Below are 229,033 nucleotides of genomic sequence, written 5' to 3' on the forward strand. Positions count from 1 at the left end.
GCAGCTCCTTCAGCTCGCCCGGCCCGGGCGGGTCCTGGACGCCCAGGTACTCCTGGGTCAGCCGGTTCGCGCCGAGCGGCAGGGACGCGGCGAAGTCGGGCAGCCGGCCCCGGCCGAAGGCCACCTCCAGCGAGCCGCCGCCGATGTCGAGCAGTGCCAGGGGGCCCGCCTTCCAGCCCAGCCAGCGACGGGCCGCCAGGAAGGTCAGCTCGGCCTCCGTCTCACCGGGCAGGGTGCACATGCGGATCCCGGTCCCGGACGCCACCCGCTTGAGCACCTCCTGGCGGTTGGGGGCGTTGCGGACCACCGCGGTCGCGAAGGCCAGCGGACCGGACGCATGCCATCTGCGCGCCGCCGCGCCCGCCGCGCCCACCGCCTTGACCAGCCGCTCCACCGCCTCCTCGGCGATGGTGCCGTCCGGGCCGACCTGTTCGGACAGGCGCAGCTTCCACTTGACCGTGTGCACCGGCAGCGGAACGTCGCCCTCCACATCTGCGATCACCAGTCGGACCGTGTTCGACCCCGCGTCCACCACACTCACCCGCATGGCCGGGAACTACCCACTTCACCGGCGACAACGCGTCACACGGGGGGCGTGTCGGCGCACGGCCGTCCCGGCGCGTGCCTCAGGACCGGCTCATGGGGGAGCCCGACGCGGGCCGGTGGCGTCAGGCGCACGGTGCGGGTCCCGTCGGGCGCGGTCCTGACCGGGGCCTGTGCGCGCCACCCGTCGCTCTCCCTCGGGTGCGGATCCCGCGGGCGGGGGCGCCGTGCGTCCGGATGCCGTGCGTCCGTCCGGTCATTTCATGATTCCGTGCAATTCGCCCCCGGCTGTCGGCGTGTGTTGCCGTTGCCGTGGGAAGACATGGTCTATTCCTGACAGCGCTGTCGAGTTCACATGCCTGTCGTGATTACTTCGGTTCTCGAGACGGTGGTTGTCACTTACAGCCGGTGAAGTGGACGACAGTTGCCGAGGTGCGTTGTCGCGCCCGAACCGTTCGTGAGGTGTATGCGCATGCGTCATACCCATGTCCAAGGTACTCCCCGGAGTTCCGCTCGTGCCCGCACACGACTCGCCGTCACCGTCGTGCTCGCCGTGACGGCACCCGCCTTCCTGTCCGGCGCGGCGGAGGCGGGTTCGGGATCCGCCACGCATACCGTGCCCGCCGCGCGGGTCGTACAGGCCGCGCGGGCGGTACCGGCCACGCGGACCGCGGTGACCGAGCGGTGGACGACGCAGACCCTCGCTCCCGGAGTCACGGTCCGCACCGGTGCCCTCCTGCACCCCGACGCGAAGCACTCCTGGACGGTCACCGTACAGGCCCCGAGCAAGACCCGGTGGACCTCCGACGACCCGGACGCACCCATGACCTGGGCCGAGGTCGCCACCCACCGCTGGGCCGACGAAACCGCGCGCAAGCTGCAACGGGCCGGTCTGCGGCCCCGGGTGGAGAGCGTGCAGTGGCCGCGTTACGCCGACACGCCGCACGGGCTGATGGGGTACCGGGTCCGCGTCGGCCACTTCGCCACCCAGGAGGAGGCGAAGAAGGCGGCACAGGACGTCATCGCGGCCGGGTTCCACACGACTGCCTCCTGGACCGGCTACGACATCCAGGAGCCGGCCGACCGGCAGAACATCCATGTGGCGGTCATCGACCCGAAGACCTTCGAGGGAACGGTCGAGGCCACCCACGACGGCGACGTGACACGGCGTGAGACCACCTCGGCGGTCGCCCGGAAGCTGAACTCGCTGGTCGGGGTCAACGGCGGCTTCTTCGTGCTGTCGACGGCCGACGGCGTACCGGGCACCATGTCCGGGATCGGCGCCTACCAGGGCGAACTCGAGTCGATGGCGGCCGGCTCCCGCTCCGCGCTGCTCATCGAGGACGGCGGTCGCGGCATCCGGATCGCGGACGTCACGAGCACCGTCACCGCCCGGTCGGGCAAGGCCTCGTACCACATCCAGGGCATCAACCGGGTGCCCGGCACGGTCCGGGACTGCGGCCGCCCCGGCAGCACGCCCAGCGAGCTGCCCTGGCAGGACGTGACGTGTCAACTCGCCGACGACATGGTCCAGTTCACCACCGCCTTCCAGGCGAACCTGCCCACCGGTCCCGGCGTGCAGGTCGTGCTGGACGCAGCCGGCCGTGTCGTCTCCGTCGGCACGCGCGGCGGACGCGTACCCGTGGGCGGGCACGTGCTCCAGGGCATCGGACGGGCGGCCGACTGGCTGACGGCGCACGCCAAGTCCTCCAGCCGCATCCAGGTCGGCGAAGTCGTCCGCACGGCCGAGGGCAGACGTGTCGCACTCGACGACGACGACTCGATCGTCAGCGCGGCCCCGACCCTGGTGAAGGACGGTCGCATCGACATCGACGCCGCCGCCGAAGGCGTGATCGACCCGGAGTACACGTCCTTCGGATACGCGTGGGCCAACGTCCGTCAGCCCCGCACCCTGGCGGGCATCGACGGGCGGGGCCGGCTGCTCCTCGCGACGGTGGACGGGCGGCTGAAGAACGGCAGCGAAGGGTTCACCATCTACGAGGCCGCGACGTTCATGAAGTCGCTCGGTGCCGTCCAGGCGATGAACCTCGACGGCGGCGGCTCCACCGCCATGGCCGTCAACGGCACGCTGGTCAACAACCCGTCCGACGCCGCCGGCGAGCGCCCGGTCGGGGACACCGTCCAGGTCCTGCCGTCGAAGTACTGACACCCGCTCGGGGCCGAGCCTTCCCCGCGTCCATGGCCACTCGCCGGCCGTGTCCGAATCTCGGCCCCGCACTCCCCTGCGCGACCACCGCTGCCCTTGGATGGTCGGGACCACTGCCGGCGCGCAGGGGCGGCAGGCGAGCGGAGCGGATGCGATGAGGGTACTGGTGATCGGCGGTGGCATCGCGGGGACCGCGACCGCCTTGGGGCTGCACAAGGCCGGCTTCGACGTCACCGTGTTCGAGGCCCACCCGGACACGGCCGAGGACATCGGCGCCTTCCTTACCCTGGCCGGCAACGGCATGCGGGCGCTGGCGGAACTGGGCGCGACGGGCGCCGTCACGGCCGTCGGTTTTCCGCTGACTTCGCTGCGGCTGCTGGACGGTCAGGGCGCCGAGGTGATGCACGTACCGATGGGCGAGACGGACGACCCCGCGCTGCGTTACCGCTGTCTGCGCCGCGGCGAGCTGAACACCGCCCTCCAGGACGAGGCGGTCCGGCGCGGCATCCGGCTGCGCCACGGCGCCCGGCTGGTGTCCGTGACGGACGACCCCGACGGTGTGACCGCGGGCTTCGACGACGGCACCACCGTCACCGGAGACCTGCTCGTCGGAGCCGACGGACTGAACTCGACCGTGCGCCGGCTCCGTATGCCCGGGGTGCGGCCCGTCTACGCCGGCCAGCGCGTCTACTACGGCTACACCGGCACCGTGTCCGCGCCCGGCCCGGACGGCGCCATCACCATGGTGCGGGGCAGCGGGACCGCCTTCGGGTACGCGGTGTCCCCGGCGGGGGAGACGTACTGGTTCGCCCGCGCCGCCGGCGAGCCGCTACCCGCAGGGGCGTCCGCCGCGCCGGCCGCCGTGCTGCGCGAGCAGTTGCTGCCGCTGCTGCGCGAGGACGCCACGCCCGCCGCCGGCCTGGTCGACGCCTCCGCCGACGCGGTCATGGTCACCAACGCCACGGAGCTGCCGCTCGGCACCCCCTGGCGCAGCGGACGTGTCCTGCTCGTCGGCGACTCGGCCCACGCGGCCTCCCCGGCCACCGGGCAGGGCGCCTCGATGGCCCTGGAGGACGCCGTCGTCCTGGCCAAGGCGCTGCGCGACCTGCCCGAACCGGAGGCGGCGTTCGCGCGGTACGAGCGGCACCGGCGTCCCCGGGTGGAGCACAACATCACGGTCAGCGGCGGCCTCTCCCGCGGCACCCGCACACCGTCCGGCCCAGCCCCCGTCATGGCCCGCCCCGCCGAGCCGGACGAGCAGCTCATCCGCCAACTCGCCTGGGACACCCCCCTCGCCGCCGCGCCGTCCGACCCGCGCTGACCCGGAAGGAACACGGGAAGCCGGCCGCCGCGGCGAGAACGTGCCGTAGCGGTAGCGGTAGCCAAGGCCGTAGCGGTAGCCGTAGCCGTAGCCAGGGCCGTAGACGAGCCCTGGGCCGGGGAACACGCGGGACCGGCCGTCGTGGCGGCCCTGTCTGCCACACCGCCCCGCTCGGCCCGCCCGTCCGCGTCACCGCCCCGCTCGGCCGGCCCGTCCGCGTCACGGCCCCGCTCGGCCGGGCGTGCGCGAACGTGGTCGTGCTGGCCGGAATTCGCGCGCGAAAGTGCAAGAGGCGGGCCACGGGAGTCCATTGCCGGGGCGACGCCGGGGGCCGGATCGTTCCGTGCAACCGGCCCTTCGGCAACTAGGAGCTCCCGTGCGACTGTCGAGCAGAGCAGGCGGCACCGTGGCCGCTGCCGTCGCCCTCGTCCTGGGCGGCGCCACCGCGTCCCCCGCGCAGACCGCGCCCCCCACCGACGCCGGCTACACCGTGACCGTGGGAACCCCGGTACCGTTCACCCACCCCACGGACACGCCGGCCACCCCGTACCTCGACCGGGACGGCACCTTCCACTACCAGCAGTCCGCCGCGCTCTACGGCGCCGACGACCCGCGGGTATGGGACTTCTACACCGGCAAGGACTTCGACTCGGCGACGTACGACAAGAAGCTCAGCGAGGCGGTGAACCCGGCCGACCCCGCCGACCGCAACGACGACACCACCCGGCGTTGCAACAACAGCCCGACCGGCCGCGCGGCGACCTACGCCCCGAGCGGCTCGGGCTACGCGCAGAAGAACTACTGCGACCTGTCCGGGGTGTGGGTCGACCCCGACACCGGTGACTGGTACGGCCTGGTGCACAACGAGTTCACGCCGCAGCCCTTCGGCGACGGGCTGCACTACGACGCCATCGACTACGCCGTCTCCACCGACCGCGGCCGCACCTGGACCATCAGGGACCACGCGATCACCTCGCCGTACAGCACGAAGCGCGCCGACACCACGGCCTTCCCGCACCAGACGTACTCCTATGGCGACGGCGACCAGCGCCTGTTCGTCGACACCGCCTCCGGCTACTTCTACGTCTATTACGGCTCGCGGATCGTCGACAAGAGCGGCGGCTGGAAGGCGTTCTACGAGCACGTGGCCCGTGCCCCGATCGCCGCGAAGATGGCTCCCGGCTCCTGGCGCAAGTGGTACGACGGCGCCTGGTCCCAGCCCGGCACGGGCGGCCGGGAGAGCAACATCGTCCCCGTCGACGCGAACCACCCCACCGGCTACACCCCCGTCTCCGCCGAGTACGACCCGGCGAACACCGGCACCGCCGCCGAACAGATCGCGGCCGGCAAGATGCCCCCGACCTCACCGCTGTTCGTGATGAACATCGCCTACGACGCATACCTCGGCCGCTACATCGGCACACCGCAGGCCGTCGACCAGAGCGGCGACGCGCCGCAGTACCTGTACGCCACCGACGACCTGGCCACCCAGAAATGGCAAGTCATCGGCGACACGGGTGACTACACCACCGCCTCCTGGTACCGCTGGTTCCTGGATCCGGTCAGCCGCACCGGCTCCGCCGTCGTCGGGAAGACCTTCCGCGCCTACTGCTCCTTCGGCTGCTCGCACGGCTCCTCCGGCGAGTACGTCGACCTCACCGTCGACTCCTCCGCACCGGCCGCCCCGCCCATGGACACCCGCCGCGCCTACCGCATCGCCGGCGGCACGGGCCGGATCCTCGCGCAGGTGTCCGGCGGCTCCGCCGTCACCTCCGTGACCCGGTCCACCGGCTCCACCCGCGCCGCGTGGTCCTTCACCCCGACAGACGACGGCGCCTTCACCCTCACCAACGCGGCGACCGGCCGGCTGCTGGGCGTCGACTCCACGAGAACGGCCGGCCGTGCCTGGGGCGCCCAGCCCACGGTCACCGCGGCCCGGGCCGGCGGACCGGCCGTCGGGCAGCAGTGGTTCGTGATCCCCGCGGCCTCCGGCGACGGCACCTACCGCCTGGTCAACCGCTACAGCGGCCTCGTGCTCGGCCTCTCCGCCACCTCCGGCCGCCGCGCCGAGACCACCCCGCTGCGCACCTGGACGGACACCGGCACCGATTCCGTCGGCGACGGACGCACCGCGGCCGAACAGACCCTGTCCTTCACCCCCGCCAAGGGCTAGGAGCGCCGATCAGGCCCCGTTGCCGACGGCCGCGCTCAGTCAACTGCGGTGAGCCGCAGGGTTGTTGACATGGGCCACCACGGCCGGGCCCCGTCGGCCGGGCCCGCGCGGCGGTGCGGGCCGGCTCCGGTGGGGCCCGGTCGGCTCCCCGTATCCTGCACCCATGTCGATCATCAACGGGGAGTCCGGCGGCAACGTGGAGTCCGGCAACAAGGGGAAGTCCGGCGGCAACGTGGAGTCCGGCAACAACGTGGAGTCCGACGCCCGGTTGGCCGTGACCGCGGCCCAGGCCGGTGCGGCGGTGGTGCGCGAGCTGTACGGCCGGCGGCTGGACCGCTACGCGAAGTCCGGCGGCGACTTCGCGACGGAGGCGGACCTCGCCGCCGAGCGGGCCATCCTGGACGTCCTGCGCGCCGCCCGCCCCGGGGACGCGGTCACGGCCGAGGAGAGCGGACGCACCGGCGCCGCCGGCGCCGGCCGCCGCTGGCTGGTCGACCCGCTGTGCGGCACGCTCAACTACGCGGTGCAGAGCATGCTCGTCGGGGTGAACGTGGCCCTGCGGGTGGGCGGTGAGATCACCGCGGCGGCGACGGCCGACCCGTTCAGCGGCGAGGTGTTCTGGACCGACGGCGAGCGGGCCCGGGTCCGCCGGGACGGCGAAGACGCGGCGCTGACGCCCACGGCCGGGTCCGCGCTGGTGGACGTCAACCTCGACCCGCCGTTCCCGAACGCGCCCGGATTCCAGGCGGTTCGCATGCTGGCCGACCCCGGTTTCACGGAGCGTTTCCGGCCCAGGGTGATCTCCAGCAGCCTCGCGGTGGCCTGGGTCGCCGCCGGACGCCGGGCCGCGTACGTCACCGACGGCCACCTGACCGACAGCGTGCACTTCGCCGCCGGCATCGCGCTGTGCCGCGCGGCGGGCTGCACGGTCACCGGCCTTGACGGCGAGCCGCTGCACACCGGTGCGGGCGGACTGATCGCGGCGGCCGACTCCGGGACGCACGCCGCCCTGCTGGACCTGGTCAGGAGCCAGGCGGACCCCTCACGTCGAGCCTGACCGGCACCGTCCCGGCGTCCGGAGCCGCGGTCCGCGGCTTCGGGGGAACGCGCCGGTCCGGCACGTCAGTTGAAGGAGATCCCTACCGAAGGCTTGTGGCCCGCTTGGTTCATCACTTAAATCAAAACATGAACTAAGCCGTGGGGTCGACTCCTTCGACCCCGCATTCCTCTGGAGCCGCCGCATGAGATGGAGATCCCTGGGCGTCGCGCTGTCCGCCACGGCCGCGCTGATCGCCCTGCCCGCCACACACCCCTCGGCCACAGCGGCCGAAACCCCCCTGTCCCAGGGGAAGACGGCCACCGCGTCGTCCCAGGAGAACACCGGCACCGCCGCCGCCCAGGCCGTCGACGGCGACACCGGGACCCGCTGGTCCTCGGCCGCGGGCGACGACCAGTGGCTCCGGATCGACCTGGGCGGTACCGCCGACGTGACCCGGGTGGTGCTGAACTGGGAGACCGCCTACGGCAAGGACTACCGGGTCCAGATATCCGCGGACGGCACCACCTGGACCGACCTGAGGTCCGTCACCGGCTCCGACGGCGGCGTCGACACCCTCGACGTGTCCGGCCAGGGCCGCTACGTCCGGATGCTCGGCGTGCACCGCGCCACCCAATGGGGGTACTCCCTCTGGGAGTTCCAGGTCTACGGCAGCACGGGCGGCGGCGGGCCGGACTGCGGCACCGCCGACGCCGCGCAGGGCAGGCCCGCCTCGGCCTCCTCCACCGAGAACGCCGGGACACCCGCGTCCGCCGCTTTCGACGGCGACACCGCGACCCGCTGGTCGAGCCAGGCCGCCGACCCGCAGTGGCTCCAGGTCGACCTCGGTTCCGTCCAGGACCTGTGCAAGGTCGACCTGAACTGGGAGGCCGCCTACGCCAAGGACTTCCAGATCCAGGCCTCCACCGACGGCCAGAACTGGAACACGCTTCGCAGCGTCACCGCGGCGAGCGGGGGCAAGGCGTCGTACGACGTCAGCGGCTCCGGCCGGTACGTCCGGATCCACGGCACCGCCCGCGGCACCGGCTACGGCTACTCCCTGTGGGAGGTCGCCGTGCACACCGGCACCACCGGCCTCCCGCCGGTCCAGGGCGGCGGCGACCTCGGCCCGAACGTCATCGTCGTCGACCCCTCCACCCCCGACCTCCAGCAGAAGTTCGACCAGGTCTTCGCCCAGCAGGAATCCGCCCAGTTCGGCACCGGCCGCTACCAGTTCCTGCTCAAGCCCGGCACCTACAACGGCATCAACGCCCAGCTCGGCTTCTACACCTCGATCTCGGGCCTCGGCCTGAACCCCGACGACACCCAGATCAACGGCGACGTGACCGTCGACGCCGGCTGGTTCAACGGCAACGCCACCCAGAACTTCTGGCGCTCGGCGGAGAACCTCGCCATCACGCCGTCCAACGGAACCGACCGCTGGGCGGTCGCACAGGCCGCACCCTTCCGCCGTATCCACGTCAAGGGCGGCCTCAACCTCGCCCCGAACGGCTACGGCTGGGCGTCCGGCGGCTACATCGCGGACTCGAAGATCGACGGCACCGTCGGCCCGTACTCCCAGCAGCAGTGGTACACCCGGGACAGCTCGGTCGGCGGCTGGACCAACGGCGTCTGGAACATGACCTTCTCCGGCGTCCAGGGCGCACCCGCCACCAACTTCGACAGCGGCCCGTACACCACGCTGGACACCACCCCCGTCTCCCGTGAGAAGCCGTTCCTCTACCTGGACGGCAGCGCCTACAAGGTGTTCGTCCCCGCCAAGCGGACCAACGCCCGGGGCGTCTCCTGGCCGGCGAACGCGGGCACGTCCATCCCGCTCGACCAGTTCTACGTCGTGAAGCCCGGCGCGACCGCCGCCACCATCGACGCGGCCCTCGCCCAGGGCCTCAACCTCCTGTTCACTCCCGGTGTCTACCACCTCGACCGGACCATCGACGTCACCCGCGCGAACACCGTCGTCCTCGGCCTCGGACTCGCGACCCTGGTCCCGGACAACGGCGTCGACGCGATGCACGTCGCCGACGTCGACGGCGTGAAGCTCGCCGGGTTCCTCATCGACGCGGGCCCGGCCGAATCCGGCACGCTGCTGCGGATCGGCGAGCCCGGCTCCACCGCCGACCACTCCGCCAACCCCACCACCATGCAGGACGTGTTCATCCGCGTCGGCGGTGCCGGACCCGGTCTCGCCACCGACTCCGTGGTCGTCAACAGCGACGACGTCATCGTCGACCACACCTGGATCTGGCGCGCCGACCACGGCAGCGGCGTCGGCTGGGACACCAACCGCGCCGACTACGGCCTGCGCGTGAACGGCGACGACGTCCTGGCCACCGGCCTGTTCGTCGAGCACTTCAACAAGTACGACGTCTACTGGAACGGGGAACGCGGCCGGACGATCTTCTTCCAGAACGAGAAGGCGTACGACGCCCCGAACGCCGCCGCCGTCACCCACGACGGCATCACCGGCTACGCGGCCTACAAGGTCGCCGACTCCGTCACCACCCACGATGCGTGGGGTCTGGGAAGCTACTGCAACTACACGGCCGATCCGTCGATCGTGCAGGCGCACGGCTTCCAGGTGCCCCCGACGCCGGGGATCAGGATGCACGACCTACAGGTGATCTCCCTCGGCGGAAAGGGCCAGTACGCGCACGTCGTGAACAACACCGGCGCACCCACCTCGGGGACCGACACGATCCCGTCCAAGGTGACGTCCTTCCCGTAGGACCCCCCGCGTCCCGTACGGAGGACCGCCCTTCGTACGGGACGCCGGTCAGCCGTCGGACAGCGTCTGGTGCGGAGGCCGGCGGTAGGTGCTCCGGTACAGGGAGGCGAAGCGGCCCGGGTGGTGGAAGCCCCAGCGGGCCGCGATCTCCGTGACCGTGACCCCGTCGCCGGGGCCGGCCGCCACCAGGTCGTGATGGGCGTGCGCGAGCCGTACCCGGCGCAGCCGGCCGAGCGGTGTGGTGTTCAGATGACGGCGGAAGGCGTACTGCAGCGCGCGCACCGTGACATGGGCCGCGGCGGCGATGTCGGCGACCGTGACGGGCTGGTCCGCGTGGTCGTCGATGTAGGCGAGTGCGCGGCGCAGCACCGCCGGGTGCACGTCGTCGCCGTCGGCGCCGGCGGGCTCGTCCAGCGCCGTGTTGGGGAACGCGGCCAGGACGCTCGCCGCCAGGTGCTGGGCGGCCGTGGCCGCGATCAGCGGCTGGTCCGCGACCTCCGGATCGGCGAGCACCGTGTCCCGCAGATGGGTGATCGTCCGGCGCAGCTGCCGCGCCGCCCCCGCCGAGCGCGGCCGGTGACCGGTCAGCCGTACCGGCCGCGACTCGTCCGGGCCCGTGGCCACCTGGGAGAGCAGTGCCGGGTCCAGCATCGTGATGTTGTAGCGGGCGTTGCAGATCCTGCCCGAGTACGGCAGGTCCGGCGGGGCGAACAGCACCACGTCACCCGGGCCGAAGGAGTCCTCGACGCCCTGGAAGCGGTGGTCCCGCACCGTTCCCTCGTGCACCACGCACAGACAGATCCGGCCCAGCGGTGTCACCGAGTAGGCCATCTCGAAGTCCAGCGACAGCTCGTCGACGCTCACCGAGGGAACGCCGGTGCGGCGGATGCGGGCCCGGGTCGATCCGGGTGTACCGCTGGCGATACGCATCCTGGCGTAGGCGTGGCTGAGGAAATCCTCCGTCACGTTCAGGTCGTCGCTGTCGAAGGTGAGCGATTCCATGGGCCCCGATTGCCCCCTTCCGGTGCTTCCATGTCTCCGCTGACCAGCAGCTTTTCGTTTTTTGTACGGCGGCTTGCCCGGTTGTTCGCCTGGCGGCTGTCGCCGGGCGGCCGGGCTGCGCAGGGTGATCTCATGATCGGACGTGACGAGCAGGCGGCGGACCAGCTGACGGCACTCCAGGAGGAGGTCGGCCACCTGCGCCAGGCCCTGATCTCGCACGCATTGATCGACCAGGCGATCGGCGTGGTCATCACCCTGGGCGGACTTCGCCCGGAGCAGGGCTGGGACGCCCTCAAGCACATGTCGCAGCACACCAACATCAAACTGCGCGAGGTGGCGCGCTGCATGGTGGAGTGGCCGGCCCGCGGCAGAGTCCCCGAGGTGATCCGCCGGGCGCTGCCCGCCGCCGTGGAGTACGCGCGCACGCGTGCCGACGCCGACGGGCGGGAGGACGCGCGGGAGGTCCGCTGCGGCCGTCCGGCCTGAGCGCGACCAGAGCGCCGCCGTAGCGCCGACGTCCATGATCCGGGCCGCTCCGGGCCGGTCGTCGCGGGTCCGGAGCGGGTCGCCCGGACCGCCCTGACGACGGCCGCCGGGTTTGGGGCGCCGGACGGGTGCAACACGGTGGGTGCGACGACGATCGGCTCAGGAGGACCGGCATGGATCACTCACGCGTACCCGTCCTGGAGGCGCTGCAGGAATTCCGGCGACGAGGAGACGTGGTCTTCGGACCTCCGGGTCACAAGCAGGGACGCGGGACCGATCCGCGCGTGGCCGAGATCCTCGGGCTGGACGTCTTCCGCTCGGACGTGCTCAGCCTCAACGGGCTGGACGACCGCCGGCAGTCCCAGGGCGTGCTGGAGCAGGCGCAGGAACTGATGGCGGACGCGGTCGGCGCCGAGCACGCGTTCTTCTCCACCTGCGGCAGCTCCCTGTCCGTGAAGACCGCGATGTGCTCCGTCGCCGGCCCGGGGGAGAAACTGCTGCTGTCCCGGAACGCGCACAAGTCGGTCATCGCCGCGGTGATCATCAACGGCGTCGAGCCGGTCTGGGTCCACCCGAAGTTCGACGCCGACCGGCACATGGCCCATCCGCCGGAGCCCGACGACGTACGCGACCGGCTGCGCGAGCACCCCGACGCCAAAGGCATGCTGCTGATCACGCCCACCGACTGGGGCACCTGCGCCGACGTCCGCGGGGTGGCCGACGCCTGCCACGCCGCGGACGTGCCGCTCATCGTCGACGAGGCATGGGGCGCCCATCTGCCCTTCCACCCCGCTCTGCCCGCCTGGGGCATGGACGCGGACGCCGACCTGGTCGTGACCAGCGTCCACAAGATGGGCGGGGCCATCGAGCAGAGTTCGGTGTTCCACCTCCAGCACGACCGGGTCTCGCCCGTCGTGCTGAAACAGCGCGAGGACCTGCTCGGCACCACCAGCCCCTCCTCCCTGGTCTACGCGGCCCTCGACGGCTGGCGCCGGCAGATGGTCGAGCAGGGGCACGGCCTCCTCGACGCCGCCCTGCACCGCGCCGAGCGCATCCGGGCCCAGCTGCGGGAACTGCCGGCGCTGCGGGTGATGGGCGGAGAGATCATCGACGAGGGCCTGGCCGCCGAGTTCGACCCGCTGAAGATCGTCGTCGACGTACGGGACCTCGGCATCAGCGGCATGCAGGCCACCGAGTGGCTGCGCGCCAACCGGCATATCGACATGGGCGGCTCGGACAGCTGCCGGATCAGCGCCTCCATCACCCATTCCGACGACGACGAGACCGAGAAACTCCTCCTGGAGTCCGTGCGCTCACTGGTAGAGCACGCGGACTCCATCGAACGGCAGCCCGCCGTGGACCTGCCCGAGCCCGGCACGCTCGAACTGGAACAGGCCGTCCTGCCCCGCGAGGCCTTCTTCGGGCCCGCCGAACAGGTGCCCGCCGAGCGGGCCGTGGGCCGTATCGCAGCCGAGACGATCAGCCCCTACCCGCCGGGCGTGCCGGTCGTGGCACCGGGCGAGAAGATCACCGCCGAGGTCGTCGACTACCTGCGCTCCGGCATGGCCCACGGCTTCCTCGTCCCGGACGCGGCGGACTCCTCCCTGGAGACCCTCCGCGTCATGGCACGCGCATGACCGGCCGACCCCCGTACACGACCCTGACCGGCCCCTTTCGAACTGCGCCGCCCGGCCTCAGCGCCTAGGGTGGCGTGTGCGGGCGGCCGGGTGTGCGCCCGCCGCGGGTCAAGAAGCCGGCCCTGCTGACGAAGACGTTCTCGGCAGGGGGCACATGGCCCTGCCGGTGGTCCCCGGGGCCGGACCAGCGCGTCCGGCGGGCCTGTCATCCCGGCAACTCGACGTGAGACGGCCCGACTTCACCCCGACCGGGAATGCACCGCGATTCCCGGTTTCGGACGCCCCGCCCCGGGGACCTCGGTACGAGGCCGCCGTCGACCCCGTTTCAGCCCGTATTTCACCTGGACACCACGATGTCGGCCGCATGCCCCGGCGTGGTCACGCGCATCGGCACCCACCTCGCCCGCGCCGGGCCCGCCCCCCGTGACAGCGAAGGACTTGGTACCGATGAGCGAGACGAACCCCCTGAAGCGAGCGGCGGACAAGGTGGCGGATGCCCTCAAGGGAGAGCCCGCGGGCCCGGAGAACGGCATCCCCGGCAAGCCGGGACCCGAGTCGCCACCGGTGGCCGAGCCGACCGAACCCCATGAGCCGTTCCCGCCCAAGCCCGACCAGACCGGCCCGGACACCGTCTCCCCGACCGACCAGCCGACCGGCGCCGACCAGGCACGGATGGCCCAGAGCGGCAGCTACCTCACCAACGCCCAGGGCACCCGGCTGTACGACACCGACCACTCCCTCAAGGCGGGGCCCCGCGGCCCGGTCCTCCTCCAGGACCACCACCTGCGGGAGAAGATCATGCACTTCGACCACGAGCGCATCCCCGAGCGCGTGGTCCACGCCCGCGGCGCCGGGGCGCACGGCGTCTTCCGCAGCTACGGCACGGCGGCGAACGTGACGAAGGCGGCGTTCCTGGCCGAGGACGTCGAGACACCGGTGTTCGTCCGCTTCTCCACCGTGCTCGGCTCCCGGGGCTCGTCCGACACCGTCCGCGACACCCGGGGCTTCGCGACGAAGTTCTACACCAGCGAGGGCGTCTTCGACCTGGTCGGCAACAACATCCCGGTGTTCTTCATCCAGGACGCGATCAAGTTCCCGGACGTCGTCCACGCCGCCAAACCGCACCCGGACCGCGAGATCCCCCAGGCACAGAGCGCCCACGACACCTTCTGGGACTTCGTCACCCTGCACACCGAGGCCACCCACCACACCCTGTGGAACATGTCCGACCGGGGCATCCCGCGCTCGTTCCGCACGATGGAGGGCTTCGGCGTCCACACCTTCCGGCTCGTCGACGCCGCCGGCGGGACGACCCTGGTGAAGTTCCACTGGAAGCCGAAACTGGGCGTGCACTCCCTGGTGTGGGAGGAGGCGCAGCTCGTCAACGGTATGGACCCGGACTTCCACCGCCGCGACCTCGCCGACGCGATCGAGGCCGGCGCCTACCCCGAGTGGGAGTTCGGCATCCAGACCTTCCCCGACACCCCGGACCAGACCTTCGAGGGCATCGACCTGCTGGACCCGACGAACATCGTCCCCGAGGAACTCGCGCCGGTGCAGCCGATCGGGCTGCTCACCCTCAACCGCAACCCCTCCAACTTCTTCGCCGAGACCGAGCAGGTCGCCTTCCACCCCGGCCATCTCGTCCCCGGCATCGACATCACCGACGACCCGCTGCTCGCCGGCCGCCTCTTCTCCTACCTGGACACCCAGATCACCCGACTGGCCGGCCCCAACTTCGCACAGATCCCGATCAACCGGCCGCAGGCGCCCGTCAACGACATGCTGCGCGACGGCTTCCACCAGACGGCCGTGCACCGGGGCGTGGCCCCCTACCGCCCCAACTCCCTCGACGGCGGCTGCCCGTTCACCGCGGGCGCGGACACGGGTGCGTACATCGAGACGCCCGTACGCGTACCGGAGGCGACCAAGGTCCGCGAGGCGCCGGCGTCGTTCGACGACCACTTCAGCCAGCCGCGCCGGTTCTGGCTCAGCATGAGCCCGGTGGAGCGCGAGCACATCATCGGTGCCTACAGCTTCGAACTCGGCAAGTGCTACGAACCGGCCATCCGGGAACGGGCGCTACAGGTCCTGGCGAACATCGACCCGGAGCTGTGCGCGGGCGTCGCCGCCGGGCTCGGCCTGCCCGCCCCCGAGCCCACCGTGCCCCTGGCCGACGTCGAGCCCAGCCCCGCCCTCTCCCAGGTCGGGCACACCTGGCCCACCGACGGACGGATCATCGGCATCGTCACCGGTCCCGACGGCGACCTCGACGGTGTACGGACCGTGCGCCAGGAGGTGCTCGACGGGGGCATGGTCCCGCTGATCGTCGCTCCGGCCGGCGGCACCCTCGGCGAGGGCGCCGACGCACTGGCCGTCCAGCGGACCTACGCCACCGCACGCTCCGTGGAGTTCGACGCGCTGCTGGTGGCCGGCACCCCCGGCGTGGGCACCGACGCCTTCGGCGCCCGGGACGCCAAGGCGGGCCAGCCCGGCCACCAGCAGGCCACCCCCGACCCGCGCGTGGGCCTGCTGCTGGCGGAGGCCTTCCGGCACGGGAAGGCGATCGGCGCCGCCAAGGGCGGGGAGGCCGCACTGGAGGGGGCCGGCATCCCGCTCGACGCCCCCGGAGTGATCGCCGGTGACACCGCCACCACCGTGCTCCAGGAGTTGGTCCAGCTGCTCGGCGCCCACCGGGTCTGGGAACGCTTCCCGTCCGCCGCCTGACGGGCCGGCTGACCGAGCGTCACGGCCGGGCACCGCACGGACGGCGTACCAGGGGAGGCGGACGACGTGCGCCGCGGTTGTGATGGAAGCGTCCCAAAGCCAACCAGTGAGGCAGAACATGCGTTTTCGTAGCTTTGCCACAACGACCGCACTCACGGGTGTCATCGCCCTGACCGGTGCGGCGAACGCCTTCGCGGCCGACCCGGGCCCGACGACCGGCGTCGCGGCCAACAGCCCGGGCGTCATCTCTGGCAACACCATCCAGGTGCCGGTCGGTCTCGGGCTCAACCTGTGCGGCAACAGCATCGACATCATCGGGCTGCTGAACCCGGCCGGCGCCAGCTCCTGCCAATCGGGTTGACGCCCCCCCCCCGTGCGCCGGCCCCCCGCGACCGGGGGCCGGCGCACGGCTGTTCACGCACGGGCGGTGCGGCAGAGCAGCAGGCAGATGTCGTCGTCGTGCTCGGAGTCGTGCAGCATCGGCTTGAGCAGCGAGTCCGCCGCCGCGTCCAGATCCGTCAGATCCGCCGCGCGCAGCTTCCCCATGGCACGGGCGAGCCGGTCGATGCCCGCGTCGATGCCGGCCGAGCGGCGCTCCACCAGACCGTCCGTGTACAGCGCGAGGGTGGACCCCGCCGGCAACTCGACGGTGTGCTCCTCGTACTCGTACGGCATCGGAACGCCCAGCATGATTCCCGGCTTCGCCTCCAGCACCCGCACCTCGCCCCGGGGGCCGCGGGCGACGGCGGGCGGATGCCCGGCGGCGGCCCACACCACCTCGCGCCCGCCGGGCGTGAACCGGGCGATCGCGCAGGTCGCGTACAGCTCCGGCTCCTGGTGGCGCAGCATCCGGTGCAGCAGGGTGAGGATCCGCGCCGGGCCGTTGCCCTCGACGGCGTAGGCGCGCAACGCGGTGCGCAGCTGGCCCATGATGACCGCCGCGCGCAGCCCGTGCCCCGTCACGTCCCCTATCACCGTCAGCACGCTGCCGTCCGGCTGCGGAAAGGCGTCGTACCAGTCGCCGCCGATGTTCAGGCCGTGCGTCGCCGGCAGATAGCGGGCGGCCAGCGTCAGGCCCGGGGTGGCGGGCAGCTCGGTCAGCTGGGCCCGCTGGAGGGCCTCGGCGACATCCCGGTGCTGCTCGTACTGGCGGGCGTTGTCCAGGGCGATGCCCGCCCGCCGGGCCAGTTCCAGCAGCATCACGGTGGTGTCCGGGTCGAAGCGGTCGCCGGGCGCGGCCAGCGTCAGCACACCCTGCACCGTCCGCGCGCCCACCGGCAGGCACAGCAGCGGCCGGTCCGGGAAGAGCGCCGAGGCCGGCAGGTCGTCCACGCCCGGGAGTTCACCGAGGTGGGGGCCCGCGTGCTGGGGACGGCCGGTGCGTGCCGCCGTCACCGTGGCCGCCGCCCGCTCGCCCGCCGGGGTCCGCTCGTCGTCCACGAGCCACACGTCCACGTGCCGTGCGTACTCCGGGACCAGCAGCTCGGGCAGCCGGCGCAGGATGTCCTCGTGGTCGAGGGAGGTGTTGATGACGGCACTCGCGTTGGCGAGGAAGGTCAGCAGCCGACGCGCCTTCTCCGCCTCCGCGCGGGCCGCCCGCTCGGCGTCGAGGAGTTCGCGCTGCGCCAGCGCCGCCGCCTCCAGTTCGGCGTGCAGCGCCAGCACCCCCTGGTTGGTCTGGTGCAGTTCCTCCCGGTGGAGGCGCAGCAGCTCCTCCGTCTCGGCCAGGCTCGCCAGCAGGGCGGCGGCGTCCTCGTCGGCACCCAGCAGCGCCTCGGCGAGCGGGGCGTCGTCCAGGCGGGGCAGCGGACCGGAGACGGGGGAGGGGCAGACGAGCGTGTGCTGCCAGGGCTCCGGCCCGCCCAGGGCGACCCGCAGCTCCCGGCCGGGGCCCGTGGTCACGGTCAGTTCGGTGCCGCCCGCGCCGAGGGCGTCCCGCAGCCGGCCACCGAGCGCGGTCAGGAAGCGGACGCGGTCGAGCGCGGGCACCCCGGCGTGCACGGTGAGCCGCGCGAGCAGCGCACGGGCCCGGGCCGCGTGCGCCACGGAGGCGATGGTCCAGTTCTCAGAGGCGGCTGTCATGGGCGCTGGTCCGGCGGTCGGGGGCCAGTACGGCCACGCTGGTGTCGTCGCGTACGGGGCGGGCCGGGCTGCCTGCGTCGCGCAGGATCGCCGCGGCCACCACCGACGGGTCGTGGGCGAGCAGCCGGGGGTCCTCCGGCGGCGCCCACCGGCTGGGCAGTCCGTCACTGTGCAGCACAAGCAGACTGTCCCGGTCCCACGGCATCCGGCGCACGGGGATCTGCGCGGGAAAGTACGCCCCGACGATCCCCGGATGGGAGACGAGGGACGTCCAGGAGTCCCCGGTGCGCATGCGGGCGCCGACGTTGCCGACTCCGGCGAACGTGAGTTCCGCCCGCTCCGTGTCCACCTGGGCCACCGCGACCGCGGCCCCCCGGGTGGGCCGCAGCGCCGTGTGCAGCCGGCGCAGGATGTCCGCGGGCGGCAGGTGAGCGGTGTGGCGGAACTCCGTCACCGCCGCGGTGGAGGCGTGCGCGGCCTTCGGGCCGTGGCCGAGACCGTCCGCGAGCAACAGCGTCCGCAGCGTCCCGGAGCGCACCCAGGCCCAGGCGTCACCGCACTGTTCGGCCAGACCGAGGGCGACCGCGATCCCGCCCGCCGGCACCTGCGCCGGGCGTGCCCCGCGTACGCCGGGCTCCGGGTCGATCCGGGCCGTGGCCACCGTCCCCCGGCCCGGCAGGCTGTACAGATGGAAGGCGCTGGCGCTGCGCCGGCAGCTGCCCAGACCGGCGCCGAGCGAGCCGGGGGCGGTCGAGTAGCCGTCCCGCAGCGCGGCGTCCACATCGGCGATGCCCGGCCCGTGATCCAGCGAGAACAGCTGCACGGACGGGCCCGCCCCGCCGTCCGGCCGCTCCACGAGGTTCGTCACCATGCGGCCCCCGCCGGCGTGCTTGAGCAGGTTGGTGGCCAGCTCGGTGGCGACCAGCTCCGCGATCGCGGTGCGCGGCGCGGCCAGCCCCGCCTCCCCGCACGCCTCACGGGCCGCGATCCGGGCGTCCCGGACCCGCGTGGAGTCGTGCACCGGGATCTCCCACACCCGGCTCATCCCACCCCCGGACGGGACGCGGGCACCTGAGTCACCCAGGCGACGGCCGTGATCGTGGTGCCCCGGCCCGGCTCGGTGTCGACGGCGAACTCGTGCACCAGCCGCCGGGCACCGCTCAGCCCGAGCCCCAGGCCGCCGCCGGTGGTGTACCCGTCGGTCATGGCCAGTTCCAGGTCGCGGATGCCGGGACCGCTGTCGATGAAGCACATCTCGAGACCCCGGGTACGGCCGTTGTCCAAAGGCCTGATCTCGACCCGGCCGCCGCCGCCGTGCACCAGCGTGTTGCGGGCCAGCTCGCTCGCCGCCGTGACCAGCTTGGTCTGCTGCACCAGGCCGAAGCCGAGAGCCGCCGCGCACTGCCTCACCTGCTGCCGCACCCAGGCCAGATCCGCGTCCGAGCCGATGGGCAGGCTCGTCGCGGACGCCTGGCCGGACCACTGCATCAGCTTCCCCCCTGGGACAGCAGTTCCATGGCGCGGTCGACGTCCAGGGCGGTGACCAGGCCGCGCAGCGTGAGGCCCAGCTCGACCAGGGTGATCGCCACCGCGGGCCGCATCCCGGCCAGGACCGTACGGGCGGCCAGCAGCCGGGCCGTGGAGGCGATCTCCGCGAGCACCCGGCCGAGGAAGGAGTCGACGATGTCCACCCCGGAGATGTCGATCACCACCCCGGTCACCCGGCTGGTGGAGATGCGTTGGGTGATGTCGTGCTGGAGCTGCTCGGCCATCCCGTCGTGCAACTCGCCCTGGAGGGAGACCAGCAGGACGTCACCCAGGGCGAGCACCGGCACCTGGGACGGCTGGATGGGAGTGGGCTGGTTCACCGGGCGCTCGCACCCGCGTCCGTACGGGACACCTCGATGCCCTGCTTGCCCAGCGCGTAGGCCAGCGCGTCGGACAGCGAGGCCCGGGTGAGCACCGAGCCCAGGTCGATGCCGAGCTGCACGATGGTCTGTGCGATGGCGGGGCGGATACCGGAGACGATGCACTCGGCCCCCATCAGCCGTGCGGCCGCGACCGTCTTCATCAGGTGCTGTGCGACGAGGGAGTCCACGGTCGGCACCCCGGTGATGTCCAGGATGGCGTACCGGGCCCGCTGGTCGACGATGGCCTCCAGCAGCGACTCCATCACGATCTGGCTGCGCGCGCTGTCCAGTGTCCCGATCAGCGGCACGGCGACCGTGCCCTCCCACAGCTTGATGACCGGGGTGGCCACTTCGAGCAGCTGCTGCCGCTGCCGTTCGATCAGCTCCGCGTTCGCGTCCAGCGCCGTCTCCATCACCACCAGGCGCAGCGTGCCCAGCAGCAGGGTCAGCGCCAGCACACATTCCTGAGCCTGCGGGGCCGCGGGGTCGGCGAACTCCTCGAGCAGCAGGTCGACGGCGGGCCCGCGCAGTCCGGCCACCTCGCCGGCGATCTGGGCCGGCGTGGACCCGCCGCGGGCCCGGGTGGCGGCCATGCGCCCCAACTGATCGCGCACGGTGCCGAAGCCGGGAGCCGCGATGTCCTCCAGCCTTCCGCTGACGGCCACTTCGGACAGCGCCTCCAGCACGGCCTTGCACGCCTCGACCGCCTCGTCGCGGGAGACGGTGAAGACCGTGCGGAACAAGGGGGCGTCGGCCCAGCGTTGGGCGACCTGCTCCTTGCGCCGTTCCAGGAAGGAACTCACCACCTGCGGTGCCGATTCGGCCGCGTCCTGCTCGGACACTGTCATCCTCTCCTCTCGCACAGCCAGGTGCGCCGGTAGGCCGGCTCCCCGAAGTCGATCATTGCCGGCCGCCCACCGTAACCTCCGGCGTCCGGCCTGGCCAATCCCGCTGCCTTCTCACCGCGGTGGCAGTAACTACCCGGCAAATCCTGGCAGTTGGTGCAACCGCGGCATACCGGGCGAGACGGTGGCGAAGCGGGGCGTCCGGGCCGGCCGGCGCAACGCCGGGCACGCCGGCGACGGCCTCGTACCGGTGCCCGCCGTGCCGCGGACCGCCGGCGGGCAGGGGCGGGGGACGGTCCCGCCGGCGTCCGCCGGCTCCCCCCGCTCTGCTTCCCGCGCACGTCGACTCGGCTCCTTCGGTGCGTTCCAACGGTGCCGGCCCGCCGGGGTGCGCCGCCGGGCCGGTGTCGATCAGCCGCCTACCCCGAAAGCCGCGGGACTCTCCTCGCTGTTGCGGACGTCACCCGAGCGTGCGACCGGCCGCGGCCCGCCGGCCGGCGGGTGACGCGGCGGGCGGGCCGGATGTGCCACGCCTCGGGGCGGGTGGCGGGTGGTGTCAGTCGCGCACCGGTGCCGGGGCCTCGCGGCGGGCCGGCTCCGGCGGCGCGGCCGGCCGGCGGCGGCGCAGCAGCAGTCGCCGCGCCGGGCACTCCACCGCCTCGTACAGCACCCATGCCAGGGCGAGCGACACGGCGAACGCGGCCGCGGTGACGGCCACTCCGCCCAGCGCGCCGAACCGCGGCTTCGTACCCAGCAGGGAGGTCCCGGCGCGCAGCACCAGCAGATGGATCATGTAGAAGGCGAACGACAGCTCCCCGAGCCGCACCATCCACCCGCGCCGCCACAGGGACGGCAGCCCGTGCAGGTCCGCGACCGCCGCCGCGGGGATGAGCAGGGCGAACCCGGTGATGGTGCACACGGTCGCGGGATAGCCGCCGTGCGTGGCCTGCGGGACCAGGAAGAAGCCGATGACGGCCAGGGCCAGCGACGCCTCCATGCCGGGTCCGCGCCAGCGGCCCAGCAGTACCAGCCGGGCGCTGACCGCACCGAGCACGAACTCGGGCAGCCGCGCGGCGGGGAACGAGTAGATCGAGTGGGACCACCAGTGGTGCAGGTCCGTCCAGGCCAGCACCAGCATCGCCGCCACCGACAGCGCGCCCAGGGCGGTGGAGCCGCGCGCTCCGAGCCGGCGCAGCAGCAGGATCAGCAGCGGGAAGGCGGCGTAGAAGAACGCCTCGCAGGCCAGGGACCAGCTCACCGGGTTCAGCGTCTGCCACCACGGCTGCCACCAGGCATGCAGCAGCAGCGCGTTCGCGAGGGCCTGCTTCGGCGTCGGCCGCGGCTGGTGCAGCAGCGTGTACGCCACCACGAACGCGACCACGAGGGAGACCAGGTGCACCGGGTAGATGCGTGCGATGCGCCGCCGCCAGAAGGCGAGTACCCGGTCGTGGGGCCGGGCCGACCAGGTCAGGACGAATCCGGACAGCACGAAGAAGAAGGACACTCCGGTGGCTCCGGGGCCGAAGCCCCAGTTCACGAGGCGGCCGCCCGTGCCGCCGAAGTAGCCGAAGTTGTTCACGTGCAGTCCGAACACCAGCAGCGCCGCCATCCAGCGCAGTCCGGTGAGCGACGGCAGGGAGGGCAGGACGGCCGGTGGGGAGGACCCGGCGGGCGCCGCGCCGGTCGGGGCGGGCGGTGTCCGCTGCGCCAGGGTCGTCACCGTGGTCATCACATCACCTGCATCTGGAGGTTCGCGTGGGGCATGAAGGGGAACGTTGCCCGTTCACTCCAGGTCAATCGCGTCGGGTGGCAAACTTCACACTGCTGCCGAACGACAGACCGCCGTGTATGCCACGGACGGCGGGACCGGGTGCACCCACACGAGTGAGGATGCACGGTGCGGTGACAGGGCGCCCGACGATGCGGGGCGTGCACACCCGTGCGGCGGGCCCCGGGCCTAAGAGGCGGAGTTGGACCCGATCCGGCGGTCAGGAGGCCCGGGGCCGCCGCCGGCCTGAGGTGGATCAGGCCGCCGCGCCCGGCCGGGCCAGGGCCTCGACCAGCTGGTCCCGGGTCATCTTCGACCGTCCCGGTACGTCGGCGGCGGTCGCCCGCTCGTAGAGCTCCGCCTTCGACAGGGCGGCCAGGTCCTCGCTGCTCCCACGGCGGCGGGCCGACTTGCCACGTGCGGCCTCCTTGCCGCCCGCGGTCTCCTTGCCGCCCGCGGTCTCCTTCCCGCGTGAGACCTCCCTCCGGCCTGCAGTCTCCTTCCCGCGTGGGGTCTTGCTCCGGCCTGCGGTCTCCTTCCCGCGTGAGGTCTTGCTCCGGCCTGCGGTCTCCTTCCCGCGTGAGGTCTTGCTCCGCGAGGCCGACCCCTCGCCCGACGTCTCCTCCCGGTCGGTGTCCTGCTTCCCGCGGCCACCTCCGCGGCCCCGGGAGCGGCTCTGCTCGACGCTGCGGCTGAGCACCTCCATGAGGTCGATGACGTTGGTCGACTCCGGCGGCTCCGGTTCGCCGACGACCTCCTCGCCCTCACGCTTCGCCGCGACGAGCCGCTTTACGCGCTCCTCGTAGGTGTCGTGGTAGTCGCCCGGATCCCAGTCGATGGTGAGGGCGTCGATCAGCTGCTCGGCGGTCCGCAGCTCCTTGCTGTCGGACTTCGCGCCCAGCTGCGGCAGTTCGGGCACCACATCGGCGGGGTCGCGCACCTCGTCGGACCAGTGCAGGGTGTGCAGGACGAGGACGCCCGGCTGCGCGCGCAGCGCGGTCAGGTACTCCTTGCCGCGCATGGTGAGCGTGGCGATCCCGGCCTTGTCCGAGCGGTCCAGAGCCGCCCGCATCAGCTCGTAGACCTTGCCGTACTCCTTGCCGCGCGGGCCGACGTAGTACGTGCGGCCGAAGTAGACGGGCTCGACCTGGTGGAGGTCGACGAAGCCGGCCAGGTCGATCACCTTCGACCGCCCCGGCGAGATCTCCTCCAGCTCCTGCGGCTCCACGACGACGTACTCGCCCTCCTCCAGTTCGTACCCCTTGACGATCTTGTCGGTGTCGACTTCCTTGCCGGTGCGCTCGTTGACCCGCTTGTTGCGGATCCGGTCCGAGGTGCCGCGCTGCAACTGGTGGAAGTGCACCGTGTGGTCCTCGGTGGCCGTGTACAGCCCCACGGGCAGGGTGACCAGCCCGAAGGTCAGGACACCGGTCCAGACCGGTCTCGCCATGGCTCCTCGCCTCCCGTCCCGGGGCTAGCCCGCGGCCAGCCGTTCCACCTGCACGGCGGCCGTTCCGGCCCGGCGCCGGGACTCCCGGGCCGCCCGGTCGGCCCGCCGCGCCCGTTCCCGCGCGTCCCGCGCACCGTCCCGTGCCCGCCGCTGCTCCTCCTCGGCGTGCCGCAGCCGCTCCCGCAGCTCACCGATGCGTTCCTCCGCACCGGACAGCCGGGCACCGGCCTCGTCCGCCGCCCGCGCGGCGGCATCGGCCTCCTCCTCCCGGGCGCGCAGCTCCCGCTCGGCCTCGCGGGCCTCCTCGCGGGCCTCGGTGAGGCGTCGACGGCGCTCCGCGTCGTCCGCGCGGTTCTTGCCCGGACGGCGCTCCGTTTCGTCCGCGCGGTCCTTGCCCCGGGCGGGCGTCCCCGGCTCGGCCGCGGCGGGGGCGGGGGCGGGGCGGCTGCCGAGCACGGCCTCGTCGGCCGCCGGGAACCCGGCCGTCGAGCTGAGCGGCCGCACCAGCCGGCCCGCCGCCCACTCCCGCGCCGCCCGTGGATCGGCGAGCACGGCGTGCAGGGTCTCCTCCACCTCGCGCTGGACGCCCTCGCCCACCGCATGCCCGGCCTGCGCCGCCAGCCGCCGGGCCTGCCGGCCCAGCGCGCCGATCACCTCGTTCTGCCGCCGGCTCAGCTTGCGCAGCCGCGCGCCGTCGAGTTCGCGGTGTGCGCGGCGCAGCTCCTCGCCGAGGCCGAGCAGCGGCCGCACCTCTTCCGGCTGCCGGTGGACGAGCAGATTGCTGGCCCAGGCGGCCAGGTTCGGCCGCCGCAGCGCGCCGATCTCCTTGGCGAGGGCCTGATCGCCGGCCTTGCGGGCGTCCAGGGCATGGCGGTCACGGGCTGCCACGAAGTCCTCCGGCCGCAGCTCGTACAGCTCGTCGGCGACGGCGTCCAGGTCCACGAGCGTCCCTCTCGACGGCCACCACGGTGTGGGAGTCCGAGTTTCTCACTCGGAGTGGTTCATGTGCCTTATGTGCCTCTTTGTGTGGGGAGGTGCGGACGGCTCTTCACCGGCGCCGGCCCCAGCCTTGCGACGCCGGACTCAGCCTTGCGACGCCGGACTCAGCCGTGCGACGCGGGACTCTGGCCTTTCGACGCCGGACTCAGGGGTGCCCGACCCGGCCTTGCAGTGCCCGCCCCGGCCTTTCGGTGCCCGCCTCCGCCTCTCGGCGTCGGCGCCTCGCCTTTCGACGTCGATGCCCCGCCTTTCGGCGCCGGATCGCCGTCCTTCGGCCCCGCTTCCTAGACCGTCGGCGGACAGCGCCGGTGCGGTCGGTCACGGAAGGGTGACCGTATGCAGAAGACCAAGGGGATCGAGCGGGCACAGTTCCTGACCGGCCTGGCCGCCGCGGGCCTCGCCGCGACCGTGCTGCCGGCGGGCCGGGCCGACGCCGCACAAGGCGGCTCCGGGCAGGGGAGTGCCGCGCGGAGCGGCTCCGGGCAGGCCACCGCCGCGCGGGGCGGCTCCGGGCAGGGCACCGTCGCCGGGGGCGGCTTCGAGCGGGCGCGCGTCGTGCGGGGCGGACCGCGTCACCACGGCGTGGTGTACACCGTGGGCGAGGGGGAGACACTGGGTACGGCCTTCAGCGCGGCCCGGATGCGGAAGGACGTCCGCGCCATCCGGGACGAGCTGCACGCCGACACCGTCGACGTGACGGGTGACGGCGTGGACCGGCTCACGGCGACCGCCGCCGAGGCGGTCGAACAGGGGTTGCGCGTCTGGCTCCAGCCCACCCTCGGCGACGCGCCCGAGCGGGACATCCTGGAGCACATCGCCGAGACCGGCCGGTTCGCGGAGCGGCTGCGCCGGCACGGCGCGGCCGTGGATTTCAGCGTGGGCTGCGAGTTCTGGCTGTTCGTGCCCGGGATCGTGCCCGGCGACACCGTCCTCGAACGCATCAGGAACCTGCTCGACGGCAAGGTGGACCACGACGCGATGCAGCGCCGTCTGGACCGCTTCACGGCGAAGGCCGCCGCGGTCGGCCGGTCCGTCTACCGCGGACGGCTCGCCTATGCGGCCTCCCAGGACGACCGGGTCGACTGGCGTCTGTTCGACATCGTGGGCATCAACTACTACTCGTACTTCACCGACCGGGCCGACTACGTGCGGGAGTTGAGCCGTTATCTGCGCTGGGGCAAGCCGCTGGCCATCACCGAGTTCGGCACCTGCACCTACGTCGGGGCGCCCCAGGCCGGCGGCATGGGCTGGGACGTCGTCGACCACGACAAGAAGCCCGAGGAGATCAAGGGCGACCTGGTCCGCAGCGAGCGCACCCAGGCGGCCTACCTCACACAACTCCTCGACGCCTTCTCCTCGGTGGACCTGTACGCGGCGATGGCCTTCGAGTTCGTGACCGCCGACGCCCCGCACCGCCCGGACGACCCGCGCCACGACCTCGACATGGCGAGTCACTCCCTCACCAAGACCATCAAGGACCGTCCGGACGACCCCGCCTCCGGCTGGCACTGGGAGCCGAAGGAGGCCTTCCACGCCCTGGCCCGCCGCTACCGAGTCGCCCGCACGGGCCACGAGCGGACCCGCTGACGGATCGCAACACCGAGCCCCTGCCCCTGTCCGCGACCGCAAACGTCCGGGCGGCCCCGGCGGCCCGTGCCGAGATGAACGGCGGGTGTCGGAGGACGGCCAGAATTGTATTGTTCGTTTTCTTGAACCCTTCGTGTTTATGAGGATAGGTTCGCCCTCATGACCGCCTCCCCGACACCGACCACCGCTGAGGAACTCCGCGGTGTCGGCCTGCGCGTGACGGCAGCCCGCGTCGCGCTGCTGGAGACCGTCCGGGACGGCGACCACCTCGGCGTCGAGGCGATCGCCACCGGAGTCCGCGATCGCGTAGGCCACATCTCCCTGCAGGCCGTGTACGAGGCCCTGCACGCGCTGACGGCCGCGGGTCTCGTGCGCCGTATCGAGCCGGCCGGCCACCCGGCCCGGTACGAGGGGCGCGTGGGCGACAACCACCACCACATCGTGTGCCGGTCGTGCGGTGCCGTCGCCGACGTCGACTGCGCCATCGGCGACGCGCCCTGCCTGACCGCCGCCGACGACCACGGCTTCGCCATCGACGAGGCCGAGGTCGTCTACTGGGGCACCTGCCCCGACTGTTCCACCGGCCGCAGTTCCTGAGCACCGAGTTCCGCACAGTTCGGAAGGATTGCCATGACTGAGAACCACGACGCGATCGTCACTGACTCGAAGTCGGAGGAGGGGAGCGGCGGCTGCCCCGTCGCGCATGACCGGGCCCTGCACCCGACCCAGGGTGGCGGCAACCGCCAGTGGTGGCCGGAGCGGCTCAACCTGAAGATCCTTTCCAAGAACGCGGCCGAGACGAACCCCCTCGACGGGGAGTTCGACTACGCCGAGGCGTTCAAGGCCCTCGACCTCGCGGCCGTGAAGCGGGACATCGCCGAGGTGCTGACCACGTCGCAGGACTGGTGGCCCGCCGACTTCGGGAACTACGGCCCGCTCATGGTCCGTATGGCGTGGCACAGCGCGGGCACCTACCGGATCAGCGACGGCCGTGGCGGCGCCGGTGCCGGACAGCAGCGCTTCGCCCCGCTCAACAGCTGGCCGGACAACGGCAACCTCGACAAGGCCCGCCGTCTGCTGTGGCCGGTCAAGAAGAAGTACGGCCAGAGTATCTCCTGGGCCGACCTCATGATCCTCACCGGCAACGTCGCCCTGGAGACGATGGGCTTCGAGACCTTCGGCTTCGGCGGCGGCCGTGAGGACGTCTGGGAGTCGGAGGAGGACGTCTACTGGGGTCCCGAGACCACCTGGCTGGACGACAAGCGCTACACCGGCGACCGCGAGCTGGAGAACCCGCTCGGCGCGGTCCAGATGGGCCTCATCTACGTCAACCCGGAGGGCCCGAACGGCAACCCGGACCCGATCGCCGCGGCCCGCGACATCCGCGAGACGTTCCGCCGCATGGCGATGAACGACGAGGAGACCGTCGCCCTGATCGCCGGTGGCCACACCTTCGGCAAGACCCACGGTGCCGGTCCGGCGGACCACGTCGGCGCCGACCCCGAGGCCGCCTCGATGGAGGAGCAGGGCCTGGGCTGGCGGAGCACCTACCGCACCGGCAAGGGCGCGGACGCCATCACCTCCGGCCTGGAGGTCACCTGGACCACCACGCCGACCCGGTGGAGCAACGGGTTCTTCAAGAACCTCTTCGAGTACGAGTACGAGCTGACCCGGAGCCCGGCCGGCGCCCACCAGTGGGTGGCCAAGGACGCTCCGGAGATCGTCCCCGACGCGCACGACCCGTCGAAGAAGCACCGCCCGACGATGCTCACCACCGACCTGTCGCTGCGCTTCGACCCGATCTACGAGCCGATCTCCCGCCGGTTCTACGAGAACCCGGCCGAGTTCGCGGACGCCTTCGCCCGCGCCTGGTACAAGCTCACCCACCGCGACATGGGCCCCAAGTCGCTCTACCTCGGCGCGGAGGTACCCGCGGAGACGCTGCTGTGGCAGGACCCCCTGCCGGAGCGCGAGGGCGAGCTGATCGACGACGGTGACGTCGCGACCCTGAAGACCAAGCTGCTCGAGTCGGGCCTCAGCGTCTCCCAGCTGGTCACCACCGCCTGGGCGTCCGCGTCCACCTTCCGCGGCAGCGACAAGCGCGGCGGTGCCAACGGCGCCCGCATCCGCCTGGCCCCGCAGCGCGGCTGGGAGGTCAACGAGCCCGACGAGCTGGCCCAGGTGCTGCGTGTCCTGGAGGGCGTCCAGCAGGACTTCAACGCCTCTTCCGGCGCCAAGAAGGTCTCCCTTGCCGACCTCATCGTCCTCGGCGGTGCCGCCGCCGTGGAGAAGGCCGCCAAGGAAGCCGGCTTCGAGGTGCGGGTGCCCTTCACCCCGGGGCGCGTCGACGCGACCGAGGAGCACACCGACGCCGAGTCCTTCGAGGCGCTGGAGCCGACCGCGGACGGCTTCCGCAACTACCTCGGCAAGGGCAACCGCCTGCCGGCCGAGTTCCTGCTGCTCGACAGGGCGAACCTGCTGGGCCTGACCGCCCCCGAGATGACCGTCCTGGTCGGCGGCCTGCGCGTCCTCGGCGCCAACCACCGGCAGTCGCAGCTCGGCGTCCTCACCAAGACGCCCGGCGTCCTCACCAACGACTTCTTCGTCAACCTGCTCGACCTGGGCACGACGTGGAAGTCGACCTCCGAGGACCAGACCACGTTCGAGGGCCGCGACTCCGCGACGGGCGAGGTGAAGTGGGCCGGCAGCCGCGCCGACCTCGTCTTCGGCTCCAACTCCGAGCTGCGTGCGCTCGCCGAGGTCTACGCGAGCGACGACGCGAAGGAGAAGTTCGTCAGGGACTTCGTCGCCGCGTGGCACAAGGTCATGGACGCGGACCGGTTCGACATCGCGTGACCGGCGGACCGGTCCACCATCGCTCGGCCCGCGGACCGGTCCGGCTTGCTCCATCCCGCTGAACGCCACGTCCGGGCCCGCCCTGCGAGGCGGGCCCGGACGTGCTGCTTTCCGGATGCGGCCGGTCGGCCGTCCGCTTTCCGGGTGCGACCGGTCGGCCGTCCGCGTCAGCGGCCGAGCACCACCGCGCCCGCCTGGGCGTACCGCTCGTCCAGGTCGCCCGAGGGAGCGCCCGCGACGCCGATGCCCGCGACCGGAGCGCCCTTCGCGGTCACCGGCGTACCGCCGGCCAGGAACAGCGTGCCCGGGATGTCCTTCAGGTTGGGCGCCTGCGCCAGCCGCCCGGCCAGCTCCGAGGTGGGGGCGTTCCAGGAGACCGCGGTGAACGCCTTGCGCTCCGCCGACTCGTACGACTGCGGGCCCGCACCGTCCCCGCGCAGGATGACCAGGGTGTTGCCGTTGCGGTCGACGACGGCCACCGACACGTGCCGGCCGTCCTTCTCGGCGGCCTCCACCGCGGCGCGCGCCGCCTTCGTGGCGGCGTCCAGGGTGAGGTGGGTGCTCTGCGTCAGCTCGCCGTCGCGGGCCGCCACGGGGGCGGCGGCGGGCGTGGTGCCCGTGGAGTCGGCGGCGTTGGCGGCGACCGTGCCGACGACACCGGCACCGACGACGGCCAGGGCGGCGCCGCCCACGAGGACGCGGGTACGGGCGGACGGCTTCTTGCGGCTGGGCATGCTGAGGACCTTCCAAGTAGAGCCGGGGCTGGGGGCGGACTCGCTCCCGGAATCGATCCTGGGCCCGGAAACCGCCGCTTCCCGTCGCCGGACCGGTTGTCTCCGGGGTCATCCGAACGGATGACACCGCGAGCACAGGCGCTGGGCACAATGGAGGGTGTTTGCCCAGTTCAGCGCGGACCCGAGGGAGGTGCCGACGGTGGCCGTACCCGAGCGCGACGACACCCGTGCCCTCACCGTCGTCATGCACACGGCGTTCTTCGTACTGCTGTCCGCGTCCGTCGCCCGCTATCTGGCGCGGCACGCCGACGGACCGCACACCCCCTGGGTGATCTCCCTGTCCGTGCTGCTGGCCGCGCTCTACGTGCTCGGCCCGGCCCTCGGTACCCGCCCCACACCCCGTCGGCTCACCTGGCTCGGTCTGGTCGTGGCGGCATGGGCGCTGCTGGTCGTCCTGGCCCCGAGCTTCGTCTGGTGCGCCGTCCCGCTCTTCTACACCGGCCTGCGTACGCTTCCGCCGCGCGCCGCGATCCCGCTGGTGGCGCTGCTGACGGCGCTCGCCGTGGCCGCCCAGCTGAGCCTGGCCGGCTGGCCGGACCCGAACGTGCTGCTGGCACCGCCGGCGGTGGCCGCCGTGGCCACCACCGTGTTCGTCGTCATGCAGCGCCAGGCGGCCCGCCAGGACGCCCTGATCGAGGACCTGGTCCGCACCCGGCGCGACCTGGCCGCCACCGAGCGCCGCGAGGGCACCCTCGCCGAACGCGAGCGGCTCGCCCGGGAGATCCACGACACCCTCGCCCAGGGCCTGTCCAGCCAGCGCATGCTCCTCCAGGCGGCCGACCGCCTGTGGGACACCGCGCCCGGCACGGCCCGGGACCACGTACGCACGGCGGCGGCAATCACCGAGTGCAGCCTCGCCGAGGCCCGCCGCTTCGTCCACGACCTGACCCCGGCCGACCTGGCCGAGGGCGGGGGCCTGCTCCAGGCCCTGCGCGCCGTCGCGGAGCGGGAGACGACACCCTCGTTGACCGTCCGGGTGCACGCCGAGGGCAGCCCGCCCGTCCCGCTGCCCTCTCCCGTCGAGTCGGCCCTGCTGCGCATCGCCCAGGGCGCCCTCGCCAACGTCCGCGAACACGCGGCGGCCACGACCGCGACCCTCACCCTGACCTGCCTGGACGACCAGATCGTCCTGGACGTCACGGACGACGGCCGCGGTTTCGACCCCCGCACCCCAACCGGCCCCGCGACCCCCGACCCGCACGCCGCCGGTCCCGCAGCCGCGGTTCCCGACTCGCACGCCGCCGGTCCCGTAGCCGCGGCTCCCGGCCCTCATGCAGCCGCACTCGACCCCCGCACCGCCGGCCACACGGCCGCCGCCCCCGACCCCGCCGCGGCCGGGGCGCGCGGTTACGGCCTGTCCGCGATCCGTGCCCGCCTGCGCCAACTGGGCGGCACCCTCACCGTCGAGTCGGCGCCGGGTGAGGGCACGGCCCTGTCGGCGGCCATCCCGTTGGAGCCGAAATGACCCACGCCCCCGAAACGGCCGCACGGACACCCGTCCGGATCCTCGTCTGCGACGACCACGCCGTCGTACGCGCCGGACTGCTGGCGCTCCTGCACAGCGCGCCGGACATCGAGGTCGTCGGCGAGGCCGGCAGCGGCGAGGAGGCGCTCGCCCTGGCCCGCAAGACCGCCCCGGACGTCGTCCTGATGGATCTGCAACTGGGCGAGGGCATCGACGGCGTCGAGACCACCCGGCGGCTGCGCGCCGCGCCGCCCGCACCGCACGTGCTGGTCCTGACCACGTACGACACCGACGCCGACGTCACCCGGGCCATCGAGGCGGGCGCCACCGGCTACCTGTTGAAGGCCGAGGGTGCCGAGGACCTCTTCACGGCGATCCACGCCGCCGCGCAGGGCCGCCCGGCGCTCTCGCCGCCGGTCGCCGACCGGGTCATGTCCCGGCTGCGGAACCCGCGCCCCGCCCTGACCCCGCGCGAGCAGGACATCCTCGCGCACCTCTCCCGGGGCCTGTCCAACCACGCCATCGCCCGGGCCCTCTACATCAGCGAGGCCACCGTCAAGACGCACCTGCGCCGCATCTACGACAAACTCGGCGTCGACACCCGGGCGGGCGCGGTGGCGGTCGCGAAGGAGCAACGCCTGCTGCCCTGACCCGGGGGGATCACCCGGCGAAGTAACCCCGGAGGGGCCCGGGGCGCGGACCGGCGTGCGGTGGGACCGGCGTATGGCGGGAACGGCGTGCGGTGGGAACCGCGAGCGTGGGACCGGTGCGTGGGACCGGTGTGTGGCGGTGGCCGGCGTATGTGGGACGGTGTAGCCAAGCCGCCCTGCACCCGTGTCGGCGGCCCTCACCCCGTGCCCGCGCCGGAGCCCGTCCGGAACCCGCCCCGGCAGCCCGCCCCCACTCGCCCCCACCCCGCCCTCAGCCGCAGCGCAACGCCTCGAAGGCGTCTCGTCCCGCCACCCCGATCGCGAGGTCGATGTCCGGAGCGAGGGCCGCCCGGCGTTCCGCGCGGGTCAGCGCGGCCATCGCCACCCGGTCCCCGGAGTCCGCCTCGACCACGCCGATCTCGTGCCGGAGGTGCAGGAACGTACCGGTCTTCCCACTCCACCGCAGCGTGTCCGCGCGCAGCTCGCTCGCCAGCCGATGGGTGAAGACCTGGAGCCCCATCAGCCGCCGCAGCTCCGCCGTCGCCGGGGGACTGGCGATCTCGTCGCGCCACACACGCTGAAGCAGCTCCACGAGCGCCGAGGCCGAGCCGGCGTTGGCGTGCGCCGGATCGAGGGTCTCGATCGTGTGCCGGCCCGTCCGCTCGTCCCGGAGGGCCAGTTCCAGCGCGAGGGAGAAGTCGTTGCCGGCGGCACCGGCCGCGCACTCGTACAGGTGGTTCATGCGGTGCCGCACCCGCAGCCCGTCGCAGCCCCACGCGCGCAGCCGCGCGTCGGCCTCCGCCGCCGGCACCAGGTCGAGCAGCGCGTCCGCGGCGGCGTTGTCGCTCACCGACAGCATCAGCAGGAGCAGGTCGCCGACGGCCACGGTGGCCGGGTGCCGGAAGGCGGCGAGCCCGGTGGGGCCGACGCTGCTCGTGCCCGGGTCCACCGTCACCGGGTGCGCCGGATCGAGTTCCCCGGACGCGACGCGGTCCAGCACGACCAGGGCGAGGGGGACCTTCGCCACCGAGGCCAGCGGCGTCGACTCGTCGACGTCGAAGCCCAGTTGCTCGCCGGTGTCGAGGTTACGGGCCAGGAAGGAGCCGTGGACGCCGAGTGCCGCCCAGTCCGCGGCGATGGCCTCCGCGACGTCCAGGAGGGCACCGCGGTCGCCGGTGTACGCCGGTCGGTGCACCGCCGCCGCGCTCATCCGCGCGCCGCCAGCCGCGCGAGAACGTCCTCGTCCCCGGCGCCGGGCTGCGGTCCGCCGTGCCGGTCGGCGGTGGCGCCCACGGCCGCCGCGAGCAGCGCGGCGAGCCGGCCCGGCACGTCCTCCGCGGCGCTGCGGCCCGGCGCGCCGCGCACGTCGTACCCCCGGTGCAGGGCGCGGTCGGCGAGGGGCGTCCAGCGTGCCCCGTGCTGCCGGGCGAACGGTTCGGTGCACAGCAGCAGGGCCCGCCCGGCCAGTGTCTCGGCGAGTGCGGTGGCCGCCGGTCCGGCCGGGCGGATGCGCCCCTCGGGCAGCCCGGCACGGGCGGCGGCACGCGCCAGCCGGTCCTCGAAACAGGGCACTTGATCCTCCGTCAGGAGCAGCAGGGGAGGCGGTGCGGTGCGGGCGACGGCCCGACCGCGACGTGGCCGCAGTTCTTCCAGATGGACCGTGGGCCGCGCGACCCCGCTGCCCTCGGCATCCGGTTCCGGCGCGGTGGCGAGCCCCAACGGCGCCCGGAACGCGGCTCGTTCCGGGGCGGTCCGCACCAGCGCGTACCCGAGCGAACCGTCGACCAGCCCGGACTCCCGTTCCGAGGGCGACAGTTCTCGCATGCCGAGGGTGATCCCGTGCTCGCTGCCGGCGCGGATGGCCCGGGCCAGCGCGGCCGGGGCGCAGTCCGCGGGCACTCCGACGGCGCGCACCCGGGAACTTCGGGCCGAGCGGGCGACGTGGCGCAGCCGCTGGGCCCGGTCCAGTACGTCGCGTGCGTAAGGGAGGAGCAGCACCCCCAGCTCGGTGGCCGAGATCTGCCGCCGGGACCGGTCGAACAGCAGGCCGCCGAAGTGCTCCTCCAGTGTCTTGATACGGCGGCTGAGCAGCGGCTGGGCGATACCGAGCCGGTCGGCCGCCCGGGAGAAGCTCGCCTCGTCGGCGGTCGCCACGTACGCCTCTAGGTGTGCCAGGAGATCCACCCAGCACTCATATCAATCAGACATGCGTTCTTCAAAGTTCACTCTTGGACATGGGTGGGCTCCGGCTGTTTCGCTGTCCCCGTCGAAGATCGACGCCGATGACGGACGACCGGAAGGGCCATGCCCATGACCAGCACCGACCGCCCCGCCCCGCTGCCCCGCCGCGGCCTGATCAAGGCCGGCCTCGCCTTCACCGGTGCCGCCGTGACCGCCACGGCGCTCGCCGCGCCCCCCGCGGCGGCGGCCCCGGACGCCCGGTCGCGGGCGGGACAGGCCGAGTTGGCCGATCTGGAGCGTCGCTACGGCGCTCGGCTCGGCGTGTTCGCGCGCAACGTCCGCACCGGGCGGACCGTGACCCATCGGGCGGGGGAGCGGTTCGCGATGTGTTCGACGTTCAAGGCGTTCGCCGCGGCGGCGGTCCTGCGCGACCATGCGGGCTGCGCGCCGCTGGAGCGGGTGGTCCACTACCCGCCCCACGACAGCCTGCCCAACTCGCCCCGGACGGACGAGAACCAGCCGACCGGCATGACCGTCGACGACCTGTGTGCGGCGGCGATCCAGTACAGCGACAACGCGGCCGGCAACCTGCTGCTCCGCGAGATCGGCGGTCCGGCCGGTCTCACCCGCTTCTACCGGTCGCTCGGCGACGAGGTGAGCCGCCTGGACCGGTGGGAGCCGGAGCTGAACACCGCGATCCCCGGCGACCCGCGCGACACCACGACCCCGGAAGCCGTCGCCGCGAGCCTTGAGCGCCTCACCCTCGGTCGGGCCCTGGCCCCCGCCGGCCGGGAGCGTCTCGTGGGCTGGCTGAAGGGCAACACGACCAGCAAGGCGCGGTTCCGGGCCGGACTGCCGCGGGACTGGGTCGTGGCGGACAAGACCGGTACGGGCTCGTACGCGACGGCGAACGACATCGGTGTGGCCTGGACGACCCGGGGGACCCCTGTCGTGCTGGCCGTCCTGTCCACCAAGCCGGCCCAGGACGCCCCGGTGGACGAGAAGCTGATCGAGGAGGCGGCGCGCATCATGGCGCGTACCGTCGCCCCGGGCGAGTAGCCGGTACCGGGACGAGCGGGCTCCCCGCGGTGGCGGCCGGTCGGCCGTTCAGGAGGGTGCTGCCGCTCACGGCCGGCGGTCCGGCCGGCCGGCTGCGGTGAAGTGCCTCAGCCGACGAGGTCGTCGGGGCCCACCGGATGCGTCTCCAGGTCCGGAGCGGCCAGCAGGTCGGCGATCAGCTCCGGCGATCCGCCGACGTAGGTGCTGACCAGGTCCACGTCCCCGCCCAGACACCAGGCGTGGTCCTGCGGCCACCACAGGTCGGGGAGTTGGGCGAACTCGTCCAGGGACACCGGCGAGACGGCGTCCTCCAGCCGGCCGGCCAGCAGGACCTCGTCCCGGCCCGGGGTCTCGAAGGTGGGGAACCGGCCGAAGTCCCAGCGGCCGTACCCGCACCACAGGCCGAACCAGCACCGGTCCGGCGTGCCGGTGTGCCGGGCCAGGACGGGCAGCAGCGCCCGCGCGACATCCGGCGGGGTGGGCCCTTCCTCGGGATGCTCGTCCCACACGCCGGTCAGGCCGAGGTCGGAGCGGTTGACGAAGTCCTGGTCCGTTCCGATGACCTCGTGCCAGCGCGTGAGCGGTGTCGCCCGCGTTCCGTGGGCGGCGGCCACCGTCGACCAGCGCACCGGCCGCTCGTCGAGCCGAGCCGGGTGCAGGATCCGCGCGTAGGCGGGGAACCCCGGCGCGGCGATGGCGGCGACCGTGCCGAACGCGCCCTGTCCCGGCCCGGTGAGCCGGGCGGCGGGGGAGAGGTCGTCGGTCTGCACGCGCAGGCGGCCGTACCACTCCGGGGCGGGTTCCTGGTCGACCAGGGGGAAGTCGTTCATCCGCACAGTGTGCCCGGCCCGCCCCGGGAGCGGCCGCCGGGGCGGGCCGGGGCCCGGCCCCGCCCCGCCCTTGCCTCGGACCCCGCCGGCTGTTCGCGGCCGGGCTCAGTACGAGTTTCCCAGTACCGCCAGTAACATGATCACCTTGCTCTGGGTGTACCAGTCAGTCAACTCGGCGCGTCTCCGGACGCGCCCTGCCCGGAGAAGTCCATGTCTTCTGTCACCGACGCGTTGGAAAACGCGCGCTTCAACTACGAGCAGCACATGCAGACGTGCCGCCAGTGCCACGCCGACGCCGCGCCCTGTGCCGTGGCGAAGCATCTCCTGCGCCTCTACAACCTCGCCCGCCGGGACATGATGCGCGCCAGGGAGGCCGGCCCGACGGCCTGACCGGCGCCTGCCCTGACCGGGGCGCCGGGCGCCGGCCCCACGGAGCGACCGCGGCCGCGTAACCCCCGCGGTCCACGACCGTCGAGGCATCGACTCGCATGCCTCGTTCCCGCATCACGGCCGAGGCGCCGACCAGCGGGTTCTCCCGCGCGCCGACGCCCGGCCCGGATGCCCGGCCAGGTCGGGTCAGGAGGCGTGCCTGCGCCGCAGCATGAGGTACGTGCCGGTCGCACCGGCGGCCAGCAGGGCACCGGCGCCGAGGCCGACCGGAAGGACCGGGAACCGGGACGTGTCCGCCGTGGCGGCCATGGCCTGCATCCCCGGACCCGGGGTGATGTGCGTGCGCACGGCGGCGACATGCCGGACCGGGCCGACCGACTTCACCGAGCCGTCCGGGTTCAGCAGCACCTGCCGGTTGTTCGGGTGCCGGAAGTCGAACATGCCCCTGAGCGAGCCGGCCGTGGCGTCGAAGGAGTGGTCGCCGATGCGGCCGGTGTGCCAGTTGTCCTCGATGAAGCGGGTGATGGACGCCTGGTTCGTCAGGGTGTGGTCGACCTTGTCCACCTTGCTGTAGGGGGAGATGACGAGCAGCGGCTGGCGGGTGCCGGGGCCGCAGCGGTCCGCGTAGCCGCCGGCCGCCTTCGGTCCCTTGCGGCAGGCGGGGCTGTCGGTGGCCTTGCCGTTGGAGCCGGGCGAGGTGTCCGTGGAGCCGTTCCGCGGGGCGACGTACGCGTGGTCGTACCAGCCGTCGGAGTCGTCGTACGCGACCACGACCGCCGTGGACCTCCACTGCGGTGAACTCTGGATCGCGTTGATCTGCTCGACCAGGAAGCGCTGCTCGTCCAGCGGGTCGGAGTAGCCGGCGTGTCCGTCCCGGTACTGGGCTGCCTTGACGAAGCTGACGGCCGGGAGCCTGCCCGCCTTGAGCGCGGCGGAGAAGTCGGTCAGGTCGTAGTTGTGGTTGGCCCGTCCGTCGTGACCGATCTCGCCGACGTTCTTCGGCGGCAGGTGGTGCGGGTTGGCCGTCGACCGGTAGTAGGAGAACGGATTGTGGTGCGGGCTGTAGTCGACCACGGCCGCGCCGCCCACGTTGGTGTGCGTCGTGTCGCACTTGGCGTGGGAGCCGGACGTGCCGTTCCACGCGGTCGACGGGCGGAAGCCGCCCTGGAACCAGCCCCAGGTCACCTTCCGGGCGTTCAGCAGGTCACCGATGTTCCTGCCCCGCATGGCCGCCAGCGCGTTGCTGCTCGTGTGGTCCTTGTTCGAGCAGTCGTCGAAGGCCGGGTCGGGGTCGTTGATCATCGTGCCCACGCCCTTCGCGTCGGGCGACTTGACCGCGTACGGGTCCGGCGTGGACGTCTGCTTGCCGGTGGCGGGGTCGACGGAGATCACGCCGTGGGTGTTGCCGGAGATCAGGTTGAGCGCGCCCGGGGTGGAGGGGCCGTAGTTGGAGCTGAAGGACCGGTCGGACAGGGCGTAGTGCTGGGCGTAGTTCCACAGCGCCGTGACGGTGTTGCCGTCGTAGTAGTCCATCACCAGGCCGGGCTCGCCGAACAGGCCGCCGCTGCACTTGCCGACCTCGGTGTTCTGCACGTACCGGTCGGCCTTGCCGCCGTCGGCCGCGTACTGCTCGGGGCCGTAGGAGTGGTTCTGGTCGCAGGTCATCGCCTGCGCCGGGGAGAGCCGCCTGGGCGCGTACTGGTTCGGGTTCTTCTTCAGCAGCCCGGCGTGGGCCAGGGTGTCGATGTCCTCGGGGGTGTGCTTCGAGGCGGTGAACTTCGTGCCGTCGGTGTTGGCCGCCTTCGGATAGGTGGCGAAGTAGTGGTCGAAGGAGACGTTCTCGTCGAAGAGGACGACGACGTGCTCGACCGGCGTCGCGGTCTGCCGGGCGGAGGGCGCCGCCGCCCAGCCCGGCGCGGTGCTGCCGATGACCGTGAGCGCGGCGGCCCCGGCGAGCGCTCCGAGACTCCTCGCCGTTGCTCCTCTTCCCCTGCTGACCATGGTGGTGGACCCTCCGGACGGGAATGTCGTGCGTCGTACGAGCACGGATGCTGCGCCCCGTGCGGGGCGCGGCAGCGGAGTCATGGTGGCGTACGCGTGAACTCCCGGTCAGGGGTGCCGGGGCAACTCTTGACGATGTGTTGACCCGTTCGGCCGCCGGCTTGTCCGGACAGGTCTCTCCAGCAGGGCCCGTCCGTACCAGTCCGTGGTGTCCCGGACGCCGGGCAGCGCGAAGAAGTAGCCGCCGCCGAACGGGCGGATGTAGTCCGTCAGCGGCTCGCCCGCCAGCCGCCCCTGCACGGTCTCGAACTGCCGGGCCACATCCTGCTGGTAGCAGCAGAACAGCAGGCCCATGTCGAGGTTGCCGTTGGTGTCCATGCCCCGGTCGTAGTTGTAGGCGCGGCGCAGCAGGCGCTGTCCTGCAGTGCCGGGGGTACGCGGGTCGGCGCGGCGGATGTGCGCGTCCAGCGGGATCACGTCACCCGTGGGGTCGTCGGCGTACTTCGGCGTGTCGTACTCGTGGTCGCCGTCCAGCGGGGCGCCGGAGGCGCGGGCGCGGCCGAATATCCGCTCCTGTTCACTGAGCGAGACCCGGTCCCAGAACTCCACCAGCATCCGGATCAGCCGGACCACCTGGTAGCTGCCGCCGGCCGCCCAGTCCGGCTCGCCCGGGCCGCGGCCCACCCACACCAGGCGGTCCATCTCCCGGGCGCTGGTCGCGTCCGGGTTGGCCGTGCCGTCCTTGAAGCCCATCAGGTTGCGGGGTGTGCCCGAGGGCCGGGGCGGACTGGTGAACCCGTCCAGCCGCCAGCGGATCTGCAGTCCGCCGCGGGTTTGCCGGGCGATGTCGCGCAGCGCGTGCAGGGTGGTGTCCGGGTCGTCGGCGTGCAGTTGGAGGCTGAGGTCGCCGTGGCACCAGTCGGCCCGCAGGTCGTCGTCGGGGAAGGCCGGCATGCGGGTGAGCCGCCGGGGCCGCAGCGGGGCGAGCCCGAACCGGTCGTCGAAGAGGGAGGCACCGACGCCGACGGTCACGGCCAGCTGTCCGCCGGGCAGCCGGTCGCCGAGCACCCCGGAGTCGGCGGGCGGGCCGGTGATGCCCACCGGGTCCGGGGTGCCGCCGGAGGTCAGCAGGCGGGCCCGGTCGGTGAGCGTGCGCAGCAGGTCGGTGAGTTCGGCGCGGCCGTCCGCGGTGACGTCGAGGGCGGCGAAGACGCAGGTGCGGCGCGGGGCCGCGATGACGGAGGCCTGGTGGGCGCCGTGGAAGGGGGCGACAGCGCTCGCCGCGATGGCGCTCGCCGGCGCCGTGGTCTCGGGAGTGGCGGCGCTCGTGGCGAGGCCCGCGCCGGTCAGGGCCGCCCCGCGCAGGAAGCGGCGCCTGCCCAGGGCCTCGGGCGGTTCGGCGGTGGTCATACGGTCCTCCGCGGGTCGCACAGGGTCGCCACCGACGCCAGCCGCTCCACGAGGCCCCCGACGGCCGCGTCGGTCCGTTCCCGCTGGGCGCGGGTGAGGTCCCCGAGCGGGGTCCAGCGCGCACCGTGCCGGAAGCCGTCGAGGGTGCGCCGCGCACGCTCCATGTCCTCGTCCAGACCCGGCAGGCCGGCGTACCGGGTGGTGAGCAGCGGGCGCAGCCGGGAGAGCACCGCGCCCGTGCCGTCCAGATCGGCGCGGGCGGTGGCGAGGCCGCTGCCGCTGCCGTAGTCGGTGCGGCCGGTCAGCTCGAACTGCACGGTGTCCTCCAGGATCTCGTGCGCGCGCAGCCCCAGCCCGGCGGGGTCCATCCGGGTCGCGGCCCAGCCGTCCCGCAGCCCGGTCACCGCCCTGACCAGCGCCGCCGCCGGTGCGCGCAGCCGTGCGGCCGGCTCGCCGTGCCAGAGGCCGTACTCGATCCGGTGGAAGCCGGTGAAGTCCCTGTCGCGCACCCCGTCGGGCAGGCCCGCGTCGGTGCCGTTGATCCGCGCGTCCGCGTCACCGAAGGCGTCGTACGCCGCCCCCAGCCGCTCGTACCGCAGATGCGCCGGCAGCCACGCCGACCGGGCGGCGGCGAGGTCACCGCCGTCGATGGCCGAGCGCAGCCGGGCCGTGAGCCGGACGACGTCGCCGAGACCGGCGCCGACCCACTTCTGGTAGGCGAGGGCGGGCGGGATCAGGTCGTGCTGGGTGACCGGGGCGGCGCCGGGCCCGCGCCGCCCGCCGGTGACGTGCACCCGGGGGCCGGTGACGGCGTCCGCGTCGTCGGGCACGCAGGCGAAGGCGTACGTGCCCGTGCCCAGCCGGACCGTCAACTGCCGGGTCGTCCCGGGGCCGATGCCCTCCACCTCCCCGAACACCTCCTTGGTGGCGGGGTCTTCGAGATAGACCTCGGCGGCCGTGCCGGAGGTGTTGTGCAGGTCGAAGGTCTGCACCCCGGGCTCCGGCCGGGTCCAGCCACGACCGCAGCGGCTCGGCGACACCTCGACGGTGATGCGCCGCGGTCCGTCGCCGGCGGCACGGCCGGGACGGCCCCCGGCGGCGAGGACGGCCAGCAGCGTGCCCGCGACGGCCAGGGCGAGGACACCGACGAGGACGACCTGGGCGGCGGCCGGCGTCCGGAAACGGACGGACCGCGTGCCGAGGCGCGGCAACGGCATGGCGAGCCTTCCGGACGACGTACGCGGCGATCCCCCGCGGCCGTGGGAACGCCCGCGGAACGGCCCCATGCTAGGCCCTGCCGGTCCTGGGCGGTGCCCCGGAACCGAACAGTGGCCCCGTTCGGCTACCCGGCCGTCAGTCCTTCACCGCTCCGCCCAGCCCGGAGACCAGGCGTCGCTGCACGAGGACGAAGAACAGCAGCACCGGGATCGTCATCACCGTGGACGCGGCCATGACCCCGCCCCAGTCCGGCTCGTCGGGTTTGTAGAAGACCAGCAGGGCCATCGGCAGGGTCGACTGCGAGGTGTCGCTGATGATGAAGGACTTGGCGAACAGGAAGTCGTTCCAGGCGGAGATGAAGGAGAACACGCTCGTGGCCACCAGGCCCGGCAGGACGAGCGGCAGCAGGATCTGCCACAGGAATCGCGCGCGGCTCGCCCCGTCGAGGTACGCGGCCTCCTCCAGGGACTTTGGAACGGCCTTCACGAACCCGCGCAGCATCAAGATCGCGAACGGCAGCGAGAACGCGATGTGCGGCAGGATCAGCGAACCCAGTGTGTTCAGCAGGCCGAAGTCCCGCATGAGGAAGAACATGGGGATGGTGAGCGCCTCCACCGGAACCATCTGCGCCACCAGGAACATGATCAGCAGGGTGGTTCGGAAGCGGAACCGGAAGCGCGTCACGGCCGTCGCGGCCAGGAAGGCGATCAGCGCGGAGGCGACCACGACACTCACCGCCACGAGGAGGCTGTTGACGAAGTACCGGCCGAACGCCTCCTGTTCGAACACCCGCCGGAAGGAGTCCAGCGAAGGGGAGGACGTCCAGGGCCTCGGTTCGGTGGACTCGATCTCCCCGGCCGGTTTGAAGGCGCTGAGCAGCATCCAGTAGAGGGGGAAGGCGACGACCGCGGCGACCAGCAGCGCCGTCAGTTCCGCGGCCAGCCGCCAGGGACGCCGCACCCACGAGCGCGCAAGACTCACAGCTCCTCCCCTTGGCGGCGCAGCAGCCGCAGATATCCGAGCGTGACGGCCAGCAGGACCAGCAGCATCACGACCCCGATCGCCGAGCCGAGGCTGTACTGCGAGGACGCGAAGGCCTTCTGGTAGGCGTAGACGTTGAGGACGAGGTTCTGGCCGGCGATGCCGCCGCCGCCCGTCATCACGTAGATCTGGGTGAACACCTTGAAGTCCCAGATCACCGACTGGACGGTGACGACGACCAGGATCGGCCTCAGCATGGGCGTGAGCACCGAGCGCCAGATCCGCCACTGCGAGGCGCCGTCCAGGGCGGCGGCCTCCAGCACCTCGCCCGGCACGGCCCGGATGCCCGCGTAGACCGTGACCATCACGAACGGGAAGGAGCACCACACCACTTCGAGCAGGACCAGGAAGAAGGCGCTGTAACGGCCGTAGGTCCACGAGTGGTCGCCGAGTCCTAGGAGGCGGTCGACCGGACCGAAGTCGGGGTCGAAGAGGAACAGCCAGACCGTCGAGCCGGTGATCGCGGGTGTCGCCCACGCTCCCAGGGCGGCCAGCATCAGAGCGAGCCGCGGGACGGCGCGGACACGGGTGAGCAGGACGGCCAGCGCGCAGCCCACCGCCAGCGTGGCGACCACACAGGCGGCGGCGAAGCCGACCGTCGCCACCAGCACCTGCCAGAACTGCTCGTCGGCGAAGAGTTCGCAGTAGTTGGCCAGGCCCCGGAAGCTGGTCGGTTCACCGCCGCTGACCTGCGCCTGGGTGTACTCCAGGAACGAGATCAGCCCGAGCTGGTAGACGGGGTAGACCAGCAGCCCGCCGAGGACGACGAGGGCCGGCGCGAGATAGAGCCAGGGGGTCCAGCCCGCGCGCGTCCGCGCCCCGCCGCGGGGCTGTGCGGGAGCCGGAGCGGTTTGCCGAGCCACCGTCCGTGTCACCCCGTGGACCCGAACGCGTCGTTCATCTTCTTCGCCGCGTCCTCGGCCGCGGCCGTCACGCCCTTCTTGCCGCTGACGATCTCCTGGAACATGGTCGGCAGCACCAGCGAGGAGTCGATCTGCACCCAGGCGGGAGAGGCCGGCACGAACCTGGTGCCGGCGGCGAGGGTCTCGACGAACGGCTTCACGAACGGCTCCCTGGCGGCGGCCTGGTCCCGCACGTCCGTGAACGTCGGCAGAAAGCCCATGGCGTCGAAGAGTTCCGCCTGCGTCTTCTTCGAGGCGAGCCGCTTCATCAGGTCCACGGCGAGCGTGCGGTGCGAAGTGCTCTTCAGGACACCGATGTTGTTGCCGCCCGCGAAGGCCGGTGCGACCGAGCCCGGCTTCACCCCGGGCAGCGGAACGATGGCGTACTTCCCCTTGACCTTCCCGGCGTCCACGGCCGAGTGGCTGAAGTTCCCGCCGATCGCCATGGCGGCCTTGCCGGACGCGAACGCGGTCACCGTGTCGTTGCCGTTCATGCCCGCGCACTTGGCGGCGGGACAGTTGTCGTCACCGAAGAGGGAGGCGTACGCCTTGATGCCCTTCGCGGCGGCGGGGCCGTCGATGGCGGAGGCGTACGACCCGCTCTTGCCGGTGGCCAGTTCACCGCCGTTGGCCCAGATGAACGGCATCGCGCCGTAGGTGTAGGCACCGCCGACGACGAGACCGTACAGGTCGGGCCGGGCGGCCCGGATCTTCTTCGCGGTCGAGATCAGCTCGGCCTGTGACTTCGGTACGGCCAGGCCGAGTTCACGCAGGACGTCGGTCCGGTAGTACAGCGCCCGGATGCCGACGAAGTACGGTGCCCCGTAGACCTTGCCGTCCACGGTGACCGACTGCCGGGCGGTCGGATCGGTGTCCTTTGACTCGTTCCACTCGTGGAAGTCCCGGGTGACGTCGGCGAGTCCGCCGTCCCGTACGTAACCGGCCGTGTCGGTGTTGCCGTACTCGATCACGTCGGGTGCGGACTTCGGGTCGTTGAAGGCCGCCTTGATGCGCTGGGCGCGGGTCTCCACGGGGATGTACTCGACGGTGACGTCGGTGCCCCGGTGCGCCTTCTCGAACTCGGCGAGGACCGCGTCCACCACGTGCCGCTTGGGCTCGTTGTCGACCTCCTGGAAGAGCCAGACACGCAGGGTGCCGGTCTTCTCGTCCTTGCCGGAAGGGGAGTCGCCTGAGGTCTGGGGCGCGCACGCGGTGGCCAGGGCGGCGGCCAGCGCGATCAGGCCAACGTAACGGACGGGCAGGTTCATGGAGTGTTCCTCCGATGAGGCGTTGCAACATGCGCAATGGAGGTTTCGCTGTGCACAACGCCTCGGAGGCTAGAGGCTCCATGAACACGCCCACAAGAGGTCTCAACCACTCTGTGACCGGCAGACGCACACCGTGCAACGCCCAAGCGGCACAAAGGCCCCGGACGGTGCGTCAGCGCACGGGGAAGCCGAAGCCGTAGCCCTGCTGCTTCAGCCACGGCAGCAGAGTGCGCAGCGCCGTCACCGTCTGGGAGCGGTCGCCGCCCGCATCGTGGAAGAGGATCGTGGGACCGTTGTGCAGCTCACCCTTGACGGTCGCGATGATCGCTTCGCTGCCCGGCCGCTCGAAGTCCTTGGAGTCGACGTTCCAGCCCAGCGGCCGCATGCCGTGCGAGGCCGCCAGCTTCCGGCTGTACGGGGTGAAGGCGCCGCCGGGGGCCCGGTAGTACATCGGCCGCACACCTCCCGACGCCTTGGTTATCTGCCGTTCCGCGTCGACGATCTGCTGCGACTGGTAGGCCTGGGACTTCTTGTCCATCGTGGTGTCGTGCGACACGGTGTGATCGCACAGCCGGTGCCCGGCGGCCACCACCTGCTTGACCAGATCGGGGTGGGCCTCTGCCTGGGTGCCGACCATGCAGAACGTCGCCTTCACGCCGTTGTCGCGCAGCACTTGGAGCACCTGCGGGGTCCAGGCCGGGTCCGGGCCGTCGTCGATGGTGATGTTGACAGCGTGTGCGCCCCCGTCGGAGGAGTGCGCGATGGTCTCGGACACGGGCGCCGCCTTCGGTGCGGCAGGCCGGGCGGAGACGCCCGGTGCCGCGGACCCGCCGCCGGTCTGCCCGGCCTGTGCCGTCCACACCGAGGTGGCGGCGGCCACCGCCGTGACCCCGACCGCCGCAGCGACCACCCGGCCGTACCATCCCCGCCCGCCATGCCGCGCCATGTCCGTCCCGCCCCCTGCTGTGCCGTTGGATTCCGTGCACCTGGCAGGACGGCGAGAAGCGATCACAGGATCCGTCTGTTACGAATCACGGACAATTCCGGGGCGCTGCCGCGACAGTCCCCCCGCGCGGGGGCAGGGCACGTGGACCGGTCCGCCGCCTCAGCCGGTGTTCAGTGCGGACCTGACGATCGCCGTCGCCGCCTTGCCCGCCGCCAGGACCGGGGCCGTGCTGCGCGCGGCCCGGCCGAGCATGAACGCGCCCTCCAGCAAGGCGATGACCGAAGTGGCCGTCTCCCGGGCGGCAGGCTCCGGAATGCCTCCCTCGGCGTAGTAGGCGGCGAGGCGGTCGGTCCAGCTGTCGAACACCTCGGCGGTGGCCCGCCGTAGCGTCTCGTCGGTGCTCGCGACCTCCATCGCGACGGTCGCGATCGGGCACGGGTCGGCGAAGTCCAGTTCGGCGAGGGTGCCGGCCGCCGCGCCGAAGGCGTCGGCGGTGGCCGCGACCCGGTCCTCGTACGGCGTCATCAGGGCGGTGATGAGTTCCAGGTAGCCGGCGCCCGAGCTGCGGACCACCTCCTCGCCCAGCTGGGCCTTGCCGCCGGGGAAGAAGTGGTAGATCGAGCCGAAGGGAGCGCCGGCGGCCGCGGCGATCTGTTTCATGCCGGTGCCGGTGTACCCCGTGCGCCGGAACAGCTCGGTGCCGGCGGTCAGGATGCGCTGCCGGGTCTCATGGGTGCCGGGGGCCTTGCCCTCGCTCATGTCCGGTACCTCCGGGGAGCCGCTGTCGCCGTCGGGGGTCGACGCCTATTCTGTCACTAGAACGATCTATCTAGTGAGGGTCCGCTGGCCCGGTCCACCGGACGCGGCGATTCGACCGGGCGGAGGCACGGCATGCCGGAGATCGAACTGAGCGCGGGAACCATCGACTACGACGACACCGGGGGCGACGGTCCCGTGGTGGTCCTTGCGCACGGCCTCGGGTTCGACGGATCGGTGTGGGCCGAGGTCGTCGCCGGACTGCGCGCCGACTTCCGGGTGCTGGTCCCCGTCCTGCCGATCGGCAGCCACCGGCGCCCGATGCGGCCCGACGCGGACCTCTCCGCGCACGGCATCGCCCGCCTGCTGGCGGAGTTCATGGACCGCCTGGAGCTGCGCGACGTCACCCTCGTCCAGAACGACACCGGTACGGCCCAACTCCTCGTCGGGACACGGGACGAGCGCATCGCCCGGCTCGTCCTCACCTCCTGCGAGGCACTGGACAACTACCCGCCCGGCGTCCAGGGCCGGCTGCTGACCGCGGCCTGCAAGGTCCCCGGCGGACTGTTCCTCCTCCTCCAGTCCTTCCGGTTCCCCTTCCTCGCCCGCATGGAGACGTCGCTCGGCGGCATGGCGAGGAAGCGGCTGCCCAGGGAACTGATCGCCCGCTGGTACGGCCCGCTGCTGACGAACCGGCACATCCGCCGGGACCTCGCCAAGTTCTGCCGTGCCACGCGGAAGGACTGCTACCTGCGAGCGGCCCGCAACCTGCCGTCGTTCACCCGCCCGGCGCTGGTCGCCTGGGGTGCCGAGGACCGCATGATGCCGCCCGAGACCGGCCGCCGCCTGGCCCGGCTCCTGCCGAACGGGCGTTACGTGGAGATCCCCGGGGCGCGCACCCTGGTCCAGTGGGACAACCCGGAGGCGCTCACGGGGGAGATCCGGCGCTTCGTGGCAGCGAACCCGCTGCCCGGCGAAGGCTGAGCCCGCCCCGGCGAAGGCTGAGCCCGCCCCCTCCGGCCCCACCCGCAGGGCGGGTGGGGCCGGAAGGTGTCACTTGTCGCGGCGTGACACGTCACCAATAGTGGCGACGGCCGGCGACCGCGTGCCCCATGGACCCCATGATCCACAGGATGGCTCCCACGACCAGCAGGATCACGCCGATGGTCCACAGGATCGAGATTCCCGTGAGGAAGCCGATGATGAGCAGGATGATGCCGAGGGCGATCATGACGTGCCTCCAGCTGGTAGTGGTGCTCCTGCCCTCCGGGTGCCCCCAACGCGGCTGAAATTGCACCCGAGAGGCGAAAATCTTTGCGGGCCGTGGCGGTCCGTGTTTCAAAAGTTCGGTCCGCAATGTTGACTCGCCGTATCGGCGGCCTCACATTACTTAGCGGTAGTACCGCGCGGTAATCCCGCGGCCGGTCTCTCGTCGCCGTCGGGTGTGTGCTCATGCCACGCCCCGCCGGCACGCACGCCCTTCGCGCACCGTCTCCGTACGCCGGACCGTCGTCTCCGTACGGCGGACCGTCGTCTTCGTACGCCGGACCGTCGTCGCACGTCCTCGCTCGGTCGAGCCGCTTCGCTCCAGCGATCCAGCAGTCCCGTGGCACCGCCATGCCCGTTTTCGTCCCGTGTCCTGTCCCGAGAAGGGAGAACCATGCCCATGCCTGCCCTGCGCCGTGTCCTCACCGCGACGTCCGCGGCCGTCGGCGCGCTGGTCCTCGGCCTCACCACAGCCCCCGCCCAGGCCACCACCCCCCTGAACTACGCGGCGCTGGGGGACAGTTACAGCGCCGCCTCCGGTGTCCTCCCGGCCGACCTCAGCAGCCCGCTCTGCCTGCGTTCCACCGCGAACTACCCCCACGTCATCGCCTCCCGGACCGCGGCGCGGCTGACGGACGTCACCTGCGGTGCCGCCCAGACCAAGGACTTCACCCAGGCCCAGTACCCCGGCGTCGCCCCCCAGGCCGACGCGGTCACCGCCGACACCGACCTGGTGACCCTGACGATCGGCGGTAACGACAACGGCACCTTCATCAACGCCGTGCTCGCGTGCGGCACCGCGGGCGTCCTCAGCGGCGGCAAGGGCAGCCCCTGCAAGGACAAGTACGGTACGACCTTCGACGACCAGATCGACGCCGGCACCTATCCGGCGCTGAAGGCCGCCCTCGGCAGCGTCCGCACCAAGGCCCCCCGGGCCCGGGTCGCGGTGCTCGGCTACCCGTGGATCACGCCGGCGACGGCCGACCCGTCCTGCTTCGCCAGACTGCCCGTCGCCACCGGTGACGTGCCGTTCCTGCACTCCATACAGGCGCACCTCAACACCGTGGTACGGCGCGCCGCCGAGGAGACGGGGGCCACCTACGTGGACTTCTCCACGGTCTCCGCCGGACACGACGCGTGCCAGGCCGTCGGCACCCGGTGGATCGAGCCGCTCCTGTTCGGGCAGAACATCGTCCCGGTCCACCCCAACGCCCTCGGTGAGCGGAGCATGGCCGAACACACCATGAGCGTCCTCGGCCTCGGCTGACCGGTCGCCGCCCGCCCGGGCCGCCGGTCACGCGTCGGAGAACAGCGGGTCGTACGCGGTGGAGCGCTCACGGCCCGACATGAAGGACAGGAAATCCCGCACGAACGCGGCCCGCGAGTACGTGCCGTCGGTGCCGGCCATGTCCCGTCGGAAAGCCCGGCGGAACAGCGCCCGGTACTCCTCCGCGTCGACGCGCCGGTCGCCGTCCGCGTCGGTGACGTCGAAGAGGACCTCGGCGACCCTGATCAGGGCGGGGCCGGCGAGCGACGGCACGGCCTCGGCGTACTCCCGGGCGCTGACGCGGCCGTCGCCGTCGGCGTCGAGAGCCCCTTGGAGCTCCCGCCACCAGGCGGCGAAGGCGTCGTAGAGCCGCGTCTCGTCCGGCTCGTCCAGGTCGAGACGGCCGGCGACCTCCCGGGCCATCGCGGCGAGGTCGGGCCAGTCCACATAGCCGTCCCCGGTCTGGTCCAGCACCGCCGTGAAGAACTCCTCGGCGCTCCGCCGCGCATCGGTGTCCCCGGCCGGGTCCGGCTCCGGCTCCGGCGGAAGGGGCGCGAGCAGCCGGACCAGGGCCCCGGCCCGCTTCATCCGGTCGCCCAGCGCCCCGATCGTCCTGGCCCGGGGATCGTCGGCGCCGGGGGAGAGGGCCAGCAGTCTGGCGATTCCCTCGGGCTGGAGCCAGCCGTCCGGGAGGAACCGGGCGAGGCCCACGGCCAGATAGGCGCTCTGCATCAGGGTCTGGGCGCCCGGCATCTCGGGCAGCCCCGCCCTCCGGCGGAAGGGCTCCGGCAGGGATGCCACGGTGATCACACCGACGAGGGGTCCGGCGACCGCGCGGCCCGCCGCCCACATGGCGGGCAGGCCGTGCAGCAGCGGCGGTGCGGGCAGATGGTCGAAGAGCCGGTAGAGGATGATGCGCATCGCCTCCGTGTTCTCCAGCTCCTCCTCGACCACACGGTCGAAGTAGGGCCAGAACTCCTGCACCGTGGGCGGCAGATGACCGGCATCGCCCGCCAGAGCGGCGAGATAGGCACGGAATTCCGCGTACAGCTGCTCCATGACGCCCTGTTCCAGTGGCTGCCCGCCGAGGCGGCACATCGTGACGCTGCTCTCGAAGAGGGTCGCGACCACCCAGGCCCGTACGCCGGGGTCCATCGCGTCGTACGGCCGCTCGTGCGCGTCGGCGCCCTTGAGCCGCGCATGCAGCCGGTTGAGCCGTGCCGCCTCCCTGCGGCGCACGTCGGCGTCCGCTCCGAACATGCGCTGGAGGCTCACGACCGTGTTGCGCAGTCGGCGCCACGGGTGTGCCACGAACGTCGAGTTGTCGGCCAGCGCCGCGCCGACCTGCGGGTGCGCGGCCTCCAGCACGGTCGCCCGGACCATCGCCAGCGCCCAGCGCGGATCCTGGAAGAACGCGTGGAACCGGCTGCCCGGACCGAAGAGGGACGCCTCGTCGTATGCGGTCGGACCGGGGTCCCGGTCGCGGTGACCGGCACCGGTGTCGGCGGGCCCGTTGCTGTGTGCGTCGGTCACGGTCGTCGTTCTCCGTTCGCGTTCGGGTTCACGCCGCCGAAGCGACGGTCGCGCTGCTGATAGGCGTGCAGGCACTCCAGGAAGTGCGCCGCGCGGAAGTCGGGCCACAGGACCGGCGGGAAGATCCATTCCGCGTAGGCGACCTGCCAGAGCATGAAGTTGGAGATGCGTTGTTCCCCTGAGGTCCGGATGACGAGGTCCACATCCGGTGTGTCGGCGAAGGGGAGGTGAGCGGCGAAGCTCCGCTCGTCCACGGCCTCGGTCGGCACCCCGTTGCGGATCAGCGACCGTGCCGCAGCCACGATGTCGCTGCGCCCGCCGTGATCGAAGGCCACGGTCAGCGTCATGCCCCGGTTCTCGGCGGTCAGTGTCATCAGGTCGGCGAAGTCCCGGGCCAGCGGGGGCGGGATACGCGGATCCGTCACCCCGAGGAAGCGGCAGCGGATCCCGCGCAGGTGCAGCATCGGGGCGTGTTTGCGTACCACTCGGCGGACCAGCCGCATCAGGAAGTCGACCTCGGCGCCCGGCCGTTGCCAGTTCTCGGTGGAGAACGCGTACAGGCTCAGCCACTTGACTCCGGCTGTCCGCGCCGCCTCGATGACGTCGATCACCGTCGTCTCGGCCGCGCGGTGACCCGACGTACGGGGCAGAGAACGCCGTGCCGCCCAGCGGCCGTTGCCGTCCATCACACAGGCGACGTGCCTTGGCACCCTCCGGCGTCCCAGGGGCCGCGGGTGTTCCTCGGGCCGTGGGTGATCGTCGATTTGCGGGTGTTCCTCGGGCCGCGGGCGTTGCTTGGTTTGCGGGTGTTCGGTCTGTAGGTCTTCGGCCTGTAGGTCTTCGTTCCGTGGGTGATCCACGGTCTGTTGGTGTTCCTCGGGCCGTGGGCGGTTCCGGGTCCGATCCGGGAACGCGACCGAACCGCCGATGACTTCCTCAGCCGTCACGCCTGCCCCCCAGCGGCAATGAGCGGAAACTCCGCCACTTCACGGCCCTCTCGCGGGTGACGGGCCGGATCGTCTCCAGCAGGGTGTCAGCCCCCGGACCGGGAGACGGCGCAACGGCCGGGGTTCACCCTTGGCACTCCTGTGTGAGGGTGCGGTCACCTGCCGGGCCGCGAGGTAAACCCGAACGGGCAGTGCGGCGCGAGACGACGGGAGTCGCCGTTCAGCCGAGCTGGTACTCGAACCACATGCGATGTGTGCCATCGGCGTCCACGGTCATCCCGCCGGAACCGGAGATCCCGGCCAGCTCGCGGGTACCGCTTGACGGCACGATGGTGAAGAACTCCGCCGTGCGGTCGCTGCCGGACGTCGTCGCCGAGTGCACGAAGTTGAAAGCCCCCTCCCGCCCCTGGAGCGAGCCTTCGAACGACTCCATGGCCACATAGGTGCCGACGCCCGTCGACTGGTCGTACGCGGCGGTGAAGAGGGTCGCCGAGCGCCCCGTGACCTCACCCTCGAAGTGCTTCTCCATCGTCGCGACACCTACCGGCAGCCCGGTGGTCACGGACGGTTCGGGTTTCAGTTCGGCCGGGACGAACGCCTTGACGGTGAAAGTTGCCGTAGCTCTCATGCCCTGACCGTACCGAGCCGGTCTGACAACGCAGCCGGACCACGGGAAACCAGGAACACGCCCGCCGGTTGGCCGGCGTCCTGCGGGTCTGCATCGGGAAGTGCGTCCCGCTGCTCTTCCTCTGAAGCCCGCGCTGCCGGCGGAACCCACCAACGGGACAGCTCTGTACTTCACCGCGTTCTTCATCCCGCCGTGGCTGCTTGCGATCCCAGCCAAGAGGGGTCTCCACGGGCTGGATCGGCGACCAACGCTGGGCTTCTCCGCCGGCGCGCTGTTCGGCTGCGTGGCGGTGTCCACAGATGCGTCAGTGCTTTAATTGCCAACTTTCCATGCGCCTTTTGAGACCGACCGAGCTGTGAGCCGCACAGGATGCATCTTGATCAGCTGAACAAGCTGAAATTCGCATCCCCGCTACTGAATCCTTAGCAACCCGCACCTCGTTAATCGCTACGTCAACGTGATCGCATTTGCCGCGCGGGTCAGGCCCACGGATTACAGAATCTTCGAGAGCGGTCTGGGTTCAGCACAGCAGCAGCTACTTCGTATGCTGCTGAGTAGTTCACCCCAAGGTCGAGTGGAAGCGGCATCGAGTTCATAGAGTCAGCTCGGCCGGGCGCTCGGGGGAGCGTGCCCAGGGACGCCACCGGCCGGCCGCTCTGCGATCACGGTCGGTACGATTCTGGCATGTCATCGCCAACACCGCCCGCTTACACTGCCCCCTCCGGCGACTTCGGACCCACCCCGCCGGCCCCCCGCTTCCGACCTGTATCGGTCGCGCTCCTCGTCGTGGGGCTCGTCCTGGGCGCGGGCGGGGTCGGCGCTGCCTGGGCGCTCAGTGACGACGATCCCACCGGCGACGGCGCGGCCGGCGACGCCCACCGTGCCTGCGAAGCCTTGGAGGGCTTCGACGAGTCCGACTACGGGGCCAAGGGGGCCAAGGGAGACATCGCCCTCAACCGCTACGCCGCCGCCGTTGTGCTGTCCGCCGCGGCGGCCGCGGGTGACCATGAGTACAAACCGTTGGCCGAAGCCATGCGCCGGGTGCAGAACCAGCAGCTCCGCTTCGCCGACTTCGCCGAACCCGCGGTGCAGAAGGACTTGAAGGCCGCCCGGTCCCTGTGCGCCGACATGTGACCGATGCCCGGCGGCCGACGGGGACGGGGCGTGGTGGCGCTGCCCTGCCGTACCGGAGGCGGCTCGGTGCCGGTCCTTCAGCCGGTGCCGGCGGTGGTCGGGGGCCAGGAGGCCCCGCCGTCCGACACATGGGCCTCACGAGCGGATGAGCGACGGGAGACGGGGCGAGCGTCGCCACGAAGCCGGGGCGGCGCTCACCCCTCACCCGTTCGGCTGGGCTGCGGCGGCTCCGAAGGCTTCCGAGGTGCCGCCCTCGCCCTGCTGGGAGGGGGTGTCGACGAAGCTGTAGGGCGGCAGCGGGCCGTTGATGCGCAGTTCGAGATGCGGGTGCTCCTGGCGGAACTCACGCACCCTGGTCAGGAACAGCTCCGCTGAACTGCGGTCCACCAGGAAGGAGAGGTTGGCCAGCCAGCCGGTGCTCGGCGGCCCGGCGCTGACTTCCTCCGCCATGGGTTCCAGCGCCTGCCGGAGCAACTCCGCGTCGGTCGCCTCGCGTGCCTGGACGGCGGCGGAGATCATCTCCCCGAGCCGGATCTTCTGCTCCTGCGTGCCCCCGCCGGCCTCGCGGTTCGCTTTCGCCATGGAGCGGATCTCGTCGTGGCCCGCCATGATCAGGCCGAGCACGGCCTCTTCGTCGTGATTGGCCTTGATGTTGTACTCCGCTTTACCGTCCAACGCCCGCAGCCGCTCGAGGAAGTCCTCCGCACGCTCGGCGAGCACCCTGATCACCGTGTCGTCGTCCGGGGAGGTGCTGCCGAACCGCATCGGCAGTACCACGCCGCCCGCCGCGGCCTCGTCCAGTACCCGCTGGTGGGCGAGCAGATCACGGCGCTTGGGACGCAGTTCCTCGGGGGCGTCACTGACGATCGCGGCCAGCTCGCCCCGGGTCAGCACGCGTACCGGCCGTGGTGGGTCGCCGATGCCGTCCGTGTCCTGACCGAGGGGTGAGTGCGCAGCACGGATGATCCCGTAGACGTACGTGCTCATCTCTCATTCCCCTCTCCTGCGGTCGCCCTGGTGCTCCCGGCCCTCTTCGCGTGCCTGCTGGAAGGCGCTGGAGATCGTCTCCGCGGCACCGGACAGGGCACCCTTCGTCTTGCCGCGGGCACCGGACTCCGTGAGCTGTCCCGTGAGCTCCGTGAGCCCGGCCGGCTTGCGCGGCCCCGCTTCCAGGTCGAGGCGGTTGCACGCCTCGGCGAAGCGGAGGTAGGTGTCGACGCTCGCGACCACGACCCGTATGTCGATCTTGAGTATCTCGATACCGACGAGGGAGACCCGCACGAACGCGTCGATCACCAGCCCGCGGTCGAGAACGAGTTCCAGAACGTCGTACAGGCCGCTGGAGCCGCCTCCGCCGCCCTGCTGCGTCGCCATGGTCATAGCGACCAACCCCTTGCCGTGATCTCGGTGTTTCTCGCGTCGGCGGGGACCGCTGACAGCGACTCGTCGGCCTCGCTGTCCTCGCCGCGACGAAGGTTCCTTCGCCGCGACGAAGACTCTGGATGCGGGTAGCCCCCGCCACCTGCGGCTAAACGCGAGAACGAAGAGGTGGCCGGGCGGGCCTCTGCGGCCGCTCCGGAGTGGTCCCGGGCGGGGTGGGCCGGGCGGGCCTCGGCCGCCGCTCCGGAGGGGTCTCGGGCGGGCGGGCCGGGGCGGGCCTCGGCGGCCGCCCATGAGTGGTCCCACCCCGCCCTGACGCCCGGTGGCGAGTGATCGCCCCGGCGTGGCCCTTGGCCCGCTCGAACCCGGGCACGGTCCAGCCGAGCGGCTCCGGCGCGGCCCGCTGCCCACCCTGCCGCGGCGCCGGCCCAGGCGGGGCGGGGGCCTGCCTCGCCCTGCACGCCGGCGCCGGCCCAGGCGGGGCGGGGCCTGCCTCCCCCCGCACGCTGGTGCCGGTCCCCGTACCGAATCGCCTGCCTGCCGTAGTGAGTACGCCACGGGCGGTCCCTAGCGTGATGGCACATGGCAATCCCGTTACACCCCACAGAACTTCGCTTACGCACCGGCCTCGCGGCCTTCGCCACCGCCTGCCTGCTCACCGCCGTCGCCGCCCCGGCCGCCGTCGCCCAGTCGCCGCGGGACCTACCCAGCGCCGCACCCAGCGCCGCACCCCGCGCGTGCGGCCCGCACACGGAGCTGAGCCGTTCCGTACGCCACCTCGTGGCGCACGACCGGATCGCCGGCGCCGCGGTCCTGGCCACCGGCCCCGACCCGGCCGCTCCCTGCGCCCGCTGGACGGTGGCCGACGGCGTCGCCGATCTGCGCACCGGCCGCCCGATGAACACCACCGACCGGCTGCGCGCCGGCAGCGTCATTAAGACCCTCACCGCGACGGCCGTCCTGCAACTCGCCGCCGAGCGGCGGCTGTCCCTGGACGCGCCCGTCGAGCGCTACCTGCCGGGTCGTGAACGCCACCGGAGACCCGCGCACCAGCTACCGCAGCGCCCGGATGGTGCGCCGCGACTGGCCCACCTCCCGCCTGGTGACCTTGCGGGGCGCGGACCAGCACGGTGTCTACGGGGTCTTCGGCAGCTCGTGCGTTGACTCCACGGTCAACGCCTACCTCGGGACGGGGCGCCTGCCGTCCGGGGACGTCGGCTGCCCCCGCGCCACCGAGTGACGGACCGGCGACGGGCGGACGTCTCCACGACGTCCGCCCGGGATGCGCCCCGCCGGTCGCCGCCCCCTGAGCGGCCTCACGAGGCGAGGTTCTCCTTCTCGGCCGGGACCGGGAGTACGACGATGCGCTGGACGGCCCGGCTGAGGACCAGCACCCCCGCGACGATCAGCAGGGCTCCGCACGCCTCCGGCAAGAGCCACCACCCGGTGCGGATCCGCTCGTCGAAGAGGGTGATGCCCAGGGTGAGGCTCACCACCGCGTCGCCGATGGTCAGCGCGGGCTGTGCCGCTGCCAGGGGACCGGCCTGAAGCGCGTTCTCCAGCAGGAGCACCGCCGCGGCGCCGGCCAGCGCGAAGCCGTAGGTCTGCCAGGACCGCAGGAACGCGGCGAAGCCGTGGTCGGCGAACGTGCCGCTGGCCGACTTCAGCAGGGCGGCGGTCAGGGCGTTGCCGATCGCGGAGGCGGTCGCCAGCAGCGCGGCGCGCCGGGCCGGCAGGCGCCCCCGGCCGGCCAGCAGCACCGCCAGGGCCATCGCGCCGGCACACAGACACACGGCCGGGATCCACCGGCCGAGCGACGCCTGATCGGTCGCGCCGTGCGGGGCGGCCGCGATCAGCAGGAGGGCCAGCCCCGTCACACAGCCGGCGACACCCCACCAGCCCGAGTGCGGCAGCCGCCGGTGCATCAGCGGGGCGGCGACGAGCAGGGCGAAGGGGAGTTCCAGGATGAACAGCGGCTGGACCAGTGCGAGCGGACCGTTGACCAGGGCCAGGCTCTGGAACAGCGCGGCGCAGATCACCCCGGCCATGCCGATCATCCAGTACGGCCGGCGCACCAGCTCCGCGAGCAGGCGGAGCCCGCCGCGCGTGCTGTCCGAGGCGGCCTTGCGCTGGAACGCGGTCCCCACGGCGTTGCTCGCAGCCCCGGCGACGGCGAACACCGCGGCCAGTTCGATCACGACCGACTCCCGCCTGCGGCTGGCCTCCCGGAGGGAGGACCGGGTCCCTTCAGCCTACGGAAGGCGGCCCCGCCGTGCCGTGTGGGCCGCCCCGCCCCGGTGACCCGGGGCGGGACGGGCGGGTGGGGGGGAGGAGGGTCAGGAGACGGTCAGGTCGTCCGCGTAGACGGCACCCTGGCCGTACCAGCCGTGGACGTACACGGTGACCGTGCCCGAGTCGCCGGTGCTGAACGGCACCGTCAGCTTCTGCCACGAGGTGGGCGAGGCCCAGGTGCTCGCCGTCGCGCCGCCACTGACCCCGAGATAGGCGTACGGACCCTGCACCCAGCCGCTCAGCGTGTACGACGTGTGGGGCTTGAGGGTGAGGGTCTGGGCACACTGGCCGCTCTGTGCGGCGGACGGCGCGGTCTTCAGTGCGTGGCTGCCTGCGTGCGCCGGCGAGGACACCACTGTGGCGCCGTTGTCGCAGGTCCACGGCGCGAGCGAGCCGGTCTCGAAGTCACCGTTGGGGAGAGTGGCGGTGCCGCCCGATCCGTACACGGTCAGGGTGAACGAGGCGCTGTGCCTGGTCGGGCCCGCCGTGCCGGTGACGGTGAGCGGATAGGTGCCGGGGGTCGTGGAGGCGGCGGCCTTCACGGTCAGCGTGGCGGTGCCGCCCGCGGTGACCGAGGCCGGGCTCAGGCTCGTGGTCACCCCGCTCGGTGCGCCGCTCACCGCCAGGTCGACGGTCTGGGCGCTGCCCGCGGTCACCGAGGTACGGACCGACGCCGTCGTCGAGCCGCCGGGGTCGACCGAGGCGGTGGCCGGGGAGAGGGAGACGGAGAAGTCGTCGGCCGGGGGTGTCGTCGTGCCGCCGGTGAAGGGCGCGAAGGTGTGTGTGAAGTACCAGGTGTCCTGGGCGATGCCGGAGCAGGTGTCGGACGCGGGGGAGCCGGGGCAGCCGCCGTTGTCGCGCTGGAGCGCCCAGAAGGACAGGGTGTTGATGCCCTTGGCGACCGCCCAGTCGTACACGGTCGTGGCGTCGGCGGTGGTGAAGGTCTCCGCCGGGCCGTAGTCGTCCACACCGGGCATCTCGGTGACGCCGATCATGTTCCACAGCTGGGTGTCCGACAGGCTCGGGTACAGCTCGGCGAGCTGGTCGTGCAGCCCGCTCGCGGCCGTCTGGGTGTCGGTGGCCATGTGGTGGGTGGCGCCGTCGTAGTAGTCGAACGTCATCAGGTTGACGACGTCCACCTTGGCGCCCGCGTTCTTGGCGCTGCGCAGCACCGCGAGTCCGCTGTCGGCGAGGCCGCTCGTCGTGGTCGGGAGGGTATAGGAGATCTGCACCGAGCGTCCGTTGGCGGCGGCCCAGTCCTGGACCTTCTTTATGGCCTGGTTGCGGCGGTTGATGCCGGCCGTGTTGGTGAGCGAGTTGTCCTCGATGTCCATGTCGAGGCGTGCGACGTCGTAGGTGGTGATGACCTTCTCGTAGGCGGCGGCGATGGAGTCCACGTTCGTGCAGCTGTCGGCGATCTCGGTGCCGCCGTTGTCGGCTGCGTATCCGCCGAGGGAGGGGATCACGTCACCGCCGCGCGAGCGGATGGTCGTGAAGTCGGAGCCGAAGACCGAACCGTCGACCGGGGTGCCGGCATCGCCGTTCCAGTACGGGGTGCACGAGCCCTTCCGGTCGGTCTGGAGGAAGGCCATGGTCAGGTACTTGGCGCCGGAGGCCTGGGCGAGGGCGGCGGGGCTGTCGCCGTTGTAGGCCTCGAAGTAGGGGGCGAAGACATGCGTGGGCAGCGGGGTCGCCGCGTGCGCGGCGCCGCCTGACCCCAGGGCGAGCCCGGCGGACGCGGCCAGCGTGGCCACGCCGGTGAGCAGGGCGCGTACGGATCTCGGACGTCTCATCGGGTACTCCCGGATAGCGAACGACAGGCGAGAGAGCGGGGTGTCGCGCTGTTGCGGCCCGGCCGTGGGGCTATTGGTCTAGGCCATAATTGGTCTGGACCAAGTGACGGTCAAGGTGTGCGGGAGGGCCTTTGCCCGTTCATGGGAATCGGCCGCACCCGGCCGGGGCCGCGATCCTGACGGCGTGTCATGGCCGCCGCCTGCGACCGCGCTTCGTTCGCCGCGTCCCCGCGGCCGCCGTGCCCGTGTCGGCGGGGCGTGCGTGGACGCCTGTACCGGGAGTCCGTGGTGAGCCGGGGTCAGCCGCCCCAGACCGACCAGGACGCCGTGCCGTGTGCGGACATCAGGGCGGCGAGCACGACCAGGTCGGCGATGCCCAGCCCCAGTCCGAGGAGCGCGCGGAACCGACGTGCGGTGTCACGGCGCAGGGCGATGACGGCCAGCACGATGGCGATGGGGCCGAGGACGAGGTTGAGGACGAGCAGCCCGACGAGGCCGAGGACGAAGGAGGCCACGGCCATGCCTTCGGTGTCCTGCCGGCCGGTCCGGCGCGCGGGCGGTGCGGTCAACCGCATGGTCAGGCCCTCCTCGTCCGGTTGCGGCGCCGCCGCTCGCGCCCCGCGAAGACGAGGAGCCAGACGGCGATGAGCGCACCGAGCACCAGGGTGACGGGCCACGGCAGATAAGCGGCCGACCCCACGACGATGCCCAGCAGGAGCAGCGCGACGACCAGGAAAAGCACGCTTACCTCCCGGGGGTGGTGGCGACGGCGGCGGACGGCGGGTTACCGGCCTGCCGTTGCGACGGCTTCTGCGGCCACTTCCTTAACGCGTTCATGACATCGCCGGTTACCCGTGAGCGGCCGTCTCACGCAGCCGCCCGCCTCCTTGGGCCGGATCCTGACGGGCCGACAGCGGCGCGGCCGCCTGCCGGGAGCGTCCGACCGGCAAGGCGCGGGCGGCCGGGGAGCGCAAGAGGGAACGCCGACGGCACCGAGGAACCCGGTGAGGCGGCCTGCTCCCGCCGGCTCCGTGCGTGGCCGCCGCCCGGCTCAGGTGGCGCGCGTTCCGCCGCCCCGCCGGATGCGGCCCAGCAGATCCCGGTGGTAGGCCGCGAGCCGCCCCGCCGGCACCGGGGCGGGGCTGCCGGCAAGGGTGTACCAGGTCTCGCTGCCGGAGTGCTGGACCGCGACGCGCACGCTGATGCCGTCGGAACGGAGGATGGTCGCGACGATGAGGTCACCGGTGACGACACCGACTTCGTCGGTCATCGCCCCGCCGGGACCGGCCGTGACCCGGTCGACGTAGCTGTTGACGCTGGGAGGGTTGTTCATGGGGCGCAGGTTTCCATCACCCTGACCGGCGTGCGCCGCACCGCGCGGGTGCCGCGCACGCATGTCCCCGTGTCGGGCGTGCGGCCGGAGCGCCGACTGCCGTCCGGCCGGTGGCGGTCAGGCCGCGACGCGCTCCGCGAGCTTGCGCGCCCTGGTGGCCGCGGCCTCGAAGGCGCGGTCACGGGAGGCCTCGGCCAGCGGGATCAGATCGGCCATCGCCGGGTTCTGCGACGCCATGGTCAGCTCCGGGACGATGAACTCCAGGTCCAGGCCGAGGCCGTCGGCGAGGATGGCCTCGAGGTAGTTCTGCACGTACTCGTAGCCCTCGCGCGGGGTGCCCGGCGCGTAGGAGCCGCCCCGGCTGGCCACGACCGTGACCGGGGTGCCCTTGGCGGACGGGTTCTCGCCCGCGGTGCGACCGATGAGGATCACGTTGTCCAGCCAGGCCTTGAGGGTCGAGGGGATCGTGTAGTTGTACATCGGGGCGCCGATCAGGATCGCGTCGGCCTGCTCCAGCTCCTCGATCAGCTTGACGCGCTCGGCGAAGGCGGCGGCCTGCCCGGGCGTGTGCGCGGACTCGGGGACGAAGCCGGCGAGGTGTGCGTCGGCGGTGATGTGCGCAACGGGCTCCGCCGCCAGGTCGCGGTAGACGACCGTGCCCTGCGGGTGCTGCTCCTCCCAGTGCTTGCGGAAGGCCTCCGTCACGGCGCGGGAAGCCGACGCCTCGGTCGGGAAAACGGACGAATCGATGTGCAGCAGGGTGGCCATGTATGTCTCCGTAAAGGCTGTGCGGCCGGAAGGCGTGGGTGTGTGCAGCCGGACGCCGTGCGCTGGCTGAGTTTTCGTACTGGACTATTCTTAACACATGGACTTACTTTTTTTCAGCCACCTACGGCAGAGAGTACCCTGAGGGGCATGGCGGCGGAGCAGAACCACGACAGCGCGGCGTGCAAGAGGGTGGACGACGGCATCACCCGTGTCTTCCAACTCCTCGGCAAGCGCTGGAGCGGCCCGATCGTGGCCGTCCTGGTCGAGCAGCCCGCGTACTTCGCCGACCTCCGGCGTGCCATCCCCGGCATCAGCGAACGCATGCTGTCCGACCGGCTCGCCGAACTCGGCGCCGCCGGCCTCGTCCTGCGCGAGGTCGACGAAGGCCCCCCGCTGCGCGTCTCCTACCGGCTGACCGACGCCGGCGCGGCCCTGGAGCCCGCACTGCGCGCACTCGGCGAGTGGGCCAAGGCCCACCTGCCGGAGGCGGCGGCATGCCCCCAGGCCGCCCTGGAACGACAGGTCTAGCCGCCGGGCCGGCCGCCCCCGGCGCCGCCCGAGGCGCACCGCGTACCGGCACGCGAGCTACCAGCGCACGCGGTCCCCCGGATGGCGGACCGCGTGCGCGTCGCAGACGGTGGTGGTGTAGGGACCCGTACCGGGAGGCTCCCCTCGTGCGCATCGTCACGGCCACCGTCGCAGCCCTGGCCCTCACCGCCATGGCCGTACCGGCCGCGACTCTCGCGCCACCGCGCTCCCCGGCCACCGACGGGGTGTGGCGGACGGACGGCTACGGCACCCTGCTCGTCCTCGGCCGGGGCGGCCTCAGGGAGTACCAGACCACGTCCGTCAGCTGCGTCAAGGGCGGCTCCGCACGACAGACCGGCCCCGGTGTCTACACCGCGTCCGACGGCACCGTCGTCACCGTACGGACCGGTCGCGACGACGACCACGCCCGGCTCGCCGTGGCCGGCTCGGTCGGACACCGGCAGCTCACCCGGGTCCGGGCGCTGCCCGCCGGCTGCAAGCGCCCGGCGTCCAGGGACCCGCGGGCCGGCTTCGACGCGCTCTGGCAGACCTTCGAGGAGAACTACCCCTTCTTCGGCCGGAAGGGCGTCGACTGGCACGCCGTCCGCGACCGGTACCGGCCCCAGGTGCACCGGAACACCACCGGCCCCGAACTCTTCGACCTCTTCAGCCGCATGCTGAAACCCCTCTACGACGTCCATGTCACGATCGAGGACGACGACCGCGACTTCGCCGAGGTACGGCCCGGCACCGAGGTGCCGAGCGACGACCTGGACGCCAAGGCCAAACGATTCATCGAGGCCCGCGACCTCGAGGACGCCACGCACCGGCAGGACTTCGCCGAGGGGCGGATCACCTACGCCGACCTGCGCGGTGACCTCGGCTACCTGCGGATCTCCGCCTTCGACTACTACGCCGGCGACGACGCGCCCTACGCCGCGGACCGGACGGAACTGGACCGGGCGCTCGACACCGTCCTGACCCCGAGCCGCACCCGGGGCCTGAAAGGGCTGATCATCGACCTGCGCGTGAACGACGGCGGCTTCGACGCGCTCGGCATCCGGACAGCCCAACGGCTCACCGACACCCCCTACACCGCCTACGCCAAACGCGCCCGCAACCACCCGGCCGACCCCGCCCGGCACACCCGGCCCCAACCCGTGCCCGTCGTCCCGGCCGACGCGCCCCGCTACACCGGCCCGATCGCCGTCCTCACCGGCGGTTCGACGGTCAGCGCCGGCGAGACCTTCACCCAGGCCCTGTTCGAGCGGCCCGGCCGCACCTTCCGGATAGGGCAGCCCACCCAGGGCGTCTTCTCGGACCCGATGACGCGAAGCCTCCCCGGCGACCTGCTCTTCACCCTGCCGAACGAGGAGTACCTGACCCGCACCGGCCACACCTTCGACGGCACGGGCATCCCGCCGGACATCACCGAACCGGTCTTCACCGACGAGGAGTTCGCGAAGAAGCGCGACTCGGCCTTCGACCGCGCGGTCGCCCTCCTGCGCGGCCGCGGCTGATCCCGGTCAGCCGACTGCCGGTCAGCCGACTCCCGGTCAGTCGACAGGCCAGGTGTGCACCGGGGCGTTGAGGTGCATGTAGTCGATGTACATCTGGGTCATCCGGCGCAGCGCCTCGTGGCGGCCGGCGTGCGTGGTGGCGTCGATGTGATGGAACATCTCCTTCTGCCACACCGCGCCGTTGCGCGCCGTCACACAGCGCTGCTCGATGACGCCGAGCAGCGGCTCCCGCCAGGCCGCGTCCATGCCGGAATGCTCCAGGCCGCGGTGCGCGAGCGGCAGCAGCCGGCGCAGCACCAGCTCCGGGACATGGACCTCGCCCATCCCGGGCCAGTACAGCAGCGCCTCGATGCCGTTCCGGGCGGCGGCATGCAGATTGTCCTCGGCGGCCGAGAAGGACATCCGCGACCACACCGGGCGGTCCTCCTCCACCAGGGCCCGGGTGAGCCCGTAATAGAAGGCGCCGTTGGCGAGGGTGTCGGCGACGGTCGGGCCGGCGGGCAGCACCCGGTTCTCCACCCTGATGTGCGGCCGGTCGTTCGCGACGGCGTAGACCGGCCGGTTCCAGCGGTAGATCGTGCCGTTGTGCAGGGTGAGTTCGGCCAGTTCGGGGATGTCGCCGCGGTCCAGCGTCTCCACCGGGTCCTGCTCGTCGCACAGGGGGAGAAGGGCCGGGAAGTAGCGCAGGTTCTCCTCGAACAGGTCGAAGACGCTGTTGATCCACCGCTCCCCGAACCACACCCGGGGCCGCACCCCCTGCACCTTGATCTCCTCCGGGCGGGTGTCGGTGGCCTGCTCGAACAGGGGGATCCGCGTCTCGTGCCACAGCTCCTTGCCGAACAGGAACGGAGAGTTGGCCGCCAGCGCGACCTGCACACCCGCGATCGCCTGCGCCGCGTTCCAGTACCCGGCGAACTCCTCGGGCGACACCTGGAGATGGAACTGCGTGCTGGTGCACGCGGCCTCCGGGGTGATCGTGTCCGCGTAGGTCCGCAGCCGGTCGGCTCCGTCGATCTCGATGCGCAGGTCCTCGCCGCGGGCCGCGAAGACCTGGTCGTTGAGCAGCCGGTAGCGGGGATTCTCGGACAGCGCCCCCTCGCCGATCTGCTCCTGGAGGAGGGTCGGCAGGATCCCGACCGTGATCAGACGGGCACCGACCGACCGGGCACGCCCGTCGGCGTGGTTCAGCGCGGACCGGATCTCCCCCTCCCAGGCGTCCGGGCCGCCCGCGATCAACCGCCTGGGCGGAACGTTGATCTCCAGGTTGAACCGGCCCAGCTCGGTGGACCACGCCGGGTCGGAGATCGCCTCCAGCACATCGGTGTTGCGCATCGCCGGCTCGGCGTCGTCGTCCACCAGATTCAGCTCTATCTCCAGGCCGACCTGTGGCCGCTCCGACTCGAAATGCGCCTCGCGCAGCATCTGTGCGAACGCGTCCAGGCACTCCTGCATCTTGATCCGGTACCGGCGGCGGTCCTCGCGCGTGAACACGAGCGCCGGGACGTCACGCCCCATCGGCCCTCCAGGGTCCCCTCGGCGGACACCTCTCCACCCAGCGTCGCATCATCGCGCGATGCCCACCAAGCGGATGCCCGGCCGGGCCCCCGCGCCGCAGGAAGCGCGCCGTCGCCGGGACCGCGCGGTCACTCGGCGGGCGGGGTTCCGAACCACGTCCCACACCTCCCGGCCGGTGCGCCCCGCCTTCGGTGCACCGGCCACCATCGGCTCCCGCCCACCGTGTACCGCCCGCGGTCGGCTCCCGCCCTCCGTGCTCCGGCCCGCCGTCGGCTTCCGCCCTCCGCGCACCGGTCGCGTCCGGCCCCCGCCTTCGGTGCACCGGCCACCATCGGCTCCCGCCGTCGCGCACCGGTCGCCACCGGGTGTTCCCCCGTGGCGGCTGTTGGGAAGATGGGCGCATGACCATCTCCCGCGGCGCCCGCCGGCCCACCATCGCCGATGTGGCCGAGGCCGCGTCGGTGTCCCGGACGACGGTGTCCCACGCCCTGAACGGCATCGGCAAGGTGGACCCGCGGACGCGCGAGCGCATCAAGAAGATCGCCGCCGAGCTGGGCTACCGGCCCAACCTGCGCGCCCAGCGGCTGCGCCGCGGCGAGGCCAGGGCCATCGCGCTGGCCTCCTCGATGCCCTTCGCGGTGGCCGGCGGCCCGTCCCGGCTCGGCTTCTACATGGAGGTGGCCGCCGCGGCGGCCGAACGGGCCCTCGTCCACGAGTACGCGCTGGTGCTGATCCCGCCCGTGCAGTCCGGATCCGCGCTGTACACCGTGGACATCGACGGTGCCATCGTGGTCGAGCCGGCGGCGGACGACGCGGCCGTGGCCCAACTGCGCGAGCGCGGGCTGCCGTACGTCACGCTGGGCCGGCCCACCGCGCCGGACGACGACGCCCCCTACGTCGACCTGCACGGTGGCCGGGTCGTCGAACTGCTCCTGGACCACCTGCGCGCGCAGGGCGCGCGCCGTCCCGCGCTCGTCGTCGGCGCGGGCACCCGTCACTCCTCGGTCGACGCGCGGGCCGCCTACGAACGCGCGGCGGCGGCCCACGGCTGGACACCGGTCGTCGCCTCCGCTCCGGAAGACGGTGGTGAGCAGGCGGGGTACGACCGGTGCGCCGCGCTGCTCGCCGAGCATCCCGGCATCGACGCGCTGTGCGTGCTGGTCGACGCCTTCGCCGTCGGAGCGGTGCGGGCGCTGCGCGACGCGGGCCGCCGGGTCCCCGACGACGTCATGGTCGTCACCCGGTACGACGGTCTGCGCGCCCGCACCTGCGAACCACCGCTCACCGCGGTCGACCTGCGCCTGGACCGGGCCGCGGCGGACGCGGTGGAGCTGCTGCTGGGCCGGCTGGGAGCGCAACCGAGCGGCGGCGGAGGGGAGTCGACGACCGGCACCGGTCCCGTCGGCGACACCGATGCCGATTCCGTCGGCGACAGCGATGCCGGTTCCGTCGGTGTCAGTAGTGGCGGTTCCGTGGGTGGTGCGGGAGCCGTGCCCGTGGGGGGTACGGGTGCCGGTTCGGTGAGTGGTGCGGGGGGCGTGCCCGTGGGGGGTACGGGTGCCGGTTCGGTGAGTGGTGCGGGGGGCGTGCCCGTGGGGGGTACGGGTGCCGGTTCGGTGAGTGGTGCGGGGGGCGTGCCCGTGGGGGGTGCGGGTGCCGGTTCGGTGAGTGGTGCGGGGGGCGTGCCCCTCGGTGGGACCGGAGCTGTGTCCATCGGTGGTACGGGTGCCGGTTCCGTCGGGGACACGGGTACCGAGCCCGTCGGTGCTGGTGCTGGTGCTGGTGCTGGTGCTGGTGCTGGTTCGGTCGGCGTTTCCGATGCCCGCTCCGACGGTGGCGGCGAGACTGCCGGGCTCGGGGTGGCTGCCCCCGAGCCGCGGCTCGTCGTCCGCGCCTCCTCCCTGCGGCGGCGGTAGGGCGGGGCCCGACGTGCCCCGCCCCGGTTCAGCTGCCCGCCATCAGGACCACCCCGGACACCAGGGCGAACGCGAGCACGAAGGCGCGCATCCGCTTGGCGTCGACACGCTGGTGCACCAGACGGCTCAGCCAGGCACCCGCCGCGAGCGCGGGCAGCAGCAGCACCGCCCAGCCCAGGTCCGCGGCGCGGCCCCGGCCGCTGGCGAACAGCAGGGCGAGCGAAGCGACTTCGCCGGCCAGGAAGCAGACGGCGACCGTGGCGCGCAGCTCGGCCGGTGGCCGGTGCTGGTAGACCAGGGCGAGGGGCGGACCGCCCACACCGGTCGCCGTCTCGGTCAGCCCGGTGACGACACCCGCGCCCACATAGGCCGCGCGCCCCGGCACGAAGCCGGGCACGACGAGGCTCACCACCGCCGCCAGTACCGTCGCGGCGCCGACGACCGTCCCCAGGTCGCCCTCCGGCACGACCCACAGCAGCGCGAGACCCCCCGGGGTCGCGGTCAGCCGCGCGGCCGTGATCCAGCCGGCGCCCCGCAGATCGAGGCTGTGCCGCTCCCGCCAGGCGACGTACAGGTTCAGCGGGATCATCGAGGTCAGTACGAACACGGGCAGCAGTCCGGGGTCCAGCAGTCCCGAGACGGGGGCCACGATCAGCGCGAAGCCCAGCCCGCTGGCGCCCTGCACGAACGCGGCCGCCGCCACGGTCAGCGCCAGCACGGCGAGCATCCACCCCGTCATGCCCGGCCGCCGACGGAACCGGCGGTGGAGGCTGCGGTAGGCGCAGCCCCGGGCGTCGCGGGACGGGCCGCAGGGGACCCGGCGGGCCCCGCCGTGGAGCGGGCGGCCCGGTCCGGGGCGAGGACGGGCGCCACTCCGGAGGCAGTCACCGGGTCGGACTCAGGGGCCGGCCCGGGGACCGGTGCCGTGGTCGGTGCCGGTGGTGTCGTTGCGGGTGCGGTGGTCCGTCGTGTGTCGGTCTGTGCCGCTGTGGTGTCCGTCTCCGCTGTCGCCGGCGCCGGGGTCGGTGCCGCTGGTTGCGTTGCGGGTGCGGTGGTCCGTGCCGCCGGTGCCGTGGTGCGTGCCGTTCCGGTCGCTGCCGGGGCGGTCTCCGCTGTCGCCGGTGCCGCCGATCCGGCCGCCCGTGTCGACCCCGCCTCCTGCCAGGCCCGGACCGACGTCGGGTGGGCTCGAGTCACCTCTGCCCGCTCCACGACCCGCCGGGCCAGTTCCGCGGCCTGCCGGACCAGGGCCGGGCCGTCCCAGTCCGGCGGCCAGCCGTGCCACAGCCGCAGCCGGCCGCCGACGTACACGGCGCTGAGCTGGTCCCGGTTGCCGCGCCGGACCAGCTCCCAGGGCAGGTCCCAGGACAGCCGCAGCTCCGGCCCGCTGACGTCCACGAGCAGGAAGTCGGCGGCCTGGCCCACCGCGATCCGCCCGGTGAGCCGGCCTAGCCCGACCGCGTCCGCGCCGCCCGCGCCGGCCCGCTCCAGCCAGGTCCAGCCGGCCCCGCAGGACGAGTCGCCGGCGGCCAGACCGTGGGTGAGCCGCTGGGCGGACTCGGCCGCGTCCGCGAGCCGGAAACCGTCGCCGCGGGTGCCGTCGGTGCCCAGACCGAACCGGATGCCACGCTCGGCGAAGACCGTGGCCGGGGCGACCGCGTTGCCCTTCCAGGCGCTGGCGACCGGGTTGTAGCTCACCGCCGTACCGGTGTCGGCGAGCAGCGTGACCTCGGCCGGGGTGAGCAGCGTCGCGTGGGCGGCGAGCAACTGCGGGCCGAGCGCACCCACGTGGTGCAGGTACTCCAGGGGCCGCATCCCGTGGCGGACGAGGGAGCGTTCGACGGCGACGAGGTGTTCGTTCACATGGATCTGGACCACGGTCCCCGCGGCGGCGGCCAGGCGTGCCGTGGCGGCCAGCGTGGGCCCCGTCGCCGCCTCCGGGACGGACACCGCGAGCGAGGGACGGACCAGGTCGTCGCCGCCGTAGCGGGCCAGATGGCGTTCGGCGGCGCCGAGCACCGTGCGCGGATCGGCGTCCTCGCCGGTGCCGTCCGCGGCGTCGTTGCAGACCAGGCCCAGCACGCAGCGGATACCCGCGTCGCGTGCCGCCGAGGCGATCACGTCCACGTCCACCGGGGCGCGGGTGCCGGACTCGGCGACCGTGGTGAAACCGCCGCGCAGCGACTCCAGGGCGGCAAGCTTCGCGGCGACGTACGCCGACTCCTCGTCCAGCGCCCGCTCCAGCGGCACCCACACCCGGCGGAAGATCTCCGACGGCTCCCCGAAGGCGAGCGCACCGCCGAAGCTCTGCGTCAGATGGTGATGGGCGTCGACGAAGCCGGGCATCAGCGCATGCCCGGGCAGCCGCAGGGGCGTCAGCGACGGGTGCGTACGGACGATCCGCTCGGCCGGGCCGACATCGCGGAACACGCCGTCTTGCACCACCACCGCGTGCCCGTCCAGCGGGCCGTCGGGGGTCAGCGTCACATCGGGGACCAGCAGCAGCGTCTCGTGACGCAGCCGGTGCAGGGTCAGGTCGGTCATGGTTCTCCGTGGTTCGAACGGACGGCTGGGGGCGTCGGACGGGCCGCAGCGGCTCACGCGTGGGCGGCCGGACCGGGCGCCGCGTCCGGTACGGCGTTGGCGGCGGTCGGGGTCCGGCGGCCCAGGTGGTGGAAGACCACGTTGAGGACGGCGGCGGTCAGGGCGCCCACGGCGACCCCGCTCTCCAGCAGGATCCGTACACCGGACGGGAAACCGGCGTACACACCGGGCACCAGCACCGGCAGGAGTCCCAGGGCCAGCGCGACCGCGCACGTCAGGGTGGCCGTGTGGTCCTCCAGCCGGGCCCGGCCGAGCATCTGCACACCCAGCACGGTGATCACCGCGAAGACGGTCATCGCGGCGCCGCCCACCACGGCCGAGGGCATCACGCTGATGGCCCGGGCGACGGGCGTGAGGAAGCCGAGGACCACGAGGACGACACCTGCCGCGGCCGTGACGTACCGGCTGCGCACGCCGGTGACCCGGACGATGCCGATGTTCTCCCCGCTCGTGACCATCAACGGCAGCCCGAAGAAGCCGCCGAGGAGCGAGGTGAGGGCGTCCCCGCGCACGGTGCGCGGAACGTCCGACCGGATGTCGATGTCCTTGCCCACCGCCTCGGCGTTGATGACGGTCTGCCCGGTCGCCTCCGCCATGGAGGCCAGGCTGTAGAGCATCAGCGGCAGCGCGGCGAGGAGGTCGAAGACGGGCGTGCCGAACGGCATCGGACTGGGCACACCCACCAGAGGCCCGGAGAACAGCGCGCTCGGGTGCACCTGGCCGGCGGCACAGGCGAGGGCCGTGCCCGCGGCCAGCCCGAGCAGCACGGCGAGCTGACGCAGCACCCCGCGCAGCAGCCGGGTGAAGAGCACGATCAGACCGATCGTGGCGAACGCGAGGCCCAGCCGGGCCGGATCGGCGAAGCCAGGCGTGCCGGGCTGCCCGGTGACCAGCAGTGCGCCGACCTTCACCAGGTTGACCCCGACGATCACGATCATCGTGCCGATGACCAGGGGCGGGAAGAACCTCAGCAGGCGCGCGAACAGCGGCAGCACGAGGAAGGTGAACGCGGCGGTGAGGAGCACGGCGCCGGTGGCGGTGCGCAGCCCGTGCTGCTGCGCGATGGACATGAAGAGGATCAGTGGCGCGCCACCGGGCAGCATCACGAACGGCAGCCGGGGGCCGAACTTCCACGGGCCGAGGGACTGGATCAGCGATCCGACGCCGGACAGCAGCAGGGCCGCCGACAGCAGATCGACGGTGACGCCCGGGTTCAGCCGGAGGGTGGCGCTCATCAGGAAGATCGCGGAGATCGGGGTCGCCGCCATGACGAGGACGTGCTGGACGCCGAAGAGGAGGATTCGGCCGAGGGGGCGGGACTCGTCCACGGGGTGCACGGCACCGGTGGCGACGGACTGCGGGGAATCGGGGACGACGGGACGTACGGGACTGGACACGCGCGGGCTCCGTTCGGCTCGCTCGGCTCAGGCCTGACGATCCGGCCGTGGACGGCGGCCAAATCGATTTGGCCAAATCGATTTGGCGGTCAGTATGGAGGGGCCGCCCGGGGGTTGGTCAAGGGGGTGGACGCCGCCGGCCCGCCGCACCGCGGGGTGATGCGACGGGCCGGCCGGTCGGACTCGGTGGGGCTCAGACGGTCTTGCGGGCCACGCCGCCGTAGAAGCCGATCTCCTCGGACCGGGGCGGGGGAGGGCTGTCCGGGCGCCAGAACGGCACCTGGGCCAGCCCGGGTTCGACGAGTTCGAAACCGTCGAAGAACCGTTCCACCTCGGCTCGGGTGCGCAGGTTCAGGGAGGCGGTCGCCTTGGTGTAGACGGCCTGGGCGGCGGTGCGGTCGGCGAAGTCGCCGGTGGCGTGCGAGAGCACCAGGAAGCTGCCTGCGGGCAGCGCGTCGCGCAGCGTGGCGACGACCTCGGCGGGCCGGTCCGCGTCGGCGAGGAAATGCAGGACGGCGACGAGGAGCACGGCGACCGGCTGATCGAAGTCGATGAGCTGGTGGACGTCGGGGTGGTCCAGGACGGACCGCGGGTCCCGCAGGTCGCCGAGGACGATCCGGGTCGTGCCGGACCGGCTGAGCAGGGCGTTGCCGTGCGCGGCGACGATCGGGTCGTTGTCGACGTAGGCCACGCGGACATCCGGCGCCACCGACTGGGCGACCTCGTGCACGTTCGGCGACGTGGGCAGCCCGGTGCCGATGTCCAGGATCTGGCGGACCCCGCTGTCCACGACGCACCGGACGGCGCGCCGCAGGAAGGCGCGGTTCGCCCGGACGCCCATCCGCGCCTCGGGCGCCGCTGCGGCCAGCTCTTCGCCCGCCCGCTGGTCCACCTCGTAGTTGTCCTTGCCGCCCAGGAGGTAGTCGTAGATCCGCGCGGGATGCGGTCTGCTGGTGTCGATGGTCACGGCCTCGAAGCCGTCCTCTGTCACGCTGAGCTCCTCTCCACGACCGGCATGGCCTTGGTCCGTACCGGCCGGGCACAGCCTCCCACATCAACTTGCCTGTCCGCGTCGGGAGTTCCAGCAGGCCGCCGGCCTCGCCGGGTGCCCGGGCGAGCCGCCGCCCGCCCGCCGGGGCCCCGGGGCCCGGCCGCGCCGTCTCACCCGGCCGGCCCCCGTCGGATGGCCCCCGCGTGCCGGGCGTCGGAGGGTCGGTACGGGGCCGGTGGTCCGGACACGTCCGCCGGCCGTCCCCACGGACCGGCACGCCGCCTCGGCCCCCCGAGCGGCGGCGGGCCGACCGGCAGGGTCGGGGAACGGTGAATCCATGCGCTCGGGCCGTTCCCCGCCCCGTCGGACGCCGGTGGTCACCCGCACGCGGACCGGCGTCACCGCCTCGGGCGCGTCACTGTCCTGGGCACGGAGCCGCGTCACCGCCCCGGGCGCAGCGTCACTGTCTCGGGCGCGGACCGGCGTCACCGCCCCGGGCGCGTCACTGTCCTGGGCACGGAGCCGCGTCACCGCCCCGGGCACAGCGTCACTGTCCCGGGCATGGACGGGCGTCACCGCCTCGGGCGCGCGGACCCGAGCCACTGCCCCGGGCACCGTGCTGGGCCTCCGGTGCCGTCGCGCTCACGTGTGTGCGTGGCCGGTGGGTCGTGGTCCGGGTGGTGCGTTCACCGGCCGTGCGGAGCGCCACCCGGGCCGGGGTCCGGATGGCGCTTCGCCGGTGGGCGCCAGCCGCCGGTGACCTCCTTGGTGGGCTTGTGCGGGAAGCGGCGCTCGGCGTACCGCTGTGCCGCGGAGCCGGGCAGGACGTAGAGGGTCTCCGTCTTGTCCTGCAAGGGGCGCAGGACCGTGTCCAGGTAGTGCCTGCGGTCGTCGAGGTACGGCCCGAGGACGTCCTCGCCCGCGGGGCAGACGGCCAGGCAGTAGCCGGACTTGTAACTGGGCTTGAAGGCGAGGCTCTGCCACATCGAGGCGTTCTCCGGGTCGGTCACCCGCGCACGGAAGTCGGCGGCGTCCTCGCTGTCGGCCACGGTCTGCACCCAGTCCGTGAACCCGCTCATGAACTCCCGGTAGTTGTGCGTCGTGCAGGCCAGCGGGTCGAACGCGCCGTCCTTGCCGATGGCGCCGACCGGACAGGCCGCGACACACAACTTGCAGTCGACGCAGGGGTCGTAGTCCAGTTCCTGCCCGTAAGCGCTCACGGGTGCGTCCACCAGGACCGTGGCCAGCAGGACGAAGCTGCCGAATCTCGGGTGGATGACGTTGCGGTGCAGGCCCATCACCCCCAGGCCGGCGGCCACCGCCACGGTCTTGTGGGCCACCACCCAGATCCGGCCCGGGAAGTGTTCCAGCTCCTGGGGAAAGCCCGCCGACGGGTTGAGTGCCCGATGGCCGGCGTCCTGGAGGGCCCGGGCGACCGTGCGCGCGGCGGCGTTGACCTGTTCGTCGGTCTGGTGGAACTCCTGGTTGGCCACGCTGCGGGCGGGGGAGCGCGTGTTGTCGCGGTTCATGCGGACCGCGAGCGAGATCAGCGACCGCGCTCCGGGCAGGGCCGCCAGCACGTGTTCGCGCTCCCCGGCGAGGTCGGGGTGGTCCAGGCTCACGACGGCGGCGTCGTCGGCGCCGGCCTCGAGGCACAGGGCGCGCAGCCGGTCCGCGTCGATCACCGCAGGCGGCCGCCGGTCCGCCCGTCCGGCCAGTAGGGCGCGCACGGACGGGTGGGCGGCGAGCTTGGCGGGCAGCTTCGGAGCCCCCGCCGCCTCGGTGGTGTCCTGCTCGCACATCCTGACCCCCTGCTGAGTTGGAATATCAAACTCACCACACTATGAGGGACGGCCGACGGGCGGGGCAAGGGCGGATCGGTCGCCGGGTGGCACGCTTGCCGTCCGAAACCGATCGGTTTACGGTGGGGGGAAACCGATCGGTTTCACCCTTTGGAGACGGACATGACGTCGATCAAGAACTCTGTCGCGCTGGTCACCGGCGGCAGCCGCGGGCTGGGCAAGGCGCTGGTGGAGGAGCTGTACGCGCGCGGCGCCGCCAAGGTCTACGCCACGGCCCGTGACCCGCGCGGCATCACGCATCCCGATGCCGTACCCCTCGCGCTGGAGGTCACCGACCCAGGGTCCGTCGAGGCCGTGGCGGCCGCGGCGCGGGACGTCACCGTCGTGGTCAACAACGCCGGCATCTCACTCGGCGCCCGCTCCTTCCTGGACGCCCCCGTCGACGACGTGCGCCGGGAGTTCGAGACGAACTTCTACGGGCCGCTGCTGGTCACCCGAGCCCTCGTGCCGATCGTCGAGCGCAACGGCGGCGGCCATCTCCTCAACGTCCACTCCGTGCTCTCCTGGCTCGGCGTCGCAGGCTCCTACAGCGCCACCAAGGCGGCACTGTGGGCCCAGACCAACTCGCTGCGGCTGGAGCTGGCGCCGCGGGGCATCGGCGTCACCGGACTGCACGTCGGCTACATCGACACCGACATGGCCGCGGACGTGGACGCCCCCAAGTCCGCCCCGCGGGACGTCGCCGCCCGCGCGCTCGACGGCGTGGAGGCCGGGGCGTACGAGGTGCTGGCCGACGACGTCAGCCGGCAGGTGAAGGCGGGGCTGTCCGGAGATCTGGCAGCCCTGTATCCGCAGCTGGCCGCCTGGTAGTGCTGCGTCAGAGTGCTGCGTGACGACGGTGATCCGCCCCGGCAGCGGGCACCTTGGATCCAGGCGCCGGTCGTGCCCTCGAGCAGCTCGCGCGGGATGTCCGGGTGGCCGTTGCGGCGGGGCCGTCTCCTCGGTGGGACGGAGGAGGATCCGGCGCAGGTCGACGTGGAGGCCGTCGCGGACGGCTCGCTGGGCCAGCTTGTCCAGGCTGCTCCCCGCGACCGGTTCGCGGTAGCGGGCGCTCTGTTCGGTGTAAGGCGTCCGTACCGTGCTGCAGCCGACGCGCCAGTAACGTGCTCCAGCGGCGCACCCGTACCGTGCTCGGGAAAACGGGATGCACCGGCGCGGGCGCCCGCGCTACCGTGTCCGCATGTCTACGCCCCGAATCTCCTAGCTGAGGACCCGCTTCCCCGCCAGAAGTGTGTCCTTTTGCTTTTTCGGAGCGTCCACTCATGATCACCGTTCGTGACGCCGAGCTGCGCGCCGGCGCCCGCCTGCTGCTCTCCGGCATCTCCTTCACCGTCTCGCCCGGCGACCGTATCGGCCTCGTCGGCCGCAACGGCGCCGGCAAGACCACCCTGATGACGGCCCTGGCCGGGCGGTCCAGGCCCGCCTCGGGCGCCATCACCCACACCGGGCCGGTCGGCTTCCTCGCACAGGACTCGCGCGCCGCCGACCCGGCCGCGACCGTCACCGACCGCATCCTGTCCGCCCGCGGCCTCGACACCGCGCTGCGCGCCCTGCGGCAGGCCGAGACGTCGATGGCCGACGCCGCCGACGCGACGGCGCTGGAACGCGCGATGCGCGCCTACGCCCGCGCCGACGCCGCCTTCCAGGCCGGCGGCGGATATGCCGCCGAGGCCGAGGCGGCCCGGGTCGCGGCCGGACTCGGCCTGCCCGAACGCGTCCTGGCCGAGCCGGTCGGCACCCTCTCCGGCGGGCAGAAGCGCCGCGTCGAACTCGCCCGCATCCTGTTCGCCGGGACCGACCGCACCCTGCTGCTGGACGAGCCGACCAACCACCTCGACGCCGACTCGGTCGCCTGGCTGCGCGCCTTCCTCCACTCCCACCAGGGCGGTCTGGTGGTGATCAGCCACGACACGGCCCTGCTCGCCGACGTCGTCAACCGTGTCTTCCACCTCGACGCCACGCGGGCGACGCTGGACGTCCACAACACCGGCTGGCGTACCTACCTGAGCCGGCGCGACACGGACGAGCGGCGCCGCACCCGCGAGCGGGCGAGCGCCGAACGCAAGGCCGCGGCCCTGCACGCACAGGCCGACCGGATGAAGGCCCGCTCCGCCACCGCCACCATGGCCCGGAGCATGGCCCGGCGCGCCGACCGGATGCTGGCCGAGCTGGAGCCGTCCCGGCGCACCGAGAAGACCGCGCGGATCCGGCTGCCCGAACCCGCGCCCTGCGGGCGGACCCCGCTCGGCGCGATCAGCCTCACCAAGTCCTACGGCGGCCACCGGGTCCTCACCGGGGTGGACCTGGCCGTGGACCGGGGGAGCCGGCTGGTCGTCCTGGGTCTCAACGGCGCCGGCAAGACCACCCTTTTGCGCATCCTCGCCGGCGCCGAGCGGCCCGACGGCGGACGGGTGGTGCACGGACACGGGCTGCGCCTCGGCTACTTCGCCCAGGAACACGACACGCTCGACACCGGGCGCACGGTCCTCCAGAACCTCGGCCTGGCCGCGCCGCACCTGAGTCCGGGCGAGGCGCGGCACGTGCTGGGTGCCTTCCTGTTCACCGGCGACGACGCCGACAAGCCCGCCGGTGTGCTGTCCGGCGGGGAGAAGACCCGGCTGGCGCTGGCCGGCCTGGTCCACTCCGGGGCGAACGTGCTGCTGCTGGACGAGCCCACCAACAACCTCGACCCGGCCTCCCGCGACGAGGTGCTGGGCGCGGTGGGTTCCTATCCCGGTGCGATCGTGATGGTCACCCACGACGAGGGCGCCGTCGACGCGCTACGCCCGGACCGGGTCCTGCTCCTGCCGGACGCGGACGAGGACCTGTGGAACGAGGACTACCGGGCCCTGATCACCCTCGCCTGACGCCAGCCCCGCCTCGTACAGGGCCCCCGCCCGACGCCGGGCCCCCGCCTCGTGCGGGGCCCTCGCCCGACGCCGGGCCGGCGCCCCGAGCCGGGGGTGGGGGCCCGGCACGAAGGGGCGGAGGGGGGCCGCACCGGGCGGCGGCGACGTCCAGGGCGGCTGCGACGCCCCGGGGGATTGTCAGTGGGTGCCCCTACGGTGAGGAGCAGTTGAGGACCTGCGGGAACGGCCGCCGGTCCGCCTGGGGAGGGGTCTGCCATGTCCACGGCGTCCGCGGTGTCGACGACGTATCTGGAGCTGTCACAGGAGGGCGGCGGCGCCCACAAGTTCTACGAAGTGACGGTCGACGGCCTGGTGGTGACGGTGCGGTACGGCAGGATCGGCGCCGCCGGGCAGACGCAGACGACGACGTTCGCGACCGAGGAGAAGGCACGGGCCGCCGCGGCGAAGAAGGTCGGCGAGAAGGTCCGCAAGGGATACGCCCCGGCCGTCCAGGGCCAGCGCGCACCTCGTGCGGTGACCCGCCGTCAGGTCAGCTCCGCCCCGTCCACCGCCCGTGCCGTGGCACCGGTGCTGTGGCGGTTCCGCACCGGCTCCGCCGCGTTCGGCATCCATGTCGACGACGAGCGCTGCTGGGTGGGGAACCAGGCCGGTGACGTCTACACCCTGGACCACGAGGGCGCCGTCCTGGCCCGCTTCAGCCTGCCGGACGGGGTGAAGTGCCTGGTCGCCGACGACTTCTGGATCTACGCCGGCTGCGACGACGGCAAGGTCTACGACCTCTCCTCCAAACTGCCCTTCGCCGCCTACGACATCGCCGCCGATGTCGACATCTTCTGGCTGGACATCCACGAAGGAGTCCTGGACGTATCGGACCGCGAAGGCCGGCTCACCGTCATCGACCACGAGGACGAACACCAGTGGTCCCGCCGCAGCCCGGGCGAGCACGCCTGGATGGTCCGCGCCGACGACCGGGCCGTCTACCACGGCCACCACCGGGGCGTCACCGCCTACGCGCCCGACGGCGGCGGCGAGCTGTGGCACACCCCCACCAAGGGCGGCGTGCTGTTCGGCTGGCAGGAACAGGCCGCGGTGTACGCGGGCACCACGCACCGCGTGGTCCAGCGGCTGTCGAAGCACACCGGCGCCATCGAGGCGACGTACGCGTGCGACAGCGCGGTGTACTCGTGCGCCACCTCACCCGGCGGCCGGTTCGTCTTCGCCGGCGACGCGTCCTCCTCCGTCTACTGCTTCGACCGTGACGGCAGGCGGCTGTGGAAGCTCGGCACGGGCAGCGGCTCGGCCCTGTCGATGCAGTACCGCGACGAGCGCCTGTACCTGGTCACCACCGACGGTTCGCTGGTGTGCGTCGACGCGAGCGAGGCGGCCATCTCCGCGGCCCAGCAGGGCACGGTGCCGGTGGCGCGGGACGTCAAGCTCGCCGCCGCCCTGCCGACGTACGCTCCGGCCACGGCCGTGGCCGCGGTGACCACGGTCGCCCAGGCGCCAGCCGGGGCGGTGGTGGTCGAGTGCATCCAGGAAGGCGGCCGCCTGCGGGTGCACGTGATCTCCGACGGCTACGACACCTCCTGGAACGTCCAGTTCCCGCGCGCGATACGCGAGCCCGGCGCCCGGTACGTCGTCGACGCCCTGCACCCGGCGGCAGGCGGCTTCTACCGAGTCCGCGGCGACATCCGCCGCCTGCTCTGACCCTCACCGGCCCTGACCCTCACCGGCCCTGAGGCTTTACCGGCTCCGAGGCTTCACCGCTTCTGCGGCGTCTCCTGTTCCGAGGCCTCAGGGGTGCATGGTCCTCAGGGGTGCACGGGCGTCGCCTGTTCCAGGATTTCCCGGGCGATGGGGAGTACCTCGGTGCGGTCCTGGGGGACCAGGCCGATGCGGGTGCGGCGGTCCAGGAGGTCCGACTCGTCGAGGGCGCCCTCGTGGCGGACCGCCCACAGGAGTTCGGCCCGGGTCACCGGGTGGCCGGGCAGCACCGGCTCGTCCAGGGCGGGGTCCGCGGCCGCGAGGGCGTGCACCGCCACGGCCTCGGTGCCGTAGCGGCGGACCAGGTGGCGGGGCGCGGACAGGGCGCGCAGCCGTCCGGGGGCGGCGGCGCCCACCAGCGGCAGGGTGGCGGTGGGGGAGGGGCCCACCCGCAGGCCACGCGCCTCGGTCGCGGCGTCCACCGCGTCCTGGGCCATCCGCCGGTAGGTGGTGAGCTTGCCGCCGACCACGGTGGTGACACCGTCGGGCGAGGTCAGCACCGCGTGCCGGCGCGAGATGTCGGAGGTGCGCGCCTCCGCGCCGTCCGGGCCGTCGGGCGCGGAGGTGTCCAGCAGCGGGCGCAGCCCGGCGAAGGCGCCGACGACCTCGTCCCGCGACACGGGGACGTCCAGGACGGATCCGAGCACGTCCAGCAGGAAGCCGATGTCGGTCTCGGGGACCTCGGGCACGTCGGGGATCCCGCCGTCGACCGGCTCGTCGGTGAGACCGACGTAGACCCGGCCGTCCCCCTGGGGCAGGACCAGGACGAAGCGGTTGGTCTCCCCGGGGATCGGGATGTGCAGACCGGCCGGCAGGGTGCCGAGCCGCTCCGAGCGCAGGACGAGGTGGGTGCCGCGCGACGGGCGGATCCGGATGCCGTCGGCGAGGGCGCCCGCCCACACCCCGGCGGCGTTGATCACGGCGCGCGCCCTGATCTCGCCTTCCTCGCCGGTGAGTTCGTCCCGGATCCGGGCGCCGGAACCGGTCAGCTCCAGTGCCCGTACCCGGGTCAGCACCCGGGCGCCGTGACCGGCGGCCGTCCGGGCCAGGGCGGTCACCAGGCGGGCGTCGTCGGTCACCTTGCCGTCCCAGGACAGCAGCCCGCCGCGCAGACCGGACGCGCGGACCGAGGGCGCCAGGTGCCGGGCCTCCGTGGCCGACAGCCGGCGCGGGGCCGGCAGGACCTGCCGCGGGGTGCGCGCGGCCAGCCGCAGCATGTCCCCGGCCCGGAACCCGGCCCAGGCCAGCGAGGCCTGGGCCCGGGACACCAGCGGCGTCAGCGGCAGCACGAACGGCTGGGCGGCCACCAGGTGCGGGGCGGTACGGGTCATCAGCACCCCGCGTTCGACCGCGCTCTCGTGGGCGACGTCGAACTGCGCGGAGGCCAGATAGCGCAGCCCGCCGTGGATCAGCTTCGAGCTCCAGCGGGAGGTGCCGAAGGCCAGGTCGTGGGCGTCCACCGCGACGACGTCCAGTCCCCGGGCCGCCGCGTCCAGCGCTGCTCCGGCGCCCGTGGCGCCGAGCCCGACGACCAGGACGTCGACCACCCGGCCGTCGGTGGCCTCGGCCAGTTCCCGGCCACGCCGGTGTGCGCTGAGGGACGAGCCGGGCGCGGCCTCGATGTGACTCATGGCGTCAGGGTCCTCTCCAGAAGGGTGCGCAGCTCACCGAGGAACGCGGCGGAGTCCAGCTCGGGATCGTCCTCGTCGGTCATCGTGCGCAGGGACAAGGTGAAGGACTGCACGGTCAACAGCAGCGCGCGCGCCTGCCGTTCGGTGTGGCCGGGCCGGACCGACCCGTCCGCGTGGCCCTCGCGCAGCGCGCCGGCCAGCAGCGTCAGCAGCGCCTCCTGACTCGCCCCGCGCCGGTCGAGCACGTACGGCAGCAGCAGTTCCGGATCCACGTCGAGGATCTTGCGGAAGAGGGGATGCGCCCGGAACGCCTCCACGCCGGCCACCATCCCGTCCACGATCCGGGTGCGCGTGCCGACACCGGGCGCGGGTTCCGGTATGGCCCGGGTGGCCACCTCGATCCACTCCCGGGTCATCAGATCGCCCACCAGGGTCTGCAGGTCGGGCCAGCGCCGGTACAGCGTCATCCGGGAGACACCGGCGCGGCGGGCGACGTCGGCGAGCGTGGTGCGCCGTACTCCGACGGCGAGCACGCAGTCGCGTGCCGCGTCGAGCACGGAATCACTGTCCGAACCGTTGTGACGAATAGGCGTCATGTGTCACAGTGTAACGCCCCGGGGGCGGGACGGAAGCGGTCCGTTCCCCGGAGACGGCAGCCGAGCCGCGCGAGCCGAGCACACCGACCTGTGAGGACGACCGTTCAATGGACATGCTGTGGAACGGCTGGGGCGACCCGGCCAAGGCGGCGCCGCTGCCCGAGACGGTGACCGGGCTGCTGCGCGACCTGCTCGGCGTCAAGCCGCGGACCGCGCCCGCACTCGCCCTCGAGGACGTCCGTCTGCCCGCCACCACGGCCGAGCCCGCCGCGCTGAAGGCGCTCGCCGACGCCGTCGGCGGCGACGAGCACGTCCGCACCGACCCGGAGAGCCGCGTCCGGCACACCCGCGGCAAGTCCACCCCCGACCTGCTGCGCATCCGCGCCGGCGACTTCGCGGACGTACCCCAGGCCGTCGTCCTGCCCGCCGGTCACGACGAGGTCCTCGCCGTCCTGCGCGCCTGCGCCGCGCACGGCCTGGCCGTCGTCCCCTTCGGCGGCGGCACCTCGGTGGTGGGCGGACTCGCCCCGCAGCGCAGCGCGTTCGTCGCCCTGGACCTGCGCCGCATGGACGGCCTGCTCGACCTGGACCCCGTCTCCCGCACCGCGACCCTCCAGCCCGGCCTGCGCGCCCCCGAGGCCGAAGCCCTCCTCGCCGAACAGGGCTTCACCCTCGGCCACTTCCCGCAGTCCTTCGAGTGGGCCACCATCGGCGGTTTCGCCGCCGCCCGCTCCAGCGGACAGGCGTCCGCCGGTTACGGCCGCTTCGACGAGATGGTGCTCGGCCTGACCGTCGCCACCCCCGAGGGCACCCTCGAGACCGGCCGCGCACCCCGTTCGGCCGCCGGCCCCGACCTGCGCCAGCTCGTCCTGGGCTCCGAGGGCGCCTTCGGCGTCATCACCTCCGTCACCGTACGGATCCGGCCCCTTCCCGAGGTCCGGGTGTACGAGGGCTGGCGGTTCGGCTCCTTCGAGGAGGGCGCCGCCGCACTGCGCCGGCTCGCCCAGGACGGGCCCCGGCCGACCGTGCTGCGCCTGTCCGACGAGACCGAGACGCTCATCGGCCTCGCCCAGCCCGACGCCATCGGCGCCGACCTGGCGCAGGGCGGCGCCGGCTGCCTCGCGATCGCCGGCTACGAGGGAACGCCCGAGGACACCGCGCACCGCCGCGAGCGGGCGGCGGCCGTCCTGACGGCCTGCGGCGGCACCCTGGTCGGCGCGGAACCCGGCGAACGCTGGGCGCACGGCCGCTACTCCGCGCCCTACCTGCGCGACGCCCTGCTCGACGTGGGCGCCTTCGCCGAGACGCTGGAGACCGCTGCCTTCTGGTCGCGCATCCCCGACCTGTACACGGCCGTCCGCACCGCCCTGACGGACACCCTCACCCAGGCCGGCACCCCGCCCCTGGTGATGTGCCACATCTCCCACGTCTACGAGAACGGCGCCTCGCTGTACTTCACCGTGGTCAGCGCCCAGGGCGAGGACCCGGTGGCCCACTGGACGCCCGCCAAGCACGCCGCCAACGAGGCCGTGCTGACCGCCGGCGGCACCATCTCCCACCACCACGGGGTCGGCACCGACCACCGCGACTGGTACGTCCGCGAGGCCGGTCCGCTCGGCATCTCGGCCCTGCGTGCCGTCAAGCGCCGCCTGGACCCCGACGGACTCCTCAACCCCGGCGTCCTGCTGCCCACCGACTGACCACCCGACCCGACCGCCTGCCTCGACCCGACCGCCTGCCTCGAAAGGCACACCGATGCGCCAGTTCACCGCCGTCGTCAACCCCACAGCGGGTGGCTCGACCGGGGCGGCGACCCTGCTCCGGCTGGCCCGGCTGCTCCGCGCGGCCGGCGCCGGGCTGGAGACCGAGTACAGCCACAGCCTCGCCCACGCCCAGGACATCGCCCGCGCGGCCGGCGAGCGCGGGCGGATCGTCCTGGCCGTGGGCGGCGACGGCATCGCCGGCGGCATCGGCGGCGCGCTCAGCGGCACCGGCACCGTCCTCGGACTCGTACCCGCCGGACGCGGCAACGACTTCGCCCGCGCCCTGGACCTGCCCGCCGACCCCGACGCCCTCGCGGACATCCTGCTGCACGCCGAGCCCCGGCCCGTCGACACCATCGAGGTGGAGTCGGCCGTCCACCCGCGCACGGTCGTCCTCGGCAGCGTGTACGCCGGTGTCGACGCCGAAGCCAACCGGCATGCCAACAACGCACGCCTGCTGCGCGGTGCCGCCTCCTACTACGCGGGCGGCCTGCGCGCCGTCACGGGCTGGCGGCCGGCCGACTACCGGGTCACCGTCGACGGCGAGGAACACACCCACCGCGGCTACACCGTGGTCGTGGCCAACTCCCCCTACTACGGCTCCGGCCGGCTCATCGCCCCCGGCGCCCGCGTCGACGACGGTCTGCTGGACGTCGTGATGATCAGCGAGGCCCCGCGCCGGCTGTTCTTCACCCTGATGAACGAGCTGAAGGACGGCTCCCACATCCGCCGCCCCGAAGTGCGCGTCCTGCGCGGCCGGGAACTGCGCATCGAGGCCGACCGGCCCGTCCCCTACGGCGCCGACGGCGAGGTGGACGCCACCCTCCCGGTCACCCTGCGGGTACGACCCGGCGACCTGCCGGTCCTGTACGGAGCGGAGAGTTGACGGCCCGGGGGCCTGCCGGTCCTGCGGCGACACAGGAGTTGACGGCCGGGGGCCTGCCGGTCCTATACCGGCCCGGGAGTTGGCGGCCGAGGACCTGTAGGTCCTGCACCGACGCGGGGAGTTGACGGCCGAGGGCCTGTCCGTCCCGTGCCGAACCGGGAGTTGACGGCCCGGCTCCCGAAGCCGCGGCGTCCGCCACCGGCTCAGGGCGCATCACCCGCTCGCCCCTGGGTAGGCAGGAGGTGGCTGGAAGGGGTGGTGGACCGAATGTCGCTGGAGGAGGCCGAAGGCGGGATACGGGCGGTCGTCCTGTACGACGGGCGGCTGCTGCTGGTGCCGGAGGGAGACGGCTGGGGGCTGCCCTCGGGCACCCCGCAACCGGCCGAGACGCCCCAGGCCGCCGCGGCGCGCATCGTCTACGAGGTCACCGGCTACCTAGTCGACGGCACCGAGCCGTTGGGACCGGGCGAAGCCGCGGAGACGGCCGTCGTCTGCCAGCTGCTGAGCGAGTCACCGTCCGACGGGGGCCGCTTCACACCGGACCGGGGGGCACGGATGGAGGAGACCGCCGACACCCCTCTGCCGAGCACCGTACGCGCCTACCTCCAGGGACACACTCCCGTCTGAACCCTCGAGGCCCCGGCCCCACCGCCCGACGACGGCGAGGCGTCAACCAGACGGCGGTCACAAGGGAGATGACCTCTTCTTCAGCACCACCAAACCGCCACCGCCCCCTCAACCGGCGATACCTGACGTCAAGGCGCGAGCCGGCGTCCAAAGGTGGGCCACCCTCGTGCAGCAGCCCACCTTCACCGCCCAGTTCCCGCAAAGGCCTGTTCAAGAGGCCATATGGAACGGGAAGTTGCAACTTCGACATGGCTCGCAGAGGCAGCTACCTTCATCTGGTCTTCGGTGGTCGCCACGGCCGCACAGGGGGTTCCTTCAGGCTGGGCCGGCCGCGACGGGATGAGCCGGTCACGCCCCACCAACCCTCGTCCTCATGCGTAGGCCACCGAATCGGTTCCAAGCAGGCAGTCCCAACCAGGGAGAGACGCATGCCCCATCTTGCTCTGTACACATTCGGCGTCCTGAAGTCACCTCTCGCCGATCCCGCACCTCTCACGCGCGAGTTCTACGAAATCGGTGAGGCCGTCTACCGGAAGCTCAGTCAGTACCCCGGCTACCTCGCTCGTGCTGAAGCCGCAGACGGTGACCGGGGCGTGCTCTTCGAGGCGGACTGGGGTGCATGGGGGGAGTTCGCCGTACCGACTTGGTACGGCAAGGGCCGTACGGTGGAAACCACCGCCCTGGCCACGACCCTCTCGCTCTGGACCGACCTGCGCCCCGCCTTCGACGCGGTCTACACCGGTCTGCACCGTGAGGCGCTGAACAGGCGTTACGACTGGTTCGAAAGGTCAGGGCACCCGAATTACGTGTTCTGGTGGGTCTCCGACGGCGTGATACCCACCTGGCGGGACGGGGTTTCCAGGCTGGAGCACCTCCACGACCGCGGCTCCGCGCCGCACGCCTTCACCTTCCACGACTCGTTCACCCCGGACGGAACTCCGACCAGGACCAAGGGAATCGGGCCGAAGTGCGCCCAGTCCCGCTGAAACGGAAGCCTGGACGACTGAATTCGCTGTCGATCCAGCTCAATGGTGTGATGCCTTTTCAGCACCAGCCTGTCACGGGGATCGTGACCGCTCGCTCCGCTCGATCACACCCTACCCAGAAGGCCGCGATCATCCGTTGCGCCGGGCTTCACATCGTCGGCATCATCTTCTGATCCACCCGGTGATGCAAACGAAAGCCCCTAGCCGCCGTACGGGACCCAGGCGCGTTCGTCTGTGTCGTTCGTGCCGTACCAATAGCGCGGGATTCCCCTGGTGCTGGTCGTGTGGAAGGGGCGCCCGTGGTCGTCGATGCGGACCGTGCCGGTGCGGCCCTGGGAGGACCAGTCGAGTTCCAGGTACCAGCGGGCGTCGTAGGTCTGTGTCGTCGCGTCGACCAGCAGCACCTGCGGATCCTCGGCGGAGACGCGGTACGGGAAGTGCACGGCCGGGACGGTGTGTTCGCTGTCGGCGCCGTCCTTCGGGCGGGCGATGGGGCGGTCGGCGTCGAGGTTCACGGCGAAGCGACTGGGCGTGAGTTCCCCGCCGCAACCCTGGTCCATGGCGTACGCGTTCCCGGCGGCCGGGTTGCCGCGGCTGACGATGCGGACACGGAGCGCCTCCAGGACCACGGCCGTGGACGACCTCCCCTGCACCGAGATCTGCACCATCGTCTGCCGCCCGTGCACCGCGCCCTGCGTCGCCGCCCACGTCCCGGCGTCCTGCTGCACCGGCGGCGGAGGCACCTGCGCGGGCGGCTTGTCGATGACGTAGTCGTGGCCGCAGCCCATGTCCCAGACCTGGGAGTCGGCGCTCCAGGCGAGGGGCAGGCCGGTGGGCGGCTTCTCGGGCGAGGTGGAGCGGCTGCCGGTGGCGGACAGGGCGGGGGCCTTCTGTCGCGGACCGGGCGACGCGGAGCCGTGTGAGGGGGAGGGGGAGAGGGAGGGGGACACGCCGGCCGACGGTTTCGCCGAGTGGTGGGGCGTGCCGAGGGCGGTCGTCCGCGGGACCGCGGAGCGGGTGGCGTGCGCCTCCGGGGAGCGGTCGTCCGACAGGACGGTCGTGATGCCCAGAGTGGCGAGCAGCGCGCAGGTGACGGCGGTGGTCGTCAGGACCCGTCGGCGGCGGTACCAGGGACGCCGAACGGGCGAGGGGACGGTCTCGTCCGGCTCGGAGCCGCCCCCGCGCTGCTCCGTGGAGCCGTCCGGGTGGGGGGCGCTTCCAGGTTGCTTCGCGGAGTCGCCCGCGTGGGGGTGGCTCTCGGGCACCGTGGAGCCTTCCGGGGCCGGGATGCCACCGGGCTGCCCGGTGAAGCCGTCCGGAACTGGGCCTCCCGCAGGCTGCCCCGTGGCGCCGTCCGGGTCGGGGGTGCCGCCGGGCTGCGTGGAGTCGCTGGCCCCGGTGGGTCCCTCGTCCGTGTTCGGCGTCGCTGCCGGAACCTCCGCTTCCGTCGAACCGGCCGTACGCACCCGTTGACGAGCCTCCAGCGCCGCCAGCCACAGCCGGTGCAGTTCGAGCCGCTCCTCCGGTGCCGCCTGGCAGAAGGCCGCGAGCCGTTCCACCGGCGCGAAGTCCTGCGGCACCGCCTCGCCCGCGCAGTACCGGTGCAGCGTGGAGGTGTTCATGTTGAGCCGGCGGGCCAGGGAGCCGTAGCTCCGGTCCGTGCGGTCCTTCAGCCTGCGCAGCAGCGCCGCGAACTCCTCGACATCGTCCCGAGTCGACACCGTTCCTCCGTCGTCCGCCCGCGATCCCGTATCCCAGGCACCTATATACCTGCACGTCAGATGGGGTGGGATGGTTCCACCGTCGGCAAAAGGGCGGCAGCCGTTGCACCCGGCTCGGGCGACCGGCGATGCTCTGGGTGTCGCACCGACCAGGGCCGGACCGACCAACCGGCGTCGGGCGACCTCCGACACGCATGCACTTCGCTCATGCGTTCACCGCACTCATCCACGGGGAGGACATCCATGCCCAAACGCACCCGAGCAGGCACGCTCCTCGCAGTCGCCGTCACGGGTCTGACCGTGGCGCTCGCCGCACCGGCCACCGCCGCTCCGAAGGCGCCCGGCTTCCTCGCGGCCGCGGACCTGCCACCGCATCCCACCTCGTCCTGGACGGCCGGCAAGGTCACCGCCGGCGTACCGGAGGAGACGGACTGGGACACCTGCCTGCGGGCGCTGCCGGGCCACGGGTCAGCCTGGCACCGCGACTTCCGGACGGACCTCGACACGAACGCCCGGCAGATCACCGTGGTCCTGCCCGACGCCCAGTCGGCGAAGCAGCTGACCTCGCGGCTGAACAAGGACATCAAGTCCTGCGCGGCCCGCATCGAGCGGCAGGACCCGGACACAGAGGCCACCGGCAAGGACTACGGGAACCTGTCCGTCGAAGAGGGCGCCCACGTCTACGGCGTCCACACCGAGACCTCCTGGGGCGCGAGCGACGTCCGCCTGCTGTCGGTCGGCCGGGACGGCCGCACCGTCACGGTCGTGCACTGGGCGCAGCTCGGCGGCTTCGAGGGCGCTCCGGTGAAGGCCTTCAAGACGACGACCACCAAGGCCGTGAACAAGCTCCACTGACGGGCCGCCCAGGGCCGCCCTCCCGTCACGGGGGTCGGAAGGGCGGCCCGGCACCGACGGCCACGGGCACGACCCGACCACTCGATCACTCGACCACTTGAGCACTTGAGCACTCGACCACTTGAGCACTTGATCCATCGATCACTCGAAAACGGAGAACAGGCATGAACAGCAAGACCCGTATCGCCCTCACCGCCGGCGTCCTCAGCGTCGCCCTCGGTCTCGGCGCCACCGTCCAGGCCTCCGCCGGGACCCCGCGCAGCGTCAGCGGCAAGCCGTCCGACAACATCACCCGGATCGCCGACTTCTACGGCGCCTACATCGACGCGGTGACCGACGAGGGCAGCGGTGGCCTCCAGCAGGCCCTGCGCAGCCACTACCTCACTCCCGCGTTCCAGAAGGAACTGAACGCCTGGGAGAAGAAGAACCACGCCAACGGCGTCCTGCGCGCCCAGAACGTGCCGCTCGCCTGGAAGGTCACCGACAACGGCACGGCCGACTACACGGAGGCCGTGATCACCCTCACCTGGAGCAAGTCCAGCACGACCAAGCTGATCGTCGACATGACCCGCGGCAGCCACAAGATCTTCCACATCGGGGAGAAGGGCATCGGCGGTAAGTGACGGTCAGGCACCTCCGCCTGAGCCGACCGGTCTCCCGGACCGGCAGCCGGTTCTTGGGCCCGCACACCCTCCCCTGTATCGCCGTCGGCAGGTTGCGCCCCCCCGAAATCCGGGGGATTCATAACCCTGCCCAGCCAGGCCATCGTTCAGAGTGTGCTCCGGACTTCGGTGCACAGTGGGCAGGCAGCGCATCGCCGACTGCGATCAGGGGGAAACGATGATGAGAGGCATCTCGCGGTGCCGTGGCGCCATTGTCGCGGTATTGAGCGCCGGTGCGCTGGCTCTGGCGACCGGTAGCGCGTCCGCCGCGAGCGCGTTGATTCCCGTCACCGCGAGCACCGGCCTGGGCGTCTACAGCACGACGCACGTACGCGACGGCAAGGTGGGCGTCCCGGACCTGGGCCGCGGGGACGCGATCGTCGCCGACTGCTGGGACCGCGGTGACAACATCGGCAACCGCGGAAACGTCTGGTACCACACCCGGTCGGAGCGCTACACCGGCAGCAGCGGACAGGAGCTGTTCGTCACGGGGTGGACGTACGGGCCTATGTGGACGGCAATGACGCATTCCACCGCGGGGACATCGCGGAGTGCTGACGGCATGAGCCCAGCCGCCCGGCCCGGAGCAGCCGTTCCGGGCCGGGCGGCTCACATGTGAAAGCGGGGGAATTGACGCTGAGGGCGTCGCCTCCGGCCACGCGGCCCCTGCTCCTCCTCCAGAGCAGCCCCCCGTCAACGGCCCCCACCCGCCCGGCTTCGCCCCGGCCCGGACGGACGAGCATCGGCGGAGTGCACGGCGGGCCGGTTCCGTGGCCCGCTGGACCAAGCCGGACCCGACGGGAACCGCGGGGCACGAGGTGTAGTCGGTCATGGCCTTGGTGGCAGTCGGCTGATCGGTCATGGCCTTGGTGGCAGTCGGCTGATCGGAGTCCGGCCCGCGAGCGCGGTGAATCCTGGGCCGCCGTCCTGCTGAAGGACGACTCCCGGTCACGGGCGCTCTCCTACACGTACCGACCCTGATCTTCTCTCGGTGATCTCCCGTCCCCGCCTCCGGCTTGCGGTGCCGTCCGCCCGGGGGTTCAGTGAATACGGACCCCCGCGGGCCCTTCGTGTTGCCATTCGTGTTGCCACTCCTCGTTCTGCCCCACCTCGTTCTGCCCCACCTCGTGTTGCCGACCCCCACGGACATCCCTTCGCGGATACGCCCCGCGGACCGCCGACCCCACGCGCGCCAGGAGCTGTCATGTCGATGTCGTTCGGAGCACCGTTCGGTTCGTCGGACCCCTTCAGCGAGTTGCTGAATCGTTTCTTCGGTATGTCGCCGGCCTCCTCGCCCCCCGCCGTGCAGCGCGTACCCATCGGACGGCTGCTGACTGAATCGTCGCAGGAGCTGCTCAACCTGGCCGTGCAGCGGGCCGTCGAGGACGGCACCTCCGACCTGGACACCGAACACCTGCTCTGGGCGGCCACCCAGGTCGACCCGTCGCGCCGGCTGCTCTCCGAGGCGGGCGTGGCCCCCGACGCGCTCGCCACCGAACTGGGCAAGATCCTGCCCCGCGAGTCCGGCGAGCCCTCCGCGCAGCCCGGCCTCACCCCGGCGGCCAAGCGCACGCTCAGGGCGGCCTACGCCCAGTCCCAGGCGGCCGGCGTGTCCTACATCGGTCCCGAGCACATCCTCGCTGCGCTCATCGGCGAGAGCGACTCGGGGGCGACCCGGCTGCTGCGGGCCGAGGGCCTGGACACCAAGCGCCTCGCCGGCCTCACCGAGCAGTCGGCGGCACGCGCCGAGGCGGCCCCCGCCGAGCGGAAGAAGCCGGCCACGACGCTGGACGAGTACGGCCGTGACCTGACCGAGGAGGCCAAGGCGGGCAGGCTCGACCCGGTCGTCGGGCGGTCCGAGGAGATCGAGCAGACCGTCGAGATCCTCTCCCGGCGCACCAAGAACAACCCCGTGCTGATCGGGGAACCCGGAGTCGGCAAGACCGCCATCGTGGAGGGACTCGCCCAGCGCATCGTGGCGGGCGAGGTCCCCGACACCCTGAAGGACAAGCGCGTCGTCTCGCTGGACCTGTCGGGCATGGTCGCGGGAGCCCAGTACCGGGGTCAGTTCGAGGAACGGCTGAAGAAGGTCATCGAGGACGTCCAGGCGGCCGGCGGCGACATCATCCTCTTCATCGACGAGATGCACACGGTCGTCGGCGCGGGCGCCACCGGCGAGGGCTCCATGGACGCGGGCAACATGCTCAAACCCGCCCTCGCGCGCGGCGAACTCCATGTCGTGGGCGCCACGACCATCGACGAGTACCGCAAGTACGTCGAGAAGGACGCGGCCCTGGAGCGCCGCTTCCAGCCGGTGATGGTCCCGGAGCCCACCGTCGAGGAGACGGTGCAGATCCTCGAGGGGCTGCGCGACTCCTACGAGGCGCACCACCAGGTCCGCTTCGACGACGCCGCCCTCGTGGCCGCGGCCGAACTGTCCGACCGGTACATCAGCGACCGGTTCCTGCCCGACAAGGCGATCGACGTGATGGACCAGGCCGGCGCCCGGGTGCGGCTGCGCAGCGCGGGCCGCTCGACCGAGATCGTCAGCCGTGAGGACGCCATCGCCAAACTGCGTCGGGAGCTGGAACAGGCCGTGTCCGCCGAGGACTTCGAGAAGGCCTCGGAGCTGAAGCGGCAGATCGCCGAAGTGGAGGGCGAACTCGCCGGCATCGAGGAGCGCCGCGAGGGCATCATCTCCGTCACGGCCGACGACATCGCCGACGTCGTCTCCCGCCGCACCGGTATCCCCGTCTCCCAGCTCACCGCCAGCGAGAAGGAGAAGCTCCTGCGGCTCGAGGAGGACATGCACGCGAGGATCGTCGGCCAGGACGAGGCGGTCACCGCGGTCTCCCAGGCCGTACGCCGCAACCGCGCCGGCATGGGCGACCCGAACCGCCCCGTGGGGTCGTTCCTCTTCCTCGGCCCGACGGGTGTCGGCAAGACCGAACTCGCCAAGACCCTCGCCGCCCTCCTGTTCGGCGACGAGGACCGCATGATCCGCTTCGACATGAGCGAGTTCCAGGAGAAGCACACCGTCGCCCGGCTGGTCGGCGCCCCTCCCGGGTACGTCGGCTACGAGGAAGCGGGCCAGCTCACCGAGAAGGTCCGCCGGCAGCCCTACAGCGTGGTGCTCTTCGACGAGGTGGAGAAGGCCCACCCCGACGTCTTCAACACGCTGCTCCAGATCCTGGACGACGGACGGCTGACCGACTCCCAGGGCCGCACCGTCGACTTCCGGCACTGCGTCGTCATCATGACGTCGAACATCGGCGCGCACCGCATCCTGGACCACAAGGGCGATGTGTCCGAACTCAAGGACGAGTTGATGGACGACCTGCGGACGAGGTTCCTGCCGGAGTTCCTCAACCGGATCGACGACATCATCATCTTCCACGGCCTGACCGAGGACGACCTGGGGCGGATCGTGGACCATCTGCTGGACCGGAGCAAGCGCAGGGTGCACGCCCAGGGGATGAAGCTGGAGGTCAGCGAGGCCGCCAAGAAGCTGCTCATCGCCCACGGACACCAGCCGGAGTTCGGCGCCCGTCCACTGCGGCGCACGATCCAGGCGGAACTCGACAACCGCATCGCCACCCTGCTGCTCGGCGGCGAGGCCGAGCCCGGCGACACCATCGTGGCCGACGTGCTGCACGACTCGCTGCACTGCTCGGTACGCAAGGGCGACCCGGGTGAGCCGGCCGGCCCCGGTACGCCCTCCGGCCCGGGAGCGGCGTCCGACACCTGAGCCGTGTCCGGCACTTGGGCAGCGTCCCGTACCCGAGTACGGCCCGGCTCCGGCGCCCCGTAGTCGGCTGGAGTCACGGAGTCGACTGCGGTAACGGAGTCGACTGCGGTACCGGAGTCGGTGCGGCTGCGGTCACGGAGCCGGCGGATCCGTGGCCGCGGGTCGGCTACGACGAGGTCGGAGACCCGCCGATCGACACCACGACCGCGCTCGCCGGCCCGTCCGGAGTCTGGTAGTGAACGGTGTCCCCGGGCCGGTGGCCGAGCAGCGCGCGGCCGAGCGGGCTGTCGGCGGTGACCAGTGTCTGGTCCAGCGCCTCGGCCAACTCCCCGACCTGAAGGCTCTCCACCGAGCCGTCCGGGAAGCGGACGGTGACCGTGCTGCCCACGCCGACCTCGTCGGTGGGGGCGGGGCCGGCCTCCTCCGCCTGGCGCAGCCGCTCGGTGATGTCCTCGATACGCCGGTCGATGCGTTCCAGCTGATCGGCGCGCTGCAACTCGTCGGCCTGGTCGGCCTGGTCGCCCACCGAGAGGGAGTCGTGGAGCGTTCCGGCGACCAGCCGGCGTTCGTCCCGCAGGTCGGCGAGCTCCTGCTCCAGCGCACGACGGGCCTGCGCGCTGATGGGCTCCGGGTCACCGGTCATGGTGTCTGCTCCTCCGCGGCGGACGGCACCGGATCGAGTTGAAGAATCCGGCATTTCGCATCATAAAGCGGCAGATCGGCCAGGCTCGGGATGTGCGGTGGAGCCGAGAGTGCCGCGGGGATAGTGTGCGTATGTCCATATTTCCGGACTCCTGGAGCCGTCGGTGCTCCGTCCGCGACGTGGAGGGAGGTGCCCATGTCCTCGAAGCGACGCAGGAAGAAGAAGACGCGCCGCAATCACCCGGCGAACCACGGGCGGCGCCCGCAGTCCTGACCCGGACGGCGCCCCTCAGTCCTCAATGGCGTCACGGACGCTGGGGTAGCAGGCGATGAGGGGCGTGAGGCCGACGATCTCCAGGGTGCGCAGGACGGACCTCTGGACGCCTGCCAGACGCAGCCAGCCCGCCGGGGCGTGCGCCTGGTGTCCGGCGATGAGCACGTTGATGCCGCTGGAGTCCATGAACGGCACGCCGCTGAGGTCCGCGACGGTGCGCGCCCCGGGGGTCGGGTGCGCGGGCGCGATGGCGTCCCTGAGGACGCCCGAGGTGTGGTGGTCGACCTCACCGGTCACCGTGACGACGGCGACCCCGTCGACGGTGGACCGGATGACCGACAGCCCTTCCGGCTCCGCCTGTTCGTTCGTATCTGCCGTGTCTGTCACGCGTGCCTCGTCCACGTTCGCCGATCTCTGCCCAGAGCTTCCCTCTTCGGGAGGCTGCCCCGGATCGCACGGACGATGCAGACCGGCCACGCCGCGATCCCGGATGCACGGGACCGCGCCGATTCCCCGGAGCGGCCGAGGTGCCGGCGGTACCGGCCGAACCCCTCACCGGCGAGAGCTGACCTCGACAGGAAGTATCGTATGCCGGAAAATATGTGCCGCAGTGCGGAATGGTGCGGGGGTTTTGTGTCCGGTGAGGGGGCGGGGCATGCGACGGTCGGCCGGTGGCCGGTGGTGGCGTCAGGGGAGCGGCGGGGGCTTCCGGCGGTGGCCTCGGGAGAGCGGCGCGGGGTTCCGGTGGTCGTGTCGGGGGCGCGGCGCCGGCTTCGGGTGGTGGCGTCTGGGGCGGGGTGCGGGCCTGGGCCGGTGGCTGCTGCGCGGGCCGGCCCAGGTGATGTTCCTGGCCGACGCGCGGACGGGCGCCGTGTTCTGTTGCGCACTGGCCACGGTGGACTGGCGGTACGGCGGCTACGCCCTGGGCGGTGCTCTCCTCGGCACCGGCACCGCGCGGCTGCTGCACGTGGCCCGCGACCGGGTGGAGCAGGGGCTGGAGGGCTTCAACTCCTGCCTGCTCGCCCTGTGTCTCGCGGTGTTCCTGGACGCGGGCCGGCTCTCCACCGCCCTGCTCGCCGCCGCCGGCTGCGTCGTGGCCGCGGTCGCCACGGCGGCCGTGGCCCGGTTGCTGAGCGTGTGGCACCTGCCCCCGCTGACCCTGCCGTACTGCCTGCTGGCGAGCGCGCTCACCGTCGCCGCGCCTGCCTTCCGGCGGATCTGGCCGCACGGCGGCAGCCTCGCCGCACTGCCCCGCACCGCAAACGGTCCCACCGTGCCGCACCCGGGCGACCTGTGGCGGGCGTTCTTCAACAACGTCTCCCAGGTCTTCTTCCTGGACGAGTGGTACGTGGGGGCGCTGCTGCTCCTGGGGCTCTTCCTGGCGAGCCGGTCGGCGGGGCTGGTGGCCTGTGCCGGCAGCGCCACGGGCGTCCTGACCGCCTGGGCCCTCGGCGCGCCGACGAACAGGATCGCCGACGGCACGATGGGCTACAACGCGGTGCTCGTGGCCCTCGCCCTGTGCGGGGTCTTCCTGACGGCGGCCCCGGCCACACTGCTGTACGCGCTGCTCGGTGCCGCGACGGCGACCGCCGTGACGCCGGCCGTCGCCCATCTGCTCGCCCCGTCCGGCGGTCACGCGTTCACCTGGCCGTTCGTCCTGACGACGCTCGGTTTCCTGACCGCCGCCCGCTCCTTCCCCCGGCTGGCCGGCCGGACCCCCGCCCCGGACGGGCTGCCCCCGCGACCATCCGGAGCCCCGGCCCCCGCCGCGTAGCCGGCCGCTCGCCGTGGTCCGCCGTGGACCGCCGCCCGGCGCCCGTCACCCATCCTGGTCCGCTGTCGCCCGTCGCCCGTCGACCGCCGCCCGGCGCCCGGCGCCCGTCACCCACCGTCGACCGCCGCCCGGCGGAGTCGAGACGCGCCGGGCCGGCCGCTTGAGCGCCGGGTACTCGGCGCGCGCACGTAGACTCCCGCCTGCCCGTCCGGCCCCCTGTCGCCACGGTGTGCTTGGATGCCTCGGCGTAAGGGTGACGAGACGCCTCGGTGGAAGGGCGATGAGATGCCTCACCTGTGAATCGGGTGTGGATCCGGGCTGTCCGGGTCACCTGTTTGTTAGATTGCGCAACTACGCAATCGATTCGCGCAGGCCCGACCGACCGACCGTTCAGGGGAGTGGGAGATGAGCGACCCGTGGGACGGGCCGGCCGGCCAGGCCACGCGCAGCCGCGGGGCGAGGATTCCCGGGCAGCGGACGGCCGGACCGGACGACGCGGGTCCGCCGGGCGGCCGGGGCACGGCGCAGGCGGGCCCAGGAACGCGTGACGGCCGCCCGCCCCGCCGGGCACGTCAGGCGAGCCGCGGCAGGAGGGTGCTGAGGGCCACCGCGATCGGTCTGTCGGTCGCCGTCGTGATCACCGCCGGCGCGGGCTGGTGGTTCTACCAGCACCTGAACGGCAACATCCACAGCGTCTCGCTGGACGGCAAGGGCGGCACCGAGAAGGCCGACGCCTTCGGCCGTACCCCCATCAACATTCTGGTCATGGGCTCGGACGGCCGTACCAGCAAGACGGACTGCAAGCTGGGCGGCGGCTGCTCGGCGACCGGGGTGCAGACCGGCAGCAACGCGGACGTGCAGATGGTGCTGCACATATCCGCGGACCGCTCCAACGCCACCGTGATGAGCATCCCCCGCGACACCATGACCAAGGTCCCGGCCTGCAAGGACAGTGAGTCCGGCCAGTCCACGCCCGGTTACTACGGTCAGGTCAACAGCGCGCTCCAGTACGGGCCCGCCTGCCAGGTGGACACCGTCCACCGGCTCACCGGCATCCCCATCGACCACTTCGTCAAGCTCGACTTCTCCGGTGTCGTGAAGATGTCCGACGCGGTCGGCGGTGTCTCCGTGTGCGTCAGCGACGACGTCTACGACACCTACTCCCACCTGAAGCTGTCCGAGGGCACCCACACCCTCAAGGGCGTCGCGGCCCTGGAGTTCGTACGGTCCCGGCACGGCTTCGGTGACGGCAGCGATCTCGGCCGTACGGTCTCGCAGCACATCTTCCTCAGCGCGATGATCCGCAAGTTCAAGAGCGCGGGCACGCTCACCGACCCCACCGCGGTCTACAAGCTCGCCGACGCCGGCACCAAGGCGCTCACCGTGGACGACGGCCTGGGCAGCGTGAAGAAGCTGATCTCGCTGGCGGACGACGTGAACAAGGTGCCCACCGACCGGATCACCTTCGCCACGATGCAGACCGCGCCGGACCCGGCCGACAGTGACCGTGTGGTGGTGGGCCCGGGTGCGAAGTCCCTGTTCGCCACCATCGCGGACGACCAGTCCCTGACCACCGGCCCGGGCAAGAAGTCCGCGGTGGCCTCCGACACCGCGAAGCCCAGGCCCACGGCCACGGTCTCCACCGTGCCCCCGTCCGGGATCGCGGTGACGGTGGAGAACGGCACGGGCATCACCGGCCGGGCCTCCGTCATCGCGACCGCCCTCACCGGCCAGGGCTTCGGCTCCGCCACCACGACGAACGCGCCCAGCCCCGCGACGGGTACCACGCTCACCTACGGCACCGGCCAAGGAGCCGAGGCGCGGACGGTCGCCAAGGCGCTCGGCCTGCCCTCCTCCCATCTGAAGCGGGGCAGCGGCACAGGCCTGACCCTGGTGGTCGGCAGCGACTGGCCCGGCGGCAGCAGCTATCCGGGCGCGTCCACCGCGTCCCCGGCGCCCGCCGACACCAAGGCGGCCGTCTCCCACGCCCACGCCTCCACCGCCGACCAGGCCAAGACCTGCGCCAAGGTGAGCCCGTACAAGACGGTCACGCTCGACGGCGTCCCCATGACACCGTCCCAGGCGTACGCGGCGGCGCGGAAGAAGCCCGACTCCGACGCCTGAGCGCCCCCGCCCGCACGGCGACCAGAACGCCTGAGCGGCTCCGCCGGCATCCGCCCGCACGGCGGCGACCAGGACGCCTGAGCAGCTCCGCCGGCATCCGCCAGCACAGCGACACCGGCGCCTGAGCGCTCACGCCGGCAGCCGCCCGCACGGCACGGGACGCCTGTGCCGTACGGGTCGTGCGCGCCGCACCCGAGGCGGCGGTGCGTACCCGGCACCAGTTCCCGTCGGGAACCTCCGGCTCCGCGGTCGCCTCCGCCGCCTCCGCCGTCTCGGTCGGCGCGCCGCGCGCCGTCACGGCTCCGTGGGCCGACCGGCCGCCGGGTCAGACCTTGCGCCAGCGGGCTTCGCACCAGGAGAAGAAACCGAACGCCGCCAGACCGAGCGCGACCAGGGCGAGCAGCCAGGGTCCGGCCGGCAGGTCCCGGAACCCCCGCAGGGTGTCGTCCATGCCCCGGGCCTGTCCCGGCTGGTGCCGGACGGCCGCGACCAGGGCGAACACACCGGCCGCGGCGAAGACGGCACCACGGGCCGCACCCCCCGTCACCCCGAGGAAGCCGACGACCCGCTCGGTCCTGCCGGACATGGCACCACAGCGCAGGTTCTCGCGGAACTTCTTCCGTACGGCCTGCACCGAGATCCACAGCCCGGCGATCACCACGGCGGCGCCCGCGCCCCCGACGAGCCACTGGCCGCCCGGCCAGTCCAGCATCCGGGCGGTGACGTCGTCGGTCTGCCGGTCGGACGCCCCGCTGCCGCTGCCCCGGTCCCCGGCCGCGTACGAGAGCACCGAGAAGGACACGAAACCGTAGAAGAGGAAGCGGAAGACGGAGGCCGCCCGCCGGGACAACGCCGACCCGTCGGGCCCCGCCCCGCCGAACACCGCCTCCGACAGCCGCCACAGCGCCATCCCGGCCAGGGCGATGCCCACGGTCCACAGCATCGCCGCCCCGAACGGCCGGCCGGCCAGCTCACCGAGGGCACCGCCGCGGTCGGCCTGATGGCCGCCGCCGTCACCGCCGAAGGCGATCCGCAGCGCGATGACACCCACCAGTACGTAGATCAGCCCGCGCGCCACGAAACCCGCCCGGGCCGCCACGGACATCGCCGTGCTGTCCGCCGCCCGGCGCGCCCGGCCCCGCCCGCGCAGCGTCCATGACTGTGCATCCATAAAGCGCCGATGCCCCCGCGGCCCGGTCCGACACCTGCCCGCCGCGCCGGTCCCCCCTGTGGCCCGGTCCGACACCTGCCCGCCGCGCCGGCGCCCCCCCGTGGCCCGGTCCGGTACCTGTTCGCCGCGCCGGTGCCCCCGAGCCGGCTGATACCTGCCCGCCGCGGCGGTGCCGACCCGCCCCGGCGCGGCGGACGGCACTGCCGGCCGGGCCCGCGCATGCCACACCGGCGCCCGGCACGCACGGGGACGTCCCGCGGCTCACCGCCGGCCGGCGGGCTCCGGTGGGTGCCGCGGCGACTGCCCGCCGAGCAGCACCGCGCACGCCCCGGCGGTCAGCAGCCCGCCGGCGAGGAAGACGCCGCGCGGACCGACGTGCGGCAGGAGCAGCGCCCCGAGCGCGGCACCTGCCGCGATGCCGGCGTTGTAGCCGCCGGAGTTCGCCGCGAGGGCGAGGTCCGTACGGCCGGGTGCGCACTGCAGCATCGCGTTCTGGGCGGTCATGAACACCGGCCCGAGCGCCCCGCCCATCAGCACGAGGAACGCCACCGCCGCCACCGGGCGGGTGCCGGCCGCGTACAGGCCGAGCATGCCCACGCCCTGCGTGGCCACGGCGGCGGTCAGCGCGGCCTGCGGGAACCGGTCGAGCGCCATGGCGGTGACGCTCACCCCGGCCAGGCACGCGGCACCGAACACCGCGAGCAGGACGTCGACCGTGGCCGGGGCGAACCCGCTCACGTCGCCCAGGAACGTCACCACGTAGGTGTATCCGGCGAACGCCCCGGTGGCGGAGAGGAAGCCTGCCGCCAGCACTGTCCCGAACCGGCGGACATCGGGAGCGGTCCCGTAGGCCGCGGGCTCCTCCTCCGGCCGCGAGGTCGGCAACAGGGCGGCGATCGTCACGAGGGAGACGAGCCCCAGCGCGGCCGGCAGGGCGAGGGGCAGCCGCCAGCCGCTCTGCCGGCCCAGCCAGGTCCCGGCGGGAACACCGACCACGAGGGCGAGCGAACCGGCGACGGACAGCGCCCCCACTACCCGCCCGCGGACCTCCGGCCCGAACAGGCCCACGGCGACAGGTCCCATCACGGCCCAGAACACCGCCTGCGCGAGCGCGGCCGCCAGCCGTGCCGCCAGGAGCAGCAGGTACGAGCCCGCCGACGCCGCGACGACGCTGGACACGACCAGCGCGGCCAGGAGCCAGGCGAGCACATGCCGACGGGGGACCGCCCGCAGGGCGTGCGCGAGTGGCACGGAGGCCACGGCGACGGTCACGCCGTAACAAGTGACCAGGAGGCCGACCGCGGACAGCGAGATGCGAAGGCCTTCGGAGACCGGCTCCAGGAGACCGACCGGCAGGTTCTCCACGGTGTTGAAGGTGAAGGCGGCCAGCATCAGGGCCGCGAGCACGGCCGGCCCGTGCCGGGGAGCCGGCCGGGTCGTGCTCCCGCGGACCCGCTCCGGCGCGGCGCGACGCGCCTTTCGTGCCCGTTCCGTGGCACCGCCCATGCGCCTACCTCACCCGGCGCACCGGTCCCGCCGCAACCGAATTCGGCCGGGGACGGGGCCCGCTTGTCCCTTGTCGGCCGCATGTGCCAAGTCATGCCAACTGCCTTGGCACACCGTGCAGTTGACCTTCACTACGGTATGGTACGTGCTGTTTGGTTCAATTTTCAGCTTGAGGGAGGGTTCGTGGCTCAGCAGGAACGAGCTGTGCGGACCCGACGCGCTGTTCTGGAAGCCGCCGCGGCCGTCTTCGCGGAGCGCGGATACGCGGCTGCCACCATCACCGAGATCCTCGGACGGGCCGGCGTGACCAAGGGTGCCCTGTATTTCCACTTCGACTCCAAGGCGGCCCTCGCCCGGGGCGTGCTGCGGGAACAGCTGAGGGCCGAGTACCACCTGCCCCGGGACCTGAAGCTCCAGGAGTGGGTGGACGCCGGGATGACCCTGGCCACACGGCTGCCCCAGGAGCCCCTGCTGCTCGCCGGTGTCCGGCTCTCGGCCGACCTCCAGGGCCAGGGCGTGTTCGACAGTGCCTGGCCGGCTTGGGGCGGGCTGACCTCGTGCGTCCTGACGGAGGCGAAGCGGCGCGGTGAGGTGCTCCCGCACGTGGTGCCCGAGGAGACCGCCCAGGTCTTCCTCGGTTCCTGCGTCGGCGTGCAGTTCGTCTCTCAGGCCGTGGCCGGCTGGACCGACCTGGACGCCCGCATGTCGGCGCTGTTCGACCACATCCTCCCCGCCATCGCGGCCCCGGCCGTCCTCTTCCGACTGGACACCGCCTCGGACCGGGGCGCCCGGGTGATCGCCGAGGTCCGGCAGCGGTCGACGGACCTCGCCGGCGTCCCCGGCTGACAATCGGCCGCGTCGTCCGTTCCCGCGCGCAGCCGCGTCCCACGGGGCGCGGCGGGCACGTGCGTTGCCGCGACCAAACCGCTGAGACGGTTTTCTGCGGGCTACGGCGCTACGGCGAGTGCCGGTCACGCCCGCCCCGCGGCGTCCACCAGGCCGGGGACGAGCCGGAAGGAGATCGCCTCCATCAACGGCCTGCGCCGGGTGTTGTGGAAGGCGGCGATCCGCCACATGCCGTCCCCCTGGCGGATCAGCGTGTACGTCTGCACCTTGCCGAGCCGGCGGGGCCGCTTCTTCCGGTAGGTGTCCCCGCGCCCGCTGACCACCGCCGTGTCCGGCCCGAGGAAGCGGATGCCGACGACCTCGTCGGCGAGCCGGGTGTCCTTGAGGAAACCCGTGAACAGCACGCGGTGGCTCTCGGTGATGTCCCCACGCCCCTGGTAGAGGGTGCCGACGTAGGTGGCGTAGGTCGCGTCCTCGGTGAAGAGCCGGCCGTAGGCGTCCGCGTCGTGGTGGTTCCAGGCGGCCACCAGCGCGTCCAGTACGGCGGTGACGGCTGCGGTGTCGTGGTTGGTGGGCATGGCGGAGGTCCCCCTTCGTGGTTAGACTGGCGCAGAATCTTACTGAAAGCAGTATCTGCATACGCGCAGATATTTGGGAAGGGGTCAGCCGTGCCGAATCCCCGTAGCGGCGACGAGGAGCACGTCGTCTTCCGTCAGTACCTGGACGCAGTGGGCCTCCAGGGCCTGGCCGGCGCCGAGGCCGCGGGTCTCCACACCTCGGAGTGGTACGCGCTCAGCCTCATCGCCCAGGAGGGCCGCCTCACCTCGGGCGAACTCGCCACCCGCACCGGCCTGACCACCGGCGCCACCACCCGCCTGATCGACCGGCTGGAACGCGCCGGCTACGCGCGCCGGGCCCCCGACCCCACGGACCGGCGGCGCGTCCACGTCGAGCCCGTCCCGGACGCGCTCGCCCGGGTGGAGGAGGTGGTGGCCCCGGCCCGCCGTCATGTCGCCGAGGTCCTGGCCCGCTACACGCCCGAGCAACGGGCCCTGCTCTTCGACTACTTCGCCCGTGCCGCGCCCGCGTTCCGCGCCGCGACCGAGGAGATCCGGGCGGCGGCCCCGCGCAGGCGGACCCGGAAAACGGACTGACGCGCGCGGATCCGACGGCCGAGGGCTCCGCCCCGCGTGCCCCGTTGCAGGTCAGGCAAGGTCCGCGAGGAACGCCTCCATGAGGTCGAGCAGGACCTCGGGCCGTTCCAGGTGCACGTCGTGTCCCGTGCCGGGCACGCACACCGACCGCGTCTGCGGCCGTTGCTCCAGCATCGCGTCCACGTCCGGCTCCCCGATGAAGCTCGACTGCGCGAGCACCACCAGGGTGGGGCAGGTGACCTGCCGCCACGCGGGCCGGGAAGAGCGCCTGGCGTTCTCCGCCAGCGAGGCGACCATCACGTCGCGGTCGAAGCGGGGGCGCCAGCCGTCCTCACCGTGCTCCAGACCGGCCGCCCAGCCCTCTCCCACCGGGCCACCGCCGAAGAAGGACACCGCCGCCTCGCGGGACGGGAAGGGGACCGGCCACGAGTCGAGCCAGGCGCCGATGTCCTCCGGAGCCCGGGTGTCGGGATCGCCGGGCGCGGCCTCGACGAGGACGAGCGCGCGGACCAGGCCGGGGTGGGCGGCGGCGGTGAGCATCGCGGTGTGGCCGCCCAGGGACTGGCCGACGAGAACGAGCCGGTCCAGCCCCAGTTGCCCGGCGACGGCCACCACGTCGGCCACATAGGCCGCACGCGAGACGTCGTGCGGATGCCGCTCACTGGCACCGTGCCCACGCTGATCCACCGCGACCACCCGGAACCGCCCCGTCAGACGTCGCGCCGCCACGTCCCACTCGCCCGCATGGCCGGCCAGCCCGTGCAGCAGCACGACGGCGGGTCCCGGTCCGCCCCAGTCGCGACAGACCAGCCGGACACCGTCCCGGACGACCACACGCTCGGACCACGCCATCTCAACCCCCGTACCGCCGCTGCCTTTCCCGATCATGCCGTACGCGGGCCGCAACGCCCCGGCCGGCAGCTGACCCGTCGACCGCCCTTCCTTTCTCGGGCCGTTCACCTGCCGCTACCGGCGACGTCCGGCGGAGCAGGGGGCTTTGTCCGCTCCGCCGGAGTCGGGCAATTCTCATGTGAAGCCGTGTGGGCCTACTCGCTAGGGTGTGAGGTCAAGACAACCATGCGACCGGCCCGTTCACTGCGTGCCGGTCGGGGTCGCCGATGCCAGGGACCGCTCCCCGGGCTGCGGTGATCTTCCTTCCCAGGAGGACCCTCCGCATGTTCCGACGAATAGGCAGCGCCGTCGTCCGTCATCCCGTTTGGACGATTGTGGCGTGGCTGATCGCCGCGGTGGCGATTGTCGCCACCGCTCCGAGCCTGCCCTCGAACAGTGACGAGAGCAGTTTCCTACCCAAGAGTTACGAGTCCATCAAAGCGGCGGATCTCCAGGAGAGGGCGTTCCCCAGTGCCTTCACTCCGTCCGCGATCGCGCTCTACCAGCGCACCGACGGCGGCAAGCTCACCGCCGCCGACCAGAAGGATGTCGCCCGGATCACCTCCGAACTGGGCAAGAAGCACATCGACCAGGTGCAGAAGGTCGTCCCCGGCCAGCCGTCGAAGGACGGCAGGTATGCCATGACCCTGGTGCAGATGGACAGCAAGAACGCCGGTCAGCCCAAACAGGCCGACGCGGCAAAGGTGTTGCGGGACGAGGCAAAGAAGCTGGCCAAGGGCACGGACCTCGACGTCAAGCTCGGCGGCTCCGCCGCCCAGGCACTTGACCAGCAGGATTCGTCCAAGCGCGGCCAGGCGTTGATCGGTATCGGTACCTTCGTCATCATCCTGGTGACGCTGCTGATCATCTTCCGTGCGCCCATCCTCGCCGTACTGCCGCTGGTGCTGATCGGCCTGGTGTCCGCCGTCGCCAACGGACTTATCGCCTACGCCACCAAGCTGTTCGACCTCCAGGCCAACAGCTCGATCTCGTCGATCCTGATCGTCGTGCTCTTCGGCGTCGGCACGGACTACTTCCTGTTCCTGATATTCAGGTATCGCGAGAGTCTGCGGGCCGGCGACGAGCCCAAGGAGGCCATGGTCAACGCGGTCGGCCGGGTCGGCGAGGCCATCGCCTCGGCGGCGGGGGCCGTCATCATCGCCTTCCTCGCCCTGGTGTTGTCCACGCTGGGCTTCCTGAAGCAGATGGGCCCGGCGCTCGCCATCGCGGTCGCCGCCACGCTGGTCGCGGGCCTCACCCTGATCCCCGCCGTGGTCTCGCTCATCGGGCCGAAGGTCTTCTGGCCCTCGAAGTCCTGGCAGAAGGAACCGGAGAACGCCCGCTTCGCCGCCCTCGGCCGGGGCGTCCAGCGCCGTCCGGCGCTCACCGCCGTGGTCTCCGGTCTGATCCTGCTCGCCCTGTCGGTCGGCACCTTCGGCTACAAGGCCACCTTCGACCTGGCCTCGGGCTCCATGCCCAAGACCAAGGAGTCCATGGTCGTCCAGGACGAGATGCAGAAGGCGTACTCGGCGGGCGCCGCGGCACCCACCGACGTCTACCTGTCCAGCACCGACGGCAAGCCGCTGGACAAGTCCGCCTTCGACGCGTACGCGCGAAGGCTCGGCGCGGTGGACGGCGTCGCGAGCGCCCGCATGACCCAGGTCAACAAGGAGGGCACCACCGCGGACTTCACCGTCACGCTCAAGTACGAGGCGTCGACGGACAAGGCGATCGACGCGGTGGGCCGGGTCCGCGATGTCGCGCACTCGACGGCGCCGGACGGCACCGAGGCGCTCGTCGGCGGCATGTCCTCGATCTTCAAGGACATCAACGCGGCGGTCAACCACGACTACAAGACGGTCTTCCCCGTCGCCGCCGTCCTGATCATGGTCATCCTGGGCCTGCTGTTGCGCAGTGTGGTCGCACCCTGGTACCTGATGGCCTCCGTGGGTCTCGGCTTCGGTGCGACCCTCGGCGCCACCGTGTGGATCTTCCAGGAAGGCCAGGGGCACTCGGGCCTGATGTTCATGCTGCCGGTGATCATGTACCTCTTCGTGGTCGCCATCGGCACCGACTACAACATCCTCATGATCGCCCGGCTGCGCGAGGAGGCCCGTGAGGGCCGGGATCCGCGTGAGGCGGCCGGCATGGCGCTCCGGCACGCCGGGCCGACCGTGGCCGCGGCCGGCTTCATCCTCGCGGCGACCTTCGCCACGATGATGCTGGCGGGCAACTCGCTGCTCTCGGAGATGGGCTTCGCGGTCTCCTTCGGTATCGCGGTCGCCGCGTTCGTCATGGCGATGTTCTTCACCCCGAGCCTCACGGCACTGATCGGTCACGCCGCCTGGTGGCCGGGCCACGGGGACCAGGCGCCGGATGCCGGTGCTGGTGCCGGTGCCGGCACCGGCACCGCGCACTCCGGGGTGCTCCGGGATGATGAGGACCGGGACACCGTCCACGATTCCGCCGGGCGCCGCGGCTAGCGGCAGCCGGTCTGACCGACAAGTCCTGCCGGGCCCTGTGGCCCGGCAGGACTTCTCGCGTCCCAGGGCCCTTTCGCGCTCCGAGGCTCCGTCCCATTCCGAAGCCTTTCGCGTTCCGGGGCCGCCCTTCTGTGATGCGGTCCCTTTGGTGTTCCGGGGGCGTTCGGGTGCTGGGTTCGTTCGGATGCCGGGGCCATTTGCGCTCCGGCATCCGAACGCACTCCGGGCCTTTTGGCGCTCCGGGCCCTTTCCGGCCCCAGGGCCCTGTCGGCGGGGCCGCTTTCGAGGTCGGGGGCGGGCTTTGGACGGTGCCGGTCAGCCGGTGGCGGCGTGGGTCTGGAAGTAGTGGCCCTTGTCGAGGTCGGCGAGGAGACCGGGCTGGACCGGCTCCCAGTCCAGGAGTTCGCGGGTGAGGGTGCTCGACGCGGCGGCGTCAAGGCCGAGGACGCCGCCCAGCCAGCCGAAGTGCTCGGCCGCGTCCTCGGGTGCCACCGAGACCACCGGCACATCGAGGTGACGGCCGATCACCTCCGCGATGTCCCGGAGCGTGACCCCCTCCTCCGCGGCGCCGTGCAGCACCGATCCGGCGGGTGCCTGCTCGGCGGCCAGCCGGAACAGGCGGGCGGCGTCGAGGCGGTGCACCGCCGGCCAGCGGTGGGCGCCGTCGCCGAGGTGGCCGGAGACGCCCTTGGCGCGGGCGGTGGCGACCAGGGCCGCCATGAAGCCGTTGTCCCCGTCGCCGTGGCAGGTGGGGGAGAGCCGCACCACGGAGGAGCGCACCCCGCGCAAGGCGAGCGCGAGCGTGGCCTTCGCGGTGGCCGCCCGGACCGCGACGGGTGAGCCCTCGGCCGCGGGCATGTCCCGCTCGGTGGCGACCCGCCCGGGCGCGACACCGAGCAGCCCGGAGGCCAGGACGAAGGGCCGGTCGGTGCCGGCGAGGGCGTCGCCGAGGGCGTCGACGGCGCGGCGGTCGGCCTCGGCCGCCCCCTGGAAGTCCCCGCCGAAGGCCAGGTCGTGCTTGAAGGCGAGATGGATGACGCCGTCCGACGAGGCGGCCGCGTCCCGCAGGACGTCGAGGTCGTCGATGGTGCCGCGGACGGCCCCGGCCCCCGCCGCGGCGAGCGCGTCTGCGGAGGCGTCGGACCGGGCCAGCCCGATGACGTGGTGCCCCGCCTCGACGAGGTCGGGCACAAGGGCGGAGCCGATCCAGCCGGACGCCCCGGTCACGAAGATACGCATGGGAAGCACCCCAGACTCTTTGATGTCAGTGACTGTCATCGACCCTAGCATCTGATGTCAGTCACTGCCATCACGTAGGATCTTGGCATGGGCAGATGGGAGCCGAACGCGCGCGAGCGCCTGGCGGAAGCGGCGTTGGAGCTCTACAGCGAGCGCGGGTACGAACAGACCACCGTGGCGGAGATCGCGAAGCGGGCCGGTCTGACCGAGCGGACTTTCTTCCGGCACTACGCCGACAAGCGGGAAGTGCTGTTCGCCGGCTCCGGAGACCTTCAGGAGCTGTTCGTGCGGTCGGTCGCCGGCGCCCCGGAGGACGCGGCGGCGATCGACGCGCTGGCGTTCGGACTCGACGCGGTCGGTGAGGTCTTCGCCGACCGGCGGGCCTTCGCGCGCACGCGCCACGCCGTGATCACGGCCAACGCGGAACTCCGGGAACGCGAACTCATCAAGCTCGCCTCACTGTCGGCCGCGCTCGCCGACACCCTGCGCCGCCGGGGCGTCACCGAGCCGGCCGCCAGCCTGGCCGCCGAGGCCGCGGTGGCCGTCTTCAAGATCGGCTTCGAACGCTGGATCGAAGCGGCCGAGGAACGGGACATGGTCCAGCTGGTACGGGAGGCGCTGACCGAGTTCAAGGCAGTGGCCGCCGGCGGCTAGGTTCCACGCCCGGACGCGCGCGGGCTCCAGGCCTGGGGCCCAGGCCACCTGGCCCCAGGGCCACCGGGCGGGCTTCGCGGTCGCCAGGGCTCGGGGTCACCGGGTCTCGCGATCACCGGGTGGGCTCCGGGCCACCGGGATCCAAGGTCACCGGGCGGGCTCGCACCACCGCGCTTCCCGGCGGCTCCCGCCGGATCCGGGATGCAGGCCTGCCGGCGGCCTCCCCCCGCGGCGGCCGGCTCGAGTACTTCCTCGCACCACTGCCGGAACGTCGTCGGCGTTTTCGAGGCCCCGGTTCTTGGCCTCGAACATCTCGACCATCGCCTGCGCCATCGCCTCGCTCGTCCCGAAGCCGGTGAGACGCTCCTTGAGCGCCGCGCCCGGCACCTGGCGGTAACCGATCCGGGTAGCCGCAGGGCCTCCCCGCGGTCGAGCAGATCGTCCCCGAGCAGACGGCCGATGGCACTGGTGGGTGCAGTGATCACGATCATGTGAGGTGTTTCCTCTTTCTGGCGGTGGGACGGGGATCCGGTTTCCGCAGGGGAGAGGGAGACTCGGCCGGCACCGGGGCCCGGCGGGGACCCGGCAGCTGATCCCGCGAGGAGTAGCTGATCCGGCGACGAGCAGTTGATCCCCCGACGAGCAGCCGAGCTGCCGGTTCCGCGGCGAGTAACTGGTCGTACGACGACCGGCTGGTGCCGCGACGGGGGCTGCGACGGTGTCAGGCCGGGCGTGGGATGTACGCCAGCCCGTGCGCGCCGGGCTCTGCGTACTTGGCGATGTCGAGCCGGCCCAGACGCTCCAGCGTCTCCAGGTCGACGATGTCGACGGTGGACGAGACGACGCACGCGACGTAGCCGATCCGGCCGTCGGGGGAGGAGGTGATGGTCAGCGGGCCCAGTCCGATCTCCAGCTCGCCGAGCCGCCGGCGGCTGTCCGCGGAGAACACCGACAGACGGCCCGGTGCCTGCCGGCCGAGCCGGTACACCGGGTCGGGTTCGATCCGCATCTCGCCGGCGAGCAGCTTGCCCGTCGACGTCAGATGCACCGGCATGACGACGTTGTCCGCGGGCAGCGTGTCGATCACTGAGGCCGTCCGGGCATCGATGACCCGGATGCCGTCGGCCGGCCGCTCCTCCACGTGCCCGGCGAAGACCCCGGCGTAGGGCGCGGCGACGAACACGAGGCTGCCGTCGGCCGAGACGGCGAGCCCCTCGCTGCCCGGCACCTCGGCCCTGGCGGTCATGACGCCGCGTTCGAGGTCCACCACCGACACGAACGGCGCTTCCTTGTTGGTGGCGTAACCCGTCCTGCCCGCCGGGTCGATGGCGAACCAGTGCGGGCCCGGCGCGTCCGTGTCGATCCTGCCCACCGGCCGACGGGTCGCCGTGTCGATCACGACCACGCCGCCCGGCCGGTCCGCCGATCCCTCCACGCTGACGTAGAGGAGACGGCGGACCGGGTCCAGGGCCAGCCCGTGCGGCCCGTGCTCCGGGGCGAGGTCGACGACCTCGACCACCCGGCGGGTGTCGGGGTCGATGACGGTCACCTCGGTGCGCCGGCCGCCGTTCGCGTGGTAGTAGCCCGAGTGATACGCCGACGTGCACCACAGCAGCCGCTGCGTCGGGTCGAAGCACAACTCGTGCGGCTCGGCCAGGACTTCGGTCGTACCGAGCAGCCGGTCGGAGGCGGCGTCGAAGAACGAGACCGTCGCCCCGCTCTGGCTGACGACCGCCAGCACATCGCCTGCTCGGCCGGCGCGGGCGGACTGCGGCGCAAGGGGAGCGGACCGCGGCGCAGGGGGACGGGAGGACTGCTGCATGAAAGAGGCTCCTCGGACGAGTCGTCGGGAGGCCGCACGTCCCGGCGGCCACATCCACTCTCCGCACGGCGGAACGCCGGAACAATGCAATGATCGGCATCTCATTATTGACTGAGGCGTAAGACTCCAGTTCAGGAGCTTGAATGGATCTCAATCTGCTGAGAGTTCTGGACGCTCTACTCCAGGAGAACAGCGTGACCCGCGCCGCGGAGCGCCTGGGGACGTCCGCCGCGGCCGTCAGCCGCACGCTGGCCCGGCTCCGCCGCGCCGTCGGCGACCCGCTGCTCGTCCGCGCCGGGCAGGGCATGGTGCCTACCCCGCGGGCCCTGGAACTGCGAGACGAGGTCGCCGCGTTGCTGCGCAACTGTGACAACGTCCTGCGTCCCGGGGCCGGTTTCGACGCCGCTCATCTCCAGCGCACCTTCACCGTGCAGGCGGCCGACCTGCTTCTGACAGGGCTGGCCGGTACGTTGACCGACCGGATCCACGCGGAGGCCCCGCACGTGGACGTGGTGTTCCTGCCGGAGGCGATCGAGGGCGGCCCAGGACTGAGGCAGGGCTCGGTGGACGTCGAACTGGGCGTCCTCGGCCACCTGGACCCGGAGGTCCACACCCGGCAGCTCACCCGGACGACGCTGGTCGGCGTCGCCCGGCGCGGTCATCCGCTCTTCGACGGGCACATCGACGCCCGCCGGTTCGCGGCGGCCGACCACATCGGCATCTCCCGGCTGGGCAAGCGCCTCGGACCCATCGACAGCGCACTCGCGGAGCGCGGGCTGCGGCGCCGTACCGCGGTCGTCGTGCCCAGCCACACCAGCGCGATGCTGCTCGCCCGCGCCACCGACCTCGTCGCCCTCACCCTCGCCGAGTGGCTGCCCGACACCATCGCCGCACTGGGCCTGCGCACCTTCCCCATCCCCCTCGACCTGGGCCCGCTCGACCTCGGCATGGCCTGGCACCCACGCAACTCGGCCGATCCCGGCCACCGTTGGTTCCGCGACCACCTGGCGTCCGCCGTCCTGACGCCGTCATGACGCCTTCTTGGCGCCGTCCTGGCGCCGTCCGGGAAGGCGAACGACGACAGCGGACGGCCGAACCGGGTCCCGTAGCCTGGAAGATGGAACCCCGGAGACTGGAACAGGATGCTGGACGCACCGGATGCTGGACGCACCGGATGCCGGACAGAAGCACCGGTTACCAGGCACACCGGGTGCCGCTGGCCAGTGACGTGCGGCCCGTTGACGGCTTTCCGACGCCGTGGCCGGTCAGCGCGCGTCGCATGCTCGTGTGAGCCCTGGACGCGCCCCCGTCCCCGCGACAAGACTGCGCTGTCGGCGGGCAGGTGGCCGGGCGCCGCCCGCCCATCGTCCCGAGCCCCAGGAAGGCAGGTCGGCCGCTGTGCTGTTGCGTCTGCCCACGTCCGTGCCGGAAGCCCAGGAGTGCCTCGCCGAGGGGGCCGTGCCCATAGGCGGGGCGACGCTTGTCTGGGCGACCTGGCAGCGCGACGGATTCCCCGAACTCGCGATATCGCTGAGCGAGTTGCCGGAGGCCAACGTCATAGGAAAGGAGACCGTCGGCAGCGCCGTGGTCCTGCACCGCATCGACACCCGCGTACCGGACGTCCTGCGGCTGGCCGCCGCCACGGTCGGCACCGGCGCCGTGCGGCGGACGGCGACCGTCGGCGGCAACATCGTCGGCAGTACGCTGCGTTGCCTGCTGCCCCCCGCGCTCGTCCTCGACGCCCGTGCCACGGTCCTGGAATCCGACGGCGTCCGCGAGGCGGACCTGGCGGAGGTGGTCGCCAAGCGTCCCCTGCTGCTCACCCTGCGCTGGCGCACACCGATCGCCTCGGCGTACCGCAAACTGCCCGGCGAGGCCGGCGGGGAGCCACCCCTCGTAGTGGCCTCGGCCCTGCACTCCGGGGACGGGACGCCGGAGCGCCTGCGCGTCGCCGTACGGGACGGCTACGACGTGCTCAGCGGCACCGCCCTCGGCGGCGCCGACGCCGAGGAGACCCTGGACACCCTGCGCGCCACGGGCCTCGGCGACCTGCCGGCCGCCGCGTGGGACGTCGTACGCGCCCAGGTCCCCCGCCTGTTGGAGCACCGCGGCGCGGACTGAGGAGGCGGACGGTCGGGCCCTGTCGTTTGCGGTCTTCGCAAAGAAACTGGTCGATGGGCGTGCTGCTGCCCGAGCCTGACCCGGTACGACCCGTGTACCGGAGAGGTGACGATGACCGTGACGACTTCCCCCGCTCAACCCGCTGCGCTGAGCAAACGCAGACGCTGGACGGTGCTGGCCGTCTGCTGCCTGAGCATGTTCCTGGTCGGCCTGGACACCACCGTCGTCAACGTCGGCCTGCCCGCCATCGGCAGGGGTCTGGACGTGGGGACACGCAGCCTGGAGTGGACCGTGGACGCGTACACCGTCGTCCTGGCCGGCCTGCTGATCTCCTCCGGTGCGCTGGCGGACCGGTTCGGGCGCCGACGGGTGTTCCAGTGGGGGCTGACGGTGTTCGGCGTGGCCTCGCTGGCCTGCGCGCTGGCCCCGTCGGTGGGCGCGCTGGTCGCGGCCCGCGCGGCGCAGGGGATCGGCGCCTCCATGCTCAGCCCCGTGGCCCTCGCGATCGTGGTGAACGCGATGCCCGATCCGCGGGAGCGGGCCCAGGCGATCGGCGTCTGGGGCTCGGTGTTCGGGCTCAGCATGGCCGCAGGCCCGGTCACCGGCGGTGCCCTCGTCGCGGGCCTCGGCTGGCGGTCGCTGTTCTGGATCAACGCCCCGGTCATCGTGGCCGCCCTCGTACTCAGCGCGGTGTTCGTGCCCGAGTCCCGGGCGCCGAAGGCACGGCGGCTCGACATTCCGGGGCAGATCCTGCTGACCGTGACCATCGGGATGTGGGTCGGCGTACTCATCGAGGGCCCCCGCATCGGCTGGTCGTCACCGGCCGCCCTGACCGCCTACGCCGTCGCCGTCGCGGCTACAGCAGGATTCGTGCGGGTGGAGTTCCGGCGCGAGGAGCCGCTGATGGATCCCCGGCTCTTCCGGGGCACCGCGTTCAGCGGCGCGGTCCTGGGCGCCGTGGCGGTGTTCGTCGCCCTGAACGCGGCGCTGCTGCTCAACACCCTCTACCTTCAGCACACCCGGGGATTCACCCCGCTGGCCGCGGGCGCGGCGACGCTCCCCATGGCGGTCGGGGCGACCGTCTGCGCACCGTGGTCCGGCCGTCTGGTGGGCCGCGTGGGTCCGCGGCCGCCGCTGTGGGTGGCGGGCGGCTTCCTCACCGCCGGCGGGCTGTGCCTGGTCGGGCTCGACCGGCACACGAGCGTCTTCCTGCTCCTGTTCGCTTATCTGCTCATCGGCGTCGGGTTCGGCTTCGCCAACGCCCCGATCACGAACACGGCGGTCAGCGGGCTGCCTCCCGCCCGGGCCGGCGTGGCGGGCGCCATCACGTCGACCGCACGCCAGGTCGGCGCGGCCCTCGGCATCGCCCTGGCCGGCGGCCTGGTCGCGGGCGAGGGCCCGGCGGGACTCGCCCACGCCTCCCGCCCGGGCTGGTTCCTGGTCGCCGCCTGCGGAGTCGTCGTCCTCCTCGTGGCCTGGGCGGCACGGCCGCAGGCACCGGTGCGGGACGAGTCATCCGGCACACCCTCGGTGGCGCGGGCACGCTGAGGGCGTGGCGCACCGGCGCGCCGCGGAAGTCCCGACCCTGATTCAACAGCCAGGTTCCTGTGAGTACTTCGTAAGGCAGCCCCCACGCTCCGCACGGTGGGAGCTACCACCGACAACCTCTCGTGGAACCGTCGGTTGGAGCCGGGACCGGCTGCACCGCTGTTCCGCTCGACCGGGGCGCGCCGAGTGCACGGGACCCGGCACCTGCGGGTGTCTTCCGAGTGGCGTGGGGCATCCGTGACCGCCGTTGGCGAGCGTGCGATGCCGGGAGATAGCCTCGCACTCGCAAAGATCAAGGTCCGATACTCAACAACGGGGTCTCTCAGGCATGTCGACGCCTCCGCCGCAGTACCAGAATCAGCCGCCGTACGGGCAGCCGCAGCAGCCCTACGGATACCCGCAGCAGCCTCAGGCGTCATACGGGCACCCGCAGCAGCCACAGCCCCAGGCCAACTACGGTCACCCCCAGCAGCCGCAGCCTCCCCGTGGACCGCAGCGGCCGCAGCCGGGCGGGATGGGCCGGATGCTGAGGTCCGCCGTCATCGTCATAGCCGTGTTCGGCGCCCTCGGCTACTGGGTCTGGGACTACAACACCGATCCCAATGGCGGCAAGGCGAAGAAGGAGGCCGAGGCGGCGTCGCACAACCCCACCATCGGCGACTGCGTCAAGGTCGAGGACCCTCAGGGCAGTCCGGTTCCGACGGTCGTCGACTGCGACTCTCCCGAGGCCGAGTACAAGATGGGCGACTTGGTGGTCGCGGACCAGCGGTGCGGGGCCGACTTCGACTACGGCATCAAGGTCACCCGCCGGGGCCGCGGCTCCACGATGTGCTTCACGAAGCTCTGAGCCTCTGACACGTCCGGGGGCGCCGTTCGCAGGAGGCCACGTGGTCAGCGCGTCCTCTGCGCGCCAGGACGGGCGACGCCGAGCACTGCCGAGACGTGACCGTGACCGTGCTCCCGGACGAAGAACTACAAGATCCTCTACGAACAGCGAACAGCGAACAGCGAACAGCGAACAGCGAACAGCGAACCGCGAACCGCGAACCGCGAACCGAGAACAGCGAACTGCGGGCCGAGGACCGCGGACTGCGAACCGCGGGCGGTGCGGTGGCGGCCTTCACCACGCGGCCTTCGCCGTGGCCGGCCCGCACGGCCGAGGCGTGGCATGCCGGGGTGACCAGTGCATGCGCGCTCACCACGCCGCACACCGCCGAGGCCCTGCACGTCCAGGTGGAGCCGGCTGCGGGGTTCCGGGGTTGGGCCGGGTGCATCCTGGGTGCCCCGGCCCGCACCACCATGGGCGCGCCCGTACGCCTCCGGTTGATGTACGCGCCGAAGGCGCCGATGCTGTGCCGGCCTTGACGGCGGGGCCGTTCGCGCACATCCACGTCATGCAGACCTGCCGCCCGCGAGTGGCCCGGCGTTGCGGCCTTCCGGCAGGACCGCGGAGAAGCCGACGGGGCTTCCTGCCGTCCGCCCCGCCCGGGCCGGCCGAGGCACGAGTCAGTTACGCAGCGTGAACTTTCCGAGGGATGTCAACCGGATCCCGGCTGCTGTGCGTACGGATGGTGACAGCACAGCCCAGGGAGCCCGGGATTGACGACTGAGGAATACGAGGAGTTCTACGCGTTGTGCGTGAGACGTCTGATAGGACAGGTGTACCTGCTGACGGGCAGTCTGCACGAGGCAGAGGATGTGGTGCAGGACGCCTTCGTCCGCTGCTGGACACGCCGACGCTCCATCAAGGCCGATGCCGCTCCCGAAGCGTGGGTGCGCACGGTGGCGTTCCGGCTGGCCATCAGTCGTTTCCGGCGTGTGCGCCGTGGCCGGGACGCGTGGGAGCGTGCGATGGTCGGCCGTCCGGCCGAGGTGGCCGCGCCCGATGAACAGACGGTGATGCTGGCCCAGGCCCTCGGGCGGCTGCCGGAGCGGCAGCGGCTGGTGATGGTCATGTTCTACCTCTGCGACATGACGGTGGAGCAGGTCGCTTCCGAAGCCGGCATGAGCACCGGAACCGTCAAGACCCACCTTTCCCGGGGCCGCACTGCCTTGAACGGTCTCTTGCAGGACGTCGAGGGAGGTCCATCCGGTGCCTGAAGATTTCCGCACAGGGGAGGACGAGGCCCAGCTACGCCGGCTCTTCGGCTTGGCCGCTGACGCCGCCGCGCGCTCCGCGGCCCCGTGCGCCGGGGCGACGATCACCGCTTCGGGCGCTGCCCGGCGCCGGCGCCGGATGGCGGCTGCCGCGGCAGCCGTGGTGGTGGCCAGCGGACTGCTGGTCGCGACCGTCTCGGCTCTGTCCTCTTCCCACGACGAGCCGCCGGCGGCACCGCCGGCCCGGTTGACCACGCCGCCGACCACCGCCCCGGTCTCCTCGCTGTTCCCGTCCACCTCCGACTCAGGGGAGCATCCATGACCGTAGCCGACACGCCCTTGTCTCCCCCGGCCCGGACCGCAGAACCTGTCCAGGCGCTGAAGGAGTCGCTCACGCGGCCCTCCCGCGGACGCGCGGACGGTCCGTTACTGGCTGCCGGCTTCGCAGTCCTGTACCTGGTCCTGGCCCTGTCGCGGTGGGCGAACTTCCGCAGCATGTCATGGGATCTGGGTATCTTCGTGCAGGTTGTGGAGAGTTACGCGCATCTCCGGGCGCCGGTGTCCGATCTCAAAGGGCCGGGCTTTCACATCCTCGGGGACCATTTCAGCCCCGTCCTCGTCATCCTCGCCCCTTTCTACCGAATATGGCCGACTCCGGCCACGCTCCTGATCGCGCAGTCGCTCCTGCTCGGCTGGTCGGTCTGGCCCGTCACCAAAGCCAGTACACAGTTGCTGGGACGCCGCACGGGCGTGTTGCTCGCAGTCGCCTACGGCTTGTCATGGGGACTGCAGAAGGCGGCTGATTTCGACTTCCACGAGATCGCTTTCGCTGTACCGATCATTGCCTCGGCTTTGTCCGCCCTGGTGACACGCCGGTGGCGAGCAGCCCTGCTGTGGACGCTCCCGCTCGTCCTGGTCAAGGAAGACCTCGGCCTGACAGCCACCGCCATCGCCCTCGTCATCGCCTGGCGCTGCCGCCGGAGCAGCCGCCTGCTGGCTACGGCGCTGGCGACGGCTGCCCTGGGGGCCCTGTGCTGCCTGATCACCGTCACCGTCGTGATCCCGGCGTTCAATCCGCACGGATACGACTACTGGACGAAGATGGGCACCGGCCCCGGCGCGCTCACCGCCCTGACCCAGCAGGGCACGGAGGAAAAGGTACGCACCCTCGTGTGGACCCTCCTGCCCACAACCGGGCTGCTCGCTCTGCGCTCCCCGGTTCTGCTGGCCGCCGTGCCGACCCTCGCCTGGCGGTTCATGTCGAACGACGAACACTATTGGAGCACCGACTGGCACTACAGCGCCGTCCTCATGCCCATCACCGCGCTGGCCCTGGCCGACGCCCTGAGCATCACGCGCTTCGCCCGCCGCCCTGCGCTGCGCTCCTACGCCCACCACCTGCCCACCGCGCTCCTGGCCACCGCTCTCGCCCTGAGCACCAACCTGCCCTTCAGCACCCTGACCGAACCCGGCACCTACCGCACCGATCCCATGGCCGCGGTCGCCGAACGCACACTGGCCACCATCCCCGACGGCGCCACTGTCGAGGCCGACATCATTCCCACCGCCCACCTGGCCGAGCGGTGCCGCTTGTACTGGATGGGCAACACCCACGGGATCCGCCCCGAATACATCGCCTCCTACGACCCCGGCAGCAGCAGCACCGACGTGCTTGCCCACGCCGAACAGCTCCACCCCCGTACCCGGTACACCGTCACGGCCGGGGCGTCGGGCTACTGGGTTCTCAAACTGGACCGAACCGCGGCCCGGTAGGCGGGGCCCGGTGGCCGGGCCACCGGCGACGAGGGCGCGGGCCGTGGCCTTCAGGCAGCCGAGCGCGAGTTGCGTGAGGAGACCGGGCGGACCGACATCGAGGCCGGAGCTATGGTCGGTCCATGCCGTTGTCCGAGGAACTCCGTCCGGGCGTACCAGCCGGCGTCGGAGCAGCACGGCCGTCGTGCGAGGTGTCGGTGTTCAGCGCGGGGCTGCCGCAACCGCGGCAAGGATGCGGTGCAGGACGGGGACGGGGATCGCCGGGTTGGTGACCGCTGCGTATGCCGTGTCGCGGTCGTGCAGCAGCCCGGCCAGGACGCGGGCCGGCAGCCGCGGATTGCGCACCGCGGTGCCGCGGACGTGACCCTCCGGGTCGTTCAGCAGCCGCACCGCGTCGGCCGGTGACAGCCGGGGGTCCTCGGCCGCGCGGCGGCGAACCTCGGCTTCGGGATCCCGGGCCAGGCGTGCGACATCGGCCGCTGTCGACTCCGGATCGTCCAGGGCCAGGCGGCGCATTCGCCCGCTGGGGTCGGCGGCGTAGCGCAGGAGGCCCGCACGGGGGAAGTTGGGGTGGCTGCGGGGCCGGTCGGGGTGGCTGAAGCTGCCGTCCCACCAGCGCCAGACCTCCAGCAGCATGTCGGCCGGCGCGTCCTCGCACGATTCGGCGAGGAACAGGCGGACCGCCCGGTCCCCGTCCCGCGCCAGACGCGCCACGACATCCGGCGGGAGGTGCCGGGCTCGGGCCACACTGCGGCGGACCAGCGGATGGGACGACGCGGCGAGACGGCGCATCGCGTCGGCGTCGCCGTGCAGGTCCTCGACCCAGGGCAGGGTGTACGACATCGACGTCGGATCGAAGTCGTGGCGGACCGCGGCACGTTGCTCTTCCGTGAGGTCGGGGCGCAGCGCCACCGCCGAGCGGATGTCGTCCTGCGGGTCCTCCGCCAGCACGGCGACGCCCTGCGCGCCCAGGCCTGGATTGGCTGCCAGCGCCAGACGTACCTCCGCGTCCCCGTACTGGACCAGCTCCGCTTCCAGCTCGGGCGCGAGGCGGCACCGTTCGAGCGCCCGCCGCGGGTCGGGCAGGGCGGCGAAAACCTCGCGAGGCATGGGTACGCCGGTGTGGTGGGCGAGCAGCGCAGCCGTTCGCACCGCACGGTCGGTGTCGGCCAGCAGCCGTTCCCGCAGTGGCGCGGCGAGGTCCTCCCACCGGGCACAGGCCGCCGCCCGCACGCGGGGATCGGCGTCCGCCGCGAGGACAGGGAGGTGCTGTGCGGGGAGTCCCGGGAGTTCGGCGGCTCCCGCGCGGGACGGGCCGGCGAGGAGGTCGTCGTACAAGTCCTCGGGGAGTTCGGCGCCCCAGATGCAGGCGCGCTCCGCCCAGAGCACGCGTCGCTCGGGCGATGGCTCGGCGCGGACCAGGCGTACCCACTGATCGGACGTGAGCCTGGGCCGGAAGGTGTCGGCGGGCCTTGACCGCACCCGCGGATCGGGGTGTGCCACGGCGGCGTCGAGGACGGCGGGCCGGTCGCACCCGTGCAGGAAGCCCTCCTCGACATCCAGCAGCCGGATCAGCAGTTCGTCCGTCGCGGCCGGATTGAACCCGATCCCCTCCGCCCAGTGCAGGGGCCACGCGGGTCGGCCGGGCACCGCCGCCCACACCTCGGCGCGCTCGACCTCCGTCTCGCGCCCGGCGGCCGCGGCAGCCTCCTCCAGCCGCTCCGGCAGTCGGTCGAGGGCCGTCACCCTGGGCCCGCCCGCGCCGGGCACCTCCGCCAGCAGCACCTGCCCGTCGAGGGAGAGCGCCACGAACCCGGGGCCGCCGGTCAGCTCCGGCACGCCGCTGCCGACGTGCCGGACCCGGGTCCACCAGGAGTCGTTGCCGCCGATCCGGTGCCCGAGGACGGCCACCAGGAATTCGCCGTCGACATCGCGAAGACGACGCCACCACTCGGCATCGAACGCTTCCCGGGCCGCGCCGTCCGGCGCCGCGATCCCCCGCGCGATCCGCCAGCCGGCCTCCGGCGGAAACAGGCTGCCAGGGCGCACGTCCTCGACGACCGTGAGTCCGGCGCGTGCGAGTACTGCGTGGAGGTCCTCTTGGTGCGGCACGCGATCATGATCCCCGCCGGCTCACGGCGGGACAAGGCCCTCAGCCCAGGGCCGACCGGCCCCCACTCGCGTACACGTCATTGACTGCGACACCGTTCGACGGCCCCACCCAGGCGGCTGAAGTCGGCCCCCCCACGCGAGCATCGGCGGCTTTCCCAGAGTCCGGCAGAGACCTGCCCACGTCGGCAGGGGGACCGCTGGTCGGCTCCATTCATCAGACCGCCTGGGATCGATCGCCTAGGCTGGCGTGGTGACTGATGAGCAGGAGCGGGTGCGGCCGTCGGGAGTGTGGGCCACGGCGGTGGGAGTGGCCAGGGTCCGGGCGCTGGAGACCGAGCGGGAGAACGCGCTGTTCCGCGACCCACTGGCACAGGCCTTCGCCGCCGCCGGCGGCCTGTGGCCCTCCTCGCCGCCGCTCGACGACGAGGCCGCGCGACGCCGTCGGCTCGCCGTGTCGTTCTCCATCGTCATCAGGACGAAATTCCTCGACGACCTGTTGCAGCAGGCCTCCGCGGCCGGGGTCCGGCAGGTCGTGCTGCTCGGCGCCGGCATGGACAGCCGGGCCTTCCGGATGGACTGGCCCGAGGGCACCCGGCTGTTCGAGGTCGACACCGCCGCCCCACTGGACTTCAAGGCTTCGGTGCTGCGCCAGGAGCGGGCCGTCGCGCGCTGCGAGCGCATCACCGTCGCGGTCGATCTGCGTGAGGACTGGCCGGCCGCGCTGGCCGCAGCGGGGCACGACCCGGCGGTGCCGACCGTGTGGATCGCCGAAGGACTGCTGATCTATCTGCCGGAGGACGCGGTGGAGTTGCTGCTGACCCGGATCAGCGCGCAGTCGGCGGCGGGCAGTCGGCTGGGGCTGACGTTGGGCTCGCGCGGCGTGATCGAGCGCTTCGGCGCGGACGCCGTGCCGGGCTCGGCGGCTTCCATGTGGGTGTCGGAGATGCCCGACGACCCGGTGGGCTGGCTGGCCGGGCACGGCTGGGAGGCCGACAGCCACACCTTGCGCGAGCGCGCTGCCGCCTACGGCCGCCCGATCAACACCCCGCCGCAGCGCGAGGAGCGGCCCGGCGGACTGATCTCGGCGGTCCGCCGGTAGACCGCCTCCCGTTTCCCTGGATGATCGATTCCAAGGGGGCCTGAAGGCGCACCGGCTCGGACGGGGCCCAGCCGCCGTCGATCACCGTCTCGCCCATCGCCTGACGCAGCCGGACCGCCTCGGCCGGCTCACCCGGCACGGGCGGTTGCTCGACGGCGACGGGGTAGGAGACAGGTCATTTCGCTCGTACGGCCCGTCCCGCGCACCGGCCGCTGAACCGTTCGCACCGTCTTGCGGGGCGGATCCCGCGAAGGGGCCTCGGCCCGCGGCGGGAGGGTCGGTGGCCGCGTCGGCGCGGTCGCCACGGCCGGCGGCAACGACGTCACAAGCCTGTTGTCGGCGTTGGTGACCACCGCAAGTCATGCAGGACCGCGCTGACTACAAGGGCCACGATCGCGGGGTGCCGTGCGACGTTCCGGAAGGAGACGTGAGGATCACCGACCGCGGAAGAACCGTCATCGAGGTCTGGTCGCGGGAGTCCATGTCCTGCGGTATCTGGTAGTCGAAACGGCGCGGCGTCAGGCGTACGACGGTGGTCATGAAGGCCGCGGTCTTTCTTGTCCCCGATGATTCGTCTGTCACGGGTGAGCGGCTACCACGTAGGACGCTGTGCCCAGCATGTCGCGTAGCGTCTCGCGTTCGTCAGCCTACGGCCCAGACTCCGGCCAACTGCTCCCGCGCGGCTACGGCTTGCCGCTGCCCCGCTTGGAACGCAGGCACCCACGCCGACGGGTCCGACGGGTCCGACGGGTCCGTGCCGAGCGCCGCCGCCGATGCCGCGTCCGGGAACAGCGACACCACCGTCTCCGCGCCCAGCGCGGCCGACGCTTCCTGCCCGGGAGCCTGACGCGCCATCGACTCCACGACGACCAACGTACGCGCACCGGCCGCGAGATCCACGTTGGTGCCTGCCCGCAGCGCGCCGTCGATGTAGTGGCGCCCGCCGACCGATACGGGAGGCGCCGCGCCCGGGAACGCGCTCGAGGCCGCGACGGCAGCCGCCAGCGGGACGTCGCTGTCGCGATCCCAGACCACCGGTTCGCCGCTTCCCGCCTCCACGGCAGGGATGAGCAGGCGGCGCTCAGCCGGCCAGGTGTCCGTGCCGACGAGCCGACGTCGCACCGCGACCAAGGCTTGCTCGGCCTCCGCATCGGCCGCGTCGAGGGCGATCCGCCCGACCCGCCGGCGTGCCTCCTCCGGTGGCAGGCCGGCACCGAGGACCGCGAAGACCTCACCCATGCGCTGCGGATCGGCCCGCGGCGACCGGGGACCGTCGCCGCGGCTGCCGGCGGGGTCGGCGAAGTGCGCGAGGTCCTGGCCGGTGGCCAGCGCGGCGCCCACGATGGCGCCGGCCGAGGTGCCGACGACCAGATCCGCCGTGCCCAGGTCGACGCCCAGGCCGCGCAGGCCGTGGGCGAGTCCGGCCATCCAAGCGGTACCAACTGGCCCGCCCGGGCCGAGTGCGAGCGCGCTGTCCGGTGAATGCATCGTTCCCCCATCCGTTGCTGTGGCGATCTCCACCCTAGGTTTGAACGAGTCGGGGATTCCATGCGGGCCTGCCCGGGCCGGAGCGCACCTGTTCAAGCCGCTGCGGCAGACCATCGAGCCGATCAACCAGACCCCCAAGGGCCGGCTCGACTTGGAACGACACGGCGGCAAGAGTCCCGCCGGAGTCGCCGTCCGGGTCCTGCCCCGTATCCCCGCGCTCACCGCGGCAGTCCGGCTCGACGACAGGACCGGCCAACCCGTCGAACGATCCTGGTCGACTTCGACTTCGACTTCGACTTCGACTTCGACTTCGTCTTCGACTACCGACCGCGACGGCACCCCATGGACTCATTCATCCAGCCGACTGCCTCGCCGTTCTCGACGAGGTGGCGGCCGTCCCAGGGCAGACCGGTGAGCGGCAGCGTCGCCGGGGCGACCTCGCAGACGTTCCGCAGGCAGGCCGACGGCAGCTCGTACTGCCCCGCCGGGCCTCGATGCCGGAATACGACTACGAGCTGCGGTACATCGAGCAGATGCGAAGCGCCACGGCATGACCACCGTCCGTTCGTGCCGTTGCTACTGCTGCTCCCACTGCTCCTTGGTGATCTCGTACCGTACGCCTCCATGCTGGGAGCCCTCGATCATCTCCATGTCGGGCGGCGTAGGGATGGTGTCCGCGAGCGTCATCTCGAGCTTCTTCATGATGTTGCGCGAACCGTGGTTCACGGCCATCGTCTCAGCCCAGACCATGCGCACACCGAGCTGCCTGAACGCCTTGTCCAGCAGGGCCCGCGAGCCCTCGGTGGCATAGCCCTTGCCCCAAGCCGCCCGCCGCAGCCGGTAACCGAGTTCGACCTCGTCCAGCGGTCCCTCCGGCTCGGGACGCAGGATGAACCAGCCGATGAACGCGCCGTCGTCCTTCTTGTGTGCGGCGAACAGTCCGAGGTTGCCGCCCCACTTCTCGTATTGGCCGAGGATGTTCGGCAGGTAGCGCTCGCGGATGAGCTCCGGCGCGGTCGGGGTGCCGCCGCTCAGGTAGCGCATCACCGCCGGGTCGCTGTCCAGCTCGATCAGCAGGTCCGCGTCATCGGCAGTGAAGTGGCGCAGGGCCAGACGTTCCGTCTCCAGGTAGGTGTCCACGAGTCGATCATGCCGGAGGCAAGTCGGTCGGCCCAACGGATATCCAGCGGTGGGGTCCCGGGCGCGTGATGACGACGCCGGCCTCGGCGGCTGGATCGCTGGGCGAGGGCCTCTCCGCCGAGCGCTCCGCACGCACCCGGGCCGACGCGGTGGGAACCCGCGTCGGCCCGGGCATCGGATGTGCGATCAGCAGGAGAGGTTGCCGCCGGTCGGGACACCCAGGATCGAAGCGAAGTTCTGGTACGAGTTGATCCGGCTCTGCACCTGGGCCGGGTTCCTGCCGTTGCACTCGAGCGAGCCGTTGATGCTGCGGATGGTCTCGCCGAAGCCCGCGCCGTTGACCATCGCGTTGTGCGGGGTCATGGTGCCGGGGCCGTTCTGGGTCATCCAGTACCAGATGCCGGTCTTCCAGGCCACGGCCGGGTCGGTCTGCACCAGGTTGGGGTTGTGCAGCAGGTCGATGCCGAGCGCGTCGCCCGCCGCCTTGTAGTTGAAGTTCCAGCTCAGCTGGATCGGACCGCGGCCGTAGTACGCGGCCTGGCCTGCCGGACAGCCGTACGGCTGCGTGCTGTCGCAGTAGGTCGGGTAGTTGGCGGTGTTCTGCTCGACGACGTAGACCAGGCCACCCGTCTCGTGGCTGACGTTGGCGAGGAAGGCGGCCGCCTCCTGCTTCTTGACCGTGTCGCTGCCGGTGTTCGCGAACGCCGGGTAGGCGCTGAGCGCCGCGGTCAGGCCGGAGTAGGTGTAGAAGGAGTTCCGGTTCGGGAACATCTGGTTGAACTGGGCTTCGGAGACCACGAAACCACCCGGATTGGGCGGCGGGGTCGTGCCGCCGCCGCAGACGCCCTGGTCGGCCCAGACACCGGAGCCGCCGGTGGAGGGTGTCTCGCCCTGCGTCCACCACTTGGCCTGCCAGTTGTGGCCGTTGTACGAGGCGGACATGCCGCCGGTGTAGACGGCGGAGGCCGAGTAGGGGGTCGCGCAGGTCGCGGCGTACGCGGGGGACGCGAGAGGAACCAGAGCCATGAGTCCGACGATGAAGGCCACCGAGGCCAACATCGCGATGATTCGACGCTTGAACACGTGCCACTCCTGGTGGGGGTTGGAAGTGGGACCGTCCGCACTCAATCGAATTGGTCCAGACCTGTCAAGGGATATGAGCGCTGGAGGAGTTGAGGATCAGCGTCTGCCGCGCAGTGCCCCCTCCCTCGACGGCGAGTCCCTGCCTCGTGGGGAGTTCCGACTCCGCGACGGGTCCGACGGGGGGCCGGCCCACCAACGGCTGAAGCGGCCCGCGTTCCATTCGGCGTTCCAGGCGGGATACGTCGCCGCAGGTCACACCGCATTCCACCATTCCAGCGTCCCGGAGTCGCCGGTCGGGCTGGCGGCTGGGACGACCAGCGCCGCAGGGTTGATCCGTCCGGTCGGCCCGCCACCACCCCGGTGACGTGTCGCCAGGACGTTCGTCCGTGGTCCCGGCGTCGCGAGCCCCCGGCTCATCGGTCCGACCCGGCGCCATGCATCCCGGCACATCCGTCCGGAATCCGGCGCCATGAGTCCCGGACTCGTCCGTCCGTGGGACCGGTGCCATGGGCTCCCGGACGATCCCTTGTCAGGCACCACACTCCGCACCACTGCACAGAAAGCAGTTCATCCATGCGCAAGTTCAACCGCTTCACCACCCCTGCCGCGGCTCCGTCCGTTCTCGTCGCCGCGCTGGCGCTGGTCGGCGGACTGGCGGCGGCCCAGTCGGCCGAGGCCGCCCCCGGCAAGGCAGCCAAGGCCGCCACGATCAACGCCTGTTCCACCGCTCAGACCAAGTTGACGGTCACCCAGGTGACGCGGCCCATCAACCACCTGCTGCTCAAGGCCACCAACACCGGCACCCAGCCGTGCAACGCCTACGGCGCCCCCTACCTCAAGGCCGGGGCAGATGCCCAGGCTGCCGTGGCGTGGAACGACGCCACCGTCCCGCAGGCGGTGGTCACCCTCGCTCCGGGTGAGTCCGCCTACGCGGGCATCACGACCTCCACGCCCGACGGGGTCGAGGGCTACACGGCGAAGACGCTCGGTGTGTTCTTCTCCAACCGGGCGATGAACGGCTCGGTCGGCGCCGAGAAGACGCTGAAACTGCCCGGCGACGGGGTCTACTTCAACAGCGCCGCCACCGTCACCTACTGGCAGGACAACGTCGACAACGCGCTCTTCGACTGAGTTCCGGCGCGACCGCGAGCGGCTGGAGAGGAAGGCGGCCCGGTCGTCGGCCCTGCGGTGGCCGGGTGATGCTGCCCGGGGGCGTAGCGATGCGCGAAGTTCCGTACGGGGGGGGAGTCGGTCGGGCGGCCAGGGAGTCGTACGCCTCTGGTACGCGCGTGTGGCGCATGGGTAGCCTTTGCGAGCGGGTTGTCCGGTCCAGTCGGGAGAGGGCAGACGTCGCGGGGGGAACGACGCATGCGTACGGTCTTGACAGTGCAGGCGGCTGGGCGCCCGGACGGCGTCGAGGAGCTTCGGGGCTGGCTGCTGAACGAGCCGGAACTGCGCGGACGCATCGTCCGGCAGCGGCCTACGGCGGAGCCACCGGGTGCCATGGGGCCGGCCACCGACGCCCTGGTCGCCCTCCTGGAGCCGGGAGGTGTCGCCGCCGTGTTCGCCGGGGCGGTCGTCGCCTGGGTGCAGAGCCGACGCGGCAACCACACCGTCAGCATCACCCGGGCGGACGGCACGACCATCGAGATCTCGACGCGGCAGGCCCGCAACCTCAGCCCACAGGAACTCGCCGACCTGGCCGAACGCCTGGCCGGGCCAGCGGGCGGGGAGAACGGCGGGGGCCACGCGGAGCCGCCCGGCGAGGAGCGACCGCAGGGGAGCGGGCCAAGTACCCACCGGGGCCCGGGCAGCCGGCCGCCGGGTGGGACGGGCGAGGGCCGGGGCGACCGCCGGCCGGGCGGGACCGGCGGAGGGGACCTGTCGTCGTGACCGACGGGCCGGCGCTCGACGGCGCGCGGGCCGTGCTGATCGGCACGGGCACGTTCGCCGCCGAGTCGACGTTGTCCCCACTGCCCTCCGTCGACGCCACCCTGGACGATCTGCGGCACGCCCTGCACGAGGTCTGCGGCCTGCCGACCGAGCGGATCACGAGAGTCCCGGCCGGGGCCGCCTCCGCCGAGATCGTGACGGCCGTGGAACAGGCGGTCGACGGAGCGACCGGCCCCGTGCTGCTCCACTACGCCGGACACGGCCTCCTCGGCCCCGGCGACGAGCTGTACCTGGCCACCTGCCTCAGCTCCTCCGACCGCAGCGTCGCCGACGCCGTCCCCTACCGGACCCTGCGCGACCTCCTCGGCGAAGCGTCCCAGGGCAGCCTCGTCGTCCTGGACTGCTGCTTCTCGGGGCGGGCCCGGGTACCCCGGGGCGACGGCGCCTTCGGGCGGCCGCTCGCCTCCGCCCGGCCCCGCGGCAGCTTCCTCCTCACGTCCGCCTCGCAGTACGAGCTGTCCTTCGCACCGAAGGGCGAGCGGTACACCCTCTTCAGCGGGCGGCTGCTGCGGCTGCTCACCGAGGGCGATCCGGCCGGACCGCTGTGGCTGACCGCCGACCGCCTCCATGCGGCGCTGGAGCGGGAGTTCGCCGACGACACGCGTGTCAGGCCCGCCCGGCAGAGCGACGGCACCCTGGGCGGTCTCGTCCTCGCCCGCAACCGCGCCTACCAAGCCCCGCATACGATCGCTGCGGCAGAGCCACCGGCCGACGTACCGTGCCCCTACCCCGGCCTCGCCGCGTTCCGCGCGGAGGACAGCGCCCACTTCTTCGGCCGCGACGACCTGGTGCAGCGCCTGCTGGAGGCCGTCGGGTCCCACCCGGCGGCCGAGGACGGCACCGGAGGGACGACGGCCGGGCCCGACGACGGTGACGACGGCGGCTCGGCCGGGCCGGTGGTCGTCGTCGGTGCCTCCGGGGCCGGCAAGTCGTCCCTGCTGCGGGCGGGGCTGCTCGCCGGGCTCGAGCGGCGGCAGGCGGCCGGCGACGACACGGCACCCTGGCCCGCCCTGCTCGTTCCTGCCCCCGGCCCCCATCCGATGCACCTCCTGGCGAAAGGCTGGGCGCGAGTCACCGGACGCGAGACACACGACGTGCGCACGCAGCTGGAGGCAGGCGTCTTCCCGCCGCCGCTGGGCGGGCGGCCCGCGTGCCGGCTGCTGGTCGTCGACCAGTTCGAGGAGCTGTTCACACACTGTCACGACACCGGGGAACGTGCCGCGTTCGTCGCCACCCTGGCGGGCGGCGGCCCGGGCCCCCGCCCCCGGGTCGTCCTCGGACTGCGGGCCGACCACTACGGCAGCTGCCTCGCCCACCCCGAACTCGAACGGGCTCTGAAGCACGGGCAGGTCATCGTGCCGCCGATGCGGGAGCGGGACCTGCGCGCCGCGATCGAGCAGCCCGCCGCCGCGGCCGGGCTCACGCTGGACAGGGGCCTGGCCGACCGGCTCCTGAACGATCTGAGCGAGTCAGGCCCCGGCGACGACGACACCGGCGCACTGCCCTTCCTCGCGCACGCCCTGCGCGAGACGTGGCTGCGGCGCAGCGGCGCCCGGCTCACCCTCACCGGGTACCAGGCCACCGGGGGCATCCGTCGGTCGGTGGCCACCACCGGCGAGGACCTGTACCGGGCGCTCGACGACGACGGCCGTAGGACTCTGCGCGAGCTGCTGCTGCGCATGGTGCACCTGCCGCCCGAGGGCACCGGCACCTCGGTGGTCATCCGTCACCCGGCCCCGCTCACCGGTCTGCTGGACGGGCTGCCGCCGGGCGCGCGGGAGATCCGCGACCGGCTGGCCGACGCCCGGTTGATCACCGTGGGCCACGACAGCGCGCAGATCGCCCACGAGGCGCTGCTGCGGGCCTGGCCCCGGCTGCGCGAGTGGATCGGTCAGGACGCCGCCGCCCTGCTGCTGCGCCAGCAACTGCGCACCGCCGCCGACGAGTGGCACACCGCCGGACGCGACTCCGCCTTCCTGCTCCGCGGCAGCCGGCTCCAGGCGGCGTTGCAACTGCGCCGCTCCGACGGTCTGGGGCTGCCGGGAGAGCGGGAGTCGGCGTTCCTGGCGGCCAGCGAGGAGGCGGCGGAGAGCGCGCGGCGCGGGGCGCGGCGCCGAGTGCGACTGCTCCAGTCGGCGGTCGTCGCCCTCGTCGTGCTGCTCGTGGCGTCGGTCACCTCGGCCGTGGTCGCCGTACGGCAGGCGGACACCGCCAGGGAACAGCGCACAAGTGCGCAACGGCAGCGCGAACTGGCCACCTACCGGGCGCTGCTGGCGGAGGCGCAGAACCTGCGGGACACCGATGCGCGCAGCTCCCTGGAGCTGGGTCTGGCCGCGCATGCGCTGCGTCCGTCGGGGGAGTCCCGGCGAGTGATCTTCGAGACGCTCCACGAGAGCCCCTTCCGTGGCCGCACCCTGCTGCCGTCGCGGGGCCGGGACGCGGTTCTCGCGCCCGACGGGCGGACGCTGGCCCTGCTGGGAGACAAGGGCGCCGCGACTCTGTGGGACGTGGCCCCCGGCTCCGCCCGGCGCAGCCCCCTGGCCCGGCTGAACTGCGCCCGCTCCGCACGCGAGACCTTCTCCTTCGGTGGCCCGGGCGGACGCATCCTGGCCGCCCGGTGCACCGACGACGACAGGGTGACGCTGTGGGACCTCGAAGACCTGCGCACCGGCACCGCTCCACGGCGGCTCGCCACGCTCGACGCCGGGGCCGCGAGTCTGCCGGGTTCGCTGGACGCACTGGCACTGAGCGGCGACGGCAGGACGCTGGCCGCGACCGGCTGGTGGGACGAGAAGAACGCGGAGGCGGCGGCGCGGAGCGGGGCCACGCTGGTTCTCTGGGACGTCTCCGACCCCGGCCGGCCCAGGAGACTGTCGGTCACCAAAGGCGTCTACGAGGCGGACAGCGTGGCCTTCGCCCCCGGCGGCCGTACGCTCGCCACCGCGTCCGATTTCGTCCGCAGCCGCAGCGGCCGCCTCGACGTCGGTGACAACTACACGGTCAGCGGTGTGCGCACCTGGGACGTCTCGAATCCCCGCCACCCCCGCCGCGGGGGCCGTGTCATCGGGTCGAACGGCCTGCTGCGGTTCAGCCCGGACGGCAAGGTCCTGGCCACGGTCGACGGTCGCGCCGCCCGGCTCATAGACCTCTCCGAGCCGCTGGACCCCGTCCGGCTGGCCGAGTGGCCGCTCTACACCGACGAGGTGAAGGGGTTCGCCTTCTCACGGGACGGAACCAGGCTGGCCGCAGCCGGCGCGGACGGCACGGTAGGCGTCTGGGACGTCCACGACCGGCGCTCCCCTCGGCAGCAGGACCGGCTGGTGGGTCACAAGAGCGTACGGACGAAGATCGACTCCGGCGTCGACGTCGATGCCCTGGCCTTCGGGCCGGACGGGCGCACCCTGGTCTCCGTCAACACCTTCGCCGCTGAGCAGACGGAAGTCATCCACTGGAAGCTGGGCAGCGCGCAGAAGGCCCATGTCGTGGGGAAGCTGCCGAACGACGGCTCGACGTCGCGCCTGGCCCTGACGCCCGACGGCAGGACGCTGGCCGTCGGCGGGATCACCGACGTCCACCTGTGGGACATCACCGATCGCACCCACCCCAAGGCGCTGGCATCGCTCACCGGCCCGCACAGCATCGTCGACGACATCGCCATGAGCAGTGACGGCACCCTGCTGGCGAGCGTCCACGTGGGCGGCCAGGTCGTGCTGTGGAACGTGGCGGACCGCACCCGTCCGCGCATCGTCGGCCGCATGAACAGCCAGGCGTCGTACGCGCACGAACTCGCCTTCGCCCCCCGAGCGCCGCTCCTCGCCGTCCGCAGCGAGAGCGACGGAACCGAGAACCTCACCCTGTGGAACGTGGCCGACCCGGCCCGGCCGAAACGCACCGCCCACGTGCCCCAAGTGGGTTCCCTCACCGACATGTCGTTCAGCCCCGACGGCCGCCACCTGGTGATCGACATGGACCGGCCCCTGTGGAACGCCGACCTGTGGGACGTGTCGGCCGGCCCCAAGGCCTTTGTCCGGCTGGACCCCAGGAGCGTCAATCCGTACAGCGACCGGGCCGCGACGTACAGCGTGTACGGCGCGACGGCGTTCAGCCCGGACGGCGGCACGGTCGCCATCGCCGGCGCGGGCGTCAGCAGCGTCTCGGAGCCCCGCCGCACGCTGGCGCTGTTCGACGTGCGGGACCCCCGCCATCCCCGCCCGCTTGGCAGCGTCGCCCCCGAGGACGAGAAGGAGGTCACCTTCCAGCGCGCCGCTTTCGACCCCGGCGGCAGCCTGGTGGCCGGCGCGGGCCGGGACGGCGCCGTCTGGATGTGGAGCGTGGGCAACCGCAGGGAACCGCACCTGGCGACGCTCCTCGCCAGGCACCCCGAGGACGTGTCCGACCTGCTCTTCGGCCGGGACGGACACACCCTGGTCACCGCCAGCGGGAGGAACGTCTTCCTCTGGGACCTCGGCGACGAGCCGGAGACCGCCGCCGACACCATCGGCATGGCCTGCCGTGTCGCGGGCGGTGACCTGCTCGAATGGGAGTGGTCGGTGTACGCGCCCGACGTGCCCTACCGCCGCTCCTGCCCTGTCCGCGGCCGGGCACACCCGGGTGGCACACCCGGCGGATGAGCCATCGCCCAGAGCGCCCCGGCGCCGGAATCGCAAGGTCAGCGCGGCCTACCGATTCGGCGGTTCGCGGGATACCCCTGGAAGGGCGGCCTCCGACCGAGGCCGATTCCTCCGTGGAAGGAGTTCACCGTGGACGGATGGTACGTGGACGACCGCTGCACGAACTGCGATGTGGCCCGGCAGTTCGCGCCCGAGCTGATCGGAGAGGTCGACGGTAAGTCGCGGATCCTGCGCCTGCCGGCCGATGACGCGGAGAACCGGCGGTTACACGCGGCGGTCTTCGCCTGCCCCACGCGCTCGATCCGGCCGGTCACCGGCCGCGCGGACCAGGCACTCGACCCGTTCCCGCTGGCCCTGGACGGCGGGGTGCTGATCTGCGGGCACAACTCGACGCACAACGCGGGCGCCAACTCCTACCTGCTGCTGCGGCCGTCCGGCACCGCCATGATGATCGACACACCCCGCTGGAGCCGTGAACTGGCCGACCGCTACACGGCGTCCGGCACCGTCACCGACGTACTGCTCACCCATCGCGACCACGCCGCCCACGGCCGCCGCTACGCCGACCACTTCGGGGCACGGCTGTGGATCCACGAGGGCGACCTCGACGCCGCACCGGACGCGGACCAGGTGATCCGCGGCCGCGATCCGCTGGAGATCGCCGAGGGCGTCACGGTCCACCCCCTCCCCGGACACACCCGCGGCAGCGTCCTCTATGTGGCCGACGACCGCTACTGCTTCAGCGGTGACAGCTTCTACTGGTCGCGTACGACCGGTGACCTGGAAGTCGCCGAGAGCGTGACCTGGTACTCCATCGAGGAACTGGCCGACTCCCTGGCGAGGACGGTGGGAAGGCTGCGGTTCGAGTGGGTCCTGCCGGGCCACGGGGACCGGCGCCGCCTGCCGGCCGACGAGATGTCCCGGCGCCTGCACGGCCTGACGGAACGCACCCGCCTGCTGCGTCCGCGCCCCGTCGACTTCACGGCCCTCCGCTGGTGACGGAAGCAGTACCCGGCGAAGGAGATCACCCTCCGGGAGGCATCAAGGTCCGTGGACAGGTGAGGAGTTGGGGGGCGGTAACCGGCCGGTTCAAAGGAGTTTGTAAGATCGACTTCGACCAACGCACGCTATCTGGGGGAAAGATACCCATGACCAAGCGCTTTTCCGCCCTGGCCGTCTCCGCGGTCATCGCCGGAGGTTTCCTGATGACCTCGGTGCCCGCGCACGCCGCCACGTCGGCCGGCCACGGCGCGGTCGTCTCCAAGGCCGCCGTCACGTGCAACAAGGGCGAGATGCGTCAGCAGATCGCCAACCTCAAGCGCAAGGCCGCGCAGCTGAAGCAGCTGGGTGAGCCCGCGGCGGCCAGGAAGGCGCTCGACCAGGCGGCCGCGATCCAGCGGAGGCTGGACGCGTGCATCAAGGCCGAGGACGAGGCCGCCAAGCCGTTCCCCGGCTAAGTCCCGGGTTCCCTGTGTGGCGCCGCCCGCCCCGTTTCCACGGGTGGGCGGCGCCACGCGTTTGTCCGGCCCGGTCCATGGGGTGGGCGGCGCCACGCAGCGGCACGTCGCCGGCCGGCTGTGATGTCTCCCACGTGCCCTTGTCGCGGGCGGGAAGGGCTACCTAAGTTCGGTCATATGTCCCCCCGGAATGCCCCCCTTCCCGACAAGCCGGTCGACTTCACCGTCGATCTCACCGGCCACGAGATGACCCGGCGAACCCACGTCATGGCCGCGCTCGAAGACGACTGGGACCCCGTCGCGGCGATGCGCGGGGAGGAGGAGGCGTACGACATGCTGTACTCCGGCCTCGACGAGGAACAGCAGCGGCTGTACGACACCCTCGTCGCCGCTGGTGTCCTCCCGCGGCGCGGGGACGGCCGTGCTTCCGCTTGATCCCCAGGCGGACATCGGGCGCCGCGCCTGGGTGACCTGCCCGAACTGCGAGGACCACCTGGGATGCGCCACGTGCGGACAGGGCAGCAGGTGCTCGGAACACTGGCGCTACCTCCTCACCAACACCGGAAGCCTCCTCCACCTCCAGTGCCCCTCGTGCACGCACATCTGGGACCACGAGACCGGCTTCGGCGCCACCCGCACCCGCTGGACCCGCACGACCAGCGGCCTGCACCGGAAGTGAGCGGACGCCTCGCCCCGCCGCCCGGACGCCTCGCCCCGCCGGGTCGGCCGGGCAGGCGGGGCCGCTGAGGGCAGGTCCGCGTGGCTACGCGGTGCGCGTGGCAGGTGATCGTCTGTGCAGGTTCGCGGGGGTGCGCCGTGCGCGCGTGACGGCGGCGTTGAGTACGTCCGCGGGGGTGCGTCGTGCGGGTGTGATGCAGGGCGGTGAGCACGTCCGCGGGGGTGCGCCGTGTGCGTGTGACGTGGTCGGCGTGCCGGTGCGGTGATTGCTTCGGTGACGGGTGACGGCCACCGTGGACTCGTGATTCTCGTGCCGGGCTGGCTGTGGCGCCGGGGACCGGTGGGCCGGGCCGTGGGCGCCGGTCTCGCCGCCGGTGTCTTCTTCGGGGCGTTCGTCCTCGTCGAGTCGGGGTCGTGGGCGGGCGCCGTGGTGGTCTTCGTGGTGCTGAGCCTGTTCCAGGGCACGCGGGCGGCCCGCCGGATGGGCCGGCTCTGGCCCGCGGCCGAGGACCTGGACGGCGCCGACCGGGCGGCCGTGGTGCGCGCCACCCGGCGGGGTGAGGCCGTCGGTGATCCCCGGCTGGCGCCTTCGGTCGTCGAGTACGCCGGCGCCCTGCGGCGGGCGGCGGAGGAGGACCGGACGCGCCGCCGGGTCGTCCTGCTCGTCACCGCGCTCGCGCTCGCTCTCGCCGTGTACGACACGCTGACGGGCTCCACCGGCGAGATCATCGCCTCGTGGCTGGTGGTCGTGGTCTGCCTGGCCGACCTGGTGTGGTGGCCCCGCAGACGGGCCCGCCTGCTGGCCGGCGCCGACCGGGCGGAGGCGTCGGCCCGCCGGTGACGGGTGCGGTCGCACGGAGGGGCCCGCCCCGTCGGCGACGGGTGCGGCGGCGTGGCGGCACGGGCGTGCCTGGCCGCATGATGGTTGAATATGGAACAATTATCGGGCTGAGAGGTGACCCACGATGAGCAACGTCGAGACGGAACCCGTGGAAGTGCGATGCGGCACGGCGGTGGACGGCGAGCCGCAGGCCGGGACGGCCCGAGTCGATGTCCTTACCCCGCGCGATGTTCCCCTGGGCGGCCCGCGGGCGATGACCGTGCGGCGCACCCTCCCGCAGCGCGCCCGGACCCTGATCGGCGCCTGGTGCTTCGCCGATCACTACGGTCCTGACGACGTCGGCGAGACCGGCGGCATGGACGTCGCGCCGCACCCCCACACCGGGCTCCAGACGGTGAGCTGGCTCTTCAGCGGTGAGATCGAGCACCGCGACAGCCTGGGCAGTCATGCCTTCGTACGGCCCGGTGAACTGAACCTCATGACCGGCGGATACGGCATCGCCCACTCGGAGGTCTCGACTCCGCGGACCACGGTCCTGCACGGCGTGCAGTTGTGGGTGGCCCTGCCGGAGGCACATCGTGACACCGCACGGGACTTCCGGCACCACGTTCCCGAGCCCGTGACGACCGGCGGCGCCGAGATCCGGGTCTTCCTGGGCTCCCTCGCCGGGTCCGTGTCCCCGGTGCCGACCTTCACGCCCCTGCTCGGCGCCGAGATCGTGCTCCGCCCGCGGGCGAGCGTCACCCTCGCCGTGGACCCCGGCTTCGAGCACGGCCTCCTGATCGACGAGGGGACGGTGCGCCTGGCGGGAGTGCTGCTGCGCCCCACCGAGCTGGGTTACGTCCACCCGGGCCCCGGCGCACTGACCCTGACGAACGAGTCGGACACCACCGCACGGGCGGTCCTCCTCGGCGGAACCCCCTTCGAGGAGGAGATCGTCGTGTGGTGGAACTTCATCGGCCGGAGCCACGAGGACATCGTGAAGGCCCGGGAGGACTGGCAGAACTCCTCCGATCGCTTCGGCGCCGTCGAGGGCTATCCGGGAGACCGCCTTCCCGCCCCCGTCCTGCCCAACGCCACCATCAAGCCGCGCGGTAATCCGCCGCGCGGCTGATCCCCCCGGATTCCGGGCCCGGCGCCGTGCGTCCGCCGCCCTCGTGGGCCGGGAGCACGACAGTCCCGGCGGGACCCCGGGCGTCGGGGGCCCCGCCGGGACCACGGATCCGTGCCTGCGGCCCGGTCAGGACGGCGGCCGGGCCCAGGGAGCGGTCGTGCTTGAGGGCGCCGGCAAGGGCCTCGACGGCTCCCGGCTGGCCGTTACCTCCCTGCACACGCCTGACTCCGGGGAGACACCGCAGACATGACCACCTCCACGCCCACCGTCGTCCTCGTCCCCCACGACGGGCCGCGCGGACGCCTTCCCGCATCGAGTCCGCGCGGCACCGCGGTCCTGCCCGCGGTTCATGACGCCGAGCAGGGCCGGGAACCTTCCGCGCGCCGTACCTTCAGCGCGCCGACGGCCCGGGAGCGCGGCGGCAGACCGGCCGTGGTGAAGCCGCTGACCTCTGCGCCGTGCGGGACGACCACGGGGGTGCCGTCGAAGTCGTAGGCCGTGAGCAGGTAGTCGGCCCAGTCCGCGGGCACGAGGACCGCGATGACCGTGCCCCGCAGGAACTGGGAGTCGTTGCCCAGCACGATGCGCTTGGTCCACGCGGACCTGCCGCCCGGCCCGCGCGTCAGAGCGTCCGGCGGACCGTGCAGCGCATATCTGGGTTCGCCGTTGTACTTCGCGGCGAACCACAGCCGGTAGCCGGAGGGGACCAGGGCGGTTCCGTGGAAGAGCGGACAGTGCGGCACCGGGACGTAGGCGGTGCCGTCCGCGGCAGGGTCCGTGAAGACGACGACGGCGTGACCGGACGGGCCGTCGCCCTCGTCGTTGCGGGGCCCGGCCTTCGTGCTCGCCCGGACCGTCGGCGGTGTCCCGCTCCTGGCCGGCGAGCCGCCCCCGGACGATCTCCCGGTACCGCCGCTCGGCTCACCGGTGCCGGTGCCCGGCGGCCGGCCGCCATGAACCGGTGCCGTGGGCCCGCCTGTTCGGCGCGCAGGGGGCCCGCCTGTTCGGCGCGAAGGGGTGTGCCGTGCCGATTCACCGAGCCGCGAAGGCGTGAGCCCGGTCGGGCCGGGCGGGGGAGTGGGCCCGGCCGAGATCTCCCGCCGCGTGTCCGTTCCGTGGGGGAGAAGGACGACGCAGAGGAGACAGGTCACCGCCGCACAGGCCGCGGCGAGCGCCCGGACCCACCATGCGCGCACGATACGAGGCCGTCGCGCGGGCCCCGACCGCATCGCGGCGTAACCGAGCACGACCGGCGGCAGCTCCCTCTCGCCCGGGGAGCCGTCGGTGCCGTCGTCCTCGCCGGGATGCACCGTGTCACCCGTCCCGGCCTTCTCGACACCGGACCCGTTCGCCAGCTCCCTCTCGCCCGGGGAGCCGTCGGTGCCGTCGTCCTCGCCGGGATGCACCGTGTCACCCATCCCGGCCTCCTCGACACCGGACCCGTGTCAGACACTTGGGCATCGCTCAGCAGCTCCCGGGCTCGTCGCCGCGCCGCACCTTCACGCTGTCGCTGTGCCCCCTGTCGGCGCCGGGAGGAAGGGCCGCATCGCGCAGTCCGACGACCGGGGCGCCGTCGCCGTGGGGCACCAGATGACGGCTCTGGTAGTCGGTGGCCTTCAGCAGGTACTCGGACACCGTTTCGGGGACAGGCACGGCCACGACCTCGAAGACCGCACCCGTCTGGCCGTCTCCGCCCAGCTGCGCGGTGATACGCCATTTGCCGGTCGAGGCGGACACGTCCGCCCTGCCGAAGATCGTGTAGTCCGTCTCGCCCGCCACTCGCCCGGCGAGCCACAGCGTGTACCCGTCGACCAGGTGCGAACGGCCCGAGAACTCCTGGCACAGACCGACTGTGGCCTGGTCGTCGTCGCGAGCCGCCGGCCGTTCGATCCTCACCGACGACACCGGCTGGGCCGAGGAGGTGACCGTCGGGGAGCCGGTGGGTGTGGGCGAGCCGGTGTCGTGCCGTCCGCTGTCCGGGCTTGCCGCGAGCACCCCGGTCAGCGAGGTCACGAGGACGGCCAGGCCGCCGAAGCCGCCGAGCGCGGCCACCGCACCGACGGCCTTGGCCCAGCGGGCGGTACCGCCCGATGCGCCCCCGTTCTCCGGTTGTTGCGGCGCCGGTTCTTCGGTTTGCTCCGATGTGTCTCCGATTCCGTCGTCGGACGGGTTTTCGGACTGATGCGACATCGCGCGTTCTCCCCCCGCTTCCGGGCGTTCAACACCTGGAAGGCAATTGCTCACATATGACCGCGAGGTCTGTGGAACAGGGTGATGCTCCGTCAACCCCTGGCTGAAACCGGGTCCCTTGAGGCTGATGGCGATAGTGCGCATCCCGCCGGAGTGTCGGGTGTCGCGCCGGTACGAGCCCGGCTACGCGACGGGCCGAATGGTCCGGCACCGGCCGGGAGCTGTCGGGGGGAAGGGGCATCATCGGCGGTGGGGTGAGTGGGGGGACGGGTTCGGCGCCGACGGCGCCGCCGAGGGCGGGGGCGATCAGGACCGTGGGTGCGGCCTGGGCGCGGTGGTGATCAGAACCGTGGGTGCAGCCTGGGCGCGGTGGCGACCAGGACCGAGGGCACGGCCTGGGCGCGATGGCGATCAGGGTCGCGAACACGGCCCGGGCGCGATGGCGAGCGTGGACGCAGGCCTTGCGCGGTGGTCGGGTGCGCGGGGCCGCGGTTGCCAGGAGGTCCTCCGGACGCGCCGTGCCGCCCACGCCATGACAGCACGTCACTTGGTGATTACGCTGCGCATGTGATCGGGTCATGGGTCGGCTGTGGCGGGCACGCGGGGCGTTCCCGCCGTGCCGCCCTGCTGGTCGGGCTGGTCCTGGTGATCGCCGCCCATCTCACCGGCGCGGTGCACGCCTGCTCCTTCGCCGGGGCGGACCCGAGTGCAGTGGTGGCACGGGACGTCGCGCACCCGGCGGACGGGGCCGGGGGCGCGGGCGGGATGGTGCCGCCCCCTGGTCACCGGCACGCGGCGGACGGCCACCTCGGTCACACGGCGGACCGGCCGCGCGCCGCCCTGGACGACACCGGACTCGACGGCGAGCCGCCCGAGCCCGTCCTTCCCGCCGCATCGCGCGGGCGCCCGGCCCCCACCGGGTGGAGCAGGCGGGCCGGTGTGCGGGGCTCCCGCGGGAAGGGCTCCTCACTCGCGGTCGTCCGAGTGCTGCGGCAGTAGTCCGGCGCCCGCACGCCCCGGACCCGCCCGCGGGCCGGCACGTGCCCGAGCGCCCTGCCCCACCCCCACAGCGTCCGCCGCACCGCCGCCGGGCGCGAAGGAGCCGTACCCGCATGCACCTCTCCCTGCCCGAACCGTCCGGGGCGCGCACCCCGAGTCCGCTGACCGCCCGGCGCCCCGCCCATCTCGTCGGCAACACCCCGGTCCTGTGGGTGGACGAGCCGTTCGCCCCGCCCGGCCGCGGCTTCCACGCCAAGCTGGAGGGCGCCAACCCGGGCGGCCTCAAGGACCGGCCGGCCCTGTACATGGTCCGCGAGGCCCGGCGACGTGGCGAACTCCGCCCGGGCGCGCCGATCGTCGAGTCGTCCAGCGGCACGCTCGGACTCGGCCTCGCCCTGGCCGGGCTGACCTACGGCCACCCGGTCACCGTCGTGACCGACCCCGGCATGGAACCTCCGGTGGTGCGCCTGCTCACCGCGCTCGGCGCACACGTCCTCCAGGTCACCGCGCCGCACCCCGAGGGCGGCTGGCAGGAGGCGCGCCGCGAGCGTGTCGCCGACGTGCTGGCGCGCACCCCGGGAGCGTACTGCCCGGACCAGTACCGCAACCCCGACAACGCCGCCGCCTACCGGCCCCTCGCGGCCGAGCTGATCACCCAGCTCGGACGGGTCGACGTGCTGGTGGCGGCGGTCGGCACCGGCGGACACTCCGCCGGCGTCTCCGCCGTGCTGCGCGAGACCTTCCCGCGGCTGACGCTCATCGGCGTGGACTCGGTCGGCTCGGCGATCTTCGGCCAGCCGGCCGGGCCGCGGCTGATGCGCGGCCTCGGCTCCAGCATCCACCCCGGCAACGTCGACTACGCGGCCTTCGCCGAGGTCCACTGGGTGGGACCGGCCGAGGCCGTCTGGGCCTGCCGGCAACTCGCCCGCCTGCACTACGCCTCCGGCGGCTGGAGCGTCGGAGCGGTGGCGCTGGTGGCCGGGTGGGCGGCACGGACGTACCCCGCCGGGACCCGGGTCGCCGCGATCTTCCCCGACGGCCCGCACCGCTACCTCCAGACCGTCTACGACGACGCCTGGTGCCGCGACCACGCGCTCCTCGGGCGGAAGGCGCCGCCCGAGCCCGACGAGATCGCCGAGCCGGACGCCTGCGTGGTGACGCGGTGGACCCGGTGCGCCCGGGTCCGCGATCCGCTCGCGCGGGATCTGGCGAAGGCGGGTGTCCGGTGAGGCGCCTGTGGGACCGGACGGCCGCCTTCGACCGGCCGGCCCGGCTGCTGATGGTGAACCAGTTCGCCATCAACCTGGGCTTCTACATGCTGATGCCCTACCTGGCCGACCACCTGGCCCACGGCCTCGGCCTCGCCGCCTGGGCGGTCGGCCTGGTGCTGGGGGTGCGCAACTTCTCGCAGCAGGGCATGTTCCTCGTCGGCGGCACCCTCGCCGACCGCTACGGCTGCAAGCCGATGATCCTCACCGGATGCGCCCTGCGGTCGGTCGCGTTCGGGCTGCTGGCGGTGGCGGGTTCGCTGCCCGCCCTGGTGGCGGCCTCGGCCCTGACCGGGCTGGCGGGGGCGCTGTTCAACCCGGCTGTACGGGCGTACCTCGCGGCGGACGCGGGGGAGGAGCGGCGGGTGGCCGCGTTCGCCGCCTTCAACGTCTTCTACCAGGCGGGCATCCTGATCGGCCCCCTTGCCGGACTGGCCCTGCTGGCCTGGGACTTCAGCGCGGTGTGCACGGCCGCGGCACTCATCTTCGGCGCCCTGGCCGTGCTCCAGTCCCGCGCCCTGCCCGCGCGGCCTCCGGCCGGCCGTGGGGCCGGACCCGCCTGGCGCGCGGTCGCCGCCGACTGGCGGACGCTCGCCGCCAACCGGGCCTTCCTCCTCTTCGCGGCCGCCATGAGCGGCTCCTACGTCCTTGCCTTCCAGGTCTACCTCGCCCTGCCGCTGCACGCCCGTGAACTCTTCGGCCGGCACACCGGACCGGTCACCGCCGCGGTCTTCGCCGCCTCCGCGCTGGCCGCGCTCGCGGGGCAGCTGAAGCTGACCGCGTGGGCGCAGCGCACCCTGTCCGGGCCGCGGGCCGTCGCCTGCGGACTGGTGGTCATGGGCGCCGCCTTCCTGCCCCTGCTGCCGCGGACGCACGGCGCCCTGGCCGGGGCGGCGGCCCTGACGCTGTGCGCGGTGCTGCTGGCCTGGGGTGGGGCGCTGCTCTACCCGTTCGAGATGGACACCGTGGTACGGCTCTCCGGCGACCGGCTCGTCGCCACGTACTACGGCGCCTACAACACCGCCTCCGGCATCGCGGTCTCGCTGGGCAACCTGGCCGTCGGGGCGCTGTTCGACACGGGGGTGCGATGGCTGCCGTGGGCGGTACTGGCCGCGACCGGGCTCGGTGCGCCGGGCTGGTCACGGGGCTGCACCGGGCCGGACGCCTGGGCGCCCGGCCGGTTCCCGTGCCCGGATGACCACGATCGCGGCGGGCGTCACCCGCTCGCCGCACCCGGACCCCTTCGAGGCCCGCGAACCCCGCCCCCACCCCGAGGCCGCCCCCGCCCCGAGGCCGGGCCCGTGCGGGCGGGCCCGGTGACGACGCCGGCCGGCCAGGGCGCCGGTGCCCGCTGCGTCAGGGCAGCGTGCGGCAGAGCAGGGCCGCCGGGCCGGGGCGGGCGGCCACCCGGGTGGTGAAGGCGATACCGGCGGCGTACTCGTCCGTCGCGCACTGCCCCTTGTAGTGGCCGTACGCGAAGTCCCCGCCGTCCGCGTCGGCGGGACGGCTGTCGGACCGGTCGAACCACACCGTGCGCCCGGCGCCGGACAGGGCGGCCCGTGCCGGGGCGCACAGCGCGGCCGACACGCGTGTGCCGCGCAGGCTGTAGCCGATGAGGAACTCGCCCGCCGGGCACTGGAACTTGGTGTAGCCCGACGCCCAGTCGCCACCGGCCGGTACGTGACGTTCGTCGGTGACGACCGTCTGGCGGCCCTCGGTGGCCCGCAGATCCCCCGCGCCGGCATCGGTGCACAGGCCCCGCCCGCCGGTGTGGCTCAGCCCGGCCAGCCGCGAACCGTCCGGGCAGGCAGCCTTGCGGGCTCCCGGGTCCCAGTCCCCCGTGGCGCGCACCCGCAGGGACGCCACCGCGTCGCCGTGATCGGTGCCGAGCATGCGCCAGACGGGGACGGGTGTCACGGCACCGGTCCTGCCGGGCGCGTCCACCAGGTGCTGCCAGGCGGCGGCGCGCCAGTCGCCGGCGTCGAGGATGCCGGAGCGGTGCCCCGCGCCGTCGTAGCGCAGCAGCGCCCAGTCGTCGTGGCCCTCGAAGCCGACCAGCGGCCAGAACGCGAAGTCGGCGTCATGACCGGCGAGGTAGTCGGTGACGTTGCCGAACCAGGTACGGGCCGCCGGGTTCGTCTCGCCCGAACCGATGCCGAACTCGCTCACCCAGACGGGCGCCGTGTAGTGCCGGCCGGACTCCTCCACGAAGAACGCCTCGTCGTCGAGGGCCGCGGCCAGCTCGGTGCGGGACAGGTCCTGGTAGCGGGCGTCGTGGGTCTCGCCGATGCCGGTGGCGCCGCTGTGGTGCGGCCCGGTGTAGCCGTAGAAGTGGGCGGAGTAGACCAGCTTGTGGGAGTCCACGAGGGTGTGCGAGAGGGTGCGGGCGGGGCTGAGCACGGGCCGCCCGTGCGGCAGCCCGTCCACGGGCACCCCGGTCCAGTTGATCCCCTCGATCACGACGAGGAGGCGCGGGTTCGCCTCGGTGAGAATGCGGTCGGCGGCGAGCTGGGCCGCGCCGTACCAGTCGTGGCCGTCCCCCAGGCCCCAGTTGGGGTCGTCCAGCACGTCCCGGCGGACCTCGTTGTACAGGTCGGCGCCGACCACGCCCGGGACGGAGGCGTAGCGCCGGGCCATGAACACCCAGTCGTCCGCCCACCGGCCGGTGGACTGCCCGCTGTTCCACCGCTCGTTGCCGTCGATGCCGCAGCACCACCGGGACGTGTTGGTGTGGTTGTTGAGGATCACGGCGAAGCCGCTCCGGCTGAGCGCCTCGACCACGGCGTCGTAGATCTCCAGCGGTGTTCTGCCGCGGAGCTGGGGGTTGGCCGTCACGGCACTGTCGGGCACGGGTGCCGTGCCGTGGATCATCTCGTTGGAGAACGGCAGCCGGATGGTGTTGACGCCCAGCGAGTGGAAGTCGGCGAGCAGTTCGGGCAGCGGCGCACGGTCGAGGCCGAGCGGTATGCCGTGGGAGTCCTGCCCGGCGTGGTGCCGGGCGGGGTCGTCGGCGCTGCCGCTGCCGGTCCACGAGCCCTGCGCGCCGTCCCAGTTGGCGCCCTTCAGCCGGAAGCGGTCGCCGTGGGCGTCGACGATGTAGCGGCCCCGGGTGGACAGCGGCGCGTACCACGTGGCCTGGTGCGTCGCGCGGGCCGCCGTCCGGGCGGGGGTGGTGTGCGGCGGAGCGGTGGCGGTCCGGGCGGGAGCCGGGTGCGGCGGCGTGGCGGCGGAGGCCGTGGTGGCCGTGGTGGCCGCGAGCAGGAATCCCACCGCGGCGACGGCGAGCCGGGGCACGGCTGGTGATATCGGCATGGGCAGCCCTTGGGGGTCGGAAGTGGGGGAAGCGGGGCGACCGGTCGACGGCACGCCCGGCTGGGGGAGTCTCCACCACCGCGCACGGTGCGGGGAAGAGCCGAAGTGGCCGGTATCGGCGCCGAGTTGGCCGAGAGTCGGCAGTGGGTTCGTGAACACCGCCTGCTTCCTGCCCACTTGACGGGTGCATGGTCCGCGCCTATGACTCCAACCCCGACTACGGCTGCACCGACGAACGCGAGGACGCCATCGCGGCCTACACGGACGCGCTCGCCTGGTACGTCACCCGTGACGAGCGCTACGCCAAGAAGGCGATCGAGCTGATGGACGCCTGGTCCGCCGTGCTCAGGGACCACACCAACAGCAACGCACCGCTGCAGACGGGCTGGGCCGGCTCCACCTGGCCGAAGGCCGCCGAGATCATCAAGTACACGTACACCGGTACCTGGGCCGGCTCCGGCCGGTTCGCGACCATGCTCCGCGACGTCTACCTGCCCGAGATCATCAACGGCTCCGACTCCAACGGCAACTGGGAGTTGTCGATGACGGAGGCGGCCGTCGGCATCTCCGTCTTCCTGGAGGACAAGGCGTCGTACGACAAGGCCATGGCCAGGTTCCGCACCCGCACGGCCGCCTATGTGTACCTCGCCTCCGACGGCGACCTGCCGAAGACCGTACCGAGCCAGAACCTGAACACCCGCGACAAGATCGTCTCCTACTGGCAGGGCCAGTCCACCTTCGTCACCGGCCTCACCCAGGAGACCTGCCGCGACTTCACCCACACCGGGTACGGCATCTCCGCCGTCTCGCACGTCGCCGAGACCAGCCGGATCCAGGGGCAGGACCTGTACGGCACCGACGTCGGCGAACGGCTGCGGCAGGCGCTCGGTTTCCAGTCCAGGTACGAGCTGGGCGCGGCCGTCCCGAACTGGCTGTGCGGTGGCACCGTGAAGCGGGGGCTGGGCCCGGTCACCGAGGTCGGCTACAACGCGCTGCACAACCGCCTGGGCATCGCCATGACCAACACCCAGGCGCTGACCGGGCAGAACCGGCCGGCGGGCAGCAACAACCTCTTCGTCGCCTGGGAGACCCTGACGCACGGGGACAACCCGAACTGATCCGCACGGGCCGGCGGCCGGTCCCGCTCACAGCTTGACGACGGCCATCCACAGGTCGAAGTCCAAGACCAGCATCCGGCCCGGCCGTTGAGCTGCGGTGTCCGGGACGGCCGCCCGCACCAGGGGCTGTTCGCCCTTCTCCACGCTCACCTCCGTGCCGTCGTACCGGGGTGCCTTGTCACGGACGACCGAGCGCAGCCTGGCCGCCAGGCGGCGGGCGGTCGCCTCGTCCTTCGTCACGGCGCACAGCACTTCGGTGTTGCGGCCCGCGGAGTCGGCCCGCTGGCCGAGCGCGGACAGGCGTACCGGCTTGGCGGGGGTGAACGGGTTGAAGTCGGCCCGGTAGACGTCGCCCAGACATCCGGCCGCGCGCCGGTACTCCTCGACGTCGGCCAGCGAGGAGCCGTTCTCAGGGTGAACGGCCGACATGCGGCTGGTGCCCGGGGTGGAGTAGAGGATCGTGTCCTCGGAGACCTGTAGGGCCACCCCCTTGCCGTGGGCGGGTTTCCAGGTCTGCCTGCCGTCCTCGTCGGCGGGGACGTAGCCGTTCGCCTTCAGCGACCCGGTGATGGCCGCCGCGTCGAACGACCCCTCCCAGCGACCCGCGTCCCGGGCGTCGATCGCGGTGTCGATCTGGTCGGCCTTGAGATGCTGCGCCCACGGTCCCGGTCGGTAACCGTTCAGCAGGGCGAGGCCCGGCTGCCCGACGACGGCGAACCGCTTCTTGCCGTCCTTGTCGAGCCTGCGCGCCGTGGCGGCGTCGAGGTACGTCACCTGGCCCTTGCCGATGCCGACGGCCAGGGTGCCCAGCCGCTTCAGCACGGGGGAGCGGCTCTCGTCGTCGCCGTGGCCGGATCCGGACGAACAGCCGAGGAGGCCGGACAGGCAGACCCCGGCGAGAGCCGCGGCACCGACGACGGTCCTGCGAGGTGCTGTGGACATGACCAGCAGCCTATCGGCCCGTTCCTCCGTCCGGCCCGTGGGCTCCCCGGGTGTCCCGGACACGGTGCCGGCAGCCGCGGTACCCGCTCGGCGCGTCCGGCCGCCGTGGACGCACCGGCTCTGGGGTGCCGGTCAACCGACCTGCGGATGTGCCGGCTTGGTCCAGTCCGGGTCCGCCCAGCGGGCCGAGTCCGCGGGGTCGGGGAGGTCCGGGCGGTAGCCCGGGTCACGTTCCCGGCGCAGCCGCACGCTCGTGTGCAGCACGGCGTCCCGCGGCAGGCGGCGCGAGCGCCGGCCGGCCAGGATCCACAGCGGGCCGTTGGGGTGGAGTGCGGCGTCGGCGAAGTCCTCGGTCACCGCGCAGGCCTCCCCGTACGCGCCGGGGCGGAAGTCCAGGTCCTGCACGACACCATCCGTGATCCACTTCAGCGTGATCGTCGACAGCAGCGGCGCGCCCTGAGCGTGCGGGAAGGTGCCGCCGACGTCCGAGTGCACACCGGCGAACCACACCTCCTGCGCCGTGTCACGCAGCGGCCCCGGACGGCGGGTCACCAGGAACTCGCGGAACGGGCGCCGCTGTTCGTCGAGGGAGACGGCGTGCCGGATGCGGGCCGCGTTGGGCAGCTGGTGCGTGTACGGCCAGTGCAGCGTGCCCAGGCGGAGGATGCCCGCGGCCTTCACCGTGTCCCAGACGCCGAGGTAGGCGACGGGCAGCGCGTGATGGGAGACCTGCCGCGGAGAGTTGCGCTTGACCTCCGCCCACAGCGGCTCGTGCTCGGTCCGCCGGCAGAACGCGTGGGAGAAGCGCGCCACTTCCCGTTCGCTTCTGTCGATGTCGTGGTTGAAGGCGTACTTGCCGACCGCGTACGGGACGAGGTTCTCCGAGCCGGGACGCATGAGCCCGGGCTTGTTGAGCATGCCGACCAGCGCACGGGCGGTGTAGGCCCCGCGGCTGAAGCCGAAGACGTACACGTGGTCGCCGGGCTCCCAGTGCTGCATCAGGTACGTGTACGCCTCGGCGAGGTTGGCCCTCAGCCCGGCGCCCAGGGCGAGACCGGAGACCCGGGACATCCCGCGGCCGACCGGGCCGTGGGCGCCCGCCGACGACATGGTGCCGACACCGGGGTCGTAGTACAGAAGCTGGCGTGCGGGGTCGTCCGCCTCCAGCATCTCGTACAGCCGGACGACGTTGGTCGGATACCGGGCCCCCACCTGGTTGCTCGTGCCGTCGAGGCAGAGGACGATCCTGCGCGGCATGGGTGCCCCCTCTCAACGGGTCCGGGAGGCCTGCCCGTTCCCGCGGGTCCGGGAGGCCTGCCCGTTGCCGCGGGAACGGCGGGTGGCCGGCGGTCCGGACGCGGAACGCCGTCCCGGCTCGATCTGCCCGGCGAACGCCTGGAGCGCGGCCGAGCTGTTGGGCGGCAGGACGGCCATCAGCCCGTGCTCCTGCGCCTTGGCCAGCGTGCCCGAGGCCTGGCTGCCCTCCGGGGCGAGCACCAGCCGTACGTGCCCGTCACCCGACCCCCGCCGGTCCACCGGCGTCACGGCCCCGTGCGTGCCGTCGGGCAGCGTCACCCACAGCTGGAAGTCGTCGTAGCGGACGAAGTCCGCACCCTTCACCGGCCACGGGTAGTGGTGCTCACCCGGCACCTTCGGCAGGATCCCCTGGTGGTTCCCGCGGCTCATCGGCACACACGCGTTGAAGAGCGAGTCGGTCCACGCCTCGACGCCGTCGGCGTCCTCGATCGGCGTACGCAGCAGTTCCTCGGCCTCTTCGTAGCCCAGTTCGGCCAGGGCTTTCAGCGTTTCGGGGAAGCCCGCCACGAGTTCGGCCGCGTCCTGGCGCAGTCTGTCGACCCTCGCCGGGTCGGCGCAGAACTGCATGCTCCACTCGATGCCCACGCGGGCCCGGTACATCCGCCAGCCGCTCCCGGTCATCACCCACAGGCTCCCCCCGTGGTGCATCTCCCAGTGCTCGGACCCGGTGGGCCGGGGCCCGTAGGGCAGGTCCGCGTCGTCCATCTGGTCGAGAATCTTGTGCGCCGTCCGTTTCGCGGCCTTGAAGAACGGCGACTCGTAACGCTTCGGATGCTCGACCAGCCGGATCTTCCAGGGATGGTTCTCCGACTCGATGCCGCCCGGCTTGACGGTGTCGGGCAACCGGGCCGTGGCCACGGTTCCGGCGCGGGTCATGGTGCCCTCCTCGTGCCGCCCGCGGCCCCGGATACGGTCCGCGGTGCCGAGTGCCCCCTGTGATTATCGTGCTCCTCGAGGCGGAAGTGCGCGAGCCGAAACGGTAGTTGTCGCGTCAACCGGCCGACGGTTCCGCGCCGACCACCGGTGATGGTTGTTCCTTGAACATCCTGACGGGGTCGACGGGACCGACGGGGCCGACCGCACGAGCGGGACCGGCCGGGGGCCGCGAACACCGGGTTGACCGGTCTCGCGGCCCGCTGTGCCCTGGACGCCGGATTCCAGGACCGGCCGGTCCCTGCGTGTCGTCCGGGAGCCGGTGATCAGATGCCGGGGCCCGCGCCTCCGGGGCGGATCCGGCCGCGCCAGGCTCCGGACTCCCCGCCGCGCTCCTCGATGTAGCTCTTGAACCGCTTCATGTCACCCTTGACCCGCCGGTCGATCGTGCCGAGCAGATCCCCGACCTTCTCCGCGGCGCCGCTGGGCTCGACCTCCATGACCAGCTCTACCTTGGTGCGGGTGTCGTCCAGGCGCTCGAAGCGGACCGTGCCCTTCTGATTGGTGTCGCCGCTGGTGGTGCGCCACGTGATGCGCTCGTCGGGCAGCTGGTCGACGATCTCGGTGTCGAACTCCCGCCGAATGCCGCTGATCTTCGTGGTCCAGTGGTTGTGCCGATCGTCCAGCTGCGTCACCTCCTCGACGCCTTCCATGAAGTTCGGGAAGTCCTCGAACTGCGTCCACTGGTTGTAGGCGGTGTGGAGGGGGACGTCGACTTCCACCGCTTCCTTGACCTTGCTCATCTCTGCGCCTCCGTTCTCACTGCTCGACTTTCCGAAGCCCCGCGGGCCTGCGCAGCCGACCCGACCGGGATCTGCCGGGTACCCGGGGAGCCGCATGTCATGACCACCCGTGCGCCCCGGGCGACCCCGGGGCCCGACCACGGGGCGGGCGGGGGCAGACCAGGCAGGTGCCAGGAAGGTGCCCGGGAGGAGGCTGGGAAGGTGCCCGGGAGGAGGCTGGGAAGGTGCCCCGCGAGGAGAACCGGCGAGGCGGCCGGGAGGTGGCCGGGAGGCGATCGGCGAGGCGGCCGGGAGGTGGGGCGGACGGCGACTGGGAGGTGGGGCGGACGGCGACCGGGAAGCCGCTCCGGGCGCCGCCGAGACCCCGCCCGGCACCGTACGGATCAAGCCACCGCCCCGCAATCCGGCCACTGCCCTGACGTGGTGTTTTACAGTGTGTGCCACCAGTTCCGGCGACAGGACCTGTGAGGTACTCGCGAACATGCCGACCGAGACGTTTGAGTTTCAGGTAGAGGCCCGTCAGCTGCTCCAGCTGATGATCCACTCGGTGTACTCGAACAAAGATGTCTTCCTGCGGGAGCTCGTCTCCAACGCCTCCGACGCGTTGGACAAGCTGCGCCTGGAGAAGCTGTGGGACGACTCGCTCGACGCCGAGGTGTCCGACCTGCACATCGAGATCGACATCGACAAGGAAGCCCGTACGCTCACCGTGCGGGACAACGGCATCGGGATGTCGTACGACGAGGTCGGGCGGCTGATCGGCACGATCGCCAACTCGGGCACCGCGAAGTTCCTCGAGGAACTGCGGGAGGCCAGGGACGCGGCCGGCGAGGAAGGGCTCATCGGCCAGTTCGGCGTCGGCTTCTACTCCGGCTTCATGGTGGCGGACGAGGTCACCCTGCTGACCCGGCGCGCGGGCGAGAGCCAGGGCACCCGGTGGACGTCACGCGGCGAGGGCACGTACACGCTGGAGACGGTCGACGACGCGCCGCAGGGCACCTCGGTCGTGCTCCACCTCAAGCCCGCCGACCCGGAGAACCAGCTCCACGACTACACCTCCCCGTGGAAGATCAGGGAGATCATCAAGCGGTACTCGGACTTCATCACCTGGCCCGTCCGGATGGTGCCCGAGCGCCCCGCGACGGCCGACGAGAGCGGCGAGGCGCCCGAACCCGAGACGCTCAACTCGATGAAGGCGCTGTGGGCGCGGCCGCGCGACGAGGTGTCCGACGACGAGTACCACGAGCTGTACAAGCACATCGGCCACGACTGGCGGGACCCGCTGGAGACGATCCGGCTCCAGGCGGAGGGCACCTTCGAGTACCAGGCCCTGCTGTTCCTCCCCGCGCACGCGCCGCACGACCTGTTCACGCGGGACTTCAAGCGCGGCGTGCAGCTGTACGTCAAGCGCGTGTTCATCATGGACGAGTGCGAGGCGCTGCTGCCGCCGTACCTCCGCTTCGTCAAGGGCGTCGTCGACGCGGCCGACCTCTCGCTGAACGTGTCCCGTGAGATCCTCCAGCAGGACCGCCACATCGAGATGATGCGGCGACGGCTGACGAAGAAGGTCCTGTCCACGGTCAAGGACATGATGACCAAGGACCAGGACCGGTACGCCACGTTCTGGCGGGAGTTCGGCACGGTCCTGAAGGAGGGGCTGATCACCGACTCGGAGAACCGTGACGCCATCCTCGCCGTCGCGTCGTTCGCCAGCACGCACGACGAGTCCGGGCCGACCACGCTCAAGCAGTACGTGGAGCGGATGAAGGACGGTCAGGAGCACATCTACTACCTCACCGGCGAGTCGCGGCAGAGCATCGAGAACTCCCCGCACATGGAGGCGTTCCGGGAACGGGGCATCGAGGTGCTGCTGCTCACCGACGCCGTCGACGAGGTGTGGGCCGACGCCGTCGGCGAGTACGAGGGCAAGCAGCTGCGGTCCGTGGCCAAGGGGCAGATCGATCTCGACGCCGAGGACAAGGAGACCTCCGACGGCGAACGGGAGAAGCAGAACGAGGAGTACGCCGGGCTGCTCGGCTGGATGAAGGAGCAGCTGGACGGGGACATCAAGGAGGTCCGCCTGTCCTCCCGCCTCACCGTCTCCCCGGCCTGCGTCGTCTCCGACGCGAACGACCTGACCCCGGCGCTGGAGAACATGTACCGCGCGATGGGCCAGGAGGTGCCCCGCGCCGCGCGGATCCTGGAACTCAACCCCGACCACCAGCTGGTGAAGGGCCTCAACCAGGCGTACAAGGAGCGCGAGGACCGCACGGAGCTGGCCGAGACCGCCGAGCTGCTGCACGGCCTGGCGGTGCTCGCCGAGGGCGGCCAGCCCAAGGAACCGGCCCGGTTCGTCAAGCTGATGGCGGACCGCCTGGAACGCGCCCTGTAACCCGCCCGCGACGCCGGCGACCTCCCCGGGGAACACACACCCCGGGGAGCAGCTCCGTTCGCGGTGACAGTTCGTGTTCTGCCACCCGGACCCGTCGGACAGGCGTCGGGCGGGTGATCGGAACGTCACGTCCGCTGAGCGTCCCGAAGAGGCGGGCGACGATTCCGGCATTGGCATGGACCTGACGCATCGAGGGGTCTAGGCTCTGCTCCGCCATACATGAGAGCGCTCTCAGATTCGGCTGTTCCACCCCACTCCTGGAACGACGAAGGGCAACTCCCATGCGACGCAGAAGACTTACGCCTGCCGTGCTGTCCGCCCTGCTGATCCTCGGCGGATCGACCACCGCGGGAACGGCCCCTGCGGCGGCGACCGGCCTCGCCGCCGGATCCGCCAAGCCCGCCTCCGACGGCCTCGTGACCGCCATGCAGCGCGATCTCGGCCTCACGCGGGAACAGGCCGAGGCGCGCATCGTGGCCGAGCGGGCCGCGGCGACGCTCGATCCGAAGGTCCGCAAGGCCGCCGGGAACGCCTACGCGGGCTCCTGGTTCGACGCCGAGAAGGGGCGCCTGACGGTGGCGCTCACCCCGGACGCGCCGGCGGACACACGCCGCGCGATCGAGGCGTCCGGGGCCGAGGTCCGCACGGCCCGGCACACCGCCCGGCAACTGGACGCCGCCAAGGCCCGCATCGACCGGCTCCCCGCCCCCGCGGGAGTGAGCGGCTGGCACGTCGACCCGCAGGCCGGCACGGTCGTCGTCGACGTGGTCCGGAGCGAGCGCTCTGACAACGATGTCCGACGCTTCGTCTCCGAGGCCCGCGAGAGCGGCCCCGTCACCGTCCGCACCGTCGCCGCCGCCCCGCGGACCTTCGCCGCCGGAACGGTCGGCGGCGACCCCTACTACACCGGCAACGTCCGCTGCTCCATCGGCTTCTCGGTGTACGGCGGCTTCGTCACCGCCGGGCACTGCGGCCGGCCGGGCGCCGGGGTCAGCGGCTGGGACGGCTCCTACGTCGGCACGTTCCAGGGCTCCTCGTTCCCGGACAACGACTACGCCTGGGTCGGCGTGGGCGGCGGCTGGTGGACGGTGCCCGTCGTGCTCGGCTGGGGCACGGTGCCCGACCAGCTCGTGCGCGGCTCGGCCGTGGCACCGGTCGGCTCCTCCGTCTGCCGCTCGGGATCGACGTCGCACTGGCACTGCGGCACGGTCCTGGCGACGAACGAGACCGTCAACTACAGCCAGGGCGCGGTACACCAGCTGACCAAGACGAGCGTCTGCGCCGAACCCGGCGACTCCGGCGGGTCCTTCATCACCGGCGACCAGGCACAGGGCGTCACCTCCGGCGGCTGGGGCAACTGCACCGGCGGCGGCGAGACCTGGTTCCAGCCGGTGGGCGAGATCCTCAACCGCTACGGCCTGACCCTGCACACGTACAGCGGCTGACCGCGCCCGCACCGACCACACGCGGTGGCACCAGGGGTTCCGCGCATCCGGCGCGGAACCCCGCCCGTGGCGCCGCACCGACCATGGAGGAGACACCGTGCTGAGACTCCCCCCTCGCGGAACCGTTCCCCCCTCCCGGCCGGGACAGGCCCTGCGACACCTCCTGACCACCCTCGTGGTGACGGCACTGGCCGTCACCACACTCCTGGCAGCCGGGGCGTCCCCCTCCCGGGCCGCCACGGCCTGGACGCCCAGGCCCGCCGCGATGACCACGCCCTGGACCGACCGGGTCCCCGTCGACCACCCCCTGCCGGAATACCCCCGCCCCCAGCTCACCCGCCCCGACTGGGCCAACCTCAACGGCATCTGGGACTTCGCCGTCACCTCCCGCGACGCCGCGCAGCCCACGACGTTCGGTGAGCGGATCCGCGTACCCTTCGCCCCGGAGTCCGCGCTCTCCGGCATCCAGCGCAAGATCACCGGGAACGACAGGCTCTGGTACCGGCGCACCTTCACCGTGCCGGCCGGCTGGAGCGGCCGGCGCGTCCAGCTCAACTTCGGTGCCTCCGACTGGGAGACGACCGTCCGGGTCAACGGCCGGCAGGCGGGCGTCGTGCACCGCGGCGGCTACGACGCCTTCTCGTACGACATCACGCCCCTGCTGAACGGCGGCACCAACACCGTCGTCGTCTCCGTGTTCGACCCCACGGAGACCGGCGGCCAGGCCATCGGGAAACAGCGCATCCAGGACGTCACCCCGCACGCGGGCCACAGCATCGTCTACACCGCTTCGTCGGGCATCTGGCAGACCGTCTGGCTGGAGCCGACGGCAGCGGCCCACATCACCCGGCTCGACATGGTCCCGCATCCGGAGGACGACACCCTGCACGTGACCGTGCGCGGCACCGGAACCGACGGCGCCGGTGTCGAGGTCGGCGTCTCCAGCGGCGGAACGACGGTCGGCAGCGCCGTCGGCACCGTCGGCACCGAGTTCGCCGTACCGGTGCCGAACGCCCGCCTGTGGTCGCCCGAGGACCCGTTCCTGTACGACGTATCCGCCCGGCTGACCGGGAGCCCGGGCGGCGACAGGGTCGGCAGCTACACCGGCATGCGCTCGATCGCGGTGAAGGACGTGGACGGCGTCCGCCGACCGGTCCTCAACGGACGGTTCGTCTTCCAGACCGGCACCCTCGACCAGGGCTTCTGGCCGGACGGCAACTACACCGCGCCCACCGACGACGCCCTGAAGTACGACTTGCAGAAACACAAGGACCTCGGCTTCAACATGGTCCGCAAGCACATCAAGGTGGAGCCGCAGCGCTGGTTCTACTGGGCGGACCGGCTCGGTCTGCTGGTGTGGCAGGACATGCCGTCCATGGACAGCGGCAAGTCGCCGGACAGCGCGGCCCGCACCCAGTGGGAGAGCGAGTACCGCGCCATCATCGACCAGCACCGCAGCTCACCCGCCCTCATCCAGTGGGTCGACCAGAACGAGGGCTGGGGCCAGTACGACCAGGCACGCATAGCCGACATGGTCAAGGCGTACGACCCCGCCCGCCTCGTCGACAACATGAGCGGCGTCAACTGCTGCGGGGCCCGGGACGGCGGCAACGGCGACGTCGTCGACAACCACAACTACGTCGGACCGGGCAACACGCCCACGGAGCAGATGCGCGCATCCGTACTGGGGGAGTACGGCGGACTCGGCTACCGAGTCCCCGGGCACGAGTGGTACCCGGGCGGGGGCTTCAGCTACGAGGACCAGCCGAGCCTGTCCGCGCTGAACGACCGGCTGGTCGGTCTGCTCGACGGCATCCGGCAGAACGCCATGCCCGCCGGCGGCCTCTCCGCCTCCGTCTACACGCAGATCACCGACGTCGAGAACGAGGCCAACGGGCTGATGACCTATGACCGCCAGGTCGTCAAGGTCGACGAGTCCCGCGTCCGCGCCGCCAACCAGGCGCTCGTCGCCGCCTCCCGCACCCTCGGCCCACCGGTGCGGCTGCCGCTGGAGCAGTACGTGTCGATCCGCGTCACGACACCCGGGTACACCGACCGATACATCCGCCACCACGACGGGCTCGGCTACACCGAGGTGGTCGGCGCCGGCAGCGGTGACCTGCTGAAGCGGGACGCCACCTGGAAGGTGAGGCCCGGCCTCGCGAACAGACTCTGCTACTCCTTCGAGTCCCGCAACTACCCGGGTGAATACCTGCGGCACCGCGAATTCCGGGTCCGCCGCGAGGCGGGCGACGACTCCGCGCTGTACAAGGCGGACGCCACCTGGTGCCCCGTCCAGGGCAACGGCGGCATCAGGCTGTCCGCGGCCGGATTCCCCGGCCAGTACCTGCGGCACATCAACGCCGAACTCTGGCTGGCGCAAGCGGGCGGCACACACTCCTGGGACAACCCGGCCGGCTTCACCGAGGACACCACCTGGGCCGTCGAGGCCCCTTGGGCGCCCTGACCGACCCGGCCGAGTCCCCTGAGCGAAAGAGTGCCCTGTGGTGAAGAGTCCCCTGAGGTAAGGAGTGCCCTGAGGTGAAGAGTGTCCTGAGGGAAGGAGTCGCCTGAGGGAAAGGGAGCACGTCATGCCTGTGGGCGGACACCGTCCGCTCGCAAGGCTCCCGGCCCTGGCCGGCACCCAGGACGCACCGGCGGCCGTGGACGGCCGGCGGCCCTCAGCCCTCGGCGTGTGCCCCGACCGGCAGCGCCAGGCGGAACAGGGCTCCTCCGCCCGGGGCCCGGTGCGCCGTCAGCTCGCCGCGATGGGAGTGCGCGATCTGGCGGGCCATGGCCAGGCCCAGGCCGGAACCCGGGAGGGCACGAGCGGTCCGGGCCCGGTAGAAGCGGTCGAAGACATGGGGCAGGTCTGCGGCGTCGATACCGGGCCCGTGATCGCGGACGGTGACCTCCAGCCGCCCGCCGTCGGCCGGCCGGTGCACGGCGACCTCGACCCGGCCGCCGGGCTGGGAGAACTTGGCCGCGTTGTCCAGGAGGTTGGAGAACAGCCGTGTCAGGCGGCTCGGCACGGCGGCGGCCAGGGCGGTCGCGGCCGACGGGTCGGTGTCCAGGACGAAGTCGACCTGCGGCCAGTGGTCGCGGGCGGCGGCCACGCTGTGCTCCAGGAGCACGGCCGGCCGTACCGGCTCGAGCGACTGCCGAGGCTCCTCGTCACGGGCCAGGTCGATCAGATCGTTGACCAGTGTGGTCACCTCCCGCAGCTGGCGGGTCAGCGCGCCCGTCGCCCGCTCCCGCTGCCGCTCGGTCAGCCGCTCCGCGCGGAGCAGGATCTCCGCGTTGGTGCGCAGCGCGGTCAGCGGGGTGCGCAGTTCGTGCGAGGCGTCGGCGACCAGACGCCGCTGCGCGGCGAGGGACTCCTCCAGGGCGTCGAGCATGGAGTTGAAGCTGACCGCGAGCCGGGTGATCTCGTCCTCCCGGCCGCGCTCGACGGCCGGCAGTTCGATGCGCAGGCCGGCGTCCCGGGTGGCGGTGATCCGCTCCGCCGTCGAGGTCAGCCGGGTCACGGGAGCCAGCCCCGAACGGGACACCCAGTAACCCAGCAGCGCGGCCACCGGCACCCCGGCCCCGCCGATCACGGCCAGCAGCCCCGCCGCCTGACGCTCGGCGCGGCGCACCCCGTCGGAGCGGAGCGCCACCTGCATGGCCAGCCCCTCGCGGGCGGGAGTGGTGAGCACCCGCACCGGACGGCCGGCGACCGAGGCCGTGCTGTAGTACGGCGCCCGACGACGGGCCGCCACCTGGCGCACCGCGTCGCCGACCGGCAGCAGATAGCCCTCGCGCGGGTCCTCCGTGGCCGACTCGGGCACCAGCTGGGCGCAAGCGGGCGCGGCCAGGTACCGGCACTCTCCGGCCTGGACACCGGGGCCGCCCGCCCGGTCACGCTGGATCGCCAGCGTCGCCGCCTGCGTCAGCTGGAGGTCGAACTGCCGGTGCAGGGTGTAGACGGTGACGGCGTAGGCGCCCGCGCACACGGCCAGCGCCACGGCCGCCACCGCGGCCGACGCGGTGACGGCCAGCCGGCGGCGCAGCGGCGGACGGCGGTGCCGGCGCGGCCGGGTCACCGCTCGTCCAGCGTGTAGCCGACGCCGTGCACCGTGTGGACGAGCCGGGAGGCGCCGCCGGCCTCCAGCTTGCGGCGCAGGTATCCGACGTAGACGGCCAGTGAGTTGGAGTCGGGGCCGAGGTCCCGCCCCCATACCCAGCGCGTGATCGTCTCCCGTTCCAGGACCTGCCCGGGGTGACGCAGCAACAGGTCCAGCAGGGCCCACTCGGTGCGGGTGAACTCCAGCCGCCGTCCCGCCCGCACCGCCGTACGGCTCTCCGGGTCGGCGACCAGGTCGGAGAAGCGCAGTCCGCTCGGCCGGGGCGGCTCGCCGGGACCGGCGCGGCGCAGCAGGGCGCGCAGCCGCGCCGCCAGCTCGTCCAGCGAGAAGGGCTTCACCAGGTAGTCGTCGGCTCCCGCGTCCAGGCCGTCCACCCGGTCGCTGACCGCGTCGAGCGCGGTCAGCACCAGGATCGGCGTGCGGTCGCCCAGCGCCCGCAGCCGTCGGCACACGGCCAGCCCGTCCAACACCGGCATCATCACGTCCAGCACCAGGGCGTCCGGCTCCCGCTCCGCCATCGCGGCCAGGGCGGCATGTCCGTCGGCCGCGCCCCGGACGGTGAAGCCCTCCAAGGCCAGCCCGTCCTCCAGCGCGGCACGTACCTCCGGGTCGTCGTCCACGACCAGCACCTCTGCGGCGACGGCGGGGGTGGGGTCCTGAGCTGCGGTGTTCATGGACCCAGCCTGCCAAAGAAGCGACCGGGGCCGGGCACGGTCGCATGTACGAGGTGTTGCGGGTGTGGTTACTGCTGCGGACGGTAGGACGCCTGGTGCAGGGCTTCCTCCGTCCTCCGCGCGGCCGCGATGGTGCCGGCGGGCGGCCTGTACACACTCCTGTACCGAAAGGTGTCGGCCACGTTCGCGGTGACCTCGAGTGTCGTGCGCAGGCTCTCGGCGAGCGGCTGGTAGCCGGAGCGCAGCGTCTCACCGGCCGCGGGTGCGGCCTCGGCGGCGACGCCCCGCCAGCAACGTGAAAGCGGCTAAGGCAGTAGCGGCTGCCTTGATTTGCTTCATGGTCCCCTCGTGATGGGTTGCCCACTGGCTCCCCCCGTCGGGGCCAGGGGTGGTGGATCACACCAGGGGGACGAGGGGCCGGCCCCCAACCATTTCTTCGGGAAAGGGAAATGATCCGGCCATGAATGCGCCGAAGTCCGCCGCAAAGCCTTCGTCCCGGATTGCCGAGCCGGCTTCGCGCAGCACTCCGAGAAAATTCAACGAATATCGGCGGAGCCGACGCGAACGCCGGACCCGGCTCTCAGAAGGAGCCCAGGTCGGCGGCGACCCAGTGCTCGGGCCGCATATAGACGACGAAGTGCTCGCCGAGCCGGGTCCGGTCGTATTCCACGAAGGCGGCGACCTGGTCCTCCGGGAGGTATCGCGCGGCCATCTCCCAGGACAGCTCGTGGCTGTCGGGGGCGGTCCGGGTGACCGGCCCCTCCACCGACACGTAGCGCACGGTCGGTTCGGTGCGCTGCACCATCAGGCTGAAGCGGCCCGCGGAGCGGATCGCCCGTGCCTTCCGGGAATCGGGCCCGGTGCGCACCCACAATTCGCCACCGGGCGTGTACTGGTACCAGATGGGCACGGTCAACGGTGCGCGGTCCGGCCGTTCGACCACCGACAGCGCGCCGATGTGAGGCTCCGCCAGAAACCGCTCTCGTTCTCGTGTGGAGAGTGTCACGCAACCGACCCTAACGCGTCGCCGGGGCGGAGACCCGGGGCGCGGATGCGGCTACCGCCCGTGCCTCGCACACCGCGCGCAACGCTAGGGCCTTTCGCCCGATCCCCGTTCCAGGACGCGGCGGGCCGCCTCGGCCTCCGCGGCCGGCGGTGACAACTCGTCGAGGGTGTCCAGCTCGTCGTCCGACTCCAGTTCCCGCTCCCAGGCCGCCGCCAGCTGCTCCTGCTCCTCGCGCGGCTTCGCGGCCACGGCCTCCCGGTCGTCGGGGCTCAGCGCCACCAGGAATCGTTCAACGGGGTCCGTCGGCATTGCCGTGCTCCTTGTCGCCGCGAGGGGTGCCGCTCCCGGCCCAGCATGGCCAACCGCGCACGCGTCGGCCGCCCGACACGAGCCGGGTCCACCCTGATGGCCCTGCCGCCCGGCCCGCACGGCAAGGGCCGGTCGCCGCCGTGTTCCGGGGGGCGAGCACCGGGGGCCCGGCCACCTGCGGCCAGGGTCTTTCGTTTGGATCAGGCGAGCCCGGCGTGATCCAAGAGGCCCTAGGTGTGGTCACGGCCTGCGCAGCCGTGGCCGGGTCAGGTCTGTCGGGCGTGCACGGGATCGTTGGCGACCTCGTCCGGGCACTTCCGGTGCGGCTTGGCCCTCCGCCGGTCGCGCTGCCAGTCGAACGTCGCGAGAGCCAGGGACGCCACCATGCCGAGGAGGCCGGCGCCCAGCGCGGTGACGAGAGCGCCGCGGTAGTCGTGGCTGCGGCCCAGTACCAGGTAGAAGAGGCCGGGCAGGGCGGCCGTCCCCAGCGCGGCGCCCAGCCGCTGTCCGGTCTGAAGGGCGCCGCCCGCCGCGCCCGCCATGCGCACGGGCACGTCCCGCAGGGTCATGGTGATGTTCGGGGCGACCACGAAGCCGCTGCCGATGCCGCCGAGGAAGAGCACGGGGGCGGCCACCCAGGCAGCGATGTGCAGGGGCGCGAAACGGAGCAGCAGCGCGGTGCCGCCCAGACCGAGGATCACGCCCGCGAGACCGCACACGGTGAGCAGTCGGCCGTACCGCTCCACCAGCCGCCCGGACAGCACCGCCGCGCCGGCCGAGCCGAGGGCGAAGGGGGTCACGGCGAGGCCGGAGCGGAGCGGCGAGAAGTCGAGTCCGCGCTGGTAGAACAGGGCGAAGACGAGCCAGACGCCGCTGAAGCCGATGAAGTACAGCGTGCCGATGCCGGCGCCGACGGCGTAGCCGCGCACGGTGCTGAACAGGCGGGGGTCGAGCAGCGGGGGAGCACCGCGGGCGACGAGGCGGCGCTGCCACCAGGTGAAGACGGCGAGGACCGCCGCACCGACGGGGAACAGCCACCACAGGCCGCCGAGGCCGCCGGATTCGGCCTGTACCAGCGGATACATGAGCGTGAGGACGCCGAGGCCGAGCAGCAGCACGCCGGGCACGTCCACCTGTCCTCGCCCGGAGCGCGGGACGCGGGGGAGCAGCCGGCGACCCAGGAGGACGGCGAGGATGCCGATGGGGACGTTGACGTAGAAGATCCACCGCCAGCCCTGGTCGCCGGAGGCGAGCGCGAGGATGGCGCCGCCGGCGATGGGGCCGGTGGCGGACGAGATGCCGACGGTGGCACCGAAGAAGCCGAAGGCACGTCCGCGCTCGGCGCCACGGAACATCTGCTGGATGAGCGCGGAGTTCTGCGGGGCCATGAATCCGGCCGCCAGCCCCTGGGCGAGGCGGGCCACCACCAGCAGCGTGATGTCCGGGGCGGCCCCGCAGGCCGCGCTGAAGAGCACGAAGCCGCTGAGGGCCAGCAGGAAGATACGGCGCCGGTCCAGGGCGTCGCCGAGACGGCCGGCGGTGACGAGTGCGAGGGCGAAGGTCAGGGCGTATCCCGAGACCACCCACTGCACCTGGGCGGGGGAGGCGTGGAGGTCGCCCTGGATGGTGGGCAGGGCGACCGCCACGATCGTGACGTCGAGCAGGCTCATGAACCCGGCCACCAGGGTGACCCACAGGGCACGCCACCGGTTCGGATCCGGCTCGTGTCCGTCTTCCCGGCCGGCCGGGAACCGGCCGTCCGCGGCTGGCGTCGATGCTGCCACCTCGCCTCCTCTCACCGGGCCGCACCCGGCGGGACAAGTTCCCCCTGCCCAGGACGGGCACACATACCCCAGCCTGCTACGGAAGCCGCCCGGACGGCTGCCGGGGGTGGTAGCCCCGACGGCTGCCAGGGGGGACTGCCCGGGTGGCTGTCAGGGATGGTTGCCCGGTGCGGCTGCCCCAGGACGGCTGCCCGGGGCGGCGGCCCGGCATGTGCGGTGCCGGAGCAGTCGTGGACCAAGGGCACCGTCACCGCCGTCGAGCTGGAGGACTCCGACGGGGGCACACCGACGTGGTCCGTCGACGTCGTCACCACCGACGACTGGAACAAGACGACCTTCGACATCGACGCGACCGATGGCAAGATCCTCCGGGAGCACGTCGACCGGGACTGACGCGGGACACACCGCGCGCAGGGCTGACCCGCCCGGCACACCGCCTCCGGACCGGCACATCGTCTCCGACCGGCACACCGTCTCCGGACCGCCGTACCGCCTCCGGACCGGCACACCGTCTCCGACCGGCGTACCGCCTCCGAAGCGGTGCGCCGGATCCAAGGACGACCCGGACGGCGTAGCCCGCCAGGCCTCCTGGCAGCCCGGCGCGGTGGCTTGGCCAGGCGAACCGGCCCGACGACGGCGTGCGCGTGCCCCGTGTGACCTCGCCCAGGGCCCAGCCGCCCCCGCCCGTCCCTCCGCTCCCGCGGCGCGTCCGTGACATGTGCCGGAACCGTCTCGTCGGCGACGGGCACGAGCAGGACGTCTCCCTGCCGGTACATGCGTGCTCCCCCCGCTGCGGTGCGCACCGCACCGCCTCCACGACCACAACGTTAGGGGCCGCCACTGACAACGACCGGTGACCGGAACCCAGGTGACGAACCGAAGTCCACCCGCCGCCCGGCGTTGTCAGTGGCTGTTGGTACAACTGCGGACATCGACAGCCGTACGATTCCAGCCCGGGGAGCAGCCGCATGACCATCGGTGACCACCTGCACGTCTTCCACCGGCTGCCCGTCCACCCCTTCCCCGGCCCGGACGAGCGGCGGGACCTGCCCGAGCCGGACGGTTACGCCTGGCGCGTGTCCGTCGACGTCTACGAGACGGAGGAGGAGTGGACGGCCGCGTTCGCCCGCTTCCTGGAGACGGTCGACACCACGAGGGTGCGTGCCCTGGTCGTCGGCGCCTGGGGCGAGGCGTACGACAGCGACTCGGGCCCCGTCATAGAGTCGCTGCTCGCGGCCCGGGACCGGCTGCCCGCCCTGCGAGCCGTGTTCCTCGGCGACATGGTGATGGAGGAGAGCGAGATCTCCTGGATCCAGCAGACCGACGTCACCCCGCTCCTGACCGGCTTCCCCGACCTGGCCGAACTCGGCGTGCGCGGAGGGTCGGATCTGCTGTTCCCCGCACTGCGCCACACCGGGCTGCGCAGGCTGACGATCGAGGCGGGCGGGCTGCCCGCCGAGGTCGTGCGCGGAGTCGGGGCCAGCGACCTGCCCGCGCTGGAGCACCTCGACCTGTGGCTCGGCACGCCGGACTACGGCGGCGACAGCCAGGTGGCCGACCTGGAGCCCGTCCTCTCCGGCGACCGCCTGCCCCGCCTGCGCCATCTCGCCCTGCGCAACAGCGAGATACAGGACGCCGTCGCCGCGGCCGTCGCGTCCGCACCGGTGGTGGCCCGCCTGGAGACGCTGGACCTCTCCATGGGCGTCCTGACCGACGAGGGCGCCGCGGCCCTCCTCGGCGGCCAGCCCCTCACGCACCTGAAGAAGCTCGACCTGCACCACCACTACATCAGCGAGCCGCTCCAGGACCGTATCCGGCAGACCCTGGAGCCAGCGGGCGTCGAGGTCGACCTCGACCGGGGCGACGCCGACGACGACCACGGCGCCGACCGGCGTTACGTGGCCGTGGGTGAGTGAGTGTTCCCCCGACACGACGACCCGGGCGCACACAGGACCGGCACCGCGCGCTTCGCGGTGGTCGGCAATCCCGAGAACCGCCGGGTGGCCCTCTTCGACCGGGCGGTGCGCGCGGCCGGCCTGCCCGCCCCGCGCGTCGTCCCGTGGGCGCACGTGCTGCGCACCGGCGGGGCCGGCTTCGCCGGCGACGAACTGGTCCGGCTCGACTCCCCGGGCGAGAACGCGGAGGTCGACCGGCTGCTGCGGGGCGCCGAGGACCCGACCCGGGTGGAGGGCTCGGGCCGTTGGTACGCGTCGCTGATGTCAGCGCTGCGCGGCCTGCGCGGCGGCATCCGCCTGGACGACACGGACGAGCTGGCCGTCCTCTTCGACAAACGCCGCTGCCACGCCGTGCTGGCCGGCGCGGACGTGCCCGTGCCGGACTCACCCACCTCCGGCGCGGACGCGGCTCCCGTGCGCGGCTGGGCGGACGTACGCGCCCTGATGCGCGAGCACCGGATGCCCCGGTTGTTCGTGAAGCCCGCGCACGGCTCGTCCGCCTCCGGCGTGCTGGCGATCGAGTCGGCGGGCGGCGGCCGGATCCGGGCCACCACATCCGTCGAACTCGTCCCGGAGGGACGGCTGTTCAACTCCCTCCGGGTCCGCCGCTACCACGACGAACGGCAGATCGCGGCCATCGTCGACACCCTGGCCCCCGACGGCCTGCACCTGGAGCGCTGGCTGCCCAAGGGCTCGCAGCGGGGACGCGCCGCCGACCTGCGGGTCGTCGTGGTGGCCGGCCGGGCCACCCACGCCGTCGTACGCACCAGCGCCTCTCCGCTGACCAACCTCCACCTCGGCGGCCGGCGCGGGGACCTCGACGTCGCCCGCGCCGCCGTGGAGTCGGCGGGCGCCCGCTGGACGGACGTCCTCGGCGTGTGCGAACGGGCCGCCGCCTGCTTCCCCCGCACCCTGTGCGTCGGCGTGGACCTGCTGCCGGCCGTCGGCTGGCGCCGGGTGGCCGTCGGCGAGGTCAACGCCTTCGGCGATCTGCTGCCCCGGCTCACCGGCCTGCCCGGCAGCGGCGCCGAGGGCCTCGACACCTACGCGGCACAGGTCGCCGCGGCTCTCGCCCGGCACACGCCCCCACACCACCCGCACGATCAGCACCACCCGCACCACCCGCACGAGAACGAAACGGGAACCGCTCATGCGCTCGCCTGACCCGACGCCTTCGCAACTGCCCCCGGGCCGCGCCGGGCGACCGGACATGAACCAGGTCGTCGGCAGCCACGACCTCCTGCTGGTCACCCTCGACACCCTGCGCCACGACGTGGCGGCCGAACTGGCGGCGGCGGGCCGCATACCCAACCTGGCCCGCCATCTCCCCGCCGGCCAGTGGGAGGAGCGGCACGCCCCGGGCAGCTTCACATACGCCTCCCACCAGGCCATCTTCGCGGGCTTCCTGCCGACGCCGGCGGCCCCCGGCCCGCACCCGCGCCTGTTCGCCGCGCACTTCGCGGGCAGCGAGACCACCGCCGACGGCACCTACGTGTACGACACCCCCGACCTCGTCTCCGGCCTCGCCGCGGACGGCTACCACACGGTGTGCATCGGGGGAGTGGGCTTCTTCAACAAGCAGGGTCCGCTGGGCTCGGTCCTGCCCGGCCTGTTCGACGAGTCCCACTGGGAGCCGGAGTTCGGCGTCACCTCGCCCACGTCCTTCGAGGCGCAGGTGGCGCGCGCCGAGCACGTCGTACGCCGGCTCCCCGCCGACCGGCGTCTGTTCCTCTTCGTCAACGTGTCGGCCCTGCACCAGCCGAACTGGTTCCATCTGCCCGGCGCGACCCGTGAGGCCGGCGACACCCGCGCGACGCACGCCGCCGCGCTCGAATACGTGGACCGGCACATCGGCCGGCTGTTCGCCGCGATGAGCAGCCGGCGCCGCTGCTGCGCCATCGTCTGTTCCGATCACGGCACCGCCTACGGGGACGACGGCTACACCGGCCACCGCCTCGGCCACGCATCCGTGTGGACCGTGCCCTACGCGCACTTCTTCCTCGACCCCGACCAGGACCGGGAGACCGTTCGGGGCCAGGAAGCCGTTCGAAACCGGGAAGCCGGCCGGGGCCAGGAAGCCGTTCGGGATCGGGAAGCCACGACCGCCGAGGCCGCCCGATGACGCTCGCACCCCAGCCCACCGACGTCAGCCCGTACCAGAGCTACGTCTACGCGTACCCCCACAAGACCGCCTACCGCCGCCTGTCCGACCGTCCCCTCCTCGGCACCCTGTGGGCGGGCGAACCCAAGGACGCGCTCTCCCTCTACCTGCACGTGCCGTTCTGCGAGGTCCGCTGCGGCTTCTGCAACCTGTTCACCCGGATCGGCGCCCCCGACGGCCTCACCACCGCCTACCTCGACGCCCTGGAACGCCAGGCGACGACGGTCCGCGCGGCCCTCGGCGACACGGACGGCGTCCGTTTCGCGACGGCCGCGTTCGGCGGCGGCACGCCCACCTTCCTCACCGCCGCCGAACTCGCGCGCCTGTGCGACATAGCCGAGCACCGGATGGGCGCCGACCTGCGCGCCGTCCCGCTCTCCGTCGAGGCGTCACCCGCGACGGCCACCGCCGACCGGCTGGCGGTCCTGGCCGAACGGGGCACCACCCGGCTCAGCCTCGGCGTCCAGAGCTTCGTCGACACCGAGGCCCGCGCGGCCGTACGCCCGCAGCGCCGCGCGGACGTGGAGGCGGCCCTCGCCCGGATCCGGGACGCGGCGATCCCCGTGCTCAACATCGACCTGATCTACGGCATCGACGGCCAGACCGAGGCCACCTGGCTGCACTCGCTGGACGTCGCCCTCGGCTGGCGCCCCGAGGAGCTGTACCTCTACCCCCTGTACGTCCGCCCCCTCACCGGCCTCGACCGCCGCCGCTCCGGCCCGGACCCGGCCTGGGACGAACAGCGGCTGCGGCTGTACCGCCTGGGCCGCGACCACCTCCTCGCGCACGGGTACGTGCAGCACTCGATGCGCATGTTCCGCCGTGCGGACGCCCCATCGCAGGGCGCGGACGACTACGCCTGCCAGACCGACGGCATGATCGGCCTCGGCTGCGGCGCCCGCTCGTACACGGCCGGTGTGCACTACTCCTTCGACTACGCCGTCGGCATGCACGAGATCCGCGCCATCATCGACGACTACGTGGCCCGCCCGGCCGCCGACTTCGCCCACGCCGAGTACGGCCGCCGTATGACGCCGGACGAGGCGCGCCGGCGCCATCTCCTGCAGTCCCTGCTCCAGGCGGACGGCCTGGCCGTCACCGACTACCGGGCCCGCTTCGGCGGCGATCCCGCCGACCACTTCGGTGCCGAGCTGCACCGCTTCGCCGACCGCGGCTGGCTGGAGCAGGACGGTGATCGGCGGCGACTGCGTCTGACGGCCGAGGGCCTGGCGCACTCCGACGCGATCGGCCCGGAGCTGTTCTCCCCGGCCGTACGGGCCGCGATGGCCGCCTACGAGCGCAAGTAGGGCGTCGCATGGACCTCACGATCCTCTACCGCGGCCCGCTCGCCTCCTGCGACTACGACTGCCCGTACTGCCCGTTCGCCAAGCGGCGCGACAGCACGGCCGCGCTGCGCGCCGACCGGGCGGCCCTCGACCGTTTCACCGCGTGGGTCACCGCCCAGACCGGCGACCGCCTGTCGGTCCTGTTCACCCCGTGGGGCGAGGGCCTGGTCCGCTCCTGGTACCGGCGGGCCCTGGTCGACCTGTCCCGTCTGCCCCACGTGCGGCGGGTCGCCATCCAGACCAACCTCAGCTGCCGCACGGACTGGCTGGACGGCGCGGACGCCGGGACCGTGGCCCTGTGGTGCACTTACCATCCCGGACAGACCCCGTACGACCGCTTCCTGGCCAAGTGCCGGGATCTCGCCGAGCGGGGCATCCGCTACAGCGTCGGCGTCGTGGGCCTGCCCGGCCACCTGGAGCAGGCCCGCCGGCTCCGCGCCGACCTGCCCGGCCACGTCTACCTCTGGGTGAACGCCGCCGAGGGGCACACCTACGACGACGCGGACGCCGGCGCCTGGACGGAACTGGACCCGCTGTTCCCGTACAGCCGCCGCCCGCACGCCAGCGCCGGACTGCCCTGCCGCACCGGCGAGTCGGTCGTCTCGGTCGACGGGGACGGCACCGTCCGCCGCTGCCACTTCGTGCGCACGGAACTGGGCAACCTCTACGACGGCTCCTACCGGGCGGCCCTCGGCCCGCGACCCTGCCCGCTGGCCGTGTGCGACTGCCACATCGGCTACGTCCACCTCGAGACGCTCCCGCTGTACGACGTGTTCGCGGGCGGCGTCCTGGAAAGGATCCCGTCGGGGCACGGCGGGCCGGCAGGTTTGCCCCGGGAGGCACGGGCAACGCGAAGCCCATGACTGAATCGAACAGCGAGACGGGCCGGCAGGCCGCACCGGAGCGGGACACCGCGGCCAAGGCCCGGCGGACGGCGGAGAAGGCGACGGCTCCGGCCGGGCGCGCGGCGAAGAAGGCGGTGGAGACCTCCGACGACGCGGTGTCCGCCGCGAAGTCGGGGACCGGACGCGCGGCCGAGATGGCCGGCGCGGCCACCCGCACGGCGGCGCGAGGCGCCGAATCGGGGCGTCAGGCGATCGTCACCGCCTCCGGCCAGGTCGCGGCGACGGCCAGGACGGCCTGGGCGGTGGTCGCCCAACGCAAGCTGATCGCCGCCGGCATGGGCGCGGGCCTCACCGTGCTGAGCGCGGCGTCGTACGCGTGGGGCCGCCGGTCCGAGCGCCAGACGCACGGGCCGATCACCCGCCTGACCCAGGGCCGTATCTGACACACCGTGTCCGGCGTGCCGCCGGTCCGGACCGGTCCCGGGGCCGGGCGTGCACGACAGCGGCCGACTCGTCCACTTTCGTTGGAACTTGAACATCTGGTGTCGCGTTCGGCACCGCCCTACTCTCCCTCCATGGAGTTGGAGGTGAGACACCTGCGCGTTCTGTGCGCGATAGCCGACACCGGCAGTCTGCACAAAGCGGCCCGGGAACTCGGCCTGGCGCAGCCCTCGTTGAGCACGCAGCTGCGGCGCATCGAGCGCGCGCTCGGCGCCCAGCTCTTCGTACGCGCCCGGACCGGCTGCCGGCCCACCCCGTTGGGGCTGGCCGTGCTCAGCCGGGCCCGGCCGCTGGTGGCGGAGTTCGCGGCGATCGTGGCCGAGACGAGGGCGGCGGCGGCCCGTGCCGCCGACGGTTTCCAGCTGCGCATCGGTGCCACGGCGAGCCGGGCCATCCCGGGCTGGCTGCGGCTGCTGAGGGCGCGCGTGCCGCGGATCGAACCGGCGCTGCACATGAGCGTGTCCGCCAACGCCCTGCTGGGCATGGTCGCCGCGGGCCGGCTCGACATGGCCTTCGTGCACGAGGTCGAGGGCAGCCCGCTGCGTATTCCGCGGGGCCTCGGCCTGCGTGTGCTCGTCGAGCGGGAACCGCAGTTCGTCACGCTCGCCGCGGACCATCCGGCGGCCTCGCGGCGGGTGGTGAGCCTGGCGGACCTCGCCGGTGACCGCTGGATGGTGGACTCCACGGTCGACGGCGAGTGGGACGCCCTGTGCCGGGTGCTGCGCGCGGCGGGCCTGAAGTCGGAGATCCTGCACGGCGACTACCTCACCGCGTACTCGCTGGCCGCGATCGGCGAGGTGGTGACGGTCAGCCAGCCGACGGCCCATCCCAGGCCCGATTGCGCGATCCGTCCCCTGGCGGGCGACCCGATAGGGGTGCGGCTGCTCCTGGCGGCCCGCACGGAGGCCGAACTGGACGAGGCGTACCCCGAGTTGGAGAAGGCCTACTGGGCGGTGGCCCGCGAGGCTCCGGCCTACCGGCAGTGGCTGGAGCGGGCGCGGCCGCCCGTCGAGCCCGAGCCGTCGGGCAGCCGTGGGGCGGTGTGCCGGCTCGTCAGAGGCCGGCCGGACACAGCTGCCGGGCCGTGCCGCTCCTGACCACCGCGGAGACGCACCCGCCGGGCAGGCCGTCGTGCGAGGCGGCGGAGAAGTTGGCGGTCACGGTCAGTGCGCCGTCGCCGAACGTCGTCCGCTGTACGAGGCGGTCCGGCGTCAGCAGGCGGAAGTCGGTCATCGGCTCGGTGGCCGCCGCCTTGTGCAGGGGCGCGAAGTACCGCTGGAGCCGGGCGATCTGCCGCCCGTGACGGTCGAGTTCGGACTGGTCGAGGACGAGGTTGAGGGGCACGTTGTAGAGCATGGCGAGCAGCGCGCGGGTGCGGCTCTGGTCCGGCAGCTTCGACCACGGAAGCTCCCAGCGCTCGGTGCTGATCACCGAGTCGTGCAGCACCGTCTGGTACAGCGGCACCCGGTACCTGGGGTCGTACATCGCCTTGGCGACGTCGTCCGGGAGGCGGACCGGCTTGAAGAAGATCGCCGGAGCGCCGGCGGGCGCGTAGCCGCCCCACGTGGTGCGGTCCCTCTCCAGCCGCCACAGCCGGTCGGTGACCGGGGTGCCGGAGCCATGGCTGAAGGACAGCACGCCGTTCGCCCAGGAACCGGCGCTCTCCGAACCGAGGACCAGGGAGCGGTCGCCGGACAGCCGTGCCATGCGCTCCAGCCGGTTCCGGCGGTCCTGGGCCTTGGTCATCGGGTGGGTGGGGGTGTGGTCGGTGAACAGCTCACCGGCGGCGTCGACGTCGAGGAAGTAGCTGTCGGCGCCGTTCGCGGTCATCTCCCGGGTGCGGTCGGCGAGATGGTGCCGGGAGGTTTCGGCCCGCCGCAGGGCCTCGGAGCTGACGTAGCAGCCGCGTCCGCCGAAACCGGTGACCGGCTTGCCGTCGGCCGTGTGCACGCAGGCGTCCTGCCACACCGGGGCCGGCCACTTCGACACGGGGGTGTCGGCCGAGTCCGGATCCTGGGCGTTGGCCCAGGAGTCGTACGGCCCCACGAGATAGCCGGACCGCTCGGCCGTCTTCGTCGCCTCGGCGTCCATGGGGGAGCCGTCGGCGTCGTAGCCGAGCCACATCCGGTCGATGCCGAGCCGCCGCAGCCGGCGTACGCCCTCGGCGGTCCGTGCCTGGCCCCAGGTGTAGGCGTGGAAGGCGCCGATCAGCTTGCCCACCTCGGGGTTGCGGGCGATCTTCCGGCGCAGGGTGGTGATGCCGCCGTGGGCGGTCAGCCAGGCGCGGTAGTCGCGGGCCGCGGCCACCGGTGAGCCGTCGGTGAGCGCGAACGTGATCCGGTAGTCCGTCGTGTCCTCACGCGGCGAGAACGCGTGCTCGGCCGCGGTGTGCAGCCGGCCGCCGGTGGAGACGAACCTCAGCGTGGTCCCGATGTCGGACTCGGCGATGTAGCTCGCACCGTGCCTTCCCGTCAGGCTCGTTCCCCAGAAGGGCATCGTCAGGCCGTCGGCCATGCCCGCCTCCGAACCCGCGAGCCCGGCCCCCGCCGAGTTCCACCACCGGTCGGCGACCGGCACCGACAGCCCCTCTCCGCGCGGAATCTGCACCTCGCGCGTGGCCGGGTCGGCGCCGGTCACCGGCCAGGTCAGGGTGGCCTGCCGGGCCGAGCGCACGGACACCGCCAGCCGTCCGTCGCGTGCGGTCGCGGTGACCGTGAGCCCCTTCGCCGGGTACCGCCAGGTCGCCTTCGCGCCGTGCACGGTCACCTTCCCGGCGGGGCCCAGTCCGGAGGGGACGGCGGGGACCGGTCCGGCGGGGACCGGTCCGTCGGCGGCGGGTGCGGAGAGCTGCCAGGTGCGGCCGTCGTCCGCCTGGGCCCGTACGGCCAGATCGGCGGTGTCGACCACCGCGTGTCCGCCGGCGACGGGCACGGTGACCCGGCCCCCGTGCACCTCGACATGGGGGCGGCTGTGGGTGCCGGTGCCGAACGCGGTGGCCGTGCCGACCACGCCGACCACGGTCAGCGCTCCGCTCAACGCGATGATCTTCTTCCGGGTCTTCCTGATCTTCCTCGTCCTCATGGCCGGCCACTGTCATGGCGCGGGATAAGAGACTTCTAAGAACCCGCGGTGCGCGGCGGGCCCGACCGCCCTGCGGGCGCCCGCCGGGCCGTACCGGTCCCGCTGCCCGCGGGCGCCGGCCGGGTCGTGTCAGTCCCGCCGCCCCCAGGCCAGCAGCATGCCGGGGCCGAGTTCGGCGAGCCGGGGCGAGGCCAGGTACGCGAGGGCCTCGTCGACGACCGCGGCGTCCACCAGGCCGGTCTCCTCCAGAGCGGGGCGCATCCGGCTCCATGTCTCCGACCAGAAGAGGGCCAGCGGGTCGCCTGCCACCAGGGGCGGGACGCACAGTTCCGCGGCGACGTCGTGCAGACCCTCCTCCCGCAGGAAGTGCGGGTACGCCGGGACGGTGGTGATGTCGGTGCCGATCGTCGACCGCAGCGCCCGCCACATGGCGTCCATGGTGCGCCGGTAGGCGGAGGAGGTGTCCAGGGCGTCCGGCACCTCCAGGGCGTCTGCCAGCACAAGCCGGCCGCCGGGGTCGAGCCATCCCGCGAGCCGGGTGATGAGCCGGCGGCGCTGGGGGAGGTGCATCAGGACGAACCTGGCATGGATGAGGTCGAAATGGCCCGGGTTCAGGTCCTCGTCGGTGAGGTCACCGGTGATGACTCGCAGCCGCGGGTCGGTCAGGGAGCCCAGTTGGGAGGTGTCGCGGTCCAGGGCGACCACCTCGTCGACGTCCGCCTCCTCCAGCAGCCACCGTGCCACCGTTCCGGTCCCGGCGCCCACGTCCAGGCACCGGCTGCCCGGACCGACGCCCAGAGCCCGCAGGCGGCGCGTGGTCACCGGGTCGTAGACCAGCGCGGCGGCGTCGATCCGCTCGGCTTCCCGGGGATGCTCCGGCGCGAACAGGTCCTCGCCGTAGTGGCCGTCTCCCGGCGCCGTCCCGTCCGGGCCCGCCCCGCCCGGCGCCGTCCCGTGCGAGCCCGTCCCGCCCGAAGCCGTCCCGTCCGAGGCCGTCCTGTCGGGGCCTGTCCCGCCCGGGGGCGGAGAAGTCGTCATGACCGGACCTCCTGCCACGGCAGCCTGCGCGATAGCAATCCGCACATAAGGGTACAAAACGCTTCAGCCGGCGCCCACTGTGGTGAGGAGGCGTGCGCAGCGGGCCGTCATCTCGGCCGCGCTCTGGTCCGGATGGTCCGACCACCACCGCATGACGGCGGTCACGGCGTACTGCCAGACGTCGTTGAGGAGTTCGTGGTCGAGCGGGTCGTCGTGTCCGGCCCGGCCGAGGAGCTGGGCGGCACCGGCGGCCCCCATGGCGGCGAGGCGCCCGCGGTAGCGGCCCACGGCGTCGCGCAGCTCGCCGAGCGGCGGCAGGGCCGGATCGTACAGGACGGACCAGGCGTGCCGGTGCCGCTCGACGGTGGTGAAGAGGGCGCCGAGGGTGTCCAGTGCGTGGCCGGTCGAGCCGCTGCGGGAGCGGGCGGCGGCCACGGCGTCCACGAGCAGGCCGCCGACCCGGTGGACGCAGGCGAGGTAGAGGCCGTCCTTGGAGTCGAAGTAGCTGTAGACCAGGGGTTTGGAGATCCCGGCGCGTTGTGCGACGGCGGCGACCGACACGCCCGCGTAGCCGCGCGTCCCGAACTCCTCCACGGCCATGTCGATGATCTGCCGCTCCCGGTCCGCGCGGGAGACGCCCTTGGTTCCGGCCTTGCCCATGGGGGCCAGCGTACCCCAACATATGACCCGTCAGTAATTTACCCGTGGGTCAATTCAAGGGAGTGCTGCGTCATGACACGGTCGTGGTGGGGCTGGGGGAACGTCGAGGACGCGGTGGGCGGAGCCGAACTGGGGGCGCTGCTGGACCGTGTGCGAGTGCTGATGCCGGGGGACCTGACCGATCACGAGCCGCCCGGTGTCGACTCGCTCGGCCTGCCCGCCCCCCGGGTGACCGCGCCCGCCTCGCTCGCCGCCCTGTGCTCCGCCGAACCGGCCGACCGCGCCGCCCACGCGCACGGCAAGGCGTTCCGGGACGTCGTGCGCAACCTCCAGGGGGATCTGCGTCATGTGCCCGACCTGGTTGCGCGGCCCCGCGACGAGCGCGATGTGACCGACCTCCTGGACTGGTGCAGCCGCGAGGGCATCGCCGTCATCCCGTTCGGCGGGGGCAGTTCGGTGGTCGGCGGCGTGGAGCCGCGGTGCACCGGCCACCCCGCCGTGGTCACCATGGACCTGGAGCGCATGGACCGGGTCCTGGAGGTCGACGGGACGAGCCGGGCCGCGCGCATCCAGGCCGGTGTGTTCGGCCCGCACCTGGAGGACCAGCTCCGTCCGCATGGGCTGACGCTGCGTCATTTCCCGCAGTCGTTCGAGTTCTCCACGCTCGGCGGCTGGCTCGCCACCCGTGCCGGCGGCCACTACGCGACGCTGCACACGCACATCGACGACCTGGTCGAGTCGATGCGGGTGGTCACGCCGAGCGGGGTCAGTGCGTCCCGACGGCTGCCGGGGTCCGGCGCTGGGCCGTCACCGGACCGGCTCTTCCTGGGCAGCGAGGGAACGCTTGGCGTCATCACCGAGGCGTGGATGCGCCTTCAGCAGCGCCCCCGCTGGCGCGCCCGGGCGTCGGTGCGGTTCGGCGACTACACGGTGGCGGTGGCCGCCACCCGGGCGATCGCGCAGAGCGGCCTGAACCCGGCGAACTGCCGGCTGCTGGACGCGGCCGAGGCACTGATCAACGCGGGCGTGAGCGTGGGCGGCGGCGTACTCGTGCTCGGTTTCGAGTCCGCCGACCATCCGGTGCACCGCAGCCTGGAACGGGCGCTGGAGCTGTGCCGCGACCACGGCGGAGAACCGTCCCCGGATGCCGGCGGGGAGCCGCGCGACGGAGAGCCGGGCGGCGGAGAGCCGGGCGGCGAGGAGGGCGGCGGCCCGGACGTGCGGACATGGCGCTCGTCCTTCCTGCGGATGCCCTATCAGCGTGACGCCCTGGCCCGTCACTCGGTCATCGCCGAGACGTTCGAGACGGCGTGCACCTGGGACGGCTTCGAGACGCTGCACCGGGCGGTCACCGAGGCGGCCCGGCAGGCCATGCGGGAGGTCGCGGGGACAGGGGTGGTGACGTGCCGGTTCACCCACGTCTACCCGGACGGGCCCGCGCCCTACTTCGGCGTGTACGCCCCCGGCCGCTGGGGCGACCTGGTGGCCCAGTGGGACCACATCAAGGCCGCGGTGTCCGAGGCGATCGAGACGTCGGGCGGCACGATCACCCACCACCACGCGGTCGGGCGCGACCACCGCCCCTGGTACGACCGGCAGCGCCCCGCCCCCTTCGCCGCCGCGCTGTCGGCAGCCAAGACGGCCCTGGATCCGGCCGGCGTCCTCAACCCGGGAGTGCTCCTGCCGGCGCCCTGACACCGTGCTCCCCCGTCGGCCCCATGGCGGACCGGACGCGCGCAGCGGGGGTCGTGGGGGTGTTCACCAGCCCCACAGTCCCTGACCGAAGCGCAGTCCGGTACGCCCCAGCCAGTCCAGTGCCACCTCCTCCGGATTGCGGGTGCCGATCGACAGGTACACCGTGTGCACGCCCGGATCGGGCTCCGGACCCGTCCCGGTCCAGGAGCTGTTGAGGCAGAGCTGGACGCCGCAGAGTTTGGCGGCCGGCAGACCGCGCAGCGCCGACGACCAGGACACGTCGAGGGAGAGGGGGCCGCACGCCTCGACCGCGTCGTCGATCTCCTCCTCGGTGTACCAGTCGCAGTCGCGGACGGGAAAGGTGGAGGGGGTACTGCCCCGCGTCAGCATGAAATTCGCCCGGTGCGGCAAGGGCCACAGCGCCGCCAGCTCAGGCTCCAGCCGTGTGTCCACCCAGCCGGGCTCCGACTCCCGGAAGCCGAGGGAACGGAGCGTGCGCCACGTCTGAGCTATGCCGGGAGACCGCAGGTCCTTCTCCGAGCAGTTGAACGCACCGTGGGCGAAGTACCGCCGGGCGTGCTCGAACTGCTCCCGCGTCGCGATCTGCAGGAAGTCCAGCGACACGTCGTCCGGATCCCCCTCTCCGAACCGGTCGAGCAGTGTCCGTGCGGTGAGCAGAGCGCTCGCCCTGTCCGGCAGCGGCTCCAGCACCTGATAGAGCATCGACGCACCCATGTGTGCCCCCCCTTCGTCCACCGGGACGGTATCGGTGAGGGCCGGTGGGGGCATCCGCTTAATCCGCCGTCTCGGCCTGCTCACCCCGTGGAGCGCGGCCTGCCCGGCCCACGGGGCGGTGGTGGACCGAGGGCTCGCGGCCTGCCGTGACGGGGCGGCCGGACCGCCGCGCACCTCCGGCAGCGGGGGCCGGAGGTGCGCCCTCGCCGCGGTCAGACCTCCGCGGTGAAGGTGTGCGTCCCGGCCGGCAGGTGGTAGCTCGCCGGACCCGCCGGAACGGCCTGCGCGGGTGCGACGGTCGACTGCGGGCGCGAGGTGGGGACCGTGACGGTGGCGAAGGTGTTGACCGGCACCGTGACGCGCAGGGTCAGCCGGCTCCCGGAGATCGACCAGGCGCTCGCCGCCTCGCCGTACGGAGTGTCGTAGGTGCTGTCGGCCGAGGTCAGCCCGCCGCCGGGCCGTGGTGCGACGCGCAGCGCCGCGTAGCCCGGGCGGGCGGGGGCGAGCCCGCCGACGTGGCGGTAGAGGAAGTCGCCGACCGAGCCGAGACCGTAGTGGTTGAACGAGTTCATGCCCGGGTCGTTGAACGAGCCGTCGGTGCGTATGCCGTCCCAGCGCTCCCAGATCGTGGTGGCGCCGTGGTCGATCATGTACCCCCAGCCGGGGAAGCCGCGTTGCAGCAGGATGCGGTAGGCGGTGTCGGCATGGCCGTGGTCGGCCAGGACCGGCAGCAGGTTCTCGACGCCGAGGAAGCCGACGCTGAGGTGCCCGCCGGCCGCGGCGACCCGCGCGGCCAGCTTGTCCGCGGCCGGCTGCACCAGGGACGCGGGGAGCAGCCCGAAGGCCAGGGCCAGCACGTACCCGGTCTGGGTGTTGCCGCGGACCGTGCCGTCGCCCGCGACGAAGCGCGCCGTGAAGGCCGCGGCCACCTGGTCGGCCAGTCGCCCGTACGACGCGGCTTCGGCCGTCCGGTCCGTGGCCGCGGCCATGCGTGCGACCAGGCGTGCGGACCAGGCGAAGTAGGCCGTGCAGATGAGGTCCTGCGCGGTGTCGTCGTTGACGTTGAGCCAGTCGCCGTAGGTCTGCCGATTGCGTATCAGGTCGCTGCCGGCGGTGTTGCGCAGGTAGTCCACCCACTTCGCCATCGCCGTGAAGTGCCGGTCGACGACGGCCAGATCACCGAAGCGCTGCCACAGCGTGTACGGGATGATCGTGCCCGCGTCGCCCCAGCCCGCGGTGCCGGAACCGCCGGCCACCGCCGGGGCGACGTCGGTGAAGGCGCCGTCGGCCTGCTGGGCGTCCGTGAGGTCGTCGGTGAACTTGGCGAGGAAGGCGTGGGTGTCCAGGTTGAAGGTGGACGTCGCGCAGAAGGCGGCGATGTCGCCGGTCCAGCCCAGGCGCTCGTCCCGCTGGGGGCAGTCGGTCGGGACGGAGAGCATGTTGCCGCGTTCGCCCCACACGATGTTGTGCTGGAGCTGGTTGATCAGCGGGTCGGAGGTGCGGAAGGTGCCCGGCTGTGCGGCGTCGGTCCACACCGCGCGACCGGTGACCGTGTCCTCGTCGGGCGTGAAGCCGGCCGGCAGACCGGTGAGTTCCACGTACCGGTAGCCGTGCACCGTGAACCGGGGCTCGTACGTCTCGACGTCCCCGGTGCCGGCGAGGGTGAACCGGTCGGTGGCCTGGGCCGCGCGCAGATTGGTGGTGTAGAGCGTGCCGTCGGGTTCGAGCACCTCGCCGTGGCGGACGGTGACCGTGGTGCCTTCCGCGCCGCGCAGCGCGATCCGGTTCCAGCCCGTGAGGTTCTGCCCCAGGTCGAGGATCCACACCCCCGGCTTCGGCTCGGTGATTCGCACCGGGCGGAACTCCTGCTGCACGCACACCCCGTCGTCGGGCTGGGCGACCATCCGGGGCGGGGCCCCGTCACGGACGGCCACGGCGGTCCAGTCGCCGTCGTCGAAGCCGGCACCGTCCCAGCCGGCGATGTGCAGCCGCGCGTCGTAGGTCTCGCCGTGGTACAGGTCGTCCGCCGTGATCGCGCCCGTGCTGGTCCTCCAGCTGCCGTCCGTCGTCACCAGCTGGGTGGTGCCGTCGGTGAAGGTGATGACCAGCTGCGCGGAGTACCACGGCTGGGTGCCGTACCGCCGGCCGCCGGCGATGCCCAGGCTGCCCGAGTACCAGCCGTTGCCCAGCCAGGCGCCGAGCGCGTTCGCGCCCTGCCGGATCCGCGTGGTGACGTCGAAGACCTGGTACTGGAGGCGCTTGCCGTAGTCCGTCCAGCCGGGAGCCAGTACGCGGTCGCCGACCTTCGCGCCGTTGAGCCGGGTCTCGTGCAGGCCGAGCGCGGTCGTCAGCAGCCTGGCCGAGGCGACCGGTCCGCGTACGGTGAAGCTCTTGCGCAGGAGGGGCGCGGGCCCGACGACCTGGACACCGGAGCCCCACGGTCCACCGCCGTACGACGCGACCACGCGCGCCGCGGGCCAGGCCGCGTCGTCGTATCCGGGCGTCTGCCAGCCGGACGGCGCGTCCCGGTACGCCTTCCACGCCGCGTCGGTGACCACGGTCGGGCCGCCGGTCACCGTGAGCTTGGCGATGAGCCCGGCGGGCGACTGGCTGGTGTTCCGGCTCGCGATCGCGATCGTGTTGGCGCCGGCCGAGAGGTGGGCGGTGACATCGACCGAGGCGGCTCTCTTCCACGAGTCGGTGACCCGCGGCGAGGCGCTCACCAGCGTCCCGTTGACCCACACGTCCGCGGTGTCGTCCCCGGTGACGACCAGGGTCGCGGCGGCCGGCGCACCGGTCAGCGTGAACGTGCGCCGGAAGCAGCGGGTCTCCGCGGGGCGGCCGCCCGCGGGATCGCCCTCGGGGTACCAGATCCATCCGGCCCCCGACAGGTCCGGTCCCGGGGGCCGGCCGATGAACGCGGCCCGCCACTCGTCGGTCCCCGACAGCAGCCCGGTCTCGAACCAGCGGGGTGCGCTCCACGCGCCCGCCCGGCCCTGGGTGTCCCAGACGCGTACGCGCCAGAAGCAGCGGGTCAGGCTCGCCAGGCTCGCGCCGGCGTAGGGGATGTCGATCTGCCGGCCGGAGGGGACGGTGCCGCTGTCCCACAGGTCGCCGGTGCCGTCGGCCGTGGACGAGACCTGGATCCGGTACGCGCCCTGCCGCTGCTGCGGCGCTGACGAGTCCAGCTTCCAGCCGAACCGGGGCCGCGCCGCGTCGATGCCCAGCGGGCTGGTGCGGTGCTCGACGGTGCAGGCGGCCACGCTCAGCGGTGACGCCGCAGCGAGGTCGGGACCGGTGACCGCGGTGTACCAGGGAGCGGTTCCGTAGGCGCCGAGGTCACGGGCGGCCGGCCAGCCGCCGTCGGCGAAGCCGGGCTGCTCCCACCCCTCGGGTGCCTCCTTGCCTGCCGACCAGCGGGCGTCGGTGACGGCATCGGTGGTGCCGCCGGAGGTCAGGACGCGCACCCGGGCGATGAGGCCGGCCGGTCCGCCCTGGTTGCGGCTCGCCAGCGCGATGGTGTTGGTGCCCGGCCGTACGGCGGTGCGCAGGTCCACGTACAGGGCGGTGCGCCAGGAGTGCGGCACTCTGGGGGAGCCGGCCAGGAACTCGCCGTTGAGCCACACGTCGACCGTGTCGTCGCCCGTGACGACGAGCTGGGCGTCGGTCACCTCTCCTGCGGCCACGGTGAAGGTCCTGCGGAAGTAGCGGTGCCCCACCGGTGCGTCGGTGGCGGGGTCCCCTTCCGGGTACCAGATCCAACGGGCCGGGGAGAGATCGACGGGATCCGCTCGGAAGCTGCCGCCGGCCGCCGCCTGGGCACGGCCGGAGAGTGCACCGCCGACACCCGCGGCGAGGGCGCCGGCGGTCAGCGCCGATCCGGTGCCGAGGAAGTGGCGCCGGCTGATCGCGGAACGACTGCGGGGGGTGGGCGAGCCGGGGGCGGGGGGAGTGGTCTGAGGGGCCAACGGAGTACTCCTTCACGCGGATCGGGCGAGGCAGGACGGCTCGGCTGGGCTACGGGCAAAAGTCTTTGAAACGTTTCAAACCCATGGTGCGGTCGCAACGTACGAGAGTTGCCGGTGGTCGTCAAGGGACTGCGGTGCACCTTTCCGGCCGGTCCGCCGAACCCGGGAGGGCCGTCGGGGGAGGCCGACGGGGGGCCCGCGGGGAGGCCGACGGAAGCCGCTGGGGGCCCGGTGGCGAGGCCCGGCGGAGGGCCGGCGGGGAGGCCCGCGCGTCGGCTGTCGGCGGCGGCAACTATGCTCCGGCGCATGAGCGAAGCGGGCAGCGACGGCAGCGGCAGACGGGTCGTCGACGGGCGGTTCGAGCTGGAGAGACGGCTCGGCGGCGGGGGAATGGGCATGGTCTGGCTGGCCCGGGATCTGGTGTTGCACCGGAGCGTGGCCGTCAAGGAGGTCAGGCCGCCCGATCCGGACCTCGCGGAGTACGACCCCGAGGCCGCGCGCATGCTGCGGGAGCGGGTGCTGCGGGAGGCGCGCGCCCTGGCCCGGGTCGACCACCCCAACGTGGTGACCATCCATCACATCGTGGACGGCGGCCCGGGAACCTACCCCTGGCTCGTCATGGAACTCGTCACCGGAGGCTCCCTGGCCGACCGCCTGGCCCGGGGGCCGATGGACCCCCGGGAGGCGGCCCTGATCGGACGCGAGGTGCTGGCCGCCCTGCGCGCGGCGCACGCGGCCGGCATCCAGCACCGCGACGTGAAGCCGGCCAACGTCCTGCTGCGTCCCGACGGCCGGCCGGTGCTCACCGACTTCGGTATCGCGGCGATCCGCGAGTCGACCGCGCTCACCGCCACCGGCTCGGTGATCGGCACACCCGACTACATGGCCCCGGAACGCGTCTCGGGCCACGACGGGGGCCCCGCCTCGGACCTGTGGTCGCTGGGCATGATGCTGTACACGGCGGTGGAGGGCCATCACCCGCTGCGCCGGGGCACGACGCTGGCGACACTCGCCGCCGTCCTGAGCGACGACGTCCCGCCGCCGGTCCGGGCCGGCGCGCTGCGGGACGTGCTCCTCCGCGTCCTCGTCCGGGATCCCGCGGCCCGCCCCGCCGCCCCGGAGCTGGAGCGGATGCTGGAGGCCGCGGCCCACGCGGCCGGAACGCCCACCTCCTACCCGTTGCAACCGCCGCCCGCGGTACCGGCCGCCGACGGCCGCGCCGCGCCGCCCGCCGGGACGACTCCGGGCCCGGAACCGGCGACTGCGGGCTTCGGACCGGCACCCTCGATGCCCTCGGGGCCGTACGACGCCCGCCCTCCGCACACGCTCGCGCCGGCGCCCGGGGCCGCGCGTCCCTCGTCCGCGACCGCGCCCGTGCGCCCGGGCTCACGGCGCCGCTGGACACTGGTGAGCCTGCCGGTCGCGGCCGTGGCACTCGCCGGCATCCTCATGTGGGCGCTGCGTCCGGACGGGGACGGCCGGCCCGCCGGTGCGTCCGGACCGTCGCGCTCCGCCGGTGCGACGGGGCACTCACGCTCCGCCGAGGCCACCACCGGGGCGGCGTCATCGAGGGGATCCGCCCCCGCCTCCGCCGCTCCGGCCGGGAACGAGCAGACGGGCACGGACGCGACGGCCCCCAAGAACCTGCTGAGCCCCGCCGGCATCCGTACCGCCGTCGCGGCGCTGGAGAAGGAGACCGGCCGCGACCGCTTCGGGCAGCTCGTCGTGTACCCGCAGTACGTGAACGCCGAGTTGATGGTGAAGGGCAGTGACACCAAGTACGACTCCTACACCTACCGCGTGGGGCAGGGCGTGCAGAAGCAGATCATCAGCGGCGCGCTGTCGGGCGGCGACAAGCCCGTCACCCTCGAAGGGTTCGACTGGGACGCCGTGCCGGGACTGATGCGCCAGGCCGAGAAGAAGCTGAACGTCGGCACGGTGACCACGCGCTATCTGGTCCTGCGGCTGGCCGACGACGCCTTCGGCACGCCGGTCGGGATGTCCGTGTACCTCGGGAACGCCTACAACCAGACCGGGTACCTCCAGGCGGACCGCACCGGCAAGGTGATCAGGGTCATGCCCGTGGACGACTGACGACCTGGGCCGTGCCCGTGGACGACCGGCGGGCCGGCGTCCGCGGGCGGCCCGCCCGGGGCCACCGGCCGCGGCCCCGGGCGGACTTCGGTCAGTCGAGGAGCAGGGGGTCGGGCAGCGAGGCCTCCCGGTGCATGCAGAGCAGGCTGTGCACGACACCCGAGAGCCCCGACATCAGGCTGGGGGAGAAGGCCTCGCGGGCCAGGCCGCCGACCGGGCCGCGCTGTTCCAGACCGGTGAGGATCTCCCCGTCGAGATCGTCCGGATCACCGAACCCGAGCGTCGTGAGGAACCGCCAGAGACCGAGGTCGCCGTGGCACAGGGTGTGGCTCCAGCCGAACCCCTCCGCGGCACAGGCGCGGGCGGCCCGGTGTGCCATGTCGAGGCGGGCGGGGTCGCCCGTACGCCGGTGCAGGTCGAGCATGCCGACACCGATCCCGGAGCTGCCGTGGCACCAGCTGGTGAAGAAGTCCTCCTCGGCGCCGATGCGGACGTCGAGCCAGTTGCCCTGGCCGGGCTGCCACAGCGACTCCTGGAAGGCGAAGGCCCGTTCGGCGAGGTGGTGCCAGGCACGCCGCTCCGCCGCGGTGCCCGCCTCGGTCAGGGCCAGCCGGGCCAGCGCCCAGCCGATCCCGGTCGCACCGTGCGCGAAGCCGCCGATGCCCTCGGGGTTGAGGCGGGTCGACCAGCGGGCCCCACGGGAGTCGACGGTGGCCTGCCGGGCCAGCCGGCGGCCGATGTGCGCGGCGGCGGCCAGCCAGCGGTCCTGCCCGGTCGCGGCGGCGAGGCCCAGCAGCGGTACGATGCCGCCGGCCGCTCCGTTGAGGAGGTCCACCTCGACGTCGTCGTCGACGAGGGGCCCTTCGAGCAGCGCGGCCCGTTCGACGGCCCGGGCGAGCGGCCGTTCCTCCCCGAGCACCCGGTGCAGTGCCAGCCACGTCCACACCTGCGAGGCGGCGCCGCTGAACGCCCCGGCGGAGGGGGTGGGCACCCGCTCCTCGGTGGCGACCAGCACGCGCAGCGCGCCGTCGAAGAGTTCGGCGACACCCGGCACCTCGTCCGCGCGCCCGGCCCGGACCTCGCGCACGTACTCCGCGAGCACCAGGGCCACTCCGCCCTGCCCCGTGTAGAGGTCGGCGGGCAGCACCCTGATGGACCAGCCGGCCGGCGTGAAGACCGGGCTGATCCAGGTGGCGGTGCCGTCCGCGCCGCGGACCGCCCCGTCGCACAGTCGGCGCACCATCCGCGCGGCCAGCCGGCGCCGGCGCCGCTCCCGGTCCCGGGCGTGCGGCTCCTCGGCCGCGGTCTGCACCCGCGCGGGCAGCGAACGCTCGTTCAGGTACGCGCCCACCAGGGCGTCCTGGATCACCGACTCCTCCAGCGCGAAGTCGGCGGTGCGCCAGTCCTCGGCCGTCCCGCGTACGGCGGCCGCGTCCACCGTGAAGCCGCACATCGGAACGTCACCGGCCAGCAGGTCGGCGATCTCGCCGTCGATGGCCTCCCGGTCCGTAGGCGCGCCCGGCAGCACCCCGGCATTGCGCCGCAGGATGTCCCGGGCCCGCTCGACGGCCGCGCCCTCGTCGTGCAGCGACGCCGGGTGCCACAGCATCCGGCCGATGTCGACGTACGCCTGGGTCGGGCGCAGAATCCGCCGCGCCCGGCTCCCCTCGAACCGCCGCAGCAGCCGGACCGGGTCCACGCCGGGCCGGCGCAGCTGCGCGGTCATCTCGCGGAAGCCGGCCAGGATCCGGTCCCAGTACGCGCTCAGCACGGGGACCGGGCTGGGGTGGTTCCCGGCGGTCGGCATCGCCGCCATGTCCACCTCGAAGCGGGCCGCCGCGGTGCCGCCGTCCGCGACCACCGGGTTCGGGATCAGCGGCTGCTGGCCGGGAAGCGCCCCCACACCGGAGATGTCCACCCCGCCCAGCGCGAATCCGGTGCCGCGCACGGGCAGCAGACCGGTACGCAGCACCGTCCGGCGGATGGCCGCCGCCGCCACGTCCACCGCGTCGCCCCGGCCGCTGGGCGGGAAGGGGGCGGGGGCGTCGAAGAGCGTCTCGGCGTCCACGATCACCGGCACCGGGCCGTCCGCGATCATGTTCTCGGCGTGCATGTCGGTGCCGCCGGTGAAGCGGAGGACGGCCAGCCAGTGCCCCATGTTCCGGTAGAAGGCCGCGAGTTCGGTGTCGTCGGCGCAGTAGCGGTGGCGGACGAACTCGGCCCAGCCGTAGCCGTCGCGCGCGAGCGTGCGCGGCACCCGGATCCGGACCTCGGGTGCCGGGGCCCCGGCGAAGTCCGTGAACAGCTCGTCCAGCAGCCCGCCCAGAGCCACGTCCACCTCCGACGGACGTGGCTTGTACATGACGGTCCCGCCGGTGAGGTCGACCCGGCTGACGGTCAACCCACCCCCATGACTGTCACCCGCCCCGAACGTCACGGCACGGATCCGGCCCGGGGCCCCGCCGAGCAACGGCACCAGCAGCTCACGGTCGGCGGCGAAGCGCTCCGCGAACCCGGCCGCGGCCGCGACCGACATCCGTGCCACCGTCGCGACCCGCGGTCCGACAGCGGGGTAGCGGTCGGCCAGCTTGTCGAGATAGCCCTCCGCACCGGCCTGTTCGATGAACGCGGCCCACAGGCCCGTGTCCGCCTCGGCCGCGCCCGGCCCGGCCGGATCGACACCCTGGGCCAGGCGCAGGGCGTGCAGCTCCACGAGGAAGAGACGGGTGAGCTTGGCGTGCAGCGAGGCGAGCAGCGCGGTGTGGCCGGCCTCCAGCAGTACGTCCCGTTCGTCCCGGTCGAGTGCGTGCACGGCCGCGAGACGCCGGGCCAGGCCCTCCCGCCACGGCCGCGCGATGCTGCGTACGGGCCCGGCGAACCACTCCGCCTGCTCTGCCCTGTCCGGTGCCGGCTCGCTCACCTTCCACCCTCCCTGCTCCCAGGCGCGGTACGCGCCCGTCCGGGCGCGCACGGAGAACCCGCGGGGAACGGCGCGAGCGGCCGGGCCCGGCCGCACCCGGTGTGCGGAGCGGCAGGTCGGGGCAGGGCGCGCGGTTCCCCGCGGTACGGCCTACCGGTGCCGTCGACGCCTGGCGGCACCGGCAGACGCGCGAGAGGTCAGCAGCACCAGCTGCCGCGCGACCCGCTCGGGCTGGAGCAGAAGCCGTACAGGGAGTCGCTCGGGTCGGTCAGCGCGGCCTCGGCGGCGGCCCCGCCGACGTACAGCGGCCCGGCGGGGTTGAGCTGGCCGTACGCGCTCTCCGCGCCCGACAGCCAGGCTTCGAGCACTGCGGCGGTGTGCACACTGGACTGAGACATCGGTGGCCTCCGAAGTCGGGGAAGGGGGCGAGATTTGCCCAGCCCGAGTATCGCGGCGTTCGACGACCTGTCAGATGACTAATCTGGCCACAGTCGCGCGGCCGTCCGGCGGCTCCGCGGACGGGACTACAGGGCCCGGGCCGGGGGAGTGGGCCGCCCGGCGTCCTGCCCGCTCCCGTCGCTCAGCGCGGCCTCCATGGCGCGCAGGCGCCGGTGCCACACATTGCCGCGGTGGATGTTCCAGCCGACGAAGACCACGGTGAGCACCGCGAAGCCGACGGCCTGCCGAACCGTCCCGGTGAACACCATCAGCAGGGTGACGGTGGTGAAGAGCGCCGCGAGACCGATCAGGGCCGCCACCCGGTGGCGCATCCGGTGCAGGCGCCGGGCCACGAGGCCGCGCATGGCCCGGCGTTCCTCCGGAGCCGACGGGATCTCGCCCTTGCGCAACTTGGCGTCCAGTTCCACGACGTCGTCCGCCGAGCCGCCGGCGGCACGCCTCTCCTTGCGCCGCTGGACGAGGACCACGACGACCGCTCCCACGGACGTCACCGCGGTGCGCACCACGACGGACACGGCCGAACGCCCCGGGAAAAGCAGCATGATCAGGGCGCTGGCGGCGAGCACCGAGAGGATCAGCTGCAACCAGAGATGCCGGGCGAGAAGGAGCCGGACGCGCCGCATCACCGGCCTCCGGGGACGGACCGCGCCCGGCGGCGGACGGCCGCCACCCGCACCGCGAGCGCCACGGCGAGGAGCACCCACGCCACACCGCAGTAGACCCAGCGCGCCGATTCGCGGGCGGAGCCGATGGATTCCAGCACCGCCCAGACCGCCAGCACCACGCACAGGCTGGTCCACGCGATGTCCGAGAAACGGCTGCGTAACCGGTCGCGTTGTTCCGTCCCGGGGGCGAGCACTCCGATCTCCGGGGCGGGCGCGTCTTTCCGTGAGGACATGAACCGTCTCCTTTCCCCTCTGCGACGTGCGCGTACCCCGCCTCGGTCCGCACACGCTGCCGCCGCACGTTCCCGCGGCGCCACGGCCCGTCGGCCGGAGCCCCCGGCAGCGCGGGCACCCAGTCCCTCCGGCGTCGGGCGCGCGGGACCTTTGAACGGATGAAAAGCCCGGTGGCACGGCGCGCCGCGAACCCCCGGACAACACGCCGGGAGACTGGAGACCGTGAGCGGGTGTCAGGGAGCTGATGTGGTCAGGCGCCAGCAGTCTTCGTTACGGGACCGGGCGCTACGCTTCGCCGGGCATCGCCTCGTACGAGGCGGCCAAGCCCCGCCGTGCGACAGGCAGTCCTAGGCCCGGCGCCCCGGGCGCGGCGGCCTCAGTGGCCCAGTAGCAGCCCCGTCCCCCGGACGTCGGCGCGGATGCCCTCCTTCCCCACCGTCACCCGCTGCAGCCGGAGGTCACCCGAGGGCGGCTTCGGGAGCTGGAAGGAGAAGGAGAAGCGGTCGGCGATCTGCGGCCGGGTGAGCTTCGTGAGCGCGGTCAGCAGGGACAGGTCGAGGCCCAGCCGCTTGAGGAGTTCCGGGTGGGCGAGCGCCGTGTCCACGAGGTTCACGCGGGTCAGGTCGTGGAGGAAGCGCGGCGCGCCGGTGAGCCGGTGCAGCCTGTCCTCGTCACGCAGGGCGGCGCGTACGACGCCGTCCGGCACACCCAGGCGGCGCACGATCCCCGGGATGCCCAGCAGGGCCTTGATCTTCGCGGTCTCCCGCGTGATCCGGCGCGCGGAGGCGGGGGTCAGGTGCAGCCCCTCGCCGGGGCCGGTGCCGGGCCGGAACGTCGCGAGATCGCCGATGTCCAGCCGTATGCCGTCCACGGAGGCGGCGATGCCGCGCTGTCCGTCGCGCCGGATGCCGGCGTCGGCGCGCACCCGCAGGTCGTGCCCCGCCACGCGCAACGCGCCGCTGGCCCGGACCCCGCCCGGCCCGTGGGCGGAGAAGGCCACCTCCGACGCGCCCAGTTCGCGGTTCATGTCGGCGAAGGACAGCAGGACGTGTCCGTGCATCTGCCGAACCAGCGCGCCGCTCAGCTCCGTGGGCCCGTCGCCGTGCAGGCGTATGCCCTCCGCGCTGGCCGTCACCCGGGTCAGGGTGACCCGCTCGGCCGGTACGTCGGGGACGGTGACCCGGACCGAGTCCAGGCGCTGCGCGGCCAGCTGTGTCAGGAACGGGAAGCCGCCTATCCGTACTTCCGGGGCGGCGGTCAGGTGCAACTGGTCCTTGAGCCGTTCGGAGGCTCTGCGCTCGGCGTAGAGCAGCGCCCAGCGGTCGGCGAGGGTCACCAGGCAGGCGAGGGTGAGCATCCAGGCGAGGACCTTGACCAGGGTGGGCAGTCCGGTGGCGCGGTTGCGGCGGCGGCTGCGACGCCTGTGGTCGGGCGGTGACCAGGGTTCCTCGGTGTCGTCCTCCCGGGGGCTCGGTGCGCTGTCCTCGGTGAGGAAGTCGTCCAGCGGATCGCCCGCCAGCGCGGCCAGTTCGTCGTAGGGGCTGGGAGCGGAGGGAACCGGCTCCGGGGCAGGTACGTCGGACCGGAAGGTTTGATGCGTCGATGTGTGGGGGGTACGCATCGGTAGATTTGATCACATAGTCCTACCGAGTGCGCAAGTCCCGCTTCTGTCGCACGGCAAAAGGCAGTTGGGGCGGCATGTCTTGCTTGCGGCCCGCCCGATCGGGTACCAGGCGCAGGAAGAGTGGCGTCGTTGTGGCCCGGGGATTGCTTAAAGTGATGTTGTCGTGACCCGTCTCGGTGGTCCCGGTGGCGACCGGACGAGTGAGGGTGAGGGTGCGGAGGCCGCCGCGCTGGCAATCGCCGATGCCCTGGAGAGCCTGACGACGCTCTGGTCGCTGGCCGCCCAGGAGGCCACGCTGCGGCTGTCGCTGCATCAGTTGCGGGCGCTGCGGGCCCTGGAAGGGGCGCCGGGACTGAATCTCACCGCCTTGGCGGAGCGACTGGACATCGGGCTCCCCACGGCGAGCCGGCTGTGTGACCGGCTGGAGGCGGCCGGTCTGCTGGAGCGTGTGCTGCACCCGCACAAACGGCGTGAGGTGCAGCTGAACCTGACGGCGCAGGCGCGGCGCGTCCTCGACGACGTCGCCCGGCGCAGGACGCGGGCGCTCGCGGCGGTACTGGAGCACATGGGCCCGGCGGACCGGGCTGCACTGAGCCGGGGCCTCGAAGCCTTTCGGGCGGCGCTGGACGAAAGGCCGCCGGGCCCCGCCGCGGCGGGGCGGGACCCGGCTTCGGCCACCGAGGACGACGGGCGGGAGTGACGGGTCGTGTCCGGCCCGCCGTTGATGCCGGGCGGGAGTGGCGGTCGGGGTACGGCGGGGGAGCGCCGAGGGCCGGCTCCGGCCGCCGGTGACGGCGGGCGGCGGCGCGCTGACGATGGGCGGCGGCCCGTCAGCGTCCGTGCCAGTCCAGGCACACCACCAGGGCGTCGTCGTCCGGGACGGGCCGGCCGCGGTGACCGGTCAGCTCCCGCAGGATGGCGCGCGGCACCTCGGCGGCGGGCAGCAGCCGGGTGGACTGGATCGCCCGCGCCAGTGCGACGTCCCCGTACGCCTCGCCCTGGGGATCGGCGACCGCGTACACGCCGTCGCTGACGAAGACCAGCCGGTCACCGGGTTCCACCTGGAACTCCTGGGTGACGTAGTCGGTCTCCTCGAACATGCCGAGCGGCAGCTGGGCCTCGAAAGCGATCCGCTCCACCGTGCCGCCGCGCAGCCGCAGCATCTGCGGGGACCCGGCGTCCACCACCCGCACGCGTCCGGTGGCGAGCTCGAAGTCGAACATCAGCACGGACAGATAGGAGCGGCCCCGGTAGTGGGCGTAGACCGCCTGGTCGGCCAGGGCCGCCTGGTCCGCGAGGGAGAGACCCGCACGGCGTGCGTTACGCAGGGCGTTGATGGCCAGATTGGTCAGCAGGGCGGCTTCTATTCCCTCGCCCATGCCGTTGGTGACGTACAGCATGAGGTGGTCCGCGGTCACGGACCAGTCGAAGTTGTCACCGAAGATCGCGTAGGCGGGTTCGAGCTGTGCGCCCAGTTCGTACTCCGCGTGCGTGCACGAGCAGCCGGGCAGCAGCTGCCACTGCATCTCGGCGGCGAGGGTGAGCCGGTCCTTGCGGCGCGCCTGGAGGTACAGGTCGGTGTCCCGCTCGGCGACGACGATCTCGTGGCCGAGTACTTCGGCGATCTCGGACAGCTCCGCCAGGCCGCTTTGGGCCAGCTCGTCGTCCGGCAGGGTCACGGACAGCACGCCGAGCCGGTCGCCGCGCACGGTGACGGGCAGATGCACGCGGACCAGCCCGTCCCGGTCCGGCTCGACGAGCGGTTCCTGCGCGCCGAAGGCGCGGCCGGGCGTGCTGCCGTGGACCGGCAGCGGCTCGGGTGAGTGCGGCAGCGGGGAGACCGCCTGGAGCACGGTCAGGCCGTAGTCGGCCATGAGCAGCTCGGCGGCCCGGGCCGCGTACTCTTCGGTGAGCACGCGCCGGACGGCGTCGAGCAACTCGTGTGGTGCCGCCGTACGCAGGGCGCGTTCGGCGGTCACGAATCTGTTCACGATGGAAAAAACACCAATCCTTCGTCGGATTCCGGTCGCATGGCGGGGCTGGATTCGTCCGCGCCGGTCGGGCAGGACATCTGTCGTCGGCTCGCGCCCCTAGTAGGCTGGCAACCGTCCCGGAGCCTGCGAGAGTGTGACTGTGACTGCCTTCCGACACCTGCCACAGCCCGACGAGGTCGCTCGCGTGACCTCTACGGCCGGTGAGCTGCTGGAAGTGCTCTGGGGCCGTGCGTCCACCGCGCCCGCCTCCGCGTCCCAGCTGCGCGTGCTGCTCATCCTGGAGCACCACGAGGGCATCAACCTGCGCACCCTCGCCGACTCCCTCGCCTCCACCCCGCCGTCCACCAGCCGGCTGTGCGACCGGTTGCAGGCCGCCGGATTCGTCGACCGCGCGGTCAGTCCCACCGACCGGCGCGAGGTGCGGCTGTACCTGAGCAGCCGGGGACGCGCCTTCCTCGACGACCTGCGCGCCCGCAGGGAGAGGGAACTCCAGGAGGTCCTGACGCTGATGCCGGCCACCAAGCGGGCCGCCCTGCTGGAAGGACTGGAGGCGTTCTGCGCCGCGGCGGCCACGCAGATACACGACGACACCGAGAGCTCACGCAGCCGTACGGCCTGATGCGCCGAGCGCGGCTGCCTGCCGGGCGGTGTCCCACGGCGCGAGCGGCCGGAACACACAGGGACCTGCGTCCACCGGAACATCACAGATCCTTCCCCATGTCCGTCCGACACGGTTACTTTGTTGTCTCACGACTATAGTTGTCAAACGGCAACTGCCTGCCGGTTTCTCACTCCTGTCTTCGGATACCCCGAGATTCCGGATACCCCGGCACCCCGGGTACCCGCGACACCGCGCGGGCCGTTTGTGACCGCGCCGTGTGTACGGCCTTCACTCCTCACTCACATGATGCGCGCGGAGACGGTCGGCGCCCGTCGGCGCCGAACCGGCCCTGAAGCAGGCGCAGTCGGCCCGCCGGAACGGCGAGGGGCCGGCCGCGGCCATGCCGACGCCCCCCGAAAACGCCTGAGCGGCCCAGGGCATGTCCCGTCCGAGGGCGGGTAGGCGTGGCCACATGAACGGGGGCACACGAATGGAGCCGGTGACGTCAGGGTCTGGCGGTGAGGGTGTGACCGGCTCGGAGCCGATCCAGGAGATCGTTCCACTCGACGGACAGGGCCCGTGCATCGGCGAGGCCCGGCACCACGCGGCCGGCTTCCTCGCCCGGGTCCAGAGGGACTACGGGCTGCCGGTGCCGGCGCGGGCGACGGAGCTGACCCGGCTGGTCGTCAGTGAGCTGGTCACCAACGCCCGCAAGTACGCTCCGGGGCCGATGCTGATGGAACTGCGGATCGTCGGCGGCCTGGTCGAGGTGGCCGTGTGGGACAGCGACCCGGCGCTGCCGGTGGCCCGGGCCGCCGACCCCGGCCGGGTCGGGCAGCACGGACTGGAGATCGTGATGGCGGTCGTCGAGGGTTTCGAGGTCCGGAGGGAACCGGTCGGCAAGCGCGTCATCGCCCGTATCGCCCTGGCCGACGACCCGCACGGGACCGTCACCGGTCTCCACTCTCACTAGCCGGGGCGTGGGTCCCCGCGGATCGCCGTTGATCGACCGTGACGGAGGCCGCGGGGCGGCTGTCGTGTGCGTCCGGCCCCCTCCGTCGTGACGGAGGGGGCCGGACGTACCGGGATCATGCGTGCCGTCGGGCCCACATCGGGCTGACGAAGGCGATCAGGACCGCGGCCACGCCGATCTGGAGGACGTGGCGGATCCAGTCGATGCCCCCGGTGTCCCGTACACCGAGGGCGCTGGCGAGCCCGTTGCCCGCGACACCGCCGATTATGCCGAGAAGGACCGTCAGCCACAGTGGGATGGGCTGGCGTCCGGGGATGACGAGTTTGGCCAACAGGCCGATGACGAGTCCCGCGATGATGGCCCAGAGGAACGACACGGCCTCTCCTTCCTTTCACCGAACATGCGTGCATTTCGCGGATGCCCTCGCTCGCCCGTCGTACGCCTCAGGCGTCGTCCGTGCGCAGAGCCCGGGCCCGGGAGTCGGTGATGGTGAAGTGCTCCAGGGTGCCGGTGAGGGAGAAGAGCCGCTCGACCGTCGGGTGGAAGGGGCCGAGCAGGATCAGTTCCCGGTCGGCGGCCCGGTGGCGGCGCCAGGAGTCGAGGAGGGCGTTGAGCAGCCCGCTGTCGGCGAACGTCACCCGGGAGAGGTCCACGACCGTCGCCGGAAGCGCCGCCTCCTCGGCCTCGGCCCAGGCGGCCTGCAGCAGGTCGTTCTCCTCGTAGTCGACCTCGCCGCGCACGGTGATCTCGAAGACTCGGTCATGGCAGGTCACCTTCACGGTAGCCCTGCTTTCCCACTGCATTGCGTCGTCCTCGCGCCCTCGGTCCGTGGCCACGCGGCACTTCGCCGCCTCGCCCCGCGGGGTTCTCCTACCCCGTGCGGGCCATAAGTTGCCTCCGGACAAGTATTCCTGACGCCGGAACATCCACGGGCGCGCCGCGGGTGCGAGGTATCCGGCCGCAGGTCAGGTGGCGTTGGCGCCGGTGGCGCCCTCGCCCCGGCCCGGCCGGGCGGTCAGGTGGCCGAGGGTGCCGGTCTGGCGCAGCAGGCGTTCCAGGAGGGCGGACCGGTTGTCCAGGTACAGTGCGCGGCCGGCGGCACGGGTGCGGCGATGGACCATCAGCAGCGCCGAGAGGCCCACGGAGTCGATCCACGACAGCTCGGTGAAGTCCAGGCGTACGCCGCGGGCCTCGGGATGCCGGGCCAGCTGCTCGGTGACCGTCTCGACCAGGTGGTCGTGCGTGTCGAGGTCGAGGTCGCCGGCGACGTCGACGGTCAGCTCGAGGGCTCCATGGGTGACGGTGAGGCGAAGGGCGGGTGGTGGCAGGTCGGTCATGCTTCGGTGTCGGGTCCGGGGGCAGGGCGGAGGGGGCGGTCGGCCAGGGCGGCGGTGCCGTCGGCGAGCAGGCCGAGGGCGCGGGGGAAGTCGCGCAGACTCTCCCCGAGCACGGCGAGCGCGGTGGCCACCGGGTGCGCCGGTACCCGCCGCGCCTCCAGGACGTCGGCGGTCCAGCACAGGAACGTGGTGAAGAGGGCCGAGTCGTCGACGTACAGGGCGGTGGCCAGGAAGTCGACGATGTGGGCCAGGTCTTCCGCGGTCCGCTCGCGTTGCGCGTCGCCGTAGGCGCGCAGCGCGGGGAACCGATTCTCCAGACCGGTCAGCGCCTGCCGGACGAGGCGGCTGCGGGACTGGGCGACGAACGTGTACTCCTGGTCCGTCAGATGTGGCAGGTCGTCCATGACCTGCCGGGGCACCGACCGATGAGGGAAGGACAGCTCCTCCAGCTGGGCCGCCGCGGCACGGGCGTCGGGTGCCCAGCGGTCGGCGCCCAGCGCACGGGCGTAGCGGCCGTCCGGACCGAAGGCCCGCCCGCCCGCCATGACGGGGACGCCGACGGCCTGGCACGCGGTGATGGCCGCGTGCGCGGTGGGCAGGTGCGTGGGGAGCGAGCCGGACAGCAGCACCGCCTCGGAACTGGTGCTGTGCAGGTGGGAGACCAGGTGCGGGGTGGGGGTCTGGGCGCCGAGGAAGTCCACTCGCCAGCCGCGCAGCCGCAGCACCTCGGCGACCAGGCGCGCCGGCAGGGCGTGCCACTCCCCGTCGACGCAGCTGACCGTGACACGCCCCTTGGGTGCACGGTCGGGGCCGCCGGCGGGTGGCCGGTCGTGCACCAGGGCGGTGATCACCCGCTCGCTGATGGCGGTCGCGGCGTGTTCCTGCGCCACGGTCAGGCGGTCGGCGGCCCACTCCGAGCCGACCCGGTCCTGTACCGCGGCGATCACGTCGAGGAGCAGCGTCTCCTCGTCGGCCCCGTCGGCCCGGGCGCGGCGGACGACGTCGACGGCGGTGTACTCGTCTCCGTCGGCCACGGCCTGCCACAACTCGTCCACCAGGGCGTCGGTGCCGACCGCTGGGGGAGCGCTCACCCATTCCTCCTGTACGTCGTGCCGCCGGCGCGTCCCTGCCCGCCGGCCACCGTCAGATCCGCGGCCCGGGGCGCGCTGATGGCGACGGTGGCCACGTCGTCGTGGCTGCCCGAGCCCACCCACTGGGCGGCCAGCATCTGGATCCGCTCGACGACGGCCTCGGCGGGCATGCCCGCGCATTCGGCCAGCACCCGCTTGAGCCGGTCGTCGCCGAAGAGTTCGTCGCCGAGCGGTCCGCCGCGGGCCTCGGTGACGCCGTCGGTGTACAGCAGACAGGTCTCCCCGGGCCGCAGGGTCACGTTGGCGGTGGCGGAGGTGACCTTCGGCAGGGCGCCGATGAGGGAGCCGCGCGTGGCGGTCTCCTCGACGCTGCCGTCGCCGCGGACGATCAGCGGGGCGAGGTGTCCCGCGCTGGTCAGCCGCAGCTCCACCTTGCTGCCGCGGCGGCGCACGGAGGCCAGCACGAGGGTGGCGAACCGGGTGTGGTGCGAGGACAGCAACGCGCTGTTGAGCAGGGTCAGCGTGCGTTCGTGGTCCGTGGCCAGCGGCAGCAGCGCGTGCAGGGTGTTGCGGATCTTGCCGGTGAGGACCGCCGCGTCCAGGCCCTTGCCGGCCACGTCCCCGAGGACCACGAGCGTCTCCTCGCCAGGGTCGGTGCCGGGGTGGACGTCGTAGAAGTCCCCGCCGATGCGTTCGTTGTCCCGCGCCGGACGGTAGGCCCCCGCGTACTCGACCCCGTGCACGCTCTCCAGTCGTGGCGGCAGCAGTTCCCGCATCAGTGTGGCGGTTATGGAGGCCTGTTCCGTGTACAGCCGGGCGGCGGACAGGGCGGCTCCGGCGCGGGCGGCGAAGAGCCGGGCGAAGAGCTCCTCGTCACCGCTGAAGGCCTGCTCTCCGCTGGAACGGAGGAGGATCAGCGCGCCGGCGGGCACGCCGTGACCGGGGAGCGGGGTGACGATGACGGAGCCGACCGGGCCGGCGAAGTCCGCCGGCTGCACCCAGCCGGGCAGGTCGGCGGGGTTGATCCAGCGCGCGGGTACCGGCGGGAAGCCCTGGAGTGCCTCGGCCAGTCCGGGCACCGCGTGCACGTCGACCGGCGCGGTCACCCGGGTCACCGGTCCGCCGCGGTAGGCGTACGTCAGCTGGTGGCGGCGGCCCTGCGGCGGGGCGACGAGCAGGGCGGCCTCGGCGAGGTGGTCGGTGGCCATGCGTGCCGTGGCCTCCATGCACCGGGTCACGTTCAGCGTCGACAGCAGCTGGCTGGAGACGTCGGCCAGGAGGGCGGTCCGCTGCCGGGCGCCGGTCAGCGCGGCCTCCGCCAGCCGTCGGTCGGTGTCGTCGACGAGCCACCACACCACGTCACCGTCGTCCGCCGGGGTGGGATGGGCCTCGAAGAAGCGGTCGGCCACGGCGCCGGAGGCCAGTCCGGTGCCCTCGCGCGTGCCGTCGGCGAACCTCCCGTGGGCATCGGCCAGCCAGGTCGGGACGGTGTCATCCAGCCGGTCGCCCCGGGCGGCGTCCGTCCACAACACCTGCGCCGCGTCGTTGAGTTCGACCAGAGCGCCGTCCCGGTCGGCGACGATCACCGGGTACGGGGCATGGGCCCATGCCGCGCCGACACTGACCGCGGCGCTGGGAGGATCTACGGGCGAGCCGCTGGTACCGAACACACGCGGGGACGCGCCTCGGACGCGCCCCACCACCTCTCTGCAACGGACAACAGATGTCTTCCGGCAACAGTCCCGCATCGAGCCGCACGACGCAAGCCGCTTCCGGTGGTTGTGGGGGAACCGGGCGGTCATGGCCAAGACGTGCTGCCTGGCCGGGAATGTGCCGGCGGCCGAAGCCGTTGAAGCCCCTGTGGCTGACATGCACTGATCAAAAAGTGGTGTCGGTCCTGGAAAGGAGGGCCCCATGGCACGCAGCACCGTGCGTCCCGTCGTCCGTCTGAAGTCGACGGCCGGGACGGGCGTCGCCTACGTGACGCGCAAGAACCGACTCAACGACCCCGACCGGCTGGTCCTGCGCAAGTACGACCCGGTGGCCGGGCGGCACGTCCTCTTCCGTGAGGAGCGCTGACCACGGCCGCCCTGTTCCCAGGACAGCCGAGAGGAAAGGACAACACCATGAGGCCTGGTATCCACCCCGTGTCCCGCCCGGTCGTCTTCCGTGACCGTGCCGCGGGCGTCTCGTTCCTGACCCGCTCCACCGCCGGCTCGGACCGTACGGTCGAGTGGGAGGACGGCACCACCTACCCGGTGATCGACGTCGAGATCTCCTCGGCAAGCCACCCGTTCCACACCGGCACCTCCCGCGTGCTGGACACCGAGGGCCGCGTCGAGCGCTTCGAGCGCCGCTACGGCCGCACCCCGCCCGCCCGCGCCTGAAAGGGCCGGCGTCGCACGACGGAGAGGGGACGGACATGAAGGTGCGCAAGTCCCTGCGCGCGCTCAAGTCCCGCCCGGGCGCCCAGGTGGTGCGCCGACGGGGCGTGACCTACGTGATCAACAAGAGGGAACCCCGCTTCAAGGCCCGCCAGGGCTGAGCGGCGGGTCGATCCTCGTCCCGTCCGGCAGCCGGCCCGTGACCAGCACGGGCCGGCCGCTCGGAGCCGGCGTCGCCAGGAACCGGCCGCCGCCGGTGCCCCGTACCGGCGGGGCCACCTCCAGACGGGTCACGGCCCGGCTCCCGGCCGCGAGCAGATAGGCGGTGCCCGACGGGGCCCGCCATTCGGTGTACGCCAGCACGTTCCGGCCGTTGCCGCCGCACTGGGCCGTGTCACGGTCGCGGGCCAGCACCCGCGCGCCCGTGCCGCCCGGGGCCAGGAAGAGGTACTCCGCACTGCCCGTGCCGCGCCAGGTGTCGGCGCGGATGCACACCCAGGTGGCGGTCCCGGCCCGCTCAGGCAGCGTCTGGGCGGCGAACACCCAGCGGCCGACGCTGCGTACACCCTGCCCGCGCAGCCCGGCCAGGCGGCAGGCGGAGGCCGCCCAGCCGCCCATACCCGGTTCACCCGCCGCCTCCCGAGGCGGCCGCGGCAGGGCCCCGGGCTGCGCGTCGGGCAGGTACGTCAGACGGGCCGGCACCAGCCCGCCGAGATCGGCGAGCAGGAAGGCGTGGTCTTCGCTGTTCCGGGGTGAGGCGTGCAGCTGTACGGCCGGCACGCGGCGGCACGGCCCGCCGGCCGGTGCCACGGCGACCGGCTCGGTGACGCCGTCGTCGTCGCGTGCGACGGCACGCGGCGCCGCGGCCGGTGCCCGCAGGTCGCGGACGGCCGCGGTGGTGATCCACGGGGCCAGCAGCAGCCGTACGGACCGGGGGGAGCGGGCCACGACGACGGCGGCGGCCGTCGCAACGTCCGCGCCTTCGGTGAGGGCCGCGGCCAGCTCCGGTCGGCCGCCGTGCAGAGGTTCGCTGTACCGCACCGTGTGGACCCCGTCCTGAAGCAGGACCACCGCGCGGCCGTCGACGTCGTCCGCGAACAGCAGCCGGGCGGAGGTCCCACGGCCCCCGGCCGGCACCCCCGGTTCCACCGACCGGCGGCCCCGCCACGCCGGGCCGGTCCAGGCGCGCAGGGCGCGGGCGAGGAGAGCCGCGTCGCCGGTGCGCCGGCCGCGCGGCGGCCAGGCGGCGAAATCGAGGCGCGCGGCGTGCTGCCACGCGTCGGCGGGGGTCCGGCGCAGGTGCCCCGCGCCGGCTCCGGCCGCCGGGCGGGGGGCACCGCTCCGGCGGCCGGCGTCGGACGGAAGGGCCAGGACGGCCACTCCCGCGATGGCCGCCAGGGCCAGGACCAGGACCGTCACGGCCCGCAGCCGGTGCCGCCGGCGCGGCGGATCCGCGGGGCGGACGTGCGGATCAGCGGGGCGGACGTGCGGGAGCCGGGGCGTGCGGGTGGCGAGCGGTGACCGACGCTTCTGGAGGATCATGCGACTCTTACGGGTGACGGGACGGGAAAGGTGATCGTTCCGTAGGTCAAACGAGTGATCCCGGGGCCCGTCACCGTCGGCGCGTCATCCTGCCCATGGGCCTGGCCCGCCCTGTCGGTGGCGTGTGTCCTCTTCTTCGACCGGAGCCGGGGGGCGTTCAGGAGCCGGCGCTGGATCCGAGGGGGCGGTTCAGGAGCCGGCGCTGGATCCGGGGGGCGCTTCAGGCGCCGGAGCCGAGGTAGTGCGTCGTGGTCTGCCCGGCGTGCGGGGCCAGCAGTTCCTGAAGTTCCGCGGCGGCGGCCTCGAGGAGCTGCCCGTCGCGGACGGCCTGGACGGTTTCGAGGACGAAGGCGACGCGGGTGGAGTCGACGGTGACTCGGGTGCGGTGGGCGTCGCGATGGTTCCAGTGCCGGGTGAGCACGTCGGTGGTGTCGGTGTAGACGACCTCACCGGGCTTGGGGTTCTCGGTGGTGTCGGGTTCGCCGAGCGGGGTGAAGGTCTCGCCGCCGTCGGCGTAGCGGGTCTCGACGTCACCGGTGACGCGGTCGAGGTCGAAGGCGCCGGCGGGCAGGCCGTGGCGGACGGAGACGGCGTTGTAGGAGTCGACCGCCGGGTTGATGCGCGGCAGCGTGCCCTTCTTGACGAGGCGGCGTCCGAGGGCGTCGACGCTGGGCCGGACGCGGCGGGGGTTGGTGCCGAAGGACCGGTAGGCGGAATGCCATGCCTCGATGCGCGGGTCGGTCTCGTCGGCGGGTTGCCAGTCCCCGTCGGCGAGCCGCCGCTCCAGCTCCGCCAAGGCGGTGGCGGTGGCGGGCCAGGGTTCGTGGCCGCGCAGGCCGGTGGCGGTGACGACGGCGATCAGGGTGTCGGGGAAGGCCTTGGCGACGGCTGGGTCGATGCGGAAGGTGGTCATCCGGGGCGTCCGTTCCGAGTGGAGGAGGGCGAGGGGCGGGGCTGGGGTTCAGGTCAGGGCGAGGAGGCTGACGGCGACGGCGGCGGTGCCCAGGCCGATCAGCTGGCCCCGGTGGATGCGCTCGGCCAGGACACTGCGGGCGAGCAGGACGGTGCCGGCCGGGTACAGGGCGGTGATCACGGCGACGACGGCCAGGTCACCGCCGCGGACCGCGAGCAGGAACAGCAGGTTGGCCACCGAGTCCAGCACGCCGGCCGTCGCCGACATCGCGTACGCGGGCTTCTCGGATCCGAGCCTGCGATACATCAGCGCGGCCGCGGCCAGGGTGACCGCCGAGGAGACCGCGCGGCCGGTGATCAGCGGACCGACGCCGCTGTCGGACGGCGTCTGGTGCAGGAAGACGAGTTGCAGGGCGATGGCGGCGCCGGCGCCGAAGGCCAGCAGCAGGGCGGTGCGCGAGGGGCGGGCCGACTGCGCTCCGGTTCCGGCGCTGACCAGCACCACCGCCGCCAGCGCCAGCGGCAGGCCGATCAGCCCGGCCGGGCCCAGGTGCTCGCCCTGGAGCAGCCCGACGCCCACCGGCAGCATCGCCGAGACCAGCGCGGTGACCGGCGAGAGGACGTTCATCGGACCGATCGCGAGGGTCCGGTAGAGGAGGGCGAACGCGGCTGCCGACGCGACTCCGGAGGCCGCGCCCCAGGCGAGGGTCGCCGGGGCGAAGGAGGCGCCGAGGAAGGGCCACAGCAGCAGTTCGACGGTGAGCGAGGCCGGGGCGGCGATCAGCACGGTGCGCAGGACGTGCGCCTTGCGGGCGCCGAGTCCGCCGAGGAAGTCGGCGCATCCGTAGGCCAGGGAGCTGCCCAGGGCCAGCAGCAGAGCGATCACGGGTACATCCCTTACTATCAGTGGAACGACCACACCGTACAACGCATCGACCGGAAGTCGTCAACCGAACGACCGCACGGTGCAGTGGAATGATCTACCGGGCTGGAGGGCAGAAGTGATGGCCGAGACCGAGGCGGCGCTGCGCACGCTCGCGCACAACGTCCGCGCGGCCCGTACCCGCGCCGGCCTGTCCCTGGACGAACTCGGACGCCGCGCCAAGGTCAGCAAGGGCGCCCTGGTCGGGCTGGAGAAGGCGCAGGGCAACCCCAACTTCGCGACCCTGGTCCGCCTCGCCGACACCCTGGGTGTCTCGGTGTCCGCGCTGCTGGAGGGACCGGCCGAAGGCCGTGTCCGGGTGGTGTCCGCCGATGCCGTGATGCCCTTGTGGGCCGGGGAGCACGGCAGCGAGGCGCGGCTCATGCTGACCACCGCGGGACCGGCCCCGGTCGAGGTCTGGCGCTGGAGGCTGGAGCCGGGCGAGGAGTACCCGAGCCACCCGCATCAGGCCGGCGTCGTGGAGACCGTCAGCGTCACCGCCGGGCGGATGGTGCTCGTCGTCGACGGCGCCGAGCACACCCTCGAAGCCGGACAGACGGCCACCTTCGACGCCGACGCCGCCCACACGTACCGCGGCTCGGGCACCGAGACCTGTCACCTGATCATGACCGTGCACATCCCGCCCGGCCCCGGCTCCACGCCCTGACCGGCGGTGCGTGTGGGGGTGCGTGTGCCGCGTTCTGCGTTGCGCGCGGCGCGATGCCCGACGGACTCGGGAAGCATCCAGGTCCTGGCTCACCCGGGCGGCTGGGCCGTGCGCTCCGGGTGGGCAGTGCCGCGTAGGGACGTCGTCGGCGGGCGGGACGCCGGGCTCGGCGCGCGGGGGGCCGTACCGACCGGTCGGGCGGGGCCGGGGTGGCGGGACCGGGGTGGCGGCCTGGTCAGCCGGGGAACCGGCCCGTGGAGCGAAGCTGCCAACGCCGTTCGGCGTAGGCGAGGTCGTCCCGCCACAGGCGCCCCGCGGCACGCCGTGCGAGTGGCCGCAGCAGAGGTGCGGCCCGGCGGGCGAAGACGAAGCCCGGCCGGTCGGAGGCGGCGATCACCGCTTCGATCACCGCGGTCCGCGGCCGGCCCAGCTCGTCCGGCCCGAGCGGCGTGGCGTGCGTCTCCACCACGGAACCCTCTCCCTCCCCCTCCACGATGCGCATCACGACCGTGCGCGGTTCGGGGGCGGTGAACACGGCGCGGACCGGCACGACAAGACGCCCCGCCACCTTGAAGGAGACGTCGACGGTGAAGGCGTCGTCCGTGCCGTACGCCGAGCCGCCGGGACAGCCCTCCGAGCCGCCGGGACCGTCCGCCGGGCTGTTCGTGCCGTCTGTCGAGCTGCCGGGGCCATCCGCCGGGGCGTTCGTGCCGTTTGCCGAGTTGCCGGGGCCGTCCGCCGGGCTGTTCGTGCCGTTTGCCGAGTTGCCGGGGCCGTCCGCCGGGCTGTTCGTGCCGTGCGCCGAGAGGCCGGACCCGTCGCCTTCCGAGCCGCCGGGCGGCCCGACCCCTGAAGCGCAGGGCGATCCGCCCCCCGAAGCGCAGGGCGATTCGCCGCCCGAGCGGCCGGGTGGTCCGACCTCCAGACCTTCGGGTGATCCGGCCACCCTGAGGTCCAAGAACGCGTACGGGTGGAACCACGCACCATGCCACGGGTCCAGGCGGTTGGCCACGATGTCCTCCACTTCGCACACCCCCGTGCCGACGTAGACGGCCGTGAGCGCCCGCGACCGCTCGGGCCGCCGCGGGACGACCGGCGTGTCCAGCGGCGCCTCACCGCCCACCTCGTCCAGCCGTACCCACAGCAGGACGCCGTCGTCGTGCACCGGCAGGGGAGCCCAGCCCGCGTACGGGGTGCCGTGCAGGGCGAGTCCGTGCCAGTGGCACACCAGGGCGCCGCAGCGTACGGGACTGTCCCGCAGCGGTGCGCCGAGGTGGGGGCAGACGCCTGGGCCGCCCACGGGACGCCCGTCGGCGCCGCGCCACACGACCACCTCCCGCCCCTGCACGGTCCGGGCCAGCGGGCGGTCGTCGCGCAGGTCGTCCGACGCACCGACGACGTACCAGTTGCCGGACGGGCGGGCCAGGGCCCGCTTCAACGCCCCGGCGATCACTGCCGGCCTGGCGTCGCGCCAGGTCGGTCGCTGACGCTCCCACGCGACCGGGCGCGGGCACAACGAGAGCGGAAGCCGGTGACGCCGCCGCTCGGGTGGGGCGGTGGTGGGTGGGGTGTGCCGCTCGGGTGGGGCGTGCCGCTTGGCTGGGTCGGTGTGTGGCGGGGCGTGCCGCTCCGGTGGAACGGTGCTTGGTCGGGTGTGCGCCTCGGCTGGGGCGGTGTTCGGTGGGGTATGCCGCTTGGCTGGGGCGGTGTTTGGTGGGGTGTGCGCCTCGGGTGGGGCGGTGTTGGGAGGGGCGGCGTTCGGTCGGTCGGGCGGGCCGGTGTTCGGTCGGTCGGGGCGGTCGGGCGGGGCGGCGTTCACACGACCTCCCGCTCGGCCGGTGCGTACGACCTGCCGTGGGCCGGGCCGGACGGCCGGGGCGGTGCCGCGGAGCGGCGGGAGCGACGCCCGGCGCGGAGCCGCACGGCCACCGCTCGCACCAGCCCGTCGGCGGCGACCGTCGCGCGGCGCCGGCGCGGGACCACCGCGCGGCGGTGCAGCACCGCGTAGCCGTCCTGGGCGACCGCGTCCAGGATGCCGCCGTACAGGACGCAGGCGGTGCGGATGCAGGGCCGCGACACCGGGTCCAGCATGCCGATGCCGGGCACGGCCGCCCGGTAGACACCGCGCGTCAGCGCCTCGAACTCGCGCAGCGCGGCGGTGATGCGGGGCTCGTCGCGGCCGGTGTCCCGGCTCCACCGCAGCAGTTCCCGGTCGACTCCGTGGCCCGCCAGCAGATCGGCGGGCAGATAGACGCGCCCGCGGTCCAGGTCTTCGCCCACGTCCCGCAGGAAGTTGCTGAGCTGGAAGGCCACGCCCAGCGCGGCCGCGTACGGTGCCGCCTCCTCGCGAGGTACGACCGTGCCCAGGACCGGGAGCATCTGGAGTCCGATCACCGCGGCCGAGCCGTGCATGTAACCGCGCAGGTCGGCGTAGGTGTCGTAGCCGGTCACGGTGAGGTCGGCCCGCATCGCGGACATGAAGTCACGGAACAGTTCGTGTCGGATGCCGTAGCGCCGTGCGGTGTCGGCGAGCGCGTACACCACCGGCTCGCGGCCGTGCCCGCCCCGCAGACCCTCCTCCAGGCTCCGCCCCAGTTCGGTCAGGGCCGCCGCACGGCACCCGGGGTCCGCGGCGGGACCGAGGGAGTCGACGATGTCGTCGGCCCAGCGGGCGAAACCGTACAGGGCGTGCACGGCGGGCCGGTGCTCGACCGGGAGCAGCCGGGTGGCGAGGAAGTACGTCCTGCCGTGCCGGGCGTTGAGGCTCCGGCAGTGGCGGTACGCCGCGCGCAACGCCGGGTCGCCGATCCCCGCCGCGTCCAGTTCGCGGTCCGTCATGCGCTGGTCTCCTTCATGTGTGCCGGCGCCGGCCGGGCGGATGGGGGGTCCGGCAGGCCGGTGATCCGGGCCGCGGCGAGCTTGCCGGACAGCAGCACGGTCGGTACGCCCACGCCCGGTGTGGTGCCGCAGCCGGCGAGGACGGCGTTCTCGGTGCCCCGCACCAGGTTGCGCGGCCGGAACGGACCGGTCTGGGCGAAGGTGTGAGCGGCCGAGAACGGCGTCCCCGCGGCGTGGCCCTCGGCCTGCCAGGTGGCGGGCGTGACGAGGCACTCCTCCTCGACGGCCGCCCCGATGCCGTCAAGGCCGCGCCGTTCCAGCTCCCGCAGCAGGGACTGCCGGTAGCCGGGGCCCAGCTCGCTCCACGCGGTGGCGTCCGGCCCGATGTCGGTGTTGGGGCAGGGCGCGAGGATGTAGTGCAGGTGGCGGCCGGGCGGAGCGAGTGAGGAGTCGGTGGTGGTGGGCCGGGTGATGAGCAGGGACGGATCGCTCATCAGCCGTCCGGTGCGCGTGAGTTCGGCGAACGTGGTGTGCCAGGCCGCCCCGAAGGAGAGGGTGTGGTGCGCGAGCTGCGGCCAGGTGCGGTCCGTGCCCGCGTGCAGCACGACGGCGGACGGTGAGTGCCGCAGGCGCAGCGGACGGCGGGGCCGGCGGCCGAGGAGCCGGTAGGCGGCGGGCAGGTCGGGGGTGAGGACGACGGCGTCGCAGGGGAGGCGGTCCTGGTCCGTGACGACGGCGGTGACGCGGTCGCCCGCGCGTTCCAGACGGGTCACCGTCTGCCCGTAGCGCAGGTCGGCGCCGGCGTCGGCGGCGGCGTCCGCCATCGCCCGGGGCAGGGCGTGCATGCCGCCGCGGGGGAAGAACACACCGGCGACGGTGTCCATGTAGGCGATGACGGCGTACGCGGCCAGGGCGCGCGCGGGCGGCACGCCGGCGTACAGGGCCTGGAAGGAGAAGACCCGGCGCAGCCGTTCGTCCCGGAGGAAGCGCCCGATCCGGGCGTCGAGCCGGCCGAAGCCGCCGAGCGCCGCCAGCCGGGCCAGGTCGGTGTTCAGCAGGTTCAGCGGGGAGTCGAAGTTGGCGTCGATGAAGCGGCGCATCTGCGCCCGGTGGAGCTTCGTCAGCCAGTCGCGCAGCCGCAGGTAGCCGGCCGCCTCACCGGGACCGGCGAAGCGCTCCACCTCCGCCGCCATCGCGTCGGCGTCGGTGTGCACGTCGAGCCTGCTGCCGTCCGCGAAGAAGGCCCGGTAGGCAGGGTGCAGGGGGATCAGCTCGACTCGCCGGTACAGGCTGTCGCCGACCGCCGCGAAGGCCTCCTCTGCGAGGTCGGGCATGGTCAGCACGGTGGGGCCGGTGTCGGCCGCGTAACCGCCCAGGTCGAGGCGTCCGGCCCGGCCGCCGGGCAGCGCGTTCCGCTCGACGACGGTGACGCGGCGGCCGGCGCCCAGCAGGTGCAGGGCGGCCGACAGCCCGGCGAGGCCGGCCCCGACGACCACGACGTGGTCGGTGCGTCCCGGCAGTCCGCGCCTCACCGGCCGGTCTCCCGCGCGCAGGAGGAGACCGGGGAGCCGGACGGAGCCGCGTCCGGCCCCGGAGCCGGGTGACCGTCGCCGGATGCCGACCCGTCCGCCGCGGAGGCGAGCAGCCGGCGCAACCGCCCTCCGGCCCCCTCCCCCGGGAGGAGGCCATCGTCGAGATGGCGCAGCCCCTGCGCCACCAGCCGGCCGATCCGTTCCTCGGCCGAGGCCCGGGCGCCCGTCCTGTCCAGGACCTCCCTGACCTGGTCGCCGCCCGGGCCCATCCGGACGGACGATCCCGACGGCGGGACCGTGCGCGCAGTGGGCGGCGGCGCGGACGCATGGTGTTCCTTCACCCGTGTGGGGGGCATCCCGGATCCTCTCCTCGTGGCCACCAAGCGGTTCCACCCGTCTTCGGCGCATACCTCCCGCACGGATGCGGCACGGGCCGAAGCGCGGGCCGTCTCCGGCGCGTGCGCCGGGCGCGAATGCGGCACGGGCCGGAGCGCGGCGAACCGTCTCTGCCCATGCCTCCCGCGTCCTCGGCCGGCCGTGACATACCTGTGAGGCATCCGGGTGACCCGCATCCGTCCGGGCCCACGGGCGGGAATACGCGCAGGGTGCGCAAGACGCACGTGGCCGCACAGCACGGAAGGAGCCGTCGTGTGCGAGACGGAGGTGGCCGTCGTGGGCGGAGGAGCCGCCGGACTGTCCCTGGCCCACCGCCTGGCCGGGCACGTTCCGGGGCTGCGGACGCCGTCCGTCGTCCTGGTGGACGCGCCACCGGGCCCCCTGCGGCCGCCGCGCCGCACCTGGTGCTTCTGGGAGCCGGGGCCCGGACGCTTCGACGCGGCGCTGACGGCCTGCTGGCAGCACCTGCGGGTACGGCCGCCCGAAGGCGATCCGATCGAAGGCGACCTCGCGCCACTGCGGTACAAGATGATCCGGTCCACCGACTTCGAGGACGTGGTCGGACACCACCTGGCGCACAGCCCCAACGTGCGGCGGGTGGAAGCCACCGTCGAGACCGTGGAGGACGTCGAGGGCGGAGCCCGGGTCCGGCTGCGCGACACCGACGGGAAGGCGCACGTGCTGAGCGCCCGCTGGGTGTTCGACTCCCGGCCGCTCGGCAGCCTGCCCGCCGCCCGCACCACACTGCTACAGCACTTCCACGGCTGGTTCGTCCGCACCGCGCGACCGGCCTTCGACCCCACGACCGTGGACCTGATGGACTTCCGCACCCCACAGCCCGCCGACGGGCTGTCGTTCGGTTACGTCCTGCCCATCGGACCGCGCGAGGCGCTCGTCGAGTACACGGAGTTCTCCTCCGGGGTCCTCACCGACAACGGATACCGGGCGGCCGTACGGCACTATGCTCACGACGTGCTGCGCCTCGGCGAGCCCCGCGTGCTCGCCACCGAGACCGGGGTCATCCCGATGACGGACGCCCCGATGCCGCGGCAGGTCGGAGCCTCCGTGTTCCGTATCGGCGCCGCCGGCGGTGCCACCCGCCCCGCCACCGGCTACACCTTCGCCGGCCTGCAACGCCAGACCCGTGCCGTGGCCGCCGCCCTGCGCCGGGGGGAGAAACCGGTGCCGCCCCCCGCCCACTCCGCCCGCTCCCGGGCCATGGACGCCGTGCTGCTGCGCGCTCTGGCCAGCGGCCGGATCGACGGTCCCGCCCTGTTCTGCGGGCTGTTCGGCCGGGTGCCGATGCCACGGCTGCTGCGGTTCCTGGACGGGCGCACCCGTCTGCACGAGGACCTTGCCGTCGGCCTGCGCACCCCCATCGGCCCGATGCTCCGCTCGGCGCTCGAACTGCCGGGCCTGCCCCGCCGCCCCTTCGACTGACGCCGCCCGACCCTGCCGCACCTGGAGACCTGCATGACCCTGTTGCGCGACGAGGAACTCACCGCCGCGTTCGACCACGCCGCCCGCGGCTACGACGCGCTGGTGGCCGTCAATCCCGGCTATCACGCGCATCTTCGGCGCTCGGTGCGCCGTCTCGGCCTGCCCGGACCCGGAGCGGGGCTGCGCGTGCTGGACCTCGGCTGCGGCACCGGCGCCTCGACGGCCGCGCTGTGCTCCGTCCTGCCGGCCGCGCGGATCACGGCCGTGGACGCCTCCGCCGGCATGCTGCGCAGGGCCGCCGCCAAGCCCTGGGCCGGCGAGGTGACCTTCGTGCGGGCGTCGGCGGAACGGCTGGCCGACGCCGGGGTGACCGGGCCGTTCGACGCGGTCTTCGCCGCCTATCTGCTGCGCAACGTCTCCGATCCCGACGGCGTCCTCGCGGCCGTGCGCGACCTGCTCGTGCCCGGCGGCCGGCTCGGCGTGCACGAGTTCACCCTCGGCGGCCGCCGCGCCGACCGCGCGGTGTGGACGCTGGTGTGCCGCGGGCTCGTACAGCCGGCGGCAGCCGTTCTCGGGGACGGCCGGCTGTACCGCCATCTGTGGCGCAGCGTCGTGGATTTCGACACCGCCGACCGCTTCGCGGCCCGTGTCCGCGCGGCCGGCTTCGCGCACGTCCGGACCCTGGCCCTGCCGGGCTGGCAGACGGGCATCACCCACACGTTCATCGCCCGCCGCCCGGGGACCGCGTGATGACCGGGGACCACGCGCCGCCCCGGGAATGTGTGATGCCCGGGGACCGCGCGATGACCGCAGACCACGCGCCGCCCGGGGACCGTGCGACGCCCGGGGACCGCGCGATGACTGGAGACCACGCGCCGCCCGAAGACCGTGCGATGACCGGGGACCACGCGCCGCCCGAAGTCCGTGCGATGGCCGGAGACCGGGCGATGGTCGGAGCCGAGCGCCCGAAGGCCGCCCGGCGCGGCCGGGACCGGCGGGCCCGGGCGCTCCCGGCGCCGCCCGGGAAACCACGTGTCGACGGTGCCCGCCCCACCACCGCCGTGGTCGGCGGCGGCATCGCCGGTCTCGCCGCCGCCACGGCGCTCGCCGAACGCGGGGTGGGCGTGACGCTGTACGAGCGGCAGGCGGACCTCGGCGGGCGGGCCGGCGGACTGCCGACCACCCTCCGGGACGGCACCCCGGTCACCATGAGCCGCGGCTTCCACGCCTTCTTCCGCCAGTACTACAACCTGCGCGGACTGCTCCGCCGCACGGACCCCGGACTGCGGCGGCTGACCGGCCTGCCCGACTACCCCCTGCTGCACGCGAGCGGCATGCGCGACAGCTTCCGCCACGTCCCGCGCACCCCGCCGTGGAGCGCGCTCGGCTTCGCCGCGCTGAGCCCCTCCTTCACCCTGCGGGACCTGCGCGCCATGGACCCGGTCGCGGCACTGCCGCTCCTCGACGTCCGCGTCCCCGGCATCTACGACCGGCTCGACCGCACCAGCGCCCACGACTTCCTGGACGCCGTCCGCTTCCCCGACAAGGCCCGCCACCTCGCGTTCGAGGTGTTCTCGCGCAGCTTCTTCGCCGACCCCCGGCAGCTCTCGGCGGCCGAGATGGCGCTGATGTTCCACATCTACTTCCTCGGCTCCGCCGAGGGCCTGCTGTTCGACGTCCCCCGCGCGCCCTTCCCCACCGCCCTGTGGCACCCACTGGCCGACTACCTGCGGCGGCACGGTGCCGAAGTGCGCACGTCCAGCACCGTGGAACGCGTCACCCCGGCGCGGGGCGGTGGCTACCGGGTCACCACCGACCGGGACGAGCGGCACCACGACAGCGTCGTGCTCGCCCTGGACACCGCGGGCCTGCGCCGTGTCGTCGCCGGCTCGGGCCGACTGGGCGACGCCCCGTGGCGCGAGCGGATCGCACGCCTGCGCAACGCCCCTCCGTTCCTGGTGACCCGGCTCTGGCTGGACCGGCCCGTGGCGCCCGGCCGGCCGGGCTTCCTGGGCACCGCCGGCTTCGCGACCCTGGACAACATCAGCGTGCTGGAGCGCTTTGAGGACGAGGCCGCCCACTGGGCGGGGCGGACCGGCGGGTCCGTGGTCGAGCTGCACGCCTACGCCGTACCCGCGGGCGCCGCCCGGGACGTCGAGGAGAAGCGCCTGGTCGAACAGATGTACCGCGTCTATCCCGAGACGCGCGGGGCCGCCGTCGTGGACGCCCGCCACCAATGGCGCGACGACTGCCCGCTGTTCCCGGTGGGCGGCTACCGCGACCGGCCGACCGTGCGCACCCCCGACCCGAATCTGATGGTCGCAGGCGACCTGGTCCGCACCGACCTGCCCGTGGCGCTGATGGAACGTGCCGCGACGACCGGCTTCCTGGCCGCCAACGCCCTGCTGGAGCGCTGGGGACTGCGGGGGGTGACGCTCTGGACGGTTCCTCGGCGGGGTCGCTGGGCCGTGCTGCGGGCCTTGGCCGGCCGGGCCCCGCGTTGACTTCCGCCCCGGGAGACAGGGCCGGCTCCGCGCCGCGGGCGGGATTCACCCGGACGGCTCCGCGTACGGGGACGTTCGCCGGGCAGCCGCCGTTCTACGGAGTCCGCTCCTCTCCTCCCGGGCTCCGGGCGGTGGGTGCCGCGGCCGATACCCGAGCAGGCCACGGCACCCACCTCGTCCCCCACCCGGCACCAGCCCCGCGCACGGCATCCGCCTCGGCCTCCGCTTGAACTCAGGCCGCGCGTACGGCATCCGCCTCGCCTTCGGGCCGGGTTCGGCCGCGCATACGGTATCCGCCTCGGCCTCCGGCGGGGACCAGCCCCGCGCACGGCATCCGCCTCGGCCTCCGGCCGGGTTCGGCCGTGCGTACGGCATCCGCCCCGTCTTCCGGCCGGGTTCAGCCGCGCTCGCCACGGACCACCACGGCGTAGGAACCGAGGCCGATGAGATGGTCCCCGGCGATGTCCCCGAGCGCCGTGTACAGGGTGAGCACCCGGCCCGATCCGGGGTCGAAACCGACGTCCTTGACGGTGCCGTGCTCGACGCCGTACTCGGTCAGGACCCGGCTCCCGACGGCTTCGCGGTGCTCCGGCACGTCACCCGGGCCGGACTCGGCGGCGACCCGCGAGCGCACGATCACGGCGTCGTGGCCCACCGCCTCCACCGCACTCCAGTCGATCACCGCGCGCCCCTTCCGCGCTCCCGCCAGGCGCAGGCAGGCGATGCTCCTGGTCCGCGCGTCGATGGTCAGACCGTCCACCGTGCCCAGGGTCGCCGCCTCCTCGGCGGTGATCACGGGCAGCCCCCGGGTCTGCGTGAAGAGCATCATGCGTGGCCTCCTTCGCCGCCCGGCGGGGTCTTGCCCGGCACGCTCTCGCCCGGCACGGCCTCGTGCGGGGAGGTCCTGCCGCCCACGGGCGTGTCACCGCCCACCGGGGTGCCGCCGTTCACGAGGGCGCCGCCGTTCATGGGGGGATTGCCCTTCACGGAAGGATCGCCGGCCAAGGAGGTGCCGCCGGTCACCGGGGTGTCCGCCTGCAGCCGGCGGACGCCCGTCCGGAAGGCCTCGACCTGGGCACCGAAGCTGGGCAGGTCCTCGGCGACGAAGTGGCGTGCCTGCGCCGGGACCACCAAAGCCTCACCGGAGACGGCCAGCGTCTGTCCGCGGGGGATGAACACCATGCGCCGTCGGGCATCGAGGTCGTCGTTCGCGGCGATCTCGAAGCCGAGGACGTCTCCACGGGGCCCGGCCTCGACGACCACATCGCGCACGGTGCCGATCCCGGTGCCCTGGTCCGTGATCACCGGCGCCCCGATCACGGAGCCGCGCCCCGCGGTGCCGGAGCCCAGGACCACCTCCCGGTCGTCGAGGACGGCCGGACTCGGAATCATCACGGCGGCAGGCCCCAGCGCGTGCACCGCCGAGAAGGGCAGACTCCGCCGCAGCGGACCCGCGAGCAGTCCGCGGCCACTGAGGGTGAAGCCGGTGATCCGGCCCGCCGCGGCGTCGAAGACCGTGTCCTTGACCCGCGCCACCGCGTCACCGCCGAGGGTCACGACCTCCCGCCCCGTCAGGTCCGAGGCGAGCATCAGGGTGATCACCGCGGACCTCCCCGGCCGGACCGGCGGCCTTCGCGCACCGCGATCACCGTACCGGCACGGCGCTTGGCCTGGACCGAAAGCGTCGCCGCGGCGCCCAGTCCGATCACCGCGACCAGTAACACCAGCCAGCCCCACCACGCCATCGCAGCCCTCCTCCATGGCCCTGCCCGCCTCGTACCGGCGTTCCCTGTCCTCCGGTTGCCCGCAGGCCCGCCGGGACACGCCTGAGGAGCCCGGACGGTTGGGGCGCCATCGCCCTGGGCACCCGGTGACATCCGTGCACGGTCCACGAACCGGAGGCGCAGATGGCAGTCCGTCATCGGGTGATCAAGGCCGACCCCGCCGCGGTGTGGGACGTACTCGCGGACGGCCACCGCTATGCCGACTGGGTGGTCGGCACCGGTGTCTCCCGGCCGAAGCACGGCCACTGGCCGCGGCGGGACGCGGCCATCGAGTACGAGATCAGGCTGGGCCCGTTCCGGCTCGGCAACCAGACCGTCGTCCGGCACTGCCGGGAAGGAACCCTCCTGGAACTGGAGATCATGGCGGGCTTCCTGGGCACGGCGCGCTTCTCGATCGAACTGCGGGAGTGGGGCCAGCACTGTCTGGTCATCGTGGACGAGCACCCGCTTCAGGGGGCCGGAGGCGCACTGCACAACACCGGTGTCGAGGCGCTGATCCAGATGCGCCACCGCTCCATGCTCGCCCGGCTCGCCCGGTGCTGCGAGGACGGCGCCGGGCGCCGGGAGCCGTCCGCAGGGCAGGCGCCCGCCGAGGGGACCGGCCATGCCTGACGCCGTGGTGATCGGGGCGGGGCCCAACGGCCTGGTGGCCGCCAACCTGCTCGCGGACGCCGGGTGGAGCGTCCAGGTGCTGGAGGAGCAGCCCGAGCCGGGCGGCGCGGTCCGGCACGACCGGGGAGTCCATCCCGACTTCGTCAACGACCTGTTCAGCTCCTTCTACCCGCTGGCCGCGGCGTCCCCGATCCTGTCCGCGCTCCGCCTGGAGGACCACGGGCTGCGCTGGAGCCACGCGCCGCACGTGCTCGCGCATCCGCTGAGCGACGGCCGGTGCGCCGTACTGGACCGGCGGATCGACACGACGGCCACGGCCGTCGAGGCGTTCGCACCCGGCGACGGAGCGGCCTGGCGGCGCCTGTTCGAGCTGTGGCAGACCCTGCGCCCGGATCTGCTGAACGCGCTCTTCACCCCTTTCCCGCCGGTCAAGGCGTCCGCGCGGCTGCTGTGGACCCTGCGGGCGGCGGGAGGCCTGCGCGTCGCCCGGTCGCTCGCCCTGCCGGTGCGCCGGATGGGGGAGGAGGAGTTCCGCGGCGAGGGCGGCGCGCTGCTCCTCGCCGGCAACGCCCTGCACGCCGATCTCGCCCCCGAATCGGCGGGCAGCGGCGGCTTCGGCTGGCTGATGTCGATGCTGGGACAGACCTACGGCTTCCCCGTGCCGGTCGGCGGGTCCGGCGCCCTGACCGAGGCGCTGACCCGGCGGCTGCACAGCCGCGGCGGAGAGGTCCGCTGCGGGGAACGGGTGCGGCGGATCACCATCCGGGGCAGCCGCGCCGTGGGGGTGCGCACCGGCGCCGGCGAGGCGGTGCCCGCACGCAGAGCCGTACTCGCCGACGTGGCCGTGCCCGTCCTGTACCGGGACCTCGTGGGACCCGAGTACCTGCCCGCACAGCTGCTGGAGGACCTGCGGCGCTTCCAGTGGGACTTCGCCACCTTCAAGGTGGATTGGGCGCTCGACGGCCCGGTGCCGTGGCAGGCCGAGCAGGCCCGCCGGGCCGGAACCGTGCACCTGGCCGACGGCATGGACGAACTCACCCGCTTCGCGGCACAGATCGCCATGCACCAGGTGCCCGACCGGCCCTTCGCCCTCTTCGGGCAGATGACCCTGGCGGATCCTTCGCGTTCGCCCGCGGGCACCGAGTCCGCCTGGGCGTACACCCACGTACCGCGCGACATCCGGGCGGACGCCGGCGAGGACGGGATCACCCGGGACTGGACGCCGGCGGACCAGGAGCGCATGGCGGACCGGGTGGAACGGCAGGTGGAGCGCTTCGCCCCGGGATTCCGCTCCCTCGTCCGCGCCCGGCGCGTGCTCGCGCCGCCCACCCTCCAGGCACTCGACGCCAACCTCGCGGACGGCGCCATCAACGGCGGCACGGCCGCGCTCCACCAGCAGCTCGTCTTCCGTCCCGTACCCGGCACCGGACGTCCGGAGACCCCCGTCGCCGGGCTCTACCTGGCCTCCGCCGGAGCCCATCCCGGTGGTGGGGTGCACGGCGCCCCGGGCGCAAACGCCGCACGGGCCGCGCTGCGCGCCCACCGGCCACCCGGTCTCGTGGCCGCCCAGCGCCTCCTCGCCCGCCGGGACCGCACCGGACGCGAACGCTGAACCGCGCGCGGCCGACGGTGCATCCGGTCACCCCACGGAACGGGAAGCGAAGGAGACGGCGGGAGGCGAAGCCCGCGAGGCGAAGCGCAGGACACGACGGGAAGCACGGCACAGACGGCATCCGGCCACAGCATCCAGGGAGTGCCTATGAACGAGTACCTCCGGGCACCCCGACCACACGGCGCGTCCCCCGGCCGCCGGGGACTGACCCGCGCCGCCGGGACAGGAACGAGAGAGAAGGGCGAAGCCCGTGCGAAACAGTCCTCTGACGAACCGGACTGTCGTGGTGACGGGTGCCGCACGTGGTCTGGGAGCCGCCCTCGCATGCGAAGTCGCCCGGCGGGGAGCGCGCGTCGCGCTCCTGGGGCACGAGGGGAAGCTGCTGGCGGAGCAGGCCGCACGGCTGCCGACGCGGGCGCTGGCCATCGAGCTGGACGTGACCGACCTGCCGGCCCTGGAGCAGGCCGCCCACGAGGTGAGGCACCGTCTCGGCGTCCCGTCCGTCGTGATCGCCAACGCCGGCGTCGCCGAGGGAGGCCCGTTCGACGCCACGGATCCGGCCGACTGGCGGCGGGTCATCGACGTCAACCTCACCGGCAGTGCCCAGACCGCACGGGCCTTCCTGCCCGACCTGCGGGCCACGGCCGGCTACCACCTCCAGATAGCCTCCCTCGCCTCGCTGGGCGCCGCGCCGCTGATGAGCGCCTACTGCGCCTCAAAGGCGGGCGTGGAAGCCTTCGCGCACGCGCTGCGCGCCGAGCTGGCCGGTCACGGCGTCGCCGTCGGCATCGCCTACCTGAACTGGACCGACACCGACATGGTGCGCGACGCCGACCGCCATGTCGTGCTGCGCGAACTCCGCGGTCACATGCCGCTACCGGCCCGCCGGGTGTACGACGCGGAGGAGGTCGCCGCCCGGATCGTGCGCGGCCTGGAACGCCGGCGCACAGCCGTGTACGCGCCGCCGTGGCTGCGGCTGGTGCAGCCGGTGCGTGCCGTCCTGCCGCCGCTGGTGCTGCGGCTGTCCCGGCGGACGCTGCCGCGCCTGGAGGCCGAGAACTCACTGACACCGACCGGACTGCTCGGCGCGGGCGGCGACGCCGACCACGCGGCGACGCGGCACGCCCGCTGAGCCGGTGGACGACACGAGCCCGCACCCCGCACCTACATCAGGACGGCCCCCATGCAGACCTTCCTCCCCGACTCCGACTTCCGGCGCTCCGCCCTGCTCCTGGACCGTCGCCGCCTGGGCAAACAGCGGGTCGAGGCGCTCCAGGTCCTGCGCGGCCTGACCGTCCCCGGATACGGGTGGCGCAGGCACCCGGCCGTGCGCATGTGGAGCGGATACGAGGAGGCCCTGGTCCGGTACGGACTGGAGATCTGCCGGGTGTGGCGGGAGCAGGGCCATCAGGACAGCTGCGCCGCGTCACTGGTCGCCGGATACGCCGCCGACCGCCCGGGCGCTCCCGTCCACGACCAGTCCGCCCTCGCCGCCGCGGGCGAACTGCCACCGTGGCTCGGTGACGAGGCCTTCCACCGCAGCCACCGGTCCGCGCTCGTCCGCAAGGACCGGGAAACCTACGCGCACCTGTTCCCCGGTGTCCCCGACGATCTGCCCTACGTGTGGCCGTCCTCCGACCGCGAAGGGGCCGCCGCGTGAGCGGTCAGGGCGTGAACTCCTCCTCCAGGCTGTCGATCGCCCCGTCGGCCCCGAGGTGGTACTTGAAGACCAGCCCGCTGTCCGGGTGCGCGTCGAGCCAGTCGAGGAACTCCTGCACGCCGATGCGCTGGTTCTCGCTGCTCTCCACGATGGGGTTGGTGGCGGTGACATAGGCCGCCTGGTCCAGCGGGATGTACGTCTCCTTGCCCACGGTCTCGAACGGCGCGCCGTCGGAGTCCGCGGGAGCGCAGCCCCATTGGCCGTGCTTCACGATGAGACTCAGGGATCCGCCCTCCGTGGTGTAGCGGTAGACCGCCACCTCGTCGGGGGAGATGGGCATCTTGTGGTCGCATCCGGTGCCGCCGTCCGCGGCGCCGGGGGCGGAGGGCTTGGCCGGCTTGGCCGGTGCCGCTGCCGTGGGGGTGGCCGTGGGGGCAGCGGAGACCGAGGCTCCGCCGCTCGCGGAGCCGGTCGTGGGGGTGGGGCCGTCGGCGGGCTCGGCCCCGGCAGTCGGGGAACCGGTCGCCGTGCCACTGCCGCCCGGCTGCGCCGTCGCGGTGTGCCCGCTGGTGGGTGACGCGGTGGAGGTCCCGTCCCCGCCGCATGCCGTAAGCGTCAGTGCCAGCACGGCGGCGGAGGCGCTCAGCACGGTCGCGCGGAGAACGGTGCCGGGTCTGTGGCGGTCGGACTTCCTGGGCGTTGCCATGACGGATCCTGTCTGCTGCGTGGGAATGGGCTGTGACTGTCGCAGTCACAAACGATTGCCGGCCAATCGGCGGTTGCACCGGACACGGGCCGTTGCCCGCTCGTGACACAAGACGGCGCCCCGGCGCCCGCACCGGCGCCCGTCCCGCCCGCGCCTCACGCTGGGGCCGTAGGGGCGGCCACGAGGACGTCCGCTCCCGTCAACGGCCGATGCGGTGCTTCCTCCCGCCCCGGCGGAACCGCACCGCGGCGTAGACGAGATCGATGAGCAGCACGACGGCGCCGATGACCAGCAGATAGAACAGGCCGTGGGCGGCGAAGCCGATGATGCCCAGGACGAGGGCCACGAGGATCAGCAGTAGGAACAGGACCATCGGATCTCTCCCGGTCTTCCCGGCGGCTTTCGGCGGGTCAGCGGCGGGCCAGGCGCCGCTCGCCGCCGGCACCCGGTGTGTAGGGCAGCTCGTAGTGGGCGAAGACACCCGGTTCCTCGGCGGCGGTCAGTTCACCGTCGGTCTCGATCGACGGTGCCTTCTTGACCCGGTCCTTGCCGTGGGTGACCTTCAGATAGCCCGGACCGACCGTCGCGCCGGCGAGCGGCACGAACGCCAGGCGGCGACGGGTGGGCAGACCCACGGTCACCGTGGCGAAGGAGGGCTCGTCGGTGCCTGTGTCCACGTAGACCGACTCCAGAACGCCGATCTTGTGACCGCTCGGGTCGACAACGTCATGACCCCGCCATTCGCGGATGTCGGATGCCTCGAACATCGGAACCTCCTGTCCAGGGGGGTACCCACTGGCGGGGCGGAGATGTTCGCCCGTGGTGCCGAAGCCCTCAGAAGGCGTACCGGATGCGCAGCCACGGCGCATGGGCCGCCACCAGGCCGCGCACCGCGCCCACGGCCTCGGCCTTGACCCGGTTGGTGTAGCGCACGTTCAGCGCCCCGTTCTGCGAGCGTTTGCCCTGCTGGAGGGCGGGCTGCCAGAGCACCTCCTCGGCGCGGGGATGCCAGCCCATGTTGACCTGGTGCAGCTCACGGTTGTGGGTGAGCATGATGACTTCGGCGGCCGCCTGCCGTTTCACCCGGTCGGGCAGCACGTCGTCGAGGTGCTGGAGCAGCTCTGTCCACGCATCCTCCCAGCCAGGCCGCAGGACCACGGGGGAGAGGTTGAAATGGACTTCGTAGCCCGCGTCCAGGAAGTCCGCCGCCGCGGCGATCCGGTCGCCCACCGGTGACGTTCGGACGTCCAGCAGCCGCGCGTCCGCCGTGGGCATAAGCGAGAACCGGATGCGCGTCCGGCCCCGCGGGTCCAGGGCCAGCAGGTCGGGATTGACGAACTTGGTGGCGAACGACGCCTTCGCCGTGGGCCACCGGCCGAAGGCGCGCACGAGGTCTGCGGTGTTGTCGCACACCAGCGCGTCCACCGAGCAGTCGCCGTTCTCCCCGATGTCGTAGACCCAGGCCGACGCGTCGCACTGGTTGGGTTCCCGTTTGGGGCCCAGGCGCGCGATGTGGCGGGCCAGGTGGGCGATGATGCCGTCGATGTTGGTGAAGACGGTGATGGGGTTGGCGTATCCCTTGCGGCGCGGCACGTAGCAGTACGCGCAGGCCATGGCGCAGCCGTTGGAGGTGCCGGGGGCGATCCAGTCGGCGGAGCGGCCGTTGGGCCGCGTGGTCAGCGTCTTCTTCTCGCCAAGGACCAGCGTCTCCCCCTTCACACGCACCCAGCGCTCGACGTTGCCCTCGTTGCCGTGCAGCCCCGGGATGCGCCAGTGGGAGTCCACCTCGATCAACTCGGCGTCCGGGAAGCGGGCGAGGATCTGCCGGCCGCGCGGGGAGCGGGCGGCGGACGGTTCCGCGTAGACGGTCCGCACGGGCAGGAGACGGCGGGCCGCGGGGGAGTCCCGGAAGGCGGCGCGGCCGTCCGGCGCGTGCTCCGGGGCCCGGCCGCCGTGCTCGCCCGCGCCCCGGCCGCCGTGCTCGCTCCGGTCCGCTCCCGGTGCCGCGGCGGCGTCGAGCGCGTCGAGACCGAACAGGGTGCCGGGGCCGTCGTCGGGGCCGGCGGAGGGGTACTCCATGCGTGCTCCGCTCGGAAAATCGGGGTGGCGGCCTCACTCCACTGTAGGCATCGGCCGCACGTGCGCGGCTTCGCGCCCCGGGCCGGCGGGTGTGGGAGCGGGGGCTGACGCCCTCGGGGGGGCCGGCCGAAAATGTGCGCACATGCCGCTCATATGAGATCATGGTACCTCTGTTGAGCGAGCCTGCTTAGCGCTGGTCCAGAGGGGAAGTCGGAGATGCGTCGCCCACCGCCCGCTGCGTCGGGGGCGGTTCCCAGGGCGAGGCAGCCGGCCTCCGTCCGCCACCCTAGGAGTGTCGTGACCGTGCGCATCGGAGTGGAAGAGGAATTCCACCTTGTCGAGCTGGAGACGGGCCTGCTCGTGCCCCGGGCCGACACCGTGCTGGAGAGGCTCTGCGGACCGACCTTCACGACCGAACTGCAACAGGCGACCGTGGAGTCGAACAGCGGTGTCCACACCTCTCTCGGTGACCTCTACGACGACATCGTCGGCACCAGGCACCGGCTGGACGCCGCGGCGTCCGCGCACGGGCTGGCCGCGGTCGCCGCCGGGACGGTGCCGCTGGCCAGCACCGCGGACATCCATCCCACGGGCGGCCGGCGCTACCGCCGCATGGTCGACGAGTACCGCATGGTCGCCGACGAGCAGCTGATCTGCGGAACCCACGTCCACGTCGACGCCCCGGACCGCGATCTGGCCGTCCGCATGATGTGCGAGGTGTCACCCTGGCTGCACGTGCTGCTGGCCCTGTCCGCGAGTTCGCCGTTCTGGCTGGGCGCCGACACCGGGTACGCCAGCTGGCGGACGATGCTGTGGCAGCGCTGGCCGACCGCGGGACCGGTCGGATGCTTCGCGGACGCGGCCGGGTACGACGCGGCCGTGCAGGACCTCATCGACTCGGGCGTCATCAGTGACGCGGGGATGATCTACTACGACATACGGCCCTCCGCCCACCAGCAGACGCTCGAACTGCGCATCTGCGACGCCTGCCCCCGCGCGGAGACGGTCGTTCTCGTCGCGGGCCTCTTCCGGGCCCTTGCCACCGAAGCCCGGGACCGCCTGGCGGGGACGCGAACCCCTGCCTGCGAGGGCCGGCACGAATGGCTGCGCGCCGCGTCCTGGCGGGCCGCACGGTCCGGCCTCGAAGGAAACCTGATCGACCCGTGCACCCGCCACGAGGCGCCCGCGCCGCGGGTCGTCCGCGCCCTGCTCGAGCGGGTGCGCCCGGCGCTGGAGGCCGCCGGGGACTGGCAGACGGTCCGGGACCTCGCGGAACGGGCGCTCAAGGACGGCAGCGCCGCCCATCGCATGCGCCGCACGGCCGCCGCCGAGGACCTGCTGGCCTGCACCGATCTGGCGATCGCGGAAACCCGCGGCGACGCCGCCCGCCGCCACCGGACAGCCACCGGCCTCCCCGGGAACGCCAACTCCCTGGAGCGGACCGCCCAGGACGCCGCCGGTTCCCGCCCGGCGAAGATCGCCGGCCACTGACACACACGGCGCACGACGACGTCCGCCCCTCCCGGAGCCCCGCCGGGCTCCTCATCCGAAGGAGAAGCGAGCACCATGCCAACCAGCCGCGACCAGACACCGACGGCCGGGGCAGCGCCCTGCGCAGCGCCGCGCGCCCCGCGCACACACCGTGGAGGTGCTGACCGATGTGTGGCCTGAGCGGAGAGATACGCTTCGACGGCGGCCGGCCCGACCTCGCGGCCGTCGAGCGCATGAGTGACCGGCTCGCCGCCCGTGGCCCCGACGGTCAGGGCATCTGGTCGCGGGGCGCCGTGGCGCTGGCACATCGCCGACTGAAGATCATCGACCTCTCCGAACGCGCTGCCCAGCCGATGACCGACGTCCGGGACGAGGTCACCGGCGTCTTCAACGGTTGCATCTACAACTACGCGGCGCTGCGCGCGGAACTCAAGGCCCTCGGCCACCGGTTCAGGACCACCTCGGACACCGAGGTCGTCCTGAACGCCTACCGGCAGTGGGGCACGGCCTGCGTCGACCGCTTCTACGGCATGTTCGCGTTCGCTCTCGTCGAGCACCGGACCGGCCGCCTGATCCTCGGACGCGACCGGCTCGGCATCAAGCCCCTGTACCTGGCACGATCCGCCGGACGCCTGCGCTTCGCCTCCTCGCTCCCGGCCCTCCTCGCGGCCGGCGACGTGGACACCGCGCTGGACCCGGTGGCCGTCCACCAGTACCTCAGCTGGCACGCGACGGTCGCCGCACCCCACACCATCGTCGCCGGGGTGCGCAAGCTTCCCCCGGCCACCGTGCGGACCGTCGAGCCGGACGGCACCTGCCACGACCGCCGCTACTGGCAGCCGTCGTACACCCGCCGTGCCGAGCACGCGGGCATGAGCGCGAGCGAATGGCGGGACGCGGTGCTCGACGCGCTGCGCACGGCCGTGAGCCGCCGGATGGTCGCCGACGTGCCGGTCGGCGTCCTGCTCTCCGGCGGCCTGGACTCCAGCCTGATCGTGGCACTGCTGGCCGACGAGGGGCAGCGCGACCTGGCGACGTTCAGCGTGGGCTTCGAGGCGGAAGGCGGTGACGAGGGGGACGAGTTCCGTTACTCCGACCTGATCGCCAAGGAGTTCGCCACCGATCACCACCAGCTGCTGGTTCCTTCGGAGCGCGTGTCGACGGCGCTGGACGCGGCGGTCGCGGCGATGAGCGAGCCGATGATGAGCCATGACGTGGTGGCGTTCCACCTGCTGTCCGAGCAGGTGGCCCAGAACGTGAAGGTCGTGCAGAGCGGTCAGGGCGCGGACGAGGTGTTCGCCGGCTACCACTGGTACCCGCGACTGGCCTCCGCGGCCCGCGAAGAGGAGCCGGACAGGTACGCCGAGACGTTCTTCGACCGGTCGCACGCCGACCTCGCCGCCATGCTCCAGCCGCACATGGTGCCCCGGGACGACGTCTCCGACCGGTTCGTGCGGGAGCACATGGCGGAACCCGGGGCCGAGACCGCCCTCGACGCGGCCCTGCGGCTCGACACCCATGTCATGCTCGTGGACGACCCGGTGAAGCGGGTCGACAACATGACCATGGACTGGGGCCTGGAAGCCCGCGTGCCTTTCCTGGACCATGAACTGGTGGAGCTGGCGGCCGCCTGTCCTCCGGAGCTGAAGCTGGCCGACGGCGGCAAGGGCGTCCTGAAGGAGGCCGGCCGCAAACTGCTGCCCCGTGAGGTGGTCGACCGTCCCAAGGGCTATTTCCCGGTACCGGCGATCACCCATATGGCCGGACCCGTCCTGGAGCGGGTGCGCGAGGCACTGAACGCTCCCGAGGCCAGGCAGCGCGGACTCTTCAAGGACGCGTACGTCGCCGGACTCCTGGCCGACCCCGACCGACACCGCACCAAGCGCGGAGCGAACGCGCTGTGGCAAGTGGCTTTGCTGGAGATATGGCTTCAGACACACGGAATCTGACCGAAGAGCGCGCCGCGCACGAGGCGGCGGGCCCGGGCACGACCGTCGCCGGGGTTCCGACGCCGGACGCGAGCCCGGAACCCCCGGCGCCGGACGGCCGCGGCCCCGCCTTCGCCGCACCGGCCCGTATTCCGCTGCCGGACGCCGCCGGGCCGCGGGACGCGCCGACACGGCTCGTCGCGCACGGCTGCTGGTACCCCTCGGCCGACCCCGCCGGTGTGGAGGTGGCCTACATCTGCGACCGCGGCGGTGTGCCCCAGCTGTGGGTGGGGTCCGTGGACGGCGCCGAGGTGCGTCTGCTCGACACCGATCCGGACCCCGTCCAGGAAGTGTCCTGGTCGCCCGACGGCCGATGGATCGCCTACAGCACGGCGCCCGGTGGCGGTGAACACCTGCGGGTGCTGTGCGTACGCCCCGACGGGACCGACCGCCACATCCTGGCCGGGGCCGAGCCGGGCAGCTCGGCCCATCTGGGCTGCTGGGCGCACGACGGTTCGGCCATCGCGGTGACCGTCGCGGTCCCCACCGCCGTCCCCGTGTCCCAGACATCCGCGACGGAGCCAGGACCGGCCGAAGTCGGTCTGCCGCCCGACCGGCTGTCGTCCGGCCGGCCGCGCCGGGACGGCGACGTCGTGATCCTCGGTGCGGCGCCGCACGACGAGGGCGGACTCGGCTGGCCGGCACCCGCGGCGGCCGCCGACGTGGCGGCCCCGGCCGCCTCCTGGGAGGGGCATCCCGCCCCGACGCCCGGCTTCGGCGACGGACTGTCCGCCTATCTGATCGACCCCGAGGGCGTCACGGCCCCCGTCCTGCTCGCCGCGGAGAAGGACGCGGCGACACTCCGCGTGTGCGACCTCAGCCGTGACGGCGACCTGGCGCTGCTGCGCCGGGGGCCCCGAGGACGGCGCGAGGCGGTGGTGCTGCGCATCATCGACCGCACCACGACCTGTGTGGTGCCGGTGGCCGACGGCGACCCGTGGATCGGCAGGTTCTCGCCGCACGCCGACACGATCTGGCTGCGCAGCGACGCCTACCGCGAGTTCGCGGTCCTGCTCGCCGCCGAACTGGACCCGGACGGACAGCCGCACGGCTGGTACGTCGCGGCCTCGCGCGAGGACAGCGACCTGGAACTGCTGCACTGCGCCCACGACGGCAGCACCGCCGTACTGGCCTGGAACGTCCGGGGCATGAGCGAGGTGGAGGTCCTCGACACCCGCCCGCCCGCTCCGGCCAGAACGGCCACGCACCCGCCCGGTCCGACCGGCACCGTCCCCCACCCCTCCGGTGCGTCCGGCACCGTCGCCCGCCCCTCCGGCGCGGCCGCGCACCCGTCAGGTCCGACGGGGACTGCCACGTACCCGTCAGGTCCGACGGGGACTGCCACGTACCCGTCCGGCCCGGCCGGGACCGTCCCTCACTCGTCCGGCCCGGCCCGGACCGTCCCCCACCCCTCCGGTTCGGCCGGCACCGTCACCCAGCCGTTCGGTGCGGCCGGGGCCGTCACCGCTCCGCCCCGGCCGCTGTCCCTGCCGCACGAGGTGGCCACCCGCATCGTCGACGCCGGCCCGGGACTGGTGCTGGCCCTGTCCGGGTCCCAGCGCCGCCCCGGCTTGTGGTGGCTCTCCGAGGGCACGGCCCTGCTGCGCACCCAGTGGTCGTCCCGGGACGAGGACGCCGTTCCCCCGGGCCGCTCGCCCGTGCGACCGCTCCAACTGGGCCTGACGGCACGGGACGGACTGCCGCTGAACGGGTGGTACTACCGTGCGCCGGGGCGCGGCCCCGGTGAGCCGGCGCCCTGTGTGATCTATCTGCACGGCGGCCCGGAGGACCAGGAACGCCCCGTCCTCAACCCGCTCTACCACGAGATCCTGGGCCGGGGCCTGGACATCTTCGCGCCCGACGTACGCGGGTCGTCCGGATACGGCCGGTCGTTCGTCGACGCGGACCTGGGCCGGGGCCGGTTCGCCGCGATCGACGACGTGGCCGACTGCGCCGCCCAGGCGGTGCTGTCCGGCCCCGCCGATCCGTCTCGGCTGGCGGTCATGGGCCGCTCGTACGGGGGCTATCTCACGTTCGCCTCCCTGGTCTGGCACCCGGACCTCTTCCGCACCGGCGTGGCCGTGTGCGGGATGTCGGACTTCGCGACGTTCTTCGAGGGCACCGAGCCCTGGATCGCGCAGTCGGCGGCGCACAAGTACGGCCACCCGGAGCGCGACCGCGAACTGCTGCACGCGCTGTCACCGATGAGCCGTATCGACGCGTTGCGCGCGCCGGTGCTGGCCGTGCACGGCGAGCACGACACCAACGTGCCGCCGGGGGAGTCGGAGCAGTTCGTACGAGCCGCACGTGAACGCGGTCTGACCGGCGAGCTGTTCACACTGCGCGACGAGGGCCATGACTTCCTGCGCGCCGACAACCGGCGGCTCTTCCGCCGTACCGCCGCCGACTGGCTGCAACGGCACCTGACCGGCTGACCCGGTCCGCCCTCGCTTGCCCCCACGCCTCCCCCCGGCTCTCCCCTCGTCCGGTCAGGAGGCCTCGCAGACGGCGAGGTGGTCGGCGTGACCGTGCAGGCCGAAGTACCCCTCGCCGACCGTACGGGACGCGCCCGGCGGGAGCGGATAGCACAGGCCCATCGCGCCGTCCCGGTAGACGACCAGCACGCCGAGCGCGTCGGCGCAGTTGTTGGCGGCGTCGGTGTAGCGCCAGCTCTCGTACATGGCGACGCACGACGGGGCCGGGCCGGAAGCCTCGGGCCCCGCGAGCGCCGGCTCGGCGAGGGCGATCGGAAGAATCAAAGAGATGACGGATCCGGCTGCCCTCATGGACCATTTCATCCAACTCTGCACGAACTTGACTCCCTGACTCTTGGACGGAAGGGATGCGGCTGCCTGAAGAATCAGCAGGGATCGGTCCCTTGTGTCTTCAAGAGACGAAGGAATCAGTGACGCGGAGCGAATGCAACACGCGTACGCCTCACTTCGGACGGACCGGACGTTGCAGGGGCGGACGGCGGCTGCCTGCGGCGACGTCGCGGCGGCCGTGCCTCCGGCCTGGATGACGCTTCAACCATTGCAGGGCGATCCGGCGTGGCCCCTGAGTTCACCGAGGCGGCGGGGCCCGGTGCCGGGCAGAGCCCCGGGTCGTCTGCAAGCGACGCGGTGCCGCCGGCGGCTCACCCTCGGCCGGAAGAAGCCGCACGGCCGGCCCCGGACGGGCCGGGTCACCGCCGCCGGGCCTGCCCGGGACGGGACCGTCGTTCAGCAGCCGAAACCGTGGGCCAGCACCACCGTTCGTCCGCTTGGGTTGCCGGTGACGGTGACATCGTTCCTGCGGGCGATGTCCATACCCACCAGTCTCTCAGGCATCACGGGCCCCGCCCGGGCGGTGGCAGGGGGGCGGCGGCCTGCCGCGGCACGCGCGGCCGTGGTGGCCCTCGACCGGGCCGGGAGGTCACCCTTCGAGCAGGTCCTTCAGCACCTGGGCCGTGGCCCGCGGGAACGCGGTGTTGCCGTTGTGGCCGCCCGGGAAACGGGCCGGCTCCGTGCCCAGTCGCGCGGCCAGCGCCAGTGCGCAGCGGTAGGTGTGGACCGTCGGCCGGGTGGTGCGGCCCGTCGCCGGGATGATGCGCGTACCGGTACGTGCAGCGGCCCGCACCGCGTCCGCCGGACGCAGGGCGTCCGTGGTGACGGCGGTGAACTCCGTTTCGATGAAGAACGCGAAGTTGGCCTTGCGGCGAGCCGTCAGAGGCTGCGGAGTGAGGTTCTCCTCGGTCTCCTCGTGCGCCGGATCGATGCCCAGGTGCCGGGCGATCGCGGGGAAAGCGGCCGTCAGGCCACCGGTCTCGTGCGCTTCCTGAATGACCCTCAGTTCCGCGACGTGCTCCGCCCGGTCCGCCTCGGGGAGCAGGTTCGGCATGACGGGTTCGTGGGCGATCAGCGTGCTCAGCACGCCGGGGTGGCGGGCCACGGTCTGGAGGCCGATGGCGGCACCCATGCTGAAGCCGGCCATCAGTGCCGGCCCATCGGTGACCGCGTCCAGCAGCCGGGCGACGTCGTCGGCGTGGTCGGCCATGGTGACGGGGCGGGCCGGGTCGTCGAGAGTGCTGCGCGACAGGCCGCGACGGTCGTAGGTGACGACCGTGAAGGTGTCGGCCAGGTGCGGGACGAGGTCGACCGTGCGGTCCGCGTCCCCCTCGCCGCTCTGGGAGAGGAGCAGGACCGGGCCGCTTCCCTGCGTCCGGTAGTGGAGGGTGGCGCCCGGGACGGAGAGCGTGCGGCCGGTCGCGGCGGTCGTGAGCATGGCGGTCCCCCTGCGGGTTGTCGTCGCGTCGGGAGCTGACAGCACGACAATAAAGCATCGAAAGAGATGCATCAATAAAGATGCATCTCTTTCGATGTAACATCGGGGTATGAACGGAGTCGAACTGTTCCTCCTGGGGCGCACCCTCATGAAGATCGGCGAACAGGCGATGCCGCGGGTGGAGGCCGGTACGCCGGGCTCCACCCGCTCGGTCCTCATCGTCCTCGGCGACCTCGTGTCCCACCCCGGCACGACGGTCGGCGAGATCGCCGCGCGGACGGGCCTGCCGCAGAGTCAGGTCTCCACCGCCGTCGCCCGGCTGGAGCAGGCGGGCTCGGTCGACACGGAGCCCGATCCGGCCGACCGGCGCCGCCGGCTGATCCGCCCCGCCGCGAAGCCCTCCGCCCGGGTCGCCGAGGTCCGCTCCGCCAACGTCGACGACGCCCTCACGGCGGCCCTCGCCGGGCCGGACGGCACCGCCCCGGACCCGGACGCCGTCCGCGAGGTCACCCAGGCCCTGGAACTGCTGGCCCGCCGGCTGACCCCGTCGATCGCCGCCCGCGCCCGCGACGTCGACACCGCACAGCCGTCCCGCACCGAGACGACGCCGTAGTCACCGCGGCACCGGCCGACGCGCCCCGCCGGTCACCCCCGTTCCCGCTCCACCGGAAGCCACAACTCGGCATCGGCCTGCGCCCCGTCGGCGAACGGGCGGGTGCGCAGGATCTCGGGGCCGGGGCGGCTGCGGTACGGGTTGGACGGGAACCACTGCGTGAACACGTCCCGCCACAACTCCTGGACGGCCCGCGGAGCCGGCCCGGAGACCGTGAAGACCGCCCAGCAGCCGGCCGGGACGGCCAGGGCGGTCGTACCCTCCGGGGCCGCCGCGGACGTCACCACACCCTGGTAGTAGTCCAGTTCGGTGCCTTCGGCACGGCTCGGGTCCAGGTCGTCGCAGACGGCGACGATGCCCTGCGGTTCCTGGTCCGACAGCTTCTCCAGGCGCCCCAGCACCTGCCGGTCGATCCCGCGGACGAAGTCGATGATCGCCTGGTTCGGGCCCGCGTGGGACGAGCGGCACCCGGGCCTTGAGGCCGACGACGCCGAACTCCGGCCGGTCCACTATGCGATAGCGCATGCTGCTGTTCCCTTCGACGGTGAGGCGGAAGGACAGCCGGGGCTGGGAGACGAGCGCGGCGCCGGTACGCCGGGCCTCACCGGGCCCGACCCCGTGCATCGCACGGAACGCACGGGCGAACGCCTCGCCCGAGCCGTACCCGTAGCGCACCGCGATCTCCAGCAGGGACTCACGCCCGGACAGCACCTCCGCACCCGCGACGGTGAGCCGGCGCCGGCGTATGTACTCCGACAGCGGCATGCCCGCGAGCGCGGAGAACATCCGGCGCAGGTGGTACTCCGAGGTGGCCGCGACGCGCGCCAGCCCGACGACGTCGATGGACTGGTCGAGGCGCTGCTCGATGTGCTCCAGGGTCTGGTTGAGCCGCTCCAGCACTCCCGGTCTCCTTCCTCTTTCGCGGCCACCACGCTAGGCAGCGGGCACCCTGCCGCACCCGACAACCTGTGCCCGATCGGGTCGGGTGCGCGGCCCTTCGGAGGCGGGTCAGGAACAGCCCCTGAGGAAGTCGATCAGCGCCGCGTTCACCTCGTCCGGGCGCTCCTGCTGGGTCCAGTGGCCGCAGCCCGCGAGCTGGAGGGGCTCCCGCCACAGGTTGGGCATCAAGGCGGGCAGCAGCTCGATGAGTTCGGGTGTGCCGGGGAAGGCGGGAACGACGTCCCGGTCGCCGTAGACGTACAGGGCCGGCGGGGAGACGACGGCGCCGTGCCACGGAGCGGTCAGTTCCCAGTTGCGGTCGAGGTTGCGGTACCAGTTGAGGGCACCGGTGAAACCCTTGGAGAAGCTCTCGGTGAGCGCGTCGAGATCCGCCTCGCCGAACCACTCCGGCAGCACCTCGGGGTCCGGCATGGTGGCGAGCCAGCCGCGCTCGGGATCGACCAGCGGCTGCTTGCCCGCACCGGCGTCGGGGGCGTCCCCGGAAGCCCAGTAGAAGAACTTCCGCAAAGTAGTCCGGGTGTCCTCGGCGAACTCGGCGTCGGCGACGCCGGGCCGGTTGAAGTAGTTCCAGTAGAAGCGGCCGCCGAACATTTTCTCCATGGCGGGCAGCGGAGGCTCCGTCCCCCGGAACGGGGGCGGCACGCTCAGGCCGGCCACCCCGCGCACCAGATCCGGTCGCAGCAGCGCGGTGTGCCAGGCCACCGGCGCGCCCCAGTCGTGCCCGACGACGAACGCCTGCTGTTCGCCCAGGGCCCGGATCAGCCCGACGACATCGCCCACCAGATGCAGGATCGTGTACGCCTCGACGGCCTCGGGACGGTCGCTGCGCCCGTAGCCCCGCTGGTCGGGGGCGACGACCCGGAAACCGGCGTCGGCCAGCGGGCCGAACTGGCGGTGCCAGGAGTGCCACGACTCGGGGAAGCCGTGCAGGAGCACCACCAGGGGGCCGTCACCCTGCTCGGCGATGTGCAGCCGGACGCCGTTCACGTCAACCATGCGATGCTCCACCATGGGAACGAGCGTACGCGCCGTGATCATCGGGCCGATCGCGACACGGCCCGCCGGACGGTGCCGTCAGTAGACGTCGCGGACGTACCGCTTGTCCGTGGCCAGGCGCCTGACGTACCCGGCGGCCTCCTCGGGTTCCATGCCCCCGTGGGTGGCGATGACGTCCTTGAGTGCCTGGTCGACGTCCTTGGCCATGCGTCCCGCGTCGCCGCACACGTAGAAGTGGGCGCCGCCTCGGAGCCACTGCCACAGGCGGGCGCCACTTGCGCGCATCCGGTCCTGGACGTAGACCTTGTTGCGCTGGTCGCGGGAGAAGGCGAGGTCGAGCCGGTCGAGGTGGCCGGACGCCTGGAACTCCTCCAGGTCCTGGCGGTAGTAGAAGTCGGTGGCCTCGCGCTGCTCGCCGAAGAACAGCCAGTTGGGGCCGGTGTGGCCGCGGGCCCGGCGGTCCTCGAGGAAGCCGACGAAGGGGGCCACTCCGGTGCCGGGCCCGACCATGATCATGGGGGTGGCGGGGTCGGCGGGCGGACGGAAGTGCGGTGAGCGCTGCACGAAGACCTGCACCGGACCGTCGTCGGCGCGGTCGGCGAGGTAGGTGGAGCACACGCCCTTGCGGTCACGGCCGAGGTCGTTGGTGTAGCGGACGACCGAGACGGTGAGACGGACCTCCCCGGGGTGCGCGAGCGGGCTGGAGGAGATGGAGTACAGCCGGGGCTGGAGGCGCCGGAGCACGCCGGCCCATTCCGCGGCCGACGCGCGGACCGGGAACTCCGCGACGACGTCGGCGGCCTGGCGGCCCCAGCTCCACTGCGCGAGCGCGTCCTTGTTGTCGGGCCGCAGCAGCCGCTTGAGGTCGTGGCTGCCGGTTCGCTCCGTCACGAACCGGAGCAGGTCGGTGGTGATGCGGGAGATGTCCAGGCGGGTGCGCAGCGCCTCTTCGAGGGGGAGGGGCGCGCCGCCGCCCAGGTCCACGCGTTCGCCGGCATCGAGTCCGGTGAGCGCGAGCCACTCGGCGACGAGTCCGGCGTCGTTGGCGGGCCACACGCCGAGGGCGTCCCCGGCGTCGTAGGCGAGTTCGCCGTCGCGGGTGTCCAGGGCGAACTGCCGCACCTCCTTCTGGGAACCGGGCAGGCTCAGCAGCCGGTTGCCGATGAGGAGGGTCGCGAACGGTGACGCCTTGGTGTAGCCGGCCGGCCGGGAAGCGGCGGCGGCCGTGGCGGTGACGGCAGGGGAGGCGGACGCGGGGAGGTCCGTCTCCGCCCCCGCGGCGACGGGCTCGGACCGCCGGTCGCCGGCAGTGGCGAGGGCGGCCACCACCTGGTCGAGCCACCGCCCGGCGCTCTCCTCGAAGTCGGGTTCGCAGTCGGCGCGGGCTACGAGCCGGCCGGCGCCGAGTGCCGCGAAGCGTTCGTCGAGCCGGCGGCCGTACCCGCAGAAGTCGTCGTAGCTGGAATCACCGAACGCGAGGACCGCGTACCGGACTCCATCCAGCCGCGGGGCGTCCGGGGCGGACAGCGCCTGCCAGAAACCGGCGCCGTTGTCGGGCGCTTCGCCGTCGCCGAAGGTGCTGGTCACGAGGAGTACGTCGGCGTCGCCGGAGAGCCGGGCCGGGTGCGCGTCGGCCATGGGCAGCACCTCGGGGGCCAGGCCCGCCTGCGTGAGGTGTGCGGCGGCGCCGGCGGCGAACTCCTCGGCGGTACCCGTCTGGGAGGCCCACAGGACCACGAGCCGGCGGGTGGACGCGGCGGGACCGGCGGCGGGCGCGGCGGTCCGCGCGGGCTCCCCGGCAGGCGGCTCGCCGGTCGTGCGGGAGAACATGCCGGCGAGGACGCCGTCGACCCACAGGGCGCGACCCGGGTCGAACGGCGCGCCCGGCGGCAGCACGGGGACGGAGCCGTCGGGCGGGGTCAGGGCGAGGCCGGAGAGGTAGCCGGACAGATAGTGGCGCTCCGGTTCGGTCAGGGACGCGGGGGCGAGGTCGCCGACGCCGAACAGCGTGGCGAGCGCGTGGACGGGGGAGTCCGCCGCGGCTGCCGGTACGGGCACGGGGGCAGCGGCCATGGGCGTGGCCTCCGGCCGGTCGCCCGCCCGGACCGGCGGAACGGGGGCGGCCGTCCTGGCGAGGGCGACGGCGCAGACCTTGAACTCGGGCTGGAACGAGACGGGATCGACCGCGTCGTTGGTGACGGCGTTGATGCTGAGGTATTCGCCGAACAGGTCGTTCCAGTGGAAGGGGGCGAAGCAGGTGCCGGGGCGGACACGGTCGGTGACCACGGCGGGCAGTACCGCACGGCCGCGGCGCGAGGCGACCTCCAGGTGGTCGCCCTCGACGACACCGAGAGCCTCGGCGTCCTCGGGATGGACCTCCACGAACGGGCCGGGGGCGAGCTTCGAGAGCTTCGCGACCTTGCCCGTCTTGGTCATGGTGTGCCACTGGTGCTGGAGGCGTCCCGTGTTGAGGGCGAACGGATAGTCGTCGTCGGGGAGTTCGGCCGCCGGCAGGTGCGGGCGGGCGAAGAACCGGGCACGTCCGCTCTCGGTGGGGAAGGCCAGACGGGGGCGGGTGCCGTCCTCGCGCTCCAGCAGCGTCTGGCTGACACCGTCGTTGAGGTAGCGGACCGGGTTGCGGTCCGCTCCGGCGGCCGGTGCCGGCCACTGGACCGGCGCGGTGCGCAGCCGCTCGTACGTGACACCGCGCAGATCCCAGCCCGTCCTGGGGTTCCACGCCTGCTTGAGTTCCTCGAAGACCTCCTCGGCCGAGGCGTACGTGAAGCCCTCGGCGAAGCCCATCGCGCAGGCCACCTCGGCGATCAACCGCCAGTCGGGCAGCGCCTGTCCGGGCGGGTCGACGACCCCGGGGACGAGGGTGAGGTTCCGCTCCGAGTTGACCATGACGCCGTCGGACTCCGCCCACAGCGTCGCCGGCAGCACGACATCGGCGTACGCGTTGGTCTCGGTCTCGGCGAACACGTCCTGGGTGACCACGAGTTCGGCCGCCTCAAGGCCGGCGATGACGGTCCTGCGGTTGGCGACCGAGGCGACCGGGTTGGTGCAGATGATCCAGCACGCCTTGATGTCACCGGTGCCCATCCGGTCGAACATCGCGACGGTGCCCCGACCGACCTCGGTGCGCAGTGAGCCCGCGGGGATGCCCCACAACTCCTCTACGAAGGCACGCTCGTCGGCGTCGAGCACGGACCGCTGGCCGGGCAGACCCGGGCCCATGTACCCCATCTCGCGCCCGCCCATGGCATTGGGCTGGCCGGTCAGCGAGAACGGGCCGGATCCCGGCCGGCACAGCGCGCCGGTCGCGAGGTGCAGATTGACCAGGGCGTTGGTGTTCCAGGTGCCGTGGGTGGACTGGTTCAGGCCCATCGTCCAGCAGCTCATCCACTCACCGGCCTCGCCGATCCACCGCGCGGCCCGCCGGATGTCGCTCTCGGGGATGCCGGTGATCTCCGCGACCTTCTCCGGCGGATAGTCCGCGAGAAAGGCGGGCATCTCCTCCCAGCCCTCGGTGAAGGCGGCGATGAACTCCTCGTCGGTGTGGCCGCCCGCGACCAGCAGGTGCAGCAGACCGTTCAGCAGGGCGAGGTCGGTGCCCGGCCTGATCCGGAGGAAGAGGTCGGCCTTGTCGGCGGTGGCGGTGCGGCGCGGATCGACGACGATCAGCTTCGCGCCGGCCGACTTGACGCGGTCCATCATGCGCAGGAACAGGATCGGGTGGCAGTCGGCCATGTTCGCGCCGATGACGAAGAAGACGTCCGCGTGATCGAAGTCCTGGTACGAGCCGGGCGGGCCGTCCGCGCCCAGCGACAGTTTGTATCCCGAGCCCGCCGAGGCCATGCACAGCCGGGAGTTCGACTCGATCTGGTTGGTGCGCACGAAGCCCTTGGCCAGCTTGTTGGCCAGGTACTGCGCCTCCAGCGACATCTGCCCCGAGACGTAGAAGGACAGGGCGTCCGGCCCGTGCTCGTCCAGGATCGCCCGGAGCCGGGCCGCGACCGACGCCACGGCCTCGCCGACATCCGTCTCGGCCGCGGCGGCGCCCCGCTCGGCACGCACCAGAGCCTTCCCCAACCGTCCCGGCGCGGCCATCATGTCCGCGCTCGTCGCCCCTTTGGTGCACAGGCGGCCGAAGTTGGCCGGGTGCGTCCTGTCCCCGGACGCCTTCGCGACACGGCGGCGGCCGTCGACGGGGTCGCGTGCCACGTCCAGCACGATCCCGCAGCCGACGCCGCAGTACGAGCAGACCGTGCGGACACTGCCGTCCGCCGAGCCAGATGCCACCGAATCTCCACCCCGCGGTGTGTGCGCTGTTCCGGGCGGGGGCCGTCCGCCGGTGGCGGCAACCCCGTGACCAGCACCGTAGGAAGATCGAATTTCCGGCCCGTCACACGTCAGGAGCGTCCGCGGTTACGCCCCACGCACATGCGGGACCGGCGCCGTGTGAGGGCCCCGCCACAGCCGTGCAGAGGCGGGTCACCGGCCGGTCCCGGACCGCGTCCGCTCCGCCGCGTATGCCGTCGTGCTCGTGGTCGTCCTGACCGTGACGGCGGCGACGGGCGCCTGACGCGGTCCGCGGCCCCGACGCCGGGAGGCGGACCGGGCGCTCCGTCGTCAGCGCCCGGGCCCGGGGTGGTGGGCAGGTCGGCGGCTCACACCCGCTGCCACAGTGCCGGGGTGTTCGGCGGCTCCCAGCCCGGCTGGGCCTGATGGCCCTGGAGACAGCGGTAGGAGGCACCCCCGTACGTCACCGTGTCGCCCGCCTGGTAGACGGTGCCGGCCGACCAGGTGCCGCCCGGATCGCCAGGGTCACCGGGGTCCCCCGGATCGCCGGGGCCGCTCCCGGTTGTCTTCAGCGTGAGGCCGTAGGACTGGAGGATCGGGTTGACCGGCTGGAAGAACGTCGTCCCGCCGCTCGTGCAGTTGCCCGACCCGCCCGAGGTGACTCCCTGCGCCTGGCTCCCCGAGATGAACGAGCCGCCCGAGTCGCCCGGTTCGGCGCACACCGAGGTGCGGGTGACGCCGGTGACGGTGCCCTCCTGGTACGTGACGCTGGTGTTGAGCTGCTGCACGGTGCCGCAGTGCCAGCCCGTCGTGGAGCCGGAGCGGCACACGGAGGAGCCCACCGGGGCCTGCGCGGATCCCGCGACCTGGACGCCGGAGCCGTTGACGTAGGGCGTCGCGGTCCAGTTGGCGCCGGCCGCCACCCACGCCATGTCGTTGCCGGGGAAGACCGACGCCTGGAAGGTGCCCTGCGCGACCCGGTTGGAACCGGTGGTGCTGCTGCCCGCCCGCCCGCAGTGGCCGGCCGTGGCGAAGCCCTGCTGGGTGCCCCGGGTCACCGGGAAGCCGATCGAGCAGCGGCTGCTGTTGTCGATGTAGTACGCGTCACCGCCGCGCAGGTCGTACAGCGGACGCGGGTGTTCCGCCGACTTCACGATCCGGGCGAGGGAGGCGTCGACGCGCGCGGCCGCCAGCAGGGAGCGTGCGGCGTCCGCCCGTATCGCCTGCACCACCAGCGTGTTGCTGCGCACGTCGACGTACCAGACCGGGGAGGCGGTGGTGACGCGGTGGGCGGCGGCGCGGTCCACGCGGTCCTTGGCCGCGTCCAGCTCGGCCAAGGAGTGGTCCACGACCACCGCGTCGGCACCCCGCGCCCGGATCGCCGGCACGTCGGCCGGATCCGTGGTGGCCACGGTCAGGGTGTCCGACTCCGCGCCGCGCACCCAGGCGCCGGCGAAGTCCTCGCCCAGCCCGGCCCGCAGCCGGCCCGCGACGGAGCCCGCCTCGGCCTCGTTGGCCAGGCGGCGTTGCGCCTGCCGCCGGTCCAGGCC

General features: G+C 72.9%; 194 protein-coding genes and 9 pseudogenes (2 of these 203 only partly in view). 97 read left to right on the forward strand and 106 right to left on the reverse strand.

Translation table 11 applies throughout. From position 1 onward, the window contains the following. Positions 1-547 carry the 5' portion of a Ppx/GppA family phosphatase gene (locus JK361_RS06040; protein ID WP_201814604.1) on the reverse strand. The gene continues 464 nt to the left of window position 1, outside the view, so 547 of the gene's 1,011 nt are visible here — the first part of the coding sequence; the start codon lies at positions 545-547; the stop codon falls past the left edge of the window. A gap of 549 nt (positions 548-1,096) precedes the next feature. On the opposite strand from JK361_RS06040, the gene JK361_RS06045 reads away from it, so the two are divergent. The 5 genes from JK361_RS06045 to JK361_RS06065 all read left to right on the forward strand — a co-directional run bounded on the left by JK361_RS06045 (position 1,097) and on the right by JK361_RS06065 (position 9,986). Next, on the forward strand, positions 1,097-2,710 hold the full coding sequence (locus JK361_RS06045) for a phosphodiester glycosidase family protein (RefSeq protein WP_307787183.1): 1,614 nt from the start codon (positions 1,097-1,099) through the stop codon (positions 2,708-2,710). 154 nt (positions 2,711-2,864) lie between these two features. Beyond that, positions 2,865-4,031, forward strand: a complete 1,167-nt coding sequence (locus tag JK361_RS06050) for an FAD-dependent oxidoreductase (protein WP_201814606.1) — start codon at positions 2,865-2,867, stop codon at positions 4,029-4,031. 376 nt (positions 4,032-4,407) lie between these two features. Continuing rightward, positions 4,408-6,204, forward strand: a complete 1,797-nt coding sequence (locus JK361_RS06055) for an RICIN domain-containing protein (RefSeq protein WP_307787185.1) — start codon at positions 4,408-4,410, stop codon at positions 6,202-6,204. A gap of 163 nt (positions 6,205-6,367) precedes the next feature. Then, on the forward strand, positions 6,368-7,261 hold the full coding sequence (locus JK361_RS06060; RefSeq protein ID WP_201814607.1) for an inositol monophosphatase family protein: 894 nt from the start codon (positions 6,368-6,370) through the stop codon (positions 7,259-7,261). 184 nt (positions 7,262-7,445) lie between these two features. Beyond that, positions 7,446-9,986, forward strand: coding sequence for a discoidin domain-containing protein (locus JK361_RS06065; RefSeq protein WP_201814608.1), 2,541 nt, complete (start codon positions 7,446-7,448; stop codon positions 9,984-9,986). A gap of 48 nt (positions 9,987-10,034) precedes the next feature. Here JK361_RS06065 and JK361_RS06070 read toward each other — a convergent pair whose 3' ends face one another. Continuing rightward, positions 10,035-10,988, reverse strand: coding sequence for a helix-turn-helix transcriptional regulator (locus JK361_RS06070; RefSeq protein ID WP_201814609.1), 954 nt, complete (start codon positions 10,986-10,988; stop codon positions 10,035-10,037). A gap of 132 nt (positions 10,989-11,120) precedes the next feature. Between JK361_RS06070 and JK361_RS06075 the strand changes: the two genes are divergently transcribed. The 4 genes from JK361_RS06075 to JK361_RS06090 all read left to right on the forward strand — a co-directional run bounded on the left by JK361_RS06075 (position 11,121) and on the right by JK361_RS06090 (position 16,199). After that, positions 11,121-11,474: an ANTAR domain-containing protein gene (locus JK361_RS06075; protein WP_201814610.1), complete on the forward strand. Its 354-nt coding sequence runs from the start codon at positions 11,121-11,123 to the stop codon at positions 11,472-11,474. A gap of 173 nt (positions 11,475-11,647) precedes the next feature. Continuing rightward, a complete protein-coding gene (locus tag JK361_RS06080) occupies positions 11,648-13,111 on the forward strand; it encodes an aminotransferase class I/II-fold pyridoxal phosphate-dependent enzyme (RefSeq protein ID WP_201814611.1) in 1,464 nt (487 codons plus the stop codon). A gap of 447 nt (positions 13,112-13,558) precedes the next feature. Further along, a complete protein-coding gene (locus tag JK361_RS06085) occupies positions 13,559-15,838 on the forward strand; it encodes a catalase (protein WP_201814612.1) in 2,280 nt (759 codons plus the stop codon). 106 nt (positions 15,839-15,944) lie between these two features. Beyond that, a complete protein-coding gene (locus JK361_RS06090; protein WP_307787186.1) occupies positions 15,945-16,199 on the forward strand; it encodes a chaplin in 255 nt (84 codons plus the stop codon). A 53-nt stretch (positions 16,200-16,252) separates the two neighbouring features. Here the strand turns inward: JK361_RS06090 and JK361_RS06095 are convergent, their stop codons facing one another. The 8 genes from JK361_RS06095 to JK361_RS06130 all read right to left on the reverse strand — a co-directional run bounded on the left by JK361_RS06095 (position 16,253) and on the right by JK361_RS06130 (position 24,835). Beyond that, on the reverse strand, positions 16,253-17,920 hold the full coding sequence (locus tag JK361_RS06095; RefSeq protein ID WP_201814613.1) for a PP2C family protein-serine/threonine phosphatase: 1,668 nt from the start codon (positions 17,918-17,920) through the stop codon (positions 16,253-16,255). Then, positions 17,904-18,965 carry an ATP-binding SpoIIE family protein phosphatase gene (locus tag JK361_RS06100; RefSeq protein ID WP_201814614.1) on the reverse strand — a complete coding sequence of 354 codons (1,062 nt, stop codon included), beginning with the start codon at positions 18,963-18,965 and terminating at the stop codon, positions 17,904-17,906. The genes JK361_RS06095 and JK361_RS06100 overlap by 17 nt, the downstream gene beginning before the upstream one ends. Continuing rightward, a complete protein-coding gene (locus JK361_RS06105) occupies positions 18,962-19,408 on the reverse strand; it encodes an anti-sigma regulatory factor (protein WP_201814615.1) in 447 nt (148 codons plus the stop codon). Before JK361_RS06105 ends, JK361_RS06100 begins: the two co-directional genes overlap by 4 nt. Beyond that, positions 19,408-19,788, reverse strand: coding sequence for an STAS domain-containing protein (locus JK361_RS06110; RefSeq protein ID WP_201814616.1), 381 nt, complete (start codon positions 19,786-19,788; stop codon positions 19,408-19,410). Before JK361_RS06110 ends, JK361_RS06105 begins: the two co-directional genes overlap by 1 nt. Further along, a complete protein-coding gene (locus JK361_RS06115; RefSeq protein WP_201814617.1) occupies positions 19,785-20,678 on the reverse strand; it encodes an STAS domain-containing protein in 894 nt (297 codons plus the stop codon). Before JK361_RS06115 ends, JK361_RS06110 begins: the two co-directional genes overlap by 4 nt. 553 nt (positions 20,679-21,231) lie before the next feature. Beyond that, the gene (locus JK361_RS06120; RefSeq protein WP_201814618.1) at positions 21,232-22,404 is read right to left on the reverse strand and encodes an acyltransferase family protein; all 1,173 of its coding nucleotides are present in this window, start codon (positions 22,402-22,404) and stop codon (positions 21,232-21,234) included. Positions 22,405-22,699: 295 nt separating this feature from the next. Then, complete coding sequence (gene ku / locus JK361_RS06125; RefSeq protein WP_201814619.1) at positions 22,700-23,893, reverse strand: non-homologous end joining protein Ku; 1,194 nt, start codon at positions 23,891-23,893, stop codon at positions 22,700-22,702. Between the two features lie 24 nt (positions 23,894-23,917). Continuing rightward, positions 23,918-24,835, reverse strand: coding sequence for a hypothetical protein (locus tag JK361_RS06130; protein ID WP_201814620.1), 918 nt, complete (start codon positions 24,833-24,835; stop codon positions 23,918-23,920). Between the two features lie 393 nt (positions 24,836-25,228). Here JK361_RS06130 and JK361_RS06135 point away from each other — a divergent pair, with 393 nt between their 5' ends. The 3 genes from JK361_RS06135 (at position 25,229) to katG (ending at position 29,335) form a co-directional block, all read left to right on the forward strand. After that, the gene (locus tag JK361_RS06135) at positions 25,229-26,479 is read left to right on the forward strand and encodes a glycoside hydrolase family 113 protein (RefSeq protein WP_201814621.1); all 1,251 of its coding nucleotides are present in this window, start codon (positions 25,229-25,231) and stop codon (positions 26,477-26,479) included. 159 nt (positions 26,480-26,638) lie between these two features. Next, a complete protein-coding gene (locus JK361_RS06140; RefSeq protein WP_201814622.1) occupies positions 26,639-27,076 on the forward strand; it encodes a Fur family transcriptional regulator in 438 nt (145 codons plus the stop codon). Positions 27,077-27,109: 33 nt separating this feature from the next. Continuing rightward, positions 27,110-29,335, forward strand: coding sequence for a catalase/peroxidase HPI (katG, locus tag JK361_RS06145; RefSeq protein WP_201814623.1), 2,226 nt, complete (start codon positions 27,110-27,112; stop codon positions 29,333-29,335). A 167-nt stretch (positions 29,336-29,502) separates the two neighbouring features. Here the strand turns inward: katG and JK361_RS06150 are convergent, their stop codons facing one another. After that, positions 29,503-30,069 carry a GlcG/HbpS family heme-binding protein gene (locus JK361_RS06150; RefSeq protein ID WP_201814624.1) on the reverse strand — a complete coding sequence of 189 codons (567 nt, stop codon included), beginning with the start codon at positions 30,067-30,069 and terminating at the stop codon, positions 29,503-29,505. Between the two features lie 244 nt (positions 30,070-30,313). Between JK361_RS06150 and JK361_RS06155 the strand changes: the two genes are divergently transcribed. After that, on the forward strand, positions 30,314-31,594 hold the full coding sequence (locus JK361_RS06155; RefSeq protein ID WP_236052611.1) for a sensor histidine kinase: 1,281 nt from the start codon (positions 30,314-30,316) through the stop codon (positions 31,592-31,594). Continuing rightward, entirely contained in the window at positions 31,591-32,244 is a 654-nt protein-coding gene (locus JK361_RS06160) for a response regulator (protein ID WP_201814625.1), read from the forward strand. The genes JK361_RS06155 and JK361_RS06160 overlap by 4 nt, the downstream gene beginning before the upstream one ends. Positions 32,245-32,515: 271 nt before the next feature. Here the strand turns inward: JK361_RS06160 and JK361_RS06165 are convergent, their stop codons facing one another. Together JK361_RS06165 and JK361_RS06170 are read right to left on the reverse strand one after the other, a co-directional pair. Continuing rightward, a complete protein-coding gene (locus tag JK361_RS06165) occupies positions 32,516-33,439 on the reverse strand; it encodes a serine hydrolase (protein ID WP_307787188.1) in 924 nt (307 codons plus the stop codon). Between the two features lie 11 nt (positions 33,440-33,450). Continuing rightward, positions 33,451-34,428 carry a LysR family transcriptional regulator gene (locus JK361_RS06170; RefSeq protein WP_201814627.1) on the reverse strand — a complete coding sequence of 326 codons (978 nt, stop codon included), beginning with the start codon at positions 34,426-34,428 and terminating at the stop codon, positions 33,451-33,453. 126 nt (positions 34,429-34,554) lie between these two features. Between JK361_RS06170 and bla the strand changes: the two genes are divergently transcribed. Continuing rightward, positions 34,555-35,484 (forward strand): class A beta-lactamase, encoded by a 930-nt coding sequence (bla, locus tag JK361_RS06175; RefSeq protein ID WP_201814628.1) that lies wholly within the window; start codon positions 34,555-34,557, stop codon positions 35,482-35,484. Positions 35,485-35,591: 107 nt separating this feature from the next. Here the strand turns inward: bla and JK361_RS06180 are convergent, their stop codons facing one another. Next, the gene (locus JK361_RS06180; protein WP_236052510.1) at positions 35,592-36,314 is read right to left on the reverse strand and encodes a hypothetical protein; all 723 of its coding nucleotides are present in this window, start codon (positions 36,312-36,314) and stop codon (positions 35,592-35,594) included. A 210-nt stretch (positions 36,315-36,524) separates the two neighbouring features. Here JK361_RS06180 and JK361_RS06185 point away from each other — a divergent pair, with 210 nt between their 5' ends. After that, positions 36,525-36,704 carry a hypothetical protein gene (locus JK361_RS06185; RefSeq protein WP_201814630.1) on the forward strand — a complete coding sequence of 60 codons (180 nt, stop codon included), beginning with the start codon at positions 36,525-36,527 and terminating at the stop codon, positions 36,702-36,704. Positions 36,705-36,890: 186 nt separating this feature from the next. Here the strand turns inward: JK361_RS06185 and JK361_RS06190 are convergent, their stop codons facing one another. The 8 genes from JK361_RS06190 to JK361_RS06225 form a co-directional block, all read right to left on the reverse strand. After that, positions 36,891-38,705: a phospholipase C gene (locus JK361_RS06190; RefSeq protein ID WP_201814631.1), complete on the reverse strand. Its 1,815-nt coding sequence runs from the start codon at positions 38,703-38,705 to the stop codon at positions 36,891-36,893. 108 nt (positions 38,706-38,813) lie between these two features. After that, positions 38,814-40,115: an iron uptake transporter deferrochelatase/peroxidase subunit gene (gene efeB, locus JK361_RS06195; RefSeq protein WP_201814632.1), complete on the reverse strand. Its 1,302-nt coding sequence runs from the start codon at positions 40,113-40,115 to the stop codon at positions 38,814-38,816. Next, entirely contained in the window at positions 40,112-41,332 is a 1,221-nt protein-coding gene (locus tag JK361_RS06200; protein WP_201814633.1) for a peptidase M75 family protein, read from the reverse strand. The genes efeB and JK361_RS06200 overlap by 4 nt, the downstream gene beginning before the upstream one ends. A 136-nt stretch (positions 41,333-41,468) precedes the next feature. Next, entirely contained in the window at positions 41,469-42,314 is an 846-nt protein-coding gene (locus JK361_RS06205) for a carbohydrate ABC transporter permease (protein WP_201814634.1), read from the reverse strand. Next, positions 42,311-43,237, reverse strand: a complete 927-nt coding sequence (locus JK361_RS06210; RefSeq protein ID WP_307787190.1) for a carbohydrate ABC transporter permease — start codon at positions 43,235-43,237, stop codon at positions 42,311-42,313. The genes JK361_RS06205 and JK361_RS06210 overlap by 4 nt, the downstream gene beginning before the upstream one ends. 8 nt (positions 43,238-43,245) lie before the next feature. Then, positions 43,246-44,544 (reverse strand): extracellular solute-binding protein, encoded by a 1,299-nt coding sequence (locus tag JK361_RS06215; RefSeq protein ID WP_201814636.1) that lies wholly within the window; start codon positions 44,542-44,544, stop codon positions 43,246-43,248. A 172-nt stretch (positions 44,545-44,716) separates the two neighbouring features. Next, positions 44,717-45,490 carry a polysaccharide deacetylase family protein gene (locus JK361_RS06220; RefSeq protein WP_201814637.1) on the reverse strand — a complete coding sequence of 258 codons (774 nt, stop codon included), beginning with the start codon at positions 45,488-45,490 and terminating at the stop codon, positions 44,717-44,719. A gap of 159 nt (positions 45,491-45,649) precedes the next feature. Beyond that, positions 45,650-46,249 (reverse strand): TetR/AcrR family transcriptional regulator, encoded by a 600-nt coding sequence (locus tag JK361_RS06225; protein ID WP_201814638.1) that lies wholly within the window; start codon positions 46,247-46,249, stop codon positions 45,650-45,652. Between the two features lie 132 nt (positions 46,250-46,381). Here JK361_RS06225 and JK361_RS06230 point away from each other — a divergent pair, with 132 nt between their 5' ends. Next, on the forward strand, positions 46,382-47,230 hold the full coding sequence (locus tag JK361_RS06230) for an alpha/beta fold hydrolase (protein ID WP_201814639.1): 849 nt from the start codon (positions 46,382-46,384) through the stop codon (positions 47,228-47,230). Between the two features lie 91 nt (positions 47,231-47,321). Here the strand turns inward: JK361_RS06230 and JK361_RS06235 are convergent, their stop codons facing one another. After that, positions 47,322-47,477: a DUF6131 family protein gene (locus JK361_RS06235; protein ID WP_201814640.1), complete on the reverse strand. Its 156-nt coding sequence runs from the start codon at positions 47,475-47,477 to the stop codon at positions 47,322-47,324. A 429-nt stretch (positions 47,478-47,906) separates the two neighbouring features. Between JK361_RS06235 and JK361_RS06240 the strand changes: the two genes are divergently transcribed. After that, entirely contained in the window at positions 47,907-48,779 is an 873-nt protein-coding gene (locus tag JK361_RS06240) for an SGNH/GDSL hydrolase family protein (RefSeq protein ID WP_201814641.1), read from the forward strand. 27 nt (positions 48,780-48,806) lie between these two features. On the opposite strand, the gene JK361_RS06245 is transcribed toward JK361_RS06240, so the two are convergent. From JK361_RS06245 to JK361_RS06255, 3 genes are all read right to left on the reverse strand, one after another. Continuing rightward, positions 48,807-50,312: an oxygenase MpaB family protein gene (locus tag JK361_RS06245; protein ID WP_201814642.1), complete on the reverse strand. Its 1,506-nt coding sequence runs from the start codon at positions 50,310-50,312 to the stop codon at positions 48,807-48,809. Then, on the reverse strand, positions 50,309-50,998 hold the full coding sequence (gene uppS, locus JK361_RS06250) for a polyprenyl diphosphate synthase (RefSeq protein ID WP_236052614.1): 690 nt from the start codon (positions 50,996-50,998) through the stop codon (positions 50,309-50,311). Before uppS ends, JK361_RS06245 begins: the two co-directional genes overlap by 4 nt. Positions 50,999-51,479: 481 nt before the next feature. Next, positions 51,480-51,887, reverse strand: coding sequence for a DUF3224 domain-containing protein (locus JK361_RS06255; RefSeq protein WP_201814643.1), 408 nt, complete (start codon positions 51,885-51,887; stop codon positions 51,480-51,482). 684 nt (positions 51,888-52,571) lie between these two features. Here JK361_RS06255 and JK361_RS06260 point away from each other — a divergent pair. Further along, a complete protein-coding gene (locus JK361_RS06260; RefSeq protein WP_236052511.1) occupies positions 52,572-53,021 on the forward strand; it encodes a hypothetical protein in 450 nt (149 codons plus the stop codon). A 201-nt stretch (positions 53,022-53,222) separates the two neighbouring features. Here the strand turns inward: JK361_RS06260 and JK361_RS06265 are convergent, their stop codons facing one another. Continuing rightward, on the reverse strand, positions 53,223-54,008 hold the full coding sequence (locus tag JK361_RS06265; RefSeq protein WP_201814644.1) for a GvpL/GvpF family gas vesicle protein: 786 nt from the start codon (positions 54,006-54,008) through the stop codon (positions 53,223-53,225). Positions 54,009-54,011: 3 nt separating this feature from the next. Continuing rightward, positions 54,012-54,401 carry a gas vesicle structural protein GvpA gene (locus tag JK361_RS06270; protein WP_201814645.1) on the reverse strand — a complete coding sequence of 130 codons (390 nt, stop codon included), beginning with the start codon at positions 54,399-54,401 and terminating at the stop codon, positions 54,012-54,014. A 582-nt stretch (positions 54,402-54,983) separates the two neighbouring features. Between JK361_RS06270 and JK361_RS06275 the strand changes: the two are divergent. Together JK361_RS06275 and JK361_RS06280 are read left to right on the forward strand one after the other, a co-directional pair. After that, a pseudogene (locus tag JK361_RS06275) lies at positions 54,984-55,436 on the forward strand (serine hydrolase); the annotation flags it as partial. Next, positions 55,423-55,641, forward strand: a pseudogene (locus JK361_RS06280) (alpha/beta hydrolase); the annotation flags it as partial. The pseudogenes JK361_RS06275 and JK361_RS06280, both read left to right, overlap by 14 nt. Positions 55,642-55,717: 76 nt before the next feature. On the opposite strand, the gene JK361_RS06285 reads toward JK361_RS06280, so the two are convergent. From JK361_RS06285 to JK361_RS06310, 6 genes are all read right to left on the reverse strand, one after another. Continuing rightward, a complete protein-coding gene (locus tag JK361_RS06285; protein WP_201814646.1) occupies positions 55,718-56,599 on the reverse strand; it encodes a DMT family transporter in 882 nt (293 codons plus the stop codon). A gap of 138 nt (positions 56,600-56,737) precedes the next feature. Then, entirely contained in the window at positions 56,738-58,486 is a 1,749-nt protein-coding gene (locus JK361_RS06290) for a carbohydrate binding domain-containing protein (protein WP_201814647.1), read from the reverse strand. A 299-nt stretch (positions 58,487-58,785) separates the two neighbouring features. Continuing rightward, a complete protein-coding gene (locus tag JK361_RS06295) occupies positions 58,786-59,061 on the reverse strand; it encodes a DUF4190 domain-containing protein (RefSeq protein WP_201814648.1) in 276 nt (91 codons plus the stop codon). A 2-nt stretch (positions 59,062-59,063) separates the two neighbouring features. Further along, positions 59,064-59,228 (reverse strand): hypothetical protein, encoded by a 165-nt coding sequence (locus JK361_RS06300; RefSeq protein ID WP_201814649.1) that lies wholly within the window; start codon positions 59,226-59,228, stop codon positions 59,064-59,066. A 309-nt stretch (positions 59,229-59,537) separates the two neighbouring features. Next, positions 59,538-59,819, reverse strand: coding sequence for a hypothetical protein (locus JK361_RS06305; RefSeq protein WP_201814650.1), 282 nt, complete (start codon positions 59,817-59,819; stop codon positions 59,538-59,540). Positions 59,820-59,936: 117 nt separating this feature from the next. After that, positions 59,937-60,587 carry an FMN-dependent NADH-azoreductase gene (locus tag JK361_RS06310; RefSeq protein WP_201814651.1) on the reverse strand — a complete coding sequence of 217 codons (651 nt, stop codon included), beginning with the start codon at positions 60,585-60,587 and terminating at the stop codon, positions 59,937-59,939. A gap of 147 nt (positions 60,588-60,734) precedes the next feature. On the opposite strand from JK361_RS06310, the gene JK361_RS06315 reads away from it, so the two are divergent. Beyond that, entirely contained in the window at positions 60,735-61,115 is a 381-nt protein-coding gene (locus JK361_RS06315) for a winged helix-turn-helix transcriptional regulator (protein ID WP_201814652.1), read from the forward strand. 146 nt (positions 61,116-61,261) lie between these two features. Then, positions 61,262-62,635: a S41 family peptidase gene (locus JK361_RS06320; protein WP_201814653.1), complete on the forward strand. Its 1,374-nt coding sequence runs from the start codon at positions 61,262-61,264 to the stop codon at positions 62,633-62,635. Between the two features lie 36 nt (positions 62,636-62,671). Here the strand turns inward: JK361_RS06320 and JK361_RS06325 are convergent, their stop codons facing one another. Beyond that, complete coding sequence (locus JK361_RS06325; RefSeq protein WP_201814654.1) at positions 62,672-64,150, reverse strand: glutamate-cysteine ligase family protein; 1,479 nt, start codon at positions 64,148-64,150, stop codon at positions 62,672-62,674. 401 nt (positions 64,151-64,551) lie between these two features. Here JK361_RS06325 and JK361_RS42585 point away from each other — a divergent pair, with 401 nt between their 5' ends. Next, complete coding sequence (locus JK361_RS42585) at positions 64,552-66,066, forward strand: LacI family DNA-binding transcriptional regulator (RefSeq protein WP_372448688.1); 1,515 nt, start codon at positions 64,552-64,554, stop codon at positions 66,064-66,066. A gap of 28 nt (positions 66,067-66,094) precedes the next feature. Here JK361_RS42585 and JK361_RS06335 read toward each other — a convergent pair whose 3' ends face one another. From JK361_RS06335 to JK361_RS06355, 5 genes and pseudogenes are all read right to left on the reverse strand, one after another. Further along, positions 66,095-66,805, reverse strand: coding sequence for a sulfite exporter TauE/SafE family protein (locus JK361_RS06335; RefSeq protein WP_201814655.1), 711 nt, complete (start codon positions 66,803-66,805; stop codon positions 66,095-66,097). A 425-nt stretch (positions 66,806-67,230) separates the two neighbouring features. Then, a pseudogene (locus JK361_RS06340) lies at positions 67,231-68,610 on the reverse strand (amidohydrolase family protein); the annotation flags it as partial. A 53-nt stretch (positions 68,611-68,663) separates the two neighbouring features. Then, positions 68,664-70,067 (reverse strand): uracil-xanthine permease family protein, encoded by a 1,404-nt coding sequence (locus JK361_RS06345; RefSeq protein WP_307787193.1) that lies wholly within the window; start codon positions 70,065-70,067, stop codon positions 68,664-68,666. Between the two features lie 193 nt (positions 70,068-70,260). Beyond that, positions 70,261-71,058: an SAM-dependent methyltransferase gene (locus JK361_RS06350; RefSeq protein WP_201814657.1), complete on the reverse strand. Its 798-nt coding sequence runs from the start codon at positions 71,056-71,058 to the stop codon at positions 70,261-70,263. 686 nt (positions 71,059-71,744) lie between these two features. Further along, on the reverse strand, positions 71,745-72,860 hold the full coding sequence (locus JK361_RS06355; RefSeq protein WP_201814658.1) for a 4Fe-4S binding protein: 1,116 nt from the start codon (positions 72,858-72,860) through the stop codon (positions 71,745-71,747). A 162-nt stretch (positions 72,861-73,022) separates the two neighbouring features. On the opposite strand from JK361_RS06355, the gene JK361_RS06360 reads away from it, so the two are divergent. From JK361_RS06360 to JK361_RS06370, 3 genes are all read left to right on the forward strand, one after another. Next, positions 73,023-73,730 (forward strand): SDR family oxidoreductase, encoded by a 708-nt coding sequence (locus JK361_RS06360; protein WP_201814659.1) that lies wholly within the window; start codon positions 73,023-73,025, stop codon positions 73,728-73,730. Positions 73,731-74,182: 452 nt separating this feature from the next. Continuing rightward, the gene (locus tag JK361_RS06365; RefSeq protein WP_201814660.1) at positions 74,183-75,787 is read left to right on the forward strand and encodes an ABC-F family ATP-binding cassette domain-containing protein; all 1,605 of its coding nucleotides are present in this window, start codon (positions 74,183-74,185) and stop codon (positions 75,785-75,787) included. A gap of 258 nt (positions 75,788-76,045) precedes the next feature. Continuing rightward, entirely contained in the window at positions 76,046-77,497 is a 1,452-nt protein-coding gene (locus tag JK361_RS06370) for a WGR domain-containing protein (protein WP_201814661.1), read from the forward strand. Positions 77,498-77,601: 104 nt separating this feature from the next. On the opposite strand, the gene JK361_RS06375 is transcribed toward JK361_RS06370, so the two are convergent. Then, positions 77,602-79,185 carry a glycerol-3-phosphate dehydrogenase/oxidase gene (locus tag JK361_RS06375; RefSeq protein ID WP_201814662.1) on the reverse strand — a complete coding sequence of 528 codons (1,584 nt, stop codon included), beginning with the start codon at positions 79,183-79,185 and terminating at the stop codon, positions 77,602-77,604. Beyond that, positions 79,182-79,781, reverse strand: a complete 600-nt coding sequence (locus tag JK361_RS06380) for a TetR/AcrR family transcriptional regulator (protein ID WP_201814663.1) — start codon at positions 79,779-79,781, stop codon at positions 79,182-79,184. Before JK361_RS06380 ends, JK361_RS06375 begins: the two co-directional genes overlap by 4 nt. A 107-nt stretch (positions 79,782-79,888) precedes the next feature. Here JK361_RS06380 and JK361_RS06385 point away from each other — a divergent pair, with 107 nt between their 5' ends. From JK361_RS06385 to JK361_RS06400, 4 genes are all read left to right on the forward strand, one after another. Then, complete coding sequence (locus JK361_RS06385) at positions 79,889-81,481, forward strand: FAD-binding oxidoreductase (RefSeq protein WP_201814664.1); 1,593 nt, start codon at positions 79,889-79,891, stop codon at positions 81,479-81,481. Between the two features lie 55 nt (positions 81,482-81,536). Next, positions 81,537-82,430 (forward strand): diacylglycerol kinase family protein, encoded by an 894-nt coding sequence (locus tag JK361_RS06390; protein WP_201814665.1) that lies wholly within the window; start codon positions 81,537-81,539, stop codon positions 82,428-82,430. Between the two features lie 255 nt (positions 82,431-82,685). Continuing rightward, positions 82,686-83,057, forward strand: coding sequence for an NUDIX hydrolase (locus JK361_RS06395; protein ID WP_307787194.1), 372 nt, complete (start codon positions 82,686-82,688; stop codon positions 83,055-83,057). Between the two features lie 428 nt (positions 83,058-83,485). Then, a complete protein-coding gene (locus JK361_RS06400) occupies positions 83,486-84,043 on the forward strand; it encodes a DUF3291 domain-containing protein (RefSeq protein WP_201814666.1) in 558 nt (185 codons plus the stop codon). 200 nt (positions 84,044-84,243) lie between these two features. Here JK361_RS06400 and JK361_RS06405 read toward each other — a convergent pair whose 3' ends face one another. Further along, positions 84,244-85,764: a helix-turn-helix domain-containing protein gene (locus tag JK361_RS06405; RefSeq protein ID WP_201814667.1), complete on the reverse strand. Its 1,521-nt coding sequence runs from the start codon at positions 85,762-85,764 to the stop codon at positions 84,244-84,246. A 243-nt stretch (positions 85,765-86,007) separates the two neighbouring features. Here JK361_RS06405 and JK361_RS06410 point away from each other — a divergent pair, with 243 nt between their 5' ends. From JK361_RS06410 to JK361_RS06425, 4 genes are all read left to right on the forward strand, one after another. Then, on the forward strand, positions 86,008-86,619 hold the full coding sequence (locus JK361_RS06410) for a hypothetical protein (protein WP_201814668.1): 612 nt from the start codon (positions 86,008-86,010) through the stop codon (positions 86,617-86,619). 164 nt (positions 86,620-86,783) lie between these two features. Then, positions 86,784-87,242 carry a hypothetical protein gene (locus JK361_RS06415; RefSeq protein WP_201814669.1) on the forward strand — a complete coding sequence of 153 codons (459 nt, stop codon included), beginning with the start codon at positions 86,784-86,786 and terminating at the stop codon, positions 87,240-87,242. Positions 87,243-87,417: 175 nt separating this feature from the next. Then, positions 87,418-87,900 (forward strand): hypothetical protein, encoded by a 483-nt coding sequence (locus tag JK361_RS06420; RefSeq protein ID WP_201814670.1) that lies wholly within the window; start codon positions 87,418-87,420, stop codon positions 87,898-87,900. 585 nt (positions 87,901-88,485) lie between these two features. Continuing rightward, complete coding sequence (locus JK361_RS06425; RefSeq protein ID WP_201814671.1) at positions 88,486-91,029, forward strand: ATP-dependent Clp protease ATP-binding subunit; 2,544 nt, start codon at positions 88,486-88,488, stop codon at positions 91,027-91,029. A gap of 166 nt (positions 91,030-91,195) precedes the next feature. On the opposite strand, the gene JK361_RS06430 is transcribed toward JK361_RS06425, so the two are convergent. After that, positions 91,196-91,672, reverse strand: a complete 477-nt coding sequence (locus tag JK361_RS06430; protein ID WP_201814672.1) for a GreA/GreB family elongation factor — start codon at positions 91,670-91,672, stop codon at positions 91,196-91,198. 195 nt (positions 91,673-91,867) lie between these two features. Here JK361_RS06430 and JK361_RS42935 point away from each other — a divergent pair, with 195 nt between their 5' ends. Next, complete coding sequence (locus JK361_RS42935) at positions 91,868-91,945, forward strand: hypothetical protein (RefSeq protein ID WP_504739902.1); 78 nt, start codon at positions 91,868-91,870, stop codon at positions 91,943-91,945. Between the two features lie 15 nt (positions 91,946-91,960). On the opposite strand, the gene JK361_RS06435 is transcribed toward JK361_RS42935, so the two are convergent. Beyond that, positions 91,961-92,332 (reverse strand): STAS domain-containing protein, encoded by a 372-nt coding sequence (locus JK361_RS06435; protein ID WP_307787195.1) that lies wholly within the window; start codon positions 92,330-92,332, stop codon positions 91,961-91,963. A 454-nt stretch (positions 92,333-92,786) separates the two neighbouring features. Between JK361_RS06435 and JK361_RS06440 the strand changes: the two genes are divergently transcribed. Then, entirely contained in the window at positions 92,787-93,719 is a 933-nt protein-coding gene (locus tag JK361_RS06440) for an urea transporter (protein WP_201814674.1), read from the forward strand. Between the two features lie 405 nt (positions 93,720-94,124). Further along, positions 94,125-95,843: an LCP family protein gene (locus tag JK361_RS06445; RefSeq protein WP_236052512.1), complete on the forward strand. Its 1,719-nt coding sequence runs from the start codon at positions 94,125-94,127 to the stop codon at positions 95,841-95,843. Between the two features lie 325 nt (positions 95,844-96,168). On the opposite strand, the gene JK361_RS06450 is transcribed toward JK361_RS06445, so the two are convergent. Next, a complete protein-coding gene (locus JK361_RS06450; RefSeq protein WP_201814675.1) occupies positions 96,169-97,014 on the reverse strand; it encodes a DUF1206 domain-containing protein in 846 nt (281 codons plus the stop codon). Positions 97,015-97,275: 261 nt separating this feature from the next. Continuing rightward, on the reverse strand, positions 97,276-98,406 hold the full coding sequence (locus tag JK361_RS06455) for an MFS transporter (RefSeq protein ID WP_201815007.1): 1,131 nt from the start codon (positions 98,404-98,406) through the stop codon (positions 97,276-97,278). A 297-nt stretch (positions 98,407-98,703) separates the two neighbouring features. Here JK361_RS06455 and JK361_RS06460 point away from each other — a divergent pair, with 297 nt between their 5' ends. Beyond that, complete coding sequence (locus JK361_RS06460; RefSeq protein WP_201814676.1) at positions 98,704-99,366, forward strand: ScbR family autoregulator-binding transcription factor; 663 nt, start codon at positions 98,704-98,706, stop codon at positions 99,364-99,366. Between the two features lie 125 nt (positions 99,367-99,491). On the opposite strand, the gene JK361_RS06465 is transcribed toward JK361_RS06460, so the two are convergent. After that, positions 99,492-99,944: an SgcJ/EcaC family oxidoreductase gene (locus JK361_RS06465; protein ID WP_201814677.1), complete on the reverse strand. Its 453-nt coding sequence runs from the start codon at positions 99,942-99,944 to the stop codon at positions 99,492-99,494. 90 nt (positions 99,945-100,034) lie between these two features. Here JK361_RS06465 and JK361_RS06470 point away from each other — a divergent pair, with 90 nt between their 5' ends. Next, positions 100,035-100,520 (forward strand): MarR family winged helix-turn-helix transcriptional regulator, encoded by a 486-nt coding sequence (locus JK361_RS06470; protein WP_201814678.1) that lies wholly within the window; start codon positions 100,035-100,037, stop codon positions 100,518-100,520. A gap of 51 nt (positions 100,521-100,571) precedes the next feature. On the opposite strand, the gene JK361_RS06475 is transcribed toward JK361_RS06470, so the two are convergent. Next, on the reverse strand, positions 100,572-101,372 hold the full coding sequence (locus JK361_RS06475; protein WP_201814679.1) for an alpha/beta fold hydrolase: 801 nt from the start codon (positions 101,370-101,372) through the stop codon (positions 100,572-100,574). A gap of 323 nt (positions 101,373-101,695) precedes the next feature. Here JK361_RS06475 and JK361_RS06480 point away from each other — a divergent pair, with 323 nt between their 5' ends. Next, the gene (locus JK361_RS06480) at positions 101,696-103,894 is read left to right on the forward strand and encodes an MMPL family transporter (RefSeq protein WP_201814680.1); all 2,199 of its coding nucleotides are present in this window, start codon (positions 101,696-101,698) and stop codon (positions 103,892-103,894) included. 315 nt (positions 103,895-104,209) lie between these two features. On the opposite strand, the gene JK361_RS06485 is transcribed toward JK361_RS06480, so the two are convergent. Then, positions 104,210-105,133, reverse strand: a complete 924-nt coding sequence (locus JK361_RS06485; RefSeq protein ID WP_201814681.1) for an SDR family oxidoreductase — start codon at positions 105,131-105,133, stop codon at positions 104,210-104,212. 87 nt (positions 105,134-105,220) lie between these two features. On the opposite strand from JK361_RS06485, the gene JK361_RS06490 reads away from it, so the two are divergent. Further along, positions 105,221-105,787, forward strand: a complete 567-nt coding sequence (locus JK361_RS06490; RefSeq protein WP_201814682.1) for a TetR/AcrR family transcriptional regulator — start codon at positions 105,221-105,223, stop codon at positions 105,785-105,787. 721 nt (positions 105,788-106,508) lie between these two features. On the opposite strand, the gene JK361_RS06495 is transcribed toward JK361_RS06490, so the two are convergent. Next, on the reverse strand, positions 106,509-107,609 hold the full coding sequence (locus tag JK361_RS06495) for a beta-propeller fold lactonase family protein (protein WP_201814683.1): 1,101 nt from the start codon (positions 107,607-107,609) through the stop codon (positions 106,509-106,511). Positions 107,610-107,752: 143 nt separating this feature from the next. On the opposite strand from JK361_RS06495, the gene JK361_RS06500 reads away from it, so the two are divergent. From JK361_RS06500 to JK361_RS06535, 8 genes are all read left to right on the forward strand, one after another. Then, the gene (locus tag JK361_RS06500) at positions 107,753-108,643 is read left to right on the forward strand and encodes a LysR family transcriptional regulator (RefSeq protein ID WP_201814684.1); all 891 of its coding nucleotides are present in this window, start codon (positions 107,753-107,755) and stop codon (positions 108,641-108,643) included. Between the two features lie 364 nt (positions 108,644-109,007). Beyond that, positions 109,008-109,730 (forward strand): FAD binding domain-containing protein, encoded by a 723-nt coding sequence (locus tag JK361_RS06505; protein WP_201814685.1) that lies wholly within the window; start codon positions 109,008-109,010, stop codon positions 109,728-109,730. 111 nt (positions 109,731-109,841) lie between these two features. Beyond that, positions 109,842-111,278 carry an MFS transporter gene (locus JK361_RS06510; RefSeq protein ID WP_201814686.1) on the forward strand — a complete coding sequence of 479 codons (1,437 nt, stop codon included), beginning with the start codon at positions 109,842-109,844 and terminating at the stop codon, positions 111,276-111,278. A 328-nt stretch (positions 111,279-111,606) separates the two neighbouring features. After that, positions 111,607-112,125 carry an LppU/SCO3897 family protein gene (locus tag JK361_RS06515; protein WP_201814687.1) on the forward strand — a complete coding sequence of 173 codons (519 nt, stop codon included), beginning with the start codon at positions 111,607-111,609 and terminating at the stop codon, positions 112,123-112,125. 95 nt (positions 112,126-112,220) lie between these two features. After that, on the forward strand, positions 112,221-112,643 hold the full coding sequence (locus tag JK361_RS06520; RefSeq protein ID WP_201814688.1) for a hypothetical protein: 423 nt from the start codon (positions 112,221-112,223) through the stop codon (positions 112,641-112,643). A 234-nt stretch (positions 112,644-112,877) separates the two neighbouring features. Continuing rightward, positions 112,878-113,378, forward strand: coding sequence for a SigE family RNA polymerase sigma factor (locus JK361_RS06525; protein WP_201814689.1), 501 nt, complete (start codon positions 112,878-112,880; stop codon positions 113,376-113,378). Next, positions 113,371-113,697: a hypothetical protein gene (locus JK361_RS06530; protein WP_201814690.1), complete on the forward strand. Its 327-nt coding sequence runs from the start codon at positions 113,371-113,373 to the stop codon at positions 113,695-113,697. Before JK361_RS06525 ends, JK361_RS06530 begins: the two co-directional genes overlap by 8 nt. After that, positions 113,694-115,148, forward strand: a complete 1,455-nt coding sequence (locus JK361_RS06535) for a DUF2079 domain-containing protein (protein WP_201814691.1) — start codon at positions 113,694-113,696, stop codon at positions 115,146-115,148. Before JK361_RS06530 ends, JK361_RS06535 begins: the two co-directional genes overlap by 4 nt. 201 nt (positions 115,149-115,349) lie before the next feature. On the opposite strand, the gene JK361_RS06540 is transcribed toward JK361_RS06535, so the two are convergent. Beyond that, positions 115,350-117,260 (reverse strand): hypothetical protein, encoded by a 1,911-nt coding sequence (locus JK361_RS06540; RefSeq protein WP_201814692.1) that lies wholly within the window; start codon positions 117,258-117,260, stop codon positions 115,350-115,352. A gap of 286 nt (positions 117,261-117,546) precedes the next feature. Here JK361_RS06540 and JK361_RS06545 point away from each other — a divergent pair, with 286 nt between their 5' ends. Then, positions 117,547-118,359 carry a class I SAM-dependent methyltransferase gene (locus JK361_RS06545; protein ID WP_201815008.1) on the forward strand — a complete coding sequence of 271 codons (813 nt, stop codon included), beginning with the start codon at positions 117,547-117,549 and terminating at the stop codon, positions 118,357-118,359. A 378-nt stretch (positions 118,360-118,737) separates the two neighbouring features. Here the strand turns inward: JK361_RS06545 and JK361_RS06550 are convergent, their stop codons facing one another. The 3 genes and pseudogenes from JK361_RS06550 to JK361_RS06555 all read right to left on the reverse strand — a co-directional run bounded on the left by JK361_RS06550 (position 118,738) and on the right by JK361_RS06555 (position 119,961). After that, positions 118,738-118,899, reverse strand: a complete 162-nt coding sequence (locus tag JK361_RS06550) for a hypothetical protein (RefSeq protein WP_201814693.1) — start codon at positions 118,897-118,899, stop codon at positions 118,738-118,740. 4 nt (positions 118,900-118,903) lie between these two features. Next, positions 118,904-119,006, reverse strand: a pseudogene (locus JK361_RS42840) (IS982 family transposase); the annotation flags it as partial. Further along, positions 119,002-119,961, reverse strand: coding sequence for a patatin-like phospholipase family protein (locus JK361_RS06555; protein ID WP_372448693.1), 960 nt, complete (start codon positions 119,959-119,961; stop codon positions 119,002-119,004). The pseudogene JK361_RS42840 and the gene JK361_RS06555, both read right to left, overlap by 5 nt. Between JK361_RS06555 and JK361_RS42845 the strand changes: the two are divergent. Beyond that, a pseudogene (locus tag JK361_RS42845) lies at positions 119,915-120,118 on the forward strand (IS982 family transposase); the annotation flags it as partial. The gene JK361_RS06555 and the pseudogene JK361_RS42845 sit on opposite strands and share 47 nt — an antisense overlap. Before the next feature lie 305 nt (positions 120,119-120,423). Here JK361_RS42845 and JK361_RS06560 read toward each other — a convergent pair. After that, complete coding sequence (locus tag JK361_RS06560) at positions 120,424-120,987, reverse strand: GNAT family N-acetyltransferase (RefSeq protein ID WP_201814695.1); 564 nt, start codon at positions 120,985-120,987, stop codon at positions 120,424-120,426. 186 nt (positions 120,988-121,173) lie between these two features. Continuing rightward, complete coding sequence (locus tag JK361_RS06565; RefSeq protein ID WP_201815009.1) at positions 121,174-122,046, reverse strand: glycoside hydrolase family 19 protein; 873 nt, start codon at positions 122,044-122,046, stop codon at positions 121,174-121,176. 597 nt (positions 122,047-122,643) lie between these two features. Here JK361_RS06565 and JK361_RS06570 point away from each other — a divergent pair. From JK361_RS06570 to JK361_RS06610, 9 genes are all read left to right on the forward strand, one after another. Beyond that, entirely contained in the window at positions 122,644-123,201 is a 558-nt protein-coding gene (locus JK361_RS06570) for a DUF4232 domain-containing protein (RefSeq protein WP_201814696.1), read from the forward strand. A gap of 255 nt (positions 123,202-123,456) precedes the next feature. After that, complete coding sequence (locus tag JK361_RS06575; protein ID WP_201814697.1) at positions 123,457-123,963, forward strand: effector-associated constant component EACC1; 507 nt, start codon at positions 123,457-123,459, stop codon at positions 123,961-123,963. Next, positions 123,960-128,654 (forward strand): caspase, EACC1-associated type, encoded by a 4,695-nt coding sequence (locus JK361_RS06580; RefSeq protein ID WP_201814698.1) that lies wholly within the window; start codon positions 123,960-123,962, stop codon positions 128,652-128,654. The genes JK361_RS06575 and JK361_RS06580 overlap by 4 nt, the downstream gene beginning before the upstream one ends. 129 nt (positions 128,655-128,783) lie before the next feature. Then, positions 128,784-129,653 (forward strand): MBL fold metallo-hydrolase, encoded by an 870-nt coding sequence (locus JK361_RS06585; RefSeq protein WP_201814699.1) that lies wholly within the window; start codon positions 128,784-128,786, stop codon positions 129,651-129,653. 149 nt (positions 129,654-129,802) lie between these two features. Next, complete coding sequence (locus tag JK361_RS06590) at positions 129,803-130,111, forward strand: hypothetical protein (protein WP_201814700.1); 309 nt, start codon at positions 129,803-129,805, stop codon at positions 130,109-130,111. Positions 130,112-130,288: 177 nt separating this feature from the next. After that, entirely contained in the window at positions 130,289-130,546 is a 258-nt protein-coding gene (locus tag JK361_RS06595; protein WP_201814701.1) for a DUF6400 family protein, read from the forward strand. Further along, positions 130,533-130,790: a hypothetical protein gene (locus tag JK361_RS06600; RefSeq protein ID WP_201814702.1), complete on the forward strand. Its 258-nt coding sequence runs from the start codon at positions 130,533-130,535 to the stop codon at positions 130,788-130,790. The genes JK361_RS06595 and JK361_RS06600 overlap by 14 nt, the downstream gene beginning before the upstream one ends. A gap of 300 nt (positions 130,791-131,090) precedes the next feature. Then, complete coding sequence (locus JK361_RS06605; RefSeq protein ID WP_201814703.1) at positions 131,091-131,630, forward strand: hypothetical protein; 540 nt, start codon at positions 131,091-131,093, stop codon at positions 131,628-131,630. Positions 131,631-131,754: 124 nt separating this feature from the next. Beyond that, entirely contained in the window at positions 131,755-132,744 is a 990-nt protein-coding gene (locus JK361_RS06610) for a pirin family protein (protein WP_201814704.1), read from the forward strand. A 347-nt stretch (positions 132,745-133,091) separates the two neighbouring features. On the opposite strand, the gene JK361_RS06615 is transcribed toward JK361_RS06610, so the two are convergent. Both JK361_RS06615 and JK361_RS06620 read right to left on the reverse strand, forming a co-directional pair. Next, complete coding sequence (locus JK361_RS06615) at positions 133,092-134,162, reverse strand: hypothetical protein (RefSeq protein ID WP_201814705.1); 1,071 nt, start codon at positions 134,160-134,162, stop codon at positions 133,092-133,094. Positions 134,163-134,208: 46 nt separating this feature from the next. Then, entirely contained in the window at positions 134,209-135,078 is an 870-nt protein-coding gene (locus tag JK361_RS06620; RefSeq protein ID WP_201814706.1) for a hypothetical protein, read from the reverse strand. 423 nt (positions 135,079-135,501) lie between these two features. Here JK361_RS06620 and JK361_RS06625 point away from each other — a divergent pair, with 423 nt between their 5' ends. The 4 genes and pseudogenes from JK361_RS06625 (at position 135,502) to JK361_RS41995 (ending at position 138,521) form a co-directional block, all read left to right on the forward strand. After that, positions 135,502-135,933 carry a hypothetical protein gene (locus tag JK361_RS06625; protein WP_201814707.1) on the forward strand — a complete coding sequence of 144 codons (432 nt, stop codon included), beginning with the start codon at positions 135,502-135,504 and terminating at the stop codon, positions 135,931-135,933. A 113-nt stretch (positions 135,934-136,046) separates the two neighbouring features. Beyond that, on the forward strand, positions 136,047-137,162 hold the full coding sequence (locus JK361_RS06630) for a PLP-dependent cysteine synthase family protein (protein ID WP_201814708.1): 1,116 nt from the start codon (positions 136,047-136,049) through the stop codon (positions 137,160-137,162). Continuing rightward, a pseudogene (locus tag JK361_RS06635) lies at positions 137,159-138,399 on the forward strand (MFS transporter). Before JK361_RS06630 ends, JK361_RS06635 begins: the two are co-directional and overlap by 4 nt. After that, a complete protein-coding gene (locus JK361_RS41995) occupies positions 138,396-138,521 on the forward strand; it encodes a hypothetical protein (protein WP_268983123.1) in 126 nt (41 codons plus the stop codon). The pseudogene JK361_RS06635 and the gene JK361_RS41995 overlap by 4 nt, the downstream one beginning before the upstream one ends. A 36-nt stretch (positions 138,522-138,557) precedes the next feature. Here the strand turns inward: JK361_RS41995 and JK361_RS06640 are convergent, their stop codons facing one another. After that, positions 138,558-140,513, reverse strand: a complete 1,956-nt coding sequence (locus tag JK361_RS06640; RefSeq protein ID WP_201814709.1) for a glycoside hydrolase family 5 protein — start codon at positions 140,511-140,513, stop codon at positions 138,558-138,560. A gap of 206 nt (positions 140,514-140,719) precedes the next feature. On the opposite strand from JK361_RS06640, the pseudogene JK361_RS06645 reads away from it, so the two are divergent. Next, positions 140,720-141,631 (forward strand): annotated as a pseudogene (locus tag JK361_RS06645) (alginate lyase family protein); the annotation flags it as partial. A gap of 27 nt (positions 141,632-141,658) precedes the next feature. Here JK361_RS06645 and JK361_RS06650 read toward each other — a convergent pair. From JK361_RS06650 to JK361_RS06665, 4 genes are all read right to left on the reverse strand, one after another. Beyond that, positions 141,659-142,573, reverse strand: a complete 915-nt coding sequence (locus tag JK361_RS06650; protein WP_236052515.1) for a hypothetical protein — start codon at positions 142,571-142,573, stop codon at positions 141,659-141,661. A gap of 132 nt (positions 142,574-142,705) precedes the next feature. Continuing rightward, positions 142,706-143,830, reverse strand: a complete 1,125-nt coding sequence (locus JK361_RS06655; RefSeq protein WP_201814710.1) for a T6SS phospholipase effector Tle1-like catalytic domain-containing protein — start codon at positions 143,828-143,830, stop codon at positions 142,706-142,708. 12 nt (positions 143,831-143,842) lie between these two features. Then, on the reverse strand, positions 143,843-144,766 hold the full coding sequence (locus tag JK361_RS06660) for a DUF6424 family protein (protein WP_201814711.1): 924 nt from the start codon (positions 144,764-144,766) through the stop codon (positions 143,843-143,845). Between the two features lie 323 nt (positions 144,767-145,089). Beyond that, complete coding sequence (locus JK361_RS06665) at positions 145,090-145,566, reverse strand: SRPBCC family protein (protein ID WP_201814712.1); 477 nt, start codon at positions 145,564-145,566, stop codon at positions 145,090-145,092. 481 nt (positions 145,567-146,047) lie between these two features. Here JK361_RS06665 and htpG point away from each other — a divergent pair, with 481 nt between their 5' ends. The 3 genes from htpG to JK361_RS06680 all read left to right on the forward strand — a co-directional run bounded on the left by htpG (position 146,048) and on the right by JK361_RS06680 (position 151,870). Beyond that, positions 146,048-147,958, forward strand: a complete 1,911-nt coding sequence (gene htpG, locus JK361_RS06670; protein WP_201814713.1) for a molecular chaperone HtpG — start codon at positions 146,048-146,050, stop codon at positions 147,956-147,958. 281 nt (positions 147,959-148,239) lie between these two features. Next, positions 148,240-149,403 carry a S1 family peptidase gene (locus JK361_RS06675; RefSeq protein ID WP_201814714.1) on the forward strand — a complete coding sequence of 388 codons (1,164 nt, stop codon included), beginning with the start codon at positions 148,240-148,242 and terminating at the stop codon, positions 149,401-149,403. A 151-nt stretch (positions 149,404-149,554) separates the two neighbouring features. Beyond that, the gene (locus JK361_RS06680; protein ID WP_201815011.1) at positions 149,555-151,870 is read left to right on the forward strand and encodes an AbfB domain-containing protein; all 2,316 of its coding nucleotides are present in this window, start codon (positions 149,555-149,557) and stop codon (positions 151,868-151,870) included. A gap of 214 nt (positions 151,871-152,084) precedes the next feature. Here JK361_RS06680 and JK361_RS06685 read toward each other — a convergent pair whose 3' ends face one another. The 5 genes from JK361_RS06685 to JK361_RS06705 form a co-directional block, all read right to left on the reverse strand. Beyond that, complete coding sequence (locus JK361_RS06685) at positions 152,085-153,488, reverse strand: HAMP domain-containing sensor histidine kinase (protein ID WP_201814715.1); 1,404 nt, start codon at positions 153,486-153,488, stop codon at positions 152,085-152,087. Beyond that, the gene (locus JK361_RS06690; RefSeq protein WP_201814716.1) at positions 153,485-154,204 is read right to left on the reverse strand and encodes a response regulator transcription factor; all 720 of its coding nucleotides are present in this window, start codon (positions 154,202-154,204) and stop codon (positions 153,485-153,487) included. The genes JK361_RS06685 and JK361_RS06690 overlap by 4 nt, the downstream gene beginning before the upstream one ends. Before the next feature lie 580 nt (positions 154,205-154,784). Further along, on the reverse strand, positions 154,785-155,210 hold the full coding sequence (locus JK361_RS06695; protein ID WP_201814717.1) for a pyridoxamine 5'-phosphate oxidase family protein: 426 nt from the start codon (positions 155,208-155,210) through the stop codon (positions 154,785-154,787). A gap of 84 nt (positions 155,211-155,294) precedes the next feature. Beyond that, entirely contained in the window at positions 155,295-155,519 is a 225-nt protein-coding gene (locus JK361_RS06700) for a hypothetical protein (RefSeq protein WP_201814718.1), read from the reverse strand. A gap of 266 nt (positions 155,520-155,785) precedes the next feature. Beyond that, complete coding sequence (locus tag JK361_RS06705; RefSeq protein ID WP_201814719.1) at positions 155,786-157,303, reverse strand: MFS transporter; 1,518 nt, start codon at positions 157,301-157,303, stop codon at positions 155,786-155,788. A gap of 216 nt (positions 157,304-157,519) precedes the next feature. On the opposite strand from JK361_RS06705, the gene JK361_RS06710 reads away from it, so the two are divergent. From JK361_RS06710 to JK361_RS06745, 8 genes are all read left to right on the forward strand, one after another. After that, complete coding sequence (locus JK361_RS06710; protein WP_307787196.1) at positions 157,520-157,696, forward strand: PepSY domain-containing protein; 177 nt, start codon at positions 157,520-157,522, stop codon at positions 157,694-157,696. Positions 157,697-158,271: 575 nt separating this feature from the next. Next, positions 158,272-159,219, forward strand: coding sequence for an STM4015 family protein (locus tag JK361_RS06715; protein WP_201814721.1), 948 nt, complete (start codon positions 158,272-158,274; stop codon positions 159,217-159,219). Then, positions 159,220-160,422: an STM4014 family protein gene (locus JK361_RS06720; protein WP_201814722.1), complete on the forward strand. Its 1,203-nt coding sequence runs from the start codon at positions 159,220-159,222 to the stop codon at positions 160,420-160,422. A 46-nt stretch (positions 160,423-160,468) separates the two neighbouring features. Then, the gene (locus tag JK361_RS06725) at positions 160,469-161,380 is read left to right on the forward strand and encodes an STM4013/SEN3800 family hydrolase (protein ID WP_201814723.1); all 912 of its coding nucleotides are present in this window, start codon (positions 160,469-160,471) and stop codon (positions 161,378-161,380) included. Then, positions 161,377-162,726, forward strand: coding sequence for an STM4012 family radical SAM protein (locus JK361_RS06730; RefSeq protein WP_201814724.1), 1,350 nt, complete (start codon positions 161,377-161,379; stop codon positions 162,724-162,726). Before JK361_RS06725 ends, JK361_RS06730 begins: the two co-directional genes overlap by 4 nt. 8 nt (positions 162,727-162,734) lie before the next feature. Further along, positions 162,735-163,628, forward strand: coding sequence for an STM4011 family radical SAM protein (locus JK361_RS06735; RefSeq protein WP_201814725.1), 894 nt, complete (start codon positions 162,735-162,737; stop codon positions 163,626-163,628). Further along, the gene (locus tag JK361_RS06740) at positions 163,625-164,053 is read left to right on the forward strand and encodes a hypothetical protein (protein ID WP_201814726.1); all 429 of its coding nucleotides are present in this window, start codon (positions 163,625-163,627) and stop codon (positions 164,051-164,053) included. The genes JK361_RS06735 and JK361_RS06740 overlap by 4 nt, the downstream gene beginning before the upstream one ends. A 132-nt stretch (positions 164,054-164,185) precedes the next feature. Continuing rightward, the gene (locus JK361_RS06745) at positions 164,186-165,208 is read left to right on the forward strand and encodes a LysR family transcriptional regulator (RefSeq protein WP_201814727.1); all 1,023 of its coding nucleotides are present in this window, start codon (positions 164,186-164,188) and stop codon (positions 165,206-165,208) included. Here JK361_RS06745 and JK361_RS06750 read toward each other — a convergent pair. The 3 genes from JK361_RS06750 to JK361_RS06760 all read right to left on the reverse strand — a co-directional run bounded on the left by JK361_RS06750 (position 165,165) and on the right by JK361_RS06760 (position 168,890). After that, complete coding sequence (locus JK361_RS06750) at positions 165,165-167,192, reverse strand: glycoside hydrolase (protein WP_201814728.1); 2,028 nt, start codon at positions 167,190-167,192, stop codon at positions 165,165-165,167. The genes JK361_RS06745 and JK361_RS06750 overlap by 44 nt on opposite strands. A 129-nt stretch (positions 167,193-167,321) precedes the next feature. Next, the gene (locus JK361_RS06755) at positions 167,322-168,230 is read right to left on the reverse strand and encodes a class I SAM-dependent methyltransferase (protein WP_201814729.1); all 909 of its coding nucleotides are present in this window, start codon (positions 168,228-168,230) and stop codon (positions 167,322-167,324) included. 63 nt (positions 168,231-168,293) lie between these two features. Continuing rightward, the gene (locus tag JK361_RS06760; RefSeq protein ID WP_201814730.1) at positions 168,294-168,890 is read right to left on the reverse strand and encodes a TetR/AcrR family transcriptional regulator; all 597 of its coding nucleotides are present in this window, start codon (positions 168,888-168,890) and stop codon (positions 168,294-168,296) included. A 72-nt stretch (positions 168,891-168,962) separates the two neighbouring features. On the opposite strand from JK361_RS06760, the gene JK361_RS06765 reads away from it, so the two are divergent. Then, the gene (locus JK361_RS06765; protein ID WP_201814731.1) at positions 168,963-170,585 is read left to right on the forward strand and encodes an FAD-binding oxidoreductase; all 1,623 of its coding nucleotides are present in this window, start codon (positions 168,963-168,965) and stop codon (positions 170,583-170,585) included. Between the two features lie 63 nt (positions 170,586-170,648). Here JK361_RS06765 and JK361_RS06770 read toward each other — a convergent pair whose 3' ends face one another. Next, positions 170,649-171,320: a hypothetical protein gene (locus JK361_RS06770; protein ID WP_201814732.1), complete on the reverse strand. Its 672-nt coding sequence runs from the start codon at positions 171,318-171,320 to the stop codon at positions 170,649-170,651. A gap of 212 nt (positions 171,321-171,532) precedes the next feature. After that, a complete protein-coding gene (locus tag JK361_RS06775; protein WP_201814733.1) occupies positions 171,533-175,288 on the reverse strand; it encodes a family 78 glycoside hydrolase catalytic domain in 3,756 nt (1,251 codons plus the stop codon). A gap of 306 nt (positions 175,289-175,594) precedes the next feature. On the opposite strand from JK361_RS06775, the gene JK361_RS06780 reads away from it, so the two are divergent. Next, positions 175,595-177,382 carry a serine/threonine-protein kinase gene (locus tag JK361_RS06780; protein ID WP_201814734.1) on the forward strand — a complete coding sequence of 596 codons (1,788 nt, stop codon included), beginning with the start codon at positions 175,595-175,597 and terminating at the stop codon, positions 177,380-177,382. 91 nt (positions 177,383-177,473) lie between these two features. Here the strand turns inward: JK361_RS06780 and JK361_RS06785 are convergent, their stop codons facing one another. The 5 genes from JK361_RS06785 to JK361_RS06805 all read right to left on the reverse strand — a co-directional run bounded on the left by JK361_RS06785 (position 177,474) and on the right by JK361_RS06805 (position 183,281). Continuing rightward, a complete protein-coding gene (locus JK361_RS06785; RefSeq protein WP_201814735.1) occupies positions 177,474-180,302 on the reverse strand; it encodes a type 2 lanthipeptide synthetase LanM family protein in 2,829 nt (942 codons plus the stop codon). A 197-nt stretch (positions 180,303-180,499) separates the two neighbouring features. Next, complete coding sequence (locus tag JK361_RS06790; protein ID WP_201814736.1) at positions 180,500-180,700, reverse strand: DUF6229 family protein; 201 nt, start codon at positions 180,698-180,700, stop codon at positions 180,500-180,502. A 126-nt stretch (positions 180,701-180,826) separates the two neighbouring features. Then, complete coding sequence (locus tag JK361_RS06795; protein ID WP_201814737.1) at positions 180,827-181,384, reverse strand: hypothetical protein; 558 nt, start codon at positions 181,382-181,384, stop codon at positions 180,827-180,829. Beyond that, a complete protein-coding gene (locus tag JK361_RS06800; protein WP_201814738.1) occupies positions 181,384-181,659 on the reverse strand; it encodes a hypothetical protein in 276 nt (91 codons plus the stop codon). The genes JK361_RS06795 and JK361_RS06800 overlap by 1 nt, the downstream gene beginning before the upstream one ends. A gap of 377 nt (positions 181,660-182,036) precedes the next feature. Beyond that, positions 182,037-183,281, reverse strand: coding sequence for an LmeA family phospholipid-binding protein (locus tag JK361_RS06805; RefSeq protein ID WP_201814739.1), 1,245 nt, complete (start codon positions 183,279-183,281; stop codon positions 182,037-182,039). Positions 183,282-183,447: 166 nt separating this feature from the next. On the opposite strand from JK361_RS06805, the gene JK361_RS06810 reads away from it, so the two are divergent. Continuing rightward, positions 183,448-183,984, forward strand: a complete 537-nt coding sequence (locus JK361_RS06810; protein WP_201814740.1) for a MarR family winged helix-turn-helix transcriptional regulator — start codon at positions 183,448-183,450, stop codon at positions 183,982-183,984. Positions 183,985-184,114: 130 nt separating this feature from the next. Here the strand turns inward: JK361_RS06810 and JK361_RS06815 are convergent, their stop codons facing one another. After that, a complete protein-coding gene (locus JK361_RS06815) occupies positions 184,115-185,275 on the reverse strand; it encodes a PP2C family protein-serine/threonine phosphatase (protein WP_201814741.1) in 1,161 nt (386 codons plus the stop codon). 187 nt (positions 185,276-185,462) lie between these two features. On the opposite strand from JK361_RS06815, the gene JK361_RS06820 reads away from it, so the two are divergent. Beyond that, complete coding sequence (locus JK361_RS06820) at positions 185,463-185,897, forward strand: MarR family transcriptional regulator (protein WP_372448689.1); 435 nt, start codon at positions 185,463-185,465, stop codon at positions 185,895-185,897. Positions 185,898-186,369: 472 nt separating this feature from the next. Further along, positions 186,370-186,852, forward strand: a complete 483-nt coding sequence (locus JK361_RS06825; protein ID WP_201815012.1) for an ATP-binding protein — start codon at positions 186,370-186,372, stop codon at positions 186,850-186,852. A 115-nt stretch (positions 186,853-186,967) separates the two neighbouring features. Here JK361_RS06825 and JK361_RS06830 read toward each other — a convergent pair whose 3' ends face one another. From JK361_RS06830 to JK361_RS06850, 5 genes are all read right to left on the reverse strand, one after another. After that, entirely contained in the window at positions 186,968-187,228 is a 261-nt protein-coding gene (locus JK361_RS06830) for a GlsB/YeaQ/YmgE family stress response membrane protein (RefSeq protein WP_201814743.1), read from the reverse strand. Positions 187,229-187,295: 67 nt separating this feature from the next. After that, a complete protein-coding gene (locus JK361_RS06835; protein WP_236052516.1) occupies positions 187,296-187,655 on the reverse strand; it encodes an STAS domain-containing protein in 360 nt (119 codons plus the stop codon). A gap of 162 nt (positions 187,656-187,817) precedes the next feature. Beyond that, the gene (locus JK361_RS06840) at positions 187,818-188,189 is read right to left on the reverse strand and encodes an STAS domain-containing protein (RefSeq protein WP_201814744.1); all 372 of its coding nucleotides are present in this window, start codon (positions 188,187-188,189) and stop codon (positions 187,818-187,820) included. Next, a complete protein-coding gene (locus JK361_RS06845) occupies positions 188,186-189,280 on the reverse strand; it encodes a cobalamin B12-binding domain-containing protein (RefSeq protein ID WP_201814745.1) in 1,095 nt (364 codons plus the stop codon). Before JK361_RS06845 ends, JK361_RS06840 begins: the two co-directional genes overlap by 4 nt. Further along, on the reverse strand, positions 189,277-190,866 hold the full coding sequence (locus tag JK361_RS06850) for a PP2C family protein-serine/threonine phosphatase (RefSeq protein WP_307787197.1): 1,590 nt from the start codon (positions 190,864-190,866) through the stop codon (positions 189,277-189,279). The genes JK361_RS06845 and JK361_RS06850 overlap by 4 nt, the downstream gene beginning before the upstream one ends. A gap of 328 nt (positions 190,867-191,194) precedes the next feature. Here JK361_RS06850 and rpmG point away from each other — a divergent pair, with 328 nt between their 5' ends. The 3 genes from rpmG to ykgO are packed head-to-tail and all read left to right on the forward strand — an operon-like array spanning position 191,195 to position 191,825. Beyond that, complete coding sequence (gene rpmG / locus JK361_RS06855; protein WP_201814746.1) at positions 191,195-191,359, forward strand: 50S ribosomal protein L33; 165 nt, start codon at positions 191,195-191,197, stop codon at positions 191,357-191,359. A 47-nt stretch (positions 191,360-191,406) separates the two neighbouring features. Further along, complete coding sequence (locus JK361_RS06860; RefSeq protein WP_201814747.1) at positions 191,407-191,667, forward strand: type B 50S ribosomal protein L31; 261 nt, start codon at positions 191,407-191,409, stop codon at positions 191,665-191,667. A gap of 35 nt (positions 191,668-191,702) precedes the next feature. After that, on the forward strand, positions 191,703-191,825 hold the full coding sequence (gene ykgO, locus JK361_RS06865) for a type B 50S ribosomal protein L36 (protein ID WP_201814748.1): 123 nt from the start codon (positions 191,703-191,705) through the stop codon (positions 191,823-191,825). On the opposite strand, the gene JK361_RS06870 is transcribed toward ykgO, so the two are convergent. From JK361_RS06870 to JK361_RS06880, 3 genes are all read right to left on the reverse strand, one after another. After that, complete coding sequence (locus JK361_RS06870) at positions 191,806-193,206, reverse strand: hypothetical protein (protein ID WP_201814749.1); 1,401 nt, start codon at positions 193,204-193,206, stop codon at positions 191,806-191,808. The two genes, ykgO and JK361_RS06870, sit on opposite strands and share 20 nt — an antisense overlap. A 220-nt stretch (positions 193,207-193,426) precedes the next feature. Beyond that, positions 193,427-194,119 carry a B3/B4 domain-containing protein gene (locus JK361_RS06875; RefSeq protein ID WP_201814750.1) on the reverse strand — a complete coding sequence of 231 codons (693 nt, stop codon included), beginning with the start codon at positions 194,117-194,119 and terminating at the stop codon, positions 193,427-193,429. A gap of 48 nt (positions 194,120-194,167) precedes the next feature. Next, positions 194,168-195,004: an EamA family transporter gene (locus JK361_RS06880; RefSeq protein ID WP_201814751.1), complete on the reverse strand. Its 837-nt coding sequence runs from the start codon at positions 195,002-195,004 to the stop codon at positions 194,168-194,170. A 118-nt stretch (positions 195,005-195,122) separates the two neighbouring features. Between JK361_RS06880 and JK361_RS06885 the strand changes: the two genes are divergently transcribed. Beyond that, entirely contained in the window at positions 195,123-195,707 is a 585-nt protein-coding gene (locus JK361_RS06885; protein ID WP_201814752.1) for a helix-turn-helix domain-containing protein, read from the forward strand. A gap of 235 nt (positions 195,708-195,942) precedes the next feature. Here the strand turns inward: JK361_RS06885 and JK361_RS41010 are convergent, their stop codons facing one another. The 4 genes from JK361_RS41010 to JK361_RS41015 all read right to left on the reverse strand — a co-directional run bounded on the left by JK361_RS41010 (position 195,943) and on the right by JK361_RS41015 (position 200,433). Then, complete coding sequence (locus JK361_RS41010) at positions 195,943-197,145, reverse strand: DUF5914 domain-containing protein (RefSeq protein WP_236052517.1); 1,203 nt, start codon at positions 197,143-197,145, stop codon at positions 195,943-195,945. Positions 197,146-197,522: 377 nt separating this feature from the next. Next, positions 197,523-198,545 carry a phytoene/squalene synthase family protein gene (locus tag JK361_RS06900; RefSeq protein WP_201814753.1) on the reverse strand — a complete coding sequence of 341 codons (1,023 nt, stop codon included), beginning with the start codon at positions 198,543-198,545 and terminating at the stop codon, positions 197,523-197,525. Beyond that, positions 198,542-200,077: a phytoene desaturase family protein gene (crtI, locus tag JK361_RS06905; protein ID WP_201814754.1), complete on the reverse strand. Its 1,536-nt coding sequence runs from the start codon at positions 200,075-200,077 to the stop codon at positions 198,542-198,544. Before crtI ends, JK361_RS06900 begins: the two co-directional genes overlap by 4 nt. After that, positions 200,074-200,433 (reverse strand): hypothetical protein, encoded by a 360-nt coding sequence (locus JK361_RS41015; RefSeq protein ID WP_236052695.1) that lies wholly within the window; start codon positions 200,431-200,433, stop codon positions 200,074-200,076. Before JK361_RS41015 ends, crtI begins: the two co-directional genes overlap by 4 nt. A 292-nt stretch (positions 200,434-200,725) precedes the next feature. On the opposite strand from JK361_RS41015, the gene JK361_RS06915 reads away from it, so the two are divergent. From JK361_RS06915 to JK361_RS06925, 3 genes are all read left to right on the forward strand, one after another. Then, on the forward strand, positions 200,726-201,913 hold the full coding sequence (locus tag JK361_RS06915) for a lycopene cyclase family protein (RefSeq protein WP_201814755.1): 1,188 nt from the start codon (positions 200,726-200,728) through the stop codon (positions 201,911-201,913). Between the two features lie 33 nt (positions 201,914-201,946). Further along, a complete protein-coding gene (locus JK361_RS06920) occupies positions 201,947-202,663 on the forward strand; it encodes a class I SAM-dependent methyltransferase (RefSeq protein WP_201814756.1) in 717 nt (238 codons plus the stop codon). A gap of 197 nt (positions 202,664-202,860) precedes the next feature. Next, a complete protein-coding gene (locus tag JK361_RS06925; RefSeq protein ID WP_201815015.1) occupies positions 202,861-204,417 on the forward strand; it encodes an FAD-dependent oxidoreductase in 1,557 nt (518 codons plus the stop codon). Between the two features lie 397 nt (positions 204,418-204,814). On the opposite strand, the gene JK361_RS06930 is transcribed toward JK361_RS06925, so the two are convergent. The 3 genes from JK361_RS06930 to JK361_RS06940 are packed head-to-tail and all read right to left on the reverse strand — an operon-like array spanning position 204,815 to position 206,162. Next, the gene (locus JK361_RS06930; RefSeq protein ID WP_201814757.1) at positions 204,815-205,246 is read right to left on the reverse strand and encodes a PRC-barrel domain-containing protein; all 432 of its coding nucleotides are present in this window, start codon (positions 205,244-205,246) and stop codon (positions 204,815-204,817) included. Beyond that, complete coding sequence (locus JK361_RS06935) at positions 205,243-206,019, reverse strand: PRC-barrel domain-containing protein (RefSeq protein WP_201814758.1); 777 nt, start codon at positions 206,017-206,019, stop codon at positions 205,243-205,245. The genes JK361_RS06930 and JK361_RS06935 overlap by 4 nt, the downstream gene beginning before the upstream one ends. Next, a complete protein-coding gene (locus tag JK361_RS06940) occupies positions 206,016-206,162 on the reverse strand; it encodes a hypothetical protein (RefSeq protein ID WP_201814759.1) in 147 nt (48 codons plus the stop codon). The genes JK361_RS06935 and JK361_RS06940 overlap by 4 nt, the downstream gene beginning before the upstream one ends. A 162-nt stretch (positions 206,163-206,324) precedes the next feature. On the opposite strand from JK361_RS06940, the gene JK361_RS06945 reads away from it, so the two are divergent. The 4 genes from JK361_RS06945 to JK361_RS06960 all read left to right on the forward strand — a co-directional run bounded on the left by JK361_RS06945 (position 206,325) and on the right by JK361_RS06960 (position 210,085). After that, positions 206,325-206,813 carry an SRPBCC family protein gene (locus JK361_RS06945; protein WP_201814760.1) on the forward strand — a complete coding sequence of 163 codons (489 nt, stop codon included), beginning with the start codon at positions 206,325-206,327 and terminating at the stop codon, positions 206,811-206,813. After that, positions 206,806-208,425, forward strand: a complete 1,620-nt coding sequence (locus JK361_RS06950) for a phytoene desaturase family protein (RefSeq protein WP_201814761.1) — start codon at positions 206,806-206,808, stop codon at positions 208,423-208,425. Before JK361_RS06945 ends, JK361_RS06950 begins: the two co-directional genes overlap by 8 nt. A gap of 250 nt (positions 208,426-208,675) precedes the next feature. Continuing rightward, positions 208,676-209,557: an SDR family oxidoreductase gene (locus JK361_RS06955; protein ID WP_201814762.1), complete on the forward strand. Its 882-nt coding sequence runs from the start codon at positions 208,676-208,678 to the stop codon at positions 209,555-209,557. A 51-nt stretch (positions 209,558-209,608) separates the two neighbouring features. Next, positions 209,609-210,085 carry an MSMEG_6728 family protein gene (locus JK361_RS06960; protein ID WP_201814763.1) on the forward strand — a complete coding sequence of 159 codons (477 nt, stop codon included), beginning with the start codon at positions 209,609-209,611 and terminating at the stop codon, positions 210,083-210,085. 4 nt (positions 210,086-210,089) lie between these two features. Here the strand turns inward: JK361_RS06960 and JK361_RS06965 are convergent, their stop codons facing one another. The 4 genes from JK361_RS06965 to JK361_RS06980 form a co-directional block, all read right to left on the reverse strand. Further along, the gene (locus JK361_RS06965; RefSeq protein WP_201814764.1) at positions 210,090-210,791 is read right to left on the reverse strand and encodes a hypothetical protein; all 702 of its coding nucleotides are present in this window, start codon (positions 210,789-210,791) and stop codon (positions 210,090-210,092) included. Positions 210,792-210,990: 199 nt separating this feature from the next. After that, positions 210,991-211,164 carry a hypothetical protein gene (locus JK361_RS06970; RefSeq protein WP_201814765.1) on the reverse strand — a complete coding sequence of 58 codons (174 nt, stop codon included), beginning with the start codon at positions 211,162-211,164 and terminating at the stop codon, positions 210,991-210,993. Between the two features lie 37 nt (positions 211,165-211,201). Continuing rightward, the gene (locus JK361_RS06975) at positions 211,202-211,558 is read right to left on the reverse strand and encodes a PRC-barrel domain-containing protein (RefSeq protein WP_201814766.1); all 357 of its coding nucleotides are present in this window, start codon (positions 211,556-211,558) and stop codon (positions 211,202-211,204) included. Positions 211,559-211,625: 67 nt separating this feature from the next. Further along, complete coding sequence (locus JK361_RS06980) at positions 211,626-212,870, reverse strand: spore photoproduct lyase family protein (protein WP_201814767.1); 1,245 nt, start codon at positions 212,868-212,870, stop codon at positions 211,626-211,628. Between the two features lie 297 nt (positions 212,871-213,167). Here JK361_RS06980 and JK361_RS06985 point away from each other — a divergent pair, with 297 nt between their 5' ends. From JK361_RS06985 to JK361_RS41020, 3 genes are all read left to right on the forward strand, one after another. Continuing rightward, positions 213,168-214,361, forward strand: a complete 1,194-nt coding sequence (locus JK361_RS06985) for a carboxylate-amine ligase (RefSeq protein WP_201814768.1) — start codon at positions 213,168-213,170, stop codon at positions 214,359-214,361. 167 nt (positions 214,362-214,528) lie between these two features. After that, entirely contained in the window at positions 214,529-216,310 is a 1,782-nt protein-coding gene (locus JK361_RS06990; RefSeq protein ID WP_201814769.1) for an N-acetylglutaminylglutamine amidotransferase, read from the forward strand. Beyond that, the gene (locus JK361_RS41020; RefSeq protein ID WP_236052518.1) at positions 216,286-218,784 is read left to right on the forward strand and encodes a S9 family peptidase; all 2,499 of its coding nucleotides are present in this window, start codon (positions 216,286-216,288) and stop codon (positions 218,782-218,784) included. Before JK361_RS06990 ends, JK361_RS41020 begins: the two co-directional genes overlap by 25 nt. A 54-nt stretch (positions 218,785-218,838) precedes the next feature. On the opposite strand, the gene JK361_RS07005 is transcribed toward JK361_RS41020, so the two are convergent. The 3 genes and pseudogenes from JK361_RS07005 to JK361_RS07010 form a co-directional block, all read right to left on the reverse strand. After that, positions 218,839-219,135 (reverse strand): alpha-amylase inhibitor, encoded by a 297-nt coding sequence (locus JK361_RS07005; protein WP_201814770.1) that lies wholly within the window; start codon positions 219,133-219,135, stop codon positions 218,839-218,841. A 438-nt stretch (positions 219,136-219,573) separates the two neighbouring features. Then, a pseudogene (locus JK361_RS41025) lies at positions 219,574-219,657 on the reverse strand (alpha/beta fold hydrolase); the annotation flags it as partial. Positions 219,658-219,763: 106 nt separating this feature from the next. Next, positions 219,764-220,612 carry an alpha/beta fold hydrolase gene (locus JK361_RS07010; protein ID WP_201814771.1) on the reverse strand — a complete coding sequence of 283 codons (849 nt, stop codon included), beginning with the start codon at positions 220,610-220,612 and terminating at the stop codon, positions 219,764-219,766. 109 nt (positions 220,613-220,721) lie between these two features. Here JK361_RS07010 and JK361_RS07015 point away from each other — a divergent pair, with 109 nt between their 5' ends. Next, positions 220,722-221,225: a MarR family transcriptional regulator gene (locus tag JK361_RS07015; protein WP_201814772.1), complete on the forward strand. Its 504-nt coding sequence runs from the start codon at positions 220,722-220,724 to the stop codon at positions 221,223-221,225. 32 nt (positions 221,226-221,257) lie between these two features. Here JK361_RS07015 and JK361_RS07020 read toward each other — a convergent pair. The 4 genes and pseudogenes from JK361_RS07020 to JK361_RS07035 form a co-directional block, all read right to left on the reverse strand. Next, positions 221,258-222,125 (reverse strand): annotated as a pseudogene (locus tag JK361_RS07020) (AraC family transcriptional regulator). Between the two features lie 108 nt (positions 222,126-222,233). Further along, entirely contained in the window at positions 222,234-223,196 is a 963-nt protein-coding gene (locus JK361_RS07025; protein ID WP_236052519.1) for an alpha/beta fold hydrolase, read from the reverse strand. Positions 223,197-223,259: 63 nt separating this feature from the next. Beyond that, positions 223,260-227,483, reverse strand: coding sequence for a bifunctional nitrate reductase/sulfite reductase flavoprotein subunit alpha (locus tag JK361_RS07030; protein WP_201814773.1), 4,224 nt, complete (start codon positions 227,481-227,483; stop codon positions 223,260-223,262). A gap of 368 nt (positions 227,484-227,851) precedes the next feature. Then, positions 227,852-229,033: the 3' portion of a carbohydrate-binding protein gene (locus JK361_RS07035; protein WP_201814774.1), read on the reverse strand. The gene runs 186 nt beyond the window's last position; only the last 1,182 of its 1,368 coding nucleotides appear in the window; its start codon lies off the right edge, out of view; the stop codon is at positions 227,852-227,854.

The organism is Streptomyces musisoli, assembly GCF_016741855.1.
Lineage (GTDB): Bacteria > Actinomycetota > Actinomycetes > Streptomycetales > Streptomycetaceae > Streptomyces > Streptomyces musisoli.

Excerpts from the sequence above, each read along its gene's own strand:
- JK361_RS07005 (WP_201814770.1), bottom strand. The coding sequence starts at position 219,135 with ATGAGGGCAGCCGGATCCGTCATCTCTTTGATTCTTCCGATCGCCCTC.
- JK361_RS06735 (WP_201814725.1), top strand. The coding sequence starts at position 162,735 with ATGGACCTCACGATCCTCTACCGCGGCCCGCTCGCCTCCTGCGACTAC.
- JK361_RS06315 (WP_201814652.1), top strand. The coding sequence starts at position 60,735 with ATGGCGGCGGAGCAGAACCACGACAGCGCGGCGTGCAAGAGGGTGGAC.
- JK361_RS06355 (WP_201814658.1), bottom strand. The coding sequence starts at position 72,860 with ATGTGCGAGCAGGACACCACCGAGGCGGCGGGGGCTCCGAAGCTGCCC.
- JK361_RS06485 (WP_201814681.1), bottom strand. The coding sequence starts at position 105,133 with ATGCGTATCTTCGTGACCGGGGCGTCCGGCTGGATCGGCTCCGCCCTT.
- JK361_RS06385 (WP_201814664.1), top strand. The coding sequence starts at position 79,889 with ATGGACATGCTGTGGAACGGCTGGGGCGACCCGGCCAAGGCGGCGCCG.
- JK361_RS06495 (WP_201814683.1), bottom strand. The coding sequence starts at position 107,609 with ATGCAGCAGTCCTCCCGTCCCCCTGCGCCGCGGTCCGCTCCCCTTGCG.
- JK361_RS06120 (WP_201814618.1), bottom strand. The coding sequence starts at position 22,404 with ATGACCACGGTGACGACCCTGGCGCAGCGGACACCGCCCGCCCCGACC.
- JK361_RS06370 (WP_201814661.1), top strand. The coding sequence starts at position 76,046 with ATGTCCACGGCGTCCGCGGTGTCGACGACGTATCTGGAGCTGTCACAG.
- JK361_RS06640 (WP_201814709.1), bottom strand. The coding sequence starts at position 140,513 with ATGCCGATATCACCAGCCGTGCCCCGGCTCGCCGTCGCCGCGGTGGGA.
- JK361_RS06225 (WP_201814638.1), bottom strand. The coding sequence starts at position 46,249 with ATGAGCGAGGGCAAGGCCCCCGGCACCCATGAGACCCGGCAGCGCATC.
- bla (WP_201814628.1), top strand. The coding sequence starts at position 34,555 with ATGACCAGCACCGACCGCCCCGCCCCGCTGCCCCGCCGCGGCCTGATC.
- JK361_RS06515 (WP_201814687.1), top strand. The coding sequence starts at position 111,607 with ATGTCGACGCCTCCGCCGCAGTACCAGAATCAGCCGCCGTACGGGCAG.
- JK361_RS06715 (WP_201814721.1), top strand. The coding sequence starts at position 158,272 with ATGACCATCGGTGACCACCTGCACGTCTTCCACCGGCTGCCCGTCCAC.
- JK361_RS06075 (WP_201814610.1), top strand. The coding sequence starts at position 11,121 with ATGATCGGACGTGACGAGCAGGCGGCGGACCAGCTGACGGCACTCCAG.
- JK361_RS06790 (WP_201814736.1), bottom strand. The coding sequence starts at position 180,700 with ATGTCTCAGTCCAGTGTGCACACCGCCGCAGTGCTCGAAGCCTGGCTG.
- JK361_RS06620 (WP_201814706.1), bottom strand. The coding sequence starts at position 135,078 with ATGCGCACTATCGCCATCAGCCTCAAGGGACCCGGTTTCAGCCAGGGG.
- ku (WP_201814619.1), bottom strand. The coding sequence starts at position 23,893 with ATGGCGAGACCGGTCTGGACCGGTGTCCTGACCTTCGGGCTGGTCACC.
- htpG (WP_201814713.1), top strand. The coding sequence starts at position 146,048 with ATGCCGACCGAGACGTTTGAGTTTCAGGTAGAGGCCCGTCAGCTGCTC.
- JK361_RS06590 (WP_201814700.1), top strand. The coding sequence starts at position 129,803 with ATGACCAAGCGCTTTTCCGCCCTGGCCGTCTCCGCGGTCATCGCCGGA.
- JK361_RS06400 (WP_201814666.1), top strand. The coding sequence starts at position 83,486 with ATGCCCCATCTTGCTCTGTACACATTCGGCGTCCTGAAGTCACCTCTC.
- JK361_RS06885 (WP_201814752.1), top strand. The coding sequence starts at position 195,123 with ATGGCCGAGACCGAGGCGGCGCTGCGCACGCTCGCGCACAACGTCCGC.
- JK361_RS42585 (WP_372448688.1), top strand. The coding sequence starts at position 64,552 with ATGACCATCTCCCGCGGCGCCCGCCGGCCCACCATCGCCGATGTGGCC.
- JK361_RS06925 (WP_201815015.1), top strand. The coding sequence starts at position 202,861 with ATGGTCGGAGCCGAGCGCCCGAAGGCCGCCCGGCGCGGCCGGGACCGG.
- JK361_RS06965 (WP_201814764.1), bottom strand. The coding sequence starts at position 210,791 with ATGGCAACGCCCAGGAAGTCCGACCGCCACAGACCCGGCACCGTTCTC.
- ykgO (WP_201814748.1), top strand. The coding sequence starts at position 191,703 with ATGAAGGTGCGCAAGTCCCTGCGCGCGCTCAAGTCCCGCCCGGGCGCC.
- JK361_RS06950 (WP_201814761.1), top strand. The coding sequence starts at position 206,806 with ATGCCTGACGCCGTGGTGATCGGGGCGGGGCCCAACGGCCTGGTGGCC.
- JK361_RS06630 (WP_201814708.1), top strand. The coding sequence starts at position 136,047 with ATGCACCTCTCCCTGCCCGAACCGTCCGGGGCGCGCACCCCGAGTCCG.
- JK361_RS06835 (WP_236052516.1), bottom strand. The coding sequence starts at position 187,655 with ATGCAGTGGGAAAGCAGGGCTACCGTGAAGGTGACCTGCCATGACCGA.
- JK361_RS06760 (WP_201814730.1), bottom strand. The coding sequence starts at position 168,890 with ATGGGCAAGGCCGGAACCAAGGGCGTCTCCCGCGCGGACCGGGAGCGG.
- JK361_RS06665 (WP_201814712.1), bottom strand. The coding sequence starts at position 145,566 with ATGAGCAAGGTCAAGGAAGCGGTGGAAGTCGACGTCCCCCTCCACACC.
- JK361_RS06500 (WP_201814684.1), top strand. The coding sequence starts at position 107,753 with ATGGATCTCAATCTGCTGAGAGTTCTGGACGCTCTACTCCAGGAGAAC.
- JK361_RS06135 (WP_201814621.1), top strand. The coding sequence starts at position 25,229 with ATGCAGAAGACCAAGGGGATCGAGCGGGCACAGTTCCTGACCGGCCTG.
- JK361_RS06070 (WP_201814609.1), bottom strand. The coding sequence starts at position 10,988 with ATGGAATCGCTCACCTTCGACAGCGACGACCTGAACGTGACGGAGGAT.
- efeB (WP_201814632.1), bottom strand. The coding sequence starts at position 40,115 with ATGACCACCGCCGAACCGCCCGAGGCCCTGGGCAGGCGCCGCTTCCTG.
- JK361_RS06745 (WP_201814727.1), top strand. The coding sequence starts at position 164,186 with ATGGAGTTGGAGGTGAGACACCTGCGCGTTCTGTGCGCGATAGCCGAC.
- JK361_RS07015 (WP_201814772.1), top strand. The coding sequence starts at position 220,722 with ATGAACGGAGTCGAACTGTTCCTCCTGGGGCGCACCCTCATGAAGATC.
- JK361_RS06105 (WP_201814615.1), bottom strand. The coding sequence starts at position 19,408 with ATGCAGTGGTCCGGCCAGGCGTCCGCGACGAGCCTGCCCATCGGCTCG.
- JK361_RS06825 (WP_201815012.1), top strand. The coding sequence starts at position 186,370 with ATGGAGCCGGTGACGTCAGGGTCTGGCGGTGAGGGTGTGACCGGCTCG.
- JK361_RS06140 (WP_201814622.1), top strand. The coding sequence starts at position 26,639 with ATGACCGCCTCCCCGACACCGACCACCGCTGAGGAACTCCGCGGTGTC.
- JK361_RS06595 (WP_201814701.1), top strand. The coding sequence starts at position 130,289 with ATGTCCCCCCGGAATGCCCCCCTTCCCGACAAGCCGGTCGACTTCACC.
- JK361_RS41995 (WP_268983123.1), top strand. The coding sequence starts at position 138,396 with ATGACCACGATCGCGGCGGGCGTCACCCGCTCGCCGCACCCGGACCCC.
- JK361_RS06270 (WP_201814645.1), bottom strand. The coding sequence starts at position 54,401 with ATGACCATGGCGACGCAGCAGGGCGGCGGAGGCGGCTCCAGCGGCCTG.
- JK361_RS06185 (WP_201814630.1), top strand. The coding sequence starts at position 36,525 with ATGTCTTCTGTCACCGACGCGTTGGAAAACGCGCGCTTCAACTACGAG.
- JK361_RS42935 (WP_504739902.1), top strand. The coding sequence starts at position 91,868 with ATGTCCTCGAAGCGACGCAGGAAGAAGAAGACGCGCCGCAATCACCCG.
- JK361_RS06570 (WP_201814696.1), top strand. The coding sequence starts at position 122,644 with ATGCGCAAGTTCAACCGCTTCACCACCCCTGCCGCGGCTCCGTCCGTT.
- JK361_RS06755 (WP_201814729.1), bottom strand. The coding sequence starts at position 168,230 with ATGACGACTTCTCCGCCCCCGGGCGGGACAGGCCCCGACAGGACGGCC.
- JK361_RS06980 (WP_201814767.1), bottom strand. The coding sequence starts at position 212,870 with ATGGAGTACCCCTCCGCCGGCCCCGACGACGGCCCCGGCACCCTGTTC.
- JK361_RS06080 (WP_201814611.1), top strand. The coding sequence starts at position 11,648 with ATGGATCACTCACGCGTACCCGTCCTGGAGGCGCTGCAGGAATTCCGG.
- JK361_RS41020 (WP_236052518.1), top strand. The coding sequence starts at position 216,286 with ATGGCTTCAGACACACGGAATCTGACCGAAGAGCGCGCCGCGCACGAG.
- JK361_RS06215 (WP_201814636.1), bottom strand. The coding sequence starts at position 44,544 with ATGAACCTGCCCGTCCGTTACGTTGGCCTGATCGCGCTGGCCGCCGCC.
- JK361_RS06690 (WP_201814716.1), bottom strand. The coding sequence starts at position 154,204 with ATGAACACCGCAGCTCAGGACCCCACCCCCGCCGTCGCCGCAGAGGTG.
- JK361_RS06440 (WP_201814674.1), top strand. The coding sequence starts at position 92,787 with ATGTTCCTGGCCGACGCGCGGACGGGCGCCGTGTTCTGTTGCGCACTG.
- JK361_RS06365 (WP_201814660.1), top strand. The coding sequence starts at position 74,183 with ATGATCACCGTTCGTGACGCCGAGCTGCGCGCCGGCGCCCGCCTGCTG.
- JK361_RS06360 (WP_201814659.1), top strand. The coding sequence starts at position 73,023 with ATGACGTCGATCAAGAACTCTGTCGCGCTGGTCACCGGCGGCAGCCGC.
- JK361_RS06970 (WP_201814765.1), bottom strand. The coding sequence starts at position 211,164 with ATGGTCCTGTTCCTACTGCTGATCCTCGTGGCCCTCGTCCTGGGCATC.
- JK361_RS06265 (WP_201814644.1), bottom strand. The coding sequence starts at position 54,008 with ATGAGCACGTACGTCTACGGGATCATCCGTGCTGCGCACTCACCCCTC.
- JK361_RS06780 (WP_201814734.1), top strand. The coding sequence starts at position 175,595 with ATGAGCGAAGCGGGCAGCGACGGCAGCGGCAGACGGGTCGTCGACGGG.
- JK361_RS06615 (WP_201814705.1), bottom strand. The coding sequence starts at position 134,162 with ATGGGTGACACGGTGCATCCCGGCGAGGACGACGGCACCGACGGCTCC.
- JK361_RS06675 (WP_201814714.1), top strand. The coding sequence starts at position 148,240 with ATGCGACGCAGAAGACTTACGCCTGCCGTGCTGTCCGCCCTGCTGATC.
- JK361_RS06290 (WP_201814647.1), bottom strand. The coding sequence starts at position 58,486 with ATGAGACGTCCGAGATCCGTACGCGCCCTGCTCACCGGCGTGGCCACG.
- JK361_RS06795 (WP_201814737.1), bottom strand. The coding sequence starts at position 181,384 with ATGCGGCGCGTCCGGCTCCTTCTCGCCCGGCATCTCTGGTTGCAGCTG.
- JK361_RS06770 (WP_201814732.1), bottom strand. The coding sequence starts at position 171,320 with ATGGGTGCGTCGATGCTCTATCAGGTGCTGGAGCCGCTGCCGGACAGG.
- JK361_RS06065 (WP_201814608.1), top strand. The coding sequence starts at position 7,446 with ATGAGATGGAGATCCCTGGGCGTCGCGCTGTCCGCCACGGCCGCGCTG.
- uppS (WP_236052614.1), bottom strand. The coding sequence starts at position 50,998 with ATGGACGGCAACGGCCGCTGGGCGGCACGGCGTTCTCTGCCCCGTACG.
- JK361_RS06750 (WP_201814728.1), bottom strand. The coding sequence starts at position 167,192 with ATGAGGACGAGGAAGATCAGGAAGACCCGGAAGAAGATCATCGCGTTG.
- JK361_RS06960 (WP_201814763.1), top strand. The coding sequence starts at position 209,609 with ATGCAGACCTTCCTCCCCGACTCCGACTTCCGGCGCTCCGCCCTGCTC.
- JK361_RS06455 (WP_201815007.1), bottom strand. The coding sequence starts at position 98,406 with ATGCTGGCCGCCTTCACCTTCAACACCGTGGAGAACCTGCCGGTCGGT.
- JK361_RS06535 (WP_201814691.1), top strand. The coding sequence starts at position 113,694 with ATGACCGTAGCCGACACGCCCTTGTCTCCCCCGGCCCGGACCGCAGAA.
- JK361_RS06255 (WP_201814643.1), bottom strand. The coding sequence starts at position 51,887 with ATGAGAGCTACGGCAACTTTCACCGTCAAGGCGTTCGTCCCGGCCGAA.
- JK361_RS06840 (WP_201814744.1), bottom strand. The coding sequence starts at position 188,189 with ATGACCGACCTGCCACCACCCGCCCTTCGCCTCACCGTCACCCATGGA.
- JK361_RS06555 (WP_372448693.1), bottom strand. The coding sequence starts at position 119,961 with ATGGTCTGCCGCAGCGGCTTGAACAGGTGCGCTCCGGCCCGGGCAGGC.
- JK361_RS06740 (WP_201814726.1), top strand. The coding sequence starts at position 163,625 with ATGACTGAATCGAACAGCGAGACGGGCCGGCAGGCCGCACCGGAGCGG.
- JK361_RS06480 (WP_201814680.1), top strand. The coding sequence starts at position 101,696 with ATGTTCCGACGAATAGGCAGCGCCGTCGTCCGTCATCCCGTTTGGACG.
- JK361_RS06940 (WP_201814759.1), bottom strand. The coding sequence starts at position 206,162 with ATGGCGTGGTGGGGCTGGCTGGTGTTACTGGTCGCGGTGATCGGACTG.
- JK361_RS06550 (WP_201814693.1), bottom strand. The coding sequence starts at position 118,899 with ATGACCACCGTCGTACGCCTGACGCCGCGCCGTTTCGACTACCAGATA.
- JK361_RS06050 (WP_201814606.1), top strand. The coding sequence starts at position 2,865 with ATGAGGGTACTGGTGATCGGCGGTGGCATCGCGGGGACCGCGACCGCC.
- JK361_RS06945 (WP_201814760.1), top strand. The coding sequence starts at position 206,325 with ATGGCAGTCCGTCATCGGGTGATCAAGGCCGACCCCGCCGCGGTGTGG.
- JK361_RS06860 (WP_201814747.1), top strand. The coding sequence starts at position 191,407 with ATGAGGCCTGGTATCCACCCCGTGTCCCGCCCGGTCGTCTTCCGTGAC.
- JK361_RS06305 (WP_201814650.1), bottom strand. The coding sequence starts at position 59,819 with ATGAACAACCCTCCCAGCGTCAACAGCTACGTCGACCGGGTCACGGCC.
- JK361_RS06200 (WP_201814633.1), bottom strand. The coding sequence starts at position 41,332 with ATGCCGTTGCCGCGCCTCGGCACGCGGTCCGTCCGTTTCCGGACGCCG.
- katG (WP_201814623.1), top strand. The coding sequence starts at position 27,110 with ATGACTGAGAACCACGACGCGATCGTCACTGACTCGAAGTCGGAGGAG.
- JK361_RS06220 (WP_201814637.1), bottom strand. The coding sequence starts at position 45,490 with ATGGCGCGGCATGGCGGGCGGGGATGGTACGGCCGGGTGGTCGCTGCG.
- JK361_RS06415 (WP_201814669.1), top strand. The coding sequence starts at position 86,784 with ATGAACAGCAAGACCCGTATCGCCCTCACCGCCGGCGTCCTCAGCGTC.
- JK361_RS06160 (WP_201814625.1), top strand. The coding sequence starts at position 31,591 with ATGACCCACGCCCCCGAAACGGCCGCACGGACACCCGTCCGGATCCTC.
- JK361_RS07025 (WP_236052519.1), bottom strand. The coding sequence starts at position 223,196 with ATGGTGGAGCATCGCATGGTTGACGTGAACGGCGTCCGGCTGCACATC.
- JK361_RS06510 (WP_201814686.1), top strand. The coding sequence starts at position 109,842 with ATGACCGTGACGACTTCCCCCGCTCAACCCGCTGCGCTGAGCAAACGC.
- JK361_RS06765 (WP_201814731.1), top strand. The coding sequence starts at position 168,963 with ATGACACGGTCGTGGTGGGGCTGGGGGAACGTCGAGGACGCGGTGGGC.
- JK361_RS06900 (WP_201814753.1), bottom strand. The coding sequence starts at position 198,545 with ATGACGGACCGCGAACTGGACGCGGCGGGGATCGGCGACCCGGCGTTG.
- JK361_RS06155 (WP_236052611.1), top strand. The coding sequence starts at position 30,314 with ATGCACACGGCGTTCTTCGTACTGCTGTCCGCGTCCGTCGCCCGCTAT.
- JK361_RS06465 (WP_201814677.1), bottom strand. The coding sequence starts at position 99,944 with ATGCCCACCAACCACGACACCGCAGCCGTCACCGCCGTACTGGACGCG.
- JK361_RS06095 (WP_201814613.1), bottom strand. The coding sequence starts at position 17,920 with ATGACAGCCGCCTCTGAGAACTGGACCATCGCCTCCGTGGCGCACGCG.
- JK361_RS06610 (WP_201814704.1), top strand. The coding sequence starts at position 131,755 with ATGAGCAACGTCGAGACGGAACCCGTGGAAGTGCGATGCGGCACGGCG.
- JK361_RS06060 (WP_201814607.1), top strand. The coding sequence starts at position 6,368 with ATGTCGATCATCAACGGGGAGTCCGGCGGCAACGTGGAGTCCGGCAAC.
- JK361_RS06390 (WP_201814665.1), top strand. The coding sequence starts at position 81,537 with ATGCGCCAGTTCACCGCCGTCGTCAACCCCACAGCGGGTGGCTCGACC.
- JK361_RS06375 (WP_201814662.1), bottom strand. The coding sequence starts at position 79,185 with ATGAGTCACATCGAGGCCGCGCCCGGCTCGTCCCTCAGCGCACACCGG.
- JK361_RS06650 (WP_236052515.1), bottom strand. The coding sequence starts at position 142,573 with ATGTCCACAGCACCTCGCAGGACCGTCGTCGGTGCCGCGGCTCTCGCC.
- JK361_RS06180 (WP_236052510.1), bottom strand. The coding sequence starts at position 36,314 with ATGAACGACTTCCCCCTGGTCGACCAGGAACCCGCCCCGGAGTGGTAC.
- JK361_RS06565 (WP_201815009.1), bottom strand. The coding sequence starts at position 122,046 with ATGTTGGCCTCGGTGGCCTTCATCGTCGGACTCATGGCTCTGGTTCCT.
- JK361_RS06725 (WP_201814723.1), top strand. The coding sequence starts at position 160,469 with ATGAACCAGGTCGTCGGCAGCCACGACCTCCTGCTGGTCACCCTCGAC.
- JK361_RS06100 (WP_201814614.1), bottom strand. The coding sequence starts at position 18,965 with ATGAGCCGGGTGTGGGAGATCCCGGTGCACGACTCCACGCGGGTCCGG.
- JK361_RS06730 (WP_201814724.1), top strand. The coding sequence starts at position 161,377 with ATGACGCTCGCACCCCAGCCCACCGACGTCAGCCCGTACCAGAGCTAC.
- JK361_RS06115 (WP_201814617.1), bottom strand. The coding sequence starts at position 20,678 with ATGACAGTGTCCGAGCAGGACGCGGCCGAATCGGCACCGCAGGTGGTG.
- JK361_RS07010 (WP_201814771.1), bottom strand. The coding sequence starts at position 220,612 with ATGCTCACGACCGCCGCGACCGGCCGCACGCTCTCCGTCCCGGGCGCC.
- JK361_RS06700 (WP_201814718.1), bottom strand. The coding sequence starts at position 155,519 with ATGCCGACGGACCCCGTTGAACGATTCCTGGTGGCGCTGAGCCCCGAC.
- JK361_RS06430 (WP_201814672.1), bottom strand. The coding sequence starts at position 91,672 with ATGACCGGTGACCCGGAGCCCATCAGCGCGCAGGCCCGTCGTGCGCTG.
- rpmG (WP_201814746.1), top strand. The coding sequence starts at position 191,195 with ATGGCACGCAGCACCGTGCGTCCCGTCGTCCGTCTGAAGTCGACGGCC.
- JK361_RS06655 (WP_201814710.1), bottom strand. The coding sequence starts at position 143,830 with ATGCCGCGCAGGATCGTCCTCTGCCTCGACGGCACGAGCAACCAGGTG.
- JK361_RS06990 (WP_201814769.1), top strand. The coding sequence starts at position 214,529 with ATGTGTGGCCTGAGCGGAGAGATACGCTTCGACGGCGGCCGGCCCGAC.
- JK361_RS06800 (WP_201814738.1), bottom strand. The coding sequence starts at position 181,659 with ATGTCCTCACGGAAAGACGCGCCCGCCCCGGAGATCGGAGTGCTCGCC.
- JK361_RS06975 (WP_201814766.1), bottom strand. The coding sequence starts at position 211,558 with ATGTTCGAGGCATCCGACATCCGCGAATGGCGGGGTCATGACGTTGTC.
- JK361_RS06805 (WP_201814739.1), bottom strand. The coding sequence starts at position 183,281 with ATGCGTACCCCCCACACATCGACGCATCAAACCTTCCGGTCCGACGTA.
- JK361_RS06930 (WP_201814757.1), bottom strand. The coding sequence starts at position 205,246 with ATGATGCTCTTCACGCAGACCCGGGGGCTGCCCGTGATCACCGCCGAG.
- JK361_RS06410 (WP_201814668.1), top strand. The coding sequence starts at position 86,008 with ATGCCCAAACGCACCCGAGCAGGCACGCTCCTCGCAGTCGCCGTCACG.
- JK361_RS06920 (WP_201814756.1), top strand. The coding sequence starts at position 201,947 with ATGACCCTGTTGCGCGACGAGGAACTCACCGCCGCGTTCGACCACGCC.
- JK361_RS06445 (WP_236052512.1), top strand. The coding sequence starts at position 94,125 with ATGAGCGACCCGTGGGACGGGCCGGCCGGCCAGGCCACGCGCAGCCGC.
- JK361_RS06450 (WP_201814675.1), bottom strand. The coding sequence starts at position 97,014 with ATGGATGCACAGTCATGGACGCTGCGCGGGCGGGGCCGGGCGCGCCGG.
- JK361_RS06870 (WP_201814749.1), bottom strand. The coding sequence starts at position 193,206 with ATGATCCTCCAGAAGCGTCGGTCACCGCTCGCCACCCGCACGCCCCGG.
- JK361_RS06875 (WP_201814750.1), bottom strand. The coding sequence starts at position 194,119 with ATGACCACCTTCCGCATCGACCCAGCCGTCGCCAAGGCCTTCCCCGAC.
- JK361_RS06235 (WP_201814640.1), bottom strand. The coding sequence starts at position 47,477 with ATGATCGCCCTCGGCATCATCCTGCTCATCATCGGCTTCCTCACGGGA.
- JK361_RS06325 (WP_201814654.1), bottom strand. The coding sequence starts at position 64,150 with ATGGGGCGTGACGTCCCGGCGCTCGTGTTCACGCGCGAGGACCGCCGC.
- JK361_RS06230 (WP_201814639.1), top strand. The coding sequence starts at position 46,382 with ATGCCGGAGATCGAACTGAGCGCGGGAACCATCGACTACGACGACACC.
- JK361_RS06190 (WP_201814631.1), bottom strand. The coding sequence starts at position 38,705 with ATGGTCAGCAGGGGAAGAGGAGCAACGGCGAGGAGTCTCGGAGCGCTC.
- JK361_RS06085 (WP_201814612.1), top strand. The coding sequence starts at position 13,559 with ATGAGCGAGACGAACCCCCTGAAGCGAGCGGCGGACAAGGTGGCGGAT.
- JK361_RS06260 (WP_236052511.1), top strand. The coding sequence starts at position 52,572 with ATGTCATCGCCAACACCGCCCGCTTACACTGCCCCCTCCGGCGACTTC.
- JK361_RS06240 (WP_201814641.1), top strand. The coding sequence starts at position 47,907 with ATGCCCATGCCTGCCCTGCGCCGTGTCCTCACCGCGACGTCCGCGGCC.
- JK361_RS41015 (WP_236052695.1), bottom strand. The coding sequence starts at position 200,433 with ATGCCCCCCACACGGGTGAAGGAACACCATGCGTCCGCGCCGCCGCCC.
- JK361_RS06295 (WP_201814648.1), bottom strand. The coding sequence starts at position 59,061 with ATGCGGTTGACCGCACCGCCCGCGCGCCGGACCGGCCGGCAGGACACC.
- JK361_RS06150 (WP_201814624.1), bottom strand. The coding sequence starts at position 30,069 with ATGCCCAGCCGCAAGAAGCCGTCCGCCCGTACCCGCGTCCTCGTGGGC.
- JK361_RS06475 (WP_201814679.1), bottom strand. The coding sequence starts at position 101,372 with ATGGCGTGGTCCGAGCGTGTGGTCGTCCGGGACGGTGTCCGGCTGGTC.
- JK361_RS06425 (WP_201814671.1), top strand. The coding sequence starts at position 88,486 with ATGTCGATGTCGTTCGGAGCACCGTTCGGTTCGTCGGACCCCTTCAGC.
- JK361_RS06310 (WP_201814651.1), bottom strand. The coding sequence starts at position 60,587 with ATGGCCACCCTGCTGCACATCGATTCGTCCGTTTTCCCGACCGAGGCG.
- JK361_RS06380 (WP_201814663.1), bottom strand. The coding sequence starts at position 79,781 with ATGACGCCTATTCGTCACAACGGTTCGGACAGTGATTCCGTGCTCGAC.
- JK361_RS06335 (WP_201814655.1), bottom strand. The coding sequence starts at position 66,805 with ATGACGGGGTGGATGCTCGCCGTGCTGGCGCTGACCGTGGCGGCGGCC.
- JK361_RS06490 (WP_201814682.1), top strand. The coding sequence starts at position 105,221 with ATGGGCAGATGGGAGCCGAACGCGCGCGAGCGCCTGGCGGAAGCGGCG.
- JK361_RS06660 (WP_201814711.1), bottom strand. The coding sequence starts at position 144,766 with ATGACCCGCGCCGGAACCGTGGCCACGGCCCGGTTGCCCGACACCGTC.